208 protein-coding genes, 1 tRNA gene and 3 pseudogenes (1 of these 212 running past the window's edge) are annotated in these 226,427 nt (G+C 62.2%); 109 read left to right on the forward strand and 103 right to left on the reverse strand.

Annotated features, from left to right (window positions below):
• From ATY02_RS13985 to ATY02_RS13995, 3 genes are all read left to right on the forward strand, one after another.
• On the forward strand, positions 1 to 222 hold the 3' portion of the coding sequence (locus tag ATY02_RS13985; RefSeq protein WP_068588503.1) for a hypothetical protein. 150 nt of this gene lie to the left of the window's left edge; 222 of the gene's 372 nt are visible here — the last part of the coding sequence; the start codon falls outside the window, past its left edge; it ends in the stop codon at positions 220 to 222.
• Between the two features lie 245 nt (positions 223 to 467).
• Entirely contained in the window at positions 468 to 917 is a 450-nt protein-coding gene (locus tag ATY02_RS13990) for a hypothetical protein (RefSeq protein ID WP_141698163.1), read from the forward strand.
• A gap of 478 nt (positions 918 to 1,395) precedes the next feature.
• Entirely contained in the window at positions 1,396 to 1,746 is a 351-nt protein-coding gene (locus ATY02_RS13995; protein ID WP_068588510.1) for a hypothetical protein, read from the forward strand.
• A gap of 649 nt (positions 1,747 to 2,395) precedes the next feature.
• Here the strand turns inward: ATY02_RS13995 and ATY02_RS14000 are convergent.
• The 7 genes from ATY02_RS14000 to ATY02_RS14030 all read right to left on the reverse strand — a co-directional run bounded on the left by ATY02_RS14000 (position 2,396) and on the right by ATY02_RS14030 (position 9,941).
• The gene (locus ATY02_RS14000) at positions 2,396 to 3,091 is read right to left on the reverse strand and encodes a hypothetical protein (protein WP_198845249.1); all 696 of its coding nucleotides are present in this window, start codon (positions 3,089 to 3,091) and stop codon (positions 2,396 to 2,398) included.
• 367 nt (positions 3,092 to 3,458) lie between these two features.
• Positions 3,459 to 4,445, reverse strand: coding sequence for a tyrosine-type recombinase/integrase (locus tag ATY02_RS14005; protein ID WP_068588516.1), 987 nt, complete (start codon positions 4,443 to 4,445; stop codon positions 3,459 to 3,461).
• Positions 4,446 to 4,447: 2 nt separating this feature from the next.
• Complete coding sequence (locus tag ATY02_RS14010) at positions 4,448 to 4,843, reverse strand: hypothetical protein (RefSeq protein ID WP_068588518.1); 396 nt, start codon at positions 4,841 to 4,843, stop codon at positions 4,448 to 4,450.
• A 145-nt stretch (positions 4,844 to 4,988) separates the two neighbouring features.
• Positions 4,989 to 5,510 (reverse strand): NUDIX hydrolase, encoded by a 522-nt coding sequence (locus tag ATY02_RS14015; RefSeq protein WP_068588522.1) that lies wholly within the window; start codon positions 5,508 to 5,510, stop codon positions 4,989 to 4,991.
• An 89-nt stretch (positions 5,511 to 5,599) separates the two neighbouring features.
• Complete coding sequence (locus ATY02_RS14020) at positions 5,600 to 6,451, reverse strand: universal stress protein (protein WP_068588523.1); 852 nt, start codon at positions 6,449 to 6,451, stop codon at positions 5,600 to 5,602.
• 11 nt (positions 6,452 to 6,462) lie between these two features.
• Entirely contained in the window at positions 6,463 to 7,950 is a 1,488-nt protein-coding gene (locus tag ATY02_RS14025) for a SulP family inorganic anion transporter (RefSeq protein WP_068588525.1), read from the reverse strand.
• A gap of 1,028 nt (positions 7,951 to 8,978) precedes the next feature.
• The gene (locus tag ATY02_RS14030; RefSeq protein ID WP_068588529.1) at positions 8,979 to 9,941 is read right to left on the reverse strand and encodes a tyrosine-type recombinase/integrase; all 963 of its coding nucleotides are present in this window, start codon (positions 9,939 to 9,941) and stop codon (positions 8,979 to 8,981) included.
• 268 nt (positions 9,942 to 10,209) lie between these two features.
• Between ATY02_RS14030 and ATY02_RS14035 the strand changes: the two genes are divergently transcribed.
• Positions 10,210 to 10,839, forward strand: coding sequence for a hypothetical protein (locus tag ATY02_RS14035; RefSeq protein WP_046036665.1), 630 nt, complete (start codon positions 10,210 to 10,212; stop codon positions 10,837 to 10,839).
• 32 nt (positions 10,840 to 10,871) lie between these two features.
• Here ATY02_RS14035 and ATY02_RS14040 read toward each other — a convergent pair whose 3' ends face one another.
• Positions 10,872 to 11,543, reverse strand: a complete 672-nt coding sequence (locus ATY02_RS14040; protein ID WP_046036664.1) for an RES family NAD+ phosphorylase — start codon at positions 11,541 to 11,543, stop codon at positions 10,872 to 10,874.
• Between the two features lie 308 nt (positions 11,544 to 11,851).
• Here ATY02_RS14040 and ATY02_RS14045 point away from each other — a divergent pair, with 308 nt between their 5' ends.
• The 5 genes and pseudogenes from ATY02_RS14045 to ATY02_RS14065 all read left to right on the forward strand — a co-directional run.
• On the forward strand, positions 11,852 to 12,091 hold the full coding sequence (locus ATY02_RS14045) for a hypothetical protein (protein ID WP_068588532.1): 240 nt from the start codon (positions 11,852 to 11,854) through the stop codon (positions 12,089 to 12,091).
• A 154-nt stretch (positions 12,092 to 12,245) separates the two neighbouring features.
• Entirely contained in the window at positions 12,246 to 12,896 is a 651-nt protein-coding gene (locus tag ATY02_RS14050) for an AAA family ATPase (RefSeq protein WP_046036898.1), read from the forward strand.
• Positions 12,887 to 13,246 carry a hypothetical protein gene (locus ATY02_RS14055; RefSeq protein ID WP_068588556.1) on the forward strand — a complete coding sequence of 120 codons (360 nt, stop codon included), beginning with the start codon at positions 12,887 to 12,889 and terminating at the stop codon, positions 13,244 to 13,246. Before ATY02_RS14050 ends, ATY02_RS14055 begins: the two co-directional genes overlap by 10 nt.
• A gap of 334 nt (positions 13,247 to 13,580) precedes the next feature.
• The gene (locus tag ATY02_RS36620) at positions 13,581 to 13,763 is read left to right on the forward strand and encodes a ribbon-helix-helix protein, CopG family (protein WP_226942277.1); all 183 of its coding nucleotides are present in this window, start codon (positions 13,581 to 13,583) and stop codon (positions 13,761 to 13,763) included.
• Positions 13,764 to 14,024: 261 nt separating this feature from the next.
• Positions 14,025 to 14,840 (forward strand): annotated as a pseudogene (locus tag ATY02_RS14065) (replication initiation protein); the annotation flags it as partial.
• Between the two features lie 25 nt (positions 14,841 to 14,865).
• Here the strand turns inward: ATY02_RS14065 and ATY02_RS14070 are convergent.
• The 3 genes from ATY02_RS14070 to ATY02_RS14080 form a co-directional block, all read right to left on the reverse strand.
• Positions 14,866 to 17,832, reverse strand: a complete 2,967-nt coding sequence (locus tag ATY02_RS14070) for a Tn3 family transposase (RefSeq protein WP_068588538.1) — start codon at positions 17,830 to 17,832, stop codon at positions 14,866 to 14,868.
• A gap of 102 nt (positions 17,833 to 17,934) precedes the next feature.
• A complete protein-coding gene (locus ATY02_RS14075) occupies positions 17,935 to 18,540 on the reverse strand; it encodes a recombinase family protein (protein WP_068588541.1) in 606 nt (201 codons plus the stop codon).
• Between the two features lie 274 nt (positions 18,541 to 18,814).
• Complete coding sequence (locus tag ATY02_RS14080) at positions 18,815 to 19,162, reverse strand: winged helix-turn-helix transcriptional regulator (RefSeq protein ID WP_013124624.1); 348 nt, start codon at positions 19,160 to 19,162, stop codon at positions 18,815 to 18,817.
• Positions 19,163 to 19,259: 97 nt separating this feature from the next.
• Here ATY02_RS14080 and ovoA point away from each other — a divergent pair, with 97 nt between their 5' ends.
• The 4 genes from ovoA to ATY02_RS14100 all read left to right on the forward strand — a co-directional run bounded on the left by ovoA (position 19,260) and on the right by ATY02_RS14100 (position 23,678).
• Positions 19,260 to 21,374 (forward strand): 5-histidylcysteine sulfoxide synthase, encoded by a 2,115-nt coding sequence (ovoA, locus tag ATY02_RS14085; protein ID WP_068588544.1) that lies wholly within the window; start codon positions 19,260 to 19,262, stop codon positions 21,372 to 21,374.
• The gene (locus tag ATY02_RS14090) at positions 21,359 to 22,543 is read left to right on the forward strand and encodes an ADP-ribosylglycohydrolase family protein (RefSeq protein WP_068588548.1); all 1,185 of its coding nucleotides are present in this window, start codon (positions 21,359 to 21,361) and stop codon (positions 22,541 to 22,543) included. Before ovoA ends, ATY02_RS14090 begins: the two co-directional genes overlap by 16 nt.
• Positions 22,540 to 23,202 carry a DsbA family oxidoreductase gene (locus ATY02_RS14095; protein WP_068588550.1) on the forward strand — a complete coding sequence of 221 codons (663 nt, stop codon included), beginning with the start codon at positions 22,540 to 22,542 and terminating at the stop codon, positions 23,200 to 23,202. Before ATY02_RS14090 ends, ATY02_RS14095 begins: the two co-directional genes overlap by 4 nt.
• Positions 23,203 to 23,342: 140 nt before the next feature.
• Complete coding sequence (locus ATY02_RS14100; protein ID WP_083236045.1) at positions 23,343 to 23,678, forward strand: DUF736 domain-containing protein; 336 nt, start codon at positions 23,343 to 23,345, stop codon at positions 23,676 to 23,678.
• A 312-nt stretch (positions 23,679 to 23,990) separates the two neighbouring features.
• On the opposite strand, the gene ATY02_RS14105 is transcribed toward ATY02_RS14100, so the two are convergent.
• Positions 23,991 to 24,284, reverse strand: a complete 294-nt coding sequence (locus ATY02_RS14105) for a helix-turn-helix domain-containing protein (protein WP_006379425.1) — start codon at positions 24,282 to 24,284, stop codon at positions 23,991 to 23,993.
• 287 nt (positions 24,285 to 24,571) lie between these two features.
• On the opposite strand from ATY02_RS14105, the gene ATY02_RS14110 reads away from it, so the two are divergent.
• The 9 genes from ATY02_RS14110 to ATY02_RS14155 all read left to right on the forward strand — a co-directional run bounded on the left by ATY02_RS14110 (position 24,572) and on the right by ATY02_RS14155 (position 32,021).
• Positions 24,572 to 24,919 (forward strand): DUF2958 domain-containing protein, encoded by a 348-nt coding sequence (locus ATY02_RS14110; RefSeq protein WP_016487838.1) that lies wholly within the window; start codon positions 24,572 to 24,574, stop codon positions 24,917 to 24,919.
• 342 nt (positions 24,920 to 25,261) lie between these two features.
• Positions 25,262 to 26,032, forward strand: coding sequence for a DUF2285 domain-containing protein (locus ATY02_RS14115; protein ID WP_006379424.1), 771 nt, complete (start codon positions 25,262 to 25,264; stop codon positions 26,030 to 26,032).
• A gap of 111 nt (positions 26,033 to 26,143) precedes the next feature.
• The gene (locus ATY02_RS14120; protein ID WP_001247107.1) at positions 26,144 to 26,428 is read left to right on the forward strand and encodes a helix-turn-helix transcriptional regulator; all 285 of its coding nucleotides are present in this window, start codon (positions 26,144 to 26,146) and stop codon (positions 26,426 to 26,428) included.
• A 26-nt stretch (positions 26,429 to 26,454) separates the two neighbouring features.
• Complete coding sequence (locus ATY02_RS14125) at positions 26,455 to 27,300, forward strand: replication initiator protein A (RefSeq protein WP_022652188.1); 846 nt, start codon at positions 26,455 to 26,457, stop codon at positions 27,298 to 27,300.
• A gap of 241 nt (positions 27,301 to 27,541) precedes the next feature.
• On the forward strand, positions 27,542 to 28,180 hold the full coding sequence (gene parA, locus ATY02_RS14135; protein ID WP_003092312.1) for a ParA family partition ATPase: 639 nt from the start codon (positions 27,542 to 27,544) through the stop codon (positions 28,178 to 28,180).
• Positions 28,177 to 28,440, forward strand: a complete 264-nt coding sequence (locus tag ATY02_RS14140; RefSeq protein WP_022652187.1) for a hypothetical protein — start codon at positions 28,177 to 28,179, stop codon at positions 28,438 to 28,440. The genes parA and ATY02_RS14140 overlap by 4 nt, the downstream gene beginning before the upstream one ends.
• Positions 28,437 to 28,994 (forward strand): DUF2840 domain-containing protein, encoded by a 558-nt coding sequence (locus tag ATY02_RS14145; RefSeq protein WP_006379346.1) that lies wholly within the window; start codon positions 28,437 to 28,439, stop codon positions 28,992 to 28,994. Before ATY02_RS14140 ends, ATY02_RS14145 begins: the two co-directional genes overlap by 4 nt.
• Entirely contained in the window at positions 28,991 to 29,578 is a 588-nt protein-coding gene (locus ATY02_RS14150; protein WP_006379345.1) for a S26 family signal peptidase, read from the forward strand. The genes ATY02_RS14145 and ATY02_RS14150 overlap by 4 nt, the downstream gene beginning before the upstream one ends.
• Positions 29,579 to 30,026: 448 nt before the next feature.
• Positions 30,027 to 32,021 (forward strand): relaxase/mobilization nuclease and DUF3363 domain-containing protein, encoded by a 1,995-nt coding sequence (locus ATY02_RS14155; protein WP_034018426.1) that lies wholly within the window; start codon positions 30,027 to 30,029, stop codon positions 32,019 to 32,021.
• Between the two features lie 75 nt (positions 32,022 to 32,096).
• Here the strand turns inward: ATY02_RS14155 and ATY02_RS14160 are convergent, their stop codons facing one another.
• From ATY02_RS14160 to ATY02_RS14200, 9 genes are all read right to left on the reverse strand, one after another.
• Entirely contained in the window at positions 32,097 to 32,798 is a 702-nt protein-coding gene (locus ATY02_RS14160; RefSeq protein WP_016487834.1) for an ABC-type transport auxiliary lipoprotein family protein, read from the reverse strand.
• Positions 32,795 to 33,724: an MlaD family protein gene (locus ATY02_RS14165; protein ID WP_034018428.1), complete on the reverse strand. Its 930-nt coding sequence runs from the start codon at positions 33,722 to 33,724 to the stop codon at positions 32,795 to 32,797. The genes ATY02_RS14160 and ATY02_RS14165 overlap by 4 nt, the downstream gene beginning before the upstream one ends.
• 91 nt (positions 33,725 to 33,815) lie before the next feature.
• Positions 33,816 to 34,604 (reverse strand): ABC transporter ATP-binding protein, encoded by a 789-nt coding sequence (locus ATY02_RS14170; RefSeq protein ID WP_028689679.1) that lies wholly within the window; start codon positions 34,602 to 34,604, stop codon positions 33,816 to 33,818.
• A 29-nt stretch (positions 34,605 to 34,633) separates the two neighbouring features.
• Positions 34,634 to 35,791, reverse strand: a complete 1,158-nt coding sequence (locus tag ATY02_RS14175) for an MlaE family ABC transporter permease (protein ID WP_016487831.1) — start codon at positions 35,789 to 35,791, stop codon at positions 34,634 to 34,636.
• Positions 35,788 to 36,408, reverse strand: coding sequence for a DUF3313 family protein (locus ATY02_RS14180; RefSeq protein ID WP_016487830.1), 621 nt, complete (start codon positions 36,406 to 36,408; stop codon positions 35,788 to 35,790). Before ATY02_RS14180 ends, ATY02_RS14175 begins: the two co-directional genes overlap by 4 nt.
• A 15-nt stretch (positions 36,409 to 36,423) precedes the next feature.
• Positions 36,424 to 36,771: a DMT family transporter gene (locus ATY02_RS14185; RefSeq protein WP_032665245.1), complete on the reverse strand. Its 348-nt coding sequence runs from the start codon at positions 36,769 to 36,771 to the stop codon at positions 36,424 to 36,426.
• Positions 36,772 to 36,851: 80 nt separating this feature from the next.
• Positions 36,852 to 39,956 carry an efflux RND transporter permease subunit gene (locus ATY02_RS14190; RefSeq protein ID WP_034018429.1) on the reverse strand — a complete coding sequence of 1,035 codons (3,105 nt, stop codon included), beginning with the start codon at positions 39,954 to 39,956 and terminating at the stop codon, positions 36,852 to 36,854.
• A gap of 24 nt (positions 39,957 to 39,980) precedes the next feature.
• Complete coding sequence (locus ATY02_RS14195; RefSeq protein WP_228022241.1) at positions 39,981 to 41,012, reverse strand: efflux RND transporter periplasmic adaptor subunit; 1,032 nt, start codon at positions 41,010 to 41,012, stop codon at positions 39,981 to 39,983.
• Positions 41,013 to 41,143: 131 nt separating this feature from the next.
• Entirely contained in the window at positions 41,144 to 41,785 is a 642-nt protein-coding gene (locus ATY02_RS14200) for a TetR/AcrR family transcriptional regulator (protein ID WP_068585663.1), read from the reverse strand.
• A gap of 101 nt (positions 41,786 to 41,886) precedes the next feature.
• Here ATY02_RS14200 and ATY02_RS14205 point away from each other — a divergent pair, with 101 nt between their 5' ends.
• Entirely contained in the window at positions 41,887 to 42,660 is a 774-nt protein-coding gene (locus ATY02_RS14205) for a TolC family protein (RefSeq protein WP_228022284.1), read from the forward strand.
• A gap of 134 nt (positions 42,661 to 42,794) precedes the next feature.
• Here the strand turns inward: ATY02_RS14205 and ATY02_RS14210 are convergent, their stop codons facing one another.
• Positions 42,795 to 43,775 (reverse strand): IS5-like element IS1384 family transposase, encoded by a 981-nt coding sequence (locus ATY02_RS14210; protein ID WP_010466230.1) that lies wholly within the window; start codon positions 43,773 to 43,775, stop codon positions 42,795 to 42,797.
• A 31-nt stretch (positions 43,776 to 43,806) separates the two neighbouring features.
• Between ATY02_RS14210 and ATY02_RS14215 the strand changes: the two genes are divergently transcribed.
• The 4 genes from ATY02_RS14215 (at position 43,807) to ATY02_RS14230 (ending at position 46,151) form a co-directional block, all read left to right on the forward strand.
• On the forward strand, positions 43,807 to 44,484 hold the full coding sequence (locus ATY02_RS14215) for a TolC family protein (RefSeq protein WP_228022285.1): 678 nt from the start codon (positions 43,807 to 43,809) through the stop codon (positions 44,482 to 44,484).
• An 89-nt stretch (positions 44,485 to 44,573) separates the two neighbouring features.
• Positions 44,574 to 45,479, forward strand: a complete 906-nt coding sequence (locus ATY02_RS14220; RefSeq protein WP_006378999.1) for a LysR family transcriptional regulator — start codon at positions 44,574 to 44,576, stop codon at positions 45,477 to 45,479.
• Between the two features lie 32 nt (positions 45,480 to 45,511).
• Positions 45,512 to 45,775, forward strand: coding sequence for an EexN family lipoprotein (locus ATY02_RS14225; protein WP_016487824.1), 264 nt, complete (start codon positions 45,512 to 45,514; stop codon positions 45,773 to 45,775).
• Positions 45,776 to 45,833: 58 nt separating this feature from the next.
• Positions 45,834 to 46,151, forward strand: coding sequence for a DMT family transporter (locus ATY02_RS14230; RefSeq protein ID WP_000539741.1), 318 nt, complete (start codon positions 45,834 to 45,836; stop codon positions 46,149 to 46,151).
• A gap of 335 nt (positions 46,152 to 46,486) precedes the next feature.
• Here the strand turns inward: ATY02_RS14230 and ATY02_RS14235 are convergent, their stop codons facing one another.
• From ATY02_RS14235 to ATY02_RS14245, 3 genes are all read right to left on the reverse strand, one after another.
• Positions 46,487 to 46,993 carry a hypothetical protein gene (locus ATY02_RS14235; protein WP_052157317.1) on the reverse strand — a complete coding sequence of 169 codons (507 nt, stop codon included), beginning with the start codon at positions 46,991 to 46,993 and terminating at the stop codon, positions 46,487 to 46,489.
• A 44-nt stretch (positions 46,994 to 47,037) separates the two neighbouring features.
• Positions 47,038 to 47,568, reverse strand: a complete 531-nt coding sequence (locus tag ATY02_RS14240) for a polyketide cyclase (RefSeq protein WP_034018433.1) — start codon at positions 47,566 to 47,568, stop codon at positions 47,038 to 47,040.
• Positions 47,569 to 47,848: 280 nt separating this feature from the next.
• Positions 47,849 to 48,754, reverse strand: coding sequence for a LysR family transcriptional regulator (locus ATY02_RS14245; protein WP_068580443.1), 906 nt, complete (start codon positions 48,752 to 48,754; stop codon positions 47,849 to 47,851).
• Between the two features lie 306 nt (positions 48,755 to 49,060).
• On the opposite strand from ATY02_RS14245, the gene ATY02_RS14250 reads away from it, so the two are divergent.
• From ATY02_RS14250 to ATY02_RS14310, 13 genes and pseudogenes are all read left to right on the forward strand, one after another.
• Positions 49,061 to 51,058 carry a conjugal transfer protein TraG gene (locus tag ATY02_RS14250; protein ID WP_164823660.1) on the forward strand — a complete coding sequence of 666 codons (1,998 nt, stop codon included), beginning with the start codon at positions 49,061 to 49,063 and terminating at the stop codon, positions 51,056 to 51,058.
• The gene (locus tag ATY02_RS14255; protein ID WP_006378865.1) at positions 51,055 to 51,531 is read left to right on the forward strand and encodes a CopG family transcriptional regulator; all 477 of its coding nucleotides are present in this window, start codon (positions 51,055 to 51,057) and stop codon (positions 51,529 to 51,531) included. The genes ATY02_RS14250 and ATY02_RS14255 overlap by 4 nt, the downstream gene beginning before the upstream one ends.
• A pseudogene (gene trbB / locus ATY02_RS14260) lies at positions 51,528 to 52,597 on the forward strand (P-type conjugative transfer ATPase TrbB). The gene ATY02_RS14255 and the pseudogene trbB overlap by 4 nt, the downstream one beginning before the upstream one ends.
• Complete coding sequence (locus ATY02_RS14265; protein ID WP_006378803.1) at positions 52,594 to 52,980, forward strand: TrbC/VirB2 family protein; 387 nt, start codon at positions 52,594 to 52,596, stop codon at positions 52,978 to 52,980. The pseudogene trbB and the gene ATY02_RS14265 overlap by 4 nt, the downstream one beginning before the upstream one ends.
• Positions 52,977 to 53,246, forward strand: a complete 270-nt coding sequence (locus tag ATY02_RS14270; RefSeq protein WP_006378802.1) for a VirB3 family type IV secretion system protein — start codon at positions 52,977 to 52,979, stop codon at positions 53,244 to 53,246. Before ATY02_RS14265 ends, ATY02_RS14270 begins: the two co-directional genes overlap by 4 nt.
• 12 nt (positions 53,247 to 53,258) lie before the next feature.
• Positions 53,259 to 55,709 (forward strand): conjugal transfer protein TrbE, encoded by a 2,451-nt coding sequence (gene trbE, locus ATY02_RS14275; protein WP_164823661.1) that lies wholly within the window; start codon positions 53,259 to 53,261, stop codon positions 55,707 to 55,709.
• On the forward strand, positions 55,706 to 56,449 hold the full coding sequence (gene trbJ / locus ATY02_RS14280) for a P-type conjugative transfer protein TrbJ (protein ID WP_068589609.1): 744 nt from the start codon (positions 55,706 to 55,708) through the stop codon (positions 56,447 to 56,449). The genes trbE and trbJ overlap by 4 nt, the downstream gene beginning before the upstream one ends.
• A 12-nt stretch (positions 56,450 to 56,461) precedes the next feature.
• Positions 56,462 to 56,788: a hypothetical protein gene (locus ATY02_RS14285; protein WP_006378798.1), complete on the forward strand. Its 327-nt coding sequence runs from the start codon at positions 56,462 to 56,464 to the stop codon at positions 56,786 to 56,788.
• Entirely contained in the window at positions 56,785 to 58,152 is a 1,368-nt protein-coding gene (gene trbL, locus ATY02_RS14290; RefSeq protein WP_006378795.1) for a P-type conjugative transfer protein TrbL, read from the forward strand. The genes ATY02_RS14285 and trbL overlap by 4 nt, the downstream gene beginning before the upstream one ends.
• 18 nt (positions 58,153 to 58,170) lie before the next feature.
• Complete coding sequence (gene trbF, locus ATY02_RS14295) at positions 58,171 to 58,875, forward strand: conjugal transfer protein TrbF (protein ID WP_006378793.1); 705 nt, start codon at positions 58,171 to 58,173, stop codon at positions 58,873 to 58,875.
• Positions 58,872 to 59,864 (forward strand): P-type conjugative transfer protein TrbG, encoded by a 993-nt coding sequence (trbG, locus tag ATY02_RS14300; protein ID WP_164823662.1) that lies wholly within the window; start codon positions 58,872 to 58,874, stop codon positions 59,862 to 59,864. Before trbF ends, trbG begins: the two co-directional genes overlap by 4 nt.
• A 2-nt stretch (positions 59,865 to 59,866) precedes the next feature.
• Complete coding sequence (locus tag ATY02_RS14305) at positions 59,867 to 61,150, forward strand: TrbI/VirB10 family protein (RefSeq protein ID WP_016487820.1); 1,284 nt, start codon at positions 59,867 to 59,869, stop codon at positions 61,148 to 61,150.
• Positions 61,147 to 61,392 (forward strand): DUF2274 domain-containing protein, encoded by a 246-nt coding sequence (locus ATY02_RS14310; protein ID WP_006378741.1) that lies wholly within the window; start codon positions 61,147 to 61,149, stop codon positions 61,390 to 61,392. The genes ATY02_RS14305 and ATY02_RS14310 overlap by 4 nt, the downstream gene beginning before the upstream one ends.
• A 301-nt stretch (positions 61,393 to 61,693) precedes the next feature.
• Here the strand turns inward: ATY02_RS14310 and ATY02_RS14315 are convergent, their stop codons facing one another.
• On the reverse strand, positions 61,694 to 62,590 hold the full coding sequence (locus ATY02_RS14315) for an alpha/beta fold hydrolase (protein ID WP_124347782.1): 897 nt from the start codon (positions 62,588 to 62,590) through the stop codon (positions 61,694 to 61,696).
• Positions 62,591 to 62,633: 43 nt separating this feature from the next.
• On the reverse strand, positions 62,634 to 63,431 hold the full coding sequence (locus tag ATY02_RS14320; protein ID WP_068587140.1) for a crotonase/enoyl-CoA hydratase family protein: 798 nt from the start codon (positions 63,429 to 63,431) through the stop codon (positions 62,634 to 62,636).
• 168 nt (positions 63,432 to 63,599) lie between these two features.
• Here ATY02_RS14320 and ATY02_RS14325 point away from each other — a divergent pair, with 168 nt between their 5' ends.
• Positions 63,600 to 64,166 (forward strand): TetR/AcrR family transcriptional regulator, encoded by a 567-nt coding sequence (locus tag ATY02_RS14325; protein ID WP_068587139.1) that lies wholly within the window; start codon positions 63,600 to 63,602, stop codon positions 64,164 to 64,166.
• 103 nt (positions 64,167 to 64,269) lie between these two features.
• Here ATY02_RS14325 and ATY02_RS14330 read toward each other — a convergent pair whose 3' ends face one another.
• Positions 64,270 to 64,767, reverse strand: coding sequence for a hypothetical protein (locus ATY02_RS14330; RefSeq protein WP_068587138.1), 498 nt, complete (start codon positions 64,765 to 64,767; stop codon positions 64,270 to 64,272).
• A 140-nt stretch (positions 64,768 to 64,907) separates the two neighbouring features.
• Between ATY02_RS14330 and ATY02_RS14335 the strand changes: the two genes are divergently transcribed.
• Complete coding sequence (locus ATY02_RS14335; protein ID WP_068587137.1) at positions 64,908 to 65,213, forward strand: MafI family immunity protein; 306 nt, start codon at positions 64,908 to 64,910, stop codon at positions 65,211 to 65,213.
• Positions 65,214 to 65,223: 10 nt separating this feature from the next.
• On the opposite strand, the gene ATY02_RS14340 is transcribed toward ATY02_RS14335, so the two are convergent.
• The gene (locus ATY02_RS14340; RefSeq protein WP_068587135.1) at positions 65,224 to 66,429 is read right to left on the reverse strand and encodes an MFS transporter; all 1,206 of its coding nucleotides are present in this window, start codon (positions 66,427 to 66,429) and stop codon (positions 65,224 to 65,226) included.
• Between the two features lie 120 nt (positions 66,430 to 66,549).
• Between ATY02_RS14340 and ATY02_RS14345 the strand changes: the two genes are divergently transcribed.
• A complete protein-coding gene (locus tag ATY02_RS14345) occupies positions 66,550 to 67,458 on the forward strand; it encodes a LysR family transcriptional regulator (protein WP_068587133.1) in 909 nt (302 codons plus the stop codon).
• A gap of 31 nt (positions 67,459 to 67,489) precedes the next feature.
• On the opposite strand, the gene ATY02_RS14350 is transcribed toward ATY02_RS14345, so the two are convergent.
• Positions 67,490 to 67,564 (reverse strand) — tRNA-Gln (locus ATY02_RS14350).
• Between the two features lie 168 nt (positions 67,565 to 67,732).
• Positions 67,733 to 68,437, reverse strand: coding sequence for a hypothetical protein (locus tag ATY02_RS14355; RefSeq protein WP_068587131.1), 705 nt, complete (start codon positions 68,435 to 68,437; stop codon positions 67,733 to 67,735).
• Between the two features lie 157 nt (positions 68,438 to 68,594).
• Between ATY02_RS14355 and ATY02_RS14360 the strand changes: the two genes are divergently transcribed.
• The 5 genes from ATY02_RS14360 to ATY02_RS14380 all read left to right on the forward strand — a co-directional run bounded on the left by ATY02_RS14360 (position 68,595) and on the right by ATY02_RS14380 (position 76,136).
• The gene (locus ATY02_RS14360; RefSeq protein ID WP_068587129.1) at positions 68,595 to 70,190 is read left to right on the forward strand and encodes an FAD-binding oxidoreductase; all 1,596 of its coding nucleotides are present in this window, start codon (positions 68,595 to 68,597) and stop codon (positions 70,188 to 70,190) included.
• Between the two features lie 4 nt (positions 70,191 to 70,194).
• Positions 70,195 to 71,790, forward strand: coding sequence for a glycerol-3-phosphate dehydrogenase/oxidase (locus ATY02_RS14365; protein ID WP_068587127.1), 1,596 nt, complete (start codon positions 70,195 to 70,197; stop codon positions 71,788 to 71,790).
• Between the two features lie 13 nt (positions 71,791 to 71,803).
• Complete coding sequence (locus tag ATY02_RS14370) at positions 71,804 to 73,375, forward strand: FGGY-family carbohydrate kinase (protein WP_068587126.1); 1,572 nt, start codon at positions 71,804 to 71,806, stop codon at positions 73,373 to 73,375.
• 137 nt (positions 73,376 to 73,512) lie between these two features.
• The gene (locus ATY02_RS14375) at positions 73,513 to 73,863 is read left to right on the forward strand and encodes a VOC family protein (protein WP_068587124.1); all 351 of its coding nucleotides are present in this window, start codon (positions 73,513 to 73,515) and stop codon (positions 73,861 to 73,863) included.
• 167 nt (positions 73,864 to 74,030) lie between these two features.
• Positions 74,031 to 76,136: a TonB-dependent receptor family protein gene (locus ATY02_RS14380; RefSeq protein ID WP_068587123.1), complete on the forward strand. Its 2,106-nt coding sequence runs from the start codon at positions 74,031 to 74,033 to the stop codon at positions 76,134 to 76,136.
• 36 nt (positions 76,137 to 76,172) lie between these two features.
• Here the strand turns inward: ATY02_RS14380 and ATY02_RS14385 are convergent, their stop codons facing one another.
• The gene (locus ATY02_RS14385) at positions 76,173 to 76,670 is read right to left on the reverse strand and encodes a hypothetical protein (protein WP_068587122.1); all 498 of its coding nucleotides are present in this window, start codon (positions 76,668 to 76,670) and stop codon (positions 76,173 to 76,175) included.
• Between the two features lie 127 nt (positions 76,671 to 76,797).
• Here ATY02_RS14385 and ATY02_RS14390 point away from each other — a divergent pair, with 127 nt between their 5' ends.
• Positions 76,798 to 77,169, forward strand: coding sequence for a hypothetical protein (locus ATY02_RS14390; RefSeq protein ID WP_068587120.1), 372 nt, complete (start codon positions 76,798 to 76,800; stop codon positions 77,167 to 77,169).
• Positions 77,170 to 77,292: 123 nt separating this feature from the next.
• Positions 77,293 to 77,841, forward strand: a complete 549-nt coding sequence (locus ATY02_RS14395; RefSeq protein ID WP_228022286.1) for a hypothetical protein — start codon at positions 77,293 to 77,295, stop codon at positions 77,839 to 77,841.
• A 60-nt stretch (positions 77,842 to 77,901) separates the two neighbouring features.
• Here ATY02_RS14395 and ATY02_RS14400 read toward each other — a convergent pair whose 3' ends face one another.
• The 4 genes from ATY02_RS14400 to ATY02_RS14415 form a co-directional block, all read right to left on the reverse strand.
• A complete protein-coding gene (locus ATY02_RS14400) occupies positions 77,902 to 79,611 on the reverse strand; it encodes an amidase (protein WP_068587118.1) in 1,710 nt (569 codons plus the stop codon).
• 294 nt (positions 79,612 to 79,905) lie between these two features.
• The gene (locus tag ATY02_RS14405) at positions 79,906 to 80,763 is read right to left on the reverse strand and encodes a tetratricopeptide repeat protein (protein ID WP_068587117.1); all 858 of its coding nucleotides are present in this window, start codon (positions 80,761 to 80,763) and stop codon (positions 79,906 to 79,908) included.
• Positions 80,760 to 81,179, reverse strand: a complete 420-nt coding sequence (locus ATY02_RS14410) for a hypothetical protein (RefSeq protein ID WP_068587116.1) — start codon at positions 81,177 to 81,179, stop codon at positions 80,760 to 80,762. The genes ATY02_RS14405 and ATY02_RS14410 overlap by 4 nt, the downstream gene beginning before the upstream one ends.
• Before the next feature lie 20 nt (positions 81,180 to 81,199).
• Positions 81,200 to 82,078, reverse strand: coding sequence for a suppressor of fused domain protein (locus ATY02_RS14415; protein WP_124347771.1), 879 nt, complete (start codon positions 82,076 to 82,078; stop codon positions 81,200 to 81,202).
• A 179-nt stretch (positions 82,079 to 82,257) separates the two neighbouring features.
• Between ATY02_RS14415 and ATY02_RS14420 the strand changes: the two genes are divergently transcribed.
• Positions 82,258 to 82,689, forward strand: a complete 432-nt coding sequence (locus tag ATY02_RS14420; RefSeq protein WP_068587114.1) for an HIT family protein — start codon at positions 82,258 to 82,260, stop codon at positions 82,687 to 82,689.
• Positions 82,690 to 82,815: 126 nt separating this feature from the next.
• Here the strand turns inward: ATY02_RS14420 and ATY02_RS14425 are convergent, their stop codons facing one another.
• From ATY02_RS14425 to ATY02_RS14450, 6 genes are all read right to left on the reverse strand, one after another.
• The gene (locus ATY02_RS14425) at positions 82,816 to 83,832 is read right to left on the reverse strand and encodes an Ldh family oxidoreductase (RefSeq protein WP_068587113.1); all 1,017 of its coding nucleotides are present in this window, start codon (positions 83,830 to 83,832) and stop codon (positions 82,816 to 82,818) included.
• 98 nt (positions 83,833 to 83,930) lie between these two features.
• Positions 83,931 to 85,508 carry an aldehyde dehydrogenase (NADP(+)) gene (locus ATY02_RS14430; protein ID WP_068587112.1) on the reverse strand — a complete coding sequence of 526 codons (1,578 nt, stop codon included), beginning with the start codon at positions 85,506 to 85,508 and terminating at the stop codon, positions 83,931 to 83,933.
• 119 nt (positions 85,509 to 85,627) lie between these two features.
• Positions 85,628 to 86,572: a dihydrodipicolinate synthase family protein gene (locus tag ATY02_RS14435; RefSeq protein WP_068587111.1), complete on the reverse strand. Its 945-nt coding sequence runs from the start codon at positions 86,570 to 86,572 to the stop codon at positions 85,628 to 85,630.
• Positions 86,573 to 86,818: 246 nt separating this feature from the next.
• Positions 86,819 to 88,192, reverse strand: coding sequence for a fosfomycin efflux MFS transporter AbaF (abaF, locus tag ATY02_RS14440; RefSeq protein ID WP_068587107.1), 1,374 nt, complete (start codon positions 88,190 to 88,192; stop codon positions 86,819 to 86,821).
• A gap of 271 nt (positions 88,193 to 88,463) precedes the next feature.
• Positions 88,464 to 89,123, reverse strand: coding sequence for a GntR family transcriptional regulator (locus ATY02_RS14445; protein ID WP_068587144.1), 660 nt, complete (start codon positions 89,121 to 89,123; stop codon positions 88,464 to 88,466).
• A gap of 158 nt (positions 89,124 to 89,281) precedes the next feature.
• Positions 89,282 to 90,073, reverse strand: coding sequence for a helix-turn-helix transcriptional regulator (locus ATY02_RS14450; protein WP_068587106.1), 792 nt, complete (start codon positions 90,071 to 90,073; stop codon positions 89,282 to 89,284).
• A 140-nt stretch (positions 90,074 to 90,213) separates the two neighbouring features.
• On the opposite strand from ATY02_RS14450, the gene ATY02_RS14455 reads away from it, so the two are divergent.
• Both ATY02_RS14455 and ATY02_RS14460 read left to right on the forward strand, forming a co-directional pair.
• The gene (locus tag ATY02_RS14455; RefSeq protein ID WP_068587105.1) at positions 90,214 to 91,317 is read left to right on the forward strand and encodes a polyamine ABC transporter substrate-binding protein; all 1,104 of its coding nucleotides are present in this window, start codon (positions 90,214 to 90,216) and stop codon (positions 91,315 to 91,317) included.
• Between the two features lie 314 nt (positions 91,318 to 91,631).
• On the forward strand, positions 91,632 to 92,795 hold the full coding sequence (locus ATY02_RS14460) for a contractile injection system protein, VgrG/Pvc8 family (RefSeq protein WP_068587101.1): 1,164 nt from the start codon (positions 91,632 to 91,634) through the stop codon (positions 92,793 to 92,795).
• Between the two features lie 36 nt (positions 92,796 to 92,831).
• Here the strand turns inward: ATY02_RS14460 and ATY02_RS14465 are convergent, their stop codons facing one another.
• Positions 92,832 to 93,257: a hypothetical protein gene (locus tag ATY02_RS14465; RefSeq protein WP_068587099.1), complete on the reverse strand. Its 426-nt coding sequence runs from the start codon at positions 93,255 to 93,257 to the stop codon at positions 92,832 to 92,834.
• A 206-nt stretch (positions 93,258 to 93,463) separates the two neighbouring features.
• Between ATY02_RS14465 and ATY02_RS14470 the strand changes: the two genes are divergently transcribed.
• The 12 genes from ATY02_RS14470 (at position 93,464) to ATY02_RS14525 (ending at position 105,531) form a co-directional block, all read left to right on the forward strand.
• The gene (locus ATY02_RS14470; RefSeq protein WP_068587097.1) at positions 93,464 to 94,078 is read left to right on the forward strand and encodes a class I SAM-dependent methyltransferase; all 615 of its coding nucleotides are present in this window, start codon (positions 93,464 to 93,466) and stop codon (positions 94,076 to 94,078) included.
• A 349-nt stretch (positions 94,079 to 94,427) separates the two neighbouring features.
• On the forward strand, positions 94,428 to 95,039 hold the full coding sequence (locus ATY02_RS14475; RefSeq protein WP_068595625.1) for a transposase: 612 nt from the start codon (positions 94,428 to 94,430) through the stop codon (positions 95,037 to 95,039).
• Positions 95,040 to 95,113: 74 nt separating this feature from the next.
• A complete protein-coding gene (locus tag ATY02_RS14480) occupies positions 95,114 to 96,748 on the forward strand; it encodes a ShlB/FhaC/HecB family hemolysin secretion/activation protein (RefSeq protein ID WP_416220659.1) in 1,635 nt (544 codons plus the stop codon).
• Positions 96,749 to 96,770: 22 nt separating this feature from the next.
• The gene (locus ATY02_RS14485) at positions 96,771 to 98,588 is read left to right on the forward strand and encodes a DUF2341 domain-containing protein (protein WP_068587093.1); all 1,818 of its coding nucleotides are present in this window, start codon (positions 96,771 to 96,773) and stop codon (positions 98,586 to 98,588) included.
• Positions 98,589 to 98,599: 11 nt separating this feature from the next.
• Positions 98,600 to 99,022, forward strand: coding sequence for an ExbD/TolR family protein (locus tag ATY02_RS14490; protein WP_053129146.1), 423 nt, complete (start codon positions 98,600 to 98,602; stop codon positions 99,020 to 99,022).
• A 3-nt stretch (positions 99,023 to 99,025) separates the two neighbouring features.
• Complete coding sequence (locus ATY02_RS14495; RefSeq protein WP_068587087.1) at positions 99,026 to 99,742, forward strand: energy transducer TonB family protein; 717 nt, start codon at positions 99,026 to 99,028, stop codon at positions 99,740 to 99,742.
• A 39-nt stretch (positions 99,743 to 99,781) separates the two neighbouring features.
• Positions 99,782 to 101,488, forward strand: coding sequence for a putative porin (locus ATY02_RS14500; RefSeq protein WP_068587086.1), 1,707 nt, complete (start codon positions 99,782 to 99,784; stop codon positions 101,486 to 101,488).
• 17 nt (positions 101,489 to 101,505) lie between these two features.
• Positions 101,506 to 102,153, forward strand: a complete 648-nt coding sequence (locus ATY02_RS14505; protein ID WP_068595636.1) for a DNA repair protein — start codon at positions 101,506 to 101,508, stop codon at positions 102,151 to 102,153.
• A 20-nt stretch (positions 102,154 to 102,173) separates the two neighbouring features.
• Positions 102,174 to 102,668 (forward strand): YbjN domain-containing protein, encoded by a 495-nt coding sequence (locus tag ATY02_RS14510; protein ID WP_068587084.1) that lies wholly within the window; start codon positions 102,174 to 102,176, stop codon positions 102,666 to 102,668.
• The gene (locus ATY02_RS14515; protein WP_068587082.1) at positions 102,665 to 103,621 is read left to right on the forward strand and encodes a peptidylprolyl isomerase; all 957 of its coding nucleotides are present in this window, start codon (positions 102,665 to 102,667) and stop codon (positions 103,619 to 103,621) included. The genes ATY02_RS14510 and ATY02_RS14515 overlap by 4 nt, the downstream gene beginning before the upstream one ends.
• Before the next feature lie 153 nt (positions 103,622 to 103,774).
• Positions 103,775 to 104,752 (forward strand): LysR family transcriptional regulator, encoded by a 978-nt coding sequence (locus tag ATY02_RS14520; RefSeq protein ID WP_068587073.1) that lies wholly within the window; start codon positions 103,775 to 103,777, stop codon positions 104,750 to 104,752.
• A gap of 260 nt (positions 104,753 to 105,012) precedes the next feature.
• The gene (locus ATY02_RS14525) at positions 105,013 to 105,531 is read left to right on the forward strand and encodes a GNAT family N-acetyltransferase (RefSeq protein WP_068587074.1); all 519 of its coding nucleotides are present in this window, start codon (positions 105,013 to 105,015) and stop codon (positions 105,529 to 105,531) included.
• Positions 105,532 to 105,626: 95 nt separating this feature from the next.
• Here ATY02_RS14525 and ATY02_RS14530 read toward each other — a convergent pair whose 3' ends face one another.
• A complete protein-coding gene (locus ATY02_RS14530; protein WP_068587076.1) occupies positions 105,627 to 106,319 on the reverse strand; it encodes an aspartate/glutamate racemase family protein in 693 nt (230 codons plus the stop codon).
• Between the two features lie 78 nt (positions 106,320 to 106,397).
• On the opposite strand from ATY02_RS14530, the gene ATY02_RS14535 reads away from it, so the two are divergent.
• Positions 106,398 to 107,168 (forward strand): helix-turn-helix domain-containing protein, encoded by a 771-nt coding sequence (locus ATY02_RS14535; protein ID WP_068587078.1) that lies wholly within the window; start codon positions 106,398 to 106,400, stop codon positions 107,166 to 107,168.
• 73 nt (positions 107,169 to 107,241) lie between these two features.
• On the opposite strand, the gene ATY02_RS14540 is transcribed toward ATY02_RS14535, so the two are convergent.
• On the reverse strand, positions 107,242 to 107,460 hold the full coding sequence (locus ATY02_RS14540; RefSeq protein WP_068587080.1) for a hypothetical protein: 219 nt from the start codon (positions 107,458 to 107,460) through the stop codon (positions 107,242 to 107,244).
• Positions 107,461 to 107,519: 59 nt separating this feature from the next.
• Positions 107,520 to 108,947 (reverse strand): cytochrome-c oxidase, cbb3-type subunit I, encoded by a 1,428-nt coding sequence (ccoN, locus tag ATY02_RS14545; RefSeq protein WP_164823663.1) that lies wholly within the window; start codon positions 108,945 to 108,947, stop codon positions 107,520 to 107,522.
• Between the two features lie 274 nt (positions 108,948 to 109,221).
• Here ccoN and ATY02_RS14550 point away from each other — a divergent pair, with 274 nt between their 5' ends.
• The 3 genes from ATY02_RS14550 (at position 109,222) to ATY02_RS14560 (ending at position 112,167) form a co-directional block, all read left to right on the forward strand.
• Positions 109,222 to 110,889: a nitrite/sulfite reductase gene (locus ATY02_RS14550; RefSeq protein WP_068587165.1), complete on the forward strand. Its 1,668-nt coding sequence runs from the start codon at positions 109,222 to 109,224 to the stop codon at positions 110,887 to 110,889.
• Positions 110,886 to 111,380 (forward strand): DUF934 domain-containing protein, encoded by a 495-nt coding sequence (locus ATY02_RS14555; RefSeq protein WP_068587166.1) that lies wholly within the window; start codon positions 110,886 to 110,888, stop codon positions 111,378 to 111,380. Before ATY02_RS14550 ends, ATY02_RS14555 begins: the two co-directional genes overlap by 4 nt.
• Positions 111,381 to 111,495: 115 nt before the next feature.
• Positions 111,496 to 112,167 carry a DUF3313 domain-containing protein gene (locus tag ATY02_RS14560; RefSeq protein WP_068587167.1) on the forward strand — a complete coding sequence of 224 codons (672 nt, stop codon included), beginning with the start codon at positions 111,496 to 111,498 and terminating at the stop codon, positions 112,165 to 112,167.
• 34 nt (positions 112,168 to 112,201) lie between these two features.
• Here ATY02_RS14560 and ATY02_RS14565 read toward each other — a convergent pair whose 3' ends face one another.
• Complete coding sequence (locus tag ATY02_RS14565; protein WP_068587169.1) at positions 112,202 to 113,176, reverse strand: DUF3829 domain-containing protein; 975 nt, start codon at positions 113,174 to 113,176, stop codon at positions 112,202 to 112,204.
• A complete protein-coding gene (locus ATY02_RS14570) occupies positions 113,173 to 114,810 on the reverse strand; it encodes a J domain-containing protein (protein WP_068587171.1) in 1,638 nt (545 codons plus the stop codon). Before ATY02_RS14570 ends, ATY02_RS14565 begins: the two co-directional genes overlap by 4 nt.
• 536 nt (positions 114,811 to 115,346) lie before the next feature.
• Between ATY02_RS14570 and tpx the strand changes: the two genes are divergently transcribed.
• The 7 genes from tpx to ATY02_RS14605 all read left to right on the forward strand — a co-directional run bounded on the left by tpx (position 115,347) and on the right by ATY02_RS14605 (position 128,553).
• Positions 115,347 to 115,847: a thiol peroxidase gene (gene tpx / locus ATY02_RS14575; protein ID WP_068587172.1), complete on the forward strand. Its 501-nt coding sequence runs from the start codon at positions 115,347 to 115,349 to the stop codon at positions 115,845 to 115,847.
• Positions 115,848 to 116,025: 178 nt separating this feature from the next.
• Positions 116,026 to 117,357, forward strand: a complete 1,332-nt coding sequence (locus ATY02_RS14580; RefSeq protein ID WP_068587173.1) for an MdtA/MuxA family multidrug efflux RND transporter periplasmic adaptor subunit — start codon at positions 116,026 to 116,028, stop codon at positions 117,355 to 117,357.
• Complete coding sequence (locus tag ATY02_RS14585) at positions 117,354 to 120,446, forward strand: MdtB/MuxB family multidrug efflux RND transporter permease subunit (RefSeq protein ID WP_068587175.1); 3,093 nt, start codon at positions 117,354 to 117,356, stop codon at positions 120,444 to 120,446. Before ATY02_RS14580 ends, ATY02_RS14585 begins: the two co-directional genes overlap by 4 nt.
• Positions 120,447 to 120,564: 118 nt before the next feature.
• On the forward strand, positions 120,565 to 123,672 hold the full coding sequence (locus ATY02_RS14590) for an efflux RND transporter permease subunit (RefSeq protein ID WP_068587176.1): 3,108 nt from the start codon (positions 120,565 to 120,567) through the stop codon (positions 123,670 to 123,672).
• Positions 123,669 to 125,162 carry an efflux transporter outer membrane subunit gene (locus ATY02_RS14595; RefSeq protein WP_068587182.1) on the forward strand — a complete coding sequence of 498 codons (1,494 nt, stop codon included), beginning with the start codon at positions 123,669 to 123,671 and terminating at the stop codon, positions 125,160 to 125,162. The genes ATY02_RS14590 and ATY02_RS14595 overlap by 4 nt, the downstream gene beginning before the upstream one ends.
• 334 nt (positions 125,163 to 125,496) lie before the next feature.
• The gene (locus tag ATY02_RS14600; RefSeq protein ID WP_068587184.1) at positions 125,497 to 127,653 is read left to right on the forward strand and encodes a putative bifunctional diguanylate cyclase/phosphodiesterase; all 2,157 of its coding nucleotides are present in this window, start codon (positions 125,497 to 125,499) and stop codon (positions 127,651 to 127,653) included.
• A gap of 153 nt (positions 127,654 to 127,806) precedes the next feature.
• On the forward strand, positions 127,807 to 128,553 hold the full coding sequence (locus tag ATY02_RS14605; protein ID WP_068587186.1) for an SDR family oxidoreductase: 747 nt from the start codon (positions 127,807 to 127,809) through the stop codon (positions 128,551 to 128,553).
• 70 nt (positions 128,554 to 128,623) lie between these two features.
• Here the strand turns inward: ATY02_RS14605 and ATY02_RS14610 are convergent, their stop codons facing one another.
• The 6 genes from ATY02_RS14610 to ATY02_RS14635 all read right to left on the reverse strand — a co-directional run bounded on the left by ATY02_RS14610 (position 128,624) and on the right by ATY02_RS14635 (position 134,707).
• The gene (locus tag ATY02_RS14610) at positions 128,624 to 129,187 is read right to left on the reverse strand and encodes a hypothetical protein (RefSeq protein ID WP_068587189.1); all 564 of its coding nucleotides are present in this window, start codon (positions 129,185 to 129,187) and stop codon (positions 128,624 to 128,626) included.
• 43 nt (positions 129,188 to 129,230) lie between these two features.
• Positions 129,231 to 130,028: a PoNe immunity protein domain-containing protein gene (locus ATY02_RS14615; protein WP_068587191.1), complete on the reverse strand. Its 798-nt coding sequence runs from the start codon at positions 130,026 to 130,028 to the stop codon at positions 129,231 to 129,233.
• Between the two features lie 15 nt (positions 130,029 to 130,043).
• On the reverse strand, positions 130,044 to 131,084 hold the full coding sequence (locus ATY02_RS14620) for a hypothetical protein (RefSeq protein ID WP_068587194.1): 1,041 nt from the start codon (positions 131,082 to 131,084) through the stop codon (positions 130,044 to 130,046).
• 219 nt (positions 131,085 to 131,303) lie between these two features.
• A complete protein-coding gene (mapR, locus tag ATY02_RS14625) occupies positions 131,304 to 132,713 on the reverse strand; it encodes a GntR family transcriptional regulator MpaR (protein WP_068587200.1) in 1,410 nt (469 codons plus the stop codon).
• 138 nt (positions 132,714 to 132,851) lie between these two features.
• Complete coding sequence (gene ccoG / locus ATY02_RS14630; protein ID WP_068587202.1) at positions 132,852 to 134,267, reverse strand: cytochrome c oxidase accessory protein CcoG; 1,416 nt, start codon at positions 134,265 to 134,267, stop codon at positions 132,852 to 132,854.
• Between the two features lie 206 nt (positions 134,268 to 134,473).
• A complete protein-coding gene (locus tag ATY02_RS14635; RefSeq protein WP_068587205.1) occupies positions 134,474 to 134,707 on the reverse strand; it encodes a DUF3203 family protein in 234 nt (77 codons plus the stop codon).
• Positions 134,708 to 135,229: 522 nt separating this feature from the next.
• Here ATY02_RS14635 and ATY02_RS14645 point away from each other — a divergent pair.
• From ATY02_RS14645 to glgB, 3 genes are all read left to right on the forward strand, one after another.
• A complete protein-coding gene (locus ATY02_RS14645; protein ID WP_068587208.1) occupies positions 135,230 to 137,224 on the forward strand; it encodes an alpha-1,4-glucan--maltose-1-phosphate maltosyltransferase in 1,995 nt (664 codons plus the stop codon).
• 77 nt (positions 137,225 to 137,301) lie between these two features.
• Entirely contained in the window at positions 137,302 to 140,655 is a 3,354-nt protein-coding gene (treS, locus tag ATY02_RS14650) for a maltose alpha-D-glucosyltransferase (protein ID WP_068587209.1), read from the forward strand.
• Positions 140,652 to 142,883 carry a 1,4-alpha-glucan branching protein GlgB gene (gene glgB, locus ATY02_RS14655; RefSeq protein ID WP_068587211.1) on the forward strand — a complete coding sequence of 744 codons (2,232 nt, stop codon included), beginning with the start codon at positions 140,652 to 140,654 and terminating at the stop codon, positions 142,881 to 142,883. Before treS ends, glgB begins: the two co-directional genes overlap by 4 nt.
• A gap of 214 nt (positions 142,884 to 143,097) precedes the next feature.
• On the opposite strand, the gene ATY02_RS14660 is transcribed toward glgB, so the two are convergent.
• The 14 genes from ATY02_RS14660 to ATY02_RS14725 all read right to left on the reverse strand — a co-directional run bounded on the left by ATY02_RS14660 (position 143,098) and on the right by ATY02_RS14725 (position 161,446).
• Positions 143,098 to 143,787, reverse strand: coding sequence for an alpha/beta hydrolase (locus tag ATY02_RS14660; protein ID WP_068587212.1), 690 nt, complete (start codon positions 143,785 to 143,787; stop codon positions 143,098 to 143,100).
• A gap of 117 nt (positions 143,788 to 143,904) precedes the next feature.
• Positions 143,905 to 144,663, reverse strand: coding sequence for a PIG-L deacetylase family protein (locus tag ATY02_RS14665; RefSeq protein WP_068587214.1), 759 nt, complete (start codon positions 144,661 to 144,663; stop codon positions 143,905 to 143,907).
• 330 nt (positions 144,664 to 144,993) lie between these two features.
• Positions 144,994 to 147,156: a glycogen debranching protein GlgX gene (glgX, locus tag ATY02_RS14670; RefSeq protein ID WP_068587217.1), complete on the reverse strand. Its 2,163-nt coding sequence runs from the start codon at positions 147,154 to 147,156 to the stop codon at positions 144,994 to 144,996.
• 105 nt (positions 147,157 to 147,261) lie between these two features.
• Positions 147,262 to 147,549 (reverse strand): DUF2934 domain-containing protein, encoded by a 288-nt coding sequence (locus tag ATY02_RS14675; protein WP_068587218.1) that lies wholly within the window; start codon positions 147,547 to 147,549, stop codon positions 147,262 to 147,264.
• Positions 147,550 to 147,570: 21 nt separating this feature from the next.
• A complete protein-coding gene (locus ATY02_RS14680) occupies positions 147,571 to 150,345 on the reverse strand; it encodes a malto-oligosyltrehalose synthase (RefSeq protein ID WP_068587220.1) in 2,775 nt (924 codons plus the stop codon).
• A complete protein-coding gene (gene malQ, locus ATY02_RS14685) occupies positions 150,342 to 152,423 on the reverse strand; it encodes a 4-alpha-glucanotransferase (RefSeq protein ID WP_068587222.1) in 2,082 nt (693 codons plus the stop codon). Before malQ ends, ATY02_RS14680 begins: the two co-directional genes overlap by 4 nt.
• A complete protein-coding gene (gene treZ, locus ATY02_RS14690; protein ID WP_068587224.1) occupies positions 152,420 to 154,216 on the reverse strand; it encodes a malto-oligosyltrehalose trehalohydrolase in 1,797 nt (598 codons plus the stop codon). The genes malQ and treZ overlap by 4 nt, the downstream gene beginning before the upstream one ends.
• Before the next feature lie 14 nt (positions 154,217 to 154,230).
• The gene (gene glgA, locus ATY02_RS14695) at positions 154,231 to 155,796 is read right to left on the reverse strand and encodes a glycogen synthase GlgA (RefSeq protein ID WP_068587228.1); all 1,566 of its coding nucleotides are present in this window, start codon (positions 155,794 to 155,796) and stop codon (positions 154,231 to 154,233) included.
• Between the two features lie 583 nt (positions 155,797 to 156,379).
• Positions 156,380 to 156,814 carry a YqaA family protein gene (locus ATY02_RS14700; RefSeq protein ID WP_068595627.1) on the reverse strand — a complete coding sequence of 145 codons (435 nt, stop codon included), beginning with the start codon at positions 156,812 to 156,814 and terminating at the stop codon, positions 156,380 to 156,382.
• Positions 156,811 to 157,260, reverse strand: a complete 450-nt coding sequence (locus ATY02_RS14705; protein WP_068587010.1) for a DUF411 domain-containing protein — start codon at positions 157,258 to 157,260, stop codon at positions 156,811 to 156,813. The genes ATY02_RS14700 and ATY02_RS14705 overlap by 4 nt, the downstream gene beginning before the upstream one ends.
• Positions 157,261 to 157,383: 123 nt before the next feature.
• Positions 157,384 to 158,304 carry a copper homeostasis membrane protein CopD gene (gene copD, locus ATY02_RS14710; RefSeq protein WP_068587012.1) on the reverse strand — a complete coding sequence of 307 codons (921 nt, stop codon included), beginning with the start codon at positions 158,302 to 158,304 and terminating at the stop codon, positions 157,384 to 157,386.
• A 3-nt stretch (positions 158,305 to 158,307) separates the two neighbouring features.
• Entirely contained in the window at positions 158,308 to 158,691 is a 384-nt protein-coding gene (gene copC / locus ATY02_RS14715; protein WP_068587014.1) for a copper homeostasis periplasmic binding protein CopC, read from the reverse strand.
• Between the two features lie 59 nt (positions 158,692 to 158,750).
• Positions 158,751 to 159,644, reverse strand: coding sequence for a copper resistance protein B (locus ATY02_RS14720; protein ID WP_083236028.1), 894 nt, complete (start codon positions 159,642 to 159,644; stop codon positions 158,751 to 158,753).
• Positions 159,641 to 161,446 (reverse strand): copper resistance system multicopper oxidase, encoded by a 1,806-nt coding sequence (locus tag ATY02_RS14725; protein ID WP_068587016.1) that lies wholly within the window; start codon positions 161,444 to 161,446, stop codon positions 159,641 to 159,643. Before ATY02_RS14725 ends, ATY02_RS14720 begins: the two co-directional genes overlap by 4 nt.
• 207 nt (positions 161,447 to 161,653) lie before the next feature.
• On the opposite strand from ATY02_RS14725, the gene ATY02_RS14730 reads away from it, so the two are divergent.
• Positions 161,654 to 162,106, forward strand: a complete 453-nt coding sequence (locus ATY02_RS14730) for a nuclear transport factor 2 family protein (protein WP_068587019.1) — start codon at positions 161,654 to 161,656, stop codon at positions 162,104 to 162,106.
• Here ATY02_RS14730 and ATY02_RS14735 read toward each other — a convergent pair whose 3' ends face one another.
• Both ATY02_RS14735 and ATY02_RS14740 read right to left on the reverse strand, forming a co-directional pair.
• Positions 162,107 to 162,562 (reverse strand): SRPBCC family protein, encoded by a 456-nt coding sequence (locus ATY02_RS14735; protein WP_068587021.1) that lies wholly within the window; start codon positions 162,560 to 162,562, stop codon positions 162,107 to 162,109.
• 73 nt (positions 162,563 to 162,635) lie between these two features.
• Positions 162,636 to 164,630, reverse strand: a complete 1,995-nt coding sequence (locus ATY02_RS14740; RefSeq protein ID WP_068587023.1) for a methyl-accepting chemotaxis protein — start codon at positions 164,628 to 164,630, stop codon at positions 162,636 to 162,638.
• A gap of 449 nt (positions 164,631 to 165,079) precedes the next feature.
• Between ATY02_RS14740 and ATY02_RS14745 the strand changes: the two genes are divergently transcribed.
• Entirely contained in the window at positions 165,080 to 165,613 is a 534-nt protein-coding gene (locus ATY02_RS14745) for a hypothetical protein (protein ID WP_068587025.1), read from the forward strand.
• Positions 165,614 to 165,665: 52 nt separating this feature from the next.
• Here the strand turns inward: ATY02_RS14745 and ATY02_RS14750 are convergent, their stop codons facing one another.
• The gene (locus ATY02_RS14750; protein WP_068587026.1) at positions 165,666 to 166,661 is read right to left on the reverse strand and encodes an aldo/keto reductase; all 996 of its coding nucleotides are present in this window, start codon (positions 166,659 to 166,661) and stop codon (positions 165,666 to 165,668) included.
• 115 nt (positions 166,662 to 166,776) lie between these two features.
• Between ATY02_RS14750 and ATY02_RS14755 the strand changes: the two genes are divergently transcribed.
• A complete protein-coding gene (locus ATY02_RS14755; RefSeq protein WP_164823664.1) occupies positions 166,777 to 167,691 on the forward strand; it encodes a LysR family transcriptional regulator in 915 nt (304 codons plus the stop codon).
• Between the two features lie 83 nt (positions 167,692 to 167,774).
• On the opposite strand, the gene ATY02_RS36360 is transcribed toward ATY02_RS14755, so the two are convergent.
• Entirely contained in the window at positions 167,775 to 167,903 is a 129-nt protein-coding gene (locus tag ATY02_RS36360; protein ID WP_265582645.1) for a hypothetical protein, read from the reverse strand.
• Positions 167,904 to 168,074: 171 nt separating this feature from the next.
• On the opposite strand from ATY02_RS36360, the gene ATY02_RS14760 reads away from it, so the two are divergent.
• Positions 168,075 to 168,263 carry a hypothetical protein gene (locus ATY02_RS14760; RefSeq protein ID WP_068587029.1) on the forward strand — a complete coding sequence of 63 codons (189 nt, stop codon included), beginning with the start codon at positions 168,075 to 168,077 and terminating at the stop codon, positions 168,261 to 168,263.
• 17 nt (positions 168,264 to 168,280) lie between these two features.
• Here the strand turns inward: ATY02_RS14760 and ATY02_RS14765 are convergent, their stop codons facing one another.
• Positions 168,281 to 168,661, reverse strand: a complete 381-nt coding sequence (locus ATY02_RS14765; RefSeq protein ID WP_068587031.1) for a fe2+ zn2+ uptake regulation protein — start codon at positions 168,659 to 168,661, stop codon at positions 168,281 to 168,283.
• A gap of 299 nt (positions 168,662 to 168,960) precedes the next feature.
• Between ATY02_RS14765 and ATY02_RS14770 the strand changes: the two genes are divergently transcribed.
• A complete protein-coding gene (locus ATY02_RS14770) occupies positions 168,961 to 171,297 on the forward strand; it encodes an acylase (RefSeq protein WP_068587032.1) in 2,337 nt (778 codons plus the stop codon).
• A gap of 43 nt (positions 171,298 to 171,340) precedes the next feature.
• Here the strand turns inward: ATY02_RS14770 and ATY02_RS14775 are convergent, their stop codons facing one another.
• Entirely contained in the window at positions 171,341 to 172,348 is a 1,008-nt protein-coding gene (locus tag ATY02_RS14775) for a FecR family protein (RefSeq protein ID WP_068587034.1), read from the reverse strand.
• Positions 172,349 to 172,498: 150 nt separating this feature from the next.
• Here ATY02_RS14775 and ATY02_RS14780 point away from each other — a divergent pair, with 150 nt between their 5' ends.
• Complete coding sequence (locus tag ATY02_RS14780; RefSeq protein WP_068587036.1) at positions 172,499 to 172,768, forward strand: PepSY domain-containing protein; 270 nt, start codon at positions 172,499 to 172,501, stop codon at positions 172,766 to 172,768.
• A 203-nt stretch (positions 172,769 to 172,971) separates the two neighbouring features.
• Positions 172,972 to 174,009, forward strand: a complete 1,038-nt coding sequence (locus tag ATY02_RS14785) for an Ldh family oxidoreductase (protein ID WP_068587038.1) — start codon at positions 172,972 to 172,974, stop codon at positions 174,007 to 174,009.
• Between the two features lie 55 nt (positions 174,010 to 174,064).
• Here the strand turns inward: ATY02_RS14785 and ATY02_RS14790 are convergent, their stop codons facing one another.
• Positions 174,065 to 174,385, reverse strand: a complete 321-nt coding sequence (locus ATY02_RS14790; RefSeq protein ID WP_068587040.1) for a DUF883 family protein — start codon at positions 174,383 to 174,385, stop codon at positions 174,065 to 174,067.
• A 237-nt stretch (positions 174,386 to 174,622) separates the two neighbouring features.
• Between ATY02_RS14790 and ATY02_RS14795 the strand changes: the two genes are divergently transcribed.
• Positions 174,623 to 174,877, forward strand: a complete 255-nt coding sequence (locus ATY02_RS14795; protein WP_068587042.1) for a hypothetical protein — start codon at positions 174,623 to 174,625, stop codon at positions 174,875 to 174,877.
• Here the strand turns inward: ATY02_RS14795 and ATY02_RS14800 are convergent.
• Positions 174,849 to 175,784: a LysR family transcriptional regulator gene (locus tag ATY02_RS14800; RefSeq protein WP_068587043.1), complete on the reverse strand. Its 936-nt coding sequence runs from the start codon at positions 175,782 to 175,784 to the stop codon at positions 174,849 to 174,851. The two genes, ATY02_RS14795 and ATY02_RS14800, sit on opposite strands and share 29 nt — an antisense overlap.
• 84 nt (positions 175,785 to 175,868) lie before the next feature.
• On the opposite strand from ATY02_RS14800, the gene ATY02_RS14805 reads away from it, so the two are divergent.
• The gene (locus ATY02_RS14805; protein WP_068587044.1) at positions 175,869 to 176,789 is read left to right on the forward strand and encodes a carbon-nitrogen hydrolase family protein; all 921 of its coding nucleotides are present in this window, start codon (positions 175,869 to 175,871) and stop codon (positions 176,787 to 176,789) included.
• On the opposite strand, the gene ATY02_RS14810 is transcribed toward ATY02_RS14805, so the two are convergent.
• Both ATY02_RS14810 and ATY02_RS14815 read right to left on the reverse strand, forming a co-directional pair.
• Positions 176,782 to 177,351 (reverse strand): GNAT family N-acetyltransferase, encoded by a 570-nt coding sequence (locus ATY02_RS14810; RefSeq protein ID WP_416220660.1) that lies wholly within the window; start codon positions 177,349 to 177,351, stop codon positions 176,782 to 176,784. The two genes, ATY02_RS14805 and ATY02_RS14810, sit on opposite strands and share 8 nt — an antisense overlap.
• 2 nt (positions 177,352 to 177,353) lie before the next feature.
• A complete protein-coding gene (locus ATY02_RS14815; RefSeq protein ID WP_068587045.1) occupies positions 177,354 to 178,262 on the reverse strand; it encodes a LysR family transcriptional regulator in 909 nt (302 codons plus the stop codon).
• A gap of 123 nt (positions 178,263 to 178,385) precedes the next feature.
• On the opposite strand from ATY02_RS14815, the gene ATY02_RS14820 reads away from it, so the two are divergent.
• On the forward strand, positions 178,386 to 179,936 hold the full coding sequence (locus ATY02_RS14820) for an MFS transporter (protein ID WP_068587060.1): 1,551 nt from the start codon (positions 178,386 to 178,388) through the stop codon (positions 179,934 to 179,936).
• On the opposite strand, the gene ATY02_RS14825 is transcribed toward ATY02_RS14820, so the two are convergent.
• Entirely contained in the window at positions 179,912 to 181,165 is a 1,254-nt protein-coding gene (locus tag ATY02_RS14825; protein ID WP_068587046.1) for a ferric reductase-like transmembrane domain-containing protein, read from the reverse strand. The genes ATY02_RS14820 and ATY02_RS14825 overlap by 25 nt on opposite strands.
• A gap of 333 nt (positions 181,166 to 181,498) precedes the next feature.
• On the opposite strand from ATY02_RS14825, the gene glsB reads away from it, so the two are divergent.
• Entirely contained in the window at positions 181,499 to 182,407 is a 909-nt protein-coding gene (gene glsB, locus ATY02_RS14830; protein ID WP_068587047.1) for a glutaminase B, read from the forward strand.
• Positions 182,408 to 182,413: 6 nt separating this feature from the next.
• Here glsB and ATY02_RS14835 read toward each other — a convergent pair whose 3' ends face one another.
• Entirely contained in the window at positions 182,414 to 182,878 is a 465-nt protein-coding gene (locus ATY02_RS14835; protein ID WP_068587048.1) for an LEA type 2 family protein, read from the reverse strand.
• A gap of 138 nt (positions 182,879 to 183,016) precedes the next feature.
• The gene (locus ATY02_RS14840; RefSeq protein ID WP_022644295.1) at positions 183,017 to 184,456 is read right to left on the reverse strand and encodes a nucleobase:cation symporter-2 family protein; all 1,440 of its coding nucleotides are present in this window, start codon (positions 184,454 to 184,456) and stop codon (positions 183,017 to 183,019) included.
• 258 nt (positions 184,457 to 184,714) lie between these two features.
• On the opposite strand from ATY02_RS14840, the gene ATY02_RS14845 reads away from it, so the two are divergent.
• The 8 genes from ATY02_RS14845 to chrA all read left to right on the forward strand — a co-directional run bounded on the left by ATY02_RS14845 (position 184,715) and on the right by chrA (position 193,127).
• A complete protein-coding gene (locus ATY02_RS14845; protein ID WP_068587049.1) occupies positions 184,715 to 185,227 on the forward strand; it encodes an RNA polymerase sigma factor in 513 nt (170 codons plus the stop codon).
• Positions 185,220 to 186,182: a FecR family protein gene (locus ATY02_RS14850; RefSeq protein ID WP_068605536.1), complete on the forward strand. Its 963-nt coding sequence runs from the start codon at positions 185,220 to 185,222 to the stop codon at positions 186,180 to 186,182. Before ATY02_RS14845 ends, ATY02_RS14850 begins: the two co-directional genes overlap by 8 nt.
• Positions 186,183 to 186,299: 117 nt before the next feature.
• Positions 186,300 to 188,741: a TonB-dependent siderophore receptor gene (locus ATY02_RS14855; RefSeq protein WP_068586668.1), complete on the forward strand. Its 2,442-nt coding sequence runs from the start codon at positions 186,300 to 186,302 to the stop codon at positions 188,739 to 188,741.
• 241 nt (positions 188,742 to 188,982) lie between these two features.
• Positions 188,983 to 189,699 (forward strand): helix-turn-helix transcriptional regulator, encoded by a 717-nt coding sequence (locus tag ATY02_RS14860; protein ID WP_068586665.1) that lies wholly within the window; start codon positions 188,983 to 188,985, stop codon positions 189,697 to 189,699.
• Positions 189,700 to 189,750: 51 nt separating this feature from the next.
• Entirely contained in the window at positions 189,751 to 190,125 is a 375-nt protein-coding gene (locus ATY02_RS14865) for a nuclear transport factor 2 family protein (protein ID WP_068586658.1), read from the forward strand.
• A gap of 43 nt (positions 190,126 to 190,168) precedes the next feature.
• Positions 190,169 to 191,335, forward strand: a complete 1,167-nt coding sequence (zapE, locus tag ATY02_RS14870; protein WP_068586655.1) for a cell division protein ZapE — start codon at positions 190,169 to 190,171, stop codon at positions 191,333 to 191,335.
• Positions 191,336 to 191,451: 116 nt separating this feature from the next.
• On the forward strand, positions 191,452 to 191,943 hold the full coding sequence (locus ATY02_RS14875; RefSeq protein WP_068586652.1) for a GNAT family N-acetyltransferase: 492 nt from the start codon (positions 191,452 to 191,454) through the stop codon (positions 191,941 to 191,943).
• Positions 191,943 to 193,127 carry a chromate efflux transporter gene (chrA, locus tag ATY02_RS14880; RefSeq protein ID WP_068586646.1) on the forward strand — a complete coding sequence of 395 codons (1,185 nt, stop codon included), beginning with the start codon at positions 191,943 to 191,945 and terminating at the stop codon, positions 193,125 to 193,127. Before ATY02_RS14875 ends, chrA begins: the two co-directional genes overlap by 1 nt.
• Before the next feature lie 10 nt (positions 193,128 to 193,137).
• Here chrA and ATY02_RS14885 read toward each other — a convergent pair whose 3' ends face one another.
• The 6 genes from ATY02_RS14885 to ATY02_RS14910 form a co-directional block, all read right to left on the reverse strand.
• Entirely contained in the window at positions 193,138 to 194,565 is a 1,428-nt protein-coding gene (locus ATY02_RS14885; RefSeq protein WP_068586643.1) for a heavy metal sensor histidine kinase, read from the reverse strand.
• A complete protein-coding gene (locus tag ATY02_RS14890; protein WP_068586640.1) occupies positions 194,562 to 195,236 on the reverse strand; it encodes a heavy metal response regulator transcription factor in 675 nt (224 codons plus the stop codon). The genes ATY02_RS14885 and ATY02_RS14890 overlap by 4 nt, the downstream gene beginning before the upstream one ends.
• The gene (locus ATY02_RS14895; RefSeq protein ID WP_164823665.1) at positions 195,217 to 195,384 is read right to left on the reverse strand and encodes a hypothetical protein; all 168 of its coding nucleotides are present in this window, start codon (positions 195,382 to 195,384) and stop codon (positions 195,217 to 195,219) included. The genes ATY02_RS14890 and ATY02_RS14895 overlap by 20 nt, the downstream gene beginning before the upstream one ends.
• A 260-nt stretch (positions 195,385 to 195,644) precedes the next feature.
• Complete coding sequence (locus ATY02_RS14900) at positions 195,645 to 195,884, reverse strand: hypothetical protein (RefSeq protein WP_068586637.1); 240 nt, start codon at positions 195,882 to 195,884, stop codon at positions 195,645 to 195,647.
• A gap of 226 nt (positions 195,885 to 196,110) precedes the next feature.
• Positions 196,111 to 197,859 (reverse strand): phosphoethanolamine transferase CptA, encoded by a 1,749-nt coding sequence (locus ATY02_RS14905; RefSeq protein ID WP_068586634.1) that lies wholly within the window; start codon positions 197,857 to 197,859, stop codon positions 196,111 to 196,113.
• A gap of 215 nt (positions 197,860 to 198,074) precedes the next feature.
• Positions 198,075 to 198,233 (reverse strand): DUF6026 family protein, encoded by a 159-nt coding sequence (locus ATY02_RS14910; protein ID WP_164487325.1) that lies wholly within the window; start codon positions 198,231 to 198,233, stop codon positions 198,075 to 198,077.
• Positions 198,234 to 198,675: 442 nt separating this feature from the next.
• Between ATY02_RS14910 and gnd the strand changes: the two genes are divergently transcribed.
• The 3 genes from gnd to ATY02_RS14925 are packed head-to-tail and all read left to right on the forward strand — an operon-like array spanning position 198,676 to position 201,988.
• Positions 198,676 to 199,656, forward strand: coding sequence for a phosphogluconate dehydrogenase (NAD(+)-dependent, decarboxylating) (gene gnd, locus ATY02_RS14915; protein ID WP_068586629.1), 981 nt, complete (start codon positions 198,676 to 198,678; stop codon positions 199,654 to 199,656).
• Positions 199,653 to 201,170 carry a glucose-6-phosphate dehydrogenase gene (zwf, locus tag ATY02_RS14920; protein ID WP_068586625.1) on the forward strand — a complete coding sequence of 506 codons (1,518 nt, stop codon included), beginning with the start codon at positions 199,653 to 199,655 and terminating at the stop codon, positions 201,168 to 201,170. The genes gnd and zwf overlap by 4 nt, the downstream gene beginning before the upstream one ends.
• A complete protein-coding gene (locus ATY02_RS14925; protein ID WP_068586622.1) occupies positions 201,167 to 201,988 on the forward strand; it encodes a Cof-type HAD-IIB family hydrolase in 822 nt (273 codons plus the stop codon). The genes zwf and ATY02_RS14925 overlap by 4 nt, the downstream gene beginning before the upstream one ends.
• A 60-nt stretch (positions 201,989 to 202,048) precedes the next feature.
• Here the strand turns inward: ATY02_RS14925 and nhaB are convergent, their stop codons facing one another.
• Positions 202,049 to 203,551, reverse strand: a complete 1,503-nt coding sequence (gene nhaB / locus ATY02_RS14930; RefSeq protein ID WP_068586619.1) for a sodium/proton antiporter NhaB — start codon at positions 203,549 to 203,551, stop codon at positions 202,049 to 202,051.
• Positions 203,552 to 203,890: 339 nt separating this feature from the next.
• On the opposite strand from nhaB, the gene ATY02_RS14935 reads away from it, so the two are divergent.
• Both ATY02_RS14935 and ATY02_RS14940 read left to right on the forward strand, forming a co-directional pair.
• A complete protein-coding gene (locus tag ATY02_RS14935; RefSeq protein WP_068586616.1) occupies positions 203,891 to 204,901 on the forward strand; it encodes an alpha/beta hydrolase in 1,011 nt (336 codons plus the stop codon).
• A gap of 315 nt (positions 204,902 to 205,216) precedes the next feature.
• Positions 205,217 to 207,364 (forward strand): phosphocholine-specific phospholipase C, encoded by a 2,148-nt coding sequence (locus ATY02_RS14940; protein WP_068586609.1) that lies wholly within the window; start codon positions 205,217 to 205,219, stop codon positions 207,362 to 207,364.
• Between the two features lie 272 nt (positions 207,365 to 207,636).
• On the opposite strand, the gene ATY02_RS14945 is transcribed toward ATY02_RS14940, so the two are convergent.
• Positions 207,637 to 207,903 (reverse strand): hypothetical protein, encoded by a 267-nt coding sequence (locus ATY02_RS14945; RefSeq protein WP_068586606.1) that lies wholly within the window; start codon positions 207,901 to 207,903, stop codon positions 207,637 to 207,639.
• A 355-nt stretch (positions 207,904 to 208,258) separates the two neighbouring features.
• Here ATY02_RS14945 and ATY02_RS14950 point away from each other — a divergent pair, with 355 nt between their 5' ends.
• Positions 208,259 to 209,584, forward strand: a complete 1,326-nt coding sequence (locus ATY02_RS14950) for a sigma-54 dependent transcriptional regulator (protein ID WP_068586604.1) — start codon at positions 208,259 to 208,261, stop codon at positions 209,582 to 209,584.
• A gap of 66 nt (positions 209,585 to 209,650) precedes the next feature.
• Here the strand turns inward: ATY02_RS14950 and ATY02_RS14955 are convergent, their stop codons facing one another.
• The 9 genes from ATY02_RS14955 to ATY02_RS14995 all read right to left on the reverse strand — a co-directional run bounded on the left by ATY02_RS14955 (position 209,651) and on the right by ATY02_RS14995 (position 217,753).
• A complete protein-coding gene (locus ATY02_RS14955) occupies positions 209,651 to 210,949 on the reverse strand; it encodes a hypothetical protein (RefSeq protein ID WP_068586600.1) in 1,299 nt (432 codons plus the stop codon).
• A 47-nt stretch (positions 210,950 to 210,996) separates the two neighbouring features.
• Positions 210,997 to 211,737, reverse strand: a complete 741-nt coding sequence (locus ATY02_RS14960) for a hypothetical protein (RefSeq protein WP_068586597.1) — start codon at positions 211,735 to 211,737, stop codon at positions 210,997 to 210,999.
• Positions 211,738 to 211,782: 45 nt separating this feature from the next.
• Positions 211,783 to 212,463, reverse strand: a complete 681-nt coding sequence (locus tag ATY02_RS14965; RefSeq protein ID WP_068586595.1) for a C39 family peptidase — start codon at positions 212,461 to 212,463, stop codon at positions 211,783 to 211,785.
• A 63-nt stretch (positions 212,464 to 212,526) separates the two neighbouring features.
• On the reverse strand, positions 212,527 to 213,495 hold the full coding sequence (locus ATY02_RS14970) for a heme utilization protein (protein WP_068586592.1): 969 nt from the start codon (positions 213,493 to 213,495) through the stop codon (positions 212,527 to 212,529).
• 63 nt (positions 213,496 to 213,558) lie between these two features.
• Positions 213,559 to 214,137, reverse strand: a complete 579-nt coding sequence (locus ATY02_RS14975) for an adhesin (protein ID WP_068586586.1) — start codon at positions 214,135 to 214,137, stop codon at positions 213,559 to 213,561.
• Position 214,138: 1 nt separating this feature from the next.
• Positions 214,139 to 214,582 (reverse strand): hypothetical protein, encoded by a 444-nt coding sequence (locus ATY02_RS14980; protein WP_068586583.1) that lies wholly within the window; start codon positions 214,580 to 214,582, stop codon positions 214,139 to 214,141.
• Positions 214,583 to 214,912: 330 nt separating this feature from the next.
• Complete coding sequence (locus ATY02_RS14985; protein WP_068586581.1) at positions 214,913 to 215,437, reverse strand: AAA family ATPase; 525 nt, start codon at positions 215,435 to 215,437, stop codon at positions 214,913 to 214,915.
• Positions 215,434 to 215,997, reverse strand: coding sequence for a nicotinamide riboside transporter PnuC (pnuC, locus tag ATY02_RS14990; RefSeq protein WP_068586579.1), 564 nt, complete (start codon positions 215,995 to 215,997; stop codon positions 215,434 to 215,436). Before pnuC ends, ATY02_RS14985 begins: the two co-directional genes overlap by 4 nt.
• Before the next feature lie 121 nt (positions 215,998 to 216,118).
• Positions 216,119 to 217,753, reverse strand: coding sequence for a methyl-accepting chemotaxis protein (locus ATY02_RS14995; protein WP_068586685.1), 1,635 nt, complete (start codon positions 217,751 to 217,753; stop codon positions 216,119 to 216,121).
• A gap of 294 nt (positions 217,754 to 218,047) precedes the next feature.
• On the opposite strand from ATY02_RS14995, the gene ATY02_RS15000 reads away from it, so the two are divergent.
• Together ATY02_RS15000 and ATY02_RS15005 are read left to right on the forward strand one after the other, a co-directional pair.
• On the forward strand, positions 218,048 to 218,878 hold the full coding sequence (locus ATY02_RS15000; protein ID WP_068586575.1) for an undecaprenyl-diphosphate phosphatase: 831 nt from the start codon (positions 218,048 to 218,050) through the stop codon (positions 218,876 to 218,878).
• A complete protein-coding gene (locus ATY02_RS15005) occupies positions 218,875 to 219,297 on the forward strand; it encodes a DUF1294 domain-containing protein (protein ID WP_068586684.1) in 423 nt (140 codons plus the stop codon). The genes ATY02_RS15000 and ATY02_RS15005 overlap by 4 nt, the downstream gene beginning before the upstream one ends.
• On the opposite strand, the gene ATY02_RS15010 is transcribed toward ATY02_RS15005, so the two are convergent.
• Both ATY02_RS15010 and ATY02_RS15015 read right to left on the reverse strand, forming a co-directional pair.
• The gene (locus ATY02_RS15010) at positions 219,294 to 219,638 is read right to left on the reverse strand and encodes an MmcQ/YjbR family DNA-binding protein (protein WP_068586681.1); all 345 of its coding nucleotides are present in this window, start codon (positions 219,636 to 219,638) and stop codon (positions 219,294 to 219,296) included. The two genes, ATY02_RS15005 and ATY02_RS15010, sit on opposite strands and share 4 nt — an antisense overlap.
• Positions 219,639 to 219,649: 11 nt before the next feature.
• Positions 219,650 to 220,558 (reverse strand): LysR substrate-binding domain-containing protein, encoded by a 909-nt coding sequence (locus ATY02_RS15015; protein WP_068586572.1) that lies wholly within the window; start codon positions 220,556 to 220,558, stop codon positions 219,650 to 219,652.
• Between the two features lie 130 nt (positions 220,559 to 220,688).
• Here ATY02_RS15015 and ATY02_RS15020 point away from each other — a divergent pair, with 130 nt between their 5' ends.
• On the forward strand, positions 220,689 to 221,300 hold the full coding sequence (locus ATY02_RS15020) for an FMN-dependent NADH-azoreductase (RefSeq protein WP_068586569.1): 612 nt from the start codon (positions 220,689 to 220,691) through the stop codon (positions 221,298 to 221,300).
• Positions 221,301 to 221,554: 254 nt separating this feature from the next.
• The gene (locus ATY02_RS15025; RefSeq protein ID WP_068586566.1) at positions 221,555 to 222,592 is read left to right on the forward strand and encodes an alpha/beta hydrolase family protein; all 1,038 of its coding nucleotides are present in this window, start codon (positions 221,555 to 221,557) and stop codon (positions 222,590 to 222,592) included.
• A 1-nt stretch (position 222,593) separates the two neighbouring features.
• Here the strand turns inward: ATY02_RS15025 and ATY02_RS15030 are convergent, their stop codons facing one another.
• The 3 genes and pseudogenes from ATY02_RS15030 to ATY02_RS15040 all read right to left on the reverse strand — a co-directional run.
• Positions 222,594 to 223,781 (reverse strand): MFS transporter, encoded by a 1,188-nt coding sequence (locus ATY02_RS15030; RefSeq protein WP_068586561.1) that lies wholly within the window; start codon positions 223,779 to 223,781, stop codon positions 222,594 to 222,596.
• Between the two features lie 165 nt (positions 223,782 to 223,946).
• A complete protein-coding gene (locus ATY02_RS15035) occupies positions 223,947 to 225,533 on the reverse strand; it encodes an ABC-F family ATPase (protein ID WP_068586558.1) in 1,587 nt (528 codons plus the stop codon).
• Positions 225,534 to 225,553: 20 nt separating this feature from the next.
• Positions 225,554 to 225,829 (reverse strand): annotated as a pseudogene (locus ATY02_RS15040) (site-specific integrase); the annotation flags it as partial.
• Positions 225,830 to 226,021: 192 nt separating this feature from the next.
• On the opposite strand from ATY02_RS15040, the gene ATY02_RS15045 reads away from it, so the two are divergent.
• Positions 226,022 to 226,426, forward strand: a complete 405-nt coding sequence (locus ATY02_RS15045) for a DUF3224 domain-containing protein (RefSeq protein ID WP_068586679.1) — start codon at positions 226,022 to 226,024, stop codon at positions 226,424 to 226,426.
• Position 226,427: the final 1 nt, after the last annotated feature.

Raw genomic sequence — 226,427 nt, forward strand, 5'->3', positions numbered from 1 at the left:
CTGAGCGGAATAGGCGCTTATGAGTGGGATGAAACGACCCCCATTGAGATTCGGCTTTTTGAGACGCCATCACTGGACGCTTTGACCTGGTATCTGGTGACTGCAGAGCTAAATAGACGAAACGGCTTTGATGACCGAATGGCGGAAATCCATGAGGTACAGCTTCAACATTTGATCAATGAGCTGCCAGTTGCGACGGTGCCTTACGTAGGGAGAGCTTGAAAAATGACCTATCACCGGATTGTCGTTGCGTGGGTGATCTCCGCGATCGCGTTACTTCCGATGTCTGTTGCATTGCTCCCTCAGGCGTCCTATGGCACTGCCCACAGAGCTTATCTGGCACTTCTGATCATCGCGACCATATCAGCAATATACGCAACGCATCGTACCCACCAGTGCACGCTTAGAAAGCGTTTCTGCTGGGTGTTGTGGGGGATCGTGGTCGCATTTCTCTGGACTTGGTATTGATGAAAAAGGAGCACCCTTTGAAACAACGGTGGAAGGTACTTTGTGTGGCCGCTTGTTGTGGCTTGGTATTGACCCCTTGGGAAAAAATCCCAGAACTGATTTCTTCAGAAGTGAGTGGGTACTACATCAGCGACGGCGGATTGAGTACTGGTTATAAAGTGCTCAAGATCGACAGATCAGGACATGGGAAAATGTACTCGTACGATGCGATGCACCAAGGAATCCTGAACGCTTACCCCTTCAAGTATTCATCCACTTTTCTGACTCTCACTCTCGACTTTACGGGGGGAAGCCAGGCAGTTCTTTCTCAAGGATGGTTGGGACTGGAAGGTCGTCTCCATTGCTCGAGAGGGAGCTGTGGGGGGTTAGGAACTGTCAGCCTCGTAGGTGAAAGAGAGACGGATCTTCCTGAAGCATTTCAGCGCGCTCTATCAGTAATCAATTTATGACGTATCAATAATTGCTTATTGATAATTTACACCACACTGATATCATCATGGCCGCAGCGCTTCAGGGTAGTAGAAGGGTAAAATCCAATAAACTCTGCTGCTGGTGATAGGGGGGCAGACCTACGGGCTGCCCCCCTGCTCCATTTCTGATGCGTGGTCTATGTCCTTAATTTTCGAAGCAGATCTACGGCGATACCTTGCTGCCGGCCTAGCGCATGACATCTCGGTCTTGCACACCCGCGACGGATGGTCGCTGCGTATTCAATTGGGGTCTGAGTGTGTGTCACTGCGCCGCCAGCGCGGCGGTGAGCGGACTTTTAAGAGTCTAGACAAGCTGGCGGTCTTTCTGACAGAACTGGGGCTCGAGCAATTAATTGTCCAGCTGAGGAATCCAAGCGATCAGCCTTTAAAGGCTTCTGTCACGCAGTGAGACCGTAGAGGATGACCGCTAAGGTCAATTTTTCAGGAGAATAGTTAGATGTGGAAAAAATTTGGTTGCCTCATCGGGCTGTGTGTCGGCCTGAGTGGTTGTGGCAATCCGTTTGAGGGTAGCTATCGAGCCATGCAAGGCGTAATAGGACCACTGGTAGCCATCGATATTCAAGGCAGTAAGGCCACAGTAGTGAAGGTCGATCCTTTTCAGAAAAAAGTCCTGAGTGAACAAACCTGGGAGGCAAAAAGCAAAGGCGAAAAACTGCTTTTGACTGATCTTAAAGGCAAGACATTTGCTTTCAATCGATCAGTTGATGAGAAAGGGCTGGATTGCCTGAATTGTGGCTTCGGCACAGGCATGCCTGAGTCTTGGCAGCAATTCGATCCAAACAAGTAAATTCAGACTCAAGGAGGGGGAATGACGAAACATTTCGCTTGGCCGGTCCTATGGAAAAGCCAGGTATTCCTTCATCGGGCCGACGCGATCAAGTTTTCGTATCCCAAAAAAGCGCGCAACGTAGCGGGCTCTGATTGCCTGCCGCTGCTTTTCGCTTAGATAGAGGGATGCTAGACTTCTTGCCGATGTCTAGCATCCCTAGCGTTGCACCACCACAGCCCTGACCAGTCAAGACTCGACCCTCAGCTGGTCCAGGGCTTTACTTTTGCGGGCATCGAAGTGGGTGGATTGGCACTCGATGCCCGTGGCTCTTCTCCTCAGTAACTGCATTTTCGGCCTCCTCTAGGTCGTATCGGTTGTCAGCTAAACGTTGCACCACCACAGCCCTGACCAGTCAAGACTCGACCCTCAGTTGGTCCAGGGCTTTGTTTTTGAGGGCACCGAGGTGGGTGGATTGGCACTCGATGCCCATGGCTCTTCTCCTCAGTAATTGCATTTTCGGCCTCCTCTAGGTCGTATCGGTTGTCAGCTAAACGTTGCACCACCACAGCCCTGACCAGTCAAGACTCGACCCTCAGTTGGTCCAGGGCTTTGTTTTTGAGGGCACCGAGGTGGGTGGATTGGCACTCGATGCCCTTTACTCTTCTATTCATTTTGCTTTCGTCCTTTTGATCCTCTGAGGTTTGGCTGCTGGTACTGCTGGTACTGCTGGTACTGCCTGCAGTGGTGGTAGCGGTGGCGGTGGCGGTGGTGCAGGTATTGAGTTGCTTGAAGCCTGTTTTGCTGCTTCAGCCGCAGCGTGTTCTGCAGCCCAATGAATGCGGATCGCCTCAAGATCTCCATAGGCCCCGATCTCGGGAAGTCGCTCAATGAAACGGCTGTAGAGACCATCCTGAATCAAATTGTGAGTACGCATCCATTCAACTGCAGCGTTAGGGTTTGTGAGCATCACGTAATGAAACTCACCTGAAGCCCCTGGCTTGGTAGCAATAAACTGCAGCTCACGAAGTTTCCTCATCCGTCGGCGCCATGTGTCCACAGCGCGCTCACCAATAAAGCCCGCTTCAGCCGCAAAAGTGCTGGGGTTTTCGATAGTGATGACCGGATGATCTGGTGATCGGGCCCATAGGCAAAAAAGCACATGTCCGGCTGGCTGTCCTTTTGATTGAGCGTCGACAACCTGCATTGCAATTGGGAGGGTACGGGGGATAGTGCAAAACCCATCGTTGGTTTTGCGTGTCCATTTCCAAGCGTCGGCAATGGTTGGAAAGTGCACCAGCATCAATTGTTGAGCGCGTTCCGACATCGTCAAGCGGCGCTTCGCTGATTGTTTGCCGTTGGCCATGCCTTATCCCCTAATCCGTTTCTGTTGAGCCAAGTTTGCAGGTATCGCGAGACAAGAGCAAACCATAGTTTGACGCAATACCCTGCTTTCAAAGGTACCTGAATATACGATAGGGATTAGTTAAACGCACGACTAAATGATTGAAGGTACTCATGAGATGCGTGATATCACGCACGAAAAGCTTATATATATATGAAAAATAAGAGATTTATTTATTTTTGCGGTGCTCTACGTGCTCAAGTGCTCTGTCGTGCTGTATGTGCTCACCGTGCTGTAGGGTGTAGGGTGTGGGAAGAGGGGCCTGAGATTCGCTAACCATTCCCTGAAATTTTCAGAAAATCTGTCTTGGATTGATGCTGGTTTGATCTCAGTAGCGGACTTTGAAGGTTGGTGAGTCCTCCGGTCGCAGCTGACGGCGATCATAGATCCGGGTCGTGCTTATATTGGCATGTCCAAGCCAGGCCTGAACCTTAGCAATATCGGCTTCGTGCTCCAGAGCATTGGTCGCCGCCGTGGCACGCAGGCCATGCACCCCCAACCCAGCGACATTGATTCCTGCCGCCTTGGCATAGCTTCCGACCATTGCGTAGATGCCGTTGGCGGTTATGCCTGCGCCGGTCTGGCGACCACGCAGCGGCACGAATAGCGGTGCATTAGGCTTCTGCTGGTAATGCCCCGAGCGTTCCAGGTATGCGTAGATACGCTCGGCGGCAATAGGGTGCAATGGAAGATACCGCAGCTTTCCCCCCTTGCCATGGATCTGCAGGTGCTTAATGCCCCGGCGATCTTTAATATCGCTGATCATCAACTGAGCGGCCTCCTCGCGACGCAGTCCGTGATACAGCAGCACAGCGAGAATGGCCCGATCGCGTTGGCCTTTTAGAGTGTTCGGATCCGGCGCATCGAGCAGCGCCTTGGCCTGGTGATCACCGAGAGCCGGAGTCTTACCTTCGTTGGTTTCGATCCTGGGTCGCTTCACACCGTGCACCGGGTTGCCGCCAGCGACGGCGTTGAGCTCCAGCAGATGATCGAACAGGCTGGCCAACGCCGCCAGTTTGCGGCGGATGGTGGCTCCGGCCAGGCCCCGGGTTTCCAATTGGGCGCGCCAGGCCAGCACGTGCGCCCGGGTGACGACACGGAATTCCTCGGCGCCGTTGAGGCCAACGAAACTGCAGAAGTCGGCCAGGTCAATTTGATAGGCGCGACGTGTGCGTGGGTTATCGATATTGGCGAACCATTCCACCGCTGCCGGCACGCTGGCGAGTTGCTGGAATTCGGCGGCGGTCAGTCGGCGCTCATGGGTGACTTTAAGCCGACTGGCCGTATCGACTGGCAGTTCGATGAGGTTTTTCATGGCTATATGCGGTTGACGTACTGATCAGGCGCAAAATAGAGGGCAGTGTATTTTTCTAACGCCAATCGCCATTTACTGCCATTGGTTTTGCCTTCGCCTTTTTTCGACTCCAGCACGCGGTAGGCGTGGCTGATATCGTGATCCAGGTAGAGCATGTTGCCCTTAACCACGTCCTTAGCTTCACAGCGGTACACGTACACCGTCCGTCCGCCGCCATCGGTCATTTCGATCAGCACCGGCTCACCGCATTCTTCGCATGTCCAAGTGCGCTCATCCAATTGCGTTTCGGCGTCCAGCACGTCCAGGACGTGATTTTCGCAGTCTTCATTTTTGCAGCGATAGCTTTGGTCGAACCCGGTAGCGATGCGTGGGGTGCGTCGAGGTTGTTTCGGGGCCATAAGAGCATCCTGTCTAAAAGTGGTGATAACGTATTTCTTGCACTGGTAAGTAGCGATCGATAATTGATGCGTCGTAGATATCGACGGCGTCAGAGGTGCCAAGCGGGTCGCGGTCCCTGACTTCCTACGGTGTGGAAACCCAAGCTCACTGCGACATTTCCGAGGCTATTTTCCTAAGCATGAAGGTCTCGCGCTGAATAGATTGGCCCATCGAAGATTCTTGTCGTTGCATGACGGCTTCGTTGTGGCTGATAGCGGCAGCCAGATTGATCCAGACAGGGCGCATACCATTAGCGATTTCGTGACTATCCATTCTTACCGGCTCCAAGATAGGGCCTATCTCGCATAGATAAAAGTGCGAGGTCATGTGCATCAGGTCATAGCCAGGCTTCAGGTGGGGCCTGTACTCCTCAATGTAGCCGTAGTGCCGTAGAACCTGTATTTCACGAGCTCCCGTTTCTTCTTCTAGCTCACGCTTCAGACCCGCGACGATTTCCTCGTCAGCATTTAGGCCGCCCCCGGGAAAACTGAAGTCGTTGTAGCGTTCGGTAAACAGCAACAGGATCTGGTCACCTCGCAAAACGATGCCCCGCGCAGCATGACGACGAAATACTCGGCCCTGGGTGGACACGAGCTGTGGGTGAACAATTTCAGTGATGAGTTGCATGTGGTCTCGCTACAGGTCGATCAGTTAATCCTTACCAAAACTGGCCACCGCAACCCTCAAAGATGGGAGCGATGGCCACCGACAACTGCTCAGCGGAGCAACAGCACCGGTAGGGCTGTAGTCTGCAACATCGTGGTGGTGGTGCTGCCTACTAGAAGATTCCTGATGCGAGAGTGCCCATAAGCGCCCATGACAAGGAGATCGATGTCTTGCTCGGTTTGATACGCCTGCAGAACTGTCTCGACATCGCCTTCAATCAGCTCGGCATTAACCTCCAATCCAGATGCGGCAAGCGTGCTACGTGCCTTGGCCAATTTAGATTGATTGTCTGCTGAGTCTTTGCCGACCATGACTACGTGAAGTGAAAGGCCCGTAAAAATCGGGCTCGAGGCGAGGGCCTTTACTGTGTTGTGCGATGTGGCACTGCCGTCGAACGCGAGCATGATCTTTTCCGGTTTCTTGAAGCCGTTGTTCGCAATCAAGATGGGCTGGTGGAACGCGCGGATAACCGACTCAACTTGACCTCCAAGCGCATGCGGATCCCGCGCGCTTCTCCCACCGGCCCTTCCGATGACTAACAAGCGGATGTCTTCGTTGAGATCAGTCAAAGTATCGACAAGATCACCATGACGCTGTTTCAGATCAGGCAAAGCCGCACCCGAAAGGACCGTGCGGTCGCGAGCCGTTTCAAGCATATGCTGCCCATGCTCAAGAGCCAGCTTTGCGCGCTGCGCATCCAGTGCAGCCAGATCTTTCAACAAATGTTCTCGGCTACCAAGACCAATGTTGCCGCTCAGATCAGCAGAAACAGGATATCTATCTTCGTCCAGCACATGAAGCAGGGTCAGTGGAGCGCTGAGTCGCAGCGACGCCCATGCTGCGTAGTCACAAACTGCTAGTGTCGAGGGTGAGTTATCAATGCAGGCCATTACGTAGGTCATTGTCGATCTCCTTAGTGGCTCATGAGTTTGTCGATGGCACCGGGTTTGTCATGGACCCCGAAGCGGTCAACGATGGTCGCACTGGCTTCGTTGAGGCCCAACACTTCAACGTCAGCGCCTTCACGACGGAACTTGATCACGACCTTGTCCAGCGCAGCGACCGCGGTGATATCCCAGAAGTGGGCTTGAGTCAGGTCGATGGTGACTTTCTTGACTGCTTCCTTGAAGTCAAACACACCCGTGAACTTGTCAGCAGAACTGAAGAACACTTGGCCTACGACGCGGTAGGTTCGATGCAATTCCGCCTGTTGCAGGCTGCTCTTGATGTCGAGGTAGTGACCAACCTTGTTTGCGAAGAACAGGGAAGCCAGCAGCACGCCCACCAGCACGCCATACGCCAAATTGTGCGTGGCCACGACGACCACGACGGTGGCGATCATGACTAGGTTTGTCGACAGCGGATGCTCTTTCAGGTTGCGCAGTGAGTCCCAACTGAAGGTGCCAATAGACACCATGATCATGACTGCCACCAGTGCGGCCATGGGTATCTTCGCTAGCCATTCGCCGAGGAAGACCACCATCAGCAGTAGGAAGATACCGGCACACAATGTTGAGAGGCGGGTACGGCCGCCGGACTTCACGTTTATGATCGACTGACCAATCATGGCGCAACCTGCCATGCCACCCAGCAAGCCAGACGCGATATTCGCGATTCCCTGACCCTTGCACTCGCGGTTTTTATTGCTCGTGGTATCGGTCAGGTCATCGACGATTGTCGCCGTCATCATGGATTCGAGCAGACCCACGACGGCGAGCGCGGCGGAGTACGGGAAGATGATGCGCAGGGTTTCAAAATTCAGCGGTACGTCGGGCCACAGGAAGATGGGCAGAGTGTCAGGCAGCTGTCCCATATCACCCACGGTGCGGATGTCCAGTCCCAGATAAATGGCGATTACGGTCAGGGCAAGGATGCATACCAGGGGAGATGGAAGCAGCTTGCCGATCTTCGGTACATACGGGAACAGGTAGATGATCCCAAGGCCGGCTGCAGTCATGGCATATACGTGCCAGGTGACATTGGTGAGTTCAGGCAGCTGCGCCATGAAGATCAGGATTGCCAGAGCGTTCACGAATCCGGTCACTACGGAACGCGAGACAAAGCGCATTAGTGAGCCTAGCTTGAGATACCCAGCAAGGATCTGAAGCACCCCACACAGCAACGTCGCTGCAAGCAGGTATTGAAGTCCATGATCCTTAACCAGCGTAACCATGAGCAGTGCCATCGCGCCAGTGGCTGCCGAGATCATCCCAGGGCGTCCGCCGACAAAGGCGATGACTGCACAGATACAAAAAGAAGCGTAGAGGCCAACCTTGGGATCAAGGCCTGCGATGATTGAAAAGGCGATGGCTTCAGGGATCAGCGCCAAGGCGACGACGATACCCGCGAGCACATCTCCACGGACGTTGGAGAGCCATGTTTGTCTTAGTTTTTGCAGCATAGAAATTATCCAGGGCAAAGCATCGCGCACGCCAAAGGGAAGGCGGGCAGGTGGATGCAAATTCAAGTTCTGAGGATTTTGCTGTGTGCTTAAGGTGGGAAACCAGGCGTACAGCAGTGCGCGCCCGCGAGCAAAGCTAGCGGATGCAAGGTGTTGCGAGGGGGCGTAGCGCTAAGGCGGCGTAGGCTGCCAGTAAATCGTTTGGAGTACAGTCATGCTGGTGTTCCTGTAGCTCAAGGGGTAATGCGGAGGTTGAGTATACGACAAACCGGTGCTCATCGCGCCTCGATCCGACATGATGCATCGCAAGCGCGATCCAAAGAGCACGAATTTAAATGGCAATGAGGCGCCCCGATAGTGTGCTGTTCGCATTGCTCTTTGCCTGACTTGTAGGTGCTGAAGCATTGGAGGACGGTAAAAGAGCTGTCACGCCGAAGCATGCTCTGGTAGAGATCAGGAACCCAAACGTTAAGCGTCCGGCCAATGCACCTTGCCTGGGCTAGTCAAGATATGCCCAGCTATCGGCACCGTCGAAAAGGCGCACAGGTGTTGCCCCGACCAATTGCTGGTCGAAATTGTTCATATTCACACCAACACCAACACCAGCGCCTGCCCCTGGCAGGATCGCTTCCCAGTGGGTGACACATCCACAATTACTACATCGGATCGTCCTCAGGGTTTCTTGCCCCCAAACGTAAGAGGAGGTGTTTTGAGGGTGTCCCTCGAACTTTACTGCACCAGCTTCATAGCGAGCCCAAAGCGCCCCCAAAGCGCCCCGAGTCTCCGGCAAATAGAGCAATTACATTTGATGGCATGAATTGGTGGATGCGGGATGAACACGCGCACTTTTCCACAGTGACAGGAACCTTCTAACAGTCCATTTTTGACGTGGGTTTTCATGTCAACTCCGTGACCGATTTATGCCGGGACTTCAGTTGAGCACGATCCGGCGTCATTCATGGGGTGGGTCTCACCATATCCTCATCGAGGTTTGAGCGTGAGAGGTCGATCAGGCTGAATTCCCTCTATTAATACTTCACCTTGTACGTCGGTGAGTCCTCAGGCCGGTTTTCACGCCGATCATAAATCTTGGTCGTGCTGATGTTGGCATGACCCAACCATGCCTGGACCTTGGCGATATCGGCTTCATGCTCCAGAGCATTGGTGGCTGCGGTTGCCCTGAGTCCATGGACGCCCAGGCCGTCGACCTCAATCCCTGCCTTCTTTGCGTAGGCCGCTACCACGGTGTAGATGCCGTTGGCCGTGATGCCAGCACCGGTCAGCTTGCCTCGTAGCGGGATGAACAGCGGCACCTTCCTGGCCGCCAAATGGTGCCCTGAGCTTTCCAAGTATTGGTGAATGCGTCCGGCCGCCACGGGGTGCAACGGCAGGTAGCGCACTTTGCCGCCCTTGCCATGCACTTTCAAATGCTGAATCCCGCGGCGATCCTGCATGTCGCTCACCTGCAGCAGCGCAGCTTCTTCGCGGCGCAGCCCGTGATAAAGAAGCACAGCCAATATCGCCCGGTCGCGCAGCCCTTTAAGGGTCGTTTCATCCGGGGCTTCGAGCAGCGCTTTGGCCTGGTGATCGCCCAATGCCGGCGTCTTCCCTTCGTTGCTTTCCATCTTCGGTCGTTTCACCCCATGCACGGGATTGCCGCCGGCGATTGCATTGCTCTCCAGGAGGTGATCAAACAGGCTGGCCAGTGCCGCCAACTTGCGCCGGATCGTAGCTCCGGCCAGACCGCGATGCTCGAGCTGGGCGCGCCAGGCCAGAACATGTGATCGGGTCACCACGCGAAATTCCTCGGCCGAAGCCAACCCGACAAAACCGCAGAAGTCTTCCAGGTCATTCTGGTAGGCGCGTCGTGTTCGAGGGTTGTCCAGGTTGGCAAACCACTCGACTGCAGCGGGTACCCGCGCCAAATCCTGAAATTCGACCGCCGTCAGCCTGCGCTGATCGTTCGGCTGGGCTTTCGTCAGTTCCTGCATATCGGTCTCATAATTGAATTCCTCGCGATCATCTGTCTCGGCTCTAGTCACAAATTCAACATCAAATGCGCCCGCTGATTCTAGAACCGATTAGCGGTTAAAATTGGTGATAACCTATTTTATCACCATATTTTAGCTTTCTTTGAGCATTCATACGGAAAACGAAATCGGCTTTCTTGACGAATGGACAGGTTGACAAGTTGACATACGTGTCACCTTTCGCTAGCCTAGGTCTCACAGGGTTATTGCTAGCCCGTGAGGAGGAACCATGTCAGTTGCAACCCCCGAGAGAACTCAGTCCACAGCCAAAATCGAAGCCGCCAAGGCCGACCTGCGCAGACGCTTTGAGAAAATACTCGAGCTAGCTTCGGAAGCCATTGTATTGAAGGCTGTTACTCTTCCTGATGAAAAAGCTTTTACTACAGTATCCAAAGTGGACGCTGATAAGGAGCTAAGTATCGAAGCACGCAATCAAACGGCAGTAGCTAATATGCGGGCTCGTGCGTTCGAACGAGTTGATAGCCGTTGTGAATTGCTTTCTTCCCAAGAAGCCCACAATATTCTTGGCATCACTAAACAGGCGCTGAGCCAAAGAGCTAAAGCTGGCTTCGTGTTGGCGTATACAAACACAAGCAACCGCCGTAAATACTACCCTTCGTTCCAATTTAAAAATAACAAGCCAAGACCGGTGATTGCAAAACTGATAAGTGAACTAAATATTGATCCTGTTGATACAGAAGCCATGAATTTTTTGGTTCAGCATCTGGTCAGCAAAATGGATTACTCAAGTCCTGGCGAGCCCGAGAATGTGGTACCGCGTTATGAGCTTCTAGATAACGACGCCGCAGTTGAAATTATCAAACGTGACTTTATAAATGCGTTTGAGCCAGGACAGTAAACCGAGCCTCCGGTGGGAGGCCCGGTTTTACTTCACTCCAGGGCAACCCCTAGACTATCCAAAAACTCTGCAGGCGTTTCGCCGTTCGACAATTTGACCTCTGTCACAGGCTTATAGTCGATCGGTTCAACTTGGGTATCGCGTTCTGCGAACAGAACCAGATTACATCCATCCATAGAGCCGGTTACCGTGTAGACAGCAGATTGGTAAAGGAGACCATCAATTTCCTTACCCTGCAGCATGCACGCCTGGCTGATTTGCCGGGTGAGCGCATACCCTTCTTTACCTTGCCCTTTTGCTTGAACGATATCCCGAATCTTGTGGTGTGTAGCTCGGTTTGTGAGACCGGCTACGTCCACAACATTCAGGATACGGGCCGCTTTCAGCTGATGCAGAGAACTCTGCGCCAGCTTCGAGTAGCGTACAGGTTGGTCATCAACCCCTTGGCCGGGCTGAAAAGACTCAGCAACCGCGACTTCCTGGCTGAAACCCACGTAGTACACCCCAACCTGCTGTTCAGGATCTGCATAGCGCGTATCTGAATCAGGCTTATAGTTGATGGGATTGGCGTCATGCTTAGAGCCTTGGATACGGTGCAACACCGTACCTTCAGGAATCTGCCGTACCAGTTCTGGATACTTTTTCAGCGTATCTACAACTTGTTTAACTACATCGTTTTCGTGCTGCTTTACCGCTGTGCTCATAAAAAACTCTCCGATCAATCATTTGCAGGCTCATGGCATATAATCCAAAGCTTGTGGGTTTTGCCTTGCCACTGGCGTGGCTTGGCGGTGATGGGCTGATTGCCCGCCGCTAATATAACCTAGCTTTAGCAAACCTGAACTTGGCAAATCCCAACCGGCGATACCGTGGGCCACTCAGCTACGCGTGGCTCAGCGCGTATGTGCTGGGTGCCCTTTTCCCGTGGGAAAATCATGCAAACCCCTTGTGTAGGGACCAGGGTCGTGACGTTATAAATACGGTTGCCCTCGAATAGGAGGTAGGGCAACCAATGAACAAAAAATGTCTAATTCAGGCGGCCATAGACCTGGCCGTGGCGGTATTGGCTGGTTACATCATGATGCTGGTACCCGTGACTGGGATTACTTCGCAGCCCCCGGTTAGGGAGCTGCCGGGCAAAACCCTGATGGTGCAGATGGAGATTCTCTCTGAGGCCCTGCAGAGTCGTTCAGAGCTCGATGTTCATCGACCGCTCACCGACCCCTTCGGCAAAGGCACTCAGGATGCCTAGCGAACCCCATTTCTGCTCTGGGAGCCGCAGGCACCCCGGTGCACCTGTTTTCACATCAGCAGATTTCCGCGCGATTATGTAAAGAATATAAGTTGCGTAATAGATGTAACTTATGTAAGTTACTCTAAATTACCTATTCGAGGTGCGGAGCAGCATGATTTTGCTATTGGGCGGGGAAAAAGGGGGCAGTGGGAAATCCTGCTTGGCTCAAAACTTAGCAGTCTGGATTAAAGCCCGGGGTGGTGATGTCTTGCTGCTCGATGCAGACCCTCAAGGTACTACGGCTGATTGGGCTGCTGAGCGGAATGACCAGGGAGACCTACCGCCGATACCGGTTGTGCAAGCTCATGGAAACATTCGTCAAACCCTGCTCGACCTGCGCGGTAGATACAGACAAATTGTAGTGGATGCAGGTGGAGCTGACTCAGAAGCACTGCGATCGGCAATGACCGTAGCGACTCATATGCTCATCCCATTTCGACCTAAGCGGAGAGACCTGAAGACACTTCCTAAGGTTGAAAACTTGGCACGGCTGGCCATCGCGGTTAATCCTGACCTGACCATACGGGCCGTTATTACGCAATGCCCAGCGTTGCCAAGCCAAGTCCAAAGAATTCTGGACGCAAAAGAAGCTTGCCTGTCCTTCGAAATCATTCCTTTGAATGCGATCACCACTGCGCGAAACGTTTATGACGACGCTGATGAAGATGGGTGTTCCGTATTGGAAAGTGGGTCTGATCCTCGGGCTAAAGAAGAAATTGAATCCCTAGCGTCTGAGCTATGGGGGAGCACAAAATGGGCCTAAAAAATCTTTCTCGACCGTCCAGGGTGACTGAGAACACGCCTGAAATGAACGTCGAAGCTGCGGCGCAGGCATTCATAGCTGATGCGCCAGTGGGCACTAACCCCGAACCAAAGCGTCGCCGTAAGAAGACTTCTTCAACGTTCGTACGAACGACCTTTTCTCTCTCTAAAGATGTGAACCGCCAAATCGACAAGATTTCGCTCACCCCCAGGAATTTCAGAGCCACACGTTCAGATGTGATTCGTGCAGGGATTGCGGCATTGCAGAACCTTGATAGGGCTGAGTTGCTTGAGCTGCTTGAGCGTGCGAGTAGGGCAGAGCCTATCGACGAAATTACGCAAGACGAGTAACGTATTTAAGTTAAATAACTTATGTAACAAACATAAGTTAATGTGATTGCGTAACTTACTGACGTTGCTTACCGTTTGTGAAGAGCTTCACAGAGCCCTTGATTTTAGAGGCCTGCAGCGTTAGTCAGGATTACTCCACGATTCATAAAGGCCGAGAAAACGCGGCCTTTTTTTATTGCTCGGCAAAATTTTGGGTGCTAATGTTCTGGCGAATTTGAGCCTTTTAGCCAGGGTGAGTAAGGATCTTGACGTATAACGGTTAAACCAATAGCCTTGCACTGAGTTTAACCGTTTAACCTGGATGCCCATGACCACAAGCGCGCCATCTTCCATCATGGCCACGAAAGTGGACGAGTCGATAAAGCGACGTTTCGACGCTGCTATGAGGGCTCGTGGGACTACCACGTCTGCGATGCTTCGTGAGGCGATCTATAGGTATCTAAACGAGCTGGATGCAGGTGAAGAGCACCCGCAATTTAGGCTGGAGTTAGACCGCCCGGCTGGGCTAAGGAAATGAACGTGAGGACGCTGGTGACGTAAACCATATTACAGAAACCAGAAAGCCCGGCTGGTAACCGGGCTTTTTGGACAAACGAGAACAGGTTGCTCTTTCGACGGGGCTGAAACCTGTTCACAGACAAGGTGAGCTGATTATGGCTAGCACCGCGGCTTCTTGCAAGTTGCAAAATGCTAGGCCTAAGAGGTTTGCCGCCGAACGGCGGGGAAAATGGATTCCACCTCAAAAAAGCAATGTACGTTCGCCCAGCTGGACGAACGAATGCTAGACGTACCCACTGCAGGGGCATACACGCCTTCGGCGCGTTTCTCCCAAGACGGTACGGCACTTAACCGCGTCGTCATCGAGGCGCCGTATCTCGCACGTTGCAGCGACAACAAGACCGCTACGCTGGTACGTCCGCGCGATTACGCAATCCGCTATCCCTACATGCAGATCAACCGCAGTGGGATGGTGTCGTGGCTGATCTTCGACCTCGATCATGCCAACTCCCTTGCCTGGGACGATGCGGGCCTTCCACCGCCCAATCTGATCGTGCGAAACAGAAACAACGGCCACTCTCACCTCTACTACGCAATCCCTCCGGTCTGTACGACCGAGAACGCGCGCGACAAGCCGATCCAGTATATGAAGGCGGTTTACACCGCCTTCGCGCTGCGTTTGAACGCGGATCCTGATTACCACAGCGGCCCTGTCGCCAAGACTCCAGGCCATCCGTGGTGGTCGACCTCAGAACTGCATAGCAACGTCTACGATCTGGGCGAGCTGGCTGACTATGTGGAGCTGGAAGTCTCGCCCTGGAAGACGGGCCCGCAGCTGGACGACCTCCCACACTCGCGGCACTGCATTTTGTTCGAACAACTGCGTTACTTCGCGTACAGCATTGCGAACCAAGAGCGCGAACGCGGCACGCTCGCCACGTTCACCCGGCGACTGGAGGCATTCGCGCACAACCACAACAAGTTTGCCCGTGCAGGGTTCACGCAAGACTTGATGTTGTCATCCGTAAGGGCGACGGTCAGATCTGTGGCGCGCTGGACGTGGACGCGCTACCAGGGCAGCTCTAAATGGGGTCGCCGCAGAATTCGGAAAAAATCGTACGCTAAGGTTTTCCGCTGCTGCGTAGCGGCCGAAACTGGCCGTCCTCAACCTTCCGGTTTTGCCGCCAGACGTAATCACCGGTCAGATTGATGTGCTCCCAGCCAAGTGGCGACAGATATTGCAGCAGTCCGTCATTGATGGGTTTGCCGGTTTCGCGCAGCGCCTGTGTTGCCCGGTCGAGATAGACGGTGTTCCACAAAACGATGGCGGCTGTCACCAGATTGAGGCCACTGGCGCGATAGCGCTGCTGCTCGAAACTGCGGTCGCGTATTTCGCCCAGCCGGTTGAAGAACACGGCCCTGGCCAGCGCGTTCCGCGCCTCGCCCTTGTTCAAGCCAGCATGGACACGGCGGCGCAACTCGACATTTTGCAGCCAGTCCAGGATAAACAGTGTGCGCTCGATCCGCCCCAGTTCGCGCAGCGCAACCGCCAAGCCATTCTGGCGTGGGTAGCTGCCGAGTTTTCGCAGCATCAATGAGGCGGTCACCGTACCCTGCTTGATCGACGCCGCCAGCCGTAAAATCTCATCCCAATGGGCGCGAACGTGCTTGATATTCAGCGTGCCGCCAATCATCGTGTTCAGTGCAGGGTAGTCCTGTCCGGTCTTTGGTACATACAGCTTGGTGTCCTTCAGGTCACGAATGCGCGGTGCAAAACGGAACCCCAGCAGGTGCATCAATGCAAAGACATGATCGGTGAAGCCGGCCGTGTCGGTGTAGTGTTCCTCAATCCGCAAGTCCGATTCGTGGTACAGCAGGCCATCGAGTACATAGGTAGAATCGCGCACACCGACGTTGACCACCTTTGTGCTGAACGGTGCGTACTGGTCCGAAATGTGGGTGTAAAACAATCTGCCCGGCTCGTGGCCGTACTTCGGATTGACATGGCCGGTGCTCTCGCCTTTGCCGCCCGCCCGAAAGCGCTGCCCATCCGAGGATGACGTGGTGCCGTCACCCCAGTTTGCGGCAAAAGTGTGGCGGAACTGGGTATTCACCAGATCGGCCAGCCCGGCTGAGTAGGTTTCGTCACGAACATGCCAGGCTTGCAGCCAGGCCAGCTTGGAGTAGGTCGCACCGGGGCAGGACTCGGCCATTTTAGTCAGCCCCAAGTTAATGGCATCCGCCAGGATGGCTGATAGCAATAGCGTCCGATCTTTGACCGGTTCTCCATCCTTCAGATGAACGAAATGGCGGGTGAAGCCCGTCCAGTCGTCTACGTCCATCAGCAACTCGGTAATCTTGATGCGTGGCAAGTACATGCCGGTCTGGTCGATCAGCGTTTGCGCCACTTCGGGAACAACGGCATCGAGCGGCGTGATCTTCAGGCCGGAGTCGGTGATGATGGCGTCCGGCAGTTCGTTGGCCAGCGCCAAACGATTGACTGTAGCCAGTTGTTCTTCCAGCAGGTGCAACCGCTCATGCAGGTATTGGTCGCAGTCCGGGTTCACTGCAATCGGCAACGTTTTCGCCTGCTTCAGTGTGACGAACTTCTCGACCGGCAACAGGTATTCGTCAAAGTCGCGGAACTGGCGGGAGCCTCGCACCCAGATGTCGCCGGAGCGGAGCGAGTTTTTCAGTTCCGATAGCGCGCAGATTTCATAGAAACGGCGGTCGATTTCCCCGTCAGTGAAGACCAGTGATTTCCAGCGAGGTTTGATGAAGGCAGTCGGCGCGTCCGCCGGCACCTTTCGTGCGCTGTCGGAATTCATGCCGCGCACCACTTCAATGGCGTCCAGCACGCCCCACGCCGCTGGTGCTGCGCGCAGCTTGAGCACATCCAGGAATTCAGGCGTGTAGCGGCGCAGCGTATTGAATTGTTCACTGATCAGGTGCAGGTGATCGAACGACTCGGCTTGGGCAAGCTGATCGGCATCGGTGACGCTCTGCGTGAAATCGTTCCAAGGGATTACCGTCTCGATGGCTGCGTACGGATCAGTGCCGGACTGTTTGGCCTCCAACAAGGCATGGCCGATCTTGGCGTACAGCCGCACCTTGTCGTTGATCGCCTTGCCCTGTTTCTGGAACTGCTGCTGATGTTTATTCTTGGCAGTACTGAAGAGCTTGACCAGAATGCGGTCGTGCAGATCGACCACTTCATCGGTCACCGTGGCTGTGCCCTCCAAGGCCAGTGCGACCAGGGTGGCATAACGCCGCTCACTCTCGAACTTGGCAAGGTCTTGCGGCGTCATCTGCCCGCCTTCCCGTGCCATCTTTAGCAGGCGATTCTGGTGGATGTGGCGGCCGATGCCCTCTGGCAGAGACAGTTCCTGGAATGCCTTCAGACGTTCGATGTGCTCCAGCATGTGTCGGGAGTTCGGCTTCAGAGGGGATTGGCGCAGCCAAACCAACTTGGTGATGTTGCTCTCTGGCTTGATCTTTAGCAGATCGTCGAGCCGGCGCCGGTGCTGTGCCGTCAGCGGTTCGGTCAATGTCCGATAGATGCGCCGGTTGGCACGCGTCACTGCTTCTGCGCAGGCCCGCTCGACGACGGTCAGTGCCGGCAGGATGATTTGCCGTTGCCGTAGGGTCTCCAACGCTTGCGCGGCGAGCACCAAGCCCTTGTCGGTCTGCATGGCCAGGTCGGTCAGGCCACGTACCAGAAAGCGGAAGTCAGACAGGCCAAACGGTGATAGACCGAGATAGGCGCGCAGCTCCTGGAGATGTTCGCGCCGTGTTTCATCACGCTCGCCGTATTTTGGCCAAATGCTGGATTCAGCTCGGACTTGGCGAGCAATCCATTGGATGACCGGCTCCGATACCGCCAAGTCGTTGGCCAGCGCATAACCTGGATAACGTAATAGGCAGAGCTGCACCGCAAAGCCGAGCCGGTTTGCATCACCCCGGCGTTGCCGAATTAGCGCCACGTCGGTTTCGTTGAAGGTGTAGTAACGGATCAAGTCATCTTGGCTTTCGGGCAGCGCCAGCAAACCCGTCCGTTCCGTCGCGGAAAGTATTGAGCGACGCGGCATGCTCAGCCTTCCGTTCTCGGGGTTTGATGCAAGCTCGCCCGACTGAAGCCAAAGAGGTGCATTTGTATCGCTGACGACTTCAACTAATTAGTGCTTCGAATGTCAGGAATCGTCTGCACGGCCACCAGCGCTTCCCAACTTTTCCCGAATCCGCATAATCGACTGACGGGTTGTGCCGTAGTCGCGTGCCAATTGTGCAACCGATACGCCCATCGCAAGTTGTTGCATGACTTCGGCTTGCCGCTCCTTGGTCAATGCCGGCGGGCGGCCCATTACTTTGCCTTCGGCGCGTGCGCGAGCCATGCCGGCATGCGTTCGCTCGATCAACAAATCGCGTTCGAATTCCGCCACCGCAGTTAATACGCCCATAGTCATTTTTCCGGCGGGGCTCGTCAGATCAACACCGCCGAGCGCCAAGCAATGAACGCGGACACCATCGGCAGCAAGCCGCTCGACCGTTGCGCGCACATCCATGGCGTTACGACCCAGCCGATCGAGCTTTGTCACGATGAGCACATCATCGGGCTCCAATCTATCAAGCAAACGGGAGAACTGTGGCCGCTCGGAGGCCGCTACGCTTCCGCTAATGCTTTCAGTGACAATGCGCCGCTCGTTGACCGAGAAACCGGCTGCTTCAATTTCATGAATCTGGTTGTCGGCGTGTTGTTCGCTTGTACTGACTCGGGCATAGATGAATGTGCGAGACATGTTCGGAAGCCACCAATATGTACGAAATGGAAGTACTTATTGTAGATCATGTCCGAAACAACCAATGACTAATTTACGGACACCTTTTGCGAGACGGGTACTAAACCGATCGTTTTCGTACATGAATACACTTTGATCAGACAGCAATCGGCCAGGAGCGGTCAATCAATAACCCACGAATCCAGCCGTTTAGCCGTCAGCTTTGGAGCAATTACCTGCCGTCCTTTGGAAAGCTACGACAGACCAGCCCCGTCATATTTCACTAAAAATACCCTCAACCTGGAAGCGTCAGGAGTTCCGGCACATGCTCGTCCAACCAGTCATCGAGCGATGACAATACGGTTCGGAAAGAACATCCCAGTTCAGTCATCGAATACTCGACTTTAGGTGGAATCGTCTGGAAATCATGGCGAGCGACCAGGCCATTCATCTCGAGCCGACGAATGGTCTGGGTCAGCATCTTTTGCGAGATACCTTCGATTTCCTGCATCAATTGGCCATTGCGCCGCGGACCATTTGCAAGGGCATGCATTACCAGTAGCGCCCATTTGTCGCCAATCAACTCAATGAATTTCCTGGATGGACATTGCTTAAAGCACGGATTCGTTTTGCGCTCGGTCATGATTGAAAGCCTATAGGCACCACAAGGTGCGTACTTTACCATTGTAAAGTAGCTCAATACACTGCCATCAGCACCAAATTTATGAAGGCTGAATGCTGTGAAATCCCTGTTTCCCCGTACCCCTTTTCTCGCTGGCAGCGACGTTGAAGCCAAGCGTACTGAGCTGCTGCATTACTTCCATGCCACCTTTGACCGCTACGAGTCTCTATTCGAGGTGCTCTCCTGCGATGAGGCTTATTACAAGAAGCCCATCACATTGCGACATCCCCTGATTTTCTACTTCGGCCATACGGCCACATTCTTCATCAACAAATTCTTACTCGCCGGCCTGATTGATAAACGCATCGACCCCAGGCTGGAGTCCATGTTTGCCATCGGCGTGGATGAAATGAGCTGGGATGACCTGGATGACGCCCGTTACGAGTGGCCCACGGTTGCAGAGGTACGCGCCTACCGCAACAAGGCCCGTGAAGTGATTGATGGCGTGATTCGGTACACGCCGTTTTCCTTGCCCATCGGCTGGGATGACACATTCTGGGTCGTACTGATGGGCATTGAGCACGACCGTATCCACCTGGAAACCTCATCAGTGCTGATGCGTCAGCATGACCTGAAGTACGTCACCCCCCATCCGGACTGGCAACCCTGCCGCGACAGTGGCACAGCACCCAGGAACACGCTGGTGAACATTCCCAGCGGACGGGTGGTGCTTGGCCGAGCACTTACTGACCCTATCTACGGTTGGGACAACGAATACGGGCACCATCAGGCTGACGTGCCAACCTTTCAAGCCTCCCGCTACCTGGTCAGCAACGGCGAATTTCTCGAGTTCGTGACAGCCGGTGGCTATACCGACGACAGCCTGTGGGACGAAGAAGGTTTGGGTTGGCGCCGTTATGCTCGGGCAGAGTTTCCCACGTTCTGGGTGCAGTCGGCTGATGGCTGGAAGCTGCGCTTGCTGGCCGAAGAAGTGCCGATGCCCTGGGACTGGCCGGTGGAAACCAATTGCCTGGAGGCTCGTGCCTTCTGCCGCTGGAAAGCGCGGGAAACCGGCCAATCGGTGCGCTTGCCGACTGAGGACGAATGGCATCGGATGTATGACCATGTCCATCTGTCTGACGTCCCTCATGATGCGCCAGCGGCTGCCAATCTGCATCTCGACCACTGGGCCTCGAGTTGCCCGGTCAATCGATTCATCCACGGTGATTTGGCGGATGTGGTGGGTAATGTCTGGCAATGGTGCGAAACGCCGACTTATCCATTCGACGGCTTCGACGTCCATCCCATCTATGACGATTTCACCAGTCCGACCTTTGATGAACGGCACAACATCATCAAGGGCGGCAGCTGGATTGCCACAGGTAATGAATCCCGCCATGCCTCGCGCTATGCCTTCCGCCGTCACTTTTTCCAGCATGCCGGCTTCCGTTACGTGGTGACAGACACACCAGTGACGAACCCCGTGTCGGCCTATGAGACCGATGCCATGGTTTCCCAGTACGCTGAATTCCACTACGGTGAAACGACCCTTGGCGTCCCGAATTTCCCGCAGGCCATGGCACAACTGGCCATCGACTTCCATCGACGTCACGGAAACGGCGGCAAGGCGCGCGCCCTCGACCTGGGTTGTGCGACCGGCCGGGCAAGTTTTGAGTTGGCCAAGACTTTCGACAAGGTCATCGGCATCGACTTTTCCGCCCGTTTCATCCAGGTGGGTATCCGATTGGCCGAAACCGGCGCCATCCGCTACACCATGCCTGAGGAAGGCGAGCTGGTCGGCTACCACGAACGCCGCCTGGACAGCCTGGGTCTGCTGGAGACTGCGCAACGCGTCGAGTTCTGGCAAGGCGATGCCTGCAACCTGAAGGACATCTTCAGCGGCTTCGACCTCATCCTGGCTGCCAACCTCATCGACCGACTTTACGCACCGCGCCGCTTCCTCGATACCGTTGCTGACCGCCTGAACTCAGGTGGCCTGCTGGTACTGGCCTCGCCCTACACCTGGCTGGAGGAATACACCAAACGCTCCGAGTGGATTGGTGGGTTCAAGAAGGATGGAGAATCCCGCACCACTCTGGACGGTCTCAAGGAAATCCTCGGCCGAAAGTTCGTCATGGTCGAAGCCCCCCTCTCGGTTCCCTTCGTCATCCGCGAGACGCGACGCAAGCATCAACACACCCTGAGTGAGGTAACCGTATGGAAGCGCAAGTGATGCCATTGACCAACCCGGACCACTACCGAGACCGTGCCCTGGGTGCCCTGATGGGCGCTTTTATCGGTGATGCCTTGGGTATTGGCCCCCACTGGTATTACGACCTGGACCAAATGGTCGCCGACTACGGCCCATGGGTTGACTCCTATACGCGCCCCAAACCTGGGCGTTATCACGAGGGAGTCGAGCCCGGACAGCCTTCTCAGTCGGGCATCTTGCTGGAGATGACGCTACGCTCTTCGGTGGAGTGTGGCGGCTATGACGAAGCAGACTTTTGCCGACGACTGGATACGGAGCTTTATCCTAAACTGGACGGCACCCCGATGAATGGCCCTGGTGGCTACACCAGCCAATCGATTCGGGATGCCTGGCGCAACCGAGTCCAAGAAGGGCTGGCTTGGGGGAGCTTCGGTAGTGATGTCGATAACACGGAGGCTGCCGAACGTATTATCGCTATTGCGGTGCGCTATGCGCTCAATCCGGCCAAACTGGCATGGGCAGTGACTGCCAATACAGCGCTAACTCAAACAAACAGTAACGTCCTGACTACAACGACCACATACGGTGCGGTACTGGGTATGTTGGTGGAAGGGCATCGATTTGATGCCGACATATCCGACAAACTCATGGACCGTATCAAGGCCGACAAACGAATCGCTCGCTTCAATTCAGCAGTGCAACCACTCCACGCTGCCGCTCAGGGAAGGCTAGAGGTACAAATACACACCGACTGTCAGCCATGTATGGAGACGTTCTTTCCTTCTCACGATGCCTTGGTGACGCCATCGGGCGTTGCCCGGGCAGCACACGACTCGGGAATTCGCATCGAGCCTGCCTCCAAAGTAAGTTTGCTCTACGGCCTTCCTTGCGGGGTCCATCACCAGTTTCCAGCTGCCTACTACCTGACGGCCCGCTTCCAAGACGACTTCGAATCTGCCGTGCTGCACGCCCTAAACGGTGGTGGTCAGAACCAGGCACGCGCCATGCTGACAGGCGCTCTCAGTGGCGCGATGGTTGGCCTGTCCGGTATTCCCCGGCGATTCATCGATGACCTAGAGCGCGCTAAAGTGCTACTGGCACTTGGCGAGAGGCTGGTAGGCGATATGCAAAGTCAGGCGCAGAAAAATGGCTCCCCCGGATATTTCATCGATGAGAGACGTTGCCCATGAACCCGTCGCAGCCTTTGACCATTGAAATCGTTTCCGACGTTGTCTGCCCGTGGTGCTTCATAGGTTTGCGCCGGCTGGACTTGGCCCTTGAGGCTGTCCGGCGCAGGCATCCTGATATTCGTTGCATCAAGCGTTGGCGCCCGTTCTTCCTGAATCCCAGCGTGTCGCCAGAGGGTGAGCCTTACCTGCCTCACCTGGTGAAGAAGTTTGGTGGCCCCGAACGGGTTCAAGCGGCATTCCAACATGTGCGTGATGCTGGCGCTGCCTATGGACTGGATTACCGGTTTGAAGACATCAAGGTCCTAGTCAATACGTTTCAGGCGCATCGACTCATTCACTGGGCACAACAAAGCGGCGATGCGCAGATTTTGGTAGAGCGGCTATTAATAGGGCAGTTTCAGCGCGGAGAGAACCTTGGTGATGAGGCTGTCCTTGCCAAAATCGCCGTAGAGTGTAGCTACCGAGAGACTGCCATCGTCGAATACTTGAACTCTGATGAAGACAATCAGCTTGTGCAGGAACAGGAAAGGGAGTCCAGGGCCTGGGGTGTGACCGCAGTTCCTACCTTCATCGTCGGGCGAAAGCTCATGCTCGCAGGGGCCGAAGACCCCATGCTTTTTGCCGAGGCCATCGAGCGAGTTTTGGTTATGGGTTCTTGATAAAGACGCGGCTGTCTGGGCTGTTCGCAGCAATCGGCCGGTTGCTGTTGAAAAGCTGCCCTTCAATCGACCACGTGACCAAAGTCCGCATTGGGTCGTCATGAGTCCTTCGCTGTAACATGACGTAGGCTTAGCGTGCTATTTTTTCCGTTTTCTGTGTTCTCCCCAACATCGGCACCTTCACCGCAGAGAAAGACGGCTTCACCGGCACGCTTCGCACCCTGACGCTCAACGTCAAGGTCAAGCTGGTTCCCAACGACAAGGGCGACACCGAGAACGCCCCCGACTTCCACCTGCAAGCGGCTGGCCACGAAGTCGGCGCAGCGTGGAAGAAGACCAGCGAGGCCGGGCGGGAATACCTGTCCGTATCCATCGACGACCCTTCGTTCCCGGCGACGGTCTATGCCCGCCTGATCGAGAACGAGGACGGCACGCACGACCTGATCTGGTCGCGCAACAAGCCGAAGGCGGCCTGACAGCCGCTTACCGCGTCCCGCCCACTGCGGCGGGGCGCGATGCTGCTGATCGCAGCACCGCACGCGCAGGATTTCTGCTGCTGCCGCGTGCTGGATACGCCCGTCACCGCGGGCCTGCATGCGTGCCTTGTGGCTCGCAATCCGTGTCAACGAGCGGTGTGTGGCGTGTCGGCGCTGTAAGCGCCGCCGGGCTTTCGGGCTTCGCCCCGTGCCGGCAAGCCGTCACGGCCATCCGGCTTCAATCCCTCACGCCTTCGCGCCTGCGGCGCTGCGCGCTCCGCTTGCTGCAATTCAGTACCACACGCCAACGCGCTACGGCGTGTCGGGCTCTTCCAATATCGCCCTGAGTTCCTGGCGCACCTGTGCCAGCAATTCATCAGCTTCGCGGGTGCTGTCACCGGCATAAGCCAATGTGAGCAGCGTGAGCGGATGCACTTCCATGACCTCGCACAGATCGGCCAGCTTCTGGATGGTTGGGCTTTTCAGGTCGCGCTCCAGCGTGCTCATGTAGGTGCGACTGGACACGTTGGAGAACGCTTCCTGGCTCAAACCACGCGCCTTCCTTACCGTCCGAATCGCCGCTGCCAATGAGTTCTTCGCTGCCACCTATGGTTTCCCCAAAAAACCAAGATGACAGCCCATTGCGCCCTATAGGACTACAATCTATAGTGTTCATTTGGTGGTGATGTTTTCCTTTTCCGTGCTTTTACGGAGATCCGCATCTGCGGATTTCCTCAGACCCAGGGAACCGCGTCCGTGTCTTTCCTGACTTCCACCAATACGCCTTCGTGCCTCTCCGCTTTTGCGGCTTCGTGCGCTTGCGCATACGTGCATCCGTCCGCAGGCACAGATGCGCCTCGGCGATTGCGTGTGTTCGTGGAAGGGGCGCGGCCTTGACCACGCTTGTCACCGAGGAAGACCGGGTGCACCTACTGGCCCACGGCCTCACCCGCGCCGCAGGCCAGGAATGTGACCCGCTGCCCGTGGTGCGCCTGTTCACACCGGACGCACATGCGACCTGGCTATTGGCCGCGCTCGATCCGACCGATGGCGATACGGCCTACGGCCTGATCGACCTCGGGATCGGGATGCCTGCCCTGGCGACGGTGAAGCTGTCCGATCTGGCGTCCATCGTCGGGCCGCTCAAGCAGCCCGTGATACGAGATCGGTACTTCCAGCCGACGCGGCCGCTGTCGGAATACGTTCGACTGGCTCAGGAAAACGGTTCGATCACCGATTGACGCATTCCAGCGCGACCAGGCAAAAAGTATCGCATTGTGACTATTTCGGTCTTAGCCAAGACCTGGCAAGTCTTGATCCGCATGCTTGCACCAGGGTGGTGCGCTCCTGACCAAAACAGTCATGATGCCAGGCGCGAGATTCGGCACGGTGTTCAATGCTGCACCCCATTTCCGGGCGGTGCAGTCGTCGCATTTAGACGATTTCGGCAATGCACTGGAGCGAATCTGTCTTGACACCAGCAGTTAAAGCGTAACCCGAGTTTGATGACCACTTGATGGCGATTCGATAGCTCCCGCACAGCGGAATTGTGGCGACGTTCCCAGAAACAGGGAGGTTTCGCCATGACTGACCGCAGCAGCCAACACTGGTATCCCACGGCCGCGTATCTCTACACGCTGCACCTCGATGGCCCAGCGCTGGCTTGGGAGTATTTGCGCAGGAATGCAAGCTACCGGCGCGACTGGCTACGCCGGCGTCGCAAGCCAGATGCGGCGCAGGCCTGGGGCCTGCGCCTGCTGGAAGATCCCGGCCTGGATGCGCGCGATGCACATCCTGCTTGGTTCCCCGATCACGACGGCGTGGTGCAGCTATACCCCGACGCCGACCCACCACCCGATGCGCATACCTTCGAGTTCTGGCGCATTCCTGGGCGCAAGCAACTGACCCACGACGGCAAGCGCCTGGTGCTTGTATCGCATTGGCCAGGCTGCTGCGTTCGGCTCGCACTCGCACCCGACCTAGAAGATGGCTCGGCCTATCTCTACGCCACACGCGCCTGCGCCACGCCCTGTGCGCGCTACCGCACGCTCGCTGCGAAGCTGGATGCGCTATCTGCCGCAACCGTGGCCGCGCCTGTGGCAACAGCCCGCTCTCGCCCCACGCCCGCCGCGCTGCTGGAACTGCATACCTTGCAAGCGCTCGACGCGACCCTCGCGGGAGCCTCTTTGCGCGAAGTGGCCGAAGGTCTGTTCGGCGCGGATGCCGTCGCGGCCGACTGGCACAAAGACAGTGCATTGCGTGCCCGCGTGCGGCGGCTGGTACGCCGCGGCGATGAGCTGATGCACGGCGGCTACCGCCGACTAGCGCAGCTTCCAATGTTCCCGTCGCATTAGGGGGGACGTTTCTCGACCCGTGCGAATCGTCCCTTAGCAAGAAGCCTTGCTTTCTTGAGAGTGCCTCTATCCGGCCGCGTGGTGTGGCCGGGCTTGATGGAGGTACATCCCATGCGACCTGCTCCCTCGCGGCCTGCCGCCGCTGCCGTCACTGCGACCTCGCAGCCTCAACGCTACCTGACAAACGACGAAGCCGCCGACTACCTGCGGCTGTCGCCGCGCACGCTGGAGAAGCAGCGGGTGATCGGCGGCGGCCCCAAGTTCCGCAAGTTCGGCCGCCGCGTCATGTACGCGGTGTCCGACCTCGATGCCTGGGCCGACCAGCGCAGCTACGAGGCCACGTCCGATCCCGAATACGCCGAGCGCCACGCGGGCGACTACCGTGATGGCCGCTGATCGTCGGCGCGTGGGTGGCCTTCGCCATGTCCAGCCCGCCAGGGCAAGCCTTGCCGCAGCGCGAACAGCTCGATCTGTTCCGAGCGCTGCCGGGCGACATGGCGCCACGCGATTCCCAGGACTTGATGGCCTTTCCGTTCTTCTCGCTTGCCAAGTCGCGGCGCACGGCGCCGATCGACTTCCGCAGCGGGAACGTCACCATTCGCGTGGAAGGCACGCAGGAGCACGGCATCGCAACGATATGGGATGCCGACGTGCTGATATGGGCCGCCTCGCAGATCGTGGAGGCGCGCGACGCGGGCCTGCGCCCGTCGCGCTGGATACGCGCCACGCCTTACGAGATTTTGCGCTTCATCGGGCGCGGCACGTCCCTCAACGACTACCAGCGCCTGAAGGCCGCCCTCGACCGGCTGCAATCGACCACGGTGGCCACGTCCATCCGCGAAACCACGGGAAGGCGCTTGCATCGCTTCTCGTGGATCAACGAGTGGAAGGAACTCGCCGACGCCAGCGGCACCCCGCTGGGCATCGAGCTGATCTTGCCGGACTGGTTCTATGCCGGCGTGCTCGACGCCGCCCTGGTGCTGACCATCGACCCGGCCTATTTCCGCTTGAAAGGCGGTATCGAACGCTGGCTGTACCGCCTGGTGCGCAAGCATGGCGGGCGGCAGGAGCACGGCTGGCAATTCGACTTCCGACACCTGTACCGCAAATCCGGCAGCGCGGCCCGCTTCTCGGACTTCGCCTACGACGTGCGCGCCCTGGTGGCGCGGCAGTCGTTGCCCGGCTACGTCCTCGGCATCGAGCGGATGCCGGACGACAACACCGAGCTGCTGACCTTCCGGCCCGTGCCGCACGCGGCACGGGGATAACTGCGGGAGAACCTGTGGACGGCCTCGTGCTATCAGGAGTACCGGGTATCGTGCTATCAGGAGTACGACCCTCGTGCTATCAGGAGTACGAAAACGCCGGAAAGCCAACAACGGCGCGGGTTTGCGTTCCCTCTAACTTACCTAACAAGAAATACATAACTTTTAGTAGAAGCGCGCCGTTTCGGTGGACAACCACGAAATGGCACGCCCAGGCCGGCTTTCCAGCTCGGAGGGCCGCGCCATGATCTTCGCGTTTCTCAACCAGAAAGGCGGCGTCGGCAAGACCACGCTCGCCACGCACATCGCCGGCGAACTGGCGATGCGCGGCCTGCATGTCATCCTGCTGGATGCCGACCCGCAGGGGTCATCGCTCGACTGGACGCAGCGGCGTAGCCAGCAGGGCCTGCCCCGTCTGTTCAGCGCCGTGGGCCTTGCCCGCGAAACGCTGCATCAGGAAGCGCCAGAACTCGCCAGGCGGGCCGATCACATCATCATCGACGGCCCGCCGCGCATCGCCGCCCTCGCGCGCTCCGCGCTGCTGGCGGCCGAGCGCGTGCTGATCCCCGTGCAGCCCAGCCCCTACGACGTATGGGCTTCTGCCGAGATGGTCGCACTGATCCGCGAAGCACAGGTGTTCCGGCCAGCGCTACGCGCGGCCTTCGTCATCAACCGGCGCGTCAGCACCACCATCATCGGCAGGGAGGCACGGCAATCGCTGGCCGAACAGCCGCTGCCCGCGCTGCGCTCGGAGATCCACCAGCGCATCGTCTTTGCCGACAGCGTAGCCGCTGGCCGGCTCGCCCGCGAAACCGCGCCCGACAGCGCCGCTGCCCGCGAGATCGCCGCGCTCACCGACGAACTGCTGCGGTGGCCGACATGACTGGAAAGCCATCACCACGCAGCAAGCGCGTCGGCATCGGTGTACGTCCCCCAGCGAATCCGCACGCCGAAGCGTGGATTCGCCAGGGCGACGCAGATGCCTTGCAGAAAGGCGACCTCTACACCGCTCGACTGACGCTTGACATCACGCCCGCCATGCGGGCGCGCATCAAGGTGTCGGCCTTCACGCGAGGCGTGACCGTAGCCGAACTGCTGCGCAGCCTGCTGGAGCGGGAGTTTCCCCCGGAGGGCACGCCGTGAACGCATCCGCTTCGACCGCCCACACCCCCAAAGCAAGTGCGCCCACGGCTGCACCGCCGCCGGCGCCTTCGACACTCGCCGGCCAGGCCGGCAACGTGCCGCTGACGCGCGTGGCGCTGACCTACATCGAACCCCGCTTCAAGCTCTACCTGCGCTTCGGCGAACCGGCGCGCACGCTCCAGCTCGACCGCTGGCGGCGCTGCGCCGTGTTCCTGCCGAACGCGGTTCTGTGCCGCATCCGTTGGCAGGCCAACGACTACGGCACGATCCGCTGGCAGCTCATGGTGATGCAGACCGCCACGCCGCTGGACGCCGTGCAACGCATCCCCGGCGTGCAGCCGGGCGCGCGTCTGCTGTTGCACGCCGAAGGCGATGCCAACGTTCGCGCCGTGCTGGAACGCATCGACGACATCGAGGCGCTGGGCATCGCAGCCGCAGACACATCGCCCGCGTACTGGCGCACGCTCGCGAACCGGCTCGCAGCGCGCTCGGCGTTACCCACATACACCACAGAACGGCACGCCGCCTGGCTGGCAGGGAGGGCATTGCCATGACCACGATTTCCACGACCGGCCCCGTGCCGCATCCTCGCTCGCGCCTGCGCACTCGCCTCGTGCTGGCAGGCTTCGCCACCGTCGGCCTCGCTGCGCTGGCCTGGGCTGCGTTCGTGCAGCCCCTGCCGCGAATGGCCTACAACCCGTCCGACAGCGTGGCGGTCGGTTGGTATCGCATCGAACCGTTCGACCCGCGCACCGCCTCGCGGCCACGTCCGCTGTCCGTGGACAGCATCGTGCTGGTGCCGCTGCCCGACAGGGCCGCCATGCTGGCTGCGCAGCGCAGTTACCTACCGACCCGCGTTCCGCTGCTCAAACGTGTGGGCGCAGTCGCGCCACAACACGTCTGCATCGTCGCCGGCCAGGTTCGCATCGACGGCGTGCCGGTGGCCGCCGCCCTGCCTGCCGACCGGCAGGGCCGACCGCTGCCATCCTTGCAGCTTTGCCGCCGTCTCGAACCGGGCGAACTGTTCCTCTTGAGCGTGACCAACCCAGCGTCGTTCGACAGCCGCTATTTCGGGCCGGTCAGTGCATCCACCGCGATCGGCGTTGCGCATCCGATCTGGCTGGAGACACGTCCATGATGGCCGCCGATTCGCTGCACTTTGCCGCGCCTCTCATCGTGCCATCGGGCATGTCGTTCTACTGTTCGTCGCCTTGTCATCGCACGTGCAGTGCGGGTGCATTCGCACCGCACTTCGCGCTGCCTTCGGCGCAGCCGTCCAACGTGCAGGCGTCTTGCCTCGAACGCGCCTGGCCTGCGGCCATTGGCGTGTTCGCCGGCGGGCTGGCTGCTGGTGCAGCAGCGCCGCCGGGCCGCCGATGCCCGGAGCGGGAGCGAGGGGCAAAGGCGGAAGGCAAGACAAAAGGACGCGGCACCGGGCCGCGTCGAAGGCCTGTCTGCACATGGGGGTGGCGCGGCACGGAGCGGCTTTGCCGCCGTGCCGCGTGGGGCGCGAGGCCCGCGCCAATGCAGGCATGTCCGCGTGCTTCGCACGCCCGGAGACGCCGGAGCTTGCCAGGGGCGCTGCCATGACCGACCGCCGCGACGACGATTTCCGGGTGCGCCCTGGCGCGCCGAAGAACCGAGGCAAAGGCCAGGGCCGGAGCTTCGTTTCCAAGGTGCTCAAGCGGGCTGGCAAAGCCAGCGGCGGCAAGTCGGCGGTGCGCCGTCCTGTCGCTGGCGGGAGCGGCCAGCACGCGGGCCAGCGGCCCGGCTCACGGCTTGGGCGCGGCCATACGGCAGCGCGCTTCGCAGGTGCAAAGCTGACACCCATGTCACGGCGCGTGACCGTCAAGACGCTGCTGGTCAACCAGCGCAACGCCAGCCCGCAGTCGCTCGCCAAGCACCTGCGCTACATCGAGCGCGACGGTGCCGGCCGGGACGGCGAGCCGGGCCGTGCCTACGGGCCGCAGACCGACCATGCCGACCTCGATGCCTTCAAGAAACGCTGCCAGGACGACCGACACCATTTCCGTTTCATTGTTTCCCCGGAAGACGGAGCCGAGCTGCACGACCTGCGCACCTACACCCGGCACCTGATGAACCGCATGGAGGCCGACCTGGGAACGCGGCTGGATTGGGTGGCGGTCGATCACTGGAACACCGACAACCCGCACACGCACCTGATCGTGCGCGGACGCGACGATACCGGCAGAGACCTCGTCATCGCGGGCGACTACATCGCCCACGGCTTCCGCCATCGCGCCGCCGAGCTGGCGACGGAATGGCTGGGGCCGCGCACCGAACTGGAGATCCAGCAGACCTGGCAGCGCGAGGTGAAGCAAGAGCGGTGGACGAGCCTCGACCGCACGTTGCAGCGCGAGGTCGGCGAGGATGACCGGGTGCGGATCGAACGCTTCAACGAACCGACGTTGCAACGCCAGCGCCTGCTACTGATCGGCCGGCTGCAACGCTTGCAGCGGCTCGGCCTGGCCGACGAGGTGCAGCCCAGCACCTGGGCCATCCATGCCGACGCTGAGAAGACCCTGCGTGCCCTGGGCGAGCGTGGCGACATCATCCGCACCATGCAGCGCGCCATGAGCGGCCAGCCGCGCGAGCTGGCGATATTCGAGCCGGCCGACGACGGCCGTACCCTCGTCGGCCGCGTGGCCGCCAAGGGGCTGGCCGACGAGCTGCACGACCGCGGCTATCTGGTCATCGACGGCGTGGACGGCAAGGCCCACTACGTCGCTTTGAACGCCCGCGACGAACTGGCGAGCTACCCCACCGGCGCGGTGGTGGAGGTGCGTGGTTCCGCCGAGGTACGGGCGGCGGACAAGAACATCGCCGCACTGGCGAGCGATGGCCTGTACCGTACCGATCATCACCTGGCGATCGAGCAAGGCCGAGCCAAGCCCGGCCGCGACCCGCAGGAAGTCGTCGCGGCCCACGTCCGACGGCTGGAAGCCCTGCGCCGGGCCGGCATCGTGGAGCGCGTGGCGGAAGGGCTATGGAAAGTGCCGGACGACCTATCCGAGCGTGGGCGCCAGTACGATGCGCAGCGACTGGGCGGCGTGGCCGTGGACCTGAAATCTCACCTGCCGATCGAGCGGCAGGCCCGCGTGATCGGCGCCACCTGGCTCGACCAGCAACTGATCGGCGGCGGCCGGGGATTGGGCGACCTGGGCTTTGGTGGCGATGCCAAGCAAGCCTTGCAGCAGCGCGCCGACTTCCTCGAAGAACAGGGGCTGGCCCAGCGGCGTGGGCAGCGGGTGATTCTCTCCCGGAATCTGCTGGAAACGCTGCGCAATCGGGAGCTGGCGCAGGCCGCCCAGCACATTGCCGCCGATAGTGGGTTGGAGCATCGGCACGTCACAGACGGGCAGCGCGTAGCCGGCATCTACCGGCGCTCGGTCATTCTCGCCAGCGGTCGCTATGCGCTGCTCGATGACGGCATGGGGTTCAGTCTGGTGCCTTGGCGGCCGATAATCGAGCCACGACTGGGGCAGCAGATCGCCGCGACTGTACGCGGCGGCGGTGTGTCATGGGAGGTTGGACGGCAACGAGGTCCTGGGATTGGATAGGGGCCGTAGGCTGTCGTACCGAGTTAAGGTGTCGAGCAGCGTTCTGGCCCTAGCTTCTGTGCTCCGTTAAGGCGACTAGTCTGTGCTTATCGCCGACGCTGTGGGTGCATGGTTGCTTGCCGATTCCGGTGCAACTCGCAAACGCGCTGCCCCGACCTGAACTGCCCATTCAACGATCTGCCCGGCCAACACGTCTGTCGCGACACCGAACGCGCTCACCACATCTGCCTCTCGCTTGCTGCCTGTAGCTTGGATTGCTTCGAAGCGTCTACTGGCAATAGCAGTCCGTTTGGCCGGATCGACCAGTTGCACATCGAGCCGAACCCGAACCGCGGCGATCGCTTCAGTGCCGCGGTATTCGAGCTGGAACGCCCGTAGCGTACTGCGCAACTCCATATCGGCGCTCATTGGCGTGCTATCGGTAATCACCGAAGTCGACCGGCCATCGCGCATGAAGGCTTCGACGATTCGGTCGCGTAGCAGCACCGGTGCGGGGTCGGCCCAACGCACTCCTTGCCAAGCCGACAAGCGACCATCGGGCTGCGCAATGAAAAGCCGCTCCGAATCCAGGACGCGACTACTCTCAGGGGCGTAGACGCGCAGCGCCCCAGGTCCAGGAACGGCGCGTGGCGTACTCTCCGCCTGGGCGATGTGATAGTCGGGCAGTTTGTAGGTGACCATTGGAGCTGTTTTGGGAAGCACACTGCACGCGGACAAGCCGAGTACTAGCGTCATAGTCGCGGCAGCGACGGGAATCATCCTGGCGGAAGTGTTCACGGCTTGGTTTCCTCAATGTTCTCTCCACCGAGCAGGTATTGCGCCGGATTGCGATCCAGTCGGCGCAGCACGGTGTTTAGATTGGCCAGCGCCTGCTGGAGTTCGTGCATGGCAGGGCCTGTGGCGGCCATGCCTTGGTTCAGCGATTCCTGATTGTTTTGCAGTAGCGTCTCAACCCTGAAAGCGGCGCGTTCGAGGGATGCCGTTGCATCACGCGTGTTCACCATGATTTGCTTACCATCGTTATTTAGTAGCAGGTTGGCATCGCGAAGAGTGCTATTTGCTTGGCGCACGGCAGCTGTCGATTCTCTGCTTGCTTCGGTCAGATTGCTGATTAACGTCGCGATCTCGGCCCTCTGGTCAGCGACCGCGCCCGTAGTCTGTTCGAGATTCACTAGACTGCGGTGCACAAGAGCCAAATTCTCCTTCGACAGTAACTCCTGCGTGCGCAGCAAGATGCCGTTGAGTGTCGTCATGCTGTTACCCTCGCCGGAGACCAGGGATGCCATCGCCGAACGTGGCGCGAGGATCAACGGTTCCTCGTCCTCTTTCCGATCCAGCAATGGCACGTTTGGCCCGCCGTCGCTCAACTCGATCACCGCGTTGCCGGTAATTCCCGTGATGACCAATTCAGCGCGGGTATCCTGCCGGACCGGGATGGTGGCATTGATACGCACGCGCGCTATCGCCCGCCTTGGGTCACGCGGCGAAAGAGAAAGTGCAACGACTTCGCCAATCGTGATTCCGCTGTACTGAACCTGGCTGCCGGGCGTAAGCCCGGTCACTGGCTCATCGAACATGATCCGGTAATACTGGTAATCGTGGTCGGAACGTGTGTCGCTGAGCCAGAGCGCGAAGCCGATACCAATCGCACCGAGCAGCACGACGAACAGACCAATGAATACATGATGGGCACGTGGCTCCATGATCAGACCACCTCGTTTTCAGAGTGTAAATATTGCGTGCGCCCAGCCCAATGCGTGCGCGACGGAAGAATGATGCAGATGCGGAGGGGTTTCATGGCTGCGTCTCTTGGCTGGAAGCACCAGTGGCCTGTGCGGCCGCACGGCCACGGGGGCCGTGAAAGTATTCCTGTATCCACGGGTGCTTGAAGCGCTCGACTGCCTCGATGCCGTCGTTGATGAGTACCTTCTGGTTCGCCAGGACCGCGACACGGTCGCATATGGTGTACAGCGTATCGAGGTCGTGGGTTACCAGAAACACCGTGAGGCCCAGTGCATTGCGCAGGGTCAGAATCAATTGGTCGAAAGATGCAGCCCCGATTGGATCCAGTCCTGCGGTGGGTTCGTCAAGAAACAGGATGTTCGCATCAAGCGCCAAGGCTCTCGCCAGTGCTGCTCGTTTCACCATGCCTCCGGACAACGAGGCCGGATACTTGTCTCCCGCTCCGGCAGGCAACCCCACCAAGCCCAGCTTGCTTCTTGCCAAACGCTCGGCAAGAGGCCGCGCCAGACCGACATGCTCGATCAAAGGAAGAGCGACGTTCTCCAAGACGGTCAGCGATGAATACAACGCGCCCTTCTGGAACAGAATGCCGAACCTTCGCTCCATACGCGCGCGCGCAAGCCATTGGGCTCGCAGTAGGTCGCGCCCCCCGATACGGACCACGCCCGAATGCGGCTTCTGCAGCCCGACGATGCTACGCAAGAGCACGGATTTCCCGGTGCCTGATCCTCCCACCACGCCAAGGATTTCCCCGCGTCGCACGTCCAGGTCCAGGTCCTGATGGACCTGCTGGGTTCCAAACCTGTTGTCTAGGCCGCGCACTTCAATAGCGTGTCGCACACCGTTGTCGGTGTCTTCCTTCACCGCGCTCACCAGCCCATCTCCATGAAGAACAGTGCAGCGATGGCATCGATCAGGATCACCATGAAGATTGATTGCACAACACTAGAAGTCGTGTGGTCGCCTACCGACTCAGCGCTACCGGCGACCTTGAACCCTTCATGGCAGCCGATAGCGGCGATCATCACCGCGAAGAGCGGGGACTTGCTCATTCCGACAAGAAAATGGCGCACCTCGATTTTTTCCTGCACGATGGCAAGGAACTGTGCAGGAGGAATCTCCAAGCTCAGTGCGCATACAGTGGCGCCGCCCACAATGCCAGCCAAGATGCCTACTAATGTGAGCAGTGGCAAGGACACAAGAAGCGCCAGCACGCGTGGCAGCACCAGCAACTCGATGGGGTCGAGCGCGTTGGAGCGAAGCGCATCGATCTCTTCATTTGCCTTCATCGAACCGATTTGGGCGGTATACGCGCTTGCGGTACGGCCTGCAATCAATATGGCCGGGAGCAGCACTCCGAACTCGCGCATGAACGAGAAGGCGACCAGATGCACCGAGAAGATGCTCGCACCGAAGTTGGCCAGCACCGTTGCGCCCAGGAACGCCACCACCATTCCTACCATGAAGCTCAGTAGCGCCACGATGGGAATGGCGTCCACCGCTGACCGCTGGATTTGAGCGATCACCGAGGTCGTGCGCCAGCGACGCGGGTGACGAACGGTACGGCTCCATGTTTCGATGATCTGACCCACGAACCCGGCCAGACCAAGACACGCACGACAGCCCTGTTCCACGGTCAGGCCTATGCGTCCCAGACCGCGGAGCAGAGGATTCCCGCTCACCGCTGCTTTGTCCGTCTTCTGCTGAGCGGTAGCAGCGGCGGCAAGCGCTTTCATTAGGGCGAGGCGATCCGGGGACAGATTTGGAGCTGCCTCCGGCCGGTCGAGTATCGAGTCTGGCCCGAGAATTTCCACCAGCAGAGCCGCGCCGGCGGTGTCCAGTCTCTGGACTTGCGTCCAGTCGAGCAAGGGAGTGGCGTACCCCTCGGCATGGCTGATGCGGGCGGCGGACACGGATTTTGCCAGACTGGCGTAGTGCTCTATCGTCCAGTCGCCACCCGCCAGCCATTTGTGATCACCGCCGACCATGGCATCCTGCCGGAGCCAAGCCTGTGAAGCGTTGCTCATGGCTGCGTGTCCCGCCAAGCGCTGTCGATGCGCTCGATGCAGTTCGTGATCGCCGCTTTGGCATGACCCAGCAATGTGTACGAACCGGCGAACTCTTTAATGACGTTGCCGCGCTCGAAGCAACTGGCGGCAGCAACGCGTCGTCCCGTACTTACATCGACTGCTTCGAACTCTAGGCTGGCACCGCCCGTCGTCACGGGTCCAACCAGCAGGGTCGTCATTGCATTGACTGCCCGATTCGGTGTCTGCAGTTCGGTGACCGCTACACGCACCCGAACCTGTCCCGTGCCACCTGGGGTGGCGGGACTTTTGCCTTCCTGGCGTTTCAGTTCGCTCGTCACATGGTCTAGCACTTCACGCTGCTGCGCGTCATCGAGCCCATCGATGCGACCCGAGGCGGTCTTGATCTGCGCATCTTCCACCACGACAGCGGCATAACGCTTGGGCTCGAATCCCGCTGCGCGGTACATCAGTACGTTCTCGTATCGTGTCGGCGATAACTTCTCGTAGTCGCCGAGAAATCCGGAGCGCGTCATGCTGTTGGTCGCGCATCCAGAGAGCGCGGCTGCTACGCAAAAAAAAATGCCGCCGCGGATCAATGCAGTTTTGCTCTTCATAATGGGTCTCCTTGATCAAACGAAACTAAGACAGGCAATGCCTGCTGCGATGAGGGCGGTGCCAGACCAGCGCGTCACTGATGCGAGATCGCCTAGCAAGAGGGCGCCGATACCCAAGTTTCCAAGTAGCCCGATTCCTGCCCAGGCTGCAGAGGCCGCGCTGATCGGAATCCGCTTGAGCGCGAGCCACAAAAGTGCGCCGCTGGCCGCCATGCACGTCACTGCCACACAGAGGCCGACCCAGCGCGTCGGACCGCCCGCCGTGATGGCCCGCAGGCCCAATGGATAGCCCGCTCCTAGAACCCCTGCGGCAATGACAATCGACCAGGATTTCCAGATCAGCGGATGGATGCTGAATCGCATAAGCCTAGCGAGACATACGGATGAAGCGTGGGTACATACGAATTCTGAGAATGCGCAGCACGAGGCGGTCCGCAAGAGACTCATGAGCGATCTCCATGCGCGGTGGCGGCACTCAGGCTCCACGGCCCAATTCGCTTGATTCCAAACAGGACTTCGTAAAGCAACGGAATCAAGCCCAACGTCACCAGCGTTCCGAGCGCCAGCCCACCGATCATCGCGATCGCCATCCCTTTCCATAACGGTCCGGAGAAGAGCATGAGTGGCACCAGTCCCGAAATGCAGGTGACCTTGGTCATCACGATTGGACGAAGTCGTTGTATCGCGGCCCCAACCAAGGCTTCATGGCGCGGCAGGCCTTCCGCTAAGCCCTGGTCGATGCGTTCCAGCAACAGCACGGCGTTGTTGACAATGATCCCGAACAAGGCCAGTACGCCGAAGGTCGCCATGAAGCTGAAAGGTGTGCCGGTTAGCTTCAGAGCCAATACCACGCCGATAAGCGTGAAAGGGATCGTCGCGAGGATCACACCGAGCTTGCGGAAGGAATTGAACTGCCATACGAACAGCATCAGCATCGCCAGAAATGCGAGGGGCATGTAGGTCGACAGCGCGGCGTTCGATTCGGCAGCTTCCTCGATCTCGCCGCCAAGTTCGACCGAGTAGCCCGCGGGCAGGTCCAAGGCAGCGACGCTAGGCACCAGGCGGTTGACGATCTCCTGGGCGGTGTAGGAGGTGTTCTGTCCTTGCACGGTGATCGTGCGGATGAGATTACGCCGTTGGATGACCGATGGCTCGCTCGCGAGCGATACGTCTGCGACCTGGGCCAGCGTCACCGCCGGACCGCCGTTGCTGGGATAGATGAGCGTCGCGCCTACGTCTGCCGTGCTGCGACGCTCGCTTACGATGCTGCGCAGGACGATCGGAACGGAGGTGTCACCGTCGCGAATCACCGAGATCGATCGGCCGCTGTAGCGGACATCCAGCCCGCCAGCGATGTCTTCAGTCGTTACGCCCGCCCGACGCGCGCGGTCCTGGTCAACCTTTACGTCGATGCGGCCAATGCGCGTATCCCAATCGTTCTTGACGTTGATGGTTCCGGGCAGCTTGCGCAGTGCTGCTTCGATTTTGGACGCAGCCTCCAACAATACCTCCTCATCCGGACCGCTGACACGATAGATGGCGGTCCCTGATTCGGTCGCACCGAGCGAGAAGCGCTTGGGCTCGGCGCGCACGTCGCCATGTGCGTGCGCAAAGTAGCTGCGGGTTCGGGCGAGGACAGCGTCGATGTCGCTCTTCGGCTTCAGTGTGACAACGAAGTACGCGATGTTCGATGCCGGCAGCGGTGGATTCAGGCTAAGGATGAAGCGAGGTCCACCATCGGCGACGTAGCCGATGTGATCGGAGACTTCTGGATTGATGTTCGTGTCGCCCAGCCAACTACTGATCTGCTTCACGCGTGCGAGCGTTTCGCGCGAATCCGTACCTGGGGCGAGCTGCACCGGAATCTGGAACTGAAGCCGGTCGGACTTGGGCATGAAATCGTAAGGCAGGGTGGTGAAGCCATACAGCGCAATGGCAAGCGCCGCGATCATCGACGCTACATAGACCGCCTTATGGTGGAGAACCCACTCCAGTACGCGCCGGTAGCCACGGTAGAAGCGGGTGTCATAGGCGTCGCCATGCTCCTGCTTGTGGTGGGGTTTGGCGAAGTGGTAGCACAACAGGGGCGTGACAGTCAGGCACAGCAGCCACGATGCGAACAACGTCAGTGCCAGCACGACCACGAGATTGTGCAGATACTCGCTCGTGGCGTTCTGGCCAAAAAAGAACGGCGAGAACACGATCACGATCACGAGCGAGGACGTGAGCAGCGGAATGGCGAGCGTGCGGCCGGCCTCGAGGCAGGCATGCTTACGATCTTCGCCACCGGCTAGGCGGCGTTCGATGTCTTCGGCAATCACAATGCCGTTGTCCACCAACAAGCCGAGCGCAATGATGATGGCGCCCATCGAGACGTTCTGAAGCTCGATGTTCATCGCGCGCATGACGATGAGTGCACTGAGGATCGTCAACGGCACGATCATGCCCACGATGATCCCGGTTCGCCAACCGAGGAAGAGCACGACGACACCGAGGACGACGATGATCGTCTCCATCATGACGTGGTTCATTTTGCCCATCTCGTGCTTGACGACATCGGCCTGGAAAGTGACGTATGACAGATCGAAACCCGCCGGCAGCAGCTTCTCCTGGTCTGCAACCCGTGCTTTGAGCGCTTTTCCGAACTGCTCCACGTTTTGACCAGAGGCCATCGAAACCGCCATGACGACCGCGGGCTGGCCTTTGTAGATGGCGGCAGACTCCGGCGGATCGGCTGGCCGCACACTCACCTGCGCCAGTTCACCCAATGCGATCGTCGGCATGGGCGCCGTACTACTTTGCGGTCGCGGCAGCGCGATCGGCATTGCTCGCAGGGAGGGAGCGTCACTCACTTCGCCACTGACCGCCAAGGTTGCATTGATGCCGCCGACGACAATTTGTCCACCCGAAGCGACGACGTTCTGTTTGACGAGTTGGTCGATCACCCCCTGTGGTGTCAGCTCCAATCGCGCAAGCCTAGGCCGATCGAACTCGAGATAGACGCGCTCTTCCTGCAGGCCGTAGAAAGTGATGCGCTCAATACCAGGCACGGTGTACAGGCGGTCGCGCATCTGCTTGAGCGCGACGCGCATCTCGCTCATGGAGTAACCTGGTGCAGTGACCGCAATCGAGGCAACCGCGACGCGGCCGAAGTCTTCGTCGACGAAAGGCCCCATCGTGCCCTGTGGTAAGGCATCCTTCGAATCGGCGACCTTGGCCCGGACGCGCTGCCAGATCGGTGCCAAGTCGGTGTAGCGGTCCCAGATCGTGACCTGGATCATGGCGCTGCCTGCGCGCACGGTGCTCGTCACGCGCTTGACCTCTGCCAGTTCGCGCAAGCGCTCCTCGATCGGCCGGGCAATGAGTTGCTCAACGCGTTCGGCGGGCAGCCCCGGGTTCAACGCCGTGACCATCGCATCGCGGACCGTGACAGTCGGCTCCTCCTGAGAAGGAAAATTCAGGAAGGTCGCGATGCCGGCGACGAAAATGATAAGCGCTACAAAGTAGGTAAGTCGACTGGCGCGCAGCGCCATCTCGGTGATCTTCATGATGAAGTAACCTGGTGGATCGCGTTAGCGCTTGGTCAATTGAGTGGTGGCTTCCAGTGGTGTCACTGGCTGTCCATCGGTGAGCCATCCGCCTCCGGCGGCAACCACCGTCTCGCCGGGCTTAAGTCCAGCGAGGACGCGCGCGCTGTCTCCTTCCTGTGCCGGCGTGAAGCGCACCGCGCGACGGTGCACCTTCTTATCTGCAGGGGTGTAGACGAAGACGGAAGCCTCACCCGGCTTCGTGCCGAGCACCAGCGAGGCATAAGGGACGGATACAGTCTCGGGCCGAGAGGTCTTGGAGGTCGCCGCAGGTGCGTCGAGCACGACCTGTACGGGAATACCTGGCCGAAGTGCGCGCGCTTGCGCGTTATCTTCAGGCACTAGCACCACGGGTAGGAGCGAGCCATTTTCGGCGCGCAGACCGACACGACGTACCACCGCTCGGATTGGTTGTTCGGCTCCGCTCCAGAACAGTTCTGCGCGTTGGCCGACATCTATGTGAGGTGCCTGTGTAGTAGACGCGTTCGCGATGATCTCAGTGCCACTGCGCACACCGTCGACCTGAAATACCGGCGCACCAGCAGCAATGTCGGTGAACGCCAAAGCCAGCTTTTCCGCCACGACACCATCGAAAGGAGCGACGATTATCGTGCCACGTTGTGCTCGTTCGGCCAGGCCAAGCGCTGCCTTGGCAGTGCGCGCTTGGCCCTCTGCGACCGCTAGCTGCGCCTTGGCGCTCTCGAACGCAGCAGGGGAGATGACTTCGCTTTCGAGCAACCGGCGCTGTTGATCTGTCTGTACACGTCGATCCATCAGGCCGGCTTCGGCGGCCGCCAGGGATGCTTGCGCTTGCGTCACGCGAAGCCGGTCAGGTTCCGCATCAAGTTCTGCCATGACTTGACCGCGGGCGAACCGTTCACCCACGTCGACGTTCAACTTGGCGATCCGTCCTCCTGTTTCAAATCCTAGGATGCTGCGCTCGGTTGCTCGCGCCGAGCCAGTCAATTCGATGCGGGAGCTATGCGGAAGATCCGACTGCGCGGCGGCGAGCTTCACTGCACGCGGAGGCTCGGATACGGTGGATTGCGAGTTTCCGCACCCTGAGACCAGGGTCGAAATGAATAGTGTGCAAGCAACCGTCAAGGAGCGCAGTGCGCACGCGGTCATGAAAGCTCTACGGACGCGACTCATGGGTGTCCTTTCGCAGGGATCAGTTCGAGATGGCCCGAGGCGAGATCCTGGAGCGCCCGAAAGAAATGCCGCCGCTCTGCGGGTGCGAGTATCGGCAGACCCAGGAGATCGGCGAACAGGGCGCCATCCAATGCCAGCATGATGAGTGCCGCGGTCTCGGTGCCACGCGGGGATCGACGCACGCGTTCGTACTGCACGCGATACCACTCGCGCAGTGGGTCGAGAAGTGTTGGATCTTCCGCAGCTGCCGCGAGCAGCGCTGCGCCCATCTTCTGCATCTCGTCGTCGGGTATCGCTTCCACCTGGCTCGACAGCCAGGGGTCCGGGTCTCCGGCAAACCTGCGCTCGTGATTGGCTTGTACCGCGTCGAACGCCCGGATCATCTCGTCGATCAGTGTCACGAACAAATCGCGTTTGGTCTTGAAATGATAGAGAAACGCCCCTTTGCTCAACCCGGCCCGCACGACGACGGCGTCCAGCGTCAGACGACTGGCGCCTTCCTCCAGCACCAGTTCGCGAGCGGCCTGCAGGATGCGCTCGCGAGTTAGCTGGGCTCTTTGCTGGAGAACGGGCTGCGCATCGGTGCTGCTATGGGCGGTGGACGGGGGGTGCAACTTTGTTTTCGCGCGAGGCGGCATGGTCGTGCTCCAAAAAAAGCTTGAGTCATATACAGTCCAGACGGTATAGTAGAAGGCGTAAAACAGTCCGTCAAGACTTTTTCGGAATGCAAGGACCTGCCATGTCTCAAATTCTTGAACGCTATCGCCTCATGGCCATGATTTCGCCGCTAATGCTTCTTGCGGCTTGCAGCCATGCTCCGCACTCTGCCGATCCGCCTCGCCTGGATGTACCGGCCCATTTCTCAAATGAAGAGGGAGGTGAAGGCATCCTGGACAAATCATCCCGCCGTACTCTTCCCGTCGACTGGTGGACGGCCTACGGCGATCCACAGCTCAATGTCCTAGTCCGGGCGGCGCTGGAGCGCAACACCGAACTGTCGATTGCGCGCGCGCGCGTCGACGAGGCCTCGGCCGCCACGCGGCGAGCACGGGCCTCCCTGCTCCCCTCGTTGTCCGCGGGCACGCAGGCAACTCGAGGACGCGACTATTCAGAGAACGTTGCGATCGGCAATGATGGCCGCGCCACGTTGTCTGCATCGTGGGAGGCAGACCTGTCGGGGCGGCTTTCGCAGGCAGCAGAAGGTGCGCGCCTGGATGCGGTGGCAGCCGAACAAGCGTGGGTTGCCACGCGTTGGCAGGTCGCGTTTGAAACAGTGTCGGCGGCTGTGCAGCAGCGCCAAGCCAGTGAACTCGAAGCGCTCGCCACGGCGCGGCTGGCATCCGCCGAGCGACTTGTCTTGCTGACACAACGGAAGTTCGAGGCCGGACAAGCTACCGGCTTCGACATCGAGCGAACCCGCTCCGGCGTCGTCGCACTGCGTGTGGAGCAAGAGCAACTTCGGCGTGCGCGCGGCGAGGCGACGCATGCACTTGATGTACTAGGGATGGTCTGAAGTAGCCATGTATTTCCCCGGCATACCACCTAGCGCAACTTTTAAACTCGCCAAATGATCAAAAAACAATCAATTCGACGAGTATTTCTTACGTTTTCGCCACCCGGACCCCACTCCGGTGGCCATTTCCCGCATTACAGGCGCACCTCTCCTGCATTCGTCAGTAAATGTCGGCGCGCCATCCACAGGTTCGACAGAGCGAACAGTGTCACCAGTTGCGCCGTGTTTTTGGCCAAGCCGCGAAAGCGCACCTTGGTGTAACCGAACTGGCGCTTGATTACCCGGAACGGATGCTCGACCTTGGCGCGCACCTGAGCCTTGGCCTTTTCAATCTTGCGCTTGGCTTTGTACAGCACGCTGCGCTTATCGAGTTTTTTGTAGGTGCTGCGGCGTGCCGCCACCTGCCAGATAACTTCACGTCCTTCATGCTCGGGCCGCTTTTCGACACCGGTGTAGCCTGCATCGGCGCAGACCACGTTTTCGTCGCCATGCAGCAATTTGTCCACCTGGGTGACATCCGCCACATTGGCCGCCGTGCCCACTACGCTGTGCACCAGACCCGATTCGTCATCGGCGCCGATGTGGGCCTTCATGCCAAAATAATACTGGTTTCCCTTCTTGGTCTGGTGCATTTCCGGGTCGCGCTTGCCGTCCTTGTTCTTGGTCGAACTGGGCGCATTGATCAGCGTTGCATCGACGATGGTGCCCTGGCGCAGCGACAGGCCGCGGTCGCCCAGATAGCCATTGATGACAGCGAGGATGCCGGCCGCCAGCTCGTGTTTCTCCAGCAAGCGGCGGAAGTTGAGAATGGTGGTTTCGTCGGGGATGCGCTCCAGGTTCAGCCCGGCAAACTGGCGCAGGATCGTGGTTTCGTACAGCGCTTCCTCCATCGCTGGATCGCTGTAGCCGAACCAGTTCTGCAGCAGATGCACACGCAGCATCGCCATCAACGGGTAGGCCGGACGGCCACCTTCACCTTTCGGATAATGTGGCTCGATCAAAGCAATCAAGCCCTTCCACGGCACCACCCGATCCATCTCGATCAGGAACAACTCCTTGCGGGTTTGCTTGCGCTTGCCAGCGTACTCGGCGTCGGCGAAGGTCATCTGCTTCATCGGGAAACTCGGTGGGTGGGGTCGCGGTATTTTGCCAAATCAGAAAGTCTTTTTCAGAGTTTCCCTAGCGGGACAAACGCCCGGAGCGTCTGCAGCTTCTCCGACTCTTGCTTCACTCGCCGCCCCCAATTGGACACCGACACGCATACCTGCGGACCTGCTGAGTGAGCGGCCCGACGTGCGCGCCGCCGAAGCGAAGTTCGCAGCCGAAACCGCGCGCTGGAACGCAGCCGAAGGCGAACGCTTCCCTAAGCTGGTGTTGGACCTGAGCGGCGGACGGCAGCGCGTTGAGAGTGCGGGGACGCGCATTACCGGCAACATTTTTTCACTTGGGGCCGGGGTTTCGTTGCCGATCTTCGATGGTGGCGCGATCCGTGCCGGCATCGAGACCGGAGAGGCGCGCAGCCGAGCTGCGCGCGCGGAGTTCGAGCGCACTTTGTTGAGTGCATTGCAGGACGTAGAGAACGCATACCTCGGTTGGCATACGCAGCACGCCGCACTGGAGCATCAGACCGAGGGGGTCGCAGTCGCGGAGCGTCAGCTCGATCGCAGCCGCCGTCTGTTTGAGGCGGGACAAGTGGACGCCACGGTGGTGGCCGAGGCTGAGGCGGGGGTGATGTCAGCGCAGGCTTCGCTGATCCGCACGCGGGCCGAGACAGCCGTGCAATGGGGTGTGCTGGCAAAAGCACTATCCGGCCCACCTGTTTGATCGGGGAAGCTTGCTGGAGCAGCTTGCGAAGGCTAGATAGCGTGGCGCAAGGCGAAGGTGGTGAGGCCTAAGTGAGGAGGAATGCGAACATGGAAATTCGGCATCTGCGCTACTTTCTAGCGGTGGCAGAGGAACTGCACTTTGCCCGAGCCGCAGAGCGCCTCCACATCGAGACATCGCCGCTGTCGCGCGCCATCAAAGAGCTTGAAGAGGAGTTGGGCGTAGCGCTATTTGCGAGAACCACTCGGAGCACCCGCTTGACTCGTGCAGGCAGACTCTTCTTTGAGAGCGTACCCCGTGTCTTCGCAGCTTTGCAGCAGGCGCGCGACAGTGTGAACGCCGCAGCCAATGGCTTTCATTGCCAGCTCCGTATTGCATTGTCTGATGGAATCACGCCATCGCGCCTGCCTGCGTTGTTGGCGCTCTGCCGGCAGGAAGAGCCGGAAGTGGAAGTTCGCTTCTTCGAAGTGCCTTTGTCACAGCAAATCAAGGGATTGTGTGGCGAACTGTACGATCTCGGCTTCGCTCAATCGGATGAAGTCGGCGAAGGCATCATCGCCGTGCCGGTGTGGAGTGACCCTCTGATGGTAGCTGTGCCCGCACGGCACCCCTTGCTATCCCACAAACAGATTCCCCTGGAAGAGCTGTTGCGGTATCCGCTGGTGCTCTGCGACGCGGTGGCGTGTGAGGGCCATGCTCGGCAAGTTGAACGGGTGCTACGTCGCGTGGACATTGAGCCTCTAATTGCCGAACGCGTGACTTCCAGCGATCTAATGATGGTCCTGGTTTCGGCGGGACTTGCACTAGGCCTCACAGGAGGTGCGCATATTACTGCCAGCAGGGAACAGGGTGTGGTCGCACGGCCGCTGACTGGAGGTTCGCCCATGCTCACGACCTATCTGCTACGACCGGCCAGCGAGCCGTCAGAAATACTGACTCGCTTCATGGAACGCGTTCATTCGATCAAATCTCCAGACGCCAAAAGTCGGCGGTAAACCATCACACAATCTCCCAAGGAAACTTAACCATGAAGAAGATTGCTCTCATATTGCTTTCCTCGACACTGGCAGCCTGCAGCCCATCCGGGAAACCAGATAAAGGCAACCTTCCGACGGTCGATGAATTAGCGCTCAATCCTGAGCGGCTGAAAAAGTTGCGCCAGCAATGCAAGTTGGATCGTCCTATGCTGGGCGACCAACTATGTAACCGGGTTGCCGAGGCTACCCGAAAGCGCTTTTACGAAGATGGCGATGTGCCCTACACCACACCTAAAGAGCCGCCGAAGTTCTAAGCTGGTGGTCACGCTGGAGTATGTATGCCGGATATGAAAAACTTGAAGGAGAATTGCAATGGGCTGGATCTATCTTGTTTTGGCTGGATTGTTTGAAATCGGATGGCCGGTCGGGCTGAAAATGGCGCAAGAGCCAACATCGCGTTGGAGTGGGGTCGCAGTAGCCGTCTCTTTCATGACAATTAGCGGCGCCTTCCTATGGCTTGCTCAGCGTCAGATACCGATTGGGACTGCTTATGCGGTGTGGACGGGTATCGGAGCGGCGGGAACGTTCTTAGTCGGAATTCATTTCTATGGCGACCCAACCTCCCTGATGCGATACCTTGGCGTGGCGCTGATCATCCTGGGCGTTATCACGCTCAAGTTATCGAGTTGAGTACTAGCTCCTTTGATAGCGTAGTCACTGGGACACCCTGCGACACAGACTGGATCGGGTTCTGGGAACTCGCACGGTCACCTCCTCCTAGTCGTTATATGTGGTGAGCTTGCCGCAGCCTCGGGAGAGTTCGAGCCAGTGCGCGTAAGGCGGTGGAGCAGCCATTCCGGGTGCTCCACCTTCAGCTCCTGCAAAGGTGGAGAAAGAGTGTGGGTTGGCTAGCATGGCGCGGCCAAGAATCACCAAACCCATCTACCTGCCAGCGATCACGTGCTCGGCCATTCGCGGATGGTCGATGCCCCAACTCACTGCCACAGGTAGCCCAGTCTCGCGGCTCATGCGTTTGGCAAAGGGGCTGACGCGACGGCCGGCAACCAGCGGCTGGCCATTCGCTTCCTTGACATTAACCAGTCCGGCTCGGCCGTGGCAGACCGCCGCGACCACCCTGCCGTCAGCCCAAGCGCCCGACAGCAGATTGACGAGCGCCCCGCTCCGGGTAAGTCCCACATGGTGCCATGGCCGCCGGGCAGGAACATCACCGCACCCCCTTCCGGGGCGATGCTGTCGATCTTCAGCGAGCCTTCGAGCTTGTCCATCGACACCTTGTCATCGAGGAAGCATTCCACGCTCGGCGGGTTCATGCCTTCGCTCGCTATGGAATGAGGATCCACCGGAATCTCGCCGCCGGCGATTGACGCAATATCCACATTGGCACCTGCATCGACCAAGGCGTAGTACGGGGTGGACTGTTCCTCGAACCACACGCCGGTCAGGCGCGGGTCGTCGCCCATCGTTGCCTGCGAAGTCAAAACCAGCAGAATCTCGAGGGGAGTTCCCATCATGGTTTTCTCAGTTCAGACGCTTGGGATCAAGCGGCCAGCGACCATTACGCCTGCTTGGCTTTGCGCGCTGTCTCGACCAAGCTGTCGAGCCAGTCCTGATGGCCGTTGATCATCGGGTTGGGTTTGGCGTTGTGCAGCTCCTCGGCCGGCTTGCCCTTCTGCGTTTCCTGCGTGAGGATGCGCACGCGCCCGCCGTCCAGGTTCTCGACCAGCCAGGCGTGATGCACATCCAGGCGCGTATCTGTGCCTTCCTCGCCGGACCAGCCGTGCCAGGCCACGCGGCCGGGTTGCCCATCCGCAGGTGCCACGTACTCGTTGCACTGCCCCTCTACCGGGAAGCCGAAGGTCTCGAAATAAAATCGATCGCCGTCGGCCAGTACCGGGCCTTTGCCGCCATGAAAGCGCACGTTAGCCGAGTTGGCGTAGTAGCTTGACCACAGCGATGGTGTGACGAGTAGCGGCCATACGTCGGCCGCGCTCAAGCCGGCGGCGATGATCTCATTAGAGGCGAAATTCTCAGTAAAGCCCGGCGTGTAGCCTTCGGGCCAGAGGATGGCGTTCTGTTGCTTGCTCATATCGAAGCTCCTTCACAAAATGTCAATGACGCAACAGGGGTGGCTGCGTCATTCAAGTGGTCATAGAGCAATCATGATCCTCCCTGTGAAATAAGTGAAATACTAATTTTTTATTTTTGAAATCATATAATTTGATATCAGCGTCTAGGTTCTGCCATCCGCCGACAAGGCTATCTCGCAGCGGTGCTACGAAAGGGTCCGTCTCCAATTGAGCCGGCTGATTGCATATTTGTAGTGCGAGGCAGAGTTGTGCTGAGCATGACGATGAGAGCCATCTTGCCTACTTGTTGTTAGCACAGGAAGTGAACAGCAGTGCTCGTATCCAGCGATGTGCTGGATCGTGATGGGTGCGTTCGTGCCAAGCAGCCGTCTTGGTGAACCCCGGTATCTTCACCGGCGGCAGGGAGATAGCCAGCTTGTCCATACCGGCGACCAAGCGGCTCGGCAAGATCGCAACCATGTCACTGGCACGCAGGATGTCTGGCAAGATCAGAAAGCTCTTGACCGACAGTGTGACGCTTCGTTGTTTGCCCAACTGTTCTAGCGCATCGTCGGTGACGCCGCGGAAACCTCCACCATCGTAGGAAACAAGCGCATGGTCGAGAGCACAGAACTGCTTAACTGTCAGCTTGCGCCCCATAGCCGCTGGATGGTCTTCCCGCAGGACACACACGTAGTGCTCCTTGAATAGCTCTCGGGCATGCAGATTTGGCGGAGTGATCTCTGGCGTCAGGAGGGCTAGATCGATCTGACCGCGCTCAAGCTGGTTCTGTAGCAGTCCGCTCTCGACTGGCACTAATGAGACTCGAACGCGCGGTGCGTGCTGTTTGAGTGCCGATAGAAATGGGACAGCAATGGCACGCAGCGCATAGTCCGTCGCGGCGATGGAGAAGGTCAGTTGTGCGGTGGCTGGGTCGAAAGAAGGTGGCTGGAGCAGCGCGTCGATTTCCGCTAGCACCTGTTTGACAGATATCCCTATGTCTAGCGCCCGCTGCGTCGGAACGATGCCCCGCTGCGCACGCGCGAACAGCGGGTCGCCGAAGCTTTCACGCAGCCGCGCAAGCATGCCGCTCAAGGCCGGTTGGGTTAGTCCAAGACGTGCTGCCGCCCGTGTCACGTTGCGTTCGTCCAACAATACGTCCAGCGCCTTGAGTAAGTTGAGATCCATGCTCTTGATATCTTTCATTCTTATCCAGATTTCAATAAATAATTCTTTCCCATGATATCTAGATTCTGCTCATGAGGGGAGCGAGACCCAGCGAGAATTTTTTTCTGGGCAACCTCTTGGAAACTCCAAATGCGCCATAGGGTGCTTTAGTTTGCGGCGTTTGTCTTCGACTCGCCCCGCCGCTCATTCTTTCTTTTCCCTCGACCGTTGTGCTCAAAACGGTCTTTGACGGGCACCCACCCGGCACCGATCCTCGCTCTATGCGGCACGTTCCTGTGCCGCTTTTGAACGAGGAATCAGTGCAGGGAAATCGGAGGCCAGTCAATGCAAGCTCAGGGCGTACTGTTCGGGCAGATCGCCGCCGTATTCGGCATCGTGATCGCCGGCGTGTGGGGTGCAACGCAATGGACAGCCGCCGTCCTGGGCTATCAACTACGCCTTGGCTCGCCATGGTTCGACTTCTTTGGAACCCCGGTCTATCACCCTTGGCGGCTGTTCGAGTGGTGGTTCTTCTTTGATGCCTACGCGCCGCACGTCTTCGATATCGGCGGGGCCATCGCGGGTGGAAGTGGTCTGGTGGCCGTGGTGGTCGCCATCGCCATGTCGGTGTGGCGCTCGCGGCAAGCGCGCCTTGTCACCACCTACGGTTCGGCACGCTGGGCCGATGCGGAAGACATACGCAAAGCTGGGCTGATCCAGCCCGACGGGGTTTTCCTCGGGCTGCATCGCGGCCAGTACCTCCGCCATGAAGGCCCGGAACACGTCCTGACCTTCGCACCAACGCGCTCGGGCAAGGGTGTGGGCCTGGTCGTTCCCACCTTGTTGAGTTGGCCCGCATCCGTCGTCGTTCACGACATCAAAGGCGAGAACTGGACGCTCACCGCAGGCTGGCGTTCGCGGTTTAGCCACTGCCTCCTGTTCAACCCCACGGATGCGCAGTCGGCAGCCTACAACCCGCTGCTGGAAGTGAGGCGCGGCGCGCACGAAGTGCGCGACGTGCAGAACGTGGCCGACATTCTTGTCGATCCCGATGGCGCACTCGAACGCCGGAACCATTGGGAAAAGACCAGTCACGCGCTGCTGGTTGGCGCCATCCTGCATGTACTGTACGCAGGCGAGGACAAGACGCTGCGCGGTGTCGCCAACTTCCTCAGCGACCCGGCGTGTCCGTTCGAGCTGACGCTGCACCGGATGATGACGACGAAGCACCTGGGCGATGCGCCTCACCCGGTTGTCGCATCCGCTGCCCGCGAAGTGCTCAACAAGTCGGACAACGAGCGATCGGGCGTGCTCTCCACCGCCATGTCGTTTCTCGGCCTGTACCGCGACCCGACCGCGGCCGAAGTCACATCGCGCTGCGATTGGCGCATCGCCGACCTGATTTCCGCCGAGCACCCGGTATCGCTCTATCTGGTGGTGCCGCCCTCCGACATAAGCCGCACCAAACCGCTGATCCGGCTCATCTTGAACCAGATCGGGCGGCGGCTGACCGAATCGCTCGACGGCAGCGATGGCATCGCGCGCCGGCACAAGCTGCTGCTGATGCTGGACGAGTTTCCGGCGCTGGGCCGCCTCGATTTTTTCGAGTCCGCGCTTGCCTTCATGGCCGGGTACGGCATCCGCAGCTTTCTCATCGCTCAAAGCCTGAACCAGATCGACAAGGCGTATGGGCAGAACCATTCCATCCTCGACAACTGCCATGTCCGGGTGACTTTCGCCACCAACGACGAAAGGACGGCGAAAAGGATTTCAGAAACCCTCGGCACCGCCACCGAGCTTCGCGCGCAGCGCAACTACGCCGGCCACCGGCTCGCTCCGTGGCTGGGGCACCTGATGGTGTCGCGTCAGGAAACTGCACGTCCGCTGCTGACGCCCGGCGAGGTGATGCAGCTTCCACCTGATGACGCAGTGGTCATGGTGTCCAGCGTTGCCCCGATCCGCGCGAAGAAGCTGCGCTACTACGCCGACGCCAATTTCAAGAATCGCGTCCTGCCACCGCCCGCGCTCGTAGCCGGGAGGTACACCGACGCGCCGCCAGCCCGCCCCGACGACTGGAGTGGCTTGGCGATCCCGGCCGTACCTGCGGCGCCGGCCTCGGCATCCGCCGATGGCCTGGGCGGCACCGACGACGGCGGCCCGCGCCGCCAGCCCGAACTCTCCGAAACCGTCGCCTACGACCCTGAGCCGGACGCACATGCGAACGACTTGGCGCTGCTCGATGACGACGACCTGGCGCTGCCGCTTCCCGGCCAGCTCGACCCGGCCATGCAGCGCACGGCCCGGCTGGCTTCCCTCGACCCCAACGACGGAATCGACCTATGAGCCAATACCGCCTCAATCTTTTCATCCAGCCCGAGCACGCCCAGCGCCTGGACGAACTGGCCGCCAAGAAAGGCGTGTCCAAGTCGTCCATCGTCGCAGCGGCCTTGGCGTCCTGGCTGTCGCCCGATGCTGGCGACCAGCGCGAGGCCGCCATTGCCAAGCGGTTGGATCGACTGTCGCGGCAGACCGAACGCCTGGAGCGCGACCAAAACATCCAGATCGAAACGCTCGCGCTGTTCATCCGCTACTTCCTGACCGTCAGCACGCCGGTGCCCGAAGCCCATCAGGATGCGGCACGCGCCCAGGGCAAGGTGCGCTTCGAGCAGTTCGTCGAACAGTTGGGTCGCCACCTTCTGCGTGGCCGCAGTCTGGTGCGCGACGTGGTGGAGGAACTGCACCCCGATCCGATGCAGATGGATGACGCAGCAGCGATGGCCTCCGCCCATGAACGAACTGCGGAGCGTGCGTCATGAGTGCCGTTCCACAGATCCAGCCCGAACCTCGCTCATCCGCAGCAGCGTCCCAGGATCGCCGCATCCAGATGCTGCGCACTGCAATGGGGCCGCTGATCGCCGCTGCGCTCGAAGACCCGGATGTGGTGGAAATCATGCTCAACCCCGATCGCACCCTGTGGGTGGATCGGCTGTCGTCGGGTCGCTCGCCGCTGGGCGTGGAGATGCCCGAGGCCGATGGTGAACGCATCATCCGCCTGGTCGCCGCGCATGTCGGCGCGGAGGTGCATCGCGGCCAGCCGCTCTTGACCGCCGAGTTGCCGGAAACCGGCGAGCGTTTCGAGGGCATCCTGCCTCCGGCCGCCCCGGGGCCAGCCTTCGCGCTACGCAAGCGGGCCGTGAGCATCATCGGCCTGGATCGCTACGTGGCCGACGGCATCCTGACCGCCGGGCAGGCCGAGTTCCTGCGCCGCGCCGTGCGCGAGCGGCAGAACATCCTGATCGCTGGCGGCACCAGCACCGGCAAGACCACGCTGGCGAACGCGCTGCTGGCCGAGATCGCCGCCACAGGCGACCGCGTGCTGGTGCTCGAAGACACCATCGAGCTGCAATGCGCGGCCCGCGACCATGTGCCGCTGCGCACCCGCGCCGGCGTCGTCACCATGACCGAGCTGGTGCGAGCCACGATGCGTCTGCGGCCTGACCGCGTGATCGTCGGTGAGGTGCGCGGCGGCGAAGCCCTCGACCTCATCAAAGTGTGGGGCACCGGCCACCCCGGCGGCATTGCGACCATCCATGCCGGCTCCGCGCTGGGCGCGTTGCTGCGCCTCGAACAGTTGATTCTCGAAGTCGCTGTGAATCCGCCGCGGGCGCTGATCGCCGAGGCGGTCAACGTCGTCATCAACATCGCCGGACGCGGCCGCAAGCGCCACGTCGAAACCATCGCCCGTGTCGTCGGCTTCGACGGCACCGGCTATCGCCTGGCGGACGCACTGGAAACGCCGTTTCCCGAGCTGACGCCGGTTCCTCTCGCAGCCGACGCCGCTGCACATTCCCGTCCCCCAACCAACTTGGAGAACTGCCATGACGCACGTTGATTCTTTCCGCTTTTCCGTAAATCCGCTTCCTCGCCTGTCCGGCCTGGCGCGGCTGCGCAGCCTCACCCGCCCTGCGAGGCAGGGGCTGCTGCTGGCCGCGCTGCTGCTGTTGCTGGCCGGAACGGCGCAAGCCGCCGGTTCCTCGATGCCGTGGGAGGGGCCCTTGCAGTCGATTCTGGAGTCGATCCAGGGGCCGGTGGCACGCATCGTCGCGGTCATCATCATCATCGCCACGGGACTGGCGCTGGCCTTCGGAGACACCAGCGGCGGCTTTCGCAAGCTGATCCAGATCGTGTTCGGGTTGAGCATCGCGTTCGCCGCTTCCTCGTTCTTCCTGTCGTTCTTCTCGTTCTCCGGCGGGGCCGTCGTATGAGTACGGCCAGCGACCTTCCAGGCTTCGAGGTGCCGCTGCATCGCTCGCTGACCGAGCCAATCCTGCTGGGCGGCGCGCCGCGCACCGTGGCAATTGCCAACGGCACGCTGGCCGCCGCCGTCGGGCTGGGCCTGCAACTGTGGATTCCCGGCGTGGTGCTCTGGATCGTCGGCCACTCGCTGGCCGTATGGGGTGCGCGCGTCGATCCGCAGTTCATGCAGGTCTTCGCGCGGCATATCAAACACCGCCCGCTTCTGGACGTGTGAGGGGAGGACGCCATGCTGAACCTTGCCGAATATCGTCAGCGCCCGGCCTTGCTTGCCGACTGGCTGCCCTGGGCCGGGCTGGTCGCGCCGGGCGTTGTGCTGAACAAAGATGGTTCGTTTCAACGCACGTTCCAGTTTCGCGGCCCCGACTTGGACAGTGCGACACAGGGCGAGCTGATTGCCACGTCGGCGCGGCAGAACAACGCGCTTCGCCGTACCGGGTCTGGCTGGGCCTTCTATATCGAGGCCGAGCGGATGCGGGCATCGAGCTATCCGCAATCCTCCTTTCCCGAACCACTGTCCTGGCTGGTGGATGAGGAGCGACGCGCGGCGTTCGAGGAGTCGGATGGCCATTTCGAGAGCGTCTATCACTTCACGTTGCAACACCTACCGCCGCAAGAGTCTCGCGCCCGTGCGGCTGGGATGCTGTACGAGAACCGGCCCACTGAGGGTGTGGACTGGCGTGGTCGGCTTGATTCCTTCGTGGCAGAGACCGATCGCGTGTTCGACCTGCTCGATGGTGTGATGCCGGAGATTGCCTGGCTGGACGATAGCCAGACGCTGACCTACCTGCATGCCACAGTCTCCACCCGGCGCTATCGCGTCGGCGTGCCCGACGTGCCGTTCCATATCGACGCACTGCTTGCCGATGCCGCGCTGGTCGGCGGCCTGGCGCCCATGCTGGGCGATCAGCACCTGCGCGTGGTGTCGGTACGAGGCTTCCCGACCTCGACCTGGCCGGGGATCTTGGACGACCTCAACCGCCTGGGCTTTGCGTATCGCTGGAGTACGCGCTTCCTGTGCCTGGACAAAGCCGAGGCGGAACGGGAATTGGGGCGCTTGCGGCGCCAATGGTTCGCCAAGCGCAAGAACGTCATCGCGCTGCTGCGCGAAACGATCTTTCAGCAGGAAAGCCCGCTGGTCGATACCGATGCCAGCAACAAGGCCGCCGACGCCGATGCCGCCTTGCAGGAGCTGGGCAGCGATCAAGTCGCCTTCGGCTACCTCACCGCCACGGTGACGGTGCTCGACGCCGACCCGGCCGTGGCCGACGAGAAGCTGCGCATGGTGGAGCGCGTCATCCAGGGCCGGGGTTTCGTGACCATCCCCGAAACCCTCAACGCAGTCGATGCCTGGCTGTCGTCCGTCCCCGGCAACGCATACGCGAACGTGCGTCAGCCCATCGTTTCGACGCTGAACCTGGCGCACATGATGCCGATGTCAGCGGTATGGGCTGGGCCGGAGAAGAACGAACACCTCGATGGCCCGCCGCTGATCGTCACCCGCACCGATGGCGCGACGCCGTTCCGGCTGGTGACGCACATCGGCGACGTGGGGCACACCCTTGTCGCCGGGCCGACCGGCATGGGCAAGTCGGTGCTGCTCGCCATCTTGGCCATGCAGTTCCGGCGCTACTTCGGCTCGCGGATCTTCGCCTTCGACATGGGCCGCTCGATGCGCGCCACCATCTTCGGCCTTGGCGGTGAGCACTATGACCTCGGCGCCGATGGCGGCATCGCCTTCCAGCCACTCGCGCGAATTGCCCACGAGGGCTACCGCACCTGGGCCGCCGAATGGGTGGAGGGCCGGCTGCTGCACGAAGGCGTGACGGTCGGCCCGGACGAGAAGGCTGCCATCTGGTCGGCGCTGAGAAGCCTTGCCGGTGCGCCGGCGGAGCAGCGCACCATGACCGGCTTGTCGGTGTTATTGCAGTCCAACGCGCTGCGCCAAGCGCTCGCGCCCTATGTGCTGGGCGGCGCACACGGCAAGCTGCTGGACGCTGACCACGACCGGCTGGGCATGGCCGACGTGCAGGGCTTCGAGATGGAAGAACTGATGCACAGCCCGGCCGCCGTGCAAGCGGTGCTGCGCTACCTGTTCGCCCGCTTCGACGAACGTTTCGACGGCGCGCCCACGCTGTTGATCCTCGATGAAGCGTGGCTGTTCCTCAATGAGCCGTCCTTCGCGGCCCGCATCCGGCAATGGCTCAAGACGCTCAGAAAAAAGAACGTCAGCGTCATCTTCGCCACGCAGTCGCTGGCCGACATCAAGGACTCGACCATCGCGCCAGCCATCATCGAAAGCTGCGCGAGCAGGATCTTCTTACCTAACCCGCAGGCCACCGAGCCGCAGATTCGCACGATCTACGAAGGCTTCGGCTTGAGCAGCCGCCAGATTGAGATCGTGGCGACCGCCCAGCCCAAGCGCGATTACTACTACCAGTCGCGCCTCGGCAATCGCCTGTTCGACCTCGACCTGGGGCCTGTCGCGCTCGCATTCGCGAGCGCATCCACCCCTCAAGACCAACGCGACATTGACCGCGTGCTGACGCAGGCCGGCGCTCCCGGCTTCGCCGGCGCGTGGCTGCGCCATCGCGGCCTCGGCTGGGCCGCCGACCTGCTGCCGTCCGCTCCGGCGGCAGCTTCCTTTCTCGCTTCTCAACCGCTGGAGGTTTCGCCATGATGACCAAGCCCCGTTTGCTCTCTGTCTCACTCGCTGCTGTGCTGTCGGTATCGCTGTTGGCCGTGCAGCCCGCATCCGCGCTGACGGTGTTCGACCCGTCCAACTTCGTGCAGAACACGCTGACCGCCGTGCGCACGCTGGAACAGATCAACAACCAGATCAACCAGCTCCAGAACGAGGCGCAGATGTTGATGAACCAGGCCAGGAACCTGGCAAATCTCGACTTCAACATCGTCAACCGCCTGCGCTCGACGCTCGCCACCACCGAGCGCCTGATCGCCGAGGCGCGCGGCTTGGCCTACGACGTGCAGAGCATGGATGCCACGTTCGCCCGCCTGTACCCGGAACAGTACGCCGCCACCATCAGCGGCGACCGCATGGCACAGGATGCCCGCGAACGCTGGCAGAACACCCTGAACGGCCTGCATACCGCGATGCGGATGCAGGCGCAGGTGTCGCAGAACCTCGCCCAAGACGAAAGCGCGCTGGCCGACCTCGTGAGCCAGAGCCAGTCGGCCACCGGCGCGCTGCAAGCGATGCAGGCGACGAACCAGCTCCTGGCTTTGCAGGCCAAGCAGTCGATCCAGTCGCAGCAGCTCCAGATCACGCAAGACCGGGCCGCTTCGCTGGAACTGGCGCGGCAAGCGGCGGCTATGGAGCGCGCCCGCGAAGTGCGGCGGCGCTTCCTCGGCACCGGCACGCCGTACACGCCGCAGTCCGTCAACTTCTACAACAACTGACCGGAGGCGGCCATGCGATGCGCTTCCGTCCTGCTGGCCGTGCTGCTGACCGCGTGCGGCCAGCAGCCGGCCGAGAACCTGGCCGACGCCCTGGCCGCAGATCCGGTGCGGCTCAAGGCGTTGCGCGGGCAATGCGCGGTCGACCGGCAGGCCATGGGCGAGGATGCCTGCCGCGCCGCCGCCGAAGCCTTCCGGCGGCGCTTCTTCGCCGGCCATACCGGGCCGGATGAATACAACTCGCTGGCTGAACTCCCGCCGATTCCGCCGAGCTTCGATACGCCCGCAGATGAATTGCCAGAGGGCGCCGTTCCGCTCACTCCGCCCGAGGATTCGCCATGAACGACGTGACCATCATCGACCGTTTCCTCGATACGTTCTCGCGCTACATCGACTCGGGCTTCGGCTTATTGCAGGGCGAAGTGGCATTTCTCACCGCCACGCTCATCGTCATCGACATGACGATCGCTGGCCTGTATTGGGCCATGAGCCACGCCACCGGCCAGGGCGACGACGTGATCGCCAAGCTGCTGCGCAAGGTGCTCTATGTCGGCGCGTTCGCCTACATCATCGGCAACTTCAACTGGCTGGCGAGCATCGTGTTCCGCTCGTTCGCCGGCTTGGGAATCACCGCTACCGGCTCGGCCATCACGATGGAGAACTTTCTTCAGCCGGGCCGGCTGGCGAAGACCGGCATCGACGCAGCCGCGCCGATTCTGGAACAGATCGGGGACATGGCTGGGTTCCCCGAGGTGTTCGTGAACATCGACCCTATCGTGGTTCTGTTCATCGCCTGGCTGGTGGTGATCCTCTGCTTCTTCGTGCTGGCCGTACAGCTTTTCATCACGCTGATCGAGTTCAAACTGACTACGCTCGCCGGCTTCGTCTTGATCCCGTTTGCACTCTGGAACAAGACCTCGTTCCTCGCGGAAAAGGTGCTAGGCAACGTGGTGTCGTCAGGCATCAAGGTCTTGGTGCTGGCCGTCATCGTCGGCATCGGTTCCGGCCTGTTCGCCGAGTTCCAGGTGCATCCGGACGAGCCATCCATCGACCACGCGCTGGTCGTGATGCTGGCCTCGCTCGCGCTGCTGGCGCTGGGCATTTTCGGCCCCGGTATCGCCACCGGCCTGGTGTCCGGTGCGCCGCAGCTTGGTGCGGGCGCGATGGCTGGTGCTGCGGTCGGGGCTGTCGGCACCGGCGTTGCGATCGGGGCCGCCGCAACGGGCGTGGGCGGCGCCGTCATGGCAGGTGCACGAATGGCCCCGGCGGCCGCAAAGCTGGCCGGTGCCGGCGCGCGTGCCGCGACTTCGGCGGCCGGCAGTGCCCGATCGGCGTTCCAGGCCGGTTCCGCTGCGGCCGGCGGCGGTGCCAAGGGCGCGGCGGCTGGCCTCGGCAATGTCGCCAAGACCGGCGCACAAGCCGCAGGCCGCAGCGTCACCTCTGGTGCTTCCGCTGTTGGGCAGAAGGTGGCCGACTCCTTCCGCGCTGGCTGGAACGGCACAGAAGCCGGCAGCGACGGTGCTGGCCGCGGCCAGACCGCAGACGGCACCGCAGGCTCGCAGAAGCAAGAGCAACCGGCCTGGGCCAAGCGGATGCACCGCCGCCAGCAGGCTACCCATGCCGCGACCACTGCCGCCCACACGCTGCGCGGGGGCGACGGCGGCGGCTCCGGGCAAGGCCCGAGCCTGCGGGATTCCGATACCTAACCTTCAAGGAGAACACCCATGCGATTCAAACGACCGCAGGTGCGCTACGCCGATACGCCGCAGCCTGCCACCCCGTATCAAGCCGCCGCCCAGGTGTGGGACGACCGTATCGGCTCCGCCCGCGTGCAGGCGAAGAATTGGCGCCTGATGGCCTTCGGCTGCCTAGTGCTCGCGCTGTTGATGGCCGGCGGCCTGGTGTGGCGCTCGGCGCAGTCCATCGTGACGCCCTATGTCATCGAGGTCGATCAGGCCGGGCAGGTGCGCGCTGTAGGTAAGGCCGCTACGCCGTATCGGCCCGGCGACGCGCAGATCGCGCACCACCTGGCGCGCTTCGTGACGCTGGTTCGCTCGCTGTCCATCGACCCCATCGTGGTGCGGCAGAACTGGCTCGATGCCTACGACTACACCACCGACAAGGGCGCGGCGGTGCTCAACGACTACGCCCGCACCAATGACCCATTCGCCCGCATCGGCAAGGAATCGGTGACGGTGCAGATCACCAGCGTGGTTCGCGCCAGCGACACGTCTTTCAACGTGCGTTGGACAGAGCAGCGCTATGTCAACGGTGCGCCCGCCGGCACCGAACGCTGGAACGCCGTGCTTTCGACCGTCCTGCAAACCCCGCGTACTGAACAGCGCCTGCGCAAGAACCCATTGGGCATCTACGTCAACGGCCTGTCATGGAGCCGCGAACTGGATTCTTCCGAAGGAGCCAAACCATGAAACTTCGTTTCCGCCTTTACGTTTTTCCTTTGACGCTTCTGGCCCTCGCGGGCTGCGCCTCGCAGGGCAAGCCGCCGCCGTCCATCTTGCTCGACGAGCCGGTGCTGGCCCAGCCATTGCCCGAACCGCCCACGCCCGTCGAAGTCGTCGCCGTCCCTGAACCGCTGGCGCTGCCGGCGCAGTTGAAGCCGCTGCCGGAACTCGATGAGGCCCCCGTTGCGCCGGAGCCGGCCGACGAAAAGGTGCGCGTTTCCCGTGCCAATGCAGAAGCGCGTATCGCGCCTACCCGTGAGGGCTACGTCAACGCGATTCAGGTGTGGCCGTTCACCGATGGCGCGCTTTATCAGGTCTATGCGTCGCCGGGGCGCGTGACGGTGGTTTCGCTTCAACCGGGCGAGGAACTGGTAACGGTCGCCGCCGGCGATACCGTGCGCTGGATCGTGGGCGACACGTCCAGCGGCGGCGGGGCCGATCTGCGCGTCAATGTGCTGGTCAAGCCTATCCGCTCCGGTCTGAAAACCAATCTCGTCATCACCACCAGTCGGCGCACCTACCTGCTGGAGCTGACCTCGACCGAGAGGGCATGGATGGCGTCGGTGTCCTGGGACTATCCGAAAGACCGAATGCTCGCGTTGCAGCGCCAGGCGCAGGCAGCGCAGGCAACAACGCCTGTCGATACGGGCCTGTCGCTGGACAAGATCCGCTTCCGCTACGCGGTATCGGGCAGCAACCCGCCGTGGAAGCCGCTACGCGCCTTCGATGATGGAGAGAAGGTCTATATCCAGTTTCCGGCGGGCATCGCCCAGGGCGAGTTGCCGCCGCTGTTTGTCATCGGCGCGCAGGGCGACGGGCAATTGGTGAACTACCGTTTCCGCGCGCCGTACTACGTCGTGGATCGCCTGTTCGGCGCGGCCGAACTGCGGCTGGGCGGCGACGGCGGCGACGTGGTGCGGATCGAGCGCACCGATGGCGTTGCGCGGAGGAACTGACCATGAGCCAGGATGACACTCCCGACCTTGCCGCGCCGCAGGCGGCGGGCAAGATCGCTCCCGAGGCGGTCGCGCTTCGCGCCCAGCCGCGCCCGGTCACGCGCCTGAATCGGCGCACGCTGGCCATCCTCGCCGGCGTCCTGGCGGTGGCCGTGCTCGGCGCGGTGATGTGGTCGCTGCAACCTCAGCGGCGCGGTGCGGGCGAGCAGACCGAGCTTTACAACGTCGATCGTGTCTCGAAGTCTGAAGGACTGGATGCGCTGCCGACGGACTACTCCAAGCTGCCGCCGGCGTTGCCGCCTGCCGTTCCCGAACTGGGGCCGCCGCTGCCGGGCGATCTTGGCCCGGCCATCGTGAAGTCGCAGCAGCCGGCGACGGCCGCCTACGCGGCCCCCGGCCACGACCCGAACGATGCTCTGCGCAAAGAAGCCGAAGCGGCCGCGGCCTCGTCCGTGTTCTTCCGCTCGGGAGGGCAGAATGCGGCGCCGGTGGCGCAGACACAGGTGGCCGCTGCGCCGGGCTTCGCCGCCAATGCGGTGTTTGACCCGCTGGCGGCCGGGCCGGTCTCCACGGCGGCCCAGCCTGCTGACCCGACAGCGGTGCAAAACCGGCAAGACCATAAAGAGGCTTTCTTGAAAGGTGGCTCCACTGAAACCCGTAATTCCGGCAATCTGACCCTGCCAACTTCGCCGTATCAGGTCATGGCCGGAACGGTGGTCGCAGGTGCCTTGGTGACGGGGATTAAGTCGGACTTGCCCGGCGACGTGATCGCCACGGTGACGGAGCCGGTCTATGACACAGCCTCCGGGCGCTTCCTGCTGATTCCGCAGGGTTCGCGCATCCTGGGCAAATACAACAGCCAGGTCAGCTACGGGCAGAGCCGCGTTCAAGTCGTCTGGAACCGGATCATCCTGCCGGACACGTCTTCGCTCACGCTCGACAACCTGGCCGGCACCGACCCAGCCGGCTATGCCGGGCTGGAGGACGATGTGGACTACCACTGGGGCCGCATCTTTGCCGGTGCGGCACTCACCACGCTGCTGGGCGTCGGTGCCGAGCTGGCCGCGCCGGAGAACCGGCAGGATGGTGATCGCGTCATCATCGCTGGGCGCGACAGCGCGCAGGACAGCATCAATCAGGTCGGCCAGGAGATGACCCGGCGCAACCTCAACATCCAGCCGACCTTAACGCAACGGCCGGGCCTGCCGGTTCGCATCATCGTCAACCGGGATCTGGTGCTGCGGCGGTACCAGCCGCTGTTCTTCAACCGGGGGACTTCACGATGAGCACGACCAAGAAGCTGCGGCTCGGCCCGCTGCCGAAGACCGAGAGCACCAAGCTGACTTTCGTTTGCCCGACCAGCTTGAAAGCCGACCTCGACCGCTACGCCGCGCTACACGCGCAGGCGTATGGCGAGGCCGTTGATGCGGCGACGCTGATCCCGCATATGCTGGAAGCGTTCATGGCGGGGGATCGAGGATTCAGGAAGGGCACGGCGACCCGCAGCACACCACCGAAGCCGCCATGATTGCACCGCATGCTATTCAACGGCATCCATCGAACGCGCAGCCCAGGCTGCGCGTTCTTCATTCTGGATGCCGCCGAGCCTGTTGGGCTATGATGATGCGACAGGCCCGCCGTTCCTCGGCAATCCAGCACTACACAGTGCGATGCGGCTTTCTCTCCCAACGCTCCTATGTCGCTCCTAGCCGACAACGCCGCTCTTCTTCTAAGCGGCCCCGAAAGGAGCTAACCTACTGTCCCATATACGGTTTCAAGTCCTTCTTGATTTGCGCGAAAGACTTGACACCGGCACTTTTTTGTCCGGATCAGGCTGGGGGCTGGCCGGGATGGTCCAGCAGCCAGTCGAGAATGTCGTCCCACAGGGGCTGGGCATCGTCGCGGAAGTAGCCCATGTGGCCATAGGGGCGGGCGCCGGCTGGCGGCTTGAGGTCGAGCCGGGTCATGGGGGCGTTGCAGTAGCCCTTGGCGAAGGCATCCAGCGAGCGCGGTGGGGCCCAGGGATCGTCCACCGAGGTGGCGAACAGACAGGGCGTGCGTACGCTGGCGTAGCGCTCGGCCAGGTGAGCCATCTGCGGGTCGTCGAAGTAGTAGTGCGGGTATTCGCACCAGCGCTTGAGGTCGCGGTAGACCCCCAGCGGCAGGTCCTCGCCCATGCCCAGGAGGCTCCAGGCCATATAGCCCTTGTACGCCACCAGCGGTGGCAGGATGAGCTTCCAGAGCAGGCGCATTTTCAGTGCCTCGCGCCAGTGCATCCAGCCGCTCCAGCCGGCGCCGCTACCCAGGCTGTAGCAAGCGCTGACGGCCTGGTGGTTGGGTAGCAGGCCGAAGGCGTGGCCGCCGAAGGAGTGCCCGACCCAGTACAGCGGCAGCGTTTCGTGGCGCAGCAGTTCCACCGCCGCGGCCAGGTCCTGGTAGGCCCAGTCCAGGAAGGACATGGCAAACCCCTTCAGGCTCCCGGCGCGGGATTGGCCGATGCCCCGGTAGTCCAGGGTCAGCACGTTGAAACCGCGACGCGCGGCATGTTCGGCGAAGCGCCGGTAGAAGCGTTGCTGGACGCCGGCGGCGCTGGCCAGGAGCAGATTGCCCCTGGCAGTGCCGATGGCCGGGTAGCGCAGGGCGCTCAGGCGATAGCCATCGGCGGCCACCAGGGTCAACGGCTCGCTGTTGACGGACGGCTGATCGGCACGGACTGCAATGTTCAATACAAGCCTCCTTGAGGCAGAGGTTCGGGACGGGCAGGGCGGTTCAACGACCCAGGAATACCGGCTGGCGTTTTTGTAGCATGGCCATCACTCCCTCGCGAGCGTCTTCGCTGCGAACCTGCTGCATGAGCTGCGGATTGAGCTGGGCCAGGGCCGCTTCATCTCCCTGCTCCAGGGCGAGGAAGGCCGACTGCAAGGTCGCCCTGACCGCCAGCGGCGCAGCCCTGGCGATGCGCTCGGCATAGTCGATGGCCCGGGCCAGCAGTTGTTCGGGGGCCACCACTTCCACCAGCAGGCCCATGTCCAGGGCCGTGGCCGCATCGAATTCCTCGCCGGTGAGCATGTAGCGCATGGCCCGGGTCCAGCCGGCCACCCGGGGAAAGCGCAGTGTGGCGCCGCCGGCCGGGGAGATGCCGCGCAGCACTTCCAGCTGGGCGAAGCGTGCATTGCTGGCGGCGATGGCGATATCGGCGTTGAGCAGCAGCTCGATGCCGGCGGTCCAGCAGGCGCCCTGTACCGCAGTCACCACCGGTTTGTTGCGCCGGGGCCCGACCACGCCCCAGGGGTCGATGCCGTCTTCGGGGTAGGCGATGCCGCCGTTGGCCAGCTTCGGCGTCAGCTCCATCAAGTCCAGCCCGGCGGTGAAGTGCTCGCCGTGGGCGAACAGCACCGCGCAGCGCAGTTGTTCGTCGCGCTCGTATTCGCCCAGGGCCCGGGACAGGTCCTCGAGCATGGCGCTGTCGAAGGCGTTGCGCTTGGCGGCCCGGTCCAGGCCGATCAACAACACCTGGCCCCGTTGCTCCCGGGTGACCCGGCCCGTTGTACCAGTGGCTTGGTTCATCTTGGCGTTCTCCTGAAGTACGTTGTTGGTTGAGTGAGCGAGCGCCTGGCGAGTTATTGACCAAGCGTTCGGTTACTGAAACTAAACAAACATTCGGTAACCGTCAAATTGAGGCGGGCCCGCTTATACCCTAGAATCACTGGCCGTGATCCCGCCCAGGAATGAGCCATGCGCCCCCCGAAGATTTCCCGTGACGAACTGCTCCAGCGCTGCGCCAGCACCTTCAAGCGCCTGGGGTATCACGGCACCACCATGGACACCCTGGCCGCCGCCTGTGGCCTGACCAAGGCCTCGTTCTATCACCATTACCCGAACAAGGAATCGCTGCTGCGCGACGTGCTGGAGCAGACCCACCAGGTCATCGCCGGGAGCTTGTTCGCCGTGGCTTGCGACGAGCAGCTCACCCCGGGCCAGCGCCTGGAAAAGATCGGACGCAAGTCCATGAAGCTGTTCCAGGATGGGGCCATCGGTTGCCTGATGGGGGTGATCGCGGTGGATGCGACCTACGGCAAGAGCGAGCTGATGCAGCCGATCCGGGCCTTTCTCGATGACTGGGCCAAGGCCCTGGCCCAGCTGTTCGCTACCCGGTACGAGCCGGAGCAGGCGCTGGCCATGGGAAGGCAGTTGGTGGCGGACTACGAGGGGGCGATCCTGCTGGCGCGCATCTATGGCGAACCGGCCTATATCGAGCAGGTGACCCGGCGGGCCCTGGCGAGCCTCGACGAGGGCCTGTAGACGCGAAGCATGCTCGCGATGGAGGTTAACGGTAGTGCGTATCGACTGGATAAACGCAGCGCCCTGAAGTCCATCGCGGGCAAGCCTCGCTCCTGCAAATGCCTTAATCGATCAGCATTGGGCTACTGCCCAGGCTTTCTTCGGGAACCGTGACGATCATGCAGCCGATGGCTCCGGCATGTTGGTAGATCGTGGTGGTGTCATGGGTCCTGGCATATTCAACCAGCGCGCGCTTGCCCTCGTCGCTGTAGCCCAGGCCTACCACCCAACGGGCCTCCACGGTTTGCTTGGTGTACTTTTTCAGCTTCAGGATGTCCTTCTCAATTTCCTCGAGCAGTTTCTTGCCAGCGTTGGTGGCGCTCTCGACCTTCAACTCGATGGCGTATTCATCGACGCCCTGGCGCGCCAGTACATCCAGGCGCAGTTTCTCGTTCGGTGGCGGGTAGGGCACTTCCCGGGCGGCACTCATATGGGGCTGGCGCAACAGCAGGATCAGGAACTCCACCTGGAACCATATTTCCCAGGCGGCTCCGGTGGCAATGGCCGACTCGATGCGGGCGTGGTCGTTGAGGATCAACTGGCTCAATTGGCTACTTTTCATGGGGCGTCACTCTTTGCTGGGTAGATGCACAGAGGAACGGGGTGCAGCAGGAGTTGTGAAGGCCTGGCGGCGTGACAGGGGCCGGTTGGCAAATTCCGCGGACGGTACCCGACAAGCGATTTCCAGCAAACGAGGAGTGCATGAGCATGCTTGTACCGATAGACCCCTGGCGAACCGACTTGATCCAGGTGCTGGATGAGGCGTCGTTGCTCATGGCCCAGGCTTACCAGCGGCTGGGCGACCGGGTGCCGCCGGAGCATGCGCTGGCCCAGGCGGGGCTGGAGCACGGACGGGAGATCGTCCTTGACTACCTGGAACATAACGAGGCCGGCCTGGCTTTCGAGCATCTGCGGTACATGATCGAGGAGCCGCCCCTGGTCTTGTCCGAGTCGGCCCAGTGCGCGTTGTTGCGCATTGCCCGGTACCTGGGGCAGGCACCTGCCTGAGCGCCACCCTTCAGTCCGCCGGCCGGGCATGCACCTGGCCGAGGTTGGCGGCGCCCAGGCAGTAGAACAGCCCGCCGCTGACGACGAACAGGCCCAGCATCCAGAAAATTGCCTGGGGCGCTTGGCTGGCCAGGACCAGGCCGCAGAGCATCGGCCCCAGGGCACCACCGAGGTTGGACAGGTTTTGTGCGCCGTAGTACAGCCCGCGCAGGTGCTCGGGGGCGATGCAGTCTATGAACATGTACTCGGCAGGGAAGACGATGATCTCGCCCAGGGTGAACACGGCCATGGCCAGCACCCACAGCGCCAGGTTGCTGGCCAGGGCGAAGCCGCCGATGCCCAGCAGGAACAGGCCCAGGCCCGTGGCCAGCCACAGGTTCAGGTGTTGGCGCAGGATGCGCCGACCAATGGCGTACTGCAGGCTGATCACCAGCAGCGCGTTGGTCGCCACCAGGGTGCTGATGGTGGTGTAGGCAACCTCGGCCGATGTGGTGACCACCAGGTATTGCGACAGATAGGCCGAGAACTGGCCGAAGACCACGGCGCTGAGCAGGCCGCCCAGGGTGAAGCAGACCAGGCGGTAGTCCGCCAGCAATTGCTTGCCCAGGGCCAGGAAGGACAGCGGGGGCTGGGCGGGTTCGGTGATGACTGGCGTTCGCTCGCCCCGGGCGAGGTACAGGCAGAAGAACCCCCCACCCAAGGTCGCGGACAGCACGAAGGGCAGGCTGATATCCAGCTTGGCCAGCCCGGCGCCAAGGAACGGGCCGATCGCGTAACCGATGTTGGTCAGGGTGTACTTGATGGAAAACCCCGTGCTGCGCTGGTTTTCCGGGAGCAGGCGGGCCAGGCCGGCCTTGATGGCGATATCGAACACCGCGTAGGCCAGGTTGATCGCCAGCAGGCACAGGTAGAACGACCAGAGGCTGCGGGCGGCGAAGCTACCGACGAAGCCCAGGGTGAACACCGCGCAGCAGCACAGGACCAACCGATGGTTGGCCATCCGGTCCACCAGGAAACCGCCGTAGAGGCTCAACACCGATCCGATGATCAGGCTGCTGCCCAGCACCACGCCGATTTCGGCGACATCCAGCTGGAAGCTGCCTGCCAGGTAGATCACCAGGTAGGGCAGGGTCACCGCCCGGGCCAGGGTCAGCACCAGGGTGCCGGCCAACAACAGGTTGAGGGCCGCCGGATAGTGTTTCAGGGTGCGCAGCATCTGTGCCTCTTGCAGTGATACCGATGGGATGGCGATCAGCTTACTAGGGAATCTGGTTCTGTTTTATGATGCTTTTTACCAACTGATGTGAACTAGATTCATTAATAGACAGGGTGCCGCATGTTTTCCTCCGAACGCTTGAAGGGTATCGACGTGTTTGTCTGCGTGGCCGACTGTGGCAGCTTCAAGGCGGCCGGCGAGCGTCTGAACCTCACGGCGTCGGCCATCAGCAAGGCCATCGCCCGTTTGGAGGCGCGGCTGCAGGCGCGATTGTTCCGCCGTACCACCCGCAGCCTGGCCCTGACCGATGCCGGCCTGGCGTTCTACCGAACTTGCAGTGGCGTGCTGGCCGACCTGGAAGAGGCCGAGCTCGAGTTGCAAGCGCAACGGCATGAGCTGCGCGGCAAGCTGCGCATCGACCTGCCGGGGGCATTCGGCCGGGCCCGGGTCCTGGGGCCGATCCTCGAATTTGCCCGGGAGCACCCGCAGTTGCAGCCCCATGTGACCTTCTCCGAGCATCTGGCCAATCCCATCGAGGCCGGGGTCGATATCGCCGTGCGCTTGGGTGGCCCCGACCTGTGGCCGGCGGAACTGGGGCATCGGCACCTGGGAACCGAGCAGTACCTGTTCTGTGCCACCCCGGGCTACCTGGCGCAGCGCGGCGAGCCGCAGGTCATCGCCGATCTGGAGCGGCACCAGTGCATCGCCTATGGCTGGGCGGACGGGCGCGTGCACCCCTGGAGCTTCGCCACCGACGAGCCGGGGCAGATCGAGCGCCGGTCGGTTACGGCCAGTTGCGTGGTGGGTGCGGGGGAGGGCTTGCTGATGGCGGTGCTGGGTGGCTATGGCATCGCCCACCTGCCGTCGTGGCTGGTCAAGCGCCAACTGCAGGATGGCAGCCTGGTGGAAGTCTTGCCGCATTTGGCGACCCGGGGGCAGACGATCAACCTGCTATGGATGAAGAGCCGGCAGGGATTGCCCAAGGTCAACGCGATGCTGGAGTTCCTGGCGCGAAGCCTGGAGGAATGAACAATGATGAAGGAACAACGAGGAAGAAAAATGGCAGGGGCGGCTGGATTCGAACCAACGCATGGCAGGATCAAAACCTGCTGCCTTACCGCTTGGCGACGCCCCTGTAGCTGTTGCGACGTTACTTGCTTGAAGTGCCGGTCCGGGGAGGACCGCTGCAAGAACGGGCGCAAATTTAACAACTCGCCGGCGGTTTGGGAAGCCCCCAGCGCAAAAAAAATCGGTTTGAAAACAGCTGCTTAGTCCTGCCCGGGAGTTTTTCCCCGATTGACACTCAACCGACGAGGTAGGCGTCCTGGGTGTCCTGCAGCGGCCGGGCGTGCTCCAGGGCCCGGCGAATGGCAATGAGCTCCGCACCCGCGAGCACTCGCCGACCCCATTCGTAAGTATTCCCGCCAGGGTCCAGGTGCACCGATAACAACCCGCTGACCTGGTCACCGATGATCTCCAGGATCATTTCCATCATGCCTTCGCTGCCGTTGGCGGCGCTCAGGCAAGTCAATCCGCCGACGTCGGCGCGCCCGCACCAGAGGGCTTCATCCCAACTCAGGCAAGCGCCCTGCGGCCTGCCGATGCCGGGCAGGCTCCAGGTCTGCTGGTCCAGCGGTTGGGCCTTGAGGGCCGCCAGCAGTGGGGTGCAGGCCAGGACCTGCAAGGCAAAGCGCTGCCTGCCCCGATGCAGGTCATGCATTGGCTGGGCGGGTGGCTGCTGCGGCCCGCTGACCCTGACCTGCAACAAGTGGCTGTGGACGAGTTCCGAAGGTTGTTCGCTCCAGCCGTTGATGTCGCTCACGGGTGGGTGCCAGATCAACTGCAGGGTCTCACCGACCAGCAGCCGATCCTGCGGCTCGAAGAACGCCGAGATGCCCTGGCCTACTTGTGGCAGCAGGTCGCGCAGGCTCAGCGTCGCAGCGCCATAGTCGATGCCCAGGTCCGGGGACCAGAACAACGGGGAGCAGGTTTTCAGCGGGGCGGGCATGGACGACTCGATCCTGGGCAGGTAGGAAATGGTTTGGCAGCGCGGGTGACTCAATCGGCTACACCAACTGGCTCAATGCGACCGTGACAGTGTCCGGCGGCGCACTAGTATAGGGAACCTTACGCAAGACCTATAAGAACAGCAGAGGAACACACGCATGCGACGCTGGAATGGCTGGGGGGATGCATCCACGGTGGTCGAATTGCCGGCCGAGGGCGCGGGTTTTCTCGCCGAGCGACTGGGACCGGGCTACAGGTTGCCGGAGGCCTCCCTGGAGCAGGCGTTGGCCCGGGTGCCCGCGTCGCGGCTGGCGGCTCATCCGCTGTACAGCATCGATCCCCAGGAGCGCCTGTTGCACGCCCGTGGACAAAGCCTGCCGGACTGGCTGGCGCTGCGCGAGGGTGAGTTGGGGGCTTACCCGGATGCGGTGGCGTTTCCTGAAACCGCCGCCCAGATCCGCCAGTTGCTGGCATTGGCCGAAGAACATGACTGGTGCCTGATTCCTTATGGGGGCGGTACCTCGGTAGCCGGTCATATCAACCCCGTTTGGTCCGAGCGCCCGACACTGACGGTGTCCCTGGCACGCATGAGCCGCCTGCTGGACCTGGACGAAGACAGCCTGCTGGCCACCTTCGGCCCCGGCGCCAGTGGCCCCCAGGTGGAAAGCCAGCTGCGCGCCCGGGGCTACACCCTGGGACATTTCCCGCAGTCCTGGGAGCTATCGACCCTCGGCGGCTGGGTGGCCAGCCGTTCCAGCGGCCAGCAATCGTTGCGCTACGGGCGCATCGAGCAATTGTTTGCCGGCGGGACCCTGGAGACCTTCGCCGGACCGATGCCCATCGCCACGTTCCCGGCCTCCGCCGCGGGGCCCGACCTGCGTGAAGTGGTACTGGGCAGCGAAGGGCGCTTCGGGATCATTTCCGAGGTTCGGGTGCGGGTCAGCCGCTTGCCGGAGCATGAGCGCTTCTATGGGGTATTCCTGCCGGACTGGCCCCAGGCCTTGCAGGCTGTGCGGGCCTTGGCCCAGGCCCGGGTGCCGTTGTCGATGCTGCGTCTGTCCAACGCGGTGGAGACCGAGACCCAACTGGCCCTGGCCGGCCACCCGACGCAGATCGTCTGGCTGGAAAAGTACCTGGCGCTGCGTGGTGCGGGCCAGGGCAAGTGCCTGTTGACCTTCGGCGTGACCGGCAACCGACGGCAGAACGCCTTGTCCCTGCGCCAGGCGCGCCAGCACTTGAAGGCCTTCGGCGGAGTGTTCACCGGCACCTTGCTGGGCAAGAAGTGGGCGCAGAACCGCTTTCGTTTTCCCTACCTGCGCGAAAGCCTGTGGAATGCCGGCTATCTGGTGGACACCCTGGAAACAGCCACGGACTGGAGCAATGTCGATGCGCTTTTAAAGCGCATCGAAAACAGCCTGCGCGATGGCCTGGCCGCCGAAGGCGAGCAAGTGCATGTGTTCACCCACCTGTCCCATGTCTATGGCGAAGGCTCGAGCATCTACACCACCTACGTGTTCCGTCCTGACCGCCAGTATCCGGCGACCCTGGCCCGTTGGCAGGCGCTCAAGCATGCCGCCAGCCGGACCATCGTCGAGCACCAGGGCACCATCAGCCACCAGCATGGGGTGGGCAAGGATCATGCACCCTACCTGCCACGGGAAAAGGGCGCGCTGGCCATCGAGACCCTGCAGGCCCTGAGCCGCCATTTCGACCCGGCCGGACGCTTGAACCCCGGCACCCTGCTGGAGCAGTAAGGCTATGAGCCAGGACTGGAACGGCCAATGGCGGCAACAGGCGCTGCCGAGCCTGGCGGCGCAGAGCTGGGATTTGATCGTGATCGGCGGCGGTATCAGCGGCGCCGGGATCCTGCGTGAGGCGGCCCGGCGTGGTTGGCGCTGCCTGTTGCTGGAACAGCGGGATTTCGCCTGGGGAACCTCCAGCCGGTCTTCGAAGATGGTCCATGGCGGCTTGCGCTACATCGCCAAGGGCCAGTGGCGCCTGACCCGGGACTCGGTGCGCGAGCGCCAGCGCTTGTTGCAGGAGGCTCCCGGGCTGGTGGACCCCATGAGCTTCCTGATGCCCCATTACCGGGGCCAGTTTCCCGGGCCGCGGGTGTTCGGCAGCCTGCTGAGCCTGTATGACGCCCTAGCCGGACGGCGCAACCACAGGTTCCACGATGCCGGGCAGTTGCAGTTCCTGGCGCCTGGGGTCAAGGAGCCGGGCCTCTTGGGCGGCACTTGTTTTCTCGACGCCTTGACCGATGATGCGCGGCTGGTGATGCGGGTATTGGCCGAGGCCCGGGCCGATGGAGCCCAGGCGTTCAACGGCCTGCGCGTGACCCGCTTGTTGCGTGATAACGGGCGGGTGTGTGGGGTCGAGGTGGATGACAGCGAAGGCGGCGCGCCCTGCCAGCTGCGCAGCGAGAGCCTGGCGGTGGCCACCGGGGCCTGGGCCGAGCGTTTGCGTCCGGCGGATGCGGGGCGTCAACTGCGACCGTTGCGTGGCAGCCACTTGTTGCTGCCGGGTTGGCGGCTGCCAGTGGCCCATGCCTTCAGTTTCATGCATGCCGAGGATCGCCGGCCAGTGTTCGTCTTCCCCTGGGAAGGCGCTACCGTGGTCGGTACCACCGACCTGGACCATCGCGAAGACCTGGACCTGAGCGCCAGCATCAGCCAGCAGGAGCTGCATTACTTGCTGGCGGCTTGCGCCCAGCAGTTTCCCGAGGCACGGATCGTTGCCAGCGACGTGCTTTCGACCTGGGCCGGGGTGCGCCCGGTGGTGGCCGCTGGTGGTGCGGACTCCGAGGACAAGCCCTCCAACGAAACCCGCGAGCATGTGCTGTGGCAGGAGCCGGGATGCGTGACCCTGGCCGGCGGCAAGCTCACCACCTTCCGGCCCCAGGCCATCGAGGTGCTGGCCGCTTGTGGGGCGATGATCGGACGCAGTGTTAGCGACGACGGCGCGCCGGTGTTCGCTCCGGTCCCGACCGTGGAGATTCCCGGCCTCAGCGGCGCCCAGCAGCGGCGCCTGGCCGGGCGCCATGGTCGCGACCTGCCGCGGCTGGCCCAACTGGTGGAGCAGTTGGGTCACGAGTGCGTCGGCGCCAGCGACACCCTGTGGGCCGAGCTGGCCTTTGCCGCCGAGACGGAAATGGTCCTGCACCTGGACGACCTGCTGCTGCGCCGCACGCGCCTGGGCCTGCTGCTGGCCGAGGGCGGCGCCAGCTACCTGCCAGCCATCCGCAACCTGTGCCAGGGGCGCCTGGGCTGGAGCGACGCCCATTGGCAAGCCGAAGAACAGCGCTACCGGACCTTGTGGCAACGCCACCACAGCTTGCCCAGCACTGATGCCTAACCAAGAGAGCCCCATGGATAATCACAACAACAAGCGGGACTACCTGCTGGCTATCGATAACGGAACCCAGAGCGTACGCGCGCTGCTGTTCGACCTTCAGGGCAACCTGATCGGCAAGGGCAAGGTGGAACTGGAGGCCTACTACTCGACCCAGCCCGGCTGGGCCGAACAGGACCCGGACTACTACTGGGCCAAGCTCGGCGAAGCCTGCCAGATCCTCTGGCAGCAGACCGGCATCGACCGTTCGCAGATCCGCGGGGTGTCCCTGACCACCCAGCGCGGCACCCTGATCAACGTCGATGCCCAGGGGCGGGCGCTGCGCCCGGCGATCCTCTGGCTGGACCAGCGCCAGGCCGAGCTCGAAGGCAAGCTCAAGGGCCCCTGGAGCTGGTTGTTCAAGTTGATTGGCGCCGAGGCCACGGTGGATTACTTCCGCGCCCAGGCCGAAGCCAACTGGGTGGCGCAGAAGCAGCCGGAGATCTGGGCCGCCACCGACAAGTTCCTGCTGTTGTCGGGGTTTCTCACCCATCGCCTGACCGGCCATTTCGTCGATTCGGTGGGGTGCTGCGTGGCCTACCTGCCGTTCGACTACAAGCGCCTGCGCTGGGCCGCCCCCAGCGATTGGAAATGGCAGGCCCTGGCGGTACGCCGCGAGCAACTGCCGACCCTGCACAAGCCCGGCGAAACCCTGGGTCGGATCACTGCCGAGGCCAGTCGCCACACCGGCATTCCCGAGGGCCTGCCGCTGATCGCCGCGGGTGCCGACAAGGCCTGCGAGGTGCTGGGCTCCGGGGTCCAGGATTCCACCACGGCCTGCGTCTCCTACGGCACCACGGCCACCATCACCACCACCCGCTCGCGTTACCTGGAGGTGGTGCCACTGATTCCGCCGTATCCGGCAGCGGTGCCGGACCACTACAACTGCGAGGTGATGATCTTCCGTGGCTATTGGATGGTCAGCTGGTTCAAGCAGCAGTTCGGCCTGCGCGAGGTGCAGCAGGCGGCGCAGCAGGGGCTGGAGCCTGAGCAGTTGTTCGACGCCCTGGTCCAGGCAGTGCCCCCGGGGTCCATGGGCCTGACCCTGCAACCCTACTGGTCGCCGGGTATCCGTGAGCCGGGGATGGAGGCCAAGGGTGCGATGATCGGTTTCGGTGACGTGCACACCCGGGCGCATATCTACCGGGCGATCCTCGAGGGCCTGGCCTACGCCTTGCGCCAGGGCATGGAGCGCATGGAGAAACGCTCGAAGCTCAAGATCACCCGCCTGCGGGTGGCCGGTGGCGGTTCCCAGAGCGATGCGGCGATGCAACTGACCGCCGATATCTTCGGCCTGCCGGTGGAGCGCCCGCATGTCTATGAGGCCTCGGGACTGGGCGCGGTGATCGCCTGCGCGGTGGGGTTGGGGCTGTACCCGGATTTTTCCACGGCCATCAGCGCCATGACCCGGGTCGGCGCGGTGTTCGAGCCCCAGCCCCAGGCTCGGCAGATGTACCAGCGGCTCTACAGCCAGGTGTATTTGCGCATGTATCGCCAGCTCAAGCCGCTGTACCAGAGCATTCGCGAGATCACCGGTTATCCGGCCTGAGATCGGCCCGGGCAGCGGCAAGCGGGGCTGGCTCCAGGGGGAGGGCGTTTGCTGCTAAGGTGGCGTCTTTCCCCTGCTGCATGATCCCTGATGCATGGCGAAGCCATCGCCGTGCCGGCCGCCCCCTGGAGTCCGAGATGCCGCTGACCTGCCTGCTGCGCTGCAATGACCTGTCCCGCACCCGTGAGCATTACCAGCGGATACTCGGCTTCGCCGTCAGTGATGGCGCGGAGTCGACGCTGTTGGTGCAGTTGCAGGACTGTCGCCTGACGTTCACCGGGCAGGACCTGTGGGGCAGCGCCCCGGGCTGTACCGGGACCCTGTATTTCGCCCTGGAGGATGTGCAGGCCTATTTCGATTCGATCAAGGATCGGGCCGATATTGCCTGGCCCCTGCAGGACATGCCCTACGGCACTCGCGAGTTCGGCATCCGCGACTGCAACGGCTACTACCTGGCGTTCATGCAGGGCCAGCCGGTTCCGGACTGATCCGGTCCGGGTAGGCGGGCGTCGAGGCTCGCCTGTCATCGCTCCATGCTCCCTCGCGCCAGGTCGCGCCCGCGTCCTGGCAAAAAAAGCCAAATCGGCCTGTGTTCTCTTCGTTCCTTCCTGCGTCGCAACCTTCATTGTCCATTGCCCACGCCGGAGTCGTACCGATGCTTTCGCCCAGAACCCTGCCCACCACTTTGTTGGGCCTGGCCCTTGCCTGTCCGGCCATGGCCGAGCCCGGGGGCCTGGAACTGGCTCCGGCGCAGGTCCTGGGACAAGGCCAGGAGGACGCCGGGCAAGGGGCTGAAGAAGCCCGGGCGCGGCTGGCCCAGGTTCCCGGCGGGAGCAACCTGGTACAGATGAGCCGGCCATTGCAGGGCCGGGTGGCCAGCAACCAGGACGTGCTGGCCTACCAGCCTGGGGTCTATGCCCAATCGGCGGGCAACGAAGGGGTGAAGATCTCGATCCGTGGCTCGGGCATCAACCGTGCCCCCGGGGCCCACGCCTCGGGGCTCTACACCATGCTCGACGGCCTGCCCCTGACCGGCCCCGGCGGTACCCCCTACGAGTTGCTGGAGCCACTGTGGGTCGATCGCGTGGAGGTGCTGCGTGGGGCCAACGGTTTCGACCGCGGTGCCCTGGCCCTGGGCGGCGCCATCGACTACATCAGCCATACCGGCTACGACGCGCCGCTGTTGCAGGTGCGCTACGTCACCGGCAGCCACGGCTACCAGCAGCGCCAGGTCAGTTCCGGGCAAGTGCTGGGGGACTTCGACTACTACGTCTCGCTGACCGATTCCAATGCCGACGGCTACCAGCGCCATACCGCCAGCGACAGCCGGGGAATCGTGGCCAACTTTGGCTATCGCTTGAACCCGAACCTGGAAACCCGTTTCTACCTGCGCTACCGGCAGACCGACAACGACCTGGCCGGGCGGGTGACCAAGCATTCCATCGAGCATTCCCCCAGGGCGGCCAACCCGACCTATGTGTCCCGGGACGACCGGCGCAAGCAGCCGGGCAGTACCTTCGTCGGCAACAAGACCACCTGGTACATCGATGACGATTCGAGCCTGCAGGCCGGCCTGGTCTACCACGACTACCCCATGGACCTGCGCGAAGGTACCAACCGCCTGAAGGTGGCGTATAGCGATGTCAGCGGCACCTTCGACTACAAGCGCCGCGACACCCTCTGGGGCCTGGAGAGCCGCAGCACCCTGGGCCTGCGGGTGACCAAGCACCTGCCCAACGACGGCGCCAGCGAGTTCGTGCGTATTCCTAGCGACAAGACTCCCGATAAAGCTCCTGGCACCCGGCTACGCAATTTCACCTACCAGGGTTCGGACAGCGTCCTGCATGTCAGCAATGACTTGGAGATCGCCGACGACCTGTGGCTGACCACCGGCCTGGCGGCCATCTACACCCGCCGCGAGAGCGCGGTGACTTACCCCGAGGGCGGCGGCAAGACCAGCCTCGGCGACTGGGACTATGCCCCGCGCCTGGGCCTGCGCTACCAGTTGAACCGCGATGTGCAGCTGTTCGGCAACCTCAGCCGTTCGGTGGAGGCGCCGCATCCCTGGTCGCTGATCTATAGCTCCAACTCCTACTTCCAGAGTGGTGTGGCTCAGGGTACTCAGCGCGACCCGATCAAATTGCGCAATCAGACCGCCACCACCCTGGAGTTGGGTGGCCGTGGCGACAGCGCCCTGGGCCAGTGGAGCCTGGCCTGGTACTACGCCCAGGTTCGCCATGAACTGTTGTTGGTATGGCCAGATGCCAACGCCACCAGACCTTATGAAGTCAACGCCAGCCCCACGGTGCACCAGGGGGTGGAGGCCAGCCTCGAGAGCGAGCTGTGGTCGCGGCCCGGAGTGGGGCGCCTGCGCCTGCGCCAGGCCTATACCTTCAGCGACGATCCACGCTTTGGCGGCAACCGCCTGCCGGGCCTGCCGATGCACTACTACCAGGGCGAGTTGCGCTACGACTGGCCGCAGGGCTTCTTTGCCGCCGTCAACACCCAGCTGGTGTCCAAGGTGGCGGTGGACTACGCCAACAGCTACTACGCCGACCCCTATGCGCTGTTCGGCGCGACCCTGGGCTACAACGCGCCGAAGAACGACTGGCAGGCCTGGGTCGACCTGCGCAACCTGACCGGCCAGCGCTATGCCGCCACCGTCACCCCGGGCTACGACGACCAGGGCCAGGATGCCGCCCGTTCGACCCCGGGCGAGGGCATGGGGGTGTATGTCGGGATGTCCTGGAGCCTGCGCTAAGGCCGATGGTTGTGCCGGTCGCGACGGCGCGCCGTGTCAGTTGCGAAAGTACAGCTCATCCAGTTGCCGCCGGCGTATCGCCAGGTACTCCTCCCAGACCTTGGGGAAATCCTCGTCCCGGGTCAGGGGGAAGGTCAGGTAGATGAACTTGCCGATCACCCGGATGTACTGGCGCTCACGCTTGAAGGTCGGTTGTTCGCAGACCGAGACGCTTTCATCGTAGCCAGGATGGTGGTGGTAGATGTTCACCCGGTGCGGGGCAAGCATGGAGCGGGCGAAGTCCAGCACCCAGCCGTGGTCCGGCCCCATGGCCAGGTAACCCTGGGTGCCGTCTTCGGAGAGGCTGATGCAGGAGCGGGCCTGGGTGCCATCCTCGTCATTGACCAGCACGATCTGGCTGTCGAAGTAGCCGATGCGCTGTTGCCCGGGGCCTTCCAAGAGCAGGCTCCAGCCTTCGGCGCCCATGCGAAATTCGCCACGGTAGGTGAACCGGGCAGTCCAACCGTTGGCCAGGGGAACATGGTGGTTGTTCATCGGTGTCCTAGGGAAAAAGGGTCGGCAGTAGGGTACAGGGCGCCAGCGAGGTTTGACGAGGCCGGACTGTTGGTGCCGGGGCGCGCATCCATTAGCATGGCCGCCGCGCAATTTCAGGAGAAACACCATGCACGCAGGGGATCTGCAACGGATCTACGACTTGCTGGCCGGATTGCTGCGAGCGATCCAGGACGGCGAACCCAGTGCTTTGGCGCAGTATGGCATCAGCACCGCGATTTATGAGGAAGTGCTCGAGGAACTGGAGGCTGGCGCGGCTTGCCTGGCCAGTCTCGCGCTGCCCGCCTGGGAGATGGCGCTGGCGCCCGACAGGAGCGGGCGAGTGGATTTTGACTGCTACCCGACCCAGCAGCCGGGCACGCTGCGGGTGACGTGCCGGTTGTGGTCCGCAGGCCGGTCCAGCGAGCTGAGCCTGACGGCCGACTATTGCCCAGGCCAGGCCGCTTCGCCGCTGCAGTTCAGGCTGCTGGAGGTGCAGTAGCCGCTGCAGGTCAACGCGGTGTTCGATAAGGCTATCTAGCTTGCCCCGAGTGCTTTACATTCGCCGCCCTGACGAATGGACGTCAGGCCAGGTGTGAGAGTTGATCGGGAGGATCAGGCCGTTATGCACAGATTTGCACACATGATCGATGACCAGTGGGTCGAGCACAGCTACCCGCCGGTCTTCGAGATTGCGCCCTTCAACGGCGGCGAGCGGGTGGTGGCCGGCGTGCCGGGGTCCGATCCGCAGGTGTTGCTCAGCCTGGCCCGTTGCCTCACCCAGCCGCTGCTGTTGCTGTTCGTGCTGCACACCAGCCGCGAAGACGTGCCGGTAGGCCGCTACATGAGCCCGATGTTGTCCCTGGCCGAGGTCGCGGATTTCATCGATGAGTTCAAGCCATTGCTATGTGGCGACAGCCGCTTCGATTTCTGGGTGCACTCACCCGAAGACCAGGCCACGGTGGTCTGGGACCGGCACAACCTCATCTACGCCTACGGCCCGCTGGAAAGTTATGCCAGCGCTCTGTACGGCCTGGGGTTCGGCCATGGCGAAGCGCAGATTCCGGTGCCCCACATGCATTACTACCATCCGCAACTGGATGAGCTGTGCAGGCAGTTGATCGCGCGGTTCGACTGGCAACATTCGCCGCTGCAGCCTGTGGATGAGCAGTGAGGCCTTGAGCGGGCAGGAATGAGGATCGGGGCCATGGCGGCCCCGATTGCGTTTTTTGCGTTACTGCACGGCCAGCTTGGGCGTGCGCGGCGGCACCAGGCGCTTGCTGCCGGTGGACTCGTAGGCCGAGGCCAGGCGCAGCAGGTTCGCATCGTCATAGGCCCGGCCGGCGAAGGTCAGGCCCACCGGCATGCCGATGTCCGCCATCACGCCCATGGGCACGGTGACGGTGGGCACGCCCAGATGGCGGATGGCGAGGTTGCCGTTGGCCACCCAGATGCCGTTGCTCCAGGCGATGTCCGCCGACTCGGGGTTGATGTCGGCATCCGCCGGGCCGACGTCGGCGACGGTGGGGAAAAGCACCGCGTCCAGCCCTTGGGCGTCCATCCAGTCTTCCAGGTCGAGCTTGCGGGTCTGCTCCAGGCCGCGCAGGCCGTCGGCCAGGGTGGCGATCTGGTCCCAGGTCTTGAGGCCGCGCTTGGCCATGTTGACGTACTCGTCCATGCCCGCCGCCAGGTCATCCTCGCGGTTGGGCAGGGTGCCCGGGTCATGGGGGAAGATCTGTGGCCCGTCGACATCGGCCAGGCGGTTGAGCTTGGGATCGTCGTTGGCCCGCAGGAAGTCGTCGAAGGCCCAGCCCGAGAGCTCCCACAGCTCGTCATGGAGGAACTCCTGGCTGACGATGCCGCGATTGAACACGGTGGGCGCGCCGGGGCGATCGCCTTCGCAGTTGGATACCAGTGGGAAGTCCACTTCCAGCACCTCGGCGCCAGCGGCTTCCAGGGCCTGGCGCGCCTGGCGCCAGAGCTCGATCACCGAGTCGCGGGTGGCGATGCGCTGGCCGGTGGGGCCGCCGATGCCCGGCTTGGCACTGGTACCGGCCTCGGCGTCGGCATTGATGTACATGCGCGGCACGCCGAAGCGCTTGCCCTTGAGGGCGCCGGCGTCGGCCGCCAGTTGCGGGTAGGAAGCGGGGCGCACGCCGGCCACGGCCGGGATCGGCACCCAGGGCTGCAGGCGCCACAGGTCACCGCGTTTATCCGGGTCTTCGGCGACTACCACGTCCAGTACCTCCAGCAGGTCGGCCATGGTCCGGGTGTAAGGCACTACCACGTCCATGGTCGGGGTCAGCGGCCAGTTGCCGCGCACCGAGATCACGCCGCGCGAGGGGGTGTAGGCGCAGAGGCCGTTGTTGGAGGCCGGGCCACGACCGCTGGACCAGGTTTCCTCGGCCAGGCCGAAGGCGCTGAAGCTGGCGGCGGTGGCGGTGCCGGCGCCGTTGGACGAGCCGGAGGCGAAGGGCGCGGTCAGGTACTGGGCGTTGTAGGGGCTTTCTGCGCGGCCATAGACCCCACGCTGCATACCGCCGTTGGCCATGGGCGGCATGTTGGTCTTGCCCAGGCAGATGGCGCCGCCGGCGCGCAGGCGCTCGATGGTGAAGGCGTCGCGCTGGGCCACCAGGTTCTTGAAGGCCGGGCTGCCGGATGCGGCGGTCAGGCCCTTGACCAGGTAGCTGTCCTTGGCGGTGTAGGGGATGCCGTCCAGTGGCCCGAGGAGCTGGCCCTTGGCGCGGCGGGCATCAGAGGCTTGCGCTTCCTCCAGGGCCTCGGGGTTGCGCACCACCACGGCGTTGAGGGCGGTGGCAGTGGCGGGGCCGTCGTATGCATCGATCCGCGCCAGGTAGGCCTGGACCAGTTCCACGGCAGTGGTCTGGCCGGACTCGAGGGCGGCGCGCAGTTGGGCAATGGAGACTTCGGTGACTTCGATCATGCGGGTTCTCGTGGTACGGCTTGGCACGGCAAGGGTTGAGTCGGGGCTTGGGTTGATGCCTGTCAGTCAAGCGAGGTGATCTTTTGTAGGAGCGCAGCTTGCTCGCGAGGGTCGTGAACGGTAGCGCCTGTTGACTGGGTAAACCCAGCGCTCTGAAGTCCATCGCGGGCAAGCCTCGCTCCTACCTTGCCTTGACTGATCGGCATTGGGGCTTGGGGGCCTTTTTAGCATCAAGTGCCCGTCAGCGGAATCTCCGCTCGATCGCAGGTGCGCACTTTGGGCCAAAAGGCCGGGTCATCTGGCATGTGGGTCGATATGGGCCTTTACCCGCCAGGCATCCTGGCCGGCCTGGGGGATCGGCTGGCCGACAAAACGATAGCTGCCCAGGTTCTGGAGGATGGTTTGGTCCAGGGACGTGTCGCCGGAGCTTTCCAGCAGCTTGAGCCGCGGCTCAGCGGAGCCGGGCACGAACTGCACCTCGACCACCACGGGCTTTACATCAGGTCCGAACTTGAGCTTGCCGAGCGTTCGGTGCTGGAGCAGTCGCAGCTTGAGGCTGAGCCGGCTCCTGGCTGAGGCGGTCCAGACCTGGTTGTACCGCGCTTGTTGCTCGGCATTGAGCTCCAGGCCCTGGTCACGCAGCCGGTCGATGCCTTTCCAGGCAGCGTCGCCGCTCTGCTTGAGAACGCTGAAGTACATCTGCTGCGCGCCTGGAAGATCCTGCGGGCCGCCTTTGCCTTCTTCCATCAACCTGGCCAGGGCCAGGGTACTTTCCCTGCTCCCCACCGCCGCAGCACGCTGGTAGTGATTCCTGGCCAGGAGGTAGTCGGCCTCTTGTTCGTCCAGGCGCCCGAGATGGTGGTAGGCCCTTGGGTTTGTCTGGGCCTGCGAGAGATACAGGGCTTTGGCCCGGGCGGTATCCTGCGCGACTCCATGACCGCGTTCGTACAGGGTGGCCAGCAGGGTCTGGCACATCGAGTTGCCGGCTTCGCCCTGGCGGCGGATATAGTCGAGCATTTCCCGGGAGATGGACTCCTGGTCGCGGTAGTGCCAGCAGCGCAGGCCGACCATGGAATCGTTCTGCACGCTGGTAGCGCTCTGGCAGCCGCTGAGCAGTCCGCCGAGCAGTGCCAGGACGACAATCCTGTTCATGGATGGGGACCGTTGAATTCGCCCAGGTAGTCCAGGGACAAGGTGGATGGAAGCGCAAGCGATTGCCCGAAGTGTGCAATGCCAGCGTGGGCAACGAGGATGAAGTGGCTGTACTGCAAGAGAACGAGCCAGTGCAGCCGTTGCCTCTGGGCGGCGCTGCGGATCATGGACTCCAGGTACTCTAGATGGCCTTGCTGGGGGATCAGCTCGACAAAGTCGGAGTCGATAGACCACCCCAGTTCCTGGCGCAGTCGCCAGCTTGGATTGCGTGCCTCCCAGGCATGGTACTGGGCATCCGTGGCGTCGGGGCCGGGTTCGGCTTCCCACTGTTCGAAGGCGAACAACGCAGCTTCGGTGTCATTTGCAAAGCGTGCGGCAAACAGGTGAAAAGCGAAGTAGTCGTCGCATTCCGACATGGACATGGCTCCTGGCAGCTTCAGATCACGCTGGCGCGTTGCAGGTGGCTGACGTGGCCCAGGCCGGACGCGTTCAAGCGCGCGACCAGGTCTTCGCGGGCCGGGCCGCCGCCGTTGCGTAGGTACTCCAGCTCCGAAGCGGTGATCACTACCACCGGCACCAGGGTCACCGGTGATAGCGGCATGTCCGGCAGATAAGTAGGGAAGCTGGCCGTTGGACCGCCAATCAATACACCGACGCAGTCGTCGTTGCTGACGAAATGCTCGGGCAACTGCTCGCACATGGCACGAGACTGGCTGACGCCGGGCAGCTCCAGGGACAGCACGCCATAACGCTCCAGGCGCGAGACATAGCCGCCGGCATCGGCCACGGTATTGGCCACGCAACGCAGCAACTCGAAAGCCCAGCTGTCGGCGAAGGGATAGACATCCCCCTGCGGGCCCTGGGCATGGGCCGGAATATCCGGTGTCTCGATAAACAGCTCCATTTCGAAGCCGTTGCCCTGGCCTTCACCGTCGTCGAATGGATCGGACAGGCCCTCGGTGGCCAGGATGATGCTGTTGGGGCGACGCACGATGCGGTAGGCCTGGCGGGTGGAGGGCCAGTGGGGGCCGCCCATGAAGCTTGGGCTGATGGCAAAGCCCAGCACGTCCTGCTCACAGGTACCGATGGTCTGCCAATGACGTTCGAGGCAGGCGGCGCCAGCGTCCATCAATGCGATCAGCTCCTGCTCGGCACTGCTTGGCTGGTCGTGGGCAGGGGTGTCGACGGGGCCAGGCTCTGGCGTGGCCAGGGGCGGTACGGATTTGGCAGGAGCGGGTTTATTGAAGATGGAAAGCAGTTTTTGCAGGAAATTCAACGGGCGATCCTTGCTCAAGAGTGTTGTCTGGGCGCGCATTGTGCCGACTCGACACAGCCCTGGATAGCCGTTTGAGATGGCAATGTGCCTTGTGCCGTTACTGCTTGGCAATCCAGACGTCGGATCGATACATTCGCCGGTGCATGCAATGCATGGCATGGGTGCAGGCCGATGACCGTTGCATGCGCAATTTTGCAAAGCATTCACAAGGATTTTGTATGCCGTTGATTTCGCAACGTGTTGAGTTGGCTCGCAATGGCGCCAACGACAAGGTGATCTGCCGCATGGCCTCCGGTTGGGCTGTCATGGGGGATGTGCAGTTTCTGCCGGGTTATTGCCTGTTGTTGCCCGACCCTGTGGTGCCGAGTCTCAACGATCTGGATGAAGCCGCCAGGACTACCTACCTGCTGGACATGGCTCGCCTTGGCGATGCCGCCTTGCAGGCCACTGGGGCCCTGCGCATGAATTATGAAATCCTCGGCAACTCAGAACCTGAGTTGCACTGTCATGTTTTCCCGCGTTACGCCTCGGAGCCGGAACACCTTCGCCGGATGCCAGTCTGGTTCTACGATTGGAAAACGGCCGTTGCCTACTCCGAAGAGGACCATGGCCAGTTGCGTCGGCGCATTGCCCAGCTACTGGGGCACTGAATCGAATGAGCCCTGGCCCGGTGTGAGGGCGCTTGCCGGCCATCGCCTCGGTGATAACGGGATCGAAGGCCGGTGACCGGGGCCGCGACGCGGGATCGCCGCAGCCCCTGGATCAGGTGCAGCGGTTTATTTATCCAGCAGCTTGAGGATGTCCTCGTACAGGGCCCTGGGTATGAACACGCCTTGTTCCTCACTGCGCCGCCGGGCGTCGTAGCGACGTTGCGATGGCAGGCGGGCGCCCTGGTCGACAATCGCGGCGAACATCTCCTCGGCGCGCCTGGCGCCTTCCTCGGCGTTGCCATTGGCGAACAACTGCGGGTCGAAGGCCAGGATCAGTTCCCCATGAAGGGGAGTAGCGCCGACGCCGTTGTCGAAGGCCATCGACTCCATGCTGGTCATGTCATTGATCAGGGCACCTGCCAGCAATTCCACCATGGCCGCCAGGGCCGACCCCTTGTGGCCGCCGAAGGTCAGCATGGCGCCAGACATGGCGGCCAGCGCGTCGGTGGCCGGCTGGCCCTGGTCGTCGACAGCGCAATGTTCGGGCAGTGGTCGGTTGGCCCGGCGATGCAGCTCGATGTCGCCGCGGGCAATGGCGCTGGTGGCGAAGTCGAAGACAAAGGGATTGTGGCCCACGCGCGGCCAGCCGAAGGCGATAGGGTTGGTGCCGAAGACCGGCTTGCTGCCCCCGGCGGGGGCGACCCAGCTATGGCTGGGCGTGAGGGCCAGGGCTGCTAGCCCGTGTTCGGTCACGGCCTCGATTTCCGGCCATAGGGCCGAGAAGTGGAAACAGTTGTTGATGACCATGGCCGCCACACCCACCTGCCGGGCTTTTTGCACCAACAGCGGCAGCGCAGTTTGAAATGCCAGCAGCGAGTAGGCCCGGTGCGCATCCGCGGCCACGATGGCCGCGGAACGTTCGGTGACAGTCGGCAGTGCCTGAGGGTCGACCTGGCCCTCGCGCATGGACTTCACGCAGACCAACAACCGGTACAGCCCATGGGAGTGGCATTCGTCGGCCTGCCCGCGGGTGATGGTGCGGGCAATGGCCTGGGCGTGGGCAGCGCAGAAGCCGTTGTTCGCCAGTACATCGTTGGACAGTCGGAAGGCTTGGTCGAGCGACAGATTAATCAAGTCAGACATGAAACGTATCCTTGGATCATGGGTGAACGCTGGATAGACGAGGACTGCGCCGAGTGGGTGCAGCGCAGGCCTCTGTCGTCACCTCTGGCAGTGAGCCGTCAGGTTTCGCGCTGGCCGTTGACCAGGCGGGAAAGGCCCAGGGGATTGGCCTGCTGGATGGCCGGTTGCAGCAAGGTGTCCGGGAAGTTCTGATAGCAGACCGGTCGCAGGAAGCGGGCAATGGCCGCGGTACCGACCGACGTGGAACGGGCGTCGGAGGTGGCTGGAAACGGCCCGCCGTGGACCATGGCGTCACAGACTTCGACGCCTGTCGGCCAGCCATTGACCAGGATGCGCCCGGCCTTGCGCTCCAGGGTCGCCAGCAGGGCCCGGGCGGTCTCGGTATCGGCCTCGTCCAGATGCAGGGTCGCGGTCAACTGGCCCTCCAGGTGTTCGGCCACTTGCCTGGCCTGGGCGATGTCATCGCACTCGACCAGCAGCGAGGCCGAGCCGAAGATCTCTGCCTGCAGGGCCGGTTGCTCAAGAAAATCCCTGGCGCAAGTGACGAACAAGTGCGTCTGGCACTGGTTTGGCCCCGTGCCCTCAAGGCCTGCGCCCACCAAGCGCGCGTCGGCGTTGCTGGCCAGCTCTTGCAGGCCATGGCGGTAGGCCTTGAAGATTCCGGGCGTCAGCATGGTCTGGGCGGGACTGCGTTCGACAGCCTGCCGGGCGGTTGCGAGGAAGGCGTCCAGGGCTGGACCCTTGATGGCGATGACCAGTCCCGGGTTGGTGCAGAACTGACCGGCACCCTGATTGAGGGAGGCGATAAAGCCCTCGGCCAACGCCGCGCCACGGTTGAGCAGGGCATGCTCGAACAGGAAGACCGGGTTGATCGAACTCATCTCGGCATACACCGGGATCGGCTCGCGACGTGCCTGGGCCACTTGGGTCAAGGCTATGCCGCCGCTGCGCGAACCGGTGAAACCTACGGCCTTGATCCTGGGATCGCTGACCAGGCCCGTGCCGATTTCCACGCCGGAGCCGAACAGCAGCGCAAACACTCCCGGTGCCAGGCCGTGCTTGGCCACAGCTTGCTGGATCGCCTGGCCCACCAATTCGCTGGTACCGGGGTGGGCACTGTGCGCCTTGACGATCACCGGGCAGCCGGCAGCCAGCGCCGAAGCGGTGTCGCCGCCGGCCACGGAGAAGGCCAGGGGAAAGTTGCTGGCGCCGAACACGGCGACCGGGCCCAGGGCGATATGCCGCTGGCGCAGGTCCGGGCGGGGCAGTGGCTGGCGCTCGGGAAGCGCTTCATCGACCCGCACGTCGAGCCACTCGCCGGTGCGTACTGTGCGAGCGAAGGTGCGCAGTTGGAAGCAGGTACGGCCCACCTCGCCCTGGATGCGTGGGCGAGGCAAGCCCGATTCCGCCACCGCGCGATCCACCAGGGTGTCGCCCAGCGCCTCGATCTGTTCGGCGATGCTTTCCAGGAACGCCGCGCGCTCCTGCAGCGAGGTTTCGCGGTAGCTATCGAAGGCCGACCAGGCCAGCGCACAAGCCTGCTCGACATGCTCGCGCGAGCCACCGGGATAACCCGGCTCCAGTACCTGGTCGGTGGCTGGGTTGATGGCCTTGATCGCATCACGAGTACCTGGCACGGCTTGGCCGCCAATCAGCATATTTCCTGTCAGACCCATATCGGCCTCCTGAGGTAATGAACGTCCACCTGCCGGTTTTAAAGAATGCAGTGGCAGAGGAGGGGGAAATGAAAGCGGTGCGCCTGGGCGCACCGCTTCAGGGGAACATCTGCCGGGTGTCAGGCCAGGTTGTGTTCTTTGCTCCAGTTGGCGTACCAGGTACGGAACAGCGTGTACTGGGCCTCGGCATAGTTGCGCTGGGAGTCGCTCAGGGCATCGGTTTCGTTGAAGTGCAGGGTGTATTCCAGGTCGCCGTTGAGCACCATCAGGTGCTTGTAGTACAGCACCAGGTCGCAGCCCTCATCGAACGAGGACAGTACGTGCAGGGCCGACTCCAGTTCTTCGGCCAGGCGCCGGGCCTTGGCGTCGCCCTTGGCAGCCTGCTTGCTCAGGGCCACCAGGTGCAGCACTTCGCGAGGCAGCGCGTTGCCGATACCGGTGATGGAACCGGTGGCGTTGCAGTTGACGAAACCGTTCACCACATCGGTGTCGACACCGACCATCAAGGTGACCGCGTCATCCTTGGAGGTAATGAACTCAGCGGCATAACGGCTGGCTTCGGCGCCGCCGAACTCCTTGAAGCCGATCAGGTTCGGGTGCTCGCTGCGCAGTTCGAAGAACAGGTCCGCGCGAGTGGCAAAGCCATAGTAGGGGCTGTTGTAGATCACCGACGGCAGGTTCGGGGCTGCTGCGAGGATGGCCTTGAAATGCGCCTTCTGTGCGACCAGCGAGGCACCGCGGGACAGGACTCGCGGAATCACCATCAGGCCCTGGGCGCCGACCTTGGCCGCATGAGCGGCGTGGGATACGGCTTCCCGGGAGTTGACCGCGCCCGTGCCGACGATGGTTGGGATACCGGCCGCTACCAGGCGGGCAACGCCTTCCTGGCGCTCGGCTTCGGTGAGCAGGGGCCAGTCACCCATCGAGCCGCAATACACCACGGCGCTCATCCCCGCTTCGATCAGCTCGCGACCCTTGCGGACCAGGGCGTCGAAGTCGGGCTTGCGATCCGGGGTGCAGGGGGTCATCAGTGCGGGAATGGTGCCGGTGAAAATGTTGCTCATGACGCTACCTCATAGTTTTTAGGTGGTTGTAGCTACATCTATGGCACTGGCCATGAATGGCTGGGGACCTGTTCCAGTGGTCATAATCGAATATCGTATACGTTATATAATCGATGCCTTGGGAAGTAAAGCCTCGGTTGTCATTTCAAATGGCGGCGTTCTGGGTAAACGGCCTGGATTGCAGGGCTCATCAAAGCTTGCAGGCCAAGGGGCTCTTCCGTGAGCCGGGTCAGGGCGAGGGGAGTATCAGCGACTGGAGACCCGCGCCGCCGACGCCTTGTCCACCTCGCGCAGCGACATGCCACGGGTCTCCCTGGCGGCCGCCACGGCAATGATCGAGATCACGGCCGATGCCACCAGGTACCAGGCGATCGGCGTCGAGCTGTTGTATTCCTTGAGCAGGGTAATGGCGATCAGCGGTGCCAGGGAGCCGGCGAGAATGGGCGCCACCTGGTAGCAGAGGGACAGGGCCGTATAGCGCACATGGGTCGGGAACAGTTCCGACATCAAGGCGGAGTAGGGCGCATAGGTCATGGATTCGATAGCCAGCCCCAGGGTGATGGCGGCCATGATCAGCCAGTCGTTCCCGGTATCCATCATGGGGAACCCGACGAAGCCCCAGAAGCCGGTGAGTACCGCACCGATCAGGTACACCGGTTTGCGCCCGATGATGTCGGACAGGTAGCCCATGAAGGGAATCATGAAGAAGTGCAACAGGTGGGCGCCGAACATCAACAGCAGGATTTGCGAAGTGTCTTTGTGCACGACCAGCTTGAGGTAGGTGATCGAGAACGTGACGACGATGTAATAGAGGATGTTCTCGGCAAACCGGGCGCCGATGCCGATCAGCACTTCACGCCAGTATTTTGTGACGACCTCGACCACGCCCAGCTGCTCTTTCTCGATCTTGTGCTGGCGGGCCTGGGCTTCCTTGAAGATGGGGGCGTCATCGACCCGGGTGCGGATCCAGTAGCCGACCAGGACCACGACGGCGGAGAACCAGAACGCTACGCGCCAGCCCCAGTCAAGGAACTGCGCTTCGCTGAGATTGGATGACAGAAGCAGCAGGATCACCGTTGCAATCAGGTTACCGGCCGGGACCCCGGCTTGCGGCCAACTGGCCCAGAATCCGCGGCGGTTGTCCGGGCTGTGCTCGGACACCAGCAGTACCGCGCCTCCCCATTCACCCCCGAAGGCGAATCCCTGGATCAACCGCAGCAGCACCAGCAGGATGGGGGCGGCGTAACCGATGCGTTCGAAGGTGGGCAGGCACCCCATCAGGAACGTGGTGATACCGACCACCACCAGGCTGATCTGTAGCAGATGCTTGCGTCCGATCTTGTCGCCGTAATGACCGAAGACCAGCCCGCCGATCGGCCTGGCCAGGAAGCCTACGGCATACAGGGCGAAGGCCGCGATGATGCCATCCACCGCGCTACCGGTCTGGCGGAAGAACAATTGGCCGAACACCAGGGCCGAGGCGGTGCCGTATAGAAAGAACTCGTACCACTCGGCCACGGCACCGGCCATCGCTGCGGCCACCACTCGCTTGATCCCGGCGGGGGCCTTGCCCGCCGTTCGTTCCAGTTCGCTGGCTGTTGCAGAAGTCGTCGAGGTCATCAATGTCGCACTCCGATAGATCTTGTTAGAGGGGGTTGCCTGGGCACTGCGCCAGGCCTGGCTGTTGAAACAGTCGTCATATACTGTATTTCGTATACGATATATTTCAAAGCAAGATTGACGCCAGAACAGCCAGCCGCTCGCCATCGAGCTGCAAGCCTTGATTCTGCGTGTGTCAGATGTTGGCCTCGATGCAGGCCATGGGCGCGAGGGTGTTACGACAGGTGGCACCCGCCATGGGGATGCCACCTAACGGAGCAACCAGTAGCGGTCAGTGGGGCAGGTGTTCGTACAGGCTCTGGCAGACGCCGTTGATGTGCTCTTCGATCAGCTTGGCCGCGAGTTCGACATTCCCGCTGCGGCAGGCGGCGACGATGTCCTTGTGCTCGTGGTCGGCGCGATCCTTCCCGGCTGAAAGGCTCATCTGCATGCGCAGGTAGCGTTCGATCTTGTCGTGGATCGAGCGGATCAGGTTGACCAGGAAAGGACGCTGGGCCGGTTCGTACAGGCAGGCATGCAATTCCCAATTGAGTTCGGCCCAACGGCCGATGTCGTTCTCCCCGACGAACTCGGCGCAGATCGCTTCGGCCCGGGCAAAGGTTTCTTCGGTCATGTTGGGAACGGCCAGGCGGATCGCCTGGACCTCCAGTAGCACCCTCACTTCGAACATCTGGGCCAGCTCTGGCTCGGAGATCTTGGTCACCAGGGCGCCGCGATTGCGATGAAAGTCCACCAGCCCCTCGGCCTCCAGGCGCTTGAGCGCCTCGCGCACCGGAATCTTGCTGACATTGAACACCTGGGCGATGTCGTCCTGGCGCACCGGTTCGCCTTCAGCCAGGTGGCCGGAGATGATGGCTTCACGCAGGTGCTTGGCAATGATTTCCGAGGTCGAGGGCACGACGCCAAGGTTGGGGGCTTTGTGAAAGGGCAGGGGCACGAGGGTTACCGAGTGAGGATGAATGCGAATATCTTATACGAAATGCCGTGGGGGCCAAAAGATGCGCCGCTTACGCGCACCTCCCGGAATCAGCTCGCGATGATCAAGCAGGCCAGCTTCGAATCAGCAGGGCGGGATCGGAACGTCTTGTTTCAAACTGAAGAAAAGGCATCTTTCTTGGGCATGAAGAAGCGAGCGAACAGTTCGGATTGGGACTTGATGTTCAACTTTGCGTAGATGTTGCGGCGGTGAACCTTGATCGTTTCGGCCGACAGGCAGAGTTTTCCGGCGATCTCCTTGTTGGAGAAGCCACTGAGCAATAGCCTGAGCACGTCGCTTTCCCGCGTGGTTATCTGCGTGCCGAGTTGGGTAATGGTTTGCGACCATAAAGGCGCGCTGGTGAGGTGCTTCTCTTCCTCGATCTCGAAACTCATGCGCTGATGCATCAAGGCGATCACCCATGGCTTGATGATATCGAGCATGGTGATCTGGTCCTGGCAAAAGTGAGTGCTGCTACCAATGGAGATGCATAAGGTCCTGTCCCCGTCGAGTTGCGCGTTGTACTGCACTTCATCTACAGAAATGTATTGTGCAAAGTACTTGTGGTAGTACTCGGTTTCGAGGAAATACTCAGGAACGATATCCAACAAGTGAAAGAAACCACTTTGTGGGTTCTCTCGATTGGCTATGTAGAAAGGGTCCAGCAGATAAAGCCCCTTGACGTAACGCTGGGTAAATGCGTCCACCTCTTCGGCATCTGCTACTTCGGGGAGACTGACAACCTGAACTTGTTTGCTGCTGAAAATCAATACGACCCAGTTATCGACTTGTACATATTCATTCAATGTCCGAATAAGCGAGCTCCAGAACTCTGGACGATTCAACTGCATGATCAGTTTTCCAATCGATCGATGCCAGGCCAGGCTATGAAGGTCGAGCGGCATTTTCTACCCCTTTAGGGTTAGGGAGTCGTGGGCTAGAGGTAAGTATTCGTAGGTATTTACTATTCGTTAACCCCCGGTATATTCACGTTCGGGTGTTAACGATGGCCATGAGGGCACATCGGCTTGAACAAGGATGTTGCATGAGAAAGCTTCGTTTGCGAACCATTTTTTCGGCTGCGTTGCTGTGTGCGGGGATAAGCACATCGGCGGCCGCTGCAGAACCCGGGATGTACCTGTACAACTGGTTCGGGCTCCTCGCCCCACAGACTCCCAAGGAGTTCGAGCGGGACGCTGGCATCAGGATTCACATGGATGCGTTCGACAGCGCTGAAATCATGCAGAGCAAGGTCATGGCCGGGCGTACCGGATATGACGTGGTCGTGGCAACCTCCAACGTGTTGCCCAGCCTGATCCAGGCCGGCGTCCTGCAGCCGTTGGATCGCAGTCAACTGAGCAACTTGGCGCATATCGACCCAGATCTGCTGGCCCAGGTCGCGGTCAACGACCCAGGCAACCGTTATGCCGTGCCTTACTTGTGGGGAACCACGGGCATTGGCTATGACGTCGATAAGGTCAAGGCGGCGCTGGGCGATGATGCACCGGTGAATAGCTGGGACCTGATATTTAAAGAAGAAAACATCAGCAAGCTCCAATCCTGTGGCGTGGCGATGCTCGACTCGCCAAGCGAGATCATCTCGATTGCCTTGCATTACCTGGGACTTCCCAGCAACAGCAGAAACCCGGACGATTACCAGAAGGCTCAAGCCCTGCTGTTGAAGATCCGTCCCTACATCCTCTATTTCGACTCGTCCAAGATCGACACCGACCTGGCTGATGGCAATATCTGTGTTGTCGTGGGATGGGCCAACGGTGCCCTTGCTGCACAGGCCGTTAATGAAAAGGCCAACACCGGCCGCAAGATTACCTACAGCCTTCCTCGCGAGGGGGCACTGGTCTGGTCGGAAAACCTGGTGCTGCTAAAAGACGCTCCCCATCCGAAGGAAGGGCTGGCGTTCATCAACTACATGCTGCGCCCGGAAGTTATTGCCAAGACTTCAAACCATACGCTCTATCCTAATGCGAATAAGGATGCCACGGAGTTTGTCGAACAAAAGTTGCGGGACAACCCATGGATTTATCCAGACCGGAAAGTCGTTGCTGAATTGGTTCCGCTTGAGCCATTACCCTTGAAGCTGGAGCGAATTCGCACGCGGGTCTGGACCAAGGTGAAGAGTAGTATCTGATCCGGACCGATCATCTCAATGATTGTTCTTTGCAGGCTTTCACCCTCTACGAAAGCTTGCAAAGAGTTAAAGCAGCAAGTCGTTTCGATAAGAAGTTACTGGGAAATGCAAGGCGCTCCTCGCAAGTGTCTGCATGTCGTTGAACAGTCAATTACTTGTAATTGTTTACTGTTGTTCAAGCCCTGTTGGTCGCAATGGTGGCGAGGCAGTATCAGATTGATTCGCCCTGGACGTGGTTCTTCAAGTAGAGCCATGCCTGCATTGCTGTCCGCGACAGCATCAACTCAACACTTCATCCAATACGAGAACAGTGGATGCCCAGACCAGCCCATCAGACATGTTTCAGTTTGACAATCGACGGTCTCGAGCGCGACGTTCAAGTGCTCGCATTTAGTGGTGAGGAGGCAATCAGCAAGCCTTACTTCTTCAATATGGAGTGGCTTGCAAACCCTGGCCTGGACCTGGAAAGCCTGGTCGACGCCGAGGCGTTTCTGGGTTTCGACCCGCAGGGTAGGGGAATTCATGGGCGGATCTACCACATCGAGCGCAGTGGCGATCGCTACCGAGCGGTCCTCGTTCCGCACCTGTCCTATTTGCGCCACCGCATCAATCGCAGGGTCTATCAAGGATTCTCGGTGCCGAAAATCGTCGCCCTGATACTGGAGGAGCACGGCATCCTGGGCGATGCCTATCGGTTGGAGCTGAAGGCGACCTATCCCCAGCGTGACTACCGCACCCAATACGATGAAACCGATCTGCACTTTATCCAGCGTTTGTGCGAAGAGGAGGGGATTCACTTTCACTTCCAGCACAGCGCTCAAGGTCATGTACTGGTATTTGCCGACGACCGGACGGCTTTTCCCAGGATCGGGCAGGCCACGGCTCTAGCACAAGAGAACGGCTGGGTGGCTGGCGAACACATCCAGGTTCCGGGTGCGCGCACCCTGGAGCGCCGCTACATGGTTCATCGCCAAGTCGAGGGGCAGAGCAAACAGGTCTACCTGCACAGTGGCCATGTGGTGGAATGCTCGGATTGCCCAGGCCAGGGCAACGATCTATGGCTGCTCACCCAGGTCTTCCATGAAGGCCGGCAACCCGAGGCCTGGGACGATGGCGTCGAGCCCGGCGACGATGTGCTCCAGGGCTATCGCAACCGTTTTACAGCGCTGGCGTGGGAGGTGTTCCATCGTCCGCCCGTGGTTCATCACAAACCCCAGGTTCCAAGCAGCCAGGTCGCGGTGGTCATCGCCCTGGAAGATGAAGAGACACCCGGTGAGCCGCGCCCTGGACGGGTCAAGGTGCGGTTTCCCTGGGACCGTGAAGGTCGCTTTGATGACAAGAGCAGCTGTTGGCTCGTTGGCGCCGCCAGCGAATGCGGCCAGGTGAAACCCTTGCAGGTCGGAGAGGAGGTCACGGTCACCTTTGTTGACGGTGACCCCGATCAACCGCGGATCGGCGGCTGCCAGTGCTGTCGCTGAAAGGACCAGCACATTGCCTTGTGCGCGACCTGGTATTCACCGAGCGGCGAATGTTTTACCCGTGACGATGATCGAGTCCTCTTGCAGGTAAAGGTCGGTGATGTCGTTGATCACGACGTCGAGGCCGACTGAATTCGGAAACAGCGAATAGAACAAATCAAAGTACAGGTAGTCCCGGATCAAGCGCGCGGCCAGGTCGGGATGGTTTGTCAAAAGTGTCCTGAAACCTGGGTAGTCGATCGCTTCCAGCTCCGGGATGTCGATAAAGCCCTGGGCCAGGTCATCGCTCTGGCATTGGGCGGTAAAGCTGTCGGCGTGGTCCAGGAAATCCGGCGGGAGTTCACTGTGGCGGATGCGCAGCTCATAAGGGGTTGCTGCGATGGCCAGCGCTTCGCCGAAGCCCAGGCTGCGATAGCCGACGCTCTTCGGGTCGATGACTTGACCGGCCAAGGTGAATTTCATGGGGTGATTCCGATTTTCCAATGGGGTGAGCGTTTGTCGACCTGATCCTTGTGGGGCTCCCCGAACCCGGCGGCCGCAGGGTATCGAAGCGTGCGCATTCTCACATTGCTACCTATGCCCATGCCACTGTTCACATTCTGTCATCCACTCTCTGGCAGTATCGCCAAGCCTTACACCACCCATGACCATCCGCAACGGTTCAAGGAATGCAGTCGCGAAATCCAGGCGGTCCAGCACCGTGGAGCACCTACTACGAGCATCACAAGGAGCGTCCGGCCTCATCGCTGCTTCAGGCTGCGATGGCGCTTGCAAGCCCTTCGACAGGTTCGGCAAGAGCCATTGACCTGGGGTGCGGCGCTGGTAACGAAACCCGTGCCCTGATGGCGGCAGGGTGGGATGTCCTGGCGATTGACCAGGAACTTGGTGCAATCGAAAGGGCCAGGGCCATCGGCGCAGGCTTCCCATGCCGCGAATGCGTCGCTGTCGTGCAAAGGTTCGAGGACCTTGTGGCATTGCCGGCGGCCTCATTGATCCATGCCGGCATGTCGATGCCATTTTGTCATCCGCAAAGCTTTGAAAAATTCTGGACCACGGTCAGGGCTGCCCTGCTTCCCGGAGGGATCTTCGTGGGCCAGTTCTTTGGCGACAGGGATGGCTGGGCGGGTGATCCGTCGAGAACGTTTCATTCCGAGCCAGAGGTTCGTGCCTTGTTTCTCGATTTCGACTTGATCCACGTCCAGGTCCACGAGTACGACGGCCCCAGCCTGCGAGGGACCAAGCATTGGCACCGGATTGACGTGATCGCCCAACATCCCCTGTAGCCGCTGCCGAGCCTGTGAGGCTGCGATCGGCCGCCCAGCGGCCGTGGCTCCCTATGTATCTGGCCCAACGCGGCGCCCGGCCTGGTGGGCGCTGCGCACCCCTGCACAGCCTGCGGCAGCGGCTACACGAGCCTGTGCGGTGGTTGTAGCCCCTCCATATATCCGACCCAACGCAACCTGCGGCAGCGGTTGAATTGCAGTGATGGCAGTTTGATTTTCAGGTTGTGAATGAAGCTTTTATGACAAAAGTTCGGTAGCGCATAGCCACTTGGGTCTTGGGTATGTAACGCGCTTGAGGGGGCCGCAAGGCCACTTTTTTAAGCCGAGGCGGGATGCCGGGAGTGAGGCTATGGGGACTATGGAACGCTACTCGAAAGTGGGCATGCAGGAGCTGGACCAACGGCTGTCGAAGATTGTCGAAGCGGCTCGCAAGAAGACGGTCTCGGTCTATCGCTATGGCGCTCCGTGGGTCTGGATCGTGTCCCAGGATGATTGGCAGGGGGCCTTGAAGGAGGTGTCCAGCTACATCCCGCCGGGGCATTCGCTGGTGTTGCTGCGCCCGCAGATCGAGGAGTTGCTTGATCAGCAGGGCGACCTGTTCCTGAGCCTCCATGCCGAGGCCGGTATGTTCATCGCGCCGCGTACGGTGATGCACATCCTGTTGTTGCAGCTTTTGTACTCGGTCCAAAGCGAACAGCAGCTTTACGAACAGCTCAACTACAACCTGCTGTTCCGCTGGTTCGTCGGCCTGGGCCTGAACCAGAAGGTCTGGAGCTTCAGTGTCTTGAGCCGCGACATCGCCACGCTGCTGAACAACCCGCAGGCCGTGCAACTGATCCACAAGATCATCGGTGAAGTGTTCTGCGGCGCCCTGCTGCAGATGCCGGAGTTTTCGCTGAACTTCGCGCTGCTGCATACCTGGCTGGCACGCCACGACAACACCACGATCACCAGCAATTGAATCGGCCAAACGCTGTGCAAACGGCGACGGCAATGCGCGTGCGCGCGCCAATTTTCAGACTTCTAGGGGGCGGTGTGGAGCATCTGGGCAAATCAGGACGACCGGGCAGTGGCGGGCGCTGGTGGCCGTTGTGCGGTTGGTTGACGCTATTGGCGCTGGCGCCGGTGGTGCAGGCCGAGGAGGCCGGGCAGGCCGCCGTGGCCGAGACGGCACCAGCCAAGCTGGTGGACGTCAACGAGTACTTCGTACGCGGCAATACGGTGCTCGATGCCCGGGCGATCGAGGAGGCGGTGTACCCGTTCTTGGGCCCGCAAAAGGCCTTGAGCGATATCGAAGGCGCTCGCGATGCCTTGCAGAAGGTCTATCAGGCCCGGGGCTACCAGTCGGTATACGTCGAACTACCGGAGCAGAAGGTCGAGGACGGCATCGTCTACCTGCAGGTCAGCGAGACCAAGGTCGGTCGTGTGCGGGTCGTGGGCGCCAAGCACTATTCGCCGGTGGAGATCCGCGACCAGGTGCCGGCGCTCAAGGAAGGCCAGGTCCCGGACTTCGCCACGGTGCAGAGCCAGCTGGCCGGCCTCAATCGGGGAACGGGGCGCCAGGTCATGCCGTTGGTGCGCGAGGGCCAGCGCCCGGGAACCATGGATGTGGACCTGCAAGTGGAGGACCAGAATCCCTGGCGCGCCAGCCTCGGCCTGAACAACGACTACAGCGCCGACACCGAAAAGCTGCGCTCGGTGGCCAGCGTCGGCTACGACAACCTGTGGCAACTGGGCCACAGCGTGTCCCTGACCTTTTTCACCGCCCCCCAGGACACCGAGAACGCCAAGGTCTGGTCCGGTTCCTACACCGCACCGTTGACGGATCGCTGGAGCCTGCAGTTCTCCGGCTACCAGTCCGACAGCAACATCGCCACCATCGGCGGCAGCAATGTGCTGGGCAAGGGCCACTCCTATGGATTGTCGGCGATCTACACCCTGCCGGCCTCGGGCAACTGGGCCAACTTGTTTTCGCTGGGGGTGGACTTCAAGGACTTCAAGGAAGAAGTGCGCCTGGGCAACAGCCGCGATGAGATCCCGCTCAAGTACGCCCCGCTGACCTTCGGCTACAACGGTTACCGCTACAGCGAAAAGTCCCAGCTGGGCCTGGGGTTGAACCTGGTGATCGGTACCCGGCGCTCTTTCGGCTATGGCAGCGAGGCCCACGAGTTCCAGTTCAAACGCGATGAAGCCAGTGCCAGTTTCTCGGTGCTCAAGGGCGACCTGAACTTTACCTACACCTTCGACAACGATTGGCAGTCGGCATCCAAGAGCGCCTTCCAGCTGGCCTCGGGGCCGCTGGTGTCCAACGAGCAGTATTCCGCCGGCGGTGCCACGTCGGTACGCGGTTACCTGGCCGCTGAACGCACAGGGGACGAGGGCTACCTGTTTTCCCAGGAGCTGCGCACGCCGTCCCTGGCCAAATTCCTCGGCAGCTACGTGCAGGAATGGCGCTTCTACGCCTTCGCCGAAGGTGCCCGCCTGAGCCTGCATGAGCCCCTGCCGGAACAGGACGACGAATACAGCCTGGCGAGCGTCGGCCTGGGCACTCGCGCCAGCCTGAGCAAGTGGCTGTCCGGCAGCCTGGACTGGGGCTACCCGCTCAAAGACGGGCCCAACACCCAGAAACACGACCCGCGCGTGCACTTCAGTGTGCAGGCGACGTTCTGACTTTTTACGGAGAACCTCTTCCATGCAACGCTTATTCCTGAGCCTGTTGATCTGCCTGGGCTTCGTGCTCCCGGCCACGGCCCATGCCTGGTGGCAGGACGACTGGCACTACCGCAAGCAGATCACCGTGGACACCACGCCCCAGGGCGCCGGCATCAACGAGGCCTTGGGCCGCACCGCCTTGCTGGTGCGCTTGCACACCGGCAACTTCACGTTCGACGGGGTCAAGGAAGACGGGTCCGACCTGCGGTTTGTCGCCGCCGATGACAAGACCGTGTTCAACCATCAGATCGAGAGCTTCGACCCATTGATGGGCATGGCGCTGATCTGGGTCGATGTGCCCAGGGTCGAAGGTGGCCAGCGCCAGGATATCTGGATGTACTACGGCAACCAGAAGGCCCCGGGTACTGCCAATGGCCAGCTGACTTTCGATCCCAGCTACACCGCCATCTACCATTTCGATGGCAGCAATGGCACGCCCGCCAAGGACACCACCGCCTACGGCAACACCGCGCAGAACGCCACTGGCGCGGCCATCGAGGGCGTCATCGGCCGTGCCTTGCAGTTCAGCGGCCAGCCGCTGCTGTTGCCGGCCAGCCCGTCGCTGCAGCACAACGCCGGTGGGGCGTTCACCTTCAGTGCCTGGGTACGCCTGGACCAGGCCAGTGGCGAGCAGCTGTTGCTGGCCCGTCGCGAAGGTGCCTCCAGCCTGCTGATCGGGGTCAACCAGGGCGTGCCGTTCGTGGAAGTGGATGGCCAGCGCGCGGTGTCCACCCAACCGTTGAATCCGGGGCAATGGCAACACCTGGCCTTGAGCGGGGAGGGCAGCAAGCTCGCCCTGTACGTCAATGGCCGCGAGACCGCGAGCCTGGCCCAGGCCATCGCCAGCTTCAACTCGGTATTGGCCATCGGTGCCGACCTGCCGCCGGCCCCTGGCGCCGAGGCCAGTCATTTCCTGCCGTTCACCGGGGCGCTGGACGAGTTGCGGCTGTCCAAGGTGGTACGACCTGCAGCGCTGATTCTTGCGGATGCAAGTTCCCAGGGGGCCGAGTCGAAGCTGGTGGCCTACGGCGTCGATGAAGAACAGTCCGGTTTCGGTTTCGGCAGCCTGGGCTTCCTGCTCAAGGCGGTACCGATGGATGCCTGGGTGATCATCCTGGTGCTGGTGGCGATGATGATCCAGTCCTGGGTCATCATGCTGCGCAAGAACCGCATGGTCAGCCGTGTCAGTGCCGCCAATGCCTTGTTTCGCGAGCAGTTCGCCAGGGTCGGCACGCGCCTGGAAATGTTCGCCGATGACCAGGCCCTGGCCGAGCGCCTGGAGCAATCCTCGCTGTGGCGCCTGTACCTGGTGGCGGTCAAGGAGATCCGCACCCGCCGCGAGCAGGGCGCCGATACCTCGTCGGTGTCGGCGGCCACTATCGAGGCCATCCGCTGTTCCATGGACGGGGTGCGCACCCGCGAGAACCAGCAACTGAGCGCCAAGCTCTCGACCCTCTCCAACGCCATCGCCGGCGGCCCCTACATCGGCCTGTTGGGCACGGTGCTGGGGATCATGGTGGTGTTCCTCGGTACCGCCATGGCCGGCGACGTCAACATCAATGCCATCGCCCCGGGCATGGCTGCGGCCTTGCTGGCCACCGCCATGGGCCTGTTCGTCGCGATCCCGGCGTTGTTCGGCTACAACCGCCTGATCACCCGCAACAAGGAAGTGGGGGCCGACATGCGGGTGTTCGTCGATGAGTTCATCACTCGCCTGGCGGAACTGCATGGCGAGAGCCAGCAGCACGAGAACGCCCACTGGCGCGTCAGCCACAGCAACGCATCGGTCCCGGCCTGAGGAGAACTGCCATGGCTTCCGTGAACGCCTCCCATGACGACGAAGACGATGCCGCCGTCGACAGCATCAATATCACGCCCCTGGTGGACGTGCTGATGGTGGTGCTGGTGATGTTCATCCTCACCGCCACCGCCCAGGTCTCGGGCATCCAGATCCATCTGCCCAAGGCCAGCGCCTCGGTGTCCCTGTCGGAGGCCAAGACCAAGGCCATTTCGGTGAACGATGGCGGCCAGGTGTTCCTCGACGCCTACCCGGTGACCCTGGGCGAGCTGGAAGAGCGCCTGCGCATCGAGAAGGCGCAGAACCCCGACTTCCCGATCATCGTCCGCGGCGACGCCACGGTGCAGTACCAGAAGGTCATCGAAGTCCTCGACCTGCTGCGCCGCCTGGAGTTGTCCCAGGTCGGCCTGGTCACCGGCAAACCCCAGGGCTGAGTCATGACCGCACAACAACCGATCCAGCTACCGCCCGTTCAGCGCAAGCCGAGAGTCGTGCGCGTGCTCAAGTGGGGAGTCGGGCTCCTGCTGGCTGGCGCTGCCGCCTGGCTGCTGTGGCAGTGGGCCAACGACATGGCCGGGGTGCGCCGGGAAGCGCCGAAGGTGCCGACCATCATCCCGTTGCCGCCACCACCGCCGCCACCTCCACCGCCGCCGGAAAAGCCCAAGGAGCCAGACCCGGTGGAAGAAAAGGTGCCGGAGCCCGAACCCACGCCGACCCCCGAGGAGGTCAAGCCGGAGGAAGAGGCGCCGCCATCGCCGGCGGACGACCTGGCCAACCCGATGCAGATCGACGGTGATGCCCAGGCTGGCAACGATGCGTTCAACATCGGCGCCGGCAAGGGTGGCGGCATGGCCGGCTCCGGTGGCGGCGGCCTGGGCACCGGAACCTACAAGCAATACCTGGCGGCGACTTTCCAGCGAGTGCTGCGCGAGGACCCTGAGCTGCGCAAGAAGGCCTATGCGCTGCAGGTGGACCTGTGGCTGGGCGCTGACGGCCAGGTCACCCGGGTCGTGCTGGCCCATTCCAGTGGCGATGCCCAGACCGACGAACAGGTACTGGCGGCACTGCGAGCCACGCCGCGCTTGAAGGAACGCATGCCGGCTTCCCTGACCTTGCCTGTGCGCCTGTCCCTCAAGGGCCGGCGCCCGGATTGATCGAACCTCTTTTGCAGTTTCTACAGGAGTTGTGTGCAGATGATTTCCACCATGAATCGATTGACCCTGGCGCTCGGCATGGTTGCCCTGACCCTGGCCGGACAGGCCACGGCCGCCGCGACCGCGCCCTCGGAGAACGCCACGATCAACCTGATCCGTCTGTTGGTGCAGCAGGGAGTGCTGAAGCAGGAGCAGGCCGACGGGCTGATTGCCCAGGCCGAAAAGGAGGCCCAGCAAGCCCGCCAGGCCAACGCTACAGTGGCTGCGGTGGCCGCCAGCGGACCTGCGGCAGCGCCGGGAGACGTGCGGGTGCAGTACGTACCGGCGATTGTCCGCGACCAGATCCGCGACCAGGTCAAGGCCGAGGTCATGGCCACCGCCAAGCAGGAGAACTGGGCCCAGCCCAATACGTTCCCGGATTGGGTCTCGCGCATCACCTTCGATGGCGACATTCGCCTGCGCAGTGAGTCGCGGTTCTTCGCCGACAACAACAGCAACGAGATCGTCGACTACGCCAAGCTCAACGACAGCGGCCCCTACGACGTCAACAAGGACACCAACAGCAAGCTGCCGCCGCTGCTCAACACCCGTGAAGATCGTGACAACCTGTTCCGCCTGCGGGCCCGCCTGGGGATGAAGGCGGTGATCTCGCCGGAATGGACCGCCGGCATCCGTATTGGCACGGGGTCGGACAACAATCCGGTGTCCACCACCCAGACCCTGGGCGGCGGCTTTGGCAAGAAGGACATCTGGCTCGACCAGGGCTACCTGACCTGGAAGGCCACCCAGGACCTGACCCTGACCGGCGGGCGGATCGCCAATCCGTTCTATTCCACCGACATGCTGTATTCCAACGACCTGAACTTCGACGGTGTGGCGGCGATCTTCAACCACAAGCTCAACAGCGACTGGGGGCTGTTCGGCACGGTCGGTGCCTTCCCGGTGGAATACACCAACGACACGGCCACCAGCAACGGTTTCGACAAGAACGAAAGCGATACCAAGTGGCTGTTCGGCGGGCAGATCGGCGCCAACTGGAAGATCAACCGCAGCAACAGCCTCAAGGGCGCACTGGCCTACTACCGCTTCGACGATATCGAAGGCCAGCGCTCCAGCCCCTGCAAACCATGGGCCGGCGCCCCGGGCTGCGATACCGACGGCTCGCGCGTGGCCTTCATGCAGAAGGGCAACAGCGTATTCCTGTTGCGCAATATCGCGCCCAACCCGGCCACTCCTGGCCTGACCCCGCAGCCGCAATATGTGGGCCTGGCCTCGAAGTTCGACGTGCTGGACCTGAACCTGGCCTGGGACACCGAGCTGCCGGATGACCTGCACCTGCGCACCCAGGGCAACTACATCCACAACCTGGCCTACGACAAGGCCGAAATGCTCAAGCGCAGCGAAGGCCAGATCGTCAACAACATCAATCGCAATGGCGAGTTCGAGAGCGGCGCCAATGCGCTGATGCTGCAGTTCACCCTGGGCAACGCCCTGGAAATGAAGAAGGCCGGCGACTGGAACCTGCTGGCTGGCTACAAGTACATCCAGCCCGATGCCTTGCCCGATGGTTTCAACGACTCTTCGTTCCACCTGGGGGGCACCAACGCCAAGGGCTACTTCCTGGGCGGCAACTACGGCATCGACAAGAACATCTACGCCACGGCCCGCTACATGAGTGCATCGCAAGTCTATGGGCCGCGTTATGAAGTCGACGTCATGCAGCTAGAACTCAACACGCGCTTCTAAGCGCAGGGAGGATGGTTATGAACAGCCGGACAAGGGCAGGGGCCCTGGGCCTGTTGCTGGCCTGTGGCGTGTTGGCCAGCGCGAGCGCCACGGCCGAGGGCATGGAGGAGCGCCTGCGTACCCAGTTGCGCAGCACCACTCAGCAACTGCAGGCCTTGCAGAGCGAGCAGGCCCAGGCGGCCGCCGCGCGGCTGGCCGCCGAGAATGCGGCCAAGGAGGCTCAGGCCCAGGTCAAGCAACTGAGCGCCGAACTGGCCAAGGTCCGCGGCGTGGCCGAGCAACTGGCGGGCCAGCAGCAGAACCTGCAGAGCCAGGCCCAGGCCCAGGCTGTGGCCAACAGCGAGCAGCTGGGAAAATTCAAGAAAGCCTACGACGAACTGCTGGTGCTGGCCCGCGGCAAGGAAGCGGAGCGCGCCAAGCTCCAGGCGCAATTGAACGAACGTGACACACAAGTGCAGCAATGTGCGGTCAAGAATCAGCAAATGTATGGCATCGCCAAGGAAATCCTCACCGCCTACGAGAAGATCGACGTGGCTGAGGTGGTGAAGATCCGTCAGCCTTTCGCTGGCAGTGCTAGGGTCAAGTTCGAGGAATTGGCCCAGGGCTTCGGTGATGACCTGTACCAGACTCAGTTCGACGCTCCCCGGGCGGCGAGCGCTCATTGATTACCAAGGAAGATATGAACATGACTCAAGCAACCTTGATTACCAGCGTAACCACCGACAGCCTGACCGAGCTTTTGCAAGGCGCCGGCTACAGGGTCAACCAGACCGAGCAGAACGGCATCGTGCAGTTGCTCAGTGCCAGCCAGGGCATCGGCTATGCCGTGCGCTTCGGCAATCCGGCGGGGGAGTCGGGACACTATGTGGACTTCACCTACAGCTGCGCCCTGCGGGTCCAGGGCGAGCTGCCGGCCGGGCTGGCCGAGTTGTGGAATGCTTCGCGGCGCTTCGCCCGGTTGTCGCTGCAGGGTGAATTCCTGGTGATGGAGATGGATGTGGTGGTGGCCGGGGTCAGTGACACTCACCTGCGCAGCCAGCTGGAGCTGTGGGATCGCCTGCTCCAGGAGTTCATCGTCTACCTGCGCGAGTACAGCCAGCAGGCCGCTCGCCTGCAGGCCCAGGCCGAACAGGGCGATGCGCCGCAACCTGCCAGTGCTGAAGAGGTAGCGGCCCTGTGAAGAAGCCGACCCTGGTGGTCGGTGCCGGGGCACTGACCTTGCTCGGCCTGGCGCTGGGGCTGGCCTTGCGGCCGGGCAGCGACCCGGTGGCGGCCCAGCAGCCGGCATCGGCGCTGCTGCAACAGTCCCAGGCCAGTGGCCCGGCGGTGGCGCGCCTGGGCTCCCAGCAGGTCGCGGCAACGGAGCTCAAGGCCCTGTTCGCCAGCCTGCCCGAGGCGTCCGGCCAGCAATTGCGAGCCAATCGCCCGGCCCTGGAGGCCTGGATTCGCTCGCGCCTGGCGGAAAAGGCGGTACTCGAGCAGGCCGATGCCCAAGGCTGGCGCCAACGTCCGGACGTGGAGCAGCAGACGCGCGCAGCCACCGAACAGATCGTCTTTCGCGACTATTTGCAGTCGGTCAGCCAGGTACCGGCGGACTACCCCAGTGCGGCCGAGTTGCAACAGGCCTATGACAGCGGCAAGTCGGCCTGGCAGACCCCACCGTTGTACCGGGTCAGCCAGATCTTCCTGGCGGTCAACGAGCCCCAGGCGCTGGAGCAAGTGCGGCGCCTGGCCCAGGAACTGAGCAAGAAGGCGCAGGCGGCCCCGGCCGAGTTCGCGGCCCTGGCCGCGCAGTACTCCCAGGACCCGGGCACAGCCCAGCGCGGTGGGGACTCGGGCCTGCAACCCTTGCAACAACTGGTGCCGGAAGTACGTGGCGCAGTGGCCCGGCTCAAGGTGGGTGGGGTTTCCGAGGTGGTGCAGAGCGCGGCGGGCTTTCATGTGCTCAAGCTCACCGAGCAGCAGCCGGCACGCACTGCCAGCCTGGATGAGTTGCGTGATCAGCTGACCCAGGCCCTGCGTGCCCAACGTCAGGAACAGATCGCCAAGGCATACCTGGAAGGCATGCTCAATACGGCGACCCTGAGCATCGACGGTGCAGTGCTCAACCAGGTCCTGGAGGAAAAACTGTAGAAAACGGCCCATGTGGGAGCGGCACAAGCGGCGCCGGCCATCTTGCGAGGCTCGGCGCCGGCCGTCTCCCCATGTCCTCTCGACGGCGGGCCTACGACCGCCAATACCGGCGCAAGCCAAGGAAGCAACAGTCAACAAGACAGGGAGTCATCGATGTCATTTCTCGAACCTGCTCCACTCCTGGGGGGCGCGCCCTACACCGTTCCCCAGGAACCCCGGGAAGCCTGGCTGGCCCTGGCCGCCGGGATCGATCCTGAGGTCGCCCAGTATTTTCTGGTCAGTGCCCGTTGCGGTTGCTTCATGCAGGCCGCCCGCAGCCTGAACATCAAGGCCACGCTATTGCGCAAGCAATTGGCCTTGTTGGAGGAACACTTGCGGCGCTCGCTGTTCTGCTACCAGGGCAACGCCCTGAGCCTGAGCCGCGAGGGCCTGCAACTGCAGGCGCAATTGATCGCCCTGGCGCACCAGCGACGCTTGCCAGTGGTGGAGCAACCCCTGATCCGCCTGGCTGTTGCGGAAACCATCCTGCACGACATTCTTGGGCGCGACCTGATCGCCTTGTTGCGGCGCAATGCCAGCGCACGCCTGGAGATCATTTCCATTGACAGCGATCTGTCGCTGCGTGCCCTGAGCGCCGACCTGGTGCTGTGGCTGGCCGCCGAGGATTCCCCGCTGCCGGGCCCCAGTTTCGCGATCCGCGAGCCCCAGCCCCTGGCGCGCATCGGTTATTTGCCGCATATCGCCAAGCGCTACTCCCGAGTCGCTGCGCGCCCGGACAGCCTCGATGACCTGACCGACTACATGCTGGTGCAGTGGCAGCACGATCGCCAGATCGAACCCTTTCGGCCCTGGAACAGCCTGGTGGAGCAGCGGTTGGCCGGGGTGGTGCATGTGCATTCCTATGAGCTGATGCTGGAAATGATCCGTTGCAGCGCCTGCATCGGCCTGCTGCCGCAGTACATCAGCCGTTTCGACCGTGGCCTCACGGCCTTGCCCGGGTTGTTCAACGAACACATGCAACGTCGCGCCTGGCTGGCGGTGAACGCCGAAGTAGAGCATGAGGAACAGGTGCAGCAATTGGTCGACCTGATACTGCACACCTTCACCGAGCGCCAGGAGTGGTTTGTCTAAGGGCCATTCATGGTTGGAGTGTTTCGACGTGCTCGCAGGCTGCCCATTGATCGGCGGCACCTTGCCGGAAGGTGGGGTGTCGTACGCAGTTGCGGCTGTCGCCACGGGAGGTGGTTGGTTTTGCGCTGAAGCTTAAGTGCAAGCCTGTATCGGAACATCCCACGTCGCCATACAGGCAATCTGGCATTCACCTGTCTGGCCAGAATAGCTTCGGGAGTTTTACACTCGGTGGCCATTTGTATAGCAAGGACGACTGCACCATGGCCAACGACCACCCCCGGATCATCATCGAGCGCGCCACCGAAGCCCATGTCGACGGGCTGACCGTGCTGTACAGCACGCCCAGTGTGGCGGCCCAGACCCTGCAGATGCCTTATCAGTCCCGCGAGCTGTGGCGCCAGCGCCTGATCCAGCGGGCTGACAACGAGCGCCTGGTGTCCCTGGTGGCCCTGCATCAGGGCACGGTGATCGGCAGCTGCAGCCTGGAGCAGATGGCCCGGGTGCGCCGCGCCCATTGCGCGAGCATCGGCATGGGGGTGTCGCCGGAGTGGCAGCGCCAGGGCATCGGCAGCCGACTGCTGGCGGCGGTGCTGGAGGTGGCGGACAACTGGATGAACGTGCACCGGGTCGATCTCACGGTGTATGCCGACAACCTGCCGGCCATCGGCCTGTATCAGAAGTTCGGCTTCGAGAGCGAAGGCCGCCTGCGTGATTACGCGGTGCGTGGCGGCCAGTTTATCGATGTGCTGAGCATGGCCCGCCTGCGGCGCCCGGCCTGACTCATCCTTGCCGTCGGCTGTGGCAGCGCTCGGCCCCGATGGGGACGTCGCTGCCGCGCTTGTGCCTTTCGAAACACTCGGGGCGGCGCTGTGGGTCAATCCCCCAGGGCGAAGGCCACCGCTGCCCGGGCATGCAACTCGGTGCTGTCGAGCAGGGGCAGGGGACTGTGCTCGGGCTTGAGCAACAGGCCGATCTCGGTGCAGCCCAGGATCACCGCCTGGGCGCCCTGGGCCTGCAACGAATCGATCACCTGCTGATACACCCGGCGCGACGCTTCGCTGATGATGCCCACGCACAACTGTTCGTAGATGATCCGGTGCACCTGTTGGCGCTGCGGCGCATCGGGCACCAGCACCTGCAGGCCATGGCCGGCCAGGCGGCTCTTGAGAAACTCCTGCTCCATGCTGAAGGCGGTGCCCAGCAGGCCCACCCGCAGGGTGCCGGCGTCCAGCGCGGCCTGGGCGGTGGCATCGGCGATATGCAGGAAGGGCACCTCGATGGCGGCCTGGATCTGTTGCGCCACCTTGTGCATGGTGTTGGTACAGAGCAGCACGCAGTCGGCGCCACCGGCCTGCAAGCGTCGGGCGCCATCCACCAGGATCGCCGCCGCATCGTCCCAGCGCCCGGCATGCTGGGCCTGTTCGACAGGGCCGAAGTCGAGGCTGTACATTAGCAACCGCGCCGAACGCAGCGGCCCCAGCCGGTCACGTACCTGCTGATTGATCAGGCGATAGTATTCGGCGCTGGATTCCCAGCTCATGCCGCCAAGCAGGCCGATGGTGCGCATGGGCAACTCCTCTGTAGTGCTGTTGTGTGAGCTTCAGTTTCGCGCTGCCACGGGTGGCGATCTATCAGGAAATTTCATATGCCCGGAGTGCTCGAACATCGCCTGCTGGATGCCCGCCTGGTGCTGCAACTGCTGCCGGCCGCGGCCTACAGCGCCCGCGACCCCGTGCAGTGGCAGACGTTGGGGGTGACCCTGGAGCGCCAGCGCGGAGTGCATGCCATCGACTCCGATCACCGTGAGGATTTTGACAGCTGGCCCGGCACCCTGGCCCTGACCCCAAAGGGGGTCGAGGTGTTTTCCGAGTCGCTAAGCGGCGGTGAATACCTGCTGGCCCGCTGGCAGGGCGAGGCACCCCTGATTGCCGGCGCGCGACGTGTGCAATGCCCCGGGCATGCGCGGGCTCTGGCCCTGGGCAGGGAGATGCGCCGCCTGCTGCTGGCATCTGTGCGCGATGTGCTGGCCCTGGAGCAGTGTGCCCTGGCCTTTATCGGCCTGTCCCAGGAGCAGGCTGGCGCTGTCGCGTCGATGCCGCGACTGGAGCTGGTGTTGCAGCAGATTGCCGATCAGTACGCGCAACCGCTGTCCCTGGCGCAACTGGCAGTGACCTATGGCCATAACGAACTGCGCCTGCTGCGGGATTTTCGCCGGGCGGTGGGCATCACGCCCCATGCCTGGATCACCGAGGTGCGGCTGCAGGCTGCCCGCCGCTTGCTGGCACATGGCGACCTGCCTTTGGCGGCGATTGCCCAGGATTGCGGTTTTGCCCATCAGTCGCACCTGGGCAGCGCCTTGCGCCATAGCCTCGGCATGACGCCCCGCAGCTATCGCCAGCGCTTTTGCATTTCCTAGCGCGGGCTCGCCGGCAAGGGGCGCCACTTGCCCGGTACGCATCCTGGCGGCCCATGCGCCGGCAAGCCGGCGGCTACATTTGCAGGTTGATCCAGCCCGGCTTGGCTTCCTCCGGGGCTACGGCGTCGACCTTCTTGCCGGTGGCCAGCTCCACTCGGCGGGCCACCTCCGGGTCATCGGCGAAGGGGATCAGGCTGGCGTCATCCAGGCTCTTGGCGCTCTGGTGGCGCAGGCAGTACTCGATGCAGAGGTAGAGAAACGCCACCCCCAGCAGGTTGAACAGAATGTCCATCGTGTGGTGCTCCCGAGATTGGCAACGCCGGCCCCTGGGGCCGGCGTGCAGGGGGTGGGTCAGGCGATCTGGGCGTCGTTCAGTGCCAGCCGGCTATCGGCCACGCGCACGGTGCGCCAGGTGTTGTAGGCCATCAGCAGCATGCCGCTGAGGAAGAACACGCCGCCGGCAAACCGCACCACGAAGCCCGGGTGGCTGGCCAGCAGGGCCTCGACGAAGGAGTAGGTGAGGGTGCCGTCTTCGTTGACCGCACGCCACATCAGGCCCTGGGTGATGCCGTTGACCCACATCGAGGCGATGTAGAGCACGGTGCCGATGGTGGCCAGCCAGAAGTGCAGGTTGATCAGCGGCACGCTGTACATCTGCTCGCGGCCGAAGACCTTGGGCACCATGTGGTAGATGGCGCCGAAGGTGATCATCGCCACCCAGCCCAAGGCCCCGGCGTGCACGTGGCCGATGGTCCAGTCGGTGTAGTGGGAGAGGGCGTTCACGGTCTTGATCGCCATCATCGGGCCCTCGAAGGTCGACATGCCGTAGAACGCCAGGGATAGCACCAGGAACCGCAGGATCGGGTCGGTGCGCAGCTTATGCCAGGCGCCCGAGAGGGTCATCATGCCGTTGATCATGCCGCCCCAGCTCGGAGCCAGCAGGATGATCGACATGGCCATGCCCAGGGACTGGGCCCAGTCCGGCAGCGCGGTGTAGTGCAGGTGGTGCGGACCGGCCCAGATGTACAGGGTGATCAGCGCCCAGAAGTGCACGATGGACAGGCGGTAGGAGTACACCGGGCGCCCCACTTGCTTGGGCACGAAGTAGTACATCATCCCCAGAAAGCCCGTGGTCAGGAAGAAGCCCACGGCGTTGTGGCCGTACCACCACTGGACCATGGCATCGGTGGCCCCGGAGTACACCGGGTAGGACTTGAACCAGTCCACCGGGATCGACAGGTGGTTGACCACGTGGAGCATGGCGATCACCAGGATGAACGCACCGAAGAACCAGTTGCCGACATAGATGTGCTGGCTCTTGCGCTGCACCACAGTGGTGAAGAACACAATGCCGTACACCACCCAGACCACGGCCATCCACACGGCGCCGGCGAATTCGATCTCGGCGTATTCCTTGGTGGTGGTGTAGCCCAGGGGCAGGGTCACCAGCATGATCACGATTACCGCCTGCCAGCCCCAGAAGGTGAAGGCGGCCAGGCTGTCGGAGAACAGCCGTACCTGGCAGGTACGTTGTACTGCGTAGTAGCTGGCGGCGAACTGGGCGCTGCCGGCGAAACCGAAGATCACCAGGCTAGTGTGCAGTGGCCGCAGGCGACCGAAGCTGGTCCAGGGCAGGTCGAAGTTCATTTCCGGCCATACCAGTTGCGAGGCGATCCACACCCCCATGGCCATGCCGATCACCCCCCATACCACTGTGGCGACGACGAATTGGCGAACCACCTTGTAGTTGTAGGCCTGTCCGATTGTTGCTGAGTTCATGGTCAATGCTTCCACGGTTGCAAGGTCTTGCCAGGCCACCCGGTCTGGCACGGGGTGCACTGTAGGAATCGAGGAAGAAACAAAACAGGCTCAGAAAAACAGCATTAATACGGATCAGATTTGGCTCATTGAAACTGCGGCATGGCAGGTGCTGATATGGTTTTTTAGTTTTTACCTGCCTCTGTAACGATCTGCGCCGCAAGCGCATAGTCGCCGCCTCACCCCCACGCGCCGTTTAGAGCACGACCAGCACCGATGAGGACGAGGTAGGCACATGTACCAATACGACGACTATGACCGGGCCCTGGTCTTTGAGCGGGTGGCGCAGTTCCGGGATCAGGTCGAGCGCTTCATGGAGGGGCAGTTGAGCGAGGAGGAGTTCCTGCCCTTGCGCCTGCAGAACGGCCTGTACATGCAAAAGCATGCCTACATGCTGCGGGTGGCGATCCCCTACGGCACCCTGAGTGCCCGGCAGATGCGGACCCTGGCCGGCATTGCCCGGGACTATGACCGTGGCTACGGCCATTTCACCACTCGCCAGAACCTGCAGTTCAACTGGATTGAACTGGCCCAGGTGCCGGACATCCTCGAGCGCCTGGCCGCGGTGGAAATGCACGCCATCCAGACCTCGGGCAACTGCGTGCGCAATATCACCACCGAGGCCTTCGCCGGGGTCGCGGCTGACGAGTTGCTGGACCCGCGCCCGCTGGCGGAGATCCTGCGCCAGTGGTCGACCATCAATCCGGAGTTCCTGTTCCTGCCGCGCAAGTTCAAGATCGCTATCTGTTCGGCGCACGAGGATCGTGCGGCGATCATGATGCATGACATCGGCCTCTACTTGTATCGCGCCGCCGATGGCCAGATGTTGCTGCGAGTCATGGTCGGCGGCGGCCTGGGGCGCACGCCGATCCTCAGCCAGCAGATCCGCGAAGGCTTGCCCTGGCAACACCTGCTGTCGTACGTCGAGGCGGTGCTGCGGGTCTACAACCGCCATGGCCGGCGGGACAACAAGTACAAGGCGCGGATCAAGATCCTGGTCAAGGCCCTGGGCATCGAGGCTTTCGCCCGGGAAGTGGAGGAGGAGTGGCAGCACCTCAGGGACGGTCCGGCGCAGCTTACCGAGGCCGAGTTCCAGCGGGTCGCCAGTGCCTTCGTGCCACCTATCTATGAACACCTGGGGGACACCGACCTGGAATACGGCAGCCGCCTGGCCGAGTCCCCGGCCTTTGCCCGCTGGGTGACGCATAACGTCCAGCCGCACAAGATGCCGGGCTACGCCAGTGCGGTGCTTTCGACCAAGCCGGGCGTGGCGCCGCCGGGAGATGTCACCGGGCTGCAGATGGAGGCGGTGGCCGATTGGTCCGAGCGCTTCGGCTTCGGTGAAATCCGCATCGCCCACGAGCAGAACATCGTCCTGCCGGATGTGCCCAAGGCACGGCTGTACGAGCTGTGGCAACTGGCTTGCGACAACGGGCTGGGCACGGCCAATGCGGGCTTGCTGACGGACATCATCGCCTGCCCCGGGGGCGATTTCTGCGCCTTGGCCAATGCCCGCTCGATTCCCATCGCCCAGGCTATCCAGCAGCGTTTCGACAATCTGGACTATGTCCACGACCTGGGGGACATCAGCCTGAACATCTCCGGTTGCATGAACGCCTGCGGCCATCATCACATCGGCAATATCGGCATCCTCGGGGTCGACAAGAATGGCCAGGAGTGGTTCCAGGTCACCCTGGGTGGCGCCCAGGGCAAGGACAGTGCGCTGGGCAAGGTGATCGGGCCGTCCTTCAGCGCCGAGGAAATCCCCCAGGTGATCGAGCGGATCATCGGCACGTTCGTGCGTTATCGCGAAAGCGACGAGCCGTTTATCGATACCTTGCAGCGCATTGGCCTGGAGCCGTTCAAGGAGAAGGTCTACCCCAAGGAGGAGGTGCCGGCATGAACAACCTGCTGCGTTTGCACGAGGGCGAGGCCCAGTTGGTGGAGGACGACGCCTGGCACCTGGTACGAGGGCTCGAGGACCCATTGCCTGATGGCCCGTTGATCCTGCCGCTGGGCCGCTGGTTGATGCGTCGCATCGAGCATCACCCGGCCCGGGACGCGGTGTGGATCGGCCCGGACGACGAGGTGGAAAGCCTCAAGCCCTGGTTCAGGCTGATTCCCCTGGTGGCGGTGGACTTTCCCAGCTTTCGCGATGGTCGGGGCTACAGCCAGGCGTACCTGTTGCGCACTCGCCTGGGCTGGAGTGGGGAACTGCGGGCGATTGGCGATGTGCTGCGTGACCAGTTGAGCCATATGCGCCAGTGCGGTTTCGACAGTTTTGCCGTGCGCGAGGACAAATGCGCCCTGGACGCCCTCAAGGGGCTGGCCGGCATGAGCGTGCTGTATGGGCGCTCGGTGATCGAGCCGCGACCGCTGTTCCGCCGACGCTAGGTTCCTTGCCCAATTCCTGTGTCGCCCCACAGGTTGGCGGCGCAAGCCAAGGCTTTTGGCTATACCTGTAGTTCCTCTAGCCAGTCCATGGCTGCTTCACCTACAGGAGTTATCCATGAAGCTTGCACTGACCCTTGGCACCCTGTGCCTTGCCTCCCTCGCAGTGGTGGGCTGCTCCAGCCACGAGACCCGGCCCGAGGACTACTCCGGGTTTCTAAGCGACTACAGCCTGCTCAAGCAGGCCAAGTCGCCCTCCGGGGTACAGGTGATGCGCTGGATCGATCCCCAGCTCAAGTTGGACCGCTATACCAGCGTGTACATCGAGCCGACCCAGTTCTACCCGCAACCGCAGCCGACGGTGAAGATTCCCCAGAGCACCTTGTCCGGTATCACCCGCTACTACGATGAGGCGCTCAAGCGCGAGCTTGGCAAATCCATGTCGCTGGCCACAGGGCCAGGGCCTGGCGTGGTGGTGGTACGGGCCGCGATTACTGCGGTGAGCAGCAAGACCGAGGGGCTCAAGCCCTACGAGATCATCCCCATCGCCCTGGTCGCGGCTGCGGTCAGCACGGCCAGCGGTATTCGTGACCAGGAGACCACCCTGGGCACCGAGGCGGCCTTCCTCGATGGTGGCAGCAACCGGGTGATCGCCGAAGTGGTGCGCAAGGGCACCGGGAAGTCCCTGGATAACGACACCCAGGTGATGCAGGCCAGCGATGTGAAGAGCGTCATCGACAGCTGGGCCTCGGACCTGCACCAGTCCTATGTGCAACTGAAGAACAAATGAGTCGGGCAGTGCTGCCCTGGCTTGGGCAGCGCTTTCAATAACGGCTACGCGCCAGCTGGTTGTAGTGATAGAGCATCTGGTCGTAGCCCTGGGCCACGGCGTGGAAGTCCTCGCTCAGGCGCTGCGGTTCGGCGTGCTGCAGCCAGTCCCGGTGCAGGGTGTCCAGGGCCTGCAGGTAATGCTGGCTGGGAGCGGCGATCAGTTGCCAGAGGTACAGGGCCTCGCGGGTGTCCTTGTCCTGGATCCCACCGATGAACTGTTGCCGGGCATCCCAGGCCTGGCGTAGTTCCTGGGTGGCTTGGGTCAATTGCGCCGGGGTCAGGGTGCGCTGGCCAATGCCATGGTCGAGCAGGTCCATGGTGCTTCGGGCCTGGATCATGTAGTTGAGTAAAGCCCAGTGGACGTTACGGCCCAGGCGCTGCTCCAGGCGCTGCAACTGCTGGGGGCGGTGTTCGATATCCTGCGGCTGTAGCAACTGGCGCACAGCGTTCGAGGCTTGCAGATAGTCCGGGGCCTGGATCTCCAGTTGCCGTACCCGTTCATCGAGCTGTGCTTCATCCAGCCTTCGGCCGAGGCCCAGGCGGTGCAGGTGTGCGTCCCCGGTCAGGGCGACGAAGCGCGCAAGCACTTGTTGGTAGCGCTCGGTGGCGGCCAGCAGGGGGCTTTCGGGGTCGAGGCTGCGCAGCTTGGCGCCAATGTCACCGCTGCAGGAGCTGCGATAGGCCAGGTCGATGTCCGGCCCGCCCTGGCTGCGCAGGTCATAGGCTCCAGGGGCCGCCGAGCGCGGCTTGCCCTCGGCCAGATAGGCTTGGTGCACTGCGCGCCAGGGTACATCCACCTGGTTCATGCAATCGATGATCGGATTCAGGGCGTTGGCCTGGGCGGTATAGGGGCTGTCCCGGTGATCGAGCCAGAGATCGATTTGTCCCAACTGCTTGCTGGAACCGGCCAGCCCGAACAGGGCCAAACTCAGGCCCAGGCCGATCGGAAATAACCAATTGGGGTTCATGGCGTGCCCTCCTGGCCATACCACTGGGCGCGGGTGGCCGGCGCGGCGCAGTCAGGGGCGTTGGCTGGCATCCGTGCGCACAGGCGTTCGCTCCATTGTTGCAGGCCCTGGTTGGCGGTGACCGTGCCGTAGTCGCCCAGCAGCTTGATCGCCAGCAGGCCGGCGGCCAACAGCACGCAGCCCAGGCCGCCCAGTAGGCGTCGTTGCCAGGGGGCGAGCTGACGCCAGGGCATGCCGTGCTTGAACTCGATGTTGCGCACCAGGGCGATGCTCGGCAGGACCGCCAGGTAAACCAAGGCACTGATTGGGCCGCAGACGTAACCCAGGACCGGGCCGAGCACGGCTACCGGCAACAGATCCCGCAGGGGCAGCAAGCGCTGGTTGGGATTCAGCCAGCTCGGCAGGCGGCTGCCGAGACGATGATCACGGGCCCACAGGCGATGGGCCAGGGGTTGCCAGAGCCAATGCAGGAGCGCCGCGGAGGCGGCGAAGCAGGCACTCCAGAACAGCGTGACTCCGATGATCTCTCCCAGGCTGTTGCTTTGCGGGGCATAGCGGGCCAAGGCTCCGGCCAGGCAGGCGCTGAACAGCGCCAGGTACATCGGCCAGGAATTGAACGCGAACTCCCAGTCGCGCCAGAAGAATGGCGTACTGCCCGGCATCTGGGCGGCGAGCGGTGGATGGTCGGCATGCAGGCGGGAGCTGAGTTTGCGACAGCTGGCCCAGTCTTCTTCGTTCAGGCGTCGGGCGAAGGCCCGGCGGCGCCCGAGGCTGATGGGCGCCAGCAACAGGTAGGCGGCTCGTTGCTCGGGGGATGCCGGCGGTTGTGTGGCCAGGGTCCGCTGGCGGGCAATGAACACTGGGGCCTCATCGCGCTCCAGCAGACGCTGCCATGCCTGGGGTGGGCAGGCGTTGTCCTTGCCCTCCTGCCAACCCTGGCCGGCGCAGACAGCCCGGAAGACCTCGCTGGACCAGTAGGGGCTTTCCAGCAACATCGTCGCCAGGCATTGGTTGAACCATTGACGCTGGTCCAGGCTGTGCAACCAGTCCTGTTGCGCGTGCGCCGCATAGACGTGGGTGAAGGCCTCGGCATCCTGGTGCTCCAAGGCCTCGCGCAAGGGTTGCTCAAGGGCCTGTCGGCATTGTTGCAACAGCGTGTCGGTCAGGTACTCCGGCAGCTCCAGGCGTTGCCAGGCGGTGAGCCAGTGGAAAGTACCCAGGGCCCAGGCCAGCAGTTGGCTGGATTGTTCGGGGTGCTCCACGCAATGGCGCAGCAAGCCCAGCTCGAACTCCAGCAGGCAGTCGGCCTCCAGGGCCTGTCGATGGCGTTGATCCAGTTGCTCGATGCGAATGCCTTCCAGCAGCGGTGCGACCCGTTGTGCCGGAGACAGTGGTGCCGGGGCCTGGAGTACTGGGAGGTCGTCGAGGCAGGGCGCCGGTTGCGGGATGTCCTCGCCTTCGGCCTCGGTCATCCAGTGGGCCTGCTCCAAGGCCTGCTCATAGGCGTCGCGCAGGCGCTGGAAACCCTCCGGGTCTTCGTCCGGGCGGGTCTGTTTCAGCAGTTTGGCGTAGTGGCGCTTGATGGAGCGGGTATCGGAGGTGGCCGGTAGGCCAAGCAGGGTCCAGCAACTCATTGGGCGGTACGACTCCATGAAAACCGCGGCAAGGATCGATAATGGCGTGATGATACTACTGAGTGGACGTATTCCACGAGAAAAAAACCGCCGGCAGGGTGGGTGGCACCGTATCGCGCGATGATTGATCTTAAAGTGATTTGTAATTATATCAATGTAGTTTGTATGGTTAATTTAATGTGTTTTATAGATAGATAAAAATCTATATAAAACAATTAATTACGTGACTTATATGATGTAAATTGTTCTTATTGATGGCGCTGGATTGTAGCTCTTTGCCCCGTTTCGAGAGCCGGTTACCTAGCCTGGCGGGTGCTCTTTTTCTTGGGCGAGAGAGGAGCTTGCGGTTCGCCATGCTGTCGGGGCTGCTCCTGGTCATCGATTCGGCACGATTGGCGTCTCTTTGGCAGGCGCAGGGCGTGTCGGACAATTTGTTCTGCCGGGCATAGGTGCCTGAAGCGTTTCATGCTTAACTTCGGCCTCTCGATCATTTCTCGATGCTGTTTTATTTCCTCTGCTGAAAAAGGACTCCGTTCATGGCTCAAGTTACCCTCAAAGGCAATCCGGTCCAGGTTAATGGTCAACTGCCACAAGTGGGCTCCAAGGCCCCAGCGTTCTCCCTGGTGGGCGCCGGCCTGGCCGATGTCTCCCTGGCCAGCCTGGCCGGCAAGCGCAAGGTGCTGAACATCTTCCCAAGTGTCGATACGCCGACCTGCGCGACATCGGTGCGCAAGTTCAATGCCCAGGCCAATGACCTGGCCAACACCGTGGTGCTGTGCATCTCCGCCGACCTGCCGTTCGCCCAGGCCCGCTTCTGCGGCGCCGAAGGCCTGGAAAACGTACAGAACCTGTCGACCCTGCGTGGTCGTGAATTCATCGAGAACTATGGCGTGGCCATCGCCGATGGCCCGTTGGCCGGGCTGACTGCCCGCGCCGTGGTGGTGCTGGATGAAAACGACAAAGTGCTGCACAGCGAGCTGGTCAAGGAGATCGCTGAAGAGCCGAACTACGACGCCGCTCTGGCCGTGCTCAAGTAAGCGCTTTTACAATTATTCACGGCCTGGCCTGTCCAGGCCGTTTTTATTTGTGCTTCAGTAAGTTAGAACTGAACGTTAAAACGTCAGGCAAAGGTAAATTGCCGGTAAAGGCGCTTTGCTAAAACCGCTCTAGTGCTTATCTTTCAGCCTTCTTGAATAGACCGATTCCACGCGCCCAATGGTTGATCACTCCATGCAATCCTCTGCTACCCGCAACTCCCGTCGCTGGCTGTTCGGCCTGTTCGTCCTGCTGCTGGTCGCCGGCCTGTGCTGGAAATTCTGGCCGGCCGGCAGCACCCACAAGGAGGCGGCGGCTCAGAAGGCCGCTACCGGGCATACCGGGCGCAGTGGCAGCATGCGCCCCGGTTTTGGTGGCGCCAGTGGTCCGATCCCGGTGCGGGTGCTGCCGGTGACCCAGGGAGACTTCGCCTTGTACTACAAGGCCCTTGGTACAGTGACCGCTCTGAACACCATCAATGTACGCAGCCGGGTGGCGGGGGAGCTGGTGAAGGTCAACTTCGAGGAAGGGCAGATGGTCAAGGCCGGCGACCTGCTGGCCCAGATCGATCCGCGGCCTTACCAGAACGCATTGCTCCAGGCCGAAGGCACGCTGTTGCAGAACCAGGCGCAGTTGAAGAATGCCCAGATCGACCTCGAACGCTATCGGGGGCTGTACGCCCAGGACAGCGTCGCCAAGCAGACCCTGGATAATGCCGTGGCGCTGGTGGGCCAGTACCAGGGGACCGTCAAGACCAACCAGGCGGCCGTCAACGATGCCAAGCTCAACCTCGAATTCACCCAGATCCGTGCGCCTATCGCCGGCCGCCTGGGCTTGCGTCAGCTGGACGTCGGCAACCTGGTGGCGGCCAATGACACCACGGCGCTGGTGATCATCACCCAGACCCAACCGATCAGCGTGGCGTTCACCCTGCCGGAAAACAGCCTGGAAACCGTGCTCAATCGCTACCACGGCGGCGCCAAGCTGCCGGTGGAAGCCTGGGACCGGGGCGACGTCAAGCTGCAGGCCAGCGGCGTATTGCAAAGCCTGGATAACCAGATCGACACCACCACCGGCACCCTCAAGTTCAAGGCCCGTTTCGAGAACCGCGACCAGGGCCTGTTCCCCAATCAGTTCGTCAACGTGCGCCTGCTGGCCGATACCTTGAAGAATGTGGTGCTGGCGCCTTCGGCGGCGATCCAGTTCGGCACCAACGGCACCTTCGTCTATGCCATGGATGGGGACAACAAGGTCAAGATCCGGACACTCAAGGTGGGCGCCAGCAACGGTGACTCGACGGTGATCACCGAAGGCCTCAAGGCCGGCGACCGGGTGGTGATGGAAGGCACCGACCGCCTCAAGGACGGTAGCGAGGTGGAAGTGGTCAATGACGCCATCGACGTGCCGACCACTCCCACCGAGCACCTGCAAGGCCAGCCCGCAGGTTCGGCCAGTGCCACGGCGCCCGATGCAGCGCCAGTTGCTGGCAAGGCACAAAAGGCCGGCGCATGAATTTCTCGCGGCTGTTCATCCTCCGTCCGGTAGCCACCACCCTGAGCATGCTGGCCATTGTCCTGGCCGGCCTGATCGCCTATCGCTTGCTGCCGGTCTCGGCCTTGCCCCAGGTGGATTACCCGACCATCCGGGTCATGACCCTATACCCGGGGGCCAGCCCGGATGTGATGACCAGCGCGGTGACCGCGCCGCTGGAGCGCCAGTTCGGGCAGATGCCGGGCCTGACCCAGATGGCCTCCACCAGTTCCGGTGGCGCTTCGGTACTGACCCTGCGTTTCAGCCTCGACATCAACATGGACGTCGCCGAGCAGCAGGTACAGGCGGCGATCAATGCGGCCACCAACCTGTTGCCCAAGGACCTGCCGGCGCCGCCGGTGTACAACAAGGTCAACCCCGCGGACACCCCGGTGCTGACCCTGGCGATCACCTCCAAGACCATGCTGTTGCCCAAGCTCAATGACCTGGTGGACACCCGCATGGCGCAGAAGATCGCCCAGATCAGCGGCGTGGGCATGGTCAGCATCGCCGGCGGCCAGCGCCAGGCCGTGCGGATCAAGGTCAACCCGGAGGCCCTGGCGGCCAACGGCCTGAACCTGTCGGACGTGCGCACCCTGATTGCCGCGTCCAACGTCAACCAGCCCAAGGGCAACTTCGACGGCCCGACCCGGGTGTCGATGCTCGACGCCAACGACCAGCTGACTTCGCCCAAGGACTATGCCGAGCTGATCCTGGCCTACAAGAACGGTGCGCCACTGCGCCTGAAGGATGTCGCCGAGATCGTCGACGGTGCCGAGAACGAACGCCTGGCGGCCTGGGCCAACGAGAACCAGGCTGTGTTGTTGAACATCCAGCGCCAGCCCGGGGCCAACGTCATCGAGGTGGTGGACCGGATCAAGGCGATGTTGCCGAGCATCACCGACAACCTGCCGGCGGGCCTGGATGTCACCGTGCTCACCGACCGTACCCAGACCATCCGCGCCTCGGTCAACGACGTACAGCACGAGTTGCTCATCGCCATCGCCCTGGTGGTGATGGTGACGTTCCTGTTCCTGCGCCGGGCCAGTGCGACGCTGATCCCATCGATTGCCGTGCCGTTGTCGTTGGTCGGGACCTTTGGCGTGATGTACCTGGCCGGTTTTTCGGTGAACAACCTGACCCTGATGGCCCTGACCATCGCCACCGGCTTCGTGGTGGACGATGCCATCGTCATGCTGGAAAACATTTCGCGTTTCGTCGAGGAGGGCGATAGCCCGTTGCAGGCGGCGCTCAAGGGGGCCAAGCAGATTGGCTTCACCCTGATTTCCCTGACTCTGTCGCTGATCGCGGTACTGATCCCGCTGCTGTTCATGGCCGATGTGGTCGGGCGGCTGTTCCGTGAGTTCGCCATCACCCTGGCGGTGGCGATCCTGATTTCCCTGGTGGTGTCCCTGACCCTGACCCCGATGATGTGTGCCCGGTTGCTCAAGCCCGAGCCCAAGGAACACGAGCAGGGGCGCTTCTATCGCGCAAGTGGGGCCTGGATCGATTGGTTGATCGAGGGCTACGGGCGCCAGTTGCAGTGGGTGCTCAGGCACCAGTTCCTGACCCTGCTGGTGGCCATCGGTACCCTGGCCCTGACGGTGTTTCTCTACCTGATGGTGCCAAAGGGGTTCTTCCCGGTGCAGGACACCGGTGTCATCCAGGGAATTTCCGAGGCGCCGCAGTCGGTGTCCTTTGCCGCCATGAGCCAGCGTCAGCAGGACCTGGCCAAGATCATCCTGCAGGACCCGGCAGTACAGAGCCTGTCGTCCTATATCGGGGTCGACGGTGACAACGCCACCCTCAACAGCGGTCGCTTGCTGATCAACCTCAAGCCCCACAATCAACGGGACCTGAGTGCCGCCCAGGTCATTGCGCGGTTGCAACCGCAGGTGGACAAGCTGCTGGGTATCCGCCTGTTCATGCAGCCGGTACAGGACCTGACCATCGAGGACCGGGTCAGCCGGACCCAGTACCAGTTCAGCCTGTCATCGCCTGATGCCGACCTGCTGAGCTTGTGGAGCACTCGCCTGGTCGAAGCCCTGGGCCAGCGTCCGGAACTCACCGACGTGGCCAGCGACCTGCAGGACAAGGGGCTGCAGGTCTACCTGGTGATCGATCGTGATGCCGCGTCGCGGATCGGGGTCTCGGTGTCGAACATCACCGACGCCCTGTACGACGCCTTTGGCCAGCGGCAGATCTCCACCATCTATACCCAGGCCAGCCAGTATCGGGTGGTACTCCAGGCCCAGGCCGGGGAGCGCATCGGACCCCAGGCCCTGGAGCAGATCCACGTCAAGACCACCGATGGCGGGCAAGTGCGCCTGTCGAGCCTGGCCCATGTCGAGGAGCGCCAGGCGCAGTTGGCGATTGCCCACATCGGCCAGTTCCCGGCGGTGATGATGTCCTTCAACCTCGCACCCGGGGTGGCCCTGGGCGAAGCGGTGCAGGTGATCGAGCAGGTGCAGCAGGACATCGGCATGCCGGTGGGGGTGCAGACTCGCTTCCAGGGCGCGGCCGAGGCCTTCCAGGCTTCGCTGTCCAGCACCTTGCTGCTGATCTTGGCGGCGGTGGTGACCATGTACATCGTGCTCGGGGTGCTCTACGAGAGCTACATCCATCCGATCACGATCCTCTCCACCTTGCCCTCGGCAGCGGTGGGGGCCTTGCTGGCACTGATCCTCAGCGGTAACGACCTGGGCATGATCGCCATCATCGGCATCATCCTGCTGATCGGTATCGTCAAGAAGAACGCGATCATGATGATCGACTTCGCCCTGGATGCCGAACGCAACCAGGGCGTCGCGCCGCAGCAAGCCATCTACCAGGCGGCGCTGCTGCGCTTCCGGCCGATTCTCATGACCACCCTGGCAGCATTGTTCGGTGCCGTACCCTTGATGCTGGCCACCGGTTCCGGTGCCGAGCTGCGCCAGCCCCTGGGCCTGGTGATGGTCGGCGGCCTGCTGGTGAGCCAGGTCCTGACCCTGTTCACCACGCCCGTTATCTACTTGTACTTCGATCGCTTGGGCCGCCGGTTTGCCAAGCCCGCCGTAGGAGAAGTGGTGTGAGGGGCGTCAGCGGCAAGTTGCAAGCTGCAAGCGGCAAGCCGGAGCAAAAGCCAGAGCCGCTGCTGGGCGTCCTGCTTTTCTCTTGTAGCTTGCAGCTTGAAGCTTGGAGCTGCCGCCCATGAACCTGTCCGGACCTTTTATCAGGCGTCCCGTGGCGACCATGCTCTTGAGTCTGGCGATTATGTTATTGGGCGGCGTCAGTTTCGGGCTGTTGCCGGTGGCGCCGCTGCCGCAGATGGATTTCCCGGTGATCGTGGTCCAGGCCAGCCTGCCCGGGGCCAGCCCCGAGGTCATGGCCTCCACGGTGGCCACACCCCTGGAGCGCTCCTTCGGCGCCATTGCCGGGGTCAACACCATGAGCAGCCGCTCCAGCCAGGGTTCGACCCGGGTGATCCTGCAATTCGACCTGGACCGCGACATCAATGGCGCGGCGCGGGAAGTGCAGGCGGCGATCAATGCCTCGCGCAACCTGTTGCCCAGCGGCATGCGCAGCATGCCCACCTACAAGAAGGTCAACCCGTCCCAGGCGCCGATCATGGTGCTGTCCTTGACCTCCGATGTGCTGGAAAAGGGCCAGCTCTACGACCTGGCCTCCACCATCCTGTCCCAGAGCCTGTCCCAGGTGCAGGGCGTGGGCGAGGTGCAGGTCGGGGGCAGCTCGCTGCCAGCGGTGCGCATCGAACTGGAGCCGCAGCTGCTCAACCAGTACGGGGTGGCCCTGGACGACGTGCGCAACGCCATCGCCAATGCCAACCAGCGCCGCCCCAAGGGCTCGGTGGAGGATGACCAGCGCTTGTGGCAGATCCAGGCCAACGACCAATTGGAGAAGGCTCGCGATTACGAGCCGCTGATCATTCACTACAACAACGGCGCGGCCCTGCGACTGAAGGACGTGGCCAAGGTCAGCGATGGCGTCGAGGATCGCTACAACAGCGGTTTCTTCAACGACGACGCGGCCGTGCTGCTGGTGATCAACCGCCAGGCCGGGGCCAACATCATCGAGACGGTGAACGAGATCAAGGCCCAGCTGCCGGCGCTGCAGGCGGTGCTGCCGGCCAGCGTCAAGCTCAACCTGGCCATGGATCGCTCCCCGGTGATCAAGGCCACCCTGCATGAGGCGGAGATGACCCTGCTGATCGCCGTGGCCCTGGTGATCCTGGTGGTGTTCCTGTTCCTGGGCAACTTTCGCGCCTCGGTGATCCCGACCCTGGCGGTACCGGTGTCGCTGGTGGGCACCTTCGCGGTCATGTACCTGTACGGTTTTTCCCTGAACAACCTGTCGCTGATGGCGCTGATCCTGGCCACGGGATTGGTGGTGGACGATGCCATCGTGGTGCTGGAGAACATCTCGCGGCATATCGACGAGGGCGTGAAACCGCTGCAGGCCGCCTACATGGGGGCCAAGGAAGTGGGCTTCACCCTGCTGTCGATGAACGTCTCGCTGGTGGCGGTGTTCCTGTCGATCCTGTTCATGGGCGGGATCATCGAAAGCCTGTTCCGCGAGTTCTCCATCACCCTGGCGGCGGCCATCGTGGTTTCGCTGGTGGTGTCCCTGACCCTGACTCCGATGCTCTGCGCTCGTTGGCTCAAGCCTCACCTGCCGGGCCAGGAGAATGCCCTGCAACGTTGGAGCCGGCGCAGCAACGACTGGATGGTCGGCAAGTACGCCAGCAGCCTGGACTGGGTGCTGCGGCACCGGCGCCTGACCTTGCTCAGCCTGCTGGTGACCATCGGTGTCAACGTTGCCCTGTACGTGGTGGTGCCCAAGACCTTCATGCCCCAGCAGGACACCGGCCAGTTGATCGGTTTCGTCCGTGGCGACGACGGCCTGTCCTTCAGCGTGATGCAGCCGAAGATGGAGATCTTCCGCCGCGCCGTGCTCAAGGATGAGGCGGTGGAAAGCGTGGCCGGCTTCATCGGCGGCTCCAACGGCACCAACAATGCCTTCATGCTGGTGCGCCTGAAACCCATCAAGGAGCGCAATATCTCGGCGCAGAAGGTCATCGAGCGCCTGCGCAAGGAAATGCCCAAGGTGCCTGGCGCCCAGCTGATGCTGATGGCCGACCAGGACCTGCAGTTCGGTGGCGGCCGCGAGCAGACCACCTCGCAGTACTCCTACATCCTGCAGAGTGGCAACCTGGGTGAGCTGCGCGAGTGGTATCCGAAGGTCGTCGCGGCGTTGCGGGCGTTGCCCGAGCTGACCGCCATCGATGCCCGGGACGGCCACGGTGCCCAGCAGGTGACCCTGGTGGTGGATCGCGACCAGGCCAAGCGGCTGGGGGTGGACATGGACATGGTCACCGCGGTGCTCAACAACGCCTACAGCCAGCGGCAGATCTCCACCATCTATGACAGCCTCAACCAGTACCAGGTGGTGATGGAGGTCAATCCCAAGTACGCCCAGGACCCGATCACCCTGAACCAGGTACAGGTCATCACCGCCGATGGGGCGCGGATTCCGTTGTCGACCATCGCTCATTATGAGAACAGCCTGGAAGACGATCGAGTCAGCCACGAGGGGCAGTTCGCCTCGGAAAGCATTTCCTTCGACATGGCCGAAGGTGTCACCGTGGAGCAGGGCACCGCGGCCATCGAGCGGGCGATCGCCAAGCTGGGCATGCCCGAGGATGTGATCATCAAGATGGCCGGCACCGCCGACGCCTTCGCTGCCACCCAGAAAAGCCAGCCGTTCATGATCCTCGGCGCTCTGCTGGCGGTGTACCTGGTGCTCGGAGTGCTCTATGAGAGCTACATCCATCCGCTGACCATCCTTTCCACCTTGCCTTCGGCCGGGGTCGGTGCCTTGCTCTCGATCTATGTGCTGGGCAGCGAATTCAGCCTGATTTCGCTGTTGGGGCTGTTCCTGTTGATTGGGGTGGTGAAGAAGAACGCGATCCTGATGATCGACCTGGCGCTGCAGCTGGAGCGGCATCACGGGCTCGACCCGTTGCAATCGATCCGCAGCGCCTGCCTGCAACGCCTGCGGCCGATCCTGATGACCACCCTGGCAGCGATCCTCGGCGCCTTGCCGTTGTTGCTGGGTGCAGCCGAAGGCTCGGAGATGCGCCAGCCGCTGGGACTGACCATCATCGGCGGCCTGGTCTTCAGCCAGATCCTCACGCTCTACACCACCCCGGTGGTCTACCTCTACCTCGACCGCCTGCGCCACAAGTTCAATCACTGGCGCGGGGTTCGTACCGATGCCGCTCTGGAAACGCCGCTATGACCGAACATCCGTCCCGTCCCGTTTCGCCGCTGTCCACCCAGCGCCTGGCCATGGCCCGGGGCTCGCGGGTCCTGAGCCTGGGCCTGTGCGCCGCGTTGCTCAGTGCCTGCGCCATCGGCCCCGACTATCAGCGACCCGAAGTGGCCGAGCCTGCGCAATACAAGCAGGCCGAGGGCTGGCGCCAAGCCAATCCCAGCGATGCCCTGGCCCGCGGTGCCTGGTGGCAGCTCTACGGCGACGCCCAGCTCAACGACCTGGTGGACAAGCTCAACAATGCCAACCAGAGCGTTGCCCAGTCGGAGGCGCAATTCCGCCAGGCCCAGGCCCTGGTGCGCAGCTCTCGCGGAGCGTTCTTTCCCAGTGTCGACCTGAGTGCCGGCAAGACCCGCGCGAGCCAGGGCACCGGTAGCAGCAGTTCGGCCTTGAGCAGCTCCAGCAGCGGTATTCGCGACACCTACAACACCCAGCTGGGGGTGAGCTGGGAGGCGGATGTCTGGGGCAAGCTGCGGCGTGGCCTGGAGGCTAACGAAGCCAGTGCCGAGGCGAGTTTTGCCGACCTGGCGGCCATGCGCCTGAGCCAGCAGTCCGAGCTGGTGCAGAACTACCTGCAGTTGCGGGTGATCGATGAGCAGAAACGCCTGCTGGAGGCCACGGTGGTGGCCTACCAGCGCTCCTTGACCATGACCCAGAACCAGTACCAGGCCGGCGTTGCTGGCAAGGATGCGGTGGCCCAGGCCCAGACCCAGCTCAAGAGCACCCAGGCCGACCTCATCGACCTGATCTGGCAGCGGGCGCAGTTCGAGAACGCCATTGCCGTGCTCATCGGCGTGCCGCCGGCAGCGTTCAACCTGGCTGAAGCCAAGAGCGTGCCGGTGCTGCCCCAGGTGCCCCTGGGCGTGCCGTCGCAGTTGTTGGAGCGGCGTCCGGACATCGCTTCGGCGGAGCGGGCGATGATTGCCGCCAATGCCAACATCGGCGTGGCCAAGGCTGCTTATTATCCGGACCTGACCCTGAGCATGGCCGGTGGCTATAGCAGCAGCACCTATGCCAACTGGATCACGCTGCCAAATCGTTTCTGGTCGGTGGGGCCGAAACTGGCGATGACCTTGTTCGATGGCGGCCAGCGTTCGGCGGAAGTGGACCGTACCGTGGCGGCCTATGACCAGACCGTGGCCAAGTACCGGCAGACCGTGCTCGACGGTTTCCGCGAGGTGGAGAACTACATGGCCCAGCTCAAGGTCATGGACGATGAAGCAGGGGTACGCCAGCAAGCCCTGGACTCGGCTCGCGAGGCCCTGCGCCTGACCGAGAACCAGTACAAGGCGGGGCTGATCGGCTACCTGGATGTCGTGACCAGCCAGACGACGGCCTTGAGCAATGAGCGCAGTGTGCTGAGCCTGCTGCAGAGCCGGTTGATCGCCAGCGTGCAGTTGATCGCTGCCCTCGGCGGTGGCTGGGATGGGCAATTGCAAGTCAGCGAGCAGAAGTAGCCAGGTGTCGGTCGCTACAGGGCGAGCGCGGCATGGAAGGGCTCGCCAAGCGACACCTGTGCTGGATGGGTGGTGATTTATCCCTGTTACATCCAGCAACAACAGCTACAGTATGTCGTGTCGCAGTCGATATACGGGCGTCTGGTGATCGATTGCGGTTCGCTCCTGAAATGCACAAAAGTCATGTCCACAAGGCCTGTATGGGCTTGCGGACCCTCTGTCTGACTAATGGCCTTTTGATGACATTTGTAGATGCGTTATTTCCTGCAATCAGTACAATCTGCGATTTTGCCCGCCGCGCAAGGATGTCGGCACAACGGCCAAGAGACGCCTAATGCTCATCGGTAGTTACTCCTCCGCACTGGTCCTGATCTCCATTTTCGTGGCGATCCTCGCTTCCTATACCGCTCTTGATCTCACCGGACGCATTGCCACCACCCAGGGGCGGGCCGCCTACTTGTGGATGGGCGGCGGGGCGCTGGCCATGGGCATCGGCGTGTGGTCCATGCACTTCATCGGCATGCTGGCCTTTTCATTGCCCATCGAGCTGGGCTACGACATCGGGCTCACCGGGCTGTCGTTGCTGATCTCGTTCCTGTCCTGCGGGTTCGCCCTATGGCTGGTAAGCCAGCCGCGCCTGCCGTTCTGGCAGCTGATATTCGGGGCCTTGATCATGGGGGCCGGCATCAGCGGCATGCATTACACCGGCATGGCGGCCATGCGCATGCAGCCGGGCATCGACTATGACCCGGGGCTGTTCGGCGCCTCTTTGCTGATTGCCTTTGGCGCCTCCCTGGCGGCGCTGTGGATTGCCTTCCGCCTGCGGCAGAACACGCCCTATGTGCGCCTGGTGCGCACAGGGGCCGCCGTGGTCATGGGGTTCGCGATCGTTGGCATGCACTACACCGGCATGGCCGCGGCGCGTTTTACCGATGGCAGTTTCTGCGGTGCCCTGACCAACGGCCTGAGTGGCAAGGGCCTGGACAACCTGGTGCTGATCACCACCCTGGCGGTGCTGATCATCGCCTTGCTGACTTCGGTGCTCGATGCCCGGCTCGAAGCCCGTACCGCAGTGCTGGCGCAGTCCTTGACCGAAGCCAACAAGGAACTGACCCAGCTGGCCTTGCACGACACCCTGACCGGATTGCCCAACCGCATCCTGCTGGCCGACCGGATCGATCAGGCGATGCATCGGGTGACGGCCCATGGTGGCTGCTTTGCGCTGATGTTCATCGACCTGGACGGTTTCAAACCGGTCAACGATGCCTTTGGCCATCATATGGGCGATCAGTTGCTGCGCGAAGTTGCCTTGCGCCTGCGCGAGGACTTGCGCACTGAGGACACCCTGGCCCGTATCGGCGGCGATGAGTTCGTTCTGCTGGTACAGCTGGCCGAACCGGACGATGCCTTGCGCCTTGCCGCGCGCCATGTCGGGCTGGTTTCCCGTTCCTTCCGGGTGTCCGATCACGACCTGCAGATTTCCGCCAGCATCGGGATCGCGGTGTATCCGGGCAACGGTCACAGCGCCCAGGAACTGTTGATGAACGCCGATGCGGCGATGTACCACGCCAAGGGCACCGGCAAGAACGGCTACAGCTTTTTCGACGCTTCGATGAACAGCAACGCCCGGCGCCAATTGCAGTTATTGCAGGATTTGCGCAACGCCGTTGAACAGCATCAGTTCCGCCTGCATTACCAGCCCAAGTTCGATGCTGCCAATGGCCGGCCGGTTGGCGCCGAGGCGTTGTTGCGCTGGGAGCATCCGCAACATGGCTTGCTGATGCCGGACAAGTTCATCGAACTGGCGGAAAAGACCGGGCTGATCATTCCCATTGGCGACTGGGTCCTGAACGAGGCCTGCCGGCAGATGCACGAGTGGTATGCCCAGGGGCATACCGGCTGGCGTATTGCGGTGAACCTCTCGGCCATGCAGTTCTGTCATGTGGGGCTGGTCGCCAGCGTCGCCGAAGCGCTGGAACGTTATGACCTGCCGGCCAATAACCTGACCCTGGAGATCACCGAGACCACGGCGATGCACGACGCCGATGTCAGCATGATCGTCTTGCAGCAGCTGGCGGACATGGGGGTGGACCTGTCCATCGACGATTTCGGCACCGGCTATTCGAGCCTGATGTACCTCAAGCGCCTGCCGGCCAACGAGCTGAAGATCGACCGTGGTTTTGTCCGCGACCTGGAGCATGACAGCGACGATGCCGCCATCGTCTCGGCCATCGTCGCCCTGGGCCAGGCCCTGGGGTTGCGGATTGTCGCCGAAGGCGTGGAGACCGGCGTGCAGCAGACGTTCCTCACCGAGTTGGGCTGCGATTCGCTCCAGGGTTATTACCTGGGGCATCCGATGCCTCCCGAGCGTTTCCTGCAAGGGGTACTCATCCCCAATGGCAAAGTCGAGGCGCATGCTCCGCTAGCCGCCATCGAACCTGTAAACCCGCACTCGGCGTCGCCGCAGCCAACGGTCCCCGGGGTCAACTGAGCCGTCCGGTTGCCGGGCTGACACCCACTGCACTGCCGACCGCATTGGGTGCATGCAAGGGGCCTTCGATGATCGGCGCTCTGGCGGTTTCCATCACTGGCTGCGCGGTGTTTAATGGCTCGCGTTGAAATGATCAGTGAGGGAGTCGGCAGTATGGACAAAGTCATCGTCATCACCGGTGGCGGGCGGGGAATCGGCGCAGCCACGGCGTTGCTGGCTGCGCAGCAGGGTTTCAAGGTGTGTATCAACTATCAGGCCGACGAGCAGTCTGCCCAGCAAGTGCTGGAGCAGCTTCGAGCCTTGGGCGCCCAGGCGATCGCCGTACGTGCCGATGTCAGTATCGAGGATGAAGTCATCGGCCTGTTCCAGCGGGTCGACGCCGAGCTGGGGCGTGTCACGGCCTTGGTCAACAGCGCCGGGACCGTGGGCCAGAAGTCTCGTCTTGATGACATGTCCGAGTTTCGTATCCAGAAGATCATGAAGACCAATGTCATGGGGCCGATCCTCTGTGCCAAGCACGCGGTGCTGCGCATGTCGCCGCGCCATGGCGGGCAGGGTGGCAGCATCGTCAACGTCTCCTCGGTCGCCGCGCGCCTGGGCTCGCCCGGCGAGTATGTGGACTACGCCGCCTCCAAGGGGGCGCTGGACACCTTCACCATCGGCCTGGCCAAGGAAGTAGCGGGTGAGGGCATCCGGGTCAACGCGGTACGCCCGGGCTATATCTATACCGATTTCCATGCGCTCAGCGGCGATGCCGACCGCGTCAGCAAGCTGGAGAGCGCCATCCCCATGGGCCGCGGCGGGCGCCCGGACGAGGTGGCCGAGGCCATCGTCTGGCTGCTGTCGGACAAGGCTTCCTACGCCACCGGTACCTTCGTCGACCTGGGCGGCGGTCGCTGATCCCGAACTGATGAGCCGGTTTGTCGGCCAATAGCCCCTGAGCCTGGCACCAAGCGGCGGATGCCAGGGCTCAGGGCAACGCGTCGACGGTGCGGCGGCGGGGTACGATCAGCAAGGCCAGCAGTAGCCCCAGCAGGCCGGCGCCATAGCTCATCGACAGCGGCAGCAGACGACTCAGGGTTTCGCCAGGGCGTATGCAGCTGTAGCTAAATCCATAGCCCTGTTCATCTGCCCGGACTCCCGGGACCTTGTTCACCGGTGCCGGGTCTGATGGCGCCATTTGCTCATTCGAGAGCTCCAGCTTGGCATGGCTCGCTTCACGTGCCGCCAGTTGTTCGATGGCCTGCAACTGGGCGTCGTTGCAGCGGCTCTCGCTCCAGTTGTGCAACACCAGCAAGGCGGATAACAGCAACAGCAAGGGCACCGGGTAGAAGCGCTGGGCCGGCAACAGGGGGGCTACCAGCAGTCCGGCCAGAAAACCGGCCAGTAGCAGGTTGGCCCAGTACCAGCCGCCGCCTTCCCAGCTCGGCAGCATTATCAGCATCAGCACCGGGGGCAGTACGACGCGGGCGAACAGCAGGCACAGGGCTGCGGCGAGGAGGGTGACCAGCAGGGTCTTGATCCAGGACTTCATGGCTGTTTCATCGCCTGTATGAGTGGGGGCAAAACGGCACGCATCAAGCTTGTGCCGCCTGCCCGGGAATGTTCGGTGGGGTGAAGCGGCGGGCGTGCTCGAGCATGTCCCGGGGATAGATCATGTGCCGCACCGCGCTATCGTCCAGGCCGTAGAGGTAGACGATGGCCGCGGCCTCGAAGGCCCAGTAGCCGAAGTAGCCGCCATCGTCGTCGAAACTGTGACTGTCGTGCCACGGAGCGTGCACGAAGGCCGGGTACCACTGGTTGCAGTACTCCACCAGCAATTCGCGCTCTTGCGCAGGCTCCTCGTGGTAGACCGCGCGCACCAGGGGCGTGTAGACCTCGTGGTACCACTCATCCACCTCCACCCGGTCGGGTAGGAAGCCCTTGAGCAGGTCTTCGATCAGCACGTCCTCGCCATGGTAGCCGGCTCGATCCTGCAACAGCGCCACCCGTGGCAGCAGGTCGCTGCGCTGCAGGAGGATGCACAGGCTGATGACCTGTACGTACTCTTCGAAGTCATGAGGGTAGTGATCGATCGCCAGGGGCGCGATGTCCGGCAGTTCTTCATAGCGCGCCAGCTTGCGCTGGTAGTCCTCGTAGCTTTCCACCACTGCGTCCAGGGCCTGGGCCAGCGCTTGCATGGGCTCGCCAGCGGTGTAGCCGAGGATCAGCCGGTGCAGGCGCGCTTGCTGCACCTGCCGGGCCTTGAGGGAGGCTTCCTGAAGGGGGCAGTCGGCCTCCATGGAGTGCTCCTGCCAGAAGGCCTCGGTGCCTTCCAGGTGCTCACTGAGCTGGTAGTACTGTTTGTGGCTGAGAAACACTTGCCTGCGGTTCATCGCGCTCGCCTCGGTTCAATAGGGGATCAGGGTGAAAGCCGGCTTGCGCTCGGACGTTTCCAGCAGCAGGGTCGGCAGGTCCACCTCGGCAGGCTCCAGGCACAGGATGTCGAGTTCCTCCTCCAGGGCTGGGCGGTCGGCCGCCAGTGCCCGGATCGGCAGGCGTTCGTAGGGGCGTGGGTCTTCGCCGTAGTAGACCTTGGCGGTGCCGGGAGGAATGCCTTCCAGGCGGGCGAAGCCTTCTTCGTCGAGGTGCCCCTGGATTTGCGAACCGTCGGTGAAGACCACCCGGTAGGCGGCACCGGACACGGGTTCGAGGTTGGAGTAGTGCAGGTTCAGCTCCAGCCAGTGGCCCTCGCCGGTGAGATGCTCCATGCCCTGGTTGATGGCTTGTGGAGTGCTGGCGGCCTCGCGGGCCGCGGGCAGGGCGCTGCTGGTACTGGCACTGCCTGCCGATTGCGGCTTGGGCAACAGGGCCGGGCCCTGGCTGTGGGCCAGGGCCGAACTGTTGCGTTGCACCGCCAGCCATGGCGCGATGCGTTGCTGCACCGCTTGCATGAGCATCTGGCTGTGGTCCCGGGCCTCGCCGAGGTTGTACAGCACCCGTTGCTGCTGGCGTGGGGCAAGGCCGGCGAAGGTCGAGGACGCCTGCACGCCACGGACGATCTCTGGCATTTCCTCGGTCAGGCGAGTGGGGTCCAGGGATTTTTCCAGCAGTTGTTCCGGGCTGGTCTTGATCCGGCAGCTCAGCAGCGTATGGCGGATCAGGTCGAAGAGTTTTTCGGCGTGACGCCAGGGGGCGCGGTTGATCTGGCGCAGGATGAGCTTGAATTCCTGCCCGGGGCCGGGGATCCAGCCGATCAAGGCCAGGGCCAGGTCGAAGAGGGCGTCTGCTTCGTCCTGGTCATTGTCTACCGCATCCAGTTCGAGGATCGCCTGGACCGTGTCGTAGGCATTGAGCTCCTGGGTCAGCAGCGGCAGGCGACCGCGCTTGATGGCCTGGCTCAGTTCGGCCTTGGCCTCTGGATAGTCGTCGTAATACAGGTCTTCGACCATGCCGTGCTCCTTCCCTGGAAAATTCGAGCGCGGATGCTGCACCAGTGCCGGCCTGGGGGCAAGTCGTTTGGCCAACCAGGGGTGTTGCCACTCCCTCCCTGCGGTCGCTGCGCGCCCTTGCGCAGCCCGCGGCAGCGGCTACGCGACGCTGTAGCTGCTGCCGAGCCTGCGAGGCCGCGCCAGGGTCCGCAGGACCTTCAGCGTTCGGATCGGTGCTGGTCAGAACGAGCGGATGATCCGCCCCAGGGTCTCCATGGCTTTTTCCGCGGCTTCGTTCCAGGGGCTGCCGTAGTTCAGGCGGATGCAGTTGCGAAAGCGCTGGGTCGGGGAAAAGATTGGCCCGGGGGCGATGCTGATGCCTTGGGCCAGGGCCATCTGGAACAGCTTCAGGGAGTCCATCTGCGGCGGTAGCTCCAACCACAGGAAATAACCACCGGCAGGCTGGCTGACCCGGGTCTGGGCCGGGAAGTGCCGGGCGATCGCCGCCAGCATGGCGCTCTGCTGTTCTTCCAGGGCATAGCGCAGCTTGCGCAGGTGACGATCGTAGCCACCGTGCTGCAAATAGTCGGCAATGGCCGCCTGGGCTGGCATCGAGGCACACAGCGATGTCATCAGCTTGAGTCGCTCGATCTTCTGCGCATAGCGCCCGGCGGCGACCCAGCCGACCCGGTATCCGGGGGCCAGGCTCTTGGCGAAAGAGCCGCAATGCATGACCAGGCCCTCGGTATCGAAGGCCTTGGCGGGTTTTGGCGCCTGCTGGCCGTAGTACAGCTCGGCGTAGACGTCATCCTCGATCAGCGGCACCTGATGTTGGCGCAGCAGTTCCACCAGCTCCTGTTTCTTGGCCTCGGGCATGCTCGCGCCCATGGGGTTCTGGAAGTTGGTCATGCACCAGCAGGCCTTGATCGGGTGACGTTCCAGGGTCTGGGCCAGCACGCCCAGGTCGATGCCGTCGCGCGGGTGGACCGGGATCTCCACGGCCTTGAGCTTGAGGCGCTCCAGCACTTGCAGGCTGGCGTAGAACGCCGGAGCCTCGATGGCCACCAGGTCGCCCGGCTCTGTCACGGCTTGCAGGCACAGGTTCAGCGCTTCCAGGGCGCCATTGGTGATCAGCAGTTCCTCCATAGGCAGCATCAGCCCGGCCACCATGTAGCGCAGGGCGATCTGCCGGCGCAGCTGCGGGTTGCCCGGCGACATGTCGGTCACCACGACTCGCGGGTCCATCTCGCGACTGGCGCTGGCCAGGGAGCGCGACAGGCGTTGCAGGGGAAACAGGGTCGGGCTGGGGAACGCCGAGCCAAAGGGGACGGTGCTCGGGTCCTTGATCGAGTCGAGCACCGAGAACACCAGTTCACTGACATCGACTTCGGTGGATTCATTGACCTCGCTGCTGATCACCGGCTCGGAGAACGGGCTCGGTGCATGGGCATTGACGAAGTAGCCGGAGCGCGGTCGGGCACGGATCAGGCCGCGGCGCTCCAGCAGGTAGTAGGCCTGGAATACCGTCGATGGACTGACCCCATAGGTCTGGCTGGCATAGCGCACCGAGGGTACGCGCTGGCCGGGGCCCAGCACTCCGGAGCGGATCAGTTCGGCGATGTCGTCGGCGAATTTTTCGTAGCGTTTCATCTGCGGTGCAAGATCCAGTCTGGTCATCGGGTCAGGGTTGTTACGCTAGCGAGGAAGTTAAGGGGATGCGCCGTGGCTGGCGCTGGGAGCCAGGCTCCCAGGCGGGAGCACGCTCCCTCGCCACGGCATTCTAAAGACTCAACGGTTCATCGGTGAGACAAAACGGCTTTCGGCCACGGCATAGACACTCGGGTCATCGCTGTCGCTGACCTTGAAGCTGATGTCCTGGGAGCTGCTTTGCGCGCGGTCCTGGATCAATGCCACCGAGACCGGCAAGTCGACGATTTCCCCCGGGGCCAGGCTCAGCTCGGTCTTGCCCTGCAGCTCGAAGCCCGTACCGTCCACGAGGGCAATACGGTATTGCTGGCGTTCCTGGGTCTTGTTGATGATCTTGAGGCTATAGATGTTCTCGATCTGCCCGAGGGCGTTCTCGCGGAACAGGCCCCGGTCCTTGCTGACATCCAGCGATACCATGGGCCGCTGCGTCAGGGCCAGGACCAGGGCGCCGATCATCACCAGCAGTACCACGCTGTAGCCCACCAGGCGCGGCCGCAGCAGGTGGGTCTTGCCCCCTTGCAGTTCATGCTCGGAGGTGTAGGCGATCAGCCCGCGGGCATAGCCCATCTTGTCCATGATCGAGTCGCAGGCATCGATACAGGCGGCACAACCGATGCACTCCATTTGCAGGCCATCGCGGATATCGATGCCGGTCGGGCAGACCTGGACGCACAGTTGGCAATCGATGCAGTCGCCCAGGCCGACATCGGCAGGCTTGACGTCGCGCTTGCGCGGACCGCGGCTTTCACCCCGGGCCGGCTTATAGGAAATGGTCAGCGTGTCCTTGTCGAACATCACGCTCTGGAAGCGCGCGTAAGGGCACATGTGCATGCACACCGCCTCACGCATCCAGCCGGCATTGATATAGGTGGCGCCGGCGAAGAACAGCACCCAGAACAGGCTCAGGCCGCCGATCTGCAAGGTCAGCAGCTCTTGGGCCAGCGGGCGGATCGGGGTGAAGTAGCCGACGAAGGTCAGGCCGGTGAGCAGGCTGATGCCCAGCCACAGGGTGTGCTTGGTGGCCCGGCGAAGCAGCTTGTTGGCGCTCCAGGGCGCGGCCTGCAGCTTGATCCGCTGGTTGCGGTCACCCTCGGTGACCTTTTCGCACCACATGAACAGCCAGGTCCAGGAGCTCTGCGGGCAGGTATAGCCGCACCAGACCCGGCCGGCGAATACCGTGATGGAGAACAGCCCGAAGGCGCAGATGATCAGCAGCGCCGAGAGCAGGATGAAGTCCTGGGGCCAGAAGGTGGCGCCGAAGATATGGAACTTGCTGTCGGCCAGGTCCCAGAGGACTGCCTGGCGGCCGCCCCAGTTCAACCAGACGGTGCCGAAGAACAGCAGGAACAGGAAACCTGCGCCACTCATGCGCAGGGTGCGGAACAGGCCGCTGAAACTACGGGTATAGACGTGCTTGTCGGTGCTCTTCGTCTTCATCTGTTTGGGGCGTGAAGGTTCGAAGGTCTCTACTAATCGGACGGGGATTCTTTCGCTCATGGTCGTTCGCTCATCAGCCTCCATCAGGCCGGGCAACTATGACCATGGAACTGTTTGCATAACAGACTCAGCTATTTGATAAAAAAGCGGATCAGATGCGCTTTTCCGGCCCCCTGCGACAACTTGCTGCACCCCGGCAAGCTCCGCAGGCCTGGCGATGACGCTGCCTGGCATAGGCCCGCAGGGCGGGCCCTGATCCAGATCAGTCAAATTACCGAATCACCATTAGTGGCCTTTAGATGGCGTCGGCCGTCGACGGCGCCTGCTACGGTCAATGCGTCGGCTTCTGCTTCGGTGATGTAGATCCGTTGCCCCTTGATCTCGACGGCGGACATGGCCCTGGCCCCGTCGGTGATGATGGTCACGGCGCTGGCAGGCAAGTGCTCGTGGAGCGTCTGGGTGTCGAAGTAGCAGTGCTGTCGGTCGATGCGCAGGCTCATGGCGGATACCTCTTCGCGGTGGACGTACAAGTTAGGCGGGCGAGTCATGGCCAGGGTTCGACGCCGCTGACGGGCGGTGCTCGATGGGTGAACCTCGCCAGCTTCGCGCAGGTTGTCTATCTATGCTTGTGGGCGTGCCACTGATAGTGGCCTCGATGCTTCCACCGGTGGCCTTGGAATGGGCGGGTCGCCCATGGGCGGTGGGGGCGTGTCCGGTGGCTCCTGCTCGGGAATCGCCGGTGGTTCACCAGGCGGCAGGGGGGGCTGGTCGATGTTCGGATCAGGCGGTTCTGGCGGAATCGGGATACTCATTGCACGGGTCTCCTTCGTGCCTGTCGGCGCATGGGCGTGCTCGGTGGACCCTGAAAAGGTGCATTTGATTCCGGTTCGCTTGGCGATCAATCGCGCTGAACTTTCGACGACGAGCACCGCTCGGAACCTAAGTATGTTGATTCAGCCATTCACCAGGGCCGACCAGCCCTATCACTACAGCGCCGTTGGCGCGGGACAGGGTGATGTTCGATGACGACAGGAAAACCGACCGAACAGCAATACCAGGCCCACTTGCCATTGCCCCAGGCCCTGTTGCTGCCGCGCATCGCCATCGAGAATCCCCGCCCGGTGCTCGACGCCGGCCAGTTCGCCGTCAAGGCAGTGGCTGGGCAGGAGATCGAGGTGGGGTGCAAAGTCTTCACCGATGGCCACGACACGCTGGCGGTGCGAGTGCGCTGGCGCAACGAACGGCAGGACGCTTGGCACAGCCGGGCGCTGGAAGACCAGGGCAACGACGGCTGGCTGGGCCACTTCCCGGTGCCGGAGGTGGGCCGCTACCGTTTCTGTATCGAGGCCTGGATCGACTCGTTCGCCAGCTTCTGCTACGAGCTGGAAAAGAAGCACCTGGCCGCCCAGCCGGTCAGCCTGGAACTGCAAGAAGGGCGGACCCTGGTGCAACAGGCTGGCGAACGCAGCGAAGGCGCGCTGCGTGAACAACTGCTGGTACTGCACCAGCAACTGGGCGGCTTGCTCGCGGCCGAGCAGGTGGCGCTGTTCTTGAGTGCCGATAGTGCCCGGCTGATGGCCGAGGCCGACCTGCGTCCCTATCTCAGCCTGAGTCCCGAGTACACGCTGGACGTGGAGCGCGAGCGTGCGCAGTTCGCCAGCTGGTACGAGCTGTTCCCCCGTTCCATCACCGACGATCCTGCCCGCCATGGCACCTTCGACGATGTGCATGGGCGCTTGCCGATGATCCATGACATGGGCTTCGACGTGCTGTACTTCCCGCCTATCCACCCCATCGGCCGGCGCCACCGCAAGGGCCGCAACAATGCCCTGGTCGCCGCGCCGGACGATCCCGGCAGTCCCTATGCCATCGGCAGCGAGGAGGGCGGCCATGAGGCGATCCATCCTCAATTGGGCAGCCGCGAGGATTTTCGCCGGCTGGTGGCCGCAGCCGCCGACCATGGCCTGGAGATCGCCCTGGATTTCGCGATCCAGTGCTCCCAGGACCATCCCTGGCTGACCCAGCACCCGGGCTGGTTCAACTGGCGCCCGGACGGCAGCATCAAATATGCCGAGAACCCGCCGAAGAAGTACCAGGACATCGTCAATGTCGATTTCTACGCCGCCGATGCCATCCCCAGCCTGTGGCTGGAACTGCGGGATATCGTGGTCGGCTGGGTCGAGGAGGGCGTCACCATCTTCCGGGTCGATAACCCGCATACCAAGCCGTTGCCATTTTGGCAGTGGTTGATCGGCGATGTGCGCAGCCGGCATCCGCAGGTGATCTTCCTGGCCGAGGCCTTCACCACCCCGGCGATGATGGCGCGCCTGGGCAAGATCGGTTACTCCCAGAGCTATACCTACTTCACCTGGCGCAACACCAAGAGCGAACTGGCCAGCTACCTGAGCGAGCTCAACCAGTCGCCCTGGCGCGAATGCTTCCGGCCGAACTTCTTCGTCAACACCCCGGATATCAATCCCGGTTTCCTGCATGACTCGGGCCGCCCCGGTTTTCTCATCCGGGCGGCGCTGGCCACCATGGGCTCGGGCCTGTGGGGCATGTATTCGGGGTTCGAACTGTGCGAGTCGGCGCCGTTGCCGGGCAAGGAGGAGTACCTGGACTCGGAGAAGTACGAGATCCGCCCGCGGGACTTCAATGCCCCGGGCAACATCATCGCCGAGATCGCCCAGCTCAACCGTATCCGCCGCCAGAACCCGGCGTTGCAATCGCACCTGGGGCTCAAGCTGTACAACGCCTGGAACGACCGGATCCTGTACTTCGGCAAGCGCAGCGCCGATGGCGGCAACTTCGTGCTGGTGGCGGTCAGCCTCGATCCCTTCAACCCCCAGGAGGCGCATTTCGAGCTGCCGCTCTGGGAAATGGGCCTGCCCGACGATGCCGCCACCCAGGGCGAGGACTTGATGAACGGCCATCGCTGGACCTGGTACGGCAAGGTCCAGTTCATGCGCCTCGAACCGGCCCAGCCGTTCGGCATCTGGCGCATCAGCGCCGACTGACCCGGCCGCGCCGCCGGCCCGAGGGCCTGGTGGCGGTGGCCGGGGCAGGAACCTGCCAACAGATTCAGGAGTGAGCAATGGCGAAGAGAACCCGACCCTCGACCTTTATCGACGACCCGCTCTGGTACAAGGACGCGGTGATCTACCAGGTGCATGTGAAGTCCTATTTCGACTCCAACAACGATGGCATCGGCGATTTTCCCGGGCTGATCGCCAAGCTGGACTACATCAAGGAACTGGGGGTCAACACCATCTGGTTGCTGCCGTTCTATCCCTCGCCACGGCGCGACGACGGCTACGACATCGCCGAGTACCGTGGGGTCAGCCCCGACTATGGCACCCTGGCGGATGTCCGGCGCTTCATCGCCGAGGCCCACAAGCGCGAACTGCGGGTGATCGCCGAGCTGGTGATCAACCACACCTCCGACCAGCACCCCTGGTTCCAGCGCGCCCGCAAGGCCAAGCCCGGTTCGGCGGCGCGCAATTTCTACGTATGGTCCGACGATGATCAGAAGTACGCCGGTACGCGGATCATCTTCCTCGACACCGAGAAGTCCAATTGGACCTGGGACCCGGTGGCCGGCCAGTACTTCTGGCACCGCTTCTATTCCCACCAGCCGGACCTGAACTTCGACAACCCGCAGGTACTCAAGGCCGTACTCTCGGTCATGCGCCACTGGCTGGACATGGGCATCGACGGCCTGCGCCTGGACGCCATTCCCTACTTGATCGAGCGCGATGGCACCCACAACGAGAACCTGGCCGAGACCCACGATGTGCTCAAGCGCATCCGCGCCGAGATCGACGCCCATTATCCGGACCGCATGCTCCTGGCCGAGGCCAACCAGTGGCCCGAGGACACCCAGCTGTACTTCGGCCAGGCCAGCGGCAACGGCGCCGATGGCGACGAATGCCACATGGCCTTCCACTTTCCGTTGATGCCGCGCATGTACATGGCCCTGGCCCAGGAAGACCGCTTCCCGATCACCGACATCCTGCGCCAGACCCCGGAAATCCCGGCCAATTGCCAGTGGGCGATCTTCCTGCGCAACCACGATGAGCTGACCCTGGAGATGGTCACCGACAAGGAGCGCGACTACTTGTGGAACTACTACGCCGCTGACCGTCGGGCGCGGATCAACCTGGGTATCCGCCGACGCCTGGCACCGCTGATGGAGCGCGATCGGCGGCGCATCGAGTTGCTCAACAGCCTGCTGCTGTCGATGCCCGGTACCCCGACCCTGTACTACGGCGACGAGATCGGCATGGGCGACAACATCTACCTGGGCGACCGCGATGGCGTGCGCACGCCGATGCAGTGGTCCATCGACCGTAACGGCGGTTTCTCCCGAGCGGACCCGGCGAGCCTGGTGCTGCCGCCGATCATGGACCCGCTCTACGGTTACCCGTCGGTGAACGTCGAGACCCAGTCCGGCGACCCGCATTCGCTGCTCAACTGGACCCGGCGCCTGCTGGCGGTGCGCAAGCAATCCAGGGCCTTCGGCCGGGGCACGCTGAAGATGCTGTCGCCGAACAATCGCCGGATCCTGGCCTATACCCGCGAATACACCGGGCCCGATGGCAAGCAGGAGATCATCCTGTGCGTGGCCAACGTCTCGCGCAGTGCCCAGGCGGCGGAGCTGGACCTGTCGAGCTTCGCCGGCATGGTGCCGGTGGAAATGCTCGGTGGCAGCGCCTTCCCGCCCATCGGCCAGTTGAACTTCCTGCTGACGCTGGCGCCCTACGGCTTCTACTGGTTCGTCCTGGCCAGTGAGAACCAGATGCCCAGTTGGCACGTCGAGCCGACCCAGGGGCTGCCGGACTTCACCACCCTGGTGTTGAAAAAACGCCTCGAGGAGCTGCTCGATGAACCGTCGCGCACCATCCTGGAGCAGGAGGTCTTGCCCAATTGGTTGCCCAATCGGCGTTGGTTCGCCGACAAGGACAGTGCCATCGAGCAGGTGCGCCTGGACTACGGGGTGCGTTTCGGTGATCCGGAGCATCCGGTGCTGCTGGGCGAGATCGAGGTCACCAGCCAGGGCCGCAGCCAGCGTTACCAACTGCCGTTCGGCCTGCTGGCCGAGGACCAGATCAGCAGCGCCTTGCCCCAGCAACTGGCCATGTCCCGGGTACGGCGCGGGCGGCAGGTGGGGCTGATCACCGATGCCTTCGCTCTGGAGAGCTTCGTGCGCAGCGTGCTGCAGGGGCTCAAGGCCCAGGCCCGACTGGACAGCGACGCCGGGCAGATCCGCTTCGACGCCGGCCCGCAGCTGCAGCAACTGGGGCTGGATGCCGAGGTCGACGTGCGTTACCTGTCGGCCGAGCAATCCAACAGTTCGGTGGTGGTGGGCGAAAGCCTGGTGCTCAAGCTGATGCGCAAGGTGGCAGGCGGTATCCACCCGGAACTGGAAATGGGCGCCTTTCTCACCCAGGCCGGTTTTGCCCATATGTCGCCGTTGCTGGGGTCGGTGGTCCGGCGTGACGAGCAGGGCGAGGACCACCTGTTGATGATCGCCCAGGGCTACCTGAGCAATCAGGGCGACGCCTGGGAGTGGACCCAGAGCAACCTGGACCGGGCCATCCGCGATGAGCTGGCCAGTGCCATATCGGAACAGGAGCAGCATTACAACGCACTGGGCGAGCTCGAGGACTTCGCCGCTCAGCTGGGCCAGCGGCTGGGGGAAATGCACCGGTTGCTGGCAGCCCCCAATGCGACGCCGGACTTCAGAGCGCAAACCTATACCAGGCCACAGGCTCAGGTTTGCGGACGGCAGATCGCCGAGCAGGTGGAACGCGGCTTGCAGCTGCTCGAAGAGCACCAGGGCGAGCTGGGGGGCGCCGATCGCGAGCTGAGTCGGCGCCTGGAGCAGTACAAGCCGCAGATCCTGGCCCATATCCAGCACCTGGCCGAGCACTTGCAGGGTAGTTTGCGGATTCGCGTGCATGGCGACCTGCACTTGGGCCAGGTCCTGGTGATCAAGGGCGATGCCTACCTGATCGACTTCGAGGGCGAGCCAGGGCGGCCGCTGGCGGAACGGCGGGCCAAGTACAGTCCCTACAAGGACGTCAGCGGCATCCTGCGTTCTTTCGACTACGCGGCGGCCATGGCCCTGGAGGCCCCGGCACTGGATGCGCAAGCGCCAACCCAGGCGATCCGGGAGCGGGTGGTGCGGCGGTACCTGGCCCAGGCGCGCCAGGCATTTATCGACGCCTATCGGCTGGCGACGGCTAGTCTTGCCCATGACTGGCAAGACCCTCAGGCCGCTGACGCGGTCCTGGCGTTGTTCAGTCTGGAAAAGGCCGCCTATGAGCTGGCCTATGAGGCGCAGAACCGTCCGGGCTGGCTGCATGTGCCACTGCGCGGGCTGGCCGGATTGCTGCGCGAGCTGCGGGCTTTTTCCGATATTGAGCATGCTGGAGAGCAGCCATGAGTTTCTCGAACAGAGAGCAGGGACAGGGGCACGCGGCACGGTTGCCAGCAGTTGGGGCAGTGGAGGCCCTGGTGCGCGCCGAGCACAATGATCCGTTCGCCATTCTCGGGCCCCACGCTGATGGCAAAGGCGGGCAGTTCATCCGCGCCTACCTGCCTGGCGCGTTGAGCGTGCAGGTGCTGGCCAGGGAGGGGGGACAGGTGCTGGGTGAACTCGAGAGCGGCGAGGTGCCGGGGTTGTTCGTCGGGCACTTTGGCCAGGCTCAGGCGTATTTGTTGCGAATCCAGTGGGCGGGCGGCGAGCAGGTCAGCGAGGACCCTTATAGTTTCGGGGCGTTGCTCGGGGAGATGGATCTGTATCTGTTCGCCGAGGGCAACCATCGTGACCTGGGTGCTTGCCTCGGCGCGCAACTGGCCATCGTGGATGGCATCGAGGGCGTGCGTTTTGCGGTCTGGGCCCCCAATGCCCGCAGGGTCTCGGTGGTGGGCGACTTCAATGGCTGGGATGGACGCCGTCACCCCATGCGCCTGCGTCATCCCTCTGGGGTCTGGGAGCTGTTCATTCCCCGCCTGCGTGCGGGGGAGGCCTATAAGTACGAGATACTCGGCCCCCATGGCATCTTGCCGCTCAAGGCCGATCCAATGGCCTTGGCCACCCAGTTGCCGCCAGACACCGCCTCCAAGGTGGCCGCGCCCCTGGAAGTCGACTGGCAGGACCAGGCCTGGATGCTGGCCCGTGGCGAACGCCAGGGGGTCGAGGCGCCGTTGGCGATCTATGAGTTGCACGCTGGCTCCTGGCAGTGCGAGGTCGACGATGTGGGCGAGGTGGCCCGTCACTACAGCTGGCCCGAGCTGGCGCAGCGGCTGATTCCCTACATCAAGGACCTGGGGTTCACCCATATCGAATTGATGCCGATCATGGAGCATCCGTTCGGTGGCTCCTGGGGCTACCAACCCCTGGCCCAATTCGCGCCCAGTGCCCGTTATGGCACGCCCGGGGAGTTTGCCGCGTTCGTCAATGCCTGCCACCTGGCGGACATCGGGGTAATCCTTGACTGGGTGCCGGCGCATTTCCCCACCGATGCCCACGGACTGGCACAGTTCGACGGCACGGCGCTCTATGAGTACGGCAACCCGCTGGAGGGGTTCCATCAAGACTGGGACACGCTGATCTACAACCTGGGGCGCACCGAGGTGCATGGCTTCATGCTGGCGTCGGCCTTGCACTGGCTCAGGCATTTCCATGTCGACGGCCTGCGGGTGGATGCCGTGGCCTCGATGCTCTATCGCGACTATTCGCGCAAGGCGGGGGAGTGGGTGCCAAATCGCCATGGCGGCCGGGAGAACCTGGAGGCTATCGATTTTCTGCGCCATCTCAACGATGTGGTCGCCCTCGAAGCGCCAGGGGCCCTGGTGATCGCCGAGGAGTCCACCGCCTGGCCCGGGGTCAGCCAGGGTACCGACCATGGTGGCCTGGGGTTCGCCTACAAGTGGAACATGGGCTGGATGCACGATTCCTTGCACTACATCCAGCAGGACCCGGTCTACCGGGCCCACCATCACAACGAACTGAGCTTCGGCCTGGTGTATGCCTGGTCCGAGCGCTTCATCCTGCCGATTTCCCACGATGAGGTGGTGCACGGCAAGCATTCGCTGATCGACAAGATGCCCGGCGATCGCTGGCAGAAGTTCGCCAATTTGCGGGCGTACCTGAGTTTCATGTGGACCCATCCGGGCAAGAAACTGTTGTTCATGGGCTGCGAGTTCGGCCAGTGGCGTGAGTGGAACCATGACCAGCAACTGGACTGGTATTTGCTGCAGTATCCCGAGCACCGTGGCGTGCAGCAGTTGGTGGGCGACCTCAACCGCCTGTACCGCGAGTATCCGGCGTTGCACGAGCAGGACCACGTGCCCCAGGGCTTCCAGTGGCTGATCGGCGACGATGCGGTCAACAGCGTGTATGCCTGGCTGCGCTGGAGCCGTGGTGGCGAACCCTTGCTGGTGGTGGCCAACTTCACTCCGGTGCCGCGTGAGGGCTATCGGGTGGGCGTGCCGCTGGGAGGACGCTGGAGCGAGCTGCTCAACAGCGATTCGCAGCTGTATGCGGGCTCCAACTATGGCAATGCCGGCGAAGTCTTCAGCGAAGAACAGCAAAGCCATGGCCAGGCCCTGTCCCTGGTGCTCAATCTGCCGCCCCTGGCGGTGCTGATCCTGCGTCCCGGGCACTGATCCCTGCATGCCGAAGGCCTTGTGGGCCTTGTCGCAGCCTCACCAGCCCGGCAGCGCCTACAAGGCCTCGTGTAGCCGCTGCCGCAGGCTGCGCACGGGTGCGCAGCGGCCGCCATTACCGATGTCCGGATGAATGCAGAAGGCCCCGCCAGTCTTGTGGCAATGGCAGCCACTGCACCTGTAGTCGTTGCCATTGCGCTGAAGGCTTGGCAAGTCAGAGGCTGGCGGCGGCTTCGGCAATCAAACCGGCCACGGCGCCGGGCTGGGAGGCCAGGGAGGCATGGCTGGCATCCAGGCGAATCACCTTGCGCGCGTTCAGGCGCGCAGCCATGCGCTCCTGATTGTGCGGGGCAATCATGCGATCGGCGCTGGAAACCTGATACCACGAAGGTTTGTCGCGCCAGGCCGGGGCGCCGAGGGTATCGCCGAAGGTGCTGGCCAGGGGGGCTTTCTGGGTCAGGCCCATGACCAGTCCTTCCTGGGCGGGAAGGTCCTGGCAGAAACTCTGCTGGAAGCGCTCCGGGCGAACCCACAGGTAACCGTCGCTATCGGGCTCGAGGTTGGGCGCGGCCTCGGGTGGAAACTCCTGGGTCAGGCCACCGGGGCTTTCGCCGTTGTCAGGGGCGAAGGCGGCGATATACACCAGGCCCACCACATTGCTTGCATGCCCGGCCTGGGTAATCACTGCACCGCCATAGGAATGCCCCACCAGCAGCACCGGCCCGGTCTGCTGGGCCACCAGCTTGCGCGTACGCTCGACGTCCTCGGCCAGGGAGGTCAAGGGCAGTTCAACGGCGCGGATCTTCTGGTAGCCGCGCTCCAGCAGTTCGACGATGACCCGGTTCCAGTGGGCGGCTCCACCCCAGAACCCGTGGACCAGCACGATGGTAGGTTGATCACTCATGGCTAACTCCTCTACGGGAAATTCCCCGCAAGGAGCATGCACTACTGCGATGGGCGCGCCAGCATTTGCGGGAGAATCCAGACATACGGCAACCCTTGCCTGGATCACCCAGCGGCATTACATGAGAATGATCTCGTAGGGTAGGCGCAGGCGTTCCAGCACGACCGGCGACAACGAGGGCTCCAGGCCGATCTCGGGTTCGCCCTGCAGTTGGCTGGCATAGGCGTGGGCGGCATGGCGCTTGCGGGCTACGGTCCAGGTATCCAGGCGTAGCTTGCGCGCACGGTGCCAGGGAATCTGGTGCTCTTCGCGTGGCGACCAGTGCCAGGCCCACACCGGGATCTCATGGAAGCACGCGCCCATTTGGGCAGCGGCCTTGGCCGCGGCCCGTCCAACGGCCTCGTGGTCGAGGTTGCCGTCGGCTCGCCAGGTGCTGAACACCACATCGCCCGGACGCAAGTAACGGCTGATGAAGGGCACCAGCTGGTGTTCGCGTTCGCTCAGGGCTCTGTCGGCAAAGCCACCGCGAATCCACTTCAGGCTGTGCAGGGGCAGGCCCAGGCGACGCAGGGCTTCGGCGCTTTCCTGGGGGCGAAATACACTCAGACGGCGTTCTGGCCAGACTTCCGAGCCTGGATGGCTGGCACTACCGTCGCTGACCGAGATCAGTTCTATCGGGTGCCCGTGATGGGCCAGGACTTGCAACAGGCCGCCTGTGGCGATCACCTCATCGCCAGGGTGCGGAGCAACGATCACCGCCCGTGAACCGGCGGGGACCAGCATGTCGAACTTGATGGCTGGCACTTCGGCCAGGCTGCGGGCACTGTTCCAGATCTGGCTGGGCCAGATACTGTCTATTGCGGGTATGGCTTTCATAACCTGATACATCCTTGTCTCCGGGTCACCGATAAAGATGATGAGCGACTGTCCTGTCGCACCCTGGGTTTGCACGCACGTCGATTCCATGGCGCTTGCCTCGACGTGAAGTACCGCGGCTCCATCCCTTTGGAGTCGCGTGGTCGCTGCGCAATCATACTCAGCCGCGGCCCTTTGACACAGGGCGTTGGCTTGATTTATCGATTGCGTTGCTACTTAAGGGTAGACGCAATTCCCCGGAAGGCGTTCCGGGCTGACGGGCGTTTACCCTCGGCGGACACCCAAATCCATGACATGGCGCTACACACTCACAGGGCCTGGGGGGCCTAATCAGTCCTGTGGCTCTTGCTTGAGTTCGAAAAACAGCAGCGAGCGACCCGTGACCGAGTACTCGTCACCGAAGGCGAAGCGCTCCTGGCCATGCACCGCTGGCTGGTTGGTGTCGATCATGCAAGTCCAGAACTCCCCGGCCGGCACCTGTGGCAGGCGGAAGTTGACGATGTCGTGATGGGCATTGACCACTAGCAGCACCGTGGCGTCGGCTCCCGCACGGCGGATGCCGGTTTCCTGGGCGCGCCCGTCGAGCAGCATGCCCAGGCAGCGGCCGTGCGGGTCCTGCCAGCGTTCGGTGGTCATTTCGCTGCCGTCGGGTGCCAGCCAGGTGACATCCTTGACCCCGATATCTTCGTTGTAGCTGCCCACCAGGAAGCGCCCGCGCCGCAGGATCGGGTAGCTCAGGCGCAGCTTGACCAGGCGCTTGACGAACTTGAGCAGCGACTTGCCGTCCTCGTCCAGGTTCCAGTTGACCCAGCCGATCTCGCTGTCCTGGCAATAGGCATTGTTGTTGCCGTGCTGGGTACGGGCGAACTCGTCGCCGGCCACCATCATGGGAGTTCCTTGGGCCAGCAACAGGGTGGCGAAGAAGTTGCGCATCTGGCGCAGGCGCAGGGCATTGATCTGCGAGTCGTCGGTGGGCCCCTCCGTCCCGTGGTTCCAGGACAGATTGTTGTTGCTGCCGTCCTGGTTGTTCTCGTCGTTGGCTTCGTTGTGCTTGTCGTTGTAGGACACCAGGTCATGCAGGGTGAAACCGTCATGGGCGGTGACGAAGTTGACCGAGGCATAGGGACGCCGGCCCCGCTGGTCGAACATTTCGCCAGAAGCCGTCATGCGCGCGGCGAAGTCTGCCAACTGGCCATCATCGCCTTTCCAGAAGGCGCGCACGGTATCGCGAAAGCGATCGTTCCACTCCATCCAGCCCGGCGGGAAGCGGCCTACCTGGTAGCCCCCGGGGCCGCAGTCCCAGGGCTCGGCGATCATCTTCACCTGGCGCAGCAGCGGGTCCTGGCGGCAGGCCACGAGGAAGCTGTGGCGCTCGTCGAAACCATCGTGATAACGCCCGAGAATGGTCGCCAGGTCAAAGCGGAAACCATCGACGTGCATCTCGCCGGCCCAGTAGCGCAGCGAGTCGGTGACCATTTGCAGGACGCAGGGGTGGCTCAGGTCCAGGGTGTTGCCGGTGCCGGAATCGTTGATGTAGAAGCGTTTGTCGTCGGGCATCAGGCGGTAGTAGGAGGCATTGTCGATACCGCGCATGGACAGTGTCGGGCCTTGCTCGTTGCCCTCGGCGGTATGGTTGTAGACCACGTCCAGCAGCACCTCCAGGCCCGCCTCATGCAGGTGCGCAACCATTTCCTTGAACTCGGCGATCTTGCCGCTGGCCAGGTAGCGCGGGTCGGGGGCAAAGAACGCGATGCTGTTGTAGCCCCAGTAGTTGGTCATGCCCTTGTGCAGCAGGTGCTGGTCATTGACGAAGGCGTGGACCGGCAGCAGTTCCACCGAAGACACCCCCAGCTTGCGGATGTGCGCCAGCACCTCGTCCACCATCAGCCCGGCACAGGTACCGCGCAGGGCTTCTGGTACCGCCGGATGCGCCATGGTGAACCCCCGCAGGTGAGTCTCGTAGAGGATGGTCTTGTCCCAGGGCACGCTGACCCTCTGGTCGTCGCCCCAGGTGTGGGCCGGATCGATGACCTTGCACTTGGGGACGAAGGGCGCGCTGTCGCGCTCATCGAAGCTCAGGTCGGCCTCGGGGTGGCCGATGGTATAGCCGAACAATGCCTCGGACCATTTCAGCGTCCCCACCAATTGCTTGGCGTAGGGGTCGATCAGCAGTTTGTTGGGATTGAAGCGATGGCCATTGGGCGGATCATAGGGCCCGTGCACGCGGTAGCCGTAGACCAGGCCGGGATGGGCATCGGGCAGGTAGCCATGGAAGATCTCGTCAGTGTATTCCGGGAGTTCGATACGTTCGAGCTCCACCTCGCCGGCGGCGTCGAACACACACAGTTCGACCTTGGTGGCGTTGGCCGAGAACAGCGCGAAGTTGACACCCAGGCCGTCCCAGGTGGCACCCAGGGGGAAGGGCAGGCCTTCGCGGATGCGTGATGGCTCGCCCTGGGGTGTGAACGTTGTGCCGTGCTTGGATGTGCTCATGATGGCTCCTGCAGTGACAGTGGCGGATCGAGCGGGGTGCATGCCCCACGCCCAAATGGGGGTGGCAGGGGCCTGTCACGGGCTCCGGTCAGGCCGGGTCGGGTCTCAACGGGCCGGGGGCTTGCGCGGGGCGCGCGGCTTTTTCGCGGCCACCGGCTTCTCGCCCGGTGGCACCACGGCGGTGGGCGCCTTGGCCTTGGGTTTGGCTGTTGCCTTGCTGCCGGGCTTGGCGGTAGCCGGGCTGGCCTTGACCGGCTTGCTTGGCGCCAGGGCCTCGGCCTCCGCCAGCTTGCGGGCCATTTCCCAGTGGCGTTTTTCCTGGCCTTCGGGTTTACCCTCCGACTCCCAGATCTGATAGGCGAACTCACGAATGCGTTTGTCGTCGGTACTCATCGCAATGCTCCTGGAGTGGCTTCAATGTTCGATCAAGAGGTTGAGCGTAAAGTCTCGCAGCACCTCGCTGAGCATCAGCTCACCGTGAGCTGTGACTGGCCCGTTGGAAAAAAGTCCATTCAGATTGCCCCTCGAGACGGCGAACGGTAGTTGCACCCGGGTATCGCCCCAGAGCTCGGGAGCGACCTGGGGACACGTACTGTCGCCCAGCAGTTCGGCCACCTGTATCGGCACCACCACCAGCAGCCGCTGCTGGCGGTATTCACGGGCAAAAGCCAGCACCTGCCCGGCGTGTTGCCCGAGCACGGTCAGTGGCCGGTAGCTGCCGCGCTGGAACAGCCCCGGGTGCTGGCGCCGTAGCCTCAGGGTGCGGGCGATCAAACCTTGCTTGATAGGCCCTTCGCGCCATTGGGCCAACTGGCAGGCCAGCGGTGCCGGGTGCTCCAGCGCTCGTTGCCGGGTTGGGTAGTCCACGGGGCGGCGGTTGTCCGGGTCCACCAGGCTCAAGTCCCAGAATTCGTTGCCCTGGTACAGGTCGGCAACGCCGGGCACGGTCAGGCGCAACATGGTCTGCACCAGGCTGTTGAGGGCGCCGGCGGGCGCAATGGCGTTGGCGGCAGCGGCGATCGACTGGCGCAGGAGCGAGCCCTGGGGGGACAGCAGCAGGTGCTCGATAAAAGCGTGTACCGCCTCTTCATATGGCCGGTTCGGGCTGGCCCAGCTGCTGTGCAGCTTGGCCTCGCGCAGGGCTTTTTCCTGCCACTGCCAGATACGCCCGGCATAGGCCTGCAGGGCAGGTCGGTCTTCGGTGTGCAGGTCCAGGGGCCAACTGCCCAGCAGGACCTGATAGAGAATCAACTCGTCCGCCGCCGAAGGTGCCAGGGCGGATGGGCGCAAGGGAGTGGCCAGGGCCCGCCAGTGGTCCACCTGCCGGGCGTACCAGGTGGCGCGTTCGCTGAGCACGGCCAGGCGTGCACGGCTGTCTTCGCCGCGCTTGTGGTCATGGGTGGCGCTGGCCAGCAGATTGTCGGGAAAGCTTGCCAGGCGCTCGATGCAAGCCTGGTGGAAGGCGGCCATAGGGGCACTGAATACCTCGCTGTTGAAACCCACGTCGTTGCGCGCCAGGGACACCGCCGAGCGGTAGAAGGCCGTGTCTTCCACGGCCTTGGCCGCCGCGGGCGAGGTCAGTTGCTGGAAGCGCCTGCCGGCGTGGCGCAGAAGCTTGCGAGCCTGGCCCAGGGGCTGTTGTCGCCAGCCCTGGCCTCCGAACCAGCGTTGCAGGTAGTCCAGCACCGGCCAGTCGGCTTCGCCCAGGCTGGCCCGGGCACCCTCCATGGCTTGCTGGAAGAACCGCTGGTCCTCTGGACCGCGGCCGCAGGCACCGATGTAGGTGCGGTAAACCGGGAAATGCACGATCAGTTCTTGCAGTGCCCGGCGGATCGCCCCCAGGGTCAGGTCGCGGCTCATCAGGTCCAGGCGTGCCACTTGCAGCAGGGCCTGGGCCACGCTCTCGAAGTCTCCGGCCAGGGAGCCGTTGAGCACCTGCTGGCGTGCCAGGCGCGCTTCCTCGGCAAAGTGTGCCGGTCGCTCACTGTGCCGACTCCACAACTCGCCCAGCACCGCCTGGCCGCTGCTGGCATGTTGCAACAGCGACAGCTGGTTCATGAATTCATAGCCGGTGCTGCCGTCCACCCCCCAATCGCGGTGCAGGGTCTCTCCGTCACCCAGGATCTTCTCCACATAGATCGGCAAATGCTGCCCCGGATGCAGGCGATCGACCCGGCGGCGCAACTTGCGGCAGTAGCCTCGGGGATCGGCCAGGCCATCGATATGGTCGATTCGCAGGCCATCCACCAGGTGCCGTTCGATCAGCTCGAAGATCTTGGCGTGGGTGGCCGCGAATACCCTTGGACGTTCGACGCGCAGTCCGGCCAGTTCGTTGATGTCGAAGAAGCGGCGCCAGTTGATGTCGTCAGCGGCAGTACGCCAGCTGGCCAGGCGATAGCTCTGCTGCTCCAGCAACTGGTGCAGGCGTTCGAAGCCAGGGGCGTGCCTTGAATCGTAGTTGTGCAGGCGCTCTTGCACGGCCCGGCGTAGCAGCGGTTGTTGCAGCGCCTGGGCCAGCGCCTCTTGCAGGAGCAGCGCCTGGGCGTGGGCGTCGCCGTTGAAGCGCAGGGCAGCGAAGTCGTCGGCCAGGGGTTTCAAGGCCGCCCCGGCCTCTGGGTGCCGGGTTTCGTCGGGGCGTAGCAAAGGGGCGTAGTCGCTGGGGCAGATGGGGAAACGATGCTCGTGGTGACGGACATGGAAACCACGGCAATCCTCCTCCAGGCAAAGTTGCAGGCTGCCTTCCTGCAGCGCCTGGCCGTAGTCGCTGCCCAGGAACGGCAAGAGCAGCTGGCCTTCCAGCAGCGGGTCGGGTGAGTGCCACTGGATATCGAAGAACTCGCCGTAGGGGCTCAGGCGACCCCAGCGCAACAGGTCCAGCCACCAGGGATTGTCGTCGCCACCCACCGCCATGTGGTTGGACACGATATCCAGGATCAGGCCCATGTCATGCTGGCGCAGGGCGGCCACCAGGCGCTCCAGGGCGGCTTCGCCCCCCAGCTCCGGGTTGACCCGGGTCGGGTCCACGACATCGTAGCCATGCAGGGAGCCGGCACGGGCGCACAACAGCGGCGAGGCATAGATATGGCTGATGCCCAGGCTGGCGAAGTAGGGCACCAGCGGCACGGCATCGTCCAGGGTGAAGCCCCGGTGGAACTGCAGGCGCAGGCTGGCTCGCACGACCCCGGTCATCGGTCACGCTCATGGGCTTGTTGCCGCGCCCGGGCCAGTTGCTCCAGGCGCCGGGCCGCGTCGCTGTCGTCCAGCAGGCGCCTGGCGCTGCCAGCCAAGCGCCGACGCCAGTTGGGATGGCCCTCGACGGTGCCGGGCAGGTTGGCCTGCTCGTCGATCCCCAGTGCGTCCTCAAGGGGCAGTAGCACCAGGGGCGCCCGCGTGTGCCCAAGAAAGCGCACACTGGCATCCAGCACCTGGTCGGTCTCGTCAAAGGGCTCGCGAAAGTTCTGTGGGTCCCGGGCCAGGGCATGGCGCAAGCCGTCGCGTTCACGCTGGCGGTGCTCGCGCCACTGCCGGGCAGTGCTGTCGTCCACCAGGCCCAGGTGCTGGTTCCAGTCGATATCGCGGCCACGCCACCAGCCATTGAGCGTTGGCAGGTCATGGGTGCTGGAGGTGGCCAGAGCATTGTCCGGCCAGTCGAGGATGGGCTTGAAGTGGCAGCCGTGATCCTGCTCGAACAGCAACACGCGCATGCCGAGCATGGCCCGGGTCGTGAGTTTCTCCCGCAGGCCGTCCGGGACGGTGCCCAGGTCTTCGCCGAGCACGATGGCCTGGTGCCGGTGGGACTCCAGGGCCAGCAGGCGCAACAGATCATCCACCGGATAGTGCAGGTAGGCCCCATCGCAAGGGGCGGCGCCCAGGGGAATCACCCACAGTCGTTGCAAGCCCATCACGTGGTCGATGCGCAGGCCGCCGGCATGGGCGAAGTTGGCCCGCAGCATCTCGATAAAGGCTTGGAAGCCGTTGCGTTGCAGGCCCTCCGGAGAGAAGGCCGAGATCCCCCAACTCTGGCCCTGGCGATTGAGGATATCCGGCGGTGCGCCCACGGTCAGTTGCGCCAGTAACTGGTCCTGGCGGCTCCAGGCCTGGCTGCCGCCGCCATCGGCGCCTACCGCCAGGTCGGCGATCAGACCGATGCCCATACCACTACTGCGGGCGGCATTTTGGACCCGTTCCAGGCAGCGGGCGATCAACCACTGGCAGAAGGCATGAAAACCGATGTCGTGGGCCTGTTCCCTGGCCAATTGGGCCAGCGCCGGACTCCCGGGATGACGCCAGTGCGATGGCCAGTGGCGCCAGTCCGGATCTTCCCCGCGGGCCACTCGCAAGGCCTGGATAGCCTCGAAGCGGCAGTGGTTTTCCAAGGCTTCGCCTGCGGCCTGCCGATAGCTGGCGAAGTCCTGGTGCAAGGGGTGTTCGCCCTGGCAGAACCCCTCGTACAGGGCGCGCAGTGCCTGTTGCTTGGCCTTGGCTGCTGCGGGCCAGTCGATCAAGGGCAGCTTCTCCAGTGCCTGCAATGGCTCCGCCAGGTCGCAGCTCTCGACGGCGATGCGCCAGGCTCGCTCGCCAAGGATCGCTGCCGGCGCGGCATACAGGCTATTGAGAAACAGGCGGCTGGAGGGCGAGTAGGGGCTATAGCGCTGCGGGTCGTTGCTGAACATGGCATGTAGTGGGCTGATGGCCAGTGCATCGGCGCCGCGCTCCGCAGCCTGGCGGGCCAGCTCCTCCAGGGCCTGGGTATCGCCCAGGCCGCCGTCTCCGCTACGTCGCAAGGCGTATGCCTGCACGCTCAGCCCCCAGGCCCGGGGAACGGCCTGGTGCATCGCATCGGCCACGCTGTAGCAGCGTTCGGGGGCTACGGCGAGGATAAAGTGCTCATCCTCTATGTGCGCCGCGTGATAGCCCACGGGCAGGCTCCCGGGCAGCACGCTGCCTTCATCCAATTGCAGTTGCAGGGATGCGCCGTCTTCCAGCTGGACCTGGCAATGAGTCAACGGGGGAAAGTAGCGGGCCAGGTCGAGGCCCTGGCCGATATCCACGGTAAGCAGGGGAGGCAGGTGTCGGTGCTCCTGGAGCGCCTGCAATTGACCCAGGCTGTGCGCGATCTCCTGGTCGTTGTCGGCGGCATGCCCCAGACCGGCCAGAACCGCCCGCAGGACCCGTGGCTCGACCCTTTGCGGGCGGCCATTGGCGTCGATCCAGTCCACCGCCAGGCCGGCGCGGCTGGCGAGGATTTCCAGTTGCGCATCGCTCATGGGTGCTCTCCATTTGCGGTAGTGAAGGGGCTTTGCAAGTCCAGTTGCACCTGCACGCTGAAGGCCGGCAAGCTGCCTTGGCTCCAGTGCCCGCTGGGTTGGGGTGGATACTGGAACCAGGGCTGGACACCGGGCGCCTGGGGCACCTGGACCGGGTGTGCGCTGAGGTTGATATCGATGCGCAGCAAGCAACCGTCGCCCAGGCGCCAGCGGGCGCTGAGGGCTCCCTCGGCCAACACGTCGGTGCCCAGGGGGCGGGTGCCGGGCAGGCGCCAGACCAGCTCCCGATGCCGCAGTTGCAGCAGTTCACGATAGAGCGCCCGGGTACTGGCAGCGTCTTGCGGGCAGGGACGTGGGCACGAGGCCTGGAAGGTCTCCAGGGCATTGGGATCGGGAATGCGCTGGCGCTGCTCGGCGTCGGCAAAGGCGCTGAAGGCTGCGAATTCACTGCGTCGGCCCTGGCGCACCGCCTCGGCCAGCTCGCCCTGATGACTGGTGAAGAACAGGAACGGCTCCCGGGCCGCTGCCTCGTCACCCATGAACAGCAACGGGATCATGGGCGATAGCAGCAACAACACCGTGGCCGCGTGCAGGGCCTGGGGGGGCGCCAATTGATTGAGGCGTTCGCCAAAGGCGCGGTTACCGATCTGGTCGTGGTTCTGCAGGAACAGCACGAAAGCTGTGGGTGGCAGGTCGGCGCTGGGTTCGCCACGGGCCTGCCCATGGCGGTCGGTGTGTCCCTGGAAGGCGAACCCCTGGCTCAGGCAACGGGCCAGTTGCTCGGTGGGCTGTTGGGCAAAGTCCGCGTAGTAGGCTTCCTGCTCGCCGGTCAGCAGCACGTGCAGGGCGTTGTGGGCGTCATCGTTCCATTGGCCATCGAAGCCCTGGCGCAACAGGCTGGCCTGGTTGCGCTCATTTTCCAGGGTGAGCCAGATGTGCCGTCCGGTGGGCGTCGCCTCGCGTATCCGGTGCGCCAGTTCCTGGAGAAAGTCCGGATCGTCGATGGCGTGCACAGCGTCCAGGCGCAAGCCATCGAAGCGATAGTCCAGCAGCCACATCAACGCATTGTCGATGAAGAAGTCGCGCACCGGCCGGCGGCGGAAGTCGATGGCTGCGCCCCAGGGGGTATGCCGGTCGTCACGAAAGAACCCGTGGGCATAACGCTGCAGGTAGTTTCCGTCCGGGCCGAAGTGGTTGTAGACCACATCCAGGATCACCACCAAGCCCAGGCCGTGGGCCGTATCGATCAGTGCCTTGAGCTCGTCCGGGGTGCCATAGGAGGCTTGGGGGGCATAGGGCAGGACCCCGTCGTAGCCCCAGTTGCGGGTGCCGGGGAATTCGGCCAGGGGCATGAGCTCGATGGCGGTCACGCCCAGTTCCACCAGGGCGGGCAGTGCCTGGGCCACGGCGCCATAACCGCCCATGACGCCAACGTGCAGTTCATAGATCACGGCTTCATGCCAGGGGCGGCCGCACCAATGTGGGTGTTGCCAGCGGTAGGCCTGCTGGTCGAGTACCAGGCTGGTACCATGGACACCGCCGTGCTGCGCCCTGGACGCCGGGTCCGCCACTTGGAGCTGGTCGTCGATATTGAAGCGATAGCGGCTACCGGCGGGGCAGCGCGCCTGGATCACGAACCAGCCTTCGGGTTGGGGCAGCATCGGCAGGGACTGGCCGTTCTCCAGCTCCACGCTGACGTAGCGTGCATCCGGTGCCCACAGCGCGAACCGAGTGCGCTCTGCATCGAGCGGCAGTGCGCCGTGGTGCCAGGTCGGTGGCGTGCTTGAGGGCATCGGCGTGGCCTCCCTTACCTGGCGGTGTGCCCCAGGGCCTGGGCTACCAGCTGTTCATAGAGTTCGGCGTAGGGCTCCACGGCCTGGCACCAGTTGAATGGCGCGGCCATGGCCCGGCAGCGCATGGCATTGAGCAGCCGTGGGTACGCGAAGACCTTGAACGCCCGGGCAAGGGCCTGCTGGTAGCTGGTCACGGTGGACTCGTCGAACAAAAAGCCGGTGACGCCGTTGTCGATGGTGTCAGCCAGGCCACCGGTATTGCGCGCCACCGGCAGCGAGCCGAAGCGTTGTGCGTACATCTGGCTCAGGCCACAAGGCTCGTAGCGCGAGGGCATGAGCAGGAAGTCGCTACCGGCGAACATGCGCCGGGCATCGGTCTCGTTGAAGCCGATATGGACGGCGATGCGTCCGGGAAAACGTTGGGCCAGGGCACGCATGGACTGCTCTTCTTCCGGTTCGCCGCGCCCGATGATGGCGATCTGGCCGCCTGAGGCGACGATGAACTCGGCCACCGCCTCGGTGAGGTCCAGGCCCTTTTGGTAGACCAGGCGCGAAACCACGGCGAACAGCGGCCCGTTGCTGGGCTCCAGGCCGAACAATTGCCGGACATGGGCTGCATTGGCGGCCTTGCCGTCCCAGTCGCCGATGCCGAATGGGCAATGCAGGTGCGGATCGGTGGCGGCATCCCAGCTCTCGTCGATGCCATTGGGGATGCCGCTGAGCAGGCCCTGCTGGGTCTTGCTGGCCAGGAAACCATCGAGCCCGCAGCCGAAGGCCGGCGTGGTGATCTCCCTGGCATAGGTGGCGCTCACCGTGGTGATGTGGCTGGCGTAGGCCATACCGGCCTTGAGGAACGACAACTTGCCGTAGAACTCCATGCCCTCTTGTTGCAGGGCATGTTCGGGGATGCCCAGCTCCGGGCAGGACGCCAGGCTGACCACGCCCTGGTAAGCGAGGTTGTGGATAGTGAACAGGGTCGGGGTGCGCTGGCCACGCCAGTGCATGTAGGCCGGGGCCAGGCCGGCAGGCCAGTCGTGGGCGTGCACCAGGTCGGGACACCAGTGGATCTGTGCCAGGTTGGCGGCGATATCGGCGGCGGCCAGGCCCAGGCGGGCGAAGCGGATATGGTTGTCCGGCCAGTCGCGGCCATTATTGGCGCCGTAGGGCGTGCCTTCGCGTTCGTAGAGTTCGGGGCAGATCAGCACGTAGATCACCAGGCCGTCGGGCATGTCCATGCGGCCGATCTTGCAGGCGGGTAGCGCTGCATGGCCGCCCAGTTCACCGATGACATGAATCGGGTTCTCGCTGTGCAGCACCTGGGGGTAGCCGGGAATCAGGACCCGTACATCGTGCAAATGAGCCATGGCCCGGGGCAGGGCGGCGGAGACATCCCCCAGGCCGCCGGTCTTGACCAGGTCGGTGAGTTCCGAGGTCACGAACAGTACGCGCTTGCGGTTGGGGTTCTGGCGTGCCAGCGGCAGGACCGTCTTGCTCCCAGGGTACGGGCCCGGGGCATTGCTGCGCCCGCCGGCCTGCTGTGGAAGGGGGTCTCCCTGGGTATCCAATACGGTACTGATCATGTGTCTCTCCCGTGTTGTTGATCTGTTCTGGCGTGTTCAACGCCGTTCCCGCCCGTTCCATGGCCGGGCGCGAGCGCACCTTGCGCGGCCTGAATGGCCCGAGTGTCGAAGCAGAAAGGACGCAGAGGCCGTTGCAAGGAATGCACCAGTGGCAGCGGCCCTACCTTTACCCTGACCCTGGGTTTGAACGAAAAGTTTCGACTTTTTTCCGTGCGGCGTGACTGCCTGGTCACGGTGCGAAAGCCAGTCTAGGACAGAACCCTGGGCGGTGCCGGGCAGGGTTCGCGTTTGGCCATCGCGCCAGTCCGGCCGGTTGAACGCAGCCGACGAAAGGTCGGCCCGAGGCTCGCCGTGCCAGGGTTTGGTGCAGGCTCCAGTAGGTTGTGCGCCGGTAATGGGCATCGCGCCGAGCGGTGGTATCGCCTGCGTTGAACTGACGAGGCGCTGGTAGCCTGCCAGGGCAGTATCTGGCCGGGGTGAACGTGGCCAGTGCCGACGACATCCTGTTCGATGAGGAAGGTGTTTCAGGCCCCGGATGGTCTCAACGACCACAGCGGCCGCGCGAAGGTCCGAGGCGGGCCGGTCAGCCGATCCAGCCCAGGGTCAGCCAGGCCAGCACCGCATAGCGTGCGCCCTTGGCCAGGGTGACGATCAGCAGGAAGCGCTTGAGCGGCTCGCCCATGACCCCGGCGACCAGGGTCAGCGGGTCGCCGACCACCGGTAGCCAGCTCAACAGCAGCGACCAGTGGCCGTAGCGCTGGTAGTGCTTCCGGGCGCGTTGCAACTGGCGTGGGGCGATGGGGAACCAGCGACGATCCTTGTAGTGTTCCAGGCGCCGCCCCAGCCACCAGTTGACCAGCGAGCCCAGGACATTACCCAGGGTCGCCACCAGCCACAGGCCGAAAACCGCCCACTGGCCATTGAGCAACAGGCCCACCAGCAAGGCTTCCGATTGCAGCGGCAGCAGGGTGGCGGCGCCGAAGGCCGCCAGGAACAGGCCGCAGTAGACGCCGATCAATGGGCCGGGTAGTCCGCGACCACCACATCGCGGCCTTCTTTGGTCAGGCCGATGACCTGATAGGCATCGGCGCCCATGCCGTCCATCTCCATGCCGGGGGAGCCCATGGGCATGCCCGGGGCTGCGATGCCCAGCAGGTCGTCGCGCTTGATCAGGGCCAGGACCTGGTCGGCCGGCACATGGCCTTCGACGAACTTGCCGTCGATCACCGCGGTATGGCAGGACGCCAGGCGGGGTACGACGCCCAGGCGCTGCTTGACGCTGCTCATGTTGTCTTCGACATGGTCCTTGACCCTGAAACCGTTGGCTTGCAGGTGTTCGATCCATTTCTTGCAGCAGCCGCAGTTGGCGTCCCGGTGGACGTCGATATCGATAGGGGCTGCGGCCTGGGCCAAGCTGGTGAAAAACAGTGCGGACAGGGCCGCCAGACGCAGGAAGTGTTTCATGCAGTATCTCGTGTCGAACAAAGGGAACGCCCAGGCGGGCCTGGGCGGATCGCGGTGCATTTTGCGGTTTTTGCAATGCCAGGGGCGAGGCTTGTGTTTCAAGGTTATACGGCTCGGTTGCCTTCAGGGTTCGGGGTTCAGGGTGCCTAACCAGGCCACCAGGGCGAAAATCGCCAGGGCTATCGATGCTTCCACGCCCAGGCTGCGGCGTAGGGCAACAAGGGCGGCAGCGTGGTCGCCAGCCTGGGTCGAGCGCTCCAGCAGGGGCGTCAGGTGAAAACGATTGAGCGCAGCCAACCCCAGCATTGCAGCCAAGAGCAGCAACTTGAGCAGCAACAACTGGCCATAGAAACTATCTGCCAACGGAGCGAATACCGGGCCGCTGATCATCAGGTGGTTGGCCATGCCGCTCAGTAGCAGGACCAGCACGATCAGGCCTCCGGCTCGCTCAAAACCTCTCAGGGCACTGGCTAGCAAGTGCGGCTGGTCTTCTACCACCAGGCAATTGCCCCTGAGCAGCAGGACAAAGGCCAGCAGGGCACCGAACCAGGCCCCTGCAGCCCATAGATGGAGAATGTCGCTGGCCAGGTGCAGGTAGTGGAGCGGGCCCTCGCTCATGGCGCCGTGTCCGTTCCAGGCCAGGGTGGCCAGGGCCGTGGTGGAACAACCGGCCAGCAGCCACAGGCCGCCGTAGGCTGCCCGGGTCATCAGGATCAAGGCCAGGAGAACTCCGAGCAGCATTGCCATGCGCAGGATCCAGCTTTGGCCCACGGCAGTCTGGGTCCATAGCATGTACAGGGTGGTCGCTTGCAATTGGCTGAGCTGGTTCTGGCCGTCGAGCTCCAGGGCCAGGCGTACCAGGGCGATCAGCGACAGCAGCAACCCCAGTAGCGCACAGGGCATCAGCAGGCGTTTCAACTGGCGCGGATTCCAGTTCGCACGCAGTTGCCCAGGCGCCTGGAGCAGGAACAGCGGCAGCCCTGCCAGCAGCATCAGGTCGAGGTACAGCGCCAGGCGCAAAGCAATGGTGAGGGCGTGGTCCATGGTTTAGTCGACGGTGAAGGTCATGGCGCCGGTAATCGGGTGCGTATCGGCGGATACCGCACGCCACTCCACTTTGTAGCGACCGGCAGACAGGCGACTGGAGGGGGTGACGAGCAGGGTCTTGGGATCGCTACCGGCACTGATCCTGGCGTTGATCGGCATCGGGGGATGGACCATGCCCGGCATGGCGGTCATCACCAGCTTGGCGGCGGAGAACTGCGGCGTCAGGGTTTCCGAGAATTTGAGTTCGATGCGTTCCGGCGCCGGTCCCCGTGCTCCTTCGGCCGGCAATGAAGACAGCAGTTTCGGGTGGGCCTGGGCGAGTGCGGCAAACAGCAGGGCACTGCCCAGGACAAGGCTGGTGTTGAGTGTTTTCAGGGATGGCATGCAAGGCTCCCGGCGACGTAGCCGCCAATGGTTGATGTGAGGAGTGGCGCTGTTGGATTTCAGAACCACAGGCGCACGCCCAAGACCAGGCGCGTTTCGCCGCGCTTGTCGCCTTCTTCGCGGGCGTAGTCGGCGCTCTTGCCGTAGCTGCGGTTCCAGGTCACGCCGATGTAGGGGGCGAACTGGCGGTGCAGTTCGTAGCGCAGGCGCAGGCCGACTTCGCTGTCTGCCAGGCCCGAACCCATGCCCCGTTGAGGGTCGTTGCGGCTGTACAGGTTGACCTCGGCGGTGGGCTGCAGGATCAGCCGGTTGCTCAGCAGAATGTCGTAATCGCCTTTGAGGCGCAGGGCCGCCTGGCCGCCTTCGCCCAGGTAGGCGGTGGCCTGGCTTTCGAAGTTGTACAAGGCCATGCCCTGCAGGCCCAGGGCGGCCCAGGTTTGTGGCGAGCCGGGTTTGAAGTCCTGGCGTACGCCCGTGACCAGATCCCACCAGGGGCCGACGGCATGGCCCCAGAGTGCCTCCAGTTCGGCGTTCTCGGTGACACCGTTGGTGCGTTCGCCCTCACTGCGCAGCCAGAGGCGGTCGATGTCGCCGCCGATCCAGCCATTGAGTTCCCAGGCCAGGGCGCTACCGCGCTCGGCATCCTGGTATTCCAGTTGATTGAGCAGCCAGAACGAGTTGATGGCGCGGTCGTGCACGCCATGACCGTCGACGTCGGGGAAAGCGGCCTGGCGGTCGGCATCGCTGGGCAGCGGGATCGGTGTACGGCTGGTGGTGGGGGGTGGCGCGCTGTCCATGGCCTGCATGCCATCGTGCAGGGTGCCCATCTGGCTATGGTCCATGGCGGGCATGGCCTGCCCTAAGCCCGTGGTTGCCGCGCCGGCCGGTTGAAACCCGGCCAGGCCCAGGCCGAACAGGGCTGCGGACAATAGACGGCATGCGGTCAGTTTCATGTCGCAGCCCTCTCTTCCTCGATTCGCACTTCCCGGAACATGCCCATCTCCATGTGGTACAGCAGGTGGCAGTGGTAGGCCCAGCGCCCGAGGGCGTCGGCGGTGACCCGATAGCTGCGCCGGGTGCCCGGTGGCATGTCGATGGTGTGCTTGCGCACCAGGAACCGGCCCTGTTCGTCTTCCAGGTCGCTCCACACTCCATGCAGGTGGATCGGGTGGGTCATCATGGTGTCGTTGACCAGGGTGATGCGTACCCGCTCGCCGTAGTGCAGGCGTAAAGGTTGTGCGTCACTGAACTTGATGCCGTCGAAGGACCAGGCGAACTTTTCCATGTGCCCGGTCAGGTGCAGTTCGATAGTGCGGCCAGGCTCGCGGCCGTCGGGGTCCTCGAAGGCACTGCGCAGGTCGGCGTAGGTCAGTACCCTGCGGCCGTTGGCGCGCAAGCCGATCCCGGGATCGTCGAGCTTTGGCTTCGGGTTCATGGTTTGCATGTCCACCAGCGGATTGCCGGTTTCCGAGGCCGGGTGGGACTGCATCTGGCCCATGCCGGTCATTTGCCCATGGTCCATTCCCTGCATTCCCTGCATGGAACTGTGGTCCATCGAGGCCATCGGCGGGTGCTCGCCCTGCATATCGCCCATGGCGGATGGGGTTCCATGGTCCATGCCGGCCATGCTGGCGTGGTCCATGCCCATGTCGGCCATGCTGATCAGTGGGCGCGGGTCCAGGGCCGGGATCGCGGCACTCAGGCCCTGGCCCACGGCCAGGGTGCCACGGGCGTAGCCGGTGCGGTCCATGGATTGGGCGAACAGGGTGTAGGCCGGTTCAGCGCCTGGTTCGACCAGCACGTCGTAGGTCTCGGCGACGGCTATGCGCAGTTCGTCGACACTGACCGGCAGCACGTATTGGCCGTCGGCGGCGACCACGGTCATTTTCAATCCGGGGATGCGCACATCGAAGTAGGTCATGGCCGAACCGTTGATCAGCCTCAGGCGCAGCCGTTCTCCTGGCTTGAACAGCCCGGTCCAGTTGCTGCCCGGGGTCTGGCCGTTGAGCAGGTAGCTGTAGGTGGCCGCGCTGATGTCGGCCAGGTCCGTGGGGCTCATCTTCATTTCGGCCCACATCTTGCGGTCCGCCAGGGTCGCGGCCCAGCCATCGCGACTGACGTCCTCGATGAAGTCGCCCACGGTGCGCTTGTGGTAGTTGAAGTAGCCGGACTGTTTTTTCAGGATGTGCATCAAGCGCTGCGGTGCCATGTCGCTCCAGTCGCTGAGCAGCACCACGTGCTCGCGCTCGTACTGGAATGGCTCGGGCTCGCGGGCGTCGATCACCAGGGGGCCGTAGACCCCGGCCTGCTCCTGCAACCCGGAGTGGCTGTGGTACCAGTAGGTGCCGTTCTGCCGGACCTGGAAACGGTACTCGTAGAGCCCGCCGGGGGCGATGCCCTGGAAGCTCAAGCCAGGGACACCGTCCATGTTGGCTGGCAGGAGAATCCCGTGCCAATGGATAGAGGTGTCCTGTGCCAGGCGATTGCGTACGCGCAGGGTGACGGTGTCACCTTCGCGCCAGCGCAGCAGCGGACCGGGCAGGCTGCCGTTGATGGTCATGGCGGTGCGCGGCTGGCCGGTGAAGTTGACCGGCGATTCGCCGATGAACAGATCGAACTGCTGGCCGCTCAGCTCCAGGGGTTGGCCACCGGTACCCAGCGCCCAGACTGGAGAGCGCCAGAGATCGCTGCCGGCCAGCACTCCGGCGGCGGCCAGGCCTTTGATGAAGCTGCGTCGAGTGGGGTTGCCATGCATGCCGATTAGGTCCTGTTTGTCCTGGGTTTCAGGTTGAGGCAGAGACTAATCAGCTACGGCTGTCAGCAAACTGAGGGGCAGGTTACAGATTTGTCAGCGCGATCCTATTCAAGGAAAGGCTTGTAGCGGTGAAGGACTGTGGGGTTATAAATGCCCAGGGTCATGGCTCCTGGCTGCCCGATGTTTTCCCGAGACTGGAGAGGTCCCATGAGGCGATACCTGATGTTGCTGGTGTTGGTGTGTTTTTGCGCTCCAGCCCTGGCGGAGCATAGCCCCCTGGAGCAGGAGAACCGGCGCAAGGTGCTGGCGTTCTACCAGTTGGCCCTGAACGACAAGGACTTCGCCGCCGCCCGACCTTACCTGGGCGATCACTACATTCAGCACAACCCCGGCGTCAAGGACGGTATCGAGGGGTTTCGGGAGTTCATCGAGTTTCTGCGCGAGCACTATCCAACGTCGCGCAGCGAGGTGCGCCAGGTGTTCGTCGATGGCGACCACGTGATAGTGCAGGTCAAGAACACCGGTCGCGAGCCCGGGGTGGTCAGGTCGATCATCGATATCTATCGCCTGGAGCAAGGCCGGATCGTCGAGCATTGGGATGCCACCCAGGTACTGCCGGACAAGACGCTGAACAGCAACGGGGTGTTCCCAGGGGACTGATCAGCCCGGCGGGGCCTCGAGCACACGCTTGAGATTATCCAGGGCCTGGCTGGACAGGCGCTCCATGCGCGAGCGCAGGCCACCCAGGTTGAGATCGGTGGAGAAGTGCAGGGTGCGCTTGAGGAGCGTGCCATCGCCCTGCTTGCGCAGTTGGTAGTCGATGCTGCCATCCAGTGGCGCGGAACTGAAAACGGCCCTGAACTCCCGGGGCAGCACGGCGCTGGTCACTCGATAGCTGAGTTGGACCTGCAGCCCCAGCAGGTCGATGATTTCGCTGAATCGGTGGCCGGCTGGCAATGAGCCGCACAAGCCGGTGTCGGCTCGCAGGGAGCCGGGGTTCCATTCATGCCAGCGATCCGGCTGGGACAGGTAGTAGTAGACCGTGTCGATGCCGGCAGCGATGTACCGCTGCTGGCTGATGTATTCACCCGTCAAGTGGGGCTGGCGCTGGCCCATGACGCACCTCCTTGTGACCGGAGCTGCAAATATAGCTGCCCTCGCGCACTGAATCGGGAGGGCGCTCGACCGTTCAGCGGACTTTGAAGCGTCCCATCAAGGCACTGACTCGCGAGTTGGCCTGCAACAGGCTCTGGGTGTTGTCTTCACTGGCCTGGCCGCTGCGTACCAGCTCCTCGACCATATGTCGGATGCTCACCATGCTGCGGTTGATCTCTTCGGTAACGGCGCTCTGTTGCTCGGCGGCGGTAGCGATCTGGGTGCTCAGGCTGTTGATCTGGCTCACCGAACCGGCCATCTCGTCCAGGCCGGCGTTGACCCGGGCCGTGGCGTCGGCTGCCGACTGGCAGCTGGCCTGGGTGTTCTCCATGGCGGCAACCGAAGAGCTGACGCCCTGGGTCAGGCGGCTGAGCATTTCGTTGATCTCTGACGTGCTGGCCTGGGTACGGGCGGCCAGGGCTCGTACTTCATCGGCTACCACGGCGAAGCCGCGACCCTGTTCCCCGGCGCGTGCCGCTTCGATGGCCGCGTTGAGGGCCAGCAGGTTGGTCTGGCCGGCAATGGCGCCAATCACGCCAAGGATTTCGGTAATGCGCTGGGCATCTTGTTGCATGGCTTCGACTTTCTGGGTCGCGCTGGCCACTTCGTCGACCAGGGCGATCACGCTGCCCGAGGCTTGGCCCACCACCTGTCGCGAATGTTCGGCATGCTCATTGGCACGCTGGGTGAAGGCTGCGGTCTCGGCGGCATTGGCCGCGACACTGTCGGCGGTGGAACTCATCTGGGTAATGGCAGTGACGGTCTGGTCGGTTTCCGAGGCATGTCGGGCCAGGATCTGTCCGGTCTGCTGCGAGGTCCGCTGCAACTGATGCAGGCTGTCGGCCATGGCATCAGTGGCCTGGGTCACTTCGCCGATCATGTCTTGCAGGTAGCTGATGAAGCGGTTGATCGAGTGACCAATGGCTCCCAGTTCATCCTCGGCACGGATGGTGATGCGCCGGGTCAGGTCGGCATCGCCAGTGGCCAGGGCATCGATATTGGCCTTGAGGGCTTTCATTCGTTGCACCAGTTGGCGGATGGCATAGATCTGCAGCAGTACCAGCAGCAGCACCATGGGTAATTGCAACAGGCTCAGGGTGCTCAGCACATCGTCGCGCTGGGCGGTGATCAAGCGGGTTGGCAGGGCGCTGGCAAGGAACCAGGGAGTGCCTTCGATGGGACGCATGAAGAAGGTGCTGGCCACGCCGCCGTTGTCGAACTCCAGGCGTTGCAAGCCACTATCGTGCTTGCCCAGGGCTTGCTGCACCTGGGCCGCGAAGGGCGAGGCGGGGGCCAGTTCGCTGATGTTCTTCAGGACAATCGGGCTATTGATCCGCGAGCTGTTGCTGATGATCTTGCCATCGGCCTCGACGATCAGCATCTGGGCGCCCAGGGCCTGTTCCTGGCGAGCGACCAGCTCGTTGAAAAAGCCCAGGGTCACATCGATGGTCGCCACGCCATAGGCGGCGCCGTCGCGGCTGATCGCCATGGCGCAGTTGGTGCGCGGTTCGGCACTGGCGTCATCCTTGTAGGCCGCAGCCCAGGCACACTGGCCCGGCGGGCTCTGCAGGCCGCCCTTGTACCAGGCCTGGTCGTAATAGTTGGGCGCGGCGTCACTGTTCCAGAAGGTATTGACCTTGAGCTTGCCCGAGCCATCGCGGTGCCAGAAGGTGCTGTGCTTGGCGCGCCCCGGAGTGCGCTGGCCGGGCAAGGGCCAGATGCCGCCACCGAAGACCTTCTGCTCGCCATATTGGTCCACCAGCTCTGGCAAGACGCGGTCGATGCTGTCGCTGTCGAGCAGGGGGATGGTCTGGGTGATGCTGCGTTGCTGGGCCTGGACCTTGTTCAACTCACCCTGGATGCGTTCTGCCACCTCGGCGATGCGATCGAGGGCGACTTGTTCTTCGGTGTGGCGCAGCTTGGGGGCTACCAACTGGCCGATGCCCAGCACGGTGAGTACCAGCATCAAGACAATGAACAGGACCAGGAACAGCGTGTAGCGGGTTTGAATCGTGCGCAAAGCGGGCATGGGACCTGTCCTTACCGAGCGTTTCTTATTCTTTGGGGGCTGCACCTTGCTAGGGGCATTCATAAGTTGTCGGCACGAATCCAGGGCTCTTTAGGACGTTTGTCCAAAAATTTTGAATTTATTAGCAAAGAGTCTGCCGGAATGCTGAGCAGGTGCTGGATTTTTCAGGCTTGATACCTTTCAGATAGCCAAAATCGATCCCGGGAAGGTTTTTTGAAGTGCTGAGACCCTTTAAATACGGGCCTTTGGGAGATCGTGTCGAAAATGTACGAAAATTGTAAATTGTGGAAATAAATCATTGGCGATGATTGTTTCGGCGTTGATACTTGCGTTCATTCAGATGTTTCAATACAGCAGTTACCCTGTTTGAGTAGCTTATCCAGGACTTTTCGCAGAGTCCGAAGATAGCCTGCAGGGGAATTGGAAAGCCGGACTACAGGAGTATCAGTATGGCAATCGGATACGTTGGGGGCTGGAGCAGCAAGGCCGGCCTATTGAACCAGAGCGGTGGCGACGTGAAGAAAGTCCCGCAAAGCGCCAAGGTCCGGCAGATCCTGGGCCAGGTGGGGCAGAACCCTACGGTGCTCGATGTCCGCAAGATGGATCAGCTCAAGCTGCACAAGCAAATCAAGGGTTTCGATCCGACCAACGTCACTATCAAATCCTTGGGGAGCATGAGTACCTTCCTCAAGAACAACGGTTTGATCTCGGACGTGACGGCGTTGAACCTGATCAATGCCGGTGACAAGTTCGACCGTTTTGGCATCCCGAAAAATCCTGAGGAGTCGTTCAACGCCCTGGAGTATTTCGCGATGAAGCTCGACGACATCCAGAACAACAACCTCAAGGGCAACAAGTACGCCAACTACCTGATCCCTGAGTACAAGAAGGCCATCTACGTCCTGCAGAGCTTGCAGAACTACGGCAAGGGCAACGGCACTACGGTGCCCAACAAAGACGGCTCCACCTCCGCCAAGGCCTGAGTCGGGATAAAAAAGGCCGGGGCGCTTTACCAGCGACCCCGGCCTTGTCGTTTCAGCGATTGAGCAGGGCCATCACCTCTTCGCTGTAGCGAGTGCCGGCGGTGGCTTGCGGGCTGAAGATGCGGCCCAGCGACGCCAGGTCGTCGGCGCTCAGGCGCACGTCCAGGGCCGCTACGTTCTCCTCCAGATAGCGCCGCTGCTTGGTGCCGGGGATGGGTATCAGGTATTCACCCTGGGCCAGGACCCAGGCCAGGGCCAGTTGCCCAGCGCTGACCTCCTTCTGTATCGCCAACTGCTGCACCTGTTCGACCAGGCGTAGGTTGCTCTGGAAGTTCTCTCCCTGGAACCGCGGGTTGAAACGCCGGTAATCATCGGCAGCGAAGTCGTCCGGGCTCTTCAGGGCGCCGGTGAGAAAACCCCGGCCCAGCGGGCTGTAGGGAACGAAAGCGATGCCCAGGCGCTGGCAGGTGGCAAGGCAGTCGTTTTCCTCGGGGTCGCGGCTCCACAATGAGTACTCGCTTTGCAGGGCGCTGATGGGGTGGACCTTGTGCGCTCGTTCCAGGGTGCTCGCCGAGGCTTCGCTCAGCCCCAGGTAACGTACCTTGCCGGCTTTCACCAGTTCGGCCATGGCACCGACGGTTTCCTCGATGGGGACCTCGGGATCGATGCGGTGCTGGTAATACAGGTCCAGGGTATCGACTCCCAGGCGTCGCAGGCTGCCATCGATGGCGGCGCGCACATATTCCGGGCGGCCATCGACCTCGCGGGCAGAGGGTTTGCTGGGGTCGCGGACAATGCCGAACTTGCTGGCCAGGAACACGTGCTCGCGTTTGCCGCGAATCGCCTGGCCGATCAGCTCTTCGTTGCTGTGGGGACCGTACATGTCGGCGGTGTCCAGCAGGGTGATGCCCAGCTCCATGGCTCGATGCAAGGTGGCGATGGACTCCCGGGGATCGCTGCCGGTGGTGTAGAAGTCGCTCATGCCCATGCAGCCCAGGCCTATGGCGGAAACCTGCGGGCCGTTACGGCCCAATTGTCGAGTGTGCATTGTCGGATACTCCGATGGTGGGGGATGGCGCTATTGTGCTGCTCGACAAAATTCGGATAAACAGGCAAAAATCACTATCACTATTATTATTTTCTAAATAATTATCGGAGGAGTGATGGACCGTTTTAACGCCATGCGTGTCTTCACCCGGATCGTCGAACTCGGTGGTTTTGCCCGGGCCGCCGACAGCCTGCAGTTGCCCAGGGCTTCGGTGACCATCCTGATCAAGCAGCTGGAGGCCTACCTGGGGGTGCAGTTGCTGCACCGCACCACTCGCCAAGTCAGTCCGACCCTGGATGGCGTCGCCTATTACCAGCGTTGCGTGCGCCTGCTTGCGGACCTGGAGGAAACCGAGGCCGTGTTTTCCCAGGATCGTCGTAATCCGCGGGGTACGTTGCGGGTCGATATGCCGGCCGGAGTTGGTCGCCTGATCCTGATGCCGGCGCTGCCGGAGTTCTCCGCTCGCTATCCGTTGATCGAGTTGGAGATCGGCCTCAACGATCGCCCAGTGGACCTGATTCGCGAGGGGGTCGATTGCGCCTTGCGCGGTGGCCCGGTCCTGGATGACCGCCTGGTGGCAAGACCCTTGGCGCAGATGCCCCAGGTCACCTGCGCCAGCCCTGGCTACTTGCGGCAGTACGGTACTCCGCGGTCTCTCGAGGATCTGCAAGGGCACCGGATGGTGGAGTATTTTTCCAGCGTCTCCGGCAAGCGCTATGGCCTGGAGTTTGTCCAGGATGGGTTGTTGCGGGAGGTCGAGCTGCCCAGGCAGGTCTCGGTCAACAGTGCCGACGGTTACCTGGCGGCTTGCGAGGCTGGCTATGGATTGGTGCAGGCACCGTACTACCATGCTGCCCACTCGTTGCAGACGGGGGCCTTGCAAGAGGTGCTCCAGGCTTATGCGCCGCCGCCCTTGCCCTTGACCGCGCTCTATCCGCCGCAGCGCCAGCTGTCTACCCGGGTACGGGCATTCGTCGATTGGCTGGTGGAGCTGTTCGCCCGCCAGGGCCATTGCCCCGCCAGGCCTTGAGCCTGGCGCAGGCAGCAAAACGCCCGCAGCAGGGCGGGCGTTGGTCAAGTGGGCGGGGATGGCCGATGGCTTGGCCGGATGACTTAGCGGTGGTAGTAGCCGGGGCCACCATCGTAGTAACGGTGATGCCAGCCATCGCGGGGCATGATGATGCAACCCGACAAGGTCAGTATGGCCAGCAGGGGAATCAGCAGTGTGATTCGACGAAGCATTTCTCGATCCTCAAAGGCACAGGGAACATGACAAGGCGGGGAGGAAGAAAAATCTCCAGCGCGCCTGTACCATGTGACCCCGATTTGCCCCGCACATCCCCGTATCCGGGTATGTGCTTGGCATTGGCCTTGATACACAGCGGATACAATTTCAGCTTCAGGATTCCGGCAATGACCCAGTCACAACGTTTGAAATATTCGATTCTGATTTCCCTGGCAGTCCTGGGAATCATGTTTGGCCTTTCCTACCTACAGAATAGCGGCGTCATCAGCGAGAAGACCTTCCAGTACATCGCCATCGCCGTGGCCGTTATCGTGGTGGTGATCAATGGCGTGATGCGGCGCAAGGTCAAGCCTTGAGCCCGTGCCGGGCGGCCTCAAGCAAGGCCGTCCAACACCGCTGCCGCCTGCTGGTGCAGGCTGTAGCTCTTGTCTGCGTTGAGGGTGATGACGCCCTCGCTGCAGAGTCGCTTCAATACTTCCCGCACGCTTAGAAACGACAATGGAATATCCAGTTCCAGCAGTTGGCTGTGGATGCCGCGTACTCCCAGGGAGCGTTCGCTCTGGGCCGCAGTGAGCAGGGCATCGATGACTTTCAGGCGAATCAGGCTGGTTCGCAGGCCGAAGCTCTTGAGCATGTGCTTGATTCGTTCGTTGCTGTGGCGCTCGACGTTTTTGCCGAAGACACCAGCGCCGGCGTTCAGGGAGGGCGTTCTGGTCACGGTATTGCCGTCCATTGGCAGTTGCGGGTTGTACATGCAAAAACTCCTTAATCAGAGCCTGATCAGGAAAAGAATGATGGGTGCTCTAGTAACTAGACGAACGAGCAGGGCAAATCATGAGGCCCTGGATGTAGAAAAATTGTCAGTATCAGGTCGCTGACATGTCATGACCGCCTTGATAAAGGCGCGGTGCGGTTAATTTTTTTCCATCGACTTCGTCTGTATGGCAGGCAGGCGCCGGGTTATCCGTGCCCGGCCGGATGCCCAGGCTGGCGGCCCTGCCCATTCTTCCTGCACCCCAGCCCTGGTTCTGTATTTCTGTATCAGGAGTCGGTGTGATCATTTCCAGGCAGTTCCCGAATTTTTGCCTTGCAGCCCTGGTTCTGGGCTTCAGTTGCGGCGTCCAGGCGCTGGCCCAGCCGGAACAGACGCGAGCCGAGATCCGTCGCACCAGCTTCGGCGTGCCGCACATCCGTGCCAGCGATGAGCGTGGCCTGGGATACGGCATCGGTTATGCCTATGCCCAGGACAACCTGTGCCTGCTGGCCAATGAAGTGTTGACGGTGAATGCCCAGCGTTCACGGTATTTCGGCCCTGAGGCGCAGACTCTGGAGCAGCGAGACAATCTCAGCAGCGATGTGTTCTTCAGCTGGCTCAATACTCCCCAGGCCGTCGAAGCATTCTGGCAGGCGCAGACTCCGGCGATGCGCGAGCGCATGCAGGGTTATGTCGAAGGGTATAACCGTCAATTGGCTGAGCGCCGCAAGCAGGGACTGCCAGAACAGTGCCAGGGCGAGTGGGTGCGGGCATTGACCACGGCGGACTTGGTGAAGTTGACCCGGCGCTTGTTAGTGGAGGGCGGGGCCGGGCAGTTCGCCGAGGCCCTGGCTGGGGCCGCGCCGCCAGGCGTTGTAGCGCAGACCGGATTGTCGGCACAGGCCTGGCAGCTGGCCTCCGCGCGCCAGCAGCGCTTTGCCCTGGATCGAGGCAGCAACGCGGTGGCCATCGGCAGCGAGCGCTCGTTCAATGGCCGCGGATTGCTGTTGGCCAACCCGCACTTTCCCTGGGTTGGCGCCATGCGCTTTTACCAAATGCACCTGACCATTCCTGGTCAGCTGGATGTCATGGGTGCGGCCTTGCCCGGACTACCGCTGATCAATATCGGCTTCAACCAGCACCTGGCCTGGACGCATACGGTGGACGCCTCCAAGCATTTCACCCTGTACCGCCTGCAACTCGACCCCAAGGACCCGACCCGGTATTTGCTGGATGGCCGTTCGGTGCCTCTGGTGCGCCAGGTCGTGACGGTGCAGGTCAAGGGGGTGGATGGCCAGTTGCAGAGCCAATCGCGCACACTCTACAGCTCGGAGTTCGGCCCCGTGGTGCAATGGCCTGGTGAGCTGGACTGGAACCGGCAATACGCTTACAGCCTGCGTGACGCGAACCTGGACAACACTCGGGTGCTGACCCAGTGGCAAGCCATGAATCAGGCCTCCAGCATTGCTGGCCTGCAGGACAGCGTACATCGCTTGCAGGGCATTCCCTGGGTCAACACACTGGCCGTGGATGACCAGGGGCGAGCCTTGTATATGAACCAATCGGTGGTACCCAACGTCACCCAGGCCAAGCTGGCGCTTTGCAGCGACCCGCGGGCCGGAACCCAGGTCATCGTCCTTGATGGTTCGCGGCGTGCGTGTGCCTGGGACATCGACCCGGCAGCGGCCCAGCCGGGTATCTTTGCCGCCAGCCAGCTGCCACAACTGGCCCGTAACGACTATCTGCAGCATTCCAATGACTCGGCCTGGATGGTCAATCCCGTTGCTCCGCTGGAGGGCTTCTCGCCGGTGATCAGCCAGCAGGACGTGCCCCTGAAGATGCGCGCACGCTTCGCCCTGGAGCGCCTGGGTCGCCTGCATACGGCCCAGGTCAGTGACTTGCAGCACATGGTCAATGACGAGCAGGTCTATCTGGCCGGGCAGGTCATGCCGGACTTGCTGCAGTTCTGCGAGCAGGACCTGGGAGCGGATGCCGAGCGCCTCGGACCGTTGTGCGCCAGCCTCAAGTCCTGGGATCGCAGTGCTGGTTTGCAGGCCGGGCTGGGCTTCGTGTATTTCCAAGGGATCATGCAGGAGCTGTTGCAGCGCCCGGACGTCTGGCGCGTAGCCTTCGATCCCAAGGATCCGCTGCATACCCCCAGAGGCTTGGCCATCAGCCGTGCGCCCGTCGCTCAGGCCATGCGTGAGGCGATGCTGGCTTCCTTGCAACAGGTGAAGGAGGCCGGGTTGGCCGATGATGTTCGTTGGGGCGATATCCAGCAGGTCAGCCAGGGTGGCCAGCCCACTCCGGTACCCGGTGGCCCCGAGAGCCTGGGTATCTACAACGCCATGCAGAGCGTGCCGGGTAGTGCTGGCAAGCGTGAGGTGGTGAGTGGTACCAGCTACCTGAGCGTGGTCAGCTTCGATGGGCAGGGGCCGCGAGCCCTGGGATTATTGGCATTTTCCTTGTCCAGCGACCCGAGTTCGGCCCATTTTCGCGACCAGACCCAGGCCTTTGCCCGTAACCAATGGAGCGAGCTGCCTTTCAGCGAGGCACAGATCCAGGCGGACCGGGGCTATCGATTGCAGTCGATCGAAGAGCCGCGCAAGGAGGCGCTGCCAGTATCCGGGCAATGAGCCAGTGAGATCGCTGAAGGCCGTTCCCGCCATGGGGCGGCCTTCAGCTTTTTGGCGGGAACTGCGGCAGCGAGTTGATGACCGGGTTGCCGTCGCGGTTGCGGGTCAGGTACACCGGCAGCACCTTGGGCAGCGAGCTCAACAGGCTCTTGATGTCCCGGGTGTTGTAGATACCGCCGACGCGAATCTGGCCGGTATGGCTGTCAGCTACCTGTGCCGGCAGGTCCAGGTAGCGATTGATCAGTGGCAGGGCATCGCTGAGCGCCAGGTTGTCGAGCACCAGCTTGCCATTGCGCCAGGCCAGGGAGCTGTCGTTGCTGTAGGTCTGGTTGATCTGCGGTGCATAGTCGCCAGCCTTGTAGTTGGCCTGCATGCCCGGTTCCAGGCGAAAGCCCTCGCCAGGTTGGGCAGTATTGCTGGACACCAGCACCGAACCTTGCAGCAGGGTGACTCGCACCTGGTCCTGATACATCCACACGTTGAACTGGGTGCCAGTGACCTTGACCTGGCCACTGGCAGCCTTGACCACGAACGGATGCTCGCTGTCGTGGCTGACCTTGAAGAACGCCTCGCCTTTTTTCAGGGTGACCCGGCGTTGATCCTTGTAGTTGCTGTAGACCAGGGCGCTGCCCAGGTTCAGCTCCACCTGGCTGCCGTCGGCCAGGACTACCGTGCGCAGGCTGTCGCCGGCTTCGAAGCGTTCGTAGGAGGAGGGCAGCCAGCCCAGTTCCCACCCGCTGTAGGCCGCCAGGGGCAATGCACACAAGGTGATCGCCGCCGCTACTCCATAGCGTTGCCAGGTGCGGCGAGGTGCGGGCCTGGCCGGGGCGGGGGGCTGGGTCAGCGCCGAGGCCGGCAGATGATCGGCCACCTCCCAGATCTCGCACATCGCGGCATATTCGAAGGCGTGCACGGGGTCGGCATCATGCCATTGCTGGAAGGCGAGGCGCTCGGCATCGCTGCAGTCAGGCTCATGCAGGCGCATGCACCATTGGGCGGCAGCTTGAGTGATGGCGTCGTATTCGGCTTCTGAAAGGATCTGTTCGGTCATTGACTCTTCCTGATTTCGCGCATTCTACCCTCCAGGGCAAGCGTTGTAGAACAGTCATCATGCTATTGGCCATCAAAGTGAACTTATTTTCATTCGTCTCGCCCTAAAAACACGTTGTGTAGAGAAAGTATCGACAAATGGAGATGGAACATGATGAAGCACACACTGGCCGCATTGTTTGCCTGCACCACCCTGTTGGGTAGCTCTGTCGCCCTGGCGGATCATCCGCAGGCGGGCTGGATCACCATCGAGAAAGCCATCGAGACCGCCAAGACCAAGGCCGGTTATGTGGACATCTACAAGATCGAGGCGGACAACGACGGTTACTGGGAGGGTGAGGGGCGTAAATCCGACGGTAGTGTCTATGAGTTCCGGATTGACGGGACATCGGGGAACATCCTGCGTGATCAGAAGGACTGACCGTACTTGCCCACAGGCAGGATCTGCCGTTGCCTAGCCTGGGGCCTACCGCCTGCACACGGCTCGTATCGGGCCGTGCACAGGCTGCCACAACCGTTGTAGGCCGTGGCCCGGACTGGTGGTTGACAGGCCCGGGCCACGGCGTTGTTTAATCGTCGAGTCATGCGCTGTAGCCCCCTCCAATAACTATTCTGGAGCTTCAGATGTCTGCCTCGTCCCCGCTTGTTGAAACCCCCTGCGAATACCTGTCCTTGCCCGCTTTGGTGCAGTTGCTGCAGGCGATTCTCCAGCGCCATGGCTGCAGTGCCGAAGTGGCACGCTGTTTGGCGCAGAACTGTGCCGTAGCCGAACGTGACGGCTCCCACAGTCACGGCATATTCCGTATCCCCGGTTATATCTCGACCCTGGACAGTGGCTGGGTCGATGGTCGGGCCCTGCCGGTGGTGGAGGACGTGGCCCCGGCGTTCGTCCGGGTCGATGCCGCCAACGGCTTTGCCCAGCCGGCCTTGGCTGTCGGTCGCGAACTGTTGGTCCGCAAGGCCCGCGCCGCCGGGATCGCGGTGCTGGCTATCCGCAACTCGCATCATTTCGCCGCACTCTGGCCGGACGTCGAACCTTTCGCCGAAGAAGGGCTGGTGGCCCTGAGCGTGGTCAATAGCATGACCTGCGTGGTGCCCCATGGCGCCGACCGTCCGTTGTTCGGTACCAATCCCATCGCCTTTGCCGCGCCCCAAGCCAAGGGCCAGCCCATTGTCTTCGACCTGGCCACCAGCACCATCGCCCACGGTGATGTGCAGATTGCCGCAAGCAAGGGAGAGCGCTTGCCGCCTGGCATCGGGGTGGACAGCCTGGGACAGCCGACCCAGGACCCCAGGGCGATCCTCGAGGGTGGCGCCTTGCTGCCCTTTGGCGGCCACAAGGGGTCGGCGCTGTCGATGATGGTGGAGTTGCTGTGTGCGGGACTGACCGGAGGCCATTTTTCATTCGAGTTCGACTGGTCCAATCATCCGGGAGCCAAGACGCCCTGGACCGGCCAGTTGCTGATCGTCATCGACCCGAGCAAGGGCGGTGGGCAGGATTTTGCCGAACGCAGCCAGGAGCTGGTGCGACAGATGCATGCAGTAGGCCTCAAGCGCCTGCCGGGAGAGCGCCGGCATTGGCAGCGTGCGCGTTCGCAGGAGAGGGGGATCGCCATTGCCTGTGAGCGGTTGGAGCAGCTAAGGGCGTTGGCGCAAGGTTGAAGTCAGTCGAACCAGGGCCAGGCACTTGGCGCCTGGCCCTGATGATGGGCTCACGTTAGGAGCGACGGCCCAGTAGCAGGCCGACCACCAGGCCGACGCCGGCGGAAATGGCCACGGTCTGCCATGGATGGCCACCGATGTACTGTTCGGTGGCATCGACCACCGGCTTGCTGCGTTCACGGACGCTGCTGACCGAGTCCAGGGCTTGCTTGAGTTTGAGGCTGACCTGGCGGCGCAGGCTTTCACCTTCTTCGCCCACCAGGGCGGCACTGCCCTTGAGCAGCTTTTCGGACTCTTCGATCAGCGCCTGCAGCTCGCTGAATGCCTGGTCCTTGATTTGATCGTTTTCCGCTTGCGCGGCAGATTTACGAGCCATGAAGTAGTTCCTTGTCGATGTGGCCTTGATGCAGTGTACATGCGCACCGTCGAGGCGCGCCTGTGCTCCGGTGTCGCCCATAGCCAGCAGCGGTGCCGGATCGATGGGATAGCAAGCAATGGAGTCGTGTGCCGAGACAAAAGTTGCAGCTGTTTTGCTCTCCACCCGCCAGCCCGAGATAAAACCGCAGCGCCTACAGTGTAAGATGTCGCCTATTTTACGCAGTAGGAATTTCCCATGAGCTTCAATCTGGCTAACAAGACCCTGGCCGAGCGCGCCGCCATCGAGGATGAGAAATCCCGCCTGTTCGAGTTATGGCAGAGCAACCTGGGCAAGGCCAAGGGCGAGGCCGCGCGCTTGTTCGGCGAACGTAGCAAGCGCAAGGGCAAGTGGGCCGAGTGGGTCCGCGCGGAGCTCGACGGCATGTCGCCGCCGGAGTTTTCCAACATGGTGCGCAGTGAAGTCAATCGCCTGATGGCGGCGAGCAAGTAAGCGCGAAGCTCTCGACGATCGCTTCGCGTACCTTCAGCAACAACGGGTCGATCTGCGGGCTGGTACGCCAACCCAGCTCGATCGGATAACGCGGCAGTGCCAGCGGGCACGGCAGCAGCTGCAGACCGGTGAACTGGGCAATGCTCCTGGCCGCATGGGCCGGAATGGTGGCTACCGCCTGGCTGCCCTTGAGCAGGAACGGCAGGGCGGCAAAATGCGTGGTCGAGGCGCACACCTGGCGACTGAGCCCCAGATCGGCCAAACCCTCGTCGGTGATCCCGATGAACCCCTGTGACGACACCAACAAATGTTCGCGTGCGACGAACTCTTCGATCTCCATCCGCTCCTGCCCCGGGGCGAGGCTGGCCGGGTCCGCCAGGCATAGGTAATGACCCTCTCCCAGGACCTGGCGGCTGAGCATGCGCTGGGCGAAGCCCCCGGAACTGATGGCCAGGTCGACACTACGCTGCAGCAATGCCTCGGCGACGATCTGGCTGTGGGTCTGGCGAAAGATCAGCCGCAACCTGGGCGCTCGTCGCGCCACGGCCTCGATCAGGCGCCGGCCATAGGCGATCTCGAAATCATCCGACAGGCCAACCGTCACCGACCGCCCTCGATAGTCGGCGCTGTCCGGGGCGACCATGGCCAGGCTCTGGCGACACTTGTTCAAGGCATCGCTCACCACCGGCTTGAGTTGATTGGCCTTGAGGGTCGGTGCCAGGCCGCGCCCGGTGCGCACGAACAACTGGTCGCCATACAACTCCCGCAGCCGGCGCAATGCTGCGCTCATGGCCGATTGGGTGACGCCCAGGCGCAGCGCGGCACGGCTGGCGCTGGATTCATCATGCAATGCCTCGAAGGCCTTGAGCAGGTTGAGATCGACACTAGCGATATTCATCTGGTTCATATCATTAAGCATTGGCTTGGGGTTTATCGATGATCAGCGGCCGCTGGAGAATGCGCAATACCTGATCGCCGAAGGAGTCACCCCATGCCCAAGTCCATAGTCGCCGCCCTGCAAATCGGAGCCCTGCCAGGGGGCAAGGGCGAAACCCTGGAACAGATCCTGTCCTATGAAGGCGCCATCATCGAAGCCGGTGCCCAGCTCGTGGTGATGCCCGAGGCCTTGCTTGGGGGTTACCCCAAAGGCGAAGGCTTCGGCACCCAGCTGGGCTATCGCCTGCCAGAGGGGCGTGAGGCCTTCGCCCGCTATTTCGCCAACGCCATCGACGTACCCGGCGTGGAGACCGAGGCCCTGGCCGGGCTATCGGCCCGCACCGGAGCCAACCTGGTGCTGGGGGTGATCGAGCGCAGTGGCAGCAGTCTGTACTGCACCGCACTGTACTTCGATCCCCAGCAAGGCTTGGTGGGCAAGCACCGCAAGCTGATGCCCACCGGTACCGAGCGGCTGATCTGGGGCAAGGGCGATGGCTCCACCTTGCCAGTACTGGATACCCAGGTCGGCAGGGTCGGTGCAGTGATCTGCTGGGAAAACATGATGCCGTTGCTGCGTACGGCCATGTATGCCCAGGGGATCGAGGTCTGGTGCGCACCGACGGTGGATGAGCGCGAAATGTGGCAAGTGAGCATGCGACATGTGGCTCACGAGGGGCGTTGCTTCGTGGTCAGCGCCTGCCAGGTGCAGGACTCGCCCGAAGCGCTGGGCCTTGAGGTGGCCAACTGGCCTGCACAACGGCCGTTGATCGCGGGAGGAAGTGTCATCGTCGGGCCCATGGGCGATGTCCTGGCCGGGCCGTTGGTCGGTCGTGCGGGCTTGATCAGCGCGCAAATAGACACCGATGACCTGGTCAAGGCCCGCTATGACTACGACGTGGTCGGCCACTATGCCCGCCCGGATGTGTTCGAGCTGAGCGTGGACCAGCGACCCCGTCCAGGGGTGCGCTTTACCTGAGAACGCTCGTCGGCGAGTTCAGTTGCCGCCATTCCTCGCGGGTGATTTCCCAGATGTGCTGGGGGAACCGCCCGCTGACGAATTCACCATTCGCACTGTGCACCAGGCGCATCCCGCCGCGCTCGGATATCCGCCGTGAGCCCTGGTTGGGCGCGGCCTTGGGCACGCGCATCAGCGGTTGCTCCAGCACTTCGAACCAATAGTGATCCACCGCCTGGCAGGCCTCGCTCATGTAACCGTGGCCCTGCCATTGCGGAGCCAGCCAGAAACCACGGTTGTTATCGGGCTCGCGCATCAGGCTGATGCTGCCGATCATTTGCCCCGGTTCCTCGCGCAGGCGAATGGTCCAGTGCCATTCCTCGCCCCGAGCCGTGGCCGGCAAGGCCATGTCACGGACAAAGCTCAAGGCGCCATCGACCGGGTAGGGCCAGGGCACGTTGGCATTGAGGTAGCGCACCACTTCCCACTGTGGAAACAGGTTCTGGATGGCACCGGCGTCTGCCAGTTCCAGGGGCCGCAGCAGCAAGCGCGGGGTGGTGAGCGGCGGTACGGGGTCGGTCATGATCATGGCTCCTTGTGGGTTTTGCCGAGCACCAGGTGTTCGCTGAGGAAGTCGACGAAGACTCGCAATTTTGGCAGTAGCTGTCGACTACCAGGCCAGAGGATCGAGAACTTGCCGCGCTCGCCCTGGTAGTCGTCCAGTACCGAGACCAGGCTGCCGTCGGCCAGGGCGCCGGCGACCACGAACTCCGGCACGTAGGCGATGCCCAGGCCCTGGGTCGCGGCGTGGATCAGCGCTTCGAGGTTGTTGCTGGTCAAGGCCTTGCCCAGCACCAATGGCGGTGCGCCTTCGGGCAAGCGCAGGCGCCAGACCTGCATCTGGGTGCCGGCGGGGAACCTGTAGCGCAGGCAGGCATGCTGCTCCAGGTCCTGCGGGGCCTGCGGCATGCCGCGTTGGGCGAAGTAGCCCGGGGCGCCAACCAGCACGAAACCGAACGGTCCGAGGCTGCGCGAGCGCAATTGCGAATCCGCCAGCTCGCCGCTGCGGATCACTGCGTCGAGGCCTTCGGCGATCACGTCGACCATCCGGTCGTTGAAATCCAGGTCCAGTTCGATGTCCGGGTAGCGCGCGGAGAACTCCGGGAGGATCGGCAGCAGCATGCGGTAGCCGATGGCTGGCAGGCTGACCCGCAACCGCCCCCGGGGTTTGTCGCTGATCCGCGCGAGCTCGGCTTCGGCTTCCTGCACCTCGTCGACGATGCGTTGGCCACGTTCGTAGAACAGCGTGCCTTCGTCGGTCAGGCTGATCCGCCGGGTGCTGCGGTTCAGCAGGCGCACGCCGAGCCGTTGTTCCAGGCGGGCCAGGGCCTTGCCCACCGCCGAGGCGGAGAGTCCCAGGCGTTCGCCGGCAGCTACCAGGCTGCCGCTCTGCACCACGCAGACAAACACTTGCAAGCCGTTCAGGTTATCCATGGCGACCTCGATTAGAGCCTTTTTGTCCGTAAAGACCGGAATACTGCCCCGTTTTTCGCCTATTGCGGCACACCTACCATGAATTTTTTAGCTGACCCTGGTTGCCAGGAGGTAGAGGTGCCCGTGAATCCTGAACTTGAATTGACCCTGGGCTCGCCGGCCCGCAGTGGCGAACGCGCAGCCCAAGGCGTGCTTGCCGCGGTGTGCCTGGCAGCCTTGATGCTGCCCTTGACCTTTGTCGGGGTGGCGGTGGCGACCCCGGCCATCGGCCGTGAACTGGGTGGCAGCCCGCTGGAACTGAGCTGGACCACCAACGCCTTCATGCTCAGCTTTGGCAGCGTGCTGATGGCTGCCGGCACCCTGGCCGACGAATTCGGCCGCAAACGCCTGTTCAGCCTTGGCGTGGCGTTGTTTGCCCTGACTTCCCTGGCCCTGGTGTTCGCTCCGTCGTTGTTGTGGCTCAACCTGCTGCGCGGCGTCCAGGGGGTGGCCGGCGCGGCTGCCCTGGCCGGCGGTTCGGCGGCCCTGGCCCAGGCGTTCGATGGCCCGGGCCGGACCCGTGCCTTCAGTTTGCTGGGCACCACCTTCGGGGTCGGCCTGGCCTTCGGGCCGATCCTGGCCGGGGTGTTGATCGAGCATGCCGGCTGGCGCGGGATCTTCGTTTCCGGCGCCTTGATCGGGGTCCTGTCCCTGGGTTTTGGCGTGCCGCGCATGGTCGAGTCTCGCGATCCCGAGGCCAGGGGCGTGGATTGGCCCGGCACCTTGAGCTTCACCCTGGCCCTGGTGCTGCTGACCTGGGGCATCCTGCAAGCCCCGCAAAGCGGTTGGGACAGCCCGCTGGTCCTGGCGTTGCTGGCGGGGTCGGGTCTGGCACTGTGGGTGTTCGTGGCCGTGGAGCGTCGGGCGGTGCGACCGATGCTCGATCTGTCGCTGTTTCGCTACCCGCGTTTCGTCGGGGTCCAGGTGCTGCCTATCGCCACTTGCTACTGCTACGTGGTGCTGCTGATCCTGCTGCCGATCCGCTTTATCGGCGTGGAAGGCTACAGCGAGATCGAGGCGGGGCTGCTGATGATCGCCTTGTCTGCACCGATGCTGGTGGTGCCCTTCGCCGCGGGTTGGCTGAACCGTTGGTTCAGCGCCGGCAAGCTGGCGAGCCTGGGTCTGGTGGTGGCTGCTGGCGGGCTGTTCTGGCTCAGTTGCGGCAGCGTAGGGCAGGCCCCCATGGAACGGGCCTGGCCGTTGCTGGTGATCGGTCTGGGCACCGGGCTGCCCTGGGGCTTGATGGATGGGTTGTCGGTGAGCGTGGTGCCCAAGGAGCGGGCGGGCATGGCCAGCGGCATCTTCAGCACCACGCGAGTGGCGGGCGAGGGTATTGCCCTGGCCCTGGTGGTGGCTTTGCTGGCCGGCCTGTTGCAGCACGCCCTGGACCAGGTGCAGGTCCGGGGCGATACCGCGTTGCTGGCGGCTCGGCAACTGGCCGGAGGCGACCTGGCGGCCAGCGCGGCCGCCTTGCCGGAGGTTGCCCGCGAACGCTTGCTGGCCTTGTATACCGGGGCTTTCAGCCAGTTACTGCAGGTGCTGGTGGTGATCACCTTGCTGTCGGCCCTGGTGGTGCGAGTGGCGCTGCATGAGCCGCGCCGCACGCCGGGTCAGCGGAACTCGAAGAACTCGTAGTGCAGGTTGGCCTCGGGAATCCGGCATTCGTGCATCAGTTCCCGGACTCGCCCCAGCAGGCCCTTGGGCCCGCAGAAGCTGACCTGGATCTGTGCCGGATCGGTTTCCGCCGCCGCGCGCTTGAGGGTCTGGGCCAGGGGTTCGACGCCGCCGCTGTTGGCGACGAAACCGACACCGCGGGCCTGGGCCATGCCCTGCAAGGCATCGACGCTGGGGAAGGCCCGGGACGGGTTGTAGCAATACACCAGTGTCGCCCGGTCGAGCTGGCCGGCCGCCTGGTCCTGCAGCCAGGCAATGAACGGCGAGATGCCGACACCGCCACCGATCCAGATTTCCCGGGCGGCCTGTAGCGGGCGCTTGAAGCGACCATAAGGGGCGTAGATATCGGCCAGCATGCCGACCTTGACCTGCTTGTGCAGCCGCTGGGTGTAGTCGCCCAGGGCACGGATCACGAACTCGATGCGCCCGTCGTGGGCCTGGGCGCTGGCAATGGTGAAGGGGTGGGGTTCGCGCAAGCCCTTTTCCTGCATTGCCAGGAAGGCGAACTGTCCGGCCTTGAAAGGAAAGCCGCGGCCCTGGGGGATCAGCTCCAGATGCAACGAGTTGCGCTCGATGCGCACGGCAGTTACCTGGTATTCGCCAGCCTTGGCCAGGAATGGGTAGAGCAGCAGCTTGTACAGCGCCCCCAGGACGCCGAGCACACACAGCAGGCCGAGCCAGATGCCTGACGGGTTGTCCAGGGCGATGGGCGACTTGAAGCTCAGCCAGTGCAGGATCACCACCAGGAACAGCGGTCCGGACAGCTTGTGCCACCAGCGCCATTGGCAGTAGGGAATGTTGCGGTTCAGGGCCAGGAGGACGATCAGCCCCAGGGCCACGTAGCTCAACTGGCGCACCATGCGCGTCCAGTACTTGGACAGCTCGAGGATCGGCACGCTGTTCCATTCGTCCAGGTTGGCCTTGAACACCAGGTGATAGCTGGCGAAGGCCAGGGCCCAGATGCCCAGCCATTTGTGGGTCTCGTACACCCGATCCAGGCCGCCGAACAGCCGTTCGACCCAGCGCCAGCGGCTCGACAGCAGGCACGACAGGGCCATGTAGGCCAGGGCGGCGCTGCCCAATACCAGGCTCAGGGTGGCGGACGTCAGCCAGGTCTGGCTGGGAATTTCCATTAGCAGGGTGAAAGTGGTGATCAGCAGGACGCCGACGATCGTATGCCAGGTTCTCAAGGGTGCATGACTCCGGTGAGCAAATGCCGTCAGGGCAAAAGCATCGCCGCGACGGTACAGCGAATAACGACGATGCAAGGAACGATGTGCTGTGCTGCGACTAAAGTTGAATATGACAGGATTGGTCGCGCAACAGCATGCAATTCTAGCCTGTAGCGCTGATTTCATGCTGATCTGTATCAGCGGCCTCATTGTTTTGGTTGTTGAAAATGATCGACTATCAATCGCATTTTCATTCATTCGCGCAACGGACTGTGCTGTGCAGGCCGCAACGTGCGTCTAGCAGACCTTGGCCCCGCAGCCGTATCGGGGCCCGTGACGATGAGCCAGACCATGCAAGCGCTGTTGAACCAGATTCTCGATGAAGTCCGCCCCCTGATCGGCCAAGGCCGGGTCGCCAGCTACATTCCGGCCCTGGCGGACGTGCCGTCCAACCAGCTGGGCATCGCCGTCTATGGCAACGATGGCCAGGTGTTCAGCGCCGGTGACGCCGACACGGCATTTTCGGTGCAGAGCATTTCCAAGGTTTTCAGCCTGGTACAGGCCATCGGTCATTCCGGCGAGGCGATCTGGGAGCGGTTGGGGCACGAGCCTTCCGGGCAGCCGTTCAATTCCCTGGTGCAACTGGAGTTCGAACGGGGGCGGCCGCGCAATCCGTTCATCAATGCCGGGGCCCTGGTGATCTGCGACATCAACCAGTCGCGCTTCGCGGCGCCGGCCTTGTCCATGCGTGATTTTGTCCGACGCTTGTCCGGCAACCCCCACGTGATGGTGGACGGTCGGGTGGCCGAGTCGGAGTACCAGCACCGTGCGCGCAACGCGGCCATGGCCTACCTGATGCAATCCTTCGGCAACTTCCACAACGATGTCGAGGCGGTACTGCGCAGCTACTTCAGCCATTGCGCCTTGCGCATGAACTGCGTCGACCTGGCCCGGGCCTTCTGTTTCCTGGCCAACGATGGCTTCTGCAAGCACAGCGGCGAGCAGATCCTGAGTCGCCGGCAGACCCAGCAGGTCAACTCGATCATGGCCACCAGCGGCTTGTACGACGAGGCCGGCAACTTTGCCTATCGGGTCGGCTTGCCGGGCAAGAGCGGGGTGGGCGGCGGGATTGTCGCGGTGGTGCCGGGGCAGTTCACGGTGTGCGTCTGGTCGCCGGAACTCAACACGGCCGGCAACTCGCTGGTGGGCATGGCCGCCCTGGAGTTGCTCAGCCAGCGTATTGGCTGGTCGGTGTTCTAACGGGGCCTACCAGCTGCCTGCGGGGCTCGCCAGGCTGATCTGTCCGCGCTCGATGAAACGCTGGGTACCGAACAGCCCACCGGCCAGTTTGCCGCGCAGCACGTAGGGCAGGTTGTCCAGGCTCTGGGTCTGGCTCAGGCCCAGGGTCTGGCGCAATACCGAGAAGGCCGAGACGCTCACCGGGATCACCAGGATATCCTCGGCGTAGCGGCCGATATGCCCTTGCTGGTCGCTGACCCCGGATGCCAGCGGCCGGCCGTTGACCTCCAGGTCCAGGGCCACGCCGTTATAGTCGATAGGGGTTTCGTTGGGGTTCTGCAAGCGCAGCTTGATGGCGAAGCGCATCTCCAGTTCCTGGCTCGGCAGCGGCTCGATGCCGACCACGTTGATCGCCAGCGGATCACGCTGGGGCAACAGGGCACAGGCGCCCAGGCTGAGCAGGATCAGGGACAGGGCGATGAGTTTGTGCATGGGCTACCTACTGGCGATGGGAGTGAATAACCACGGCGTCGCTACAGGGCTTGCGCTCGACGTTCCGGCTATTGTCGAGCTTGCCACAAGGCCCCAGGGGGCCTTGCTTGACGCACGCAGGATAGACGCCGTTGCGCCTCAGGAGTTCGCCTTGGCGTCCCGGTCCGGGTCCTGCATGACCTTGAGGGTCGCAGCTTCTGGGTCGAATTCGTCTTCTTCCAGCTCCAGGAACTCTTCGGGCAGGAAGATATTGAGGAAGATCGCGCAGAAGGCACCGACAGTGATCGGCGATTCGAAGATGTTGTGCAAGGCCTTGGGCAGTTCGCGCAGCACCTCGGGCACCGCCGCCACGCCCAGCCCCATGCCTAGGGAAATCGCCACGATCAGCACGTTGCGCCGGTGCAGGCCGGCCTCGGCGAGGATCTTGATCCCGGCCACCGCCACGGTGCCGAACATGATCAGGGTCGCGCCGCCCAGCACTGGCTTGGGCATCAATTGCAGCACCGCCCCGATCACCGGGAACAGCCCCAGCAGCACCAGCAGCCCGGCGATGAAGTAGGCCACGTAGCGACTGGCTACGCCGGTGAGTTGGATCACGCCGTTATTCTGGGCGAAGGTGACCATCGGCAGGCTGTTGAACACCGCCGCCACCGCCGAGTTGAAACCATCGGCCAGCAGGCCGGACTTGATGCGCTTGATGTACAGCGGGCCCTTGACCGGCTGCTGGGAAATCATCGAGTTGGCGGTGAGGTCGCCGGCGGCCTCCAGTGGCGAGATCAGGAAGATCACTGCCAGGGGGATGAAGGCAATCAGGTCGAAGGAGAAACCGTACTTGAACGGCACCGGAATACTCACCAGAGGCACTTCGGGCATGGCTGCCATGTCCACCCGGCCCAGCATCCAGGCCACCAGGAAGCCCAGGGTCAGGCCGATGACGATGGAGCCCAGGCGCAACATCGGATTGTTGAAGCGGTTCAACACCACGATAGTCAGCAGCACCAGTGCCGCCAGGCCCAGGTTGCTGGCGGCGCCCAGGTCGCTGGCGCCATAGCCGCCGGCCATGTCGGTGACTGCCACCTTGATCAGCGACAGGCCCATCAGGGTGATGATGGTGCCGGTGACCACCGGGGTGATCAGCTTGCGCAGCTTGCCGATGAACTGGCTGAGGAACATCTCGATGAAGGCGGCGACGAAGCAGATGCCGAAGATGGTCGAGAGGATCTCGTTGGTGTCGCCACCCCGGCCCTTGACCATGAAACCGGCGCTGAGCAGCACGCTGATGAACGAGAAGCTGGTGCCTTGCACGCACAGCAGGCCCGAACCGATGGGCCCCAGGCGCCGGGCCTGGACGAAGGTGCCCAGGCCAGAGACGAACAGCGCCATGCTGATCAGGTACGGCAATTCGCTCTCAAGGCCTAGCACGCCGCCGAAGATCAGGGTCGGGCTGATGATGCCGACGAAGCTGGCCAGCACGTGCTGCAGGGCAGCGAAGATCGCCGCGCTGAAGTGTGGCCGATCGTTGAGGCCATAGATCAGGTCTGACTTGTAGCGGGGAGGGGAGTGTTCGGATGCGCTCATGAAGGAAGGCCTGCCAGTGGCACGTGGATACAACGGGGGCACGCGCCGGAAAGTGGACGGGACTTGGGCCCAAGAGCTGCCATCAGCAGGCATCCAGGGACCCGGTCGGAAAAAATGGAGGCGCAGGATGCCAGAAAGGGGCGGCTCTCAGAAGGGTAACCGGGCATAAAAGCGCAACTTTGTTGCGATACGAAAGATACTGTTTCTCATTTGCCTTTATGGAATAATCCGCGTCCCCGATCTGCGGACCGCCCCTCGATGCTGCCGATACCCAGCCTGCTGCGCAGCTTTCAAGAGCACTACGACGACCTGCTGAAGTTTCTCACCCGGCGCATGAACGACCGCCAGCGGGCGGCGGACGTGGCCCAGGACACCTACCTTAAACTGCTCAAGGTCGAGCAGCAGGCGCTGGAGGTCCAGAACGATCGTCGCTTCATCTTTCGCGTGGCCGGCAACCTGGCCATCGACACCTTGCGTCGCGAACAGCGTCAGGGGGCCACTCTTGGCGATCCTCTGGAGCATGTCGAGGTCGTGGACCCGGCCCCGGCTCCAGAGGCGGTACTGCTGGCCAAGGAGCGCCTGGAGGTGCTCGACCAGGCTCTGCAACAGCTGTCCGACAATGCGCGCCAGGCCCTGCTGCTCAATCGCCTGGAGGGCCTGACCCAGGCCCAGATCGCTGTGCGGCTGGGCGTTTCCGAAAGCATGGTGGCAAAATACATCGGCCAGGCCCTACGCCATTGCCGCGACTGGCTGCAACAGCACCATGAATGACTCCTTCCAGCGCGCTGCCGACACCCCCATGACCGAAGACTCCGAGAACCTCGACGACGCCGCCATCGACTGGCTGGTGCTGCTGCACTCCGGCCAGGCCACCGCGGCCCAGCGCATGGCGTTCCAGCAATGGCGCCAGCGCAGCCCGGCCCACACCCGGGCGGCGGATGAGGCGCAACGGCTATGGGGTGACCTGGGCCAGACCCAGGCTGCACAGCAGCACCCGCAGGCTGCTCGCCCGGCAGCCAGGTCCCATCGCTGGTGGCCGGCGCTGGCCGCTTCGCTGCTGCTGGCCCTGGGCAGCGCCATCGGCTGGCAGCAATGGCCGGCCTGGACCTCGGACTACCACACCGGCGTGGGCCAGCAACAACACTTGACCCTGGCCGATGGCTCGCGGGTGATCCTCAACAGCGCCAGCGCCTTGTCGCTGGCTTATTCGGCGGATGAGCGGCGGGTGATCCTGGAGCAGGGCGAGGCGCTGTTCGAGCCACAGGCCGATGGGCAGCGACCGTTTGTGGTTCAGGTTCGTGACCAGCGCCTGCAGGGTGCGGGCGGAGCGTTCAGCGTGCGCCGCGATGGCGACCGGCTGACGGTGGTGGTGCGCGAGGGCCAGGTGCAATTCACCGGCGATCATGCCCCGGTACTGCTGCAGGCCGACCAGCGCCTGCAGTACCAGGCCGGCCAGCCGCTGCTGGCCCAACAGCAGGTGGATGCCAGCAGCCTGACCGCCTGGCAGCGCGGCAAGTTGATTTTCAATGGCCGGCCCCTGGGTGAGGTGATCGGCGAACTGGAGCGCTACCAGCATGGGCGCATCCTGGTTTCCGACCGGCAATTGGCGGACCTGGCCATCAGCGGCGTGTTCGACCTCAACGATCCCCAGGGTTCGCTGCGCACCTTGCAGCAACGCTATCCCTTGCAGATCACCTACTTGCCCTGGCTGGCACTGCTGCACTGAATTTTTTTGCAGTGGGGACTGCAAGTTCCTTTCCGGCCAATCGTCGTAGTGAGACTGAGAAGGCAATCATTCTCATTGACGTCATTTCAACGGGCTGGGAAGGAACACGTGAAAGCTATGTTCAAGCTGTCGATACTCGGGCGCGGTCAACACCTGGTGCGCCGCACATTACTGGCCCAGGCCGTGCTTGCCGGGGCCCTGGGCCCATTGTTGGCCCAGGCGCAACCGCCATTGCCGGCCAGCCAGGCCGGTGCAGCCCAGGAACGCCGCGTGTCGTTGCAGTTGCCGGCCCAGCCCCTGGACCAGGCCCTGACCCGTTTCGCCGACCAGGCCGACCTGCGCTTGCTGTACACCACCAGTGATGTGGCGGGCTTGCAGGCACCGGCCCTCGCCGGTGAAGTCACCATCGCCCAGGCCCTGCAAGCCCTGCTGGCCGGCAGTGGCATGGGCTGGTCGTTCAGCGATGGGCGCACGGTCATCCTGCGTCGTGCCGAGCCTGCGGCGAGCAGCCTCAATCTTAAGCCGACCCAGGTCACCGTGGCGTCGCGTACCAGCACCGCGATCAGCGAGATCCCCGGCACCGTCTGGGTGGTGGAGCAGAGCCAGTTGCGCGAACAGCTGGAGACGGGCGTGAGCCTCAAGGAAGCCATCGGCAAGCTGGTGCCGGGCCTGGACCTGGCGCCGGAAGGCCGTACCAACTATGGCCAGAACATGCGCGGGCGCAACGTGCTGGTGATGATCGACGGGGTCAGCCAGAACAGCTCCCGGGGCTTGTCGCGCCAGTTCGACAGCATCTCGCCATTCAACGTCGAACGTGTGGAAGTGCTGTCCGGGGCCAGCGCGATCTATGGCGGTGGCGCCACCGGCGGCATCATCAATATCGTCACCAAGAAAGGCGAGCCGGGTCCGGCGCGTTTCGAGACCCAGATCGGTGCCAGCAGCGGCTTCAACAACAGCGACGACTTGACCACCCGTATCGCCCAGTCGGTGAGCGGCGGCAACGAAGCCATCAGCGGCCGCCTGGCCGTGGCCGGTGAGCAGAACCAGGCGTTCTACGATGGTGCCGGCAAGCAGATCTTCATCGACAACACCCAGACCGACCTGCAGTACAACCGCACCATCGACCTGATGGGCAGCCTGGCCATGAACTTCAACGAGGAGCAGAGCCTGGACCTCTTGGCCCAGTACTACGACTCGGGCAACCACGGCAGCACCGGGATCTACTTTCCCAACCTCAAGAACCAGGCCCCCTCGAACCTGGAAGACGCCAAGTTGCGTGGCGGCTACTCCACCGACCTGGAACCGCGCACCCGGCGCCTGTTGCTCAATGCCAACTACCACCACGCCGATGTGCTGGGCCAGGATTTCTACCTGCAGGCCTCGTATCGCAAGGAAAACGACAACTTCTATCCGTTTCCCTACTACAACACCGGCAAGCCGACCGGTTCCAAGGGCGTGTACTTCGCTGCCTCGCAGCAGAACTTCGAGGTCAGCAGCCTCAAGGCGCTGTTCGCCAAGGAGTTCGAGACCGTCAAGCTGACCTATGGCGTGGACCTGGATCGCGAGCGTTTCAACGCCGAGCAGAGCACGTTCGACCAGCGTGTGTCTTCAGAGAGTGGTGGCCTGGACCTGGTGACCCAGAGCAAGGCGGCGCGCTATCCCAGCTACCGGGTCGATGGCCTGTCCGCCTATACCCAGCTGGATTGGCACGCCACGGACAACCTGACGGTGTCCGGTGGTTATCGGCGCCAGCAGATGGACGTGGATGTCGGGCGGTTCAAGAACGTGCCGGGGGGCAACAATGATTACCAGGTCAACCTGTTCAACCTGGGCACCATCTATGACTTCAAGAACGGCCACCAGGTCTGGGTCAACTACGGCGAGGGCTTCGATCTGCCGGACCCGGCCAAGTTCTACGGCAAGCCGGGGCTGAGCGTCGACGACAACCCTCTGGCCGGGATCAAGAGTCGCCAGGTGGAAACCGGCTGGCGCTTCTCCGATAGCGACTGGGATGCCCAGGCAGCGCTGTACTACATCTGGTCGGATAAGGTCATCACCACCGACAACGCGACCCTGACCATCGACGTCAAGGACCAGAAGAGCCGCGACTACGGTTTCGAAAGCGCCCTGACCCGGCATTTCGAGAGCGGCTGGGAGGCGGGCGGCACCCTGCACCTGGTGCGTTCCGAGGAGGAGGGCAAGAACGGCGGCTGGATCAAGCGCGATGCGCGCTACGCCTCGCTGTCCAAGTCCACGGCCTTCATCGGTTGGAAGGGCGATAGCCAAAGCGTGCGCCTGCAGGGCAACCATGCCTTCACCCTCAAGGACGATGCCGACCACACCATCGACGGCTACACCACCTTCGACCTGCTGGGCAGCCAGGACACCGGCTTCGGCACCTTCAGTGGTGGCATTCAGAACCTGCTGAACAAACAGTACAGCACGGTCTGGGGCCAGCGCGCGAAGCTGTTCTACTCGCCGACCTACGGGCCCGAGTACCTCTATGACTACCAGGGGCGTGGTCGCACCTACACCCTGAGCTGGTCCATGGCCTATTGATTTACCGCTGAGCCGGTAGCCGTTGCCGAGGTGGCGTCGCGATCGCCGCAACTCGATCTGCCTGCTTCATCGGTGCCCGCTGCGCGGGCATATGCAGCCTTCGGCAGCGGCTAGATGGAACTGCTGTAGCCGCTGCCGAGTGTGCGAGGCCACGCTGCGGTCGCAGGGGCGTGCCTGCTGACAGTTTCTGTCAGGAGGCTCTGCTATCCTGCGGCGGTTTTTTCAAGGGAGTCCATCCAGCGTGTCGCGAGCCAGTCGATTACTCACCCTGTTGCAGATGTTGCGCGGCAAGAGCCGTCCGGTCACTGCCGCGACCCTGGCGGCGGAGCTGGAGGTGTCCGAGCGCACGCTGTATCGCGACATCGCCGAACTCACGGCCATGGGCGCGCCGATCTATGGTGAGGCTGGAATCGGTTATGTCTTGCGTAGCGGACTATTCCTGCCGCCGCTGATGCTCAATCCCGACGAGACCGAGGCGGTGGTCCTGGGCCTGCGTTATGTCGATCAGCGTGGTGATGAAGAGTTGAGCAAGGCCGCCGCCGATGCCATGGCCAAGATCGCCGCCGTGCTGGCCCCGGCGGCCCAGGACGCGTTGCGCAACCCGACGCTGCTGGCGGGGCCGGCAGGTTATGGGTTTCCCGATAATCTTGTGTCGCTGAACGTATTCCGCCAGGCGATCCGGCACCAGGCCAAGCTGCTGATCGACTATGCCGATGTCAACCAGGTGCCCAGCCAGAGACTGGTCTGGCCCCTGGCCCTGGGGTTTCTCAACGAGGCTCGGGTGATCGTCACCTGGTGCGAGTTGCGGGGCGACTATCGGACTTTTCGTACCGATCGCGTGGCTGCGGCATTGGAGCTGGACGAGACCTATCCGGGGCGTCGCAGCGATTGGTTGCGTGGCTGGCGCAAGCGTATGCAAAGCGAGGAAGCCAAGCGCTTCACTCCTGACAAGAAATGACGCGCCGGGCTCTTAACATGCCGCTCCCATTCACTAGCAGGAGCTCTTCTCATGTCAGCCATCAATCAATCCGGGCACAGTGAGCACCCTGTGGCGAAGGTCCTGTTGGCCCCGGCGATCGTTGCCTATATTGCCGCCACCAACAGTGGCGACAGCTCCCGGGCCGCGGCGATCTTCGCGCCCAAGGCCCAGGTGTTCGATGAGCGTGAGTACCGGGTCGGCCCGCAGGATATCGCGCGCTGGATGGATGACAGCCACCGCCACAGGCGCTGTCGGCTGGAAGTCGTCGCAGTGCAGCAGCGCCCCGACAAGGTGCTGCTGGACGGTCGGATCTGCGGCGACTTCCCCGGCAGCCCACAGTCGCTGCGCCAGGTATTTCGCCTGGATGAGCAAGGGCTGATCGCACGGTTGGATATATCCCGCTGAGGGTGATGGCATACTGTCGCTCTTTGCCAGGAAGCGTTGCCCGATGCCCTTCGATTCTCCCTTGAGTGCCTACCAGCATGCCCTGGAGCATGACGGCTTCGTTGCCGATCCGGCCCAGGCCCGGGCGGTGCAGGCCTTGCAGCGTTGCCATGAGGACTTGCACCACCAGCGCAAGGAGACACAGGGCGTCTATCTATGGGGCGCGGTAGGGCGGGGCAAGACCTGGTTGATGGATCAGTTCTACCAGGGCCTCAAGGTACCGGCGCGACGCCAGCACTTTCATCACTTCATGGGGTGGGTGCACCAACGGTCGTTCCAGTTGACCGGTACCGCCGATCCTTTGCAGGCCTTGGCCCGAGAGTTGGCCGAAGAGGTGCGGGTGCTGTGTTTTGACGAGCTGTTCGTCAATGACATCGGTGATGCGATCATCCTTGGGCGCCTGTTCCAGGTGATGTTCGAGCAGGGCGTGGTGATGGTCTGCACGTCCAACCAACCTCCCGAGCAGCTTTATGCCGACGGCTTCAACCGTGGGCGTTTCATTCCGGCGATCGAGGCCATCACCCGATACATGCAGGTGGTGGCGGTGGATGGCGAGCAGGATCATCGCCTGCATCCCGGAACCGCTACGCAACGCTATTGGGTTGGCGCGCCAGGCCAGGCCAGTGCCCTGGAGCCGTGCTTCCAGGGCTTGAGCGCCGGGCAGGCCGTCTCCCGCGAGCCGGTGCTGCTTGGCTATCGTGAGGTCGTGGTGATCAAGGCTGCCGAATCGGTGATCTGGTGCCGTTTTGCCGATCTGTGCGAGCAGCCGTTTTCTGCCATGGACTTCATGGCCCTGTGCGACCGCTACAGCGCGATCATGCTCAGTGAGGTGCCTTGCCTGAGCGCCCAGCAGCGCCCGGGGCGCATTGCCCGTGGCACCGAGGACGGCGCCGAACGGGTCGTAGCAGGGGACCGCGAATTGCCGCAGCTGTCGATTCATGACGATGCGGTGCGACGCTTCATCGCGCTGGTGGATGAATGCTACGACCGTAAGGTGCCCCTCTATCTGGAGGCTCACGTCGCGATGGAACAGCTGTATACCGAAGGCTACCTGGAGTTTGCGTTTCGCCGGACCTTGAGCCGACTGCAGGAAATGCAATTGCAGCGTTTTGGCTCACCCGAGGTTTCTCGCCGGGAAACCGTTCCGGCTACGGTTCATCCTGGCCATTGATTAGGATTTTTCCGTAGGGGGCAGGTGAAAATCTTCGTTTGCTCACATGCTCCGCCTACAATCCGAGCTGCCTGAGCCGCCAGTGCTCACTTTCAATGCATCGATCGAGGATGAACATGGACGTTGCCGATGTCGTGGTGTTGCAAGCCAGCTACAGCAATCCGGTGCATGCCGAAGCCATAGGCGTGTTACTGAGTCACTATGCCGAAGGCCCCATGGGCGGAGGCTGTTCCCTGGCAGTGGACCAGCTACAGCAACTGCCAGAGGAGCTGGCCAAGCGGCCGCAAGCATTCAGTGTGCTGGCTTTCGCGGGTGGGCAACCAGTGGGGTTGGTGAACTGTTTCGAGGGTTTTTCTACCTTCGCCTGCCGGCCCCTGGTGAATGTCCATGACGTGGTGGTGCTCGATGCCTTCCGCGGTCAGGGCCTGAGCAAGCGCATGCTGCAAAAGGTCGAGGACATCGCTCGCCAGCGTGGCTGCTGCAAGATCACCCTGGAGGTACTGGAAGGCAATGCCAGGGCCCAGGCGGCCTATAAGGCTTGCGGTTTTGCCAGCGCGATGCTCGATCCTGCCTATGGCCGCATGCTGTTCTGGAGCAAATCCTTGTAATGCCAGGCACCACGCCTTCGCCAGCCAGAGAGACGGAAACCGCCTGGGGCGTTTTCCTGGTTTTCCTGCGCTTGGGGCTGAGCTCGTTCGGTGGACCGGTGGCGCACCTGGGTTACTTCCGCCAGGAGTTCGTCCAGCGTCGTCGTTGGCTGGGGGAGGCCGCCTACGCCGAGCTGGTTGCCCTGTGCCAGTTTCTTCCAGGGCCGGCCAGTAGCCAGGTGGGCATGGCCTTGGGCTTGTCCAGGGCCGGGGTGCCAGGCGCTGTGGCCGCATGGGCCGGGTTCACCTTGCCTTCGGCATTGCTCATGACCCTGTTGGCGTTGGGGGTGGGCGCGGGGATACCGGCGGGGATGTTGCAGGGGCTGCAGCTAGTGGCCGTGGCGGTGGTGATCCAGGCCTTGTGGAGCATGGCGCGCAGCTTGTGTCGCGGGCCATTGCGGATCGCCATTGCGGTATTGGCAGCACTGCTGGTGTTGCGTTGGCCGGGACTGCAGGTTCAGTTGCTGGTGATGTTACTGGCAGCACTGTTTGGCAGGGGGCTGATCAAGCCGCTGTTCGTCGTGGGGCTCGAGGTCCCATCCAAGCCTTCCAGTCGACGCCTGGGAGCTATGGCCCTGGGCCTGGCGTTGGGGTTGCTGGTACTGTTGCCGGTCCTGGCAGCGCTTTGGCCGAATCGACTCTTGAGCTTGTTCGATGGCTTCTATCGCGTTGGTGCGCTGGTCTTTGGTGGCGGCCATGTCGTGCTGCCACTGCTGCAGGCCCAGGTCGTTGAACCTGGGTGGCTTGGCAACTCACTGTTCCTGGCCGGTTACGCCAGCGCCCAGGCACTGCCGGGGCCGCTGTTCAGTGTCGCGGCGTTTCTCGGGGCCGCCATCGATGGCTGGAGCGCAGCCCTGGTTTGCCTGGTGGCGATCTTTTTGCCGGGGCTGCTCTTGGTGATAGGCGTGCTGCCATTCTGGCAAGCGCTACGCCACCGCGAGGGGCTCCAGGCGGCGCTGGCCGGAGTCAATGCCGCAGTGGTTGGGTTGTTGGCTGCTGCCCTTTACCAGCCGTTGTGGCGCCAGAGCGTCACCGGTCCAGTGGAACTGTTGCTGGTGTTGCTGGCCCTGGTGTTATGCAGTATCCGGGTTCCGCCTTGGTTCCTGGTGCTTCTGGGGGCTGCAGCAGGGGCCTGGCTGCTCTAGCCGATCGCGGCTAGAGGTCGTGGTGCGCGGGGTCGAGCTTGGGAAACACCAGGCGGAACTCGGTCTGGCCGTCCTCTACGCTGCTGACCTCGGCTTGCCCCTCATGCAGGCTCATGATCGAGCGGACGATCGCCAATCCCAGGCCTGTACCACCTTCGGCGCGAGTGCGGCTGCTGTCGATCCGGTAGAAGCGCTCGAACAGATGAGGCAGGTGGCAGGCGGCGATGCCCGCTCCCGGGTTGCTCACGGTCAGGTTGACGGTCTGTAGTCGTGGTTCGACTCCCAGCTCGATACGGCTTCCGGGCGGGCTATGACGGATGGCGTTGGACAACAAGTTGGAAATCGCTCGCTGGATCATCAACCGATCGCCCAGCACCCAGGCATCGCCACTCAAATGCAGCTGAACGTGCTTGTCCTCGGCGCTCAGGGCGAACAGGTCCATGACCTTGCGGGCTTCCACCCGTAGCGACACCCGGGCAAAGCGCGCCTGGGAAGCGGGTTGGCTGACCTGGGCCAGGAGCAGCATGTCAGCGACGATCCGGGTCACGCGTTCCAGCTCCTCGATGCTGGCCTCCAGCACGGCCTTGTATTCCTGGGGCGGGCGTTCGCGAGATAGGGTCACCTGGGCCTTGCCCATCAGATTGCTGATGGGCGAGCGCAGCTCGTGGGCCAGATCGTCGGAGAACTGCGACAGGCGCTGCACCCCTCCGTCCAGGCGTTGCAGCATGACATTGATGCCCTGGCCCAGCTCCGCCAGCTCCCGTGGCAGGCGCTCCAGGTTCAGGCGATGGGTAAGGTCCTGGGTCGTGACCTTCGCCGCGACACGGGTGAACTGCTGCAGCGGCAGCAAGCCGCGTTGCACCAGCCACCAGGCGCCGATACCGATCAACAGCAGGAGTAGCGGCAAGGCAATCACCGTGGAGCGCAGGTAGGCACTGAGCAAGGCCTGGTCATTGCTTCGATCGAGACTCAGGATCACCCGTACCTGTTCGCCACTGCGCAGTGGCATGACTTGCGATGCACTGAGTAGCTGCCTGCCACGGCTATCGTTCCATTCCAGATAAGCGCTGCCGGTGGCTTTCTTCAAGGTGTCGGGCAGGGGCTGTTGGCCGATGCCGCCGACGTCCAGCAAAGGTTCTGTCTGAGGGGCGCTGCCCAGCACGGAGAGTTGCAGGTTGTCGTGCCCCATCACCAGATCCAGCAGGGAGTGGGGGCGGGCGGCCAGGTCGCTGCTCTTGAGATCGCTGAGGAGGCTGTGCTGGATCTGTTCCAGCTTGCTGCGCAAGCTCTTGCGCGCCAGGTTGTCCAGTTCATGGTTCAAGGACAGGTAGGCCAAGGTGGCCAGCAGCAACACCAGCGCTGCCCCCATCAGACTGACGGTCAGCCCCAGGCGCATGGACAAGCTGCTGTTGGTGGGCGAGGGCGGGTGGGTGTTCATTGGCGTATTTCCAGTACATAGCCAACGCCGCGCAGGGTATGGATCAGCTTGAGCTCACTGGCATCGTCGATCTTCGCCCGCAGGCGACTGATGGACACTTCCACCACGTTGGTATCGCAGTCGAAGTTCATGTCCCAGACCAGGGAAATGATTTGTGTGCGAGTCAGGACTTCTCCCGAATGTCGCATCAGAACATGCAACAGGGTGAATTCCTTGGTCGTCAGGTCGATACGACGATCACCGCGATAAGCCCGGTGACGCCTGGGATCAAGTTGCAAGTCGGCAACTTGCAATACTTCTGGTTGAGCCACAGGTTCACTACGACGCATCAGGGTTCGGACGCGAGCCAGTAACTCCGGGAATTGAAATGGTTTGACCAGATAATCGTCGGCCCCCATATCCAGGCCCCTGACTTTGTCTTCAAGGCGCCCTCGGGCCGTTAGCATCATGACTCTAGCGGTGTATTGACGATGCATGTTCGCCAGCACTTGCCAGCCATCCTTGCCCGGCAGATTTACATCAAGTATCACCAACTCGTAGGGTTGTTGTTCGATCAGGTGTAGTCCATCTACTCCGTTGTTGGCACGATCGACGATATAGCCACTTTCGGTGAGTCCCTGATGTAAGTAGTCAGCTGTTTTTGGTTCGTCTTCAATCACTAGAATGCGCATGGTCTTTATCCTCTTCAACTGCTTGGGCTTTATCCGATGGCTCGATGATGAAGCCTGAAGTAGCTACAGGGTCAATAAAGTAACCCAGATAATTCAATGGATTAGATCTGTTCTCGACGACTGGCATGCGTCCTGTCAGAACATTCATATTCGATTTTCAGGCGCAATAGAGGCTCAGGAAATACCCTGGGGCTTATTGTTTCCTTTCGTGTCTTGAGGAGAGGTCCTATCCAGTTGGCTTGGATGTTAAGTGAGTTAAATCGACAGGTGCGCCAGGTTACAAGGTTGTAATGTCGCGGTAATTGCCGTGAAAGAATTAACGCGATAAGAAAAGGCGCCTATGCAGGCGCCTGGAAGTCCGCTTCTCAAACCGATGGCGGTCCGGAGCAGAGAGTGGTTTGTACTGAGTCAGGCATCGGGCTGTTGGGTTCTTTGTTGTTCTTGTTTGGCGTCCGATGTTGAGTATTGCGAGGTAGATTGCTGCTTTTCGGTCTTGGCAGTATTTGCGGTTTGGGTACCGTGGATTTGCTGCTGATTGACACGGAAGTTCTGATAGAACTGTTGTACGCGCTCGGAACCGCCCTCAGCGAAGGCTGCGCTGGAGCCGACCAGGATCAGGCCGCTGAGTACAAGAGTCGAGAGTTTCATGCTGTATTTCCTGCTTAAGAGTATTCGGTACTTGCCCCATCCCTGAATAACAAGTGACGGGGGAAGTTAAACTCGATTCTATTAAGTCAGGGTTAACGTCAGCCTGATTCGATCATTACATTATTGACATGGTGTTTCCGCCAGGGCGCTTGCTGTCCGTTACGGTGGCTATGCAGGCGTGAGCGCAGCCCGGTATCGAGGGCCATTGCGGCCCTCTATTCGTGGCTTATTGCTGGACCACCGCGCTGTCGGTGGGGGCCTTGGGTTTCATCAGGCTGAAATCGATCAATGGCTTGTTCTGACGGGTATAGGGATCGCCGATCAGCAAGGGGCGCGGCTTGAAGCTGTCGCTGACCAGGCTGCGGGTACGGTCCAGTTCATCGAAGCTCAGGCCGGCCAGATCGGCCCAGGTATGAATCAGTTGCGAGCTCATATAAGGGCGATTGAGGTCGGAGGCGAAGCTCCAATCGTGGGTTTCCCGCCATTTGGGCGATGCCCAGGCCATGAACGGAATGGTGTACATCGGCGCGGTGGGCTTGCCTTCGTTGCGCCCAAGGGTGTCATGTCCAGCTGAGTCGAACACGTCCTCACCATGGTCCGAGAGGTACAGCAGGAAACCGTTGGGGTCGGTCTTGGCGTAGTCCTTGATCAGGCTGGACACCACGAAATCGTTATACAACACGGCATTGTCGTAGCTGTTGTAGGTTGGAACCTGGTCGTCGTGCAGAGTCGGCGGTACGCCCTGGCGATCGGTGAACTTGTCGAAGCTGGGCGGGTAGCGGTACTGGTAACTCATGTGCGTGCCCAGCAGATGGACCACGATGAACTTGCGTGGTGCGCTATCGGCTAGGGCCTTGGAAAACGGCTCCAGTACATCGCCATCGTATTGGCGGGCGTTCTGGTTGCGATTGTTGTTCAGGTACACCTGCTCGTCCGCCTGCTCGGAGAAAGTGGTGAGCATGGTGTTGCGCTTGGTCATGGTCTGCTGGTTGGTGATCCAGTAGGTCTTGTAGCCGGCCTGTTTCATCACGCTGACCAGGGAGGGAGTCTTGAGGTACAGGTCGGGGTTTTCTTCGTTGGCGAAGGTCAGTACCTGCTGCAGGGCCTCGATGGTGTAGGGGCGCGGGGTGATGACGTTGTTGAAAACCGCCATCTGGTCCTTGAGCTTGTCCAGTTCAGGGGTGGTCTGGCGTGGATAGCCGTAGAGGCTCATGCGTTGGCGGTTGGTGGATTCGCCGATCACCAGCACCAGGGTGGCCGGCTGATTGGCCATGCTGTCCTTGAGGTTGGTCAGGGGCGGGATCTTGCTCACGCTATCGAGCATGCCCTGCATGTTGTCCAGTTGTTCGCGATAGCGGCGATAGGCGACCACCATCTGCCACGGTACCGCGGGCTCGATGCGGGTCTCGAATTTTTCCAGGCCCTCGGCCAGGGTGGCGGTGCGGGAAATCTGCTTGACCAGCGGGTAGCCGACAATGGCCACCAGGATCGCCACCGCTGCCGCCAAGGCTTGAAGCCGGGGCATATGGACCGGGCGCAGGCGGGTCCAGAGAAAGATGGCGAAAGCGGTGTGGGCCAGGAATGCCAGCAGCATCCACCAGGCAAAGTACTGGGTCAGGTATTCACCGGCTTCCGAGGGGTTGGACTCGAACATGATGAAGATGACGCTTTGCGAGAACTCCTGCTGGTAGACGAAGAAGTAGCCCAGGCTGGCCATGGAGCACGCCCAGAGTACAACGCCGATGATCGCGGCCATGAGCTTGGTGCGTGAAGGAAACAGCAGCAGCGGTGCCAGCCAGACGGCACTCATGATGAAGGCCTGGCGGAAGCCGGTGAAGCCTGAGGTGCCGGTCAGCTGGATCAGCAGTTGGGTGATACCGGAGAAGTACCAAAAGAACAGGAAGAGCCAGAGCAGGCCCATCCAGTCGAAACCTTTCGCAGGCGTGTCACCGCCACCGCGTTTGAACAATGCCATTCAGCGCTCCCCAGAAAACCATGATCATTGCGCGCCTGTTCAGCGCTGCAAATGAAGGCCGTCGTTTGTATCAAGACGGCCACAATGGCCGGGAGTATCGAGAGCCAAGTGTGAAAAGTTTGTCGGTAGAACGTTGGATTTTTGTGGCGCACGGCCCGGCACCGGCTAGCTCCCTAGGCTTGGGGCCAGGACCGGTCGTTATGGTTTGCGGGGCGTTAGTGCGAAGGCGTGCGCTGCTGATTCTGTAACTGCAGGCGCAATTGTGCGAGCTCCTGTTGCAGTTGCTCACGTTCTGCCTGGAGTTGACGCAGTTCGTCGCGTCGAATGGTGACGTACAGGGTCTGTGCAGGTCGTGCAGGTACTACGGTGCCCATCGCTTCACCTCGCAAATGGTGTCTCTGAACTATGCTCCGCTGTCTGCATCCTTGCTCCAAGCGCCATGGCAGTCGGTGCAGCACCTGCTGGATCCAGGCGGCAGGCTGTCCGACGGGGGCAATTCTATTTATTTTCTGGCTCAAGTGAACTTTTTTATTTTTCATGGTCCTTGTGCCTTCGCGGTGAACAGGGGCGTTATTCACCCGAGAATTTGGAAACTTCAGCGTTGGTGGCGGGACTAATCTTCAAGCAGCTCGTGCCAATCCGGGACGAACGGTCGGGATTGACCGCAGCTGGAAGCAAAAACTCGCCTGATGACGGAAGATTGCGCTGTCTTGAGGTCTCTTGCCTTGTATAGTTGCGCACCTTGAGGTTTTCACCTGGGCCCTTCACTGGGCTATACATTTTTGATCTGGATTTTTGCAGTAGGAGCATCAGCACATGCAACTGGGGATTATTGGACTGGGCCGCATGGGCGGCAACATTGCACGGCGCCTGATGCTCAATGGGCACGAGACCGTGGTCTTCGACCGCAATACCGACTTCGTCGACACCCTGGCCGCCGAGGGCGCCAAGGGTGTCGCTGACCTGCCAGGGCTGGTGGCCGGCCTGCAACAGCCTCGCGCGGTGTGGGTCATGCTGCCAGCTGGCGCACCCACCGAGGAAACCATCGACACCCTGAGCCAGTTGCTGGAGCCGGGCGACGTGATCATCGATGGCGGCAACACCTATTACAAGGATGACATCCGTCGTGCTCGCGACCTGGCACACAAAGGCCTGAAGTACATCGACGTGGGTACTTCCGGCGGTGTCTGGGGCCTGGAGCGCGGCTACTGCATGATGATCGGCGGTGATGCCGACGAAGTCCTGCGCCTGGACCCGCTGTTTGCCGCCCTGGCGCCTGGCATGGGTACGATCCCTAGGACCAAGGACCGGGTCGCTACCGATGATCGCGCCGAGCGTGGCTATATCCATGCCGGTCCTGCCGGTTCCGGGCATTTCGTCAAGATGATCCACAACGGTATCGAGTACGGCATGATGCAGGCCTTCGCCGAGGGCTTCGACATCCTCAAGACCAAGGCCTCGGAGACGCTGCCGGAAGACCAGCGCTTCGATCTCAATGTCGCCGATATCGCCGAGGTCTGGCGTCGTGGCAGCGTGGTGTCCTCCTGGCTGCTGGACTTGACTGCCGACGCCCTGGCCAGCGATCCAAAGCTCGATGGGTTCTCCGGTTCGGTAGCCGATAGCGGTGAAGGACGCTGGACCATCGAGGCGGCCATGGAGCAAGCGGTGCCGGTACCGGTCCTGTCCAATTCGTTGTTCTCCCGCTACCGTTCCCGTGGCCAGGGCACCTATGGTGACAAGGTGTTGTCGGCCATGCGCTTCGGCTTCGGCGGCCATGTGGAGACTGGGAAGAAATGACCTCAGAGCGAAGGAAGTCCAAGGCGTTGCCGGCGCCGGCGACCACGTTGTTTCTGTTCGGTGCCCGTGGTGACCTGGTCAAGCGCTTGCTGATGCCAGCGCTGTACAACCTCAGTCGCGATGGTTTGCTGGATGACGGGCTGCGGATTGTCGGTGTCGACCACAATGCGGTGAGCGACGCCGAGTTCGCCACCTTGCTGGAAAACTTCCTTCGCGATGAAGTGCTGAACAAGCAGGGCCAAGGCGCCTCCATCGACGTGGATGCCTGGGCCCGCTTGACCCGGGGTATCAGTTACGTCCAGGGCGATTTCCTGGACGATGCCACCTATGCCGAGCTGGCGGCCCGGATCGCCGCCAGCGGTACGGGCAATGCGGTGTTCTACCTGGCGACCGCGCCACGGTTCTTCAGTGAAGTGGTGCAGCGCCTGGGAGCGGCGGGGCTGCTCAAGGAGAGTCCCGAGGCCTTTCGCCGGGTGGTGATCGAGAAGCCCTTCGGCTCCGACCTGCCCACTGCCGAAGCGCTCAATGCCTGCCTGCTCAAGGTCATGGGCGAGAAACAGATCTATCGTATTGACCATTACCTGGGCAAGGAAACGGTCCAGAACATTCTGGTCAGTCGTTTTTCCAATAGCCTGTTCGAGGCGTTCTGGAACAACCATTACATCGACCACGTGCAGATCACGGCGGCGGAAACCGTCGGGGTGGAAACCCGTGGCAGCTTTTATGAACACACCGGTGCCCTTCGGGACATGGTGCCCAACCACTTGTTCCAGTTACTGGCGATGGTGGCCATGGAGCCGCCAGCGGCTTTTGGTGCCGACGCGGTGCGCGGCGAAAAGGCCAAGGTCGTCGGGGCCATTCGTCCCTGGTCGCCCGAGGAAGCCCGGGCCAATTCCGTGCGCGGCCAGTACAGCAGCGGCCTGGTGGCGGGCAAGGCGCTGGCCGGGTACCGCGATGAAAGCAACGTGGCTCCCGATAGCAATACCGAGACCTACGTTGCCCTGAAGGTCATGATCGATAACTGGCGCTGGGTCGGAGTGCCGTTCTATCTGCGTACCGGCAAGCGCATGAGCGTGCGCGACACCGAGATCGTCATCTGCTTCAAGCCTGCGCCCTATGCGCAGTTTCGCGATACCGAGGTCGAACGCTTGATGCCGACGTACCTGCGGATCCAGATTCAGCCCGATGAGGGCATGTGGTTCGACCTGCTGGCGAAGAAACCCGGGCCGACCCTGGACATGGCCAGCATCGAGTCGGGCTTCGCCTACAAGGATTTCTTCGAGATGCAGCCGTCCACCGGCTACGAGACGCTGATCTATGACTGCCTGATCGGCGATCAGACGCTGTTCCAGCGGGCAGACAATATCGAGAACGGCTGGCGTGCGGTGCAACCCTTCCTCGATGCCTGGAAGCAGGATGCAACGCTGCAGCAGTATCCGGCCGGTAGTGACGGCCCAGCGGCTGGCGATCAACTGCTGGCCCGGGACGGACGCGTCTGGCGCCCTCTTGGATGAACAGTGCGGCCCACTATCCCATCGCTCTGGTGCTCAGCGATATGGACGGCACTTTGTTGCGCCCGGATCACAGCTTCAGCCCGCGGACCCTCGCCGCGGTGCAGGCCCTGCATGAGGCCGGCATCGGCTTCAGCCTGGCGAGCGGTCGCCCGCCACGAGCCATGAGGCAACAGATTGAAACCCTGGGTGTCGAGCTGCCTTGCGCCGGCTTCAATGGCGGTAGCATTGTCCATCCCGATGGTCGCTACCTGGCACGCCACCATGTACCGGTGGCGGCAGCCGTGACGGCCTTGCTGTTGTTCGCCCCCTATGCGCAGGTCGAGACCTGGGTCTTTGCTGACAACCAGTGGCTGGTGCGCGATCCGCACGGTCCGTTGCTACCCCTGGAGCAGCAGGCCCTGGGTTATGCGCCGCAAGTGGTGGACAGTTTCGAGGACTACCTGCACTGCATCGACAAGGTCGTGGCAGCCAGCAGTGACTGGCGCTTGCTGGTGGAGCTGGAGGCGCTCCTGCAACAACAGACGGCAGGGCAGGCCCAGGTCTCGCGTTCTCAACCACGGTTCCTGGACGTTACCGCGGTTCAGGCGGACAAGGGCCAGGCCCTGGAGACACTGGCCCAATACCTCGGGGTGCCGCTTGAGCGCACCGCAGCCCTGGGCGATGGCGGTAATGACCCGGCGATGTTCCAACGTGCCGGGCTGTCGATCGCCATGGGCCAGGCCGAAGAGCAGGTCAAGCGCCAGGCTGACGTGATCACCGGCAGCAACCTGGAAGATGGCGCTGCCGAGGCGATCGAGCGTTACATTCTGCTGCGTTGAGTCTTCAGGCCCGGGCGCGACCCCCTGGGTCGCCTCGTGCCAGCGCCTGCCGAGCCTTTCCTAGAGCCAGTAGCTGACGGCATACCAGCCCAATACGCCCATCACCAGGGTATAGGGCAGGGCCATCCACACCATCCGTCCATAGGACAGGCGCACCAGCGGCGCGATTGCCGAGGTCAGCAGGAACAGGAACGCCGCCTGGCCATTGGGAGTAGCCACGCTGGGCAGGTTGGTGCCGGTATTGATGGCGATGGCCAGGGTCTCGAAATGTTCGCGGCTCATCTGCCCGTTCAGGAAGGCTTGCTTGACCTCGGTGATATAGATAGTGGCGACGAACACGTTGTCGCTGATGGCCGAGAGCAGGCCATTGGCGATGAACAGCATGCCAGGCTGGCTATCGGCGGGCAGCGCCAGGACCCACTGGATCAATGGCGTGAACAGTTGCTGCTGGTGGATTACCGCGACCACCGCAAAGAACACCACCAGCAGTGCGGTGAAGGGCATGGCGTCCTTGAAGGCGTTGCCCAGGCGGTGTTCGTCGGTGATCCCGGTGAAGGCGGTGATCAGTACGATCACCAGCAGGCCGATCAGTCCGACCTCGGCCACATGCAGGGCCAGGCCAATGATCAGGATCAGTGCGGCCAGCCCCTGCACCAGCAAGGCTGCGCGCTGACGGGGCGTACGCTGGGCATCGTCTTCGGCGGCGTAGTTGGCCAGTACCTGGCGGACATTGTCCGGCAGCAGGGTGCCGTAGCCGAACCAGCGCAGTTTCTCCAACAGCACACAAGTCACCAGCCCGGCGGCCAGTACCGGCAGGGAGACGGGCGCCACCTTGCTGAAGAAATCGACAAAGTGCCAGCCCATTTCATGGCCGATCAGCAGGTTCTGGGGTTCGCCCACCAGGGTGCAGACGCCCCCCAGGGCAGTGCCCACGGCACCATGCATCAGCAGGCTGCGCAGGAAGGCACGGAATTGTTCCAGGTCATCGTGATGCAGCGCCGGCAAGTGCTGGTCGTCGCCGTAGGCGCTGTCCTGGCGTGGATCGTTGCCTGATGCTACCCGGTGATAAACGGAATAGAAGCCGACCGCCGCGCTGATGATCACTGCGGTGACTGTCAGGGCGTCGAGAAACGCCGAGAGAAAGGCTGAGAGAAAACAGAACAGCAAACCCAGCAAGGCCTTGGAACGCACCCCCAGCAGCAACCGGGAGAACAGGAACAACAGCAACTCTTTCATGAAGTAGATGCCGGCGACCATGAACATCAGCAGCAGGATCACCGGGAAGTTGTGCACCAGTTCCTCGTACAACGCTTCAGGCGTGGCCATGCCCAACAGCATCGCTTGCACCAGCAACAATCCGCCAGGCATCAAGGGGTAGCACTTGAGAGCCATGGCCAGGGTGAAGATGAATTCGATCACCAGGCACCAGCCGGCAGCGGCGGGACTGATGCAGAAGAACAGCAGGGGATTGAGCACCAGGAACGCGACAATGCTTGCCTTGTACCAGCGGGGTGAGTGGCCGAGAAAATTGTGGGCGAACGCCTGGGCCATTGAGCCGGACATTGGCTGCTCCTTGTAGTGAGAAGGGCGCAAGTTGCCGCAAGCAGGATTGAGAATCAAGAAACGATGAAATCTTTTGCCACAATCTCGCTTTTCGGCAGTCATCAAGGCCGGAGCAACGAGGCGGAGCAGGGTGAGTCGCGTCGACCAACAGTCATTGACCGCTGAATTTGCCTTGTCTAGGGTCGTGGATGGTTGAGGAACAACCAAGGCCATGATGTTTCAGTGCTGTTGCGGTTCAACTACCACCTTTTGAGGTGGATCTATTCGAAACTAACGCAAGCATGGCCAGGCATCGGTATTCGGTCTTGCAGGAGTGGCAAGAACATAAAGGGACTTATCATGAAATCGATATCAAGGTATCTGCTGTCTTTGTGTCTGGGCACGATCATTCTTGGACATGGAGGCTTGGTCGGCGCCTCTCAGCTTGTTCCGGCATTCGGATTGGCAAACGAGCAGTTTGCCAAGACGGCAGGGCCCTACAATGTTTCCACCAATGCAGTACTTGGTGACTGTCGTGGGTTATTGGGGGTATTGGCCAGGATCCTGCTGCTGGATAACAGCGTTCAATGCAATCAGTCTTTTCCTTATGGTTTCTCCAATCCGATTTCCACCAGTGTTTATTACCCTTCCAATATAAAGACCCTGGACAAGTTGCCGGTGATCAATTTCGTCGGCGGTATTCTTTCCAACCAGGGACAATATACGAATCTGCTGCGGCTATGGGCGAGCTACGGTTTCATCGTGGTGGTGTCTTCCGACTTCATCAATACCGCGCCGAGCATGCATGTCCTGGGGGCTGTCGAGTTGAGCAAGCTCAATCAGGACCCGACCTCGCCGCTGTTTGGCAAGGTCGACCTGTCACGCACCATCGTGGCCGGGCATTCGGCGGGAGGAGGGGCTTCGATCCTGTCTTCGAGCCTTGCGCCAGAGACCTTGAGGGCCATCGACCCGCAGTTGAGTTTCATCGGCTCCCTGCCGATCGAGCCCGGGCCGATCGGCCTTGGCTCGACGGTGAGGACTCCGACACTGGTGCTCACCGGTGCGGCAGATGTGGTGGTACCGGCCTGGGCATGGCCCAGGTTGTGGCAAGGCGGCCTGATCAGGACGGTGCCGGGATGGAGCGCCACGGCCCATAACGCTACGCATTTCAGCCCGGTGCGGGTTGTCAGGGAAAACGAATTCGCGGGTATCACTACCGCCTGGGTGTTGTACGTGGCTAAGAATGATCCGGCGGCCAGGGAATATTTTGTGGGCAAGGACTACAAGCTGGCGCAGGACCCGCAGTTCATTCGCTTGATCTTCAACCCACTTCGAGTGCAACGCAATGAAGTGGCCGATGAGCTGCAATAGAAGGTGTGGGCTGTATAGATGAGCTGGCCGGGAACAGGTCGATCCTGTTTCCCGGTAAATCCAAGACCAAGGCGTTAAATGGCCCGGATCATGTTTGGCTCAGGGAACACTGAACTCGGGTGTTTTTTTCATTGAATATTCTTCCAATATCTAATCGATATGGGTTAGAAGCGCCGTTGCAATCAGGGACAGTGTCGAGTTCATGGGTACGGCATCAAGTTATTGCAATGCCAATGTCACTGCATTGTTATTTGCTGTGAATACTTTGCATGCAGCGTCCTATATCGCGCTGCAACCATAAGGATTCAATGACCCATGCCCAGTCTTACACGCAGGAAGCTCTTGCAGGCGGCCGCCATCGGCTCGTTCTTTTCATCCTTGCCGCTGTCCATTCGCCAAGCCCTGGCCATACCGGCGAACAACCGCACGGGGACAATCAAGGACGTCGAACATGTCGTCATCCTGATGCAGGAAAACCGCTCCTTCGATCATTACTTCGGCACCTTTCCCGGGGTTCGCGGCTTCAGTGATCGCTTCACCATTCCGTTGTCCGGCCAGCGCGATGTCTGGGAGCAGCAGGGCAAAGGCCGGATCGTCATGCCGTATCACCTGGACAGTTCCCGTGGCAATGCCCAGCGGGTCAGTGGCACGCCGCATACCTGGCCTGACGCCCATGCGGCCTGGAGTGATGGGCGCATGAATGCCTGGCCGACGCACAAGACCAGCACGTCCATGGGTTACTACCGCGAGCAGGAATTGCCTTTCCAGTTCGCCCTGGCCAATACCTTCACCCTGTGCGACGCCTATCACTGTTCGGTGCATGCGGGCACCAACCCCAATCGGCTGTTTCTCTGGACCGGCAGCAATGGTGCGTCCGCGGCCCAGGTGGCTGCGGTGGTCAATGAATGGGACGGTCCGGGGCCAACCAACGTTGGCTACAGCTGGAAAACCTACCCCGAGCGGTTGGAGGAGCAAGGGGTCAGCTGGAAGGTCTACCAGCATCTGCCGGATAACTTTGGCGACAACCCTCTGGCGGGCTTTCGCCAGTACCGTGCAGCCAGCGTACAGGTGGGCAATCCGGCCCAGCCCCCCAGTGGCTTCAATGCCTACGTGCCTTATAGCGATGCGCTCAATGCCGTGGCGCCCTTGTACAAGGGCAACGGCAATACCCTGCCAGCCAGCAGTGGCAGCAACCTGGAAGCGATCATCGCCGGCTTTCGCAACGACGTGCAGGCGGGCAAGCTGCCCCAGGTCAGCTGGATCGTGGCCCCGGCGGCCTACTCGGAGCATCCCGGGCCATCGAGCCCGGTACAGGGTGGCTGGTTCGCCCAGGAGATCCTGCAGGCCCTGACCAGCAATCCCGAGGTCTGGAGCAAGACCGTACTGTTGCTGACCTACGATGAAAACGATGGCTTCTTCGACCACGTACCGTCGCCTTCGGCACCTTCCCAACGCCAGGACGGCAGCTTTGCCGGCAAATCGACGCTAGGTTTCGACAACGAGTTGTTCAAGCACCCGGCGCCACCGGGCTCGACCCAGCAACCACGCCCCGATGGCGGCGTGTATGGGCCCGGGCCACGGGTACCGATGCTGGTGCTTTCGCCCTGGAGTCGCGGCGGCTGGGTCAACTCGCAGGTGTTCGATCACACCTCGGTCCTGCAATTTTTGGAAAAACGCTTCGGTGTTCGTGAGCCGAACATCAGTGCCTGGCGTCGCGCGGTATGTGGCGACCTGACCTCGGCGTTCAACTTCGTCGACCCCAACCATGAACCACTGCCAGCGCTGCAGACCACCACGCGCCAGGCCGCCGACAGCCTGCGCCAGCGTCAGGAAAAGCTGTTGCCCGTGCCGGTGCCATCGGCCAGCAAGCAGTTGCCTCCGGTACAGAAACGCCTGGCCCGTCCTTCGCGAGCCCTGCCATACCGGCTGCATGTCGACAGCCAGCTCGACCCCAAGGCCCGGAGTTTGTCCCTGAGCCTGCAGAACACGGGCGAGCAAGGGGCGGTGTTCCATGTCTACGATTGCCTGCGCCTGAGCGATATTCCACGGCGTTACACCGTGGAGGCCGGCAAGGCGCTGCAGGACAGTTGGTCGGTGGTGGAGCGCTATCAGCTCTGGGTATTGGGGCCGAACGGCTTTCACCGCAGCTTTCACGGCCAGTTGCAGTTGCGCCAGCCCGAACTGCTAGTGACTTCCAGCCACAATCAGTTGCAACTGACCCTGAGCAACCCTGGAGAGCATGCGGTATCGATCTCCATCGACCGTTGCCCCTATACCCAGCAGGGGCCGTGGACATTGTCGGTGCCTGCCGGGGCGCAGGTGCGCCAAGTGTTTGCCTGCGAGTCCAGCGGCGGTTGGTATGACCTGACATTGCACAGTGAGGGTGGCTGGCTGCGCCGCGTGGCCGGGCGTCTGGAAACCGGCGCCCATAGCATCAGTGATCCATTGATGGGGCAGGGGTAAGGGCTGGTCCCGGTGAACGGGTTTTGTACGCCGGCCATGCGCTTTTCGAGGGGGCGGCCTAAAGACAAACCGGTTCTTTACTGGGAAGGTCTTCGCACAGGTGCAGGCACGGGATAGTCACTGTGAGAATGAAACTACCGCCTGCTGCGGGAATGCGAAAAGCAACTAATGCTGCATGGCAGAAGTTGTGATGAAAGGTGTAAATAGATAGCGTGCTTAGTTGTTTTCTTCAAATAGCGGATCCCCTGGAGGGGATCCGCTAACAGCAATGCTTACTTAGGCATGACCCAGGATTGCAGGGTATAGCCGCCCAGGCTCAGCTCGTCACGAGCCTGCTTGAGCAGGGTTTCCAGCTGGGCTGGATCGGAGTAGGCGCTGCAGGGAATCTGGGCACGGCCAATACGGGTGCTGGTGCGGTCGACAACGGTCAGGCTCAGCTCGCCGTTACCGTCCTGTGGGGCCCAGGCCACGCATTGGAAAGGCTGGAATGCGCGGTCGGCGATCAAGAGTGCTTCGTTGATACGGAGCGGGGCGTTCATGGGGTCTTCTCTCTATGTGCCCAATCAAATGATGTGCCGTCGGTTGGGCTTACCGTTCGGCTGGTTATTTGTACTGATGCACCGAGATAGGCATCGGGTCACACCGAAAAACAAGTTTTTACATCTTTCGTCGAAGAGGCTTGTGTCAGAGCCTTTAGTTGCGGGGTTTTTAAAAAACAACTGCGACAATCAGTCGCTCGGATGGACCCTCGATGCGCACCTTAGTTCCTTTGGTAATCAGCGCTATAAGCAATTGATACATTCCGGTGTCAAGTTCTTGCTAATGTTACAGCCAGGTTTTCCAAGCCGCTGTTTCTAGTAACTTTTCCGCTTTTTTGGGCACCGAGGAACAGTCATGCTCGAAGCTTGCGCGCAGCGTCGTTTGCTGGTGGTGGACCCCTGCGAGGACTGCCATCGGTTGTTACCCGGGTTGCGTACCATCGGTTGGGACGTCGATAGCTGTGACCTGGAGTCTGCGCGCGAGCGCTCGTGCGATGTTGGCCTGTTGCGCCTGCAACCTTTCCATCTGGAGCGCCCGGAAGCGGTCAAGGACCTGATCAGCCGCAGCGGCACCGAGTGGATAGCAGTGCTGAGCCAGGAAGTCCTGCGACTGCAAAAGGTCGGTGACTTCGTCTGCGAGTGGTTTTTCGACTTTCATACCTTGCCATTCGATGTGTCGCGGGTGCAGGTCACCCTGGGACGCGCTTTTGGCATGGCGCGCTTGCGGGGCCAGGGTTCGATCCATGTGGACCAGCCAGAACACGAGCTGCTGGGTGACAGCCGTTCGATCCGTGACCTGCGCAAGCTGCTCGGTAAGCTGGCACCCACCGAGTCGCCCGTGTTGATCCGCGGGGAGAGCGGTACCGGCAAGGAGTTGGTGGCGCGCACCCTGCACCGCCAATCCCTGCGCCATGACAAGCCCTTTGTCGCCATCAACTGCGGAGCGATTCCGGAGCACCTGATCCAGTCCGAGTTGTTCGGTCATGAAAAGGGGGCCTTCACCGGTGCTCACCAGCGCAAGGTGGGGCGCATCGAGGCGGCCAATGGCGGCACGCTGTTCCTGGATGAAATAGGTGACTTGCCTCTGGAGCTACAGGCCAACCTGTTGCGTTTTCTCCAGGAAAAACACATCGAGCGGGTAGGGGGTAGCCAGCCGATCCCAGTGGATGTCCGGGTACTGGCGGCGACCCACGTGGACTTGGAAGCGGCCATCATCAGCGGTCGTTTTCGCGAAGACTTGTACTACCGGCTCAATGTGCTGCAGGTGGTCACGGCGCCCTTGCGTGAGCGCCATGGCGACCAGGGCATGCTGGCCAGCCATTTTGCGCATTTCTACAGTCAGGAAACCGGGCGCCGGCCGCGCAGCTTCAGCGAGGATGCCCTGGTAGCCATGGGCAAGCACGACTGGCCGGGCAATGTCCGTGAGCTGGCCAATCGGGTGCGCCGTGGCCTGGTATTGGCCGAAGGACGGCAGATCCAGCCCAGCGATCTGGGCCTGCACAGCCTGCCTTCCCAAGATGTGCCCATGGGCACCCTGGAAGACTACAAGCATCGTGCCGAGCATCAGGCCTTGTGCGACGTGCTCAACCGCCATAGCGACAACCTCAGCGTCGCCGCCCGGGTCCTGGGTATTTCTCGCCCGACCTTCTACCGTTTGCTGCACAAGCACCAGATCCGCTAGGGCGGGAGAAAGGCCAAGGCCCGCGGCGATTGGAGAATCGCTGCGGGCCTTGGTTTTTGCGGCGGCTTAGAAGTAGTAGGGGAATTTCAGGCTGAAGGTGAAGTCCGGGGCGTCCTGTGTCATGCCCAGGGCCAGGTTGGGCACGATGGTCAGGTGGTCGGTGGCTGCAATGGTCATGCCGACGTTGAAGTAGGCGGCGTTGGCATCGCTGGACTCCACGCTTTGCCAGTCCTGGCCGCTGTACTTGATCTTGCTCTTGCGCTGGATCTGGTCGGAAACCGAGAACGCCATGCTCATTTTCTCGTTCAGGGCGAAGGCTACACCGGCGCCGACCTGGAAGCTGTCTCCCATCTTCACCTTGCCCGGTGTCTTGGTGCCGACGGTAGAGCTGAGGTCTCCAAAGGACTCTTCCAGGCTGTGGGTGTAGGACACGCTACCGAAGAGCACCGCCGGGTCGAAGGTCTTGACCAGCGAGATACCTGGGGTGATGGACCAGACGCCGTTACCGGTTGGCAGGCTTTCCGGTACGAACAGGTTGCTGTTGCCTGGGTTTGCTTGAACAAACTTGATGCCGAACGGGTCCTTGCCGGTGGGGGCTTTTACCCGCAGGCTGACCACGGCATCAGGAAGGCTGTCGGATTCGTCGAGGAATTTGTAGGCAACCCCGAAGTTGACATCTCCCAGCGTAGGATCGCGAGTGACGGTTTTCTCTGAGATAGACTGCGCCGATCCACCATTAGCACCTCCTGCCGAGTAAACCGACTCGCGGTAGACGACCGGTGCGTTGATATCGAACTGCCAACGGTTATTGAGGTTGTAACGGGCGGTCAGGTCCATGGTCCAGGTATCCGACTTGATCCTGTCCAGGTTGATGTTACCCAGGAGAATCGAGTCCAGTGCCAGAAACCCATTGAGGACCAGCTGGCGAGTGTCGTAGCGGGCGTAGGTCATGCCGGTTTCAAAGCTGAACTTGCCGCCGCCAAAGAAGCCACTGGCCTCGTCATACAGGTTGGTCACGCTCTGGGCGGGAGTCGAATCATCCTTGAGCGACTGCCCATAGCTGGCACCGCCGCCAGCACCTCCGGAGGCCGCTGCGGCCCCGGTACCGGCAACCTGGGGGTTGCCCTTGAGGTCCGAAGGCGACTTGGCCAGGCGCTTGGGCTGTGGGGCGGCAGGCTGGTCCTCGACCTGGCGGACCCGTTGCTCCAAGACTGCCAGTGCCTTCTGTTGCACGTCATAACGCTGCTTCAGCTCCAGAAGTTCCCGTTTCAGGGCCTCTACATCCGAGTCGGGCGCTGCTTGCAGCGCCATCGGAAAGAGGGTGCTCAAACATACAACCGCGCGCAGTGAAACCGATCGATACATGAAATAAACCGTCCCTTGTAAACCCCAATGGTCGAAAGCAGCGTAGTTCAGAATTTCAAATTGCGTAGTCCGTTCAGCGTAGTCAGATTGCAGTCCAGCGCGCCGGTGCTAGGGCCGTTGTTTTGTAGGACAACATTGAGTTGGGTGAGGTTGTTCACCAAGTTGCTGTTGCCCAATAGACGGGTGTTCTGCAACACATTGCCCTGGGCCACTTGCTGCAGGGTATTACCCTGGTTGGCATTGGCCTGGATGGCCATCTGGATGCCGCTATTGAGCGCCGAGACCGTGACGCTACCGGCAGCGTTGCTACTGGTGATGGTCTGGCCGTTTACCAGTGCCTGGCCGGGGCTAATGCCCTGGGTCGGTGCCTGATTGGCCTCGCTGACGTTGATGCTGACGTTGTTGTAGGCGCTGTTGCCGTCGCCCGCAGCCCGGACCACCTGGGTCACGCCCTGGCCGGTGCCCAGGCCAGAGCCGCCGATCACATTGCCGGTGCCCTGGGCAGGGGTGCTGCCATTGCCGGTCTGGTTGATGGTGGTGACATAGAACTGGGGTTTGATCGTCGACTGCTGGATCTGCAGGGTGCTGCTGGCGCCGATCAGGTCGCCACTGGCGTTGCGCCAGGTCGTGCTCATGACGATGCCGAAACTGATGATGCGCCCGGGCATGACATAGCGGCCGCGCAATTGCGAGAGTTCCTGGTCCTGCACTTCGATGGGCTTGAAACCCGCATGGGCCGGAAGAGCTGCTGCCAGGCAGGCCGCGGCCAGCCAGTATGAAGTCTTCATCTGCTGCTCCCGGAGCATCCTGCCCCTTTCTAGTTGTCTGGGCTTCTAGAAGAAGTCGCTCTGGATGAAACCAAAATCCATCAGCTCCGCATCTCGGACCGGGTAGAAGGTATCGAGCTTGTTTTTCGCGGTCAGCGGGGCAGGTGGGTCGAGCAACGCGTTGGTCTTGTCATAGCCGGGGCCGATGATGGCGAAGACGATGCCATTCCAGCCCTTGACGAAATCTTCATGGGTATAGCGCTTGTGTCCCAGGACCGGGTCGCCGATGTATACCCAGTCTTTTTGGGCCCGTTGCAGCACCACGAAGTGCTTGTAGCCGCGGATTTCCATCAGCACGATCACCGGAATGCTCACGGATTCAAGCTTGTCGGCCGGGATCCGGTAGCCGCGGGCACGCATGCCGATGCTCTCGGCGTAGCGCTTCATGTCGAGCATGGAAAACCCCTGGGTCTGGACCAGTTTCTGATCCGACGTGGTTAGCATGCCCTTGATCACCTGTTCTTCATTGACATCCAGCCAGTAGGCGTGGCGCAGGATGGTGGCCAGGGAGGCGGCACCGCAGCTGAAATCGGTCTTCTGCTCGACGAGGTCGGCGAACTTGCGTTCGCGTACGCTCTGTACCTTCTTGAAGAGCAAGCCGCCATCGGGCAGGCCGGCAAAGGCCATCTGCGCCGCGTGTACCGGGCCACAAAGGCTCAGTGCCAGAATAAGGATTGCAGTACGCATGATCGTTACGCCTGGTAAGACTGTGGAAAAGCCCCGTTTCCGGGGCTTTCGTTACGATCGCGACTACATGCAGGCTTTGCAGCCGGCAGCGATGGACAGCGAGTTGCTTTGTTGGTTGCCCACGCCGGCCGAGACGTTGGCCCCACCGTTGCCCGAGAAGCCATTCATCGAGCCGGTCATGCTGGCGTTGTTGACCACTGGGTTTTTCCAGCCGTCTTTGGTCAGCACTTGCTGGGTCCAGTAGCCAGCCAGTTCGACAGTGCCTTGTTCCTTGAAGGTGAGTTTTTGATCGTCGTTGCCATGGCCTTTGTCGCCATAGCCATGGCCATGATCGTCGCCGCCTTCGATCTTGCCGCTGCCGGTACCTTTGTAGGTGCCGGAGGCTACGAAGCCGCCACTGAGGGTGGTGGTTTTGTAGGCCTGGACGCCTTTGTTATCCACCACCAGGTTGGTCGAGGACTGGTTGGCCGAAGCCGCTGCGGTGGCTACACGACCACCGGATACGGCGATTGCCAGGTTGTTTTTCTGTTGGTTGAAGTCGCCGGAGGTGACGTTCATGCCAATGTTGCCGGAGCCGTTGTTGCCCGAGTTGTTGAGCACGGCATTGTTTTGGGTTGAAGAGTTTTTCACGTAGTTGTTGTTGTTCACCTGGGTGGCGCTGGAGACGGCGATGGCGCTACCGAAGATGAAGTTTTCGTCGGCGGTGGCCAGGGCAGCGGCATTGTCTTGTTGGTTGCCATCGCCGGCTGCGGCGTTGGCGCCCATGTTGCCGTTGGAACCGTTCAACGAGCTTTCGATCTTGGCGTTGTTGTTGGTGCCTTGGTTTTTCACCACGTTGGTGTCGCTTTCTTGGACGTCAGTCACTGCAGCACCGGCCCCGGCGGTGATTTGCAGCAGCGTGTTGAGATCCGGGCCTTGGTTACCATGGTGGCCGCCGTGACCGTGGTTGTTGTTTCCACCTGCCTGGGCAGCCATTGCCATGATGGCGGCCAGTGCGAAAACCAGTGGTTTGAGAGCCATTGTTGGTTTCATGGTGTTTCTCCGGTGCTTATTAGTTGGTTAAGTGTTGGTACTTTCTAATCGCACTACGAAGGGTCAGTCTGCGACCCGGATGCTCAGGGTGTTAGCCATCTGGTTCCCCACCCCGGCACTCTGGTTCACCTGGACGACTCCCCGGCTGCCGGTGAAGGCCTGGTCGCTGGTCGCGACCTGGCGGCTGCCTTGATGGGTATCAGGTGCTCCTGAGTTTGGTGACAGCGCAACGTTCTGCTGCGAAAGCGCGCTGTCGTCCATGCCTTGCGGATTGGCGCTGATGCTGATCCGCAGGGCATTGGCCATCTGGTTGTTGGCGCCGGACGACTGGTTCACGCCCAGTGCGCCGCTGCCGTTACTGAAAGAGTTGCCGCCGATGGTGCTGCTGGCATTGACCGAGCGGTCGGCTGGCGTAGTGATTTTCTGGGTCACGCTGGTGCTGGCACTGGCATTGGTGCCGATGGCGATCGCCCGGGCGTTGGTCTGTTGTTGCTGATCGCCGGCGGCCTGGTTGATGTTGAGGTTGCCGGTATAGCGGGCGCCGGAATTGCTCAGGGTGGCAGTGTCCTGGACCGGAGCACCGCTATCGGCCATGGCCGAGGTGCAGCCGAGCAGGGCCAGCAGGATCAATGAGCATTTCATCTCAACGGCCTCCGATATTGTTCAGGGGCGCCATGCCGGCACTGATGGAGCGATTGATCGAGTTGGAAATGGTGCTTCCGGAGCCACCGCCGTGGCCTGCGGCCATGCCCGGCAGGCCATCGGAGTTGGTGATGACGTTCATACCGGCAACCCCGGTGCCATTGGGCATCACCGCTCCCCGGACCAGGGAGCCGCTGCTGATACCGGCGAACTCGCTGTCGGTCATTTCATCATTGGCCATGCTGGTGACCAGGCCAGAAGGGTTGGCATTGACGGTGGTGGGGTTGTTGTCGAGGTTCAGCGGGCGACCAGCCATAGTCGGGTGCACCTGGCGTTCAAGCACGATCTCGCCATTGCCTGCCGCCAGAGCCGGAAGGCTGCACACTGCGCTGACGGCACAACTGATCAGCATCAGGCGGGTAAAACTTCTAGGTAGAGTCCCCACGGCGGTATTCCTTCTTCTCAGTGCTGGCCCTAGTCAGCGTTGAGAGGGAGAGAGCAGAAGCCGTGCCGGTTTTCATTTATTTCGAGTAATCAAGGGCTTGCGAATTCTCAAGGCGAATACGCAAAGAAGCTGTTTCATGGATGAGACAGCATTGGCCAGCGGCCAATGGCCATAACCCTGGCAATGCTCTGGAATGCGGGTTGCTGGGCTGTTGTATCGCAGGCTTAACAGTTTTGCCGATTAGCCGTGTTGGCCCAGGAAAATGGCGGGCGGGTCTGCGCAGGAGTGTTTCAGGAATGGACACTGGCAGCCTTGATTGGCCGCCAGCGATCAATCCAGCAGGTACTGCCGGACCAGTTCGAAGGCTTGCTGGCGACGAGCCGACCAGTCACCGCCGATGACCCGATAGGTTTGCCGGTGTTGTTCCAGCCACTGCTGCGTGGCGTCGAAGAACGCCTGGCGCTGGGCCAGTTGTGGCTGGCAGCGCAGGCCGTCGCCGCTCCAGGGCACGCCTTGGGGCGATAGCAGCAGGTGCAGGTCGTAATGCCGGGCCAGTAGCTGTTCTTCCAGCCACAGCGGGCAGTCGTGGAACAGGACCTGGCTCCAGAGCATATTGCTCAGCAGGTGAGTATCGAGAATCAGCAGTTCAGGTTGCTGTGCCCGAGCCTGATCCTCCCAGGCCAGTTGGCCTCGGGCGATTTCGGGAATATCGGCCAGGCAGGTGTCGCGGCGCTCCTGTTCCATGAAATGACGCACGTATTCAGCGACCTGAAGGCCACCGAAGTGAGCTTGCAGCTCGGCCGCCAACCAGCTCTTGCCGCTGGACTCGGGGCCGGTAAGGACCAGGATCTTCATGGTTGCAAGGCCGGATCGGCACGCCAGCTGCGCCAGCCCTGGATGGCCAGCAGGGTGAACAAGGCATATAGGGCCGCAGTGAGATACAGCGCCTTATAGATGAACAGGCCGACGAAGATCACATCTACCGCGACCCACAATGGCCAGCACTGCACACGCTTTTGTGCCATCCACCATTGCGCCACCAGGCTGAAAGCCGTCAGGGCGGCATCGAGCCAGGGTTGGGCGGCATCGGTCCAATGGGCCATGGCGGCCCCCAGCAGCAGACTGCCAAGAGCGCCCAGAGCCAGTCCCTGGAGCAGCGCCGGGTATTGCAGCTGGCTGACTGGACGCCCCTGGTGCTGCTCGCCGCCGCGGGTCCATTGCCACCAGCCATAGAGCTGCAGCGCGGCATAGACCACCTGCAGCAGCATGTCGGAATAGAGTTTGACCTCGTAGAAGATCCAGCTGTAGAGCAGCACCATGACCAGGCCGATGGGCCAGCACCAGGGGTTTTGCTTGACCGTCAGCCAGACGGCGATGACGCCGAGCGCAGCGGCAAACAGTTCAAGCCCGGACATGGCGGTTCCTTGGGGAAATGGCGAAAGGGGGCGGATTGTACCCAGAGTAGGGGCCGTGCGTCAGGCCTTGCCCGAATCCACCTGTGCAACCAGCACCGGCGGATTCGCACGCACCGCGAAATCAGACGCGGAATTGCCGGAGCAGGCCATTGAGCTGTTCGGACAACTCCTTGAGGTGGCGGCTGGCAGTACTGGAGTGCTGGGCCGCCAGGGCCGTGCCCTGGGACAGCCCGGCGGCCTGGCCGACGTTGTGATTGATGTCCTCCACGACATGGGCTTGCTGCAGGGTAGCGCTGGCAATCGAGGCATTGAGGTTGTTGAGGGTATGCAGCGCCTGGCCGATGGCGCTGAGGCTGGCCCCAGCCAGGCCGGCTTGCTCGATGGTCAGTTGCGAGGCCCGGCTGCTGTCGCCGATGACCTTGACGGCCGCTTCGGAGTGATTTTGCAGGCGCTCGATCATGCCCTGGATTTCCGCAGTGGATTGCTGGGTGCGCTGGGCCAGCAGGCGCACCTCGTCGGCGACTACGGCAAAACCCCGGCCCTGCTCGCCGGCGCGGGCGGCCTCGATAGCGGCATTCAGGGCCAGGAGGTTGGTTTGTTCGGCGATGGAGCGGATCACCTCCAGCACCGTACCGATCTGGGTGCTTTCGGTGGCCAGGGTACGGATCACCTCCACGGCCTGATCGATGGTGCCTGACAGTTGGTCGATCTGTTGCAGGCTGCTGTCGATATTGACCTGGCCTTGCTGGGCCTGGACCTCGGCCTCGCGCACTTCGTCGGCGGCCTGTTCGGCATTGCGCGCCACGTCCTGGACGCCGGTGGTGACCTGGCTGATGGCGGCTGCCACCTGTTCCATTTGTAAGGATTGCTGTTGGCTGCGCTCCTGGGCCTCGGAGGCATTGCTGCCCAGTTCGCTGGAGGATTGCTCCAGGGCGGCTGCGCTGGCCTGCAATTGGGTCACGACGCCACGCAATTTGGCGGTGAAGCCGTTGAAGTGGCGGGCCAGCTCGGTGACTTCATCCTGGCCGTGGGTATCCAGGGTACGGGTCAGGTCGCTTTCACCGCTGGCGATATTGGCCATGGCGTGCACGGCCTCACGCAGCGGGCTGACGATACTGCGCACGATCAGTACCACCAGGGCGCCCATCAGCAGGGCGATCACCAGGCCAACCGAGGACGCACGCAATACCTGGGCATAGAACTCTTCCTGCAGGTCATCGATGTACACCCCGGAGCCGATGATCCAGCCCCAAGGCTGGAACAGTTGGATATAGGAGGTCTTCTGCACCGGCTCCTGGGCTCCGGGCTTGGGCCAGCGGTAATCGACCATGCCGGCACCCTTGGCCTTGGCCACCGCCACCATTTCGTTGAATACCTGGAAACCGTCCGGGTCCTTGATAGCGCCCAGGTTCTGTCCATCAAGCTTGGGGTTGGCCGGGTGCATGATCATCACCGGCGTCAGGTCGTTGATCCAGAAATAGTCATTCTGGTTGTAGCGCAGGCCACGGACCGCCTGCAGTGCCTGCTGCTGCGCCTGTTCGCGGCTCAGGCTGCCGGAGGCTTCCAGGCCCTGGTAGTAGTTCAGTACGCCAGCGGCGGTCTGCACCACATGCTGGGTTTTCTGCGCCTTGGCCTGGTACAGGTCGTCATGAATCTGCTTGAGCATCATCACGCCCAGGGTTACCAGGGTCAGCACTGCCACGACCAGGATCAGCCACAGGCGCTGGCTGATGGACATCTTGCGTAGGCTATTCATCATCCGGTCACTCCAGATTCTTGTTCTTGTCATAAAAGCTCGTAAGCATCCAAGCATGCCTGCCTGCGAGCGCCAACCCTACGGAAGTCCAATAACATCGCGGCGCATTTTGCGCCTGTCTGCTAGGATTTCGGCGCCTTTACACAAAACCTGAAGTTTTCTGAGTTTTTCACAGATTTTTCATGGGCTTGTGTTGATCTTGCCAGCCCTGCGGTTTTGGCTGTGATCGACGCCGTGAAGGCTTTGAATATTTAAAAAGAGGCATGCCACGAGCAGGGCCTCATTGGGGGATTGATGGATCTTTGGACCGCCGTACAAGCATTGATACTCGGGATTGTCGAAGGGCTCACCGAGTTTTTACCCATCAGTAGCACCGGGCACCAGATCATTGTGGCCGACTTGCTGGATTTTGGTGGCGAACGGGCAATGGCCTTCAACATCATCATCCAGTTGGGCGCGATCCTGGCAGTTGTCTGGGAATTCCGCCGCAAGATCTTCGATGTGGTAGTGGGCCTGCCCACCCAGCCCAAGGCCCGGCGTTTTACGGTCAACCTGATGGTGGCGTTTTTCCCGGCAGTGGTGCTGGGGGTGATTTTCGCCGACCTGATCCACGCTTATCTGTTCAACCCGATCACCGTGGCCACGGCGCTGGTGATTGGCGGGATCATCATGTTGTGGGCCGAGCGTCGCCAGCATCAGGTCCATGCCGAGAGCGTCGATGAAATCACCTGGAAGGACGCCCTCAAGGTGGGGTTCATCCAGTGCCTGGCAATGATTCCAGGAACCTCGCGCTCCGGCTCGACCATCATCGGTGGCTTGCTCTTCGGCCTGTCGCGCAAGACCGCGACCGAGTTCTCGTTCTTCCTGGCCATGCCAACCATGGTCGGGGCGGCGGTGTACTCCGGCTACAAGTACCGCCATCTGTTCCAACCTGACGACTTGCCGGTGTTCGCCATCGGCTTTGTCACCGCGTTCATCTTCGCGATGATTGCGGTCAAGGGGTTGCTGAAATTCATTGCCAGCCACAGTTATGCGGCATTCGCCTGGTATCGCATCGCCTTTGGCCTGCTGATCCTGGCGACCTGGCAGTTCGGTTGGGTCGATTGGGCGGCGGCCAAGGCGTGAAGGGCAGCCGTCAAGAAGGGCGTCCGGGCAATGCTGGGCGGGTTCAGCATGCCAGGAGCAAGCTGCTGGTCTTCGTCCTGTTGTGCGCCTTGCCATTGTTCGGCGCCCTGTCCCTGTGGTGGCGGGGCGTCTCGGCCATTCCTCTGCTGGCCTACGGCGCGGTCAGCCTGCTGACGTTCCTGGTCTACTGGCACGACAAACGTCGGGCCCGGGACCAGGGGCAACGTACGCCCGAGAACGTCCTGCATGCCCTGGAGCTGGCGGGTGGCTGGCCCGGGGCCTTGCTGGCGCAACAACTAGTGCGACACAAGACCCGCAAGCTGTCCTATCAGACCGTGTTTTGGTTGATCGTGGCCTTGCACCAGGTGTTCTGGATCGATCGACTGTTTCTTGAGAGCGGCCTGTTGAGCTGGATCTAGATCTGCAATCCGACCTGCGCCCGTTTGGGTAGCTTGGCCACCACCAACTGATGCGAGCGCTGCAACAGTTGCTTCAACTCAGCCGCTTCCAGGGGGTAGGGCACGCGCAATATGACCCAGTGGGCGCGAGCCAGGTAGGGCGCAGGAGAAACACCGGGGCGGTCGACATGGCCGAGGAACAGCTCAGGGTCGACCTTGAAGGCCAGGGATTCGCCCCGCAGGTTCTGCAGGGCGAACATCTTGGTCCCGGCAATCGAGAACACCCGCACACCTCCCCATTTGTAGTCTTCCCGGGCACCGGGCAGTCCCAGGCAAAACTGTGCCACTTGCTCTTGATCCATCAGTGGGGCTTTCACAGCAATCTGTCTCCACAGGCTTCGAAGGATTCGCGCAGGTGATCGATCCAGGCCCGCACGGCTGGCATCACGCCACGGCGATGGGGGTATACCGCTTGCAGCCAACCACCGGGCAGAGACCATTGTGGCAGCAACTGGATCAGTTGGCCGCTGCTCAGTTCCTCTTCGCAATAGAGCATCGGCAGCACTGTGCATCCAAGGCCGGCGAGGGCGCAGGCCCTGCGTACAATGAAGTCGTCGATCCCAAGGCGTGCTTCCAGGGCCAGTTCATGGGCGTTGCCTTGCTCGTCCAGTAGGCGCAGATGCACCAGGCGGTCCGCTTCCAGGGCGCCAAGGATCGGCAGGTGGCGCAGGTCATCCGGATGCTCCACTGGATGGCGTTGCAGGAATGCCGGGCTTGCGACTATCGCGGTCTGCGCCTGGCGCAGGCGCCGAGTGACCAGCAGCGGGTCCTCATCACCTTGCTCGCGTACCCGCAGCGCCACATCGACGCCTTCGTTGATCAGGTCGACACGACGATTGAGCAGGAGCATCTCCAACTGCACTTGCGGATACTTTTGCAGGAAGCTGCTCACCAGGGGGGTCAGTAGCTCATGGGCCAGGCCGACCGGGCTCGATACCCGGAGCCGACCGCGAGGCTCGCTGGCCATGCTGGCCACGGCTTCATCGGCCATTGCCGCCTCCAACAACATGGCCTGGCAATGGCGCAAGTATCGCTCGCCCACGGCCGTCAGCTTCAGTTGTCGGGTGGTGCGCTGCAGCAGCCGGGCATTAAGTCGTTCCTCCAACTCGGCGATGCGCCGCGACAGGCGCGACTTGGGTATCCCCAGCAGCCGGCCGGCCGCTGTGAATCCGCCAGCCTCGACCACTTTGGCGAAATAGTAGAGGTCGTTGAGGTCTTGCATGAGATACGGCCCTATTGTTCTGCTGATGGGATTAACTATCGCATTTATACCATCTAATCAGCTATTGGTTTCATGGGTAGGATTTACAACATTCGATCGCCAAGTGGCGGTCCTCACTTGGAGATCCCAGATGAAACTCTTGCATATCGATTCCAGCATTCTTGGTGACAACTCGGCCTCCCGTCAGCTGAGCCGCGACGTGGTTCAGGCCTGGAAGGCCGCCGAGCCACAGGCAGTGGTGACCTACCGCGATTTGGCTACTGATGCGATCAGTCATTTCTCCGCTGCTACCCTGGTTGCTGCGGGTACCGTTGCCGAATTGCGTGATGCGGCCCTGGAGCACGAAGCCCAGCTTAGCGCCCAGACCCTGAGCGAATTCCTCGCCGCCGATGCGGTGGTGGTGGCAGCCCCCATGTACAACTTCACCATTCCCAGCCAGCTCAAGGCCTGGTTCGATCGCATTGCGGTAGCCGGCCAGACCTTCCGCTATACCGAAGCCGGCCCTCAGGGCTTGTGTGGCGACAAGAAGGTGATCGTGGTGTCCACCGCCGGTGGCCTGCATGTCGGCCAACCTACCGGGGTGGGGCATGAGGACTACCTGCGGGTCATGTTCGGCTTCATGGGCATCACCGATATCGAGTTCGTCCGTGCCCATGGCCTGGCCTATGGCGACGACATGCGCAACAAGGCCATGACTGACGCCCAGGTACAGATCAACAAACAGCTCTTCGCTGCCGCGTAAGGCTTGTGTAAAGACGCTTCCCCCCTGCGTCAGCACTACTAGACTCTGTATTCCGGTCACTGCTTTCAGTGATCGGGTACGGAGTTTTTTCATTGGCGTTTTTCACGTTTTCTGGCCCGAGTTATGCAGCACACGAAGCGAGGCTTGTTTCCCGTGTAGCTCCATTGCGACGCCAGATCCGTTCCAGGGCCTTGGCAGCAAGGGATGGCAGAGGGAAGAGGCGCTCTCGATCCAGCGGCAAAGGTGGGCGTGTCATGAAAGGTCAATGTGCGTTGTTACTGATCTTCCTGCTCAGTGGCCTGGTTTCGGTGCAGGCTGCTCCTGCGCATGGTCCGCGCTGGAGCGTCGGTTTCCATGAAATGACGTTCCTAGACCCGTTGGACTTGCAACCGATGCGGGCTATCGCCTTCTATCCGTCCACCGGGATCGAGCACTCCAGCCCATTGGAGGGTTATCAGATTGCGGCCTCTCGCGATGCCAAGATCGCTATCGGTCGCTTCCCGATGCTGATGCTCTCCCATGGCAATACCGGCACGCCCCTGGCCTTGCATGACTTGGCTACATCGCTGGCGCGTAAGGGATTTGTCGTGGTGGCGGTGATTCATCCGGGTGACAACTCCAAGGACTACAGTCGGCTGGGAACCCTGAGCAACCTCTATGGACGGCCGATCCAGATATCCGAAGCCATCACTGCCACGTTGAGCGACCCGATGCTGTCACCGTTCGTCAATGCCGACCAGGTCGGTGTCATCGGTTACTCCGCCGGTGGCGAAACGGCCCTGATTCTTTCTGGCGCGACTCCCGACCTGGATCGCCTGCGGCGTTATTGCCTGGAGCGGCCCGATGATCGGGATGCCTGCAATACCCATGGCGAGCTGATCGTCGATCGTGACGATCTGGCGCCAGTGGCCGATCCGCGCGTGCATGCATTGATGCTCATGGCGCCGTTGAGTCTCAAGTTCGGTCGCCAGACCCTGGCCGGAGTGCATGTGCCCGTACTGCTGTACAGCGGAGACGGTGACCAACTGGTCGCCCTGGACAAGAATGCCGCGGCCCTGGCGCGCAAGCTGCCGGTGGCCCCAGATTTCAAGTTACTGGCCGGGGCCGGGCACTTTATCTTCATGGCACCGTGCAGTGCCGAACAATTGGCCGCGATGCCGGCCTTGTGTACCGACGCTGATGGCGTCGATCGCGAGGACATTCATCGCAACCTGATTGCTGAGGCGGGCAAGTTCTTCGCCCAGACCCTGGGGAGACCGAACAGGGCAGGGATGCAGACCGCCGATCAGTGACTCAGGCGCCGCTGCGGCGCTTGAGCAGCAGGGTCAGTCCCAGGCCGCTGAGTGACAACAATGCGGCGCAGAAGAAGATCCACGAATAGCCCAGGTTCAGCGCAATCGCGCCCATCAGCGGCCCGGCTACGGCCAGTGCCAGGTCGAAGAACACGGCGTAGGCACTCAAGCCGGCACCCCGACTGCTATTGGGAACTTGCTTGATGGCCTCCACGCCCAAGGCCGGATAGACCAACGACAGGCCGAAACCGGTAAGGCCCGCACCCACCAATGCCCAGCTGGGGGATGGTGCCAGCCAGAGCAGGCTCAGCCCCAGGGTCTCGACACACATGCAAGCGATAGCCGAGCGAAAGCCGCCAAAACGGCCGATGCTGGAAATGAACAACAAGCGTGAACAGATGAAGCACACGCCAAATACCGTGAGGCAATAGGCTGCGCCGTTCCAGCCAAGGCTCAGGTAGAACAGGGTGATGAATGTGGTCAGCGTGCCATAGCCGATGGAGGCCAGGCTCAGGCTCACACCGAACGGTGCAATGCGCCCGAAAACCGCCCAGAAAGGCAGGCGTTCGCCCCGTACCACGGGCACCGAAGGCTTGTTGCGTATCAACAGTAGCGCCGCCAGCGCCAGGGCCGACAGGGCGATACCCAGGCTGGCGAAGCCATATTGCTGGACCATCACCACCCCAAGGGGTGCACCTATGGCTATTGCGCCGTAGGAGGCAATGCCATTCCAGGAGATCGATCGGGCAGTGTGCTCGGTTCCTACCTGTCCCATGCACCAACTGATGGTGCCAACCCCGATCAAGCCTTGAGCGACCCCCAGTAGCAGGCGTCCCGCCAGCAGCACTGCCAGGCTCAGCCAGGGCAGGTTTTGCAGCAGCACCGATACCAGGGTCAGCAGGCCGCTCAGCACAATGCCCAGCAGGCCGTAGATGATTGCGTGCTTGGTGCCCACGGTGTCCGACAGACGCCCGGCCAGGGGGCGGCTGAGCAAGGTGGCCAAGTACTGCGAGCCTATGGTCACCCCGGCGACTATCGCGCTGAACCCCAGTTCTTCGTGGACATATCCCGGCAGCACGGCGATTGGCAAACCAATGCAGAGGAAGGCGATAAAGGTATAGAAGACGATGGAAACGATCTGCAGGGTGATCGCCATGGAGCTTTGGGCGGGCGGTTGACGCTCGGGCATGGAGGCTCTTCGCGGGTGGCGGTTAGAGGAGCGCATCATCGCGTGCCGCGAAGGTAAAAGGAAGCTGGCTAACTATTTATCCCAGGGGGTGATGAATCGAGCCGATGCAAAAAGCCCCATCACGAGTGATGGGGCTTTAGTTTGACGCTTGCAGCTTGCGGTGGCTTAGAACAATACGCCCTGGCTACGCAGGTAGTCGTCGTAGGTGCCGCTGAAGTCAGTCACACCGTCGGGGCTCAGCTCGATGATACGAGTGGCCAGGGACGATACGAACTCACGGTCGTGGCTGACGAACAGCAGGGTGCCTGGGTAGTTCTCCAGGGCCAGGTTCAACGCTTCGATGGATTCCATGTCCAGGTGGTTGGTCGGTTCGTCCATCAGCAGCACGTTGGGCTTTTGCAGGATCAGCTTGCCGAACAGCATGCGACCCTGCTCACCACCGGAAATCACCTTGACCGACTTCTGGATCTCGTCGTTGGAGAACAACATGCGGCCGAGGGTGCCACGGATCATCTGTTCGCCCTGGGTCCACTGGCCCATCCACTCGAACAGGCTGACATCGTCTTCGAAATCATGGGCGTGGTCCTGGGCGTAGTAGCCGACTTCCGCGCTTTCGGTCCATTTCACTGCGCCGGCATCCGGAGTCAACTCGCCTACCAGGGTGCGCAGCAGGGTGGTCTTGCCAATGCCGTTGGGGCCGATGATTGCAACGCGTTCGCCCGCTTCGATGGTGAAACTGAAATCCTTGAACAGCTGCTTGCCCTCGAAACCCTTGGAGACCTTTTCCAGGGTGACGGCTTGGCGATGCAGTTTCTTGGTCTGCTCGAAGCGAATGAAGGGGCTGACCCGGCTCGATGGCTTGACTTCGGCCAGCTGGATTTTGTCGATCTGCTTGGCACGGGAGGTTGCCTGCTTGGCTTTCGAGGCGTTGGCCGAGAAGCGGCTGACGAAGGTCTGCAGTTCGGCGATCTGGGCTTTTTTCTTGGCGTTGTCGGCCAGCAGTTGCTCGCGAGATTGGGTCGCGGCGGTCATGTACTCGTCATAGTTGCCTGGGAACAGGCGCAGTTCACCGTAGTCCAGGTCGGCCATGTGGGTGCAGACGCTATTAAGGAAGTGCCGGTCGTGGGAAATGATGATCATGGTGCTGTTACGCGCCGTGAGAATGTTTTCCAGCCAGCGAATGGTGTTGATGTCCAAGTGGTTGGTCGGCTCGTCCAGCAGCAGCACTTCCGGGTTGGAGAACAGCGCCTGGGCCAGCAGGACCCGGAGCTTCCAGCCTGGGGCTACTTCGGTCATGGAGCCGAAATGCTGCTCCAGGGGAATGCCCAGGCCCAGCAGCAGTTCACCGGCACGAGACTCGGCGGTATAGCCATCCATTTCGGCGAATTCTGTTTCCAGCTCGGCCACGGCCATGCCGTCTTCTTCGGTCATTTCCGGCAGCGAGTAGATCCGGTCGCGCTCGGCCTTGACCCGCCACAATTCCTCATGGCCCATGATCACGGTGTCGATCACCGTGAATTCTTCGTAGGCGAACTGGTCCTGGCGCAATTTACCCAGGCGGACGTTCGGCTCGAGCATGACCTGGCCGCTGGAGGGTTCGAGGTCACCACCGAGAATTTTCATGAAGGTCGACTTGCCGCAACCGTTGGCGCCAATCAGGCCATAGCGGTTGCCGTTGTTGAATTTGACCGAAACGTTCTCGAACAGCGGCTTGGCGCCGAACTGCATGGTGATGTTGGCGGTGGAGATCAAAATGCTTACCTATCAGTAACTTACGAAGCCGGATTTTCAGCTGATACCGATTTGATACCAATCTTGAGCTTTTCCAGCTCGCTCCAGTCGGAGCTTGAGTTGAGCCAACGGGCATACGTCGACAGCAGCATTTGCATGCTGTGACCCAGCTGTTGGGCGATAAATGCGGGGTTAAGGCCGGACATTGAGCATATTGTCGCATAGGTGTGACGACAGTTGTATGGGGGCCTCCTCCTAATCCACGGCTCATTCAGCACCGGCACCCAATGCTTGTGCAGGCCTGGCGTCTGCTTTAGGTCGTAGCGGATATCTTTGGCCGCGCACTGCTGGATCGCGGTGAAGTACTTCGGGTTGACGCGGGCAAGGTATGCCATGGTCTTCTCCTGGGTATGCGCCGTCCTCCGGGCGGATGGCGGCATGATGGATATTTGGCGTGGGATGGGGTATGACGCATGGCCGGCATGGAGCCGGGCAAAAGAGGGTTTGACATGAATTACACAGCCAATGGGCCGTTTGAAGTATCGCTAAATCCGGAGTCCTTGAGTGTCACTGCCGAGGGGACGGGGCTTGGCCGGATGTCTCTAGACAAGCAATTCCATGGCGATCTGGACGCGATCAGCAAAGGCGAAATGCTGTCGTTTCGCAGTAGCGTTCAAGGTTCTGCAGGCTACGTTGCCATGGAAACCGTGCATGGAACATTGAACGGCCGCCGTGGCAGCTTCGTGCTTCAACATAGTTCGACCATGAGTCGTGGAGCCCCCGTTCAGTCCATCAACGTCGTACCAGATTCCGGTACTGAAGCGCTTTCCGGGCTGGTTGGCAGCATGATCATTACGATCACCGACGGGCAGCATTCATACAAATTTGAGTACGAACTACCAGGTCAGAACTGAC

Source organism: Pseudomonas sp. BIOMIG1BAC (genome assembly GCF_001705995.2).
Lineage (GTDB): Bacteria > Pseudomonadota > Gammaproteobacteria > Pseudomonadales > Pseudomonadaceae > Aquipseudomonas > Aquipseudomonas sessilinigenes.

Excerpts from the sequence above, each read along its gene's own strand:
- ATY02_RS13990 (WP_141698163.1), top strand. The coding sequence starts at position 468 with ATGAAAAAGGAGCACCCTTTGAAACAACGGTGGAAGGTACTTTGTGTG.
- ATY02_RS13995 (WP_068588510.1), top strand. The coding sequence starts at position 1,396 with ATGTGGAAAAAATTTGGTTGCCTCATCGGGCTGTGTGTCGGCCTGAGT.
- ATY02_RS14000 (WP_198845249.1), bottom strand. The coding sequence starts at position 3,091 with ATGGCCAACGGCAAACAATCAGCGAAGCGCCGCTTGACGATGTCGGAA.
- ATY02_RS14005 (WP_068588516.1), bottom strand. The coding sequence starts at position 4,445 with ATGAAAAACCTCATCGAACTGCCAGTCGATACGGCCAGTCGGCTTAAA.
- ATY02_RS14010 (WP_068588518.1), bottom strand. The coding sequence starts at position 4,843 with ATGGCCCCGAAACAACCTCGACGCACCCCACGCATCGCTACCGGGTTC.
- ATY02_RS14015 (WP_068588522.1), bottom strand. The coding sequence starts at position 5,510 with ATGCAACTCATCACTGAAATTGTTCACCCACAGCTCGTGTCCACCCAG.
- ATY02_RS14020 (WP_068588523.1), bottom strand. The coding sequence starts at position 6,451 with ATGACCTACGTAATGGCCTGCATTGATAACTCACCCTCGACACTAGCA.
- ATY02_RS14025 (WP_068588525.1), bottom strand. The coding sequence starts at position 7,950 with ATGCTGCAAAAACTAAGACAAACATGGCTCTCCAACGTCCGTGGAGAT.
- ATY02_RS14030 (WP_068588529.1), bottom strand. The coding sequence starts at position 9,941 with ATGCAGGAACTGACGAAAGCCCAGCCGAACGATCAGCGCAGGCTGACG.
- ATY02_RS14035 (WP_046036665.1), top strand. The coding sequence starts at position 10,210 with ATGTCAGTTGCAACCCCCGAGAGAACTCAGTCCACAGCCAAAATCGAA.
- ATY02_RS14040 (WP_046036664.1), bottom strand. The coding sequence starts at position 11,543 with ATGAGCACAGCGGTAAAGCAGCACGAAAACGATGTAGTTAAACAAGTT.
- ATY02_RS14045 (WP_068588532.1), top strand. The coding sequence starts at position 11,852 with ATGAACAAAAAATGTCTAATTCAGGCGGCCATAGACCTGGCCGTGGCG.
- ATY02_RS14050 (WP_046036898.1), top strand. The coding sequence starts at position 12,246 with ATGATTTTGCTATTGGGCGGGGAAAAAGGGGGCAGTGGGAAATCCTGC.
- ATY02_RS14055 (WP_068588556.1), top strand. The coding sequence starts at position 12,887 with ATGGGCCTAAAAAATCTTTCTCGACCGTCCAGGGTGACTGAGAACACG.
- ATY02_RS36620 (WP_226942277.1), top strand. The coding sequence starts at position 13,581 with ATGGCCACGAAAGTGGACGAGTCGATAAAGCGACGTTTCGACGCTGCT.
- ATY02_RS14070 (WP_068588538.1), bottom strand. The coding sequence starts at position 17,832 with ATGCCGCGTCGCTCAATACTTTCCGCGACGGAACGGACGGGTTTGCTG.
- ATY02_RS14075 (WP_068588541.1), bottom strand. The coding sequence starts at position 18,540 with ATGTCTCGCACATTCATCTATGCCCGAGTCAGTACAAGCGAACAACAC.
- ATY02_RS14080 (WP_013124624.1), bottom strand. The coding sequence starts at position 19,162 with ATGACCGAGCGCAAAACGAATCCGTGCTTTAAGCAATGTCCATCCAGG.
- ATY02_RS14090 (WP_068588548.1), top strand. The coding sequence starts at position 21,359 with ATGGAAGCGCAAGTGATGCCATTGACCAACCCGGACCACTACCGAGAC.
- ATY02_RS14095 (WP_068588550.1), top strand. The coding sequence starts at position 22,540 with ATGAACCCGTCGCAGCCTTTGACCATTGAAATCGTTTCCGACGTTGTC.
- ATY02_RS14115 (WP_006379424.1), top strand. The coding sequence starts at position 25,262 with ATGACTGACCGCAGCAGCCAACACTGGTATCCCACGGCCGCGTATCTC.
- ATY02_RS14120 (WP_001247107.1), top strand. The coding sequence starts at position 26,144 with ATGCGACCTGCTCCCTCGCGGCCTGCCGCCGCTGCCGTCACTGCGACC.
- ATY02_RS14125 (WP_022652188.1), top strand. The coding sequence starts at position 26,455 with ATGTCCAGCCCGCCAGGGCAAGCCTTGCCGCAGCGCGAACAGCTCGAT.
- parA (WP_003092312.1), top strand. The coding sequence starts at position 27,542 with ATGATCTTCGCGTTTCTCAACCAGAAAGGCGGCGTCGGCAAGACCACG.
- ATY02_RS14140 (WP_022652187.1), top strand. The coding sequence starts at position 28,177 with ATGACTGGAAAGCCATCACCACGCAGCAAGCGCGTCGGCATCGGTGTA.
- ATY02_RS14150 (WP_006379345.1), top strand. The coding sequence starts at position 28,991 with ATGACCACGATTTCCACGACCGGCCCCGTGCCGCATCCTCGCTCGCGC.
- ATY02_RS14155 (WP_034018426.1), top strand. The coding sequence starts at position 30,027 with ATGACCGACCGCCGCGACGACGATTTCCGGGTGCGCCCTGGCGCGCCG.
- ATY02_RS14165 (WP_034018428.1), bottom strand. The coding sequence starts at position 33,724 with ATGGAGCCACGTGCCCATCATGTATTCATTGGTCTGTTCGTCGTGCTG.
- ATY02_RS14175 (WP_016487831.1), bottom strand. The coding sequence starts at position 35,791 with ATGAGCAACGCTTCACAGGCTTGGCTCCGGCAGGATGCCATGGTCGGC.
- ATY02_RS14180 (WP_016487830.1), bottom strand. The coding sequence starts at position 36,408 with ATGAAGAGCAAAACTGCATTGATCCGCGGCGGCATTTTTTTTTGCGTA.
- ATY02_RS14185 (WP_032665245.1), bottom strand. The coding sequence starts at position 36,771 with ATGCGATTCAGCATCCATCCGCTGATCTGGAAATCCTGGTCGATTGTC.
- ATY02_RS14190 (WP_034018429.1), bottom strand. The coding sequence starts at position 39,956 with ATGAAGATCACCGAGATGGCGCTGCGCGCCAGTCGACTTACCTACTTT.
- ATY02_RS14200 (WP_068585663.1), bottom strand. The coding sequence starts at position 41,785 with ATGCCGCCTCGCGCGAAAACAAAGTTGCACCCCCCGTCCACCGCCCAT.
- ATY02_RS14205 (WP_228022284.1), top strand. The coding sequence starts at position 41,887 with ATGTCTCAAATTCTTGAACGCTATCGCCTCATGGCCATGATTTCGCCG.
- ATY02_RS14210 (WP_010466230.1), bottom strand. The coding sequence starts at position 43,775 with ATGAAGCAGATGACCTTCGCCGACGCCGAGTACGCTGGCAAGCGCAAG.
- ATY02_RS14220 (WP_006378999.1), top strand. The coding sequence starts at position 44,574 with ATGGAAATTCGGCATCTGCGCTACTTTCTAGCGGTGGCAGAGGAACTG.
- ATY02_RS14225 (WP_016487824.1), top strand. The coding sequence starts at position 45,512 with ATGAAGAAGATTGCTCTCATATTGCTTTCCTCGACACTGGCAGCCTGC.
- ATY02_RS14230 (WP_000539741.1), top strand. The coding sequence starts at position 45,834 with ATGGGCTGGATCTATCTTGTTTTGGCTGGATTGTTTGAAATCGGATGG.
- ATY02_RS14235 (WP_052157317.1), bottom strand. The coding sequence starts at position 46,993 with ATGATGGGAACTCCCCTCGAGATTCTGCTGGTTTTGACTTCGCAGGCA.
- ATY02_RS14240 (WP_034018433.1), bottom strand. The coding sequence starts at position 47,568 with ATGAGCAAGCAACAGAACGCCATCCTCTGGCCCGAAGGCTACACGCCG.
- ATY02_RS14245 (WP_068580443.1), bottom strand. The coding sequence starts at position 48,754 with ATGAAAGATATCAAGAGCATGGATCTCAACTTACTCAAGGCGCTGGAC.
- ATY02_RS14250 (WP_164823660.1), top strand. The coding sequence starts at position 49,061 with ATGCAAGCTCAGGGCGTACTGTTCGGGCAGATCGCCGCCGTATTCGGC.
- ATY02_RS14255 (WP_006378865.1), top strand. The coding sequence starts at position 51,055 with ATGAGCCAATACCGCCTCAATCTTTTCATCCAGCCCGAGCACGCCCAG.
- ATY02_RS14265 (WP_006378803.1), top strand. The coding sequence starts at position 52,594 with ATGACGCACGTTGATTCTTTCCGCTTTTCCGTAAATCCGCTTCCTCGC.
- ATY02_RS14270 (WP_006378802.1), top strand. The coding sequence starts at position 52,977 with ATGAGTACGGCCAGCGACCTTCCAGGCTTCGAGGTGCCGCTGCATCGC.
- trbE (WP_164823661.1), top strand. The coding sequence starts at position 53,259 with ATGCTGAACCTTGCCGAATATCGTCAGCGCCCGGCCTTGCTTGCCGAC.
- trbJ (WP_068589609.1), top strand. The coding sequence starts at position 55,706 with ATGATGACCAAGCCCCGTTTGCTCTCTGTCTCACTCGCTGCTGTGCTG.
- ATY02_RS14285 (WP_006378798.1), top strand. The coding sequence starts at position 56,462 with ATGCGATGCGCTTCCGTCCTGCTGGCCGTGCTGCTGACCGCGTGCGGC.
- trbL (WP_006378795.1), top strand. The coding sequence starts at position 56,785 with ATGAACGACGTGACCATCATCGACCGTTTCCTCGATACGTTCTCGCGC.
- trbF (WP_006378793.1), top strand. The coding sequence starts at position 58,171 with ATGCGATTCAAACGACCGCAGGTGCGCTACGCCGATACGCCGCAGCCT.
- trbG (WP_164823662.1), top strand. The coding sequence starts at position 58,872 with ATGAAACTTCGTTTCCGCCTTTACGTTTTTCCTTTGACGCTTCTGGCC.
- ATY02_RS14305 (WP_016487820.1), top strand. The coding sequence starts at position 59,867 with ATGAGCCAGGATGACACTCCCGACCTTGCCGCGCCGCAGGCGGCGGGC.
- ATY02_RS14310 (WP_006378741.1), top strand. The coding sequence starts at position 61,147 with ATGAGCACGACCAAGAAGCTGCGGCTCGGCCCGCTGCCGAAGACCGAG.
- ATY02_RS14320 (WP_068587140.1), bottom strand. The coding sequence starts at position 63,431 with ATGAACCAAGCCACTGGTACAACGGGCCGGGTCACCCGGGAGCAACGG.
- ATY02_RS14325 (WP_068587139.1), top strand. The coding sequence starts at position 63,600 with ATGCGCCCCCCGAAGATTTCCCGTGACGAACTGCTCCAGCGCTGCGCC.
- ATY02_RS14330 (WP_068587138.1), bottom strand. The coding sequence starts at position 64,767 with ATGAAAAGTAGCCAATTGAGCCAGTTGATCCTCAACGACCACGCCCGC.
- ATY02_RS14335 (WP_068587137.1), top strand. The coding sequence starts at position 64,908 with ATGAGCATGCTTGTACCGATAGACCCCTGGCGAACCGACTTGATCCAG.
- ATY02_RS14340 (WP_068587135.1), bottom strand. The coding sequence starts at position 66,429 with ATGCTGCGCACCCTGAAACACTATCCGGCGGCCCTCAACCTGTTGTTG.
- ATY02_RS14345 (WP_068587133.1), top strand. The coding sequence starts at position 66,550 with ATGTTTTCCTCCGAACGCTTGAAGGGTATCGACGTGTTTGTCTGCGTG.
- ATY02_RS14355 (WP_068587131.1), bottom strand. The coding sequence starts at position 68,437 with ATGCCCGCCCCGCTGAAAACCTGCTCCCCGTTGTTCTGGTCCCCGGAC.
- ATY02_RS14360 (WP_068587129.1), top strand. The coding sequence starts at position 68,595 with ATGCGACGCTGGAATGGCTGGGGGGATGCATCCACGGTGGTCGAATTG.
- ATY02_RS14365 (WP_068587127.1), top strand. The coding sequence starts at position 70,195 with ATGAGCCAGGACTGGAACGGCCAATGGCGGCAACAGGCGCTGCCGAGC.
- ATY02_RS14370 (WP_068587126.1), top strand. The coding sequence starts at position 71,804 with ATGGATAATCACAACAACAAGCGGGACTACCTGCTGGCTATCGATAAC.
- ATY02_RS14375 (WP_068587124.1), top strand. The coding sequence starts at position 73,513 with ATGCCGCTGACCTGCCTGCTGCGCTGCAATGACCTGTCCCGCACCCGT.
- ATY02_RS14380 (WP_068587123.1), top strand. The coding sequence starts at position 74,031 with ATGCTTTCGCCCAGAACCCTGCCCACCACTTTGTTGGGCCTGGCCCTT.
- ATY02_RS14385 (WP_068587122.1), bottom strand. The coding sequence starts at position 76,670 with ATGAACAACCACCATGTTCCCCTGGCCAACGGTTGGACTGCCCGGTTC.
- ATY02_RS14390 (WP_068587120.1), top strand. The coding sequence starts at position 76,798 with ATGCACGCAGGGGATCTGCAACGGATCTACGACTTGCTGGCCGGATTG.
- ATY02_RS14395 (WP_228022286.1), top strand. The coding sequence starts at position 77,293 with ATGCACAGATTTGCACACATGATCGATGACCAGTGGGTCGAGCACAGC.
- ATY02_RS14400 (WP_068587118.1), bottom strand. The coding sequence starts at position 79,611 with ATGATCGAAGTCACCGAAGTCTCCATTGCCCAACTGCGCGCCGCCCTC.
- ATY02_RS14405 (WP_068587117.1), bottom strand. The coding sequence starts at position 80,763 with ATGAACAGGATTGTCGTCCTGGCACTGCTCGGCGGACTGCTCAGCGGC.
- ATY02_RS14410 (WP_068587116.1), bottom strand. The coding sequence starts at position 81,179 with ATGTCGGAATGCGACGACTACTTCGCTTTTCACCTGTTTGCCGCACGC.
- ATY02_RS14415 (WP_124347771.1), bottom strand. The coding sequence starts at position 82,078 with ATGCGCGCCCAGACAACACTCTTGAGCAAGGATCGCCCGTTGAATTTC.
- ATY02_RS14420 (WP_068587114.1), top strand. The coding sequence starts at position 82,258 with ATGCCGTTGATTTCGCAACGTGTTGAGTTGGCTCGCAATGGCGCCAAC.
- ATY02_RS14425 (WP_068587113.1), bottom strand. The coding sequence starts at position 83,832 with ATGTCTGACTTGATTAATCTGTCGCTCGACCAAGCCTTCCGACTGTCC.
- ATY02_RS14430 (WP_068587112.1), bottom strand. The coding sequence starts at position 85,508 with ATGGGTCTGACAGGAAATATGCTGATTGGCGGCCAAGCCGTGCCAGGT.
- ATY02_RS14435 (WP_068587111.1), bottom strand. The coding sequence starts at position 86,572 with ATGAGCAACATTTTCACCGGCACCATTCCCGCACTGATGACCCCCTGC.
- abaF (WP_068587107.1), bottom strand. The coding sequence starts at position 88,192 with ATGACCTCGACGACTTCTGCAACAGCCAGCGAACTGGAACGAACGGCG.
- ATY02_RS14450 (WP_068587106.1), bottom strand. The coding sequence starts at position 90,073 with ATGCCGCTCGACCTTCATAGCCTGGCCTGGCATCGATCGATTGGAAAA.
- ATY02_RS14455 (WP_068587105.1), top strand. The coding sequence starts at position 90,214 with ATGAGAAAGCTTCGTTTGCGAACCATTTTTTCGGCTGCGTTGCTGTGT.
- ATY02_RS14460 (WP_068587101.1), top strand. The coding sequence starts at position 91,632 with ATGCCCAGACCAGCCCATCAGACATGTTTCAGTTTGACAATCGACGGT.
- ATY02_RS14465 (WP_068587099.1), bottom strand. The coding sequence starts at position 93,257 with ATGAAATTCACCTTGGCCGGTCAAGTCATCGACCCGAAGAGCGTCGGC.
- ATY02_RS14470 (WP_068587097.1), top strand. The coding sequence starts at position 93,464 with ATGCAGTCGCGAAATCCAGGCGGTCCAGCACCGTGGAGCACCTACTAC.
- ATY02_RS14475 (WP_068595625.1), top strand. The coding sequence starts at position 94,428 with ATGGGGACTATGGAACGCTACTCGAAAGTGGGCATGCAGGAGCTGGAC.
- ATY02_RS14485 (WP_068587093.1), top strand. The coding sequence starts at position 96,771 with ATGCAACGCTTATTCCTGAGCCTGTTGATCTGCCTGGGCTTCGTGCTC.
- ATY02_RS14490 (WP_053129146.1), top strand. The coding sequence starts at position 98,600 with ATGGCTTCCGTGAACGCCTCCCATGACGACGAAGACGATGCCGCCGTC.
- ATY02_RS14495 (WP_068587087.1), top strand. The coding sequence starts at position 99,026 with ATGACCGCACAACAACCGATCCAGCTACCGCCCGTTCAGCGCAAGCCG.
- ATY02_RS14500 (WP_068587086.1), top strand. The coding sequence starts at position 99,782 with ATGATTTCCACCATGAATCGATTGACCCTGGCGCTCGGCATGGTTGCC.
- ATY02_RS14505 (WP_068595636.1), top strand. The coding sequence starts at position 101,506 with ATGAACAGCCGGACAAGGGCAGGGGCCCTGGGCCTGTTGCTGGCCTGT.
- ATY02_RS14510 (WP_068587084.1), top strand. The coding sequence starts at position 102,174 with ATGACTCAAGCAACCTTGATTACCAGCGTAACCACCGACAGCCTGACC.
- ATY02_RS14520 (WP_068587073.1), top strand. The coding sequence starts at position 103,775 with ATGTCATTTCTCGAACCTGCTCCACTCCTGGGGGGCGCGCCCTACACC.
- ATY02_RS14525 (WP_068587074.1), top strand. The coding sequence starts at position 105,013 with ATGGCCAACGACCACCCCCGGATCATCATCGAGCGCGCCACCGAAGCC.
- ATY02_RS14530 (WP_068587076.1), bottom strand. The coding sequence starts at position 106,319 with ATGCGCACCATCGGCCTGCTTGGCGGCATGAGCTGGGAATCCAGCGCC.
- ATY02_RS14535 (WP_068587078.1), top strand. The coding sequence starts at position 106,398 with ATGCCCGGAGTGCTCGAACATCGCCTGCTGGATGCCCGCCTGGTGCTG.
- ATY02_RS14540 (WP_068587080.1), bottom strand. The coding sequence starts at position 107,460 with ATGGACATTCTGTTCAACCTGCTGGGGGTGGCGTTTCTCTACCTCTGC.
- ccoN (WP_164823663.1), bottom strand. The coding sequence starts at position 108,947 with ATGAACTCAGCAACAATCGGACAGGCCTACAACTACAAGGTGGTTCGC.
- ATY02_RS14550 (WP_068587165.1), top strand. The coding sequence starts at position 109,222 with ATGTACCAATACGACGACTATGACCGGGCCCTGGTCTTTGAGCGGGTG.
- ATY02_RS14555 (WP_068587166.1), top strand. The coding sequence starts at position 110,886 with ATGAACAACCTGCTGCGTTTGCACGAGGGCGAGGCCCAGTTGGTGGAG.
- ATY02_RS14560 (WP_068587167.1), top strand. The coding sequence starts at position 111,496 with ATGAAGCTTGCACTGACCCTTGGCACCCTGTGCCTTGCCTCCCTCGCA.
- ATY02_RS14565 (WP_068587169.1), bottom strand. The coding sequence starts at position 113,176 with ATGAACCCCAATTGGTTATTTCCGATCGGCCTGGGCCTGAGTTTGGCC.
- ATY02_RS14570 (WP_068587171.1), bottom strand. The coding sequence starts at position 114,810 with ATGAGTTGCTGGACCCTGCTTGGCCTACCGGCCACCTCCGATACCCGC.
- tpx (WP_068587172.1), top strand. The coding sequence starts at position 115,347 with ATGGCTCAAGTTACCCTCAAAGGCAATCCGGTCCAGGTTAATGGTCAA.
- ATY02_RS14580 (WP_068587173.1), top strand. The coding sequence starts at position 116,026 with ATGGTTGATCACTCCATGCAATCCTCTGCTACCCGCAACTCCCGTCGC.
- ATY02_RS14585 (WP_068587175.1), top strand. The coding sequence starts at position 117,354 with ATGAATTTCTCGCGGCTGTTCATCCTCCGTCCGGTAGCCACCACCCTG.
- ATY02_RS14590 (WP_068587176.1), top strand. The coding sequence starts at position 120,565 with ATGAACCTGTCCGGACCTTTTATCAGGCGTCCCGTGGCGACCATGCTC.
- ATY02_RS14595 (WP_068587182.1), top strand. The coding sequence starts at position 123,669 with ATGACCGAACATCCGTCCCGTCCCGTTTCGCCGCTGTCCACCCAGCGC.
- ATY02_RS14600 (WP_068587184.1), top strand. The coding sequence starts at position 125,497 with ATGCTCATCGGTAGTTACTCCTCCGCACTGGTCCTGATCTCCATTTTC.
- ATY02_RS14605 (WP_068587186.1), top strand. The coding sequence starts at position 127,807 with ATGGACAAAGTCATCGTCATCACCGGTGGCGGGCGGGGAATCGGCGCA.
- ATY02_RS14610 (WP_068587189.1), bottom strand. The coding sequence starts at position 129,187 with ATGAAGTCCTGGATCAAGACCCTGCTGGTCACCCTCCTCGCCGCAGCC.
- ATY02_RS14615 (WP_068587191.1), bottom strand. The coding sequence starts at position 130,028 with ATGAACCGCAGGCAAGTGTTTCTCAGCCACAAACAGTACTACCAGCTC.
- ATY02_RS14620 (WP_068587194.1), bottom strand. The coding sequence starts at position 131,084 with ATGGTCGAAGACCTGTATTACGACGACTATCCAGAGGCCAAGGCCGAA.
- mapR (WP_068587200.1), bottom strand. The coding sequence starts at position 132,713 with ATGAAACGCTACGAAAAATTCGCCGACGACATCGCCGAACTGATCCGC.
- ccoG (WP_068587202.1), bottom strand. The coding sequence starts at position 134,267 with ATGAGCGAAAGAATCCCCGTCCGATTAGTAGAGACCTTCGAACCTTCA.
- ATY02_RS14635 (WP_068587205.1), bottom strand. The coding sequence starts at position 134,707 with ATGAGCCTGCGCATCGACCGACAGCACTGCTACTTCGACACCCAGACG.
- ATY02_RS14645 (WP_068587208.1), top strand. The coding sequence starts at position 135,230 with ATGACGACAGGAAAACCGACCGAACAGCAATACCAGGCCCACTTGCCA.
- treS (WP_068587209.1), top strand. The coding sequence starts at position 137,302 with ATGGCGAAGAGAACCCGACCCTCGACCTTTATCGACGACCCGCTCTGG.
- glgB (WP_068587211.1), top strand. The coding sequence starts at position 140,652 with ATGAGTTTCTCGAACAGAGAGCAGGGACAGGGGCACGCGGCACGGTTG.
- ATY02_RS14660 (WP_068587212.1), bottom strand. The coding sequence starts at position 143,787 with ATGAGTGATCAACCTACCATCGTGCTGGTCCACGGGTTCTGGGGTGGA.
- ATY02_RS14665 (WP_068587214.1), bottom strand. The coding sequence starts at position 144,663 with ATGAAAGCCATACCCGCAATAGACAGTATCTGGCCCAGCCAGATCTGG.
- glgX (WP_068587217.1), bottom strand. The coding sequence starts at position 147,156 with ATGAGCACATCCAAGCACGGCACAACGTTCACACCCCAGGGCGAGCCA.
- ATY02_RS14675 (WP_068587218.1), bottom strand. The coding sequence starts at position 147,549 with ATGAGTACCGACGACAAACGCATTCGTGAGTTCGCCTATCAGATCTGG.
- ATY02_RS14680 (WP_068587220.1), bottom strand. The coding sequence starts at position 150,345 with ATGACCGGGGTCGTGCGAGCCAGCCTGCGCCTGCAGTTCCACCGGGGC.
- malQ (WP_068587222.1), bottom strand. The coding sequence starts at position 152,423 with ATGAGCGATGCGCAACTGGAAATCCTCGCCAGCCGCGCCGGCCTGGCG.
- treZ (WP_068587224.1), bottom strand. The coding sequence starts at position 154,216 with ATGCCCTCAAGCACGCCACCGACCTGGCACCACGGCGCACTGCCGCTC.
- glgA (WP_068587228.1), bottom strand. The coding sequence starts at position 155,796 with ATGATCAGTACCGTATTGGATACCCAGGGAGACCCCCTTCCACAGCAG.
- ATY02_RS14705 (WP_068587010.1), bottom strand. The coding sequence starts at position 157,260 with ATGAAACACTTCCTGCGTCTGGCGGCCCTGTCCGCACTGTTTTTCACC.
- copD (WP_068587012.1), bottom strand. The coding sequence starts at position 158,304 with ATGGACCACGCCCTCACCATTGCTTTGCGCCTGGCGCTGTACCTCGAC.
- copC (WP_068587014.1), bottom strand. The coding sequence starts at position 158,691 with ATGCCATCCCTGAAAACACTCAACACCAGCCTTGTCCTGGGCAGTGCC.
- ATY02_RS14720 (WP_083236028.1), bottom strand. The coding sequence starts at position 159,644 with ATGAAACTGACCGCATGCCGTCTATTGTCCGCAGCCCTGTTCGGCCTG.
- ATY02_RS14725 (WP_068587016.1), bottom strand. The coding sequence starts at position 161,446 with ATGCATGGCAACCCCACTCGACGCAGCTTCATCAAAGGCCTGGCCGCC.
- ATY02_RS14730 (WP_068587019.1), top strand. The coding sequence starts at position 161,654 with ATGAGGCGATACCTGATGTTGCTGGTGTTGGTGTGTTTTTGCGCTCCA.
- ATY02_RS14735 (WP_068587021.1), bottom strand. The coding sequence starts at position 162,562 with ATGGGCCAGCGCCAGCCCCACTTGACGGGTGAATACATCAGCCAGCAG.
- ATY02_RS14740 (WP_068587023.1), bottom strand. The coding sequence starts at position 164,630 with ATGCCCGCTTTGCGCACGATTCAAACCCGCTACACGCTGTTCCTGGTC.
- ATY02_RS14745 (WP_068587025.1), top strand. The coding sequence starts at position 165,080 with ATGGCAATCGGATACGTTGGGGGCTGGAGCAGCAAGGCCGGCCTATTG.
- ATY02_RS14750 (WP_068587026.1), bottom strand. The coding sequence starts at position 166,661 with ATGCACACTCGACAATTGGGCCGTAACGGCCCGCAGGTTTCCGCCATA.
- ATY02_RS14755 (WP_164823664.1), top strand. The coding sequence starts at position 166,777 with ATGGACCGTTTTAACGCCATGCGTGTCTTCACCCGGATCGTCGAACTC.
- ATY02_RS36360 (WP_265582645.1), bottom strand. The coding sequence starts at position 167,903 with ATGCTTCGTCGAATCACACTGCTGATTCCCCTGCTGGCCATACTGACC.
- ATY02_RS14760 (WP_068587029.1), top strand. The coding sequence starts at position 168,075 with ATGACCCAGTCACAACGTTTGAAATATTCGATTCTGATTTCCCTGGCA.
- ATY02_RS14765 (WP_068587031.1), bottom strand. The coding sequence starts at position 168,661 with ATGTACAACCCGCAACTGCCAATGGACGGCAATACCGTGACCAGAACG.
- ATY02_RS14775 (WP_068587034.1), bottom strand. The coding sequence starts at position 172,348 with ATGACCGAACAGATCCTTTCAGAAGCCGAATACGACGCCATCACTCAA.
- ATY02_RS14780 (WP_068587036.1), top strand. The coding sequence starts at position 172,499 with ATGATGAAGCACACACTGGCCGCATTGTTTGCCTGCACCACCCTGTTG.
- ATY02_RS14785 (WP_068587038.1), top strand. The coding sequence starts at position 172,972 with ATGTCTGCCTCGTCCCCGCTTGTTGAAACCCCCTGCGAATACCTGTCC.
- ATY02_RS14790 (WP_068587040.1), bottom strand. The coding sequence starts at position 174,385 with ATGGCTCGTAAATCTGCCGCGCAAGCGGAAAACGATCAAATCAAGGAC.
- ATY02_RS14795 (WP_068587042.1), top strand. The coding sequence starts at position 174,623 with ATGAGCTTCAATCTGGCTAACAAGACCCTGGCCGAGCGCGCCGCCATC.
- ATY02_RS14800 (WP_068587043.1), bottom strand. The coding sequence starts at position 175,784 with ATGAACCAGATGAATATCGCTAGTGTCGATCTCAACCTGCTCAAGGCC.
- ATY02_RS14805 (WP_068587044.1), top strand. The coding sequence starts at position 175,869 with ATGCCCAAGTCCATAGTCGCCGCCCTGCAAATCGGAGCCCTGCCAGGG.
- ATY02_RS14810 (WP_416220660.1), bottom strand. The coding sequence starts at position 177,351 with ATGACCGACCCCGTACCGCCGCTCACCACCCCGCGCTTGCTGCTGCGG.
- ATY02_RS14815 (WP_068587045.1), bottom strand. The coding sequence starts at position 178,262 with ATGGATAACCTGAACGGCTTGCAAGTGTTTGTCTGCGTGGTGCAGAGC.
- glsB (WP_068587047.1), top strand. The coding sequence starts at position 181,499 with ATGCAAGCGCTGTTGAACCAGATTCTCGATGAAGTCCGCCCCCTGATC.
- ATY02_RS14835 (WP_068587048.1), bottom strand. The coding sequence starts at position 182,878 with ATGCACAAACTCATCGCCCTGTCCCTGATCCTGCTCAGCCTGGGCGCC.
- ATY02_RS14840 (WP_022644295.1), bottom strand. The coding sequence starts at position 184,456 with ATGAGCGCATCCGAACACTCCCCTCCCCGCTACAAGTCAGACCTGATC.
- ATY02_RS14845 (WP_068587049.1), top strand. The coding sequence starts at position 184,715 with ATGCTGCCGATACCCAGCCTGCTGCGCAGCTTTCAAGAGCACTACGAC.
- ATY02_RS14850 (WP_068605536.1), top strand. The coding sequence starts at position 185,220 with ATGAATGACTCCTTCCAGCGCGCTGCCGACACCCCCATGACCGAAGAC.
- ATY02_RS14855 (WP_068586668.1), top strand. The coding sequence starts at position 186,300 with ATGTTCAAGCTGTCGATACTCGGGCGCGGTCAACACCTGGTGCGCCGC.
- ATY02_RS14865 (WP_068586658.1), top strand. The coding sequence starts at position 189,751 with ATGTCAGCCATCAATCAATCCGGGCACAGTGAGCACCCTGTGGCGAAG.
- zapE (WP_068586655.1), top strand. The coding sequence starts at position 190,169 with ATGCCCTTCGATTCTCCCTTGAGTGCCTACCAGCATGCCCTGGAGCAT.
- ATY02_RS14875 (WP_068586652.1), top strand. The coding sequence starts at position 191,452 with ATGGACGTTGCCGATGTCGTGGTGTTGCAAGCCAGCTACAGCAATCCG.
- chrA (WP_068586646.1), top strand. The coding sequence starts at position 191,943 with ATGCCAGGCACCACGCCTTCGCCAGCCAGAGAGACGGAAACCGCCTGG.
- ATY02_RS14885 (WP_068586643.1), bottom strand. The coding sequence starts at position 194,565 with ATGAACACCCACCCGCCCTCGCCCACCAACAGCAGCTTGTCCATGCGC.
- ATY02_RS14890 (WP_068586640.1), bottom strand. The coding sequence starts at position 195,236 with ATGCGCATTCTAGTGATTGAAGACGAACCAAAAACAGCTGACTACTTA.
- ATY02_RS14895 (WP_164823665.1), bottom strand. The coding sequence starts at position 195,384 with ATGAATGTTCTGACAGGACGCATGCCAGTCGTCGAGAACAGATCTAAT.
- ATY02_RS14900 (WP_068586637.1), bottom strand. The coding sequence starts at position 195,884 with ATGAAACTCTCGACTCTTGTACTCAGCGGCCTGATCCTGGTCGGCTCC.
- ATY02_RS14905 (WP_068586634.1), bottom strand. The coding sequence starts at position 197,859 with ATGGCATTGTTCAAACGCGGTGGCGGTGACACGCCTGCGAAAGGTTTC.
- ATY02_RS14910 (WP_164487325.1), bottom strand. The coding sequence starts at position 198,233 with ATGGGCACCGTAGTACCTGCACGACCTGCACAGACCCTGTACGTCACC.
- gnd (WP_068586629.1), top strand. The coding sequence starts at position 198,676 with ATGCAACTGGGGATTATTGGACTGGGCCGCATGGGCGGCAACATTGCA.
- zwf (WP_068586625.1), top strand. The coding sequence starts at position 199,653 with ATGACCTCAGAGCGAAGGAAGTCCAAGGCGTTGCCGGCGCCGGCGACC.
- ATY02_RS14925 (WP_068586622.1), top strand. The coding sequence starts at position 201,167 with ATGAACAGTGCGGCCCACTATCCCATCGCTCTGGTGCTCAGCGATATG.
- nhaB (WP_068586619.1), bottom strand. The coding sequence starts at position 203,551 with ATGTCCGGCTCAATGGCCCAGGCGTTCGCCCACAATTTTCTCGGCCAC.
- ATY02_RS14935 (WP_068586616.1), top strand. The coding sequence starts at position 203,891 with ATGAAATCGATATCAAGGTATCTGCTGTCTTTGTGTCTGGGCACGATC.
- ATY02_RS14940 (WP_068586609.1), top strand. The coding sequence starts at position 205,217 with ATGCCCAGTCTTACACGCAGGAAGCTCTTGCAGGCGGCCGCCATCGGC.
- ATY02_RS14945 (WP_068586606.1), bottom strand. The coding sequence starts at position 207,903 with ATGAACGCCCCGCTCCGTATCAACGAAGCACTCTTGATCGCCGACCGC.
- ATY02_RS14950 (WP_068586604.1), top strand. The coding sequence starts at position 208,259 with ATGCTCGAAGCTTGCGCGCAGCGTCGTTTGCTGGTGGTGGACCCCTGC.
- ATY02_RS14955 (WP_068586600.1), bottom strand. The coding sequence starts at position 210,949 with ATGTATCGATCGGTTTCACTGCGCGCGGTTGTATGTTTGAGCACCCTC.
- ATY02_RS14960 (WP_068586597.1), bottom strand. The coding sequence starts at position 211,737 with ATGAAGACTTCATACTGGCTGGCCGCGGCCTGCCTGGCAGCAGCTCTT.
- ATY02_RS14965 (WP_068586595.1), bottom strand. The coding sequence starts at position 212,463 with ATGCGTACTGCAATCCTTATTCTGGCACTGAGCCTTTGTGGCCCGGTA.
- ATY02_RS14970 (WP_068586592.1), bottom strand. The coding sequence starts at position 213,495 with ATGAAACCAACAATGGCTCTCAAACCACTGGTTTTCGCACTGGCCGCC.
- ATY02_RS14975 (WP_068586586.1), bottom strand. The coding sequence starts at position 214,137 with ATGAAATGCTCATTGATCCTGCTGGCCCTGCTCGGCTGCACCTCGGCC.
- ATY02_RS14985 (WP_068586581.1), bottom strand. The coding sequence starts at position 215,437 with ATGAAGATCCTGGTCCTTACCGGCCCCGAGTCCAGCGGCAAGAGCTGG.
- pnuC (WP_068586579.1), bottom strand. The coding sequence starts at position 215,997 with ATGTCCGGGCTTGAACTGTTTGCCGCTGCGCTCGGCGTCATCGCCGTC.
- ATY02_RS14995 (WP_068586685.1), bottom strand. The coding sequence starts at position 217,753 with ATGAATAGCCTACGCAAGATGTCCATCAGCCAGCGCCTGTGGCTGATC.
- ATY02_RS15000 (WP_068586575.1), top strand. The coding sequence starts at position 218,048 with ATGGATCTTTGGACCGCCGTACAAGCATTGATACTCGGGATTGTCGAA.
- ATY02_RS15010 (WP_068586681.1), bottom strand. The coding sequence starts at position 219,638 with ATGGATCAAGAGCAAGTGGCACAGTTTTGCCTGGGACTGCCCGGTGCC.
- ATY02_RS15015 (WP_068586572.1), bottom strand. The coding sequence starts at position 220,558 with ATGCAAGACCTCAACGACCTCTACTATTTCGCCAAAGTGGTCGAGGCT.
- ATY02_RS15020 (WP_068586569.1), top strand. The coding sequence starts at position 220,689 with ATGAAACTCTTGCATATCGATTCCAGCATTCTTGGTGACAACTCGGCC.
- ATY02_RS15025 (WP_068586566.1), top strand. The coding sequence starts at position 221,555 with ATGAAAGGTCAATGTGCGTTGTTACTGATCTTCCTGCTCAGTGGCCTG.
- ATY02_RS15030 (WP_068586561.1), bottom strand. The coding sequence starts at position 223,781 with ATGCCCGAGCGTCAACCGCCCGCCCAAAGCTCCATGGCGATCACCCTG.
- ATY02_RS15045 (WP_068586679.1), top strand. The coding sequence starts at position 226,022 with ATGAATTACACAGCCAATGGGCCGTTTGAAGTATCGCTAAATCCGGAG.